Origin of the sequence: Streptosporangium oxazolinicum, from assembly GCF_039537505.1 — a bacterium.
GTDB lineage: Bacteria > Actinomycetota > Actinomycetes > Streptosporangiales > Streptosporangiaceae > Streptosporangium > Streptosporangium oxazolinicum.
In genome coordinates, this window is record NZ_BAABAQ010000013.1 from 1 (window position 1) to 226,270 (window position 226,270).

The following is a 226,270-nucleotide window of genomic DNA, read 5'->3' on the forward strand; positions in this document are numbered from 1 at the left end:
CCTCTACCGCTACCGCGACCTCAACCCCCACGACGGCAACGGCGACGACATCACCGGCCACGGCACCGTCGACACCAACGGCTGGTCCCAAACCCTCCTGTCCGCCCAGCCCAACACCGTCAGCTAACCCCACCGAGACGAACGCGGCGGCATATGCCCGTCAAGGACCCGGGACGCCCCCGGGTCCTTCGGCATGTCCACCGGAGGAATCGGCGCGGCGGCCGTTCCCGCTGACGCCGAATGACATTTACCGACAACCAGGCCAACAAGCACGCGAGACACTTCCGCAACAGGCGACGTACCATACGTTTCAGGGGGTCGGCAGAGCCATTTCGAGGAGGGCCAATGGACTTCCGGCTCCTTGGTCCGGTCGAGGTGTGGAGCGACGGGCGGCAGATCCCCCTCGGGGGCGCCAAGCCGCGGACCCTGCTCGCCGCCCTGCTGCTGGAGGCGGGCCGGGTGGTCACCGTCGACCGGCTGATAGAGGCCATCTGGCAGGACGACCCGCCGCCGACCGCCCGAGGGGTGCTGCAGACCTACGTCGCCACGCTGCGCCGCGCGTTCGTGGGGGCGGGCCTGCCGCAGGTCATCGTGTCGCGCCGGATGGGTTACACCGCCGAGATTCCCCCCGACGTCCTCGACAGGGACGTCTTCGAGCGGCTCGTCGACCGAGGGCGGCGCGAGGCGCGCGACGGCGACCACCGGGCGGCGGCCGATGCCCTCCGGACGGCCCTGGCGCTGTGGCGGGGCCCGGCCCTGGGTGACATCGGCGACAGCTACCTGCGCGCGGAGGCGGCCAGGCTGGAGGAGCTGCGGCTCACGGTGACGGAGGAACGGATCGCCGCCGACCTGGCGGCGGGCCGGGAAGAGGGCCTGATCGACGAGCTGACCGAACTGGTCGCCGTCCATCCGGTACGCGAACGGCTGCGCCGTGCCCTCATGGTGGCGCTCTACCGCGCCGGCCGGCAGGTGGACGCGCTCACGGTCTACCAGCAGGCGAGGGAGGTGCTGATCGAGGAACTCGGCATCGAACCGGGGCCGGAGCTGCGGGAGGCGCACGAATCGATCCTGCGGTGCGACGCCACACTGCTGGGCCCGGCGAAGGTTCCCGTGCCCCGGCAGTTACCCTCCCCGCCGCCCGACTTCACCGCGCGCGAGGAGGAGATCGCGACGCTGCGCGACCACCTCACCAGGCCGGACGCCATGCCGGTCTGTGTCATCTTCGGGTCGGGCGGGATGGGCAAGTCGGCCCTCGCGCTGCGGGCCGCGCACGAGCTCGCCCCCTTCTATCCCGACGGCCAGCTTCACGTCGAGTTGCGCGGCACCACGGAGTCGCCCGCCACCGCGCAGGAGGTCCTCGGCCGGTTGCTGCGCGACCTGGCGCCCGGTGTCCCGCCGCCCGGCACGCTGGAGGAGTGCGCCGCCCGCTACCGGTCGTTGCTGGCCGACCGCCGCAAACTCGTCGTACTGGAGGACGCCGCCACCGAGCGGCAGGTGCGGCCGCTGCTGCCGGGCGCGCCGGGCTGCGGGGTGATCGTCACCTCGCGTAACCGGCTGGCCGGCCTCGCCGGAGCCACGGTGCTCGACCTGGGCCTGTTACCCGAACCGGCCGCCCTGCGGCTCTTCGACCAGGTCGCCGGTCCGGAGCGGATCGCCGCCGATCCGGAGGCGGCGCTGCGGATCGTCCGCCAGTGCGGCGGCCTGCCGCTCGCGCTGCGCGTCGCCGGGGCGCGGCTCGCCTCGCGGCGCCAGTGGTCGGTGGCCCGGCTTGCCGATCGGCTGGCCGACGAGCAGCGCAGGCTGGACGAGCTGGCCGTCGGCGACCAGGAGGTGCGGGCCAGTATCGCGCTCAGCTACGACCTGCTCCCTCCCGAGGCCAGGACCGCGCTGCGCCGCCTCGGCCTGCTCGGCCTGCCGTACTTCCCGGTGTGGGTGGTGGGGGCGGCCCTGGAGACCGGCCTCGACGAGGCCGAGCAGGTGCTCGACCATCTGGTGGACACCTCACTGATCGGGGTGGTGGACACGGACGCGGGCGACCTTCCGCGTTACCGGCTCCATGACCTGATCCGGTTGTTCGCCCGCGAGCGCGCGCACACGGAGGAGACCGAGGGGGAGCGCACGGCGGCCGTGCGCAGGGTGCTCGGCGGATGGTTATGGCTGGTCGAGCGGCTTGACGAGGTCGTGCCCACCGGGGGGATCCCGATGCGCGCGACCTTCGACCTGGTGCGGCCGGTGGAGCCGGAGGTGGCGCGTACGGCGCTGGCCGATCCGCACGGCTGGTTCCGCGTCGAGGAGGAGCCGCTGATCGTCGCGGTCGAGCTGGCCGCGGCGATGGATCTCGACGACATCGCCGTGGCCCTGGCGTCCGCGCTGTCCTCGGTGGCCTTCGAGGGCAGCCAGTACGTCTTCGACAACCCCTTCGCGGCCTGGCATCGTACGCACGAGGCGGCCCTGGCGGTGGCGCGGCGGATGGACAACGCCCTGGGCGAGGCGACGCTGCTGGCGGGTCTCGGCCACCTGTACTACGAGCGCGACCACTACGCGGAGTCCCGCGAGTACCTCAGCCAGGCGCTGTCGCTGTTTCGTTCCGCGCGGGACGCCCGGGGCGAGGCCGCCACGCTCGCCGCCCTCGGCGCCGCCTGCCGCGAGCAGGGGTACCTGCCCGAGGCGCTGCACTTCCTGGACCGGGCGAGCCGAGGGTGGAGTGACCTCGCCGACCAGGCGGCCCTCGCGCACGTCAGACGCCTGGCGGGCAGCGTGCACCTGGAGCGCGGGGACTATCCGGCGGCCTTGGGCGCCCTGACCACCGCGCTGTCCCTGTACCAGGAGGCGGGCAGCCGCCGCGGCGAGGGGCTGACCCTGCGCACCATGTCCCTCTACCACCGGGCTCTGGGCGAGCTGCGGCCGGCGGAGGAGCTGTGCGAGCGCGCCCTGGCGATCTTCCGTGAGCTGGGCGACCGGCTGATGGAGGCGTACTGCGTGCGTACCCTCGCCAAGATCGGAATACGGCTGGGCCGGTTCGACGCGGCACGCCGCGCCCTGGACGGGGCGCTCGCGGTGACCCGGACCCTCAGCGACCGCTGGGGCGAGGCGTGCACCCTGCGCACGATCGGCGAGCTGGATCTGGCCGAGGGACGGCTCTACCAGGCCAGGAGCCGGTTCACGGAGTCGCTGACGCTCTGGGAGGAGCTGCGCGCCGTCCTGTTCCGCGCGCGTACGCTGCGCGACCTGGCCCAGGTGCACGAGGCACTCGGCGACGACGTCGCCGCCAAGGCGGCCATGACCGAGGCGCTTGAGCTTTTCCGGGCGCACGAGGCACGGGAGTACCGCGAAGCCGGCGGCTGATCCAACGACGGTTACAGCGTTCTTGAAGCGTCCGGCTGAATCATGGCTTCGGCGTCTCAGATCGAGCGTTCCCGCAACATCACGGAGGTCTCCGATGCGAGAGATCGTGCTCCTGTCGGACCTGCGGATCGCCGAGGTGCCGGTGAAGGAGTGCGACGAGCCCCTGGTGGATCTGCGCACCGTGGAGGCCTTCCGGGTCGACCAGCGCCTCGCCGACCCGGAAGGCGCGTTCGCACATGTACGGCTGAGCGTGGCCGACCGCTTGATCACCGCGCAGACCATGCTCCCCCGCAGCCTGCGCCTGCTCGTCGTGGAGGGATTCCGCCCGGCGGCCCTGCAGCACCGGTACTTCACCGAATCCGTGGCCGCGCACCTGGCGGCCCACCCCGGCTGGGACGATCGGCGGGCGTACGTGGAGGCCAGCAGGTACGTCTCCCCGCCGGAGGTGGCCCCGCACGTCACCGGAGGCGCGGTGGACCTGACCCTGTGTACCGTCTCCGGCGTCGAACTCCCGATGGGTACGCAGGTCAACGCCACGCCGCCGGAAAGCGACGAGGCGTGCTACACCGCCTTCCCCGAGATCTCCCCGGAGGCCCGGCGCAACCGCGACATCCTGGGCACCGCCCTGAGATCCGGCGGCTTCGTCAACTACCCCACCGAGTGGTGGCACTGGTCCTACGGCGACCGCTACTGGGCCTTCGCGACAGGCGCCCGCTTCGCCCGCTACGGCATACGCGAAACGCTCGCCCCATGACGGTTGGACTCGGCCGCTCCTTCGCGCCGTCGGGGGTTTGCTTCCCGCCGATCCACCGCACGCCGTACCTCATCGCCGTTGACCACGCGCCCGCCGGGTTCCTGGACGCTCGTTCAGTGGCAGTGCGGTCGAGGACGGTCGTCGGACGAGGTGCCGAGGTCGTCGTCGCGTCCGGCCCTGATCCGTGACCACTGCGCGGTTGGGCGGCCGTCCGTCCGGAACTGGCCGCCCCTGGAGTCCCAGTGCCGTGGCCAGCCCTCCGGCGAGTCCTCCCAGAACTCCTGCCGGCCGTAGACGGTCAGGTCCAGCAGTCCGTACGACGGCGCCATCGGTTCGTTGCCTCGGCCGGTGGTCCAGTAGGTCTCGTAGACCTTGTCGTCGTCCCGGAGATAGGTGACCAGGATGCCGAAGTGCCGGTCCGCGACAAGCCGGTCCACGGAGTCCCTCGGCACCGAGTACCAGGGAATCGTCCAGCCCATGAAGTCGCGGTAGCGCGAGCTCTCCTCGTACGGTCCCTGACAGAGGGTCGCGTAGCCGACGTCCCGCGAGTGCAGGTAGGACAGCTCGTTGATGTGGGCCGTGGAGAAGGTGCAGCCCTCGCACTGCTCCGCCGCGGGCCTGCCGGTGTGCCACATCTGGAAGTAGGCGATCAACTGGGACCGGCCGCCGAAGACGTCGACCAACGGCACCGGGCCGTCGGCTCCGATCAGCGGGGTCCGAGGATCGACCTCGACCATCGGCAACCGCCGACGTTCGGCGGCCAGCGCGTCCCCGGCCCTGGTGTGGGCCTTCTCCCTGACCCGGAGCTCGTCGATCCTCGCCTGCCAGGTCCGCCGATCGGCGACCCGCGGAAGGGGGTGTCCGGCTGCTGATGTCTCTGTCATGCGACCTGTCTAGCCCGTCCGGAGAGTGCGGGACAACATCTTCGGCTGATCACGGTCAGAAAGCGGCTTCCGCGCCGGGGGTGAGGATCCGGCCGGTCGCGGTCATCGCCACGGGAGACTCCTCGTCTCCGGATCTCCGTCATCCGGCTCCCAAGGTGCCCGCACCTCGGGAGAGGGAAGGTCCGGTGGATGGGGGACGTCCAGGTGACATGCTCCCTGGAAGCGCGGGCCGCGACGGGGGGCGGTTGAAAGTTGAGCAATGATTAGCTTAGGCTTCCCTAAGTTACTGTATTTAAGGTTGTGACCTAAGCAGCCTTTCGTTCTGGCTCGATATCGGGTTTCGCCCCTCCCCGTAAGGGCGGGACGCGACCCCGCGGTCCCTGAAACACAAGGAACACCCATGCCGTTCACGCTCACCCACGCGCGCCGCCACGCGCTCACCCTCTCCGCCGCCGCGGTCGTCCTCGCCCTCGGCGCCTGCTCGGCGGCGAAGGAAACGGGGGAGGAGCCCGCCGCCGCACCGGCGAAGAGCGGCACTGGAGTGTTCCCGGTGACGATCGACAGCACGCTCGGCCAGGCGAAGATCACCGAGCAGCCCGAACGCGTCGTCACCCTCGGCCAGGGATCCACCGAGACCGCGATCGCGCTCGGCCACACGCCGGTGGGAATCGAGAGCTACCCGTGGGGCAGCGACAAGACCGGCTACCTTCCCTGGATCCACGAGGCGGTGACCAAGGCGGGCGGCACGCTGCCGAAGCAGTTCACCGGCGCCGACAACCTCGACTTCGACACGATCGTCGAGCTCGACCCGGACGTGATCCTGGCCCCCTGGTCGGGAGTCACGCAGGAGCAGTACGACATCCTCTCCGACATCGCCCCGACCGTGGCCTACCCGGACCTGCCGTGGAGCACGGACTGGGACCAGCAGATCGACATCATCTCCAGGGCGCTGGGCAAGCCCGACGAGGGCAGGAAGCTGATCGAGCAGATCAAGCAGCGGTTCGCCGACGCCGTCGCGAGCCGGCCCCAGTACAAGGACGTCACCTTCTCCTACACCTACACCTCCGGCCCCGGCACCCTCGGCGTGTTCAAGCCCGGCGAGCAGCGGGTCGCGATGGTCTCCTCCCTCGGGCTCACCGTCGACCCGGTGGTGAACACCTTCGAGGAGACCAAGGGCACCGACTCCTCCCTCATCGGCCTGGAGAACGCCCAGAAGCTCGCCGGCAGCGACCTGATCTTCACGTTCTACTCGGACGAGAAGACCCGTAAGGAGATCGAGGCGCAGAAGCTGTACGGGGCGATCCCGGCGATCAAGCGCGGCTCCGTCGTGGCGAGCGACGACACCTCCTTCGTCACCGGGTCCTCGCTCGTCAACCCGCTCACCGTGCCGTGGGTGATCGACCGCTACCTGCCGCTGATCGACAAGGCCGTCGCCGCCCTCGACAAGTAGGTCCGTCCTCGATGACCACCGGTACCCGCGCCCTGCCGGGCACCGCCCGGCGGGCATACCTCCTGGCCGTCCTGATCGCCGCCCTCGCCGTGCTCGCGCTGGCCGTGTTCGCGAGCGTCGCGTTCGGCAGCCACCCCAACTCCCTCGCGGACGTCCTGGACGTCCTGTCCGGCGTCGCCGACCCCAACACCACCGCGGTCGTGGAGAGCCGCTACCCGCGTACCGCCCTCGGCCTGCTCGCCGGGCTCTGCCTCGCCGTCGCGGGCACCCTCCTGCAAGGTGTCACCCGCAACCCCCTCGCCGATCCCGGGCTGTTCGGGATCACCGGCGGGGCCGCCGCCGCCATCGTCACCGCCACGGCCTTCCTGGGGGCGTCCGGCCAGTCGGCCGCCGTGTGGTGGGCGCTGCCCGGGGCGCTCCTGGCCGGGCTCGTCGTCCACGTCCTCGGGTCGGCGGGCTCCGGCGGCGGCCTCGTGCGGCTCGTCCTCGCCGGAGCGGTCGTCTCGGCGGTGCTGATGGCGTACGTCCAGGCGGTGACCCTGAGCATGCCTAAGGTCTTCGACAGCTACCGCTACTGGGTGGTCGGCGCCCTGGGGGGAAGGGACTTCGACGTCCTCGTCTCGGTCCTCCCACCGGCGGTGCTCGGCCTCCTCCTCGCGGCGGCGCTGGGTTCCGGCCTCAACACGCTCGCGCTCGGCGACGAGTCCGCCTCGGCGCTCGGCGCGCACCCCGCCCTGACGCGTTCGGGCGGGCTCCTCGCCGCGACGCTGCTGAGCACCGCGGCGACCGCGGCGGTCGGCCCCATCGCCTTCGTCGGCCTGGCCGTGCCGCACATCGTCAGGGCGCTCGTCGGCGTCGACTTCCGCGCGCAGATCGCCTTCTCGGCCCTGGCCGGTCCCGCCCTGCTGCTCCTGGCGGACGTCGCCGGTCGCCTGGTCCTGCGCCCGCAGGAGCTGATGGTCGGCGTGGTGACCGCGTTCATCGGGGCACCGGCGCTGCTGATCGCCGTACGCATGATGCGGGGTGCCGTATGACACGGGCCCGCGTCGCCGCCCCGCGCGGCTTCGTCACGCTCGGGCCCGCGGTGGCGATCCCGGTCGCTCGCGCCTCCCTCGTCACCGCGGCCGTCACGGTCGCGCTCATCGCCGTGGCCGCCGTCGCCACCCTGTCGCTCGGGCGGCTCGGCATCCCCCTCGCCGACCTCGCGGGCGCGCTCACCGGGGAGGCCGACGGCAGGCAGGAGTTCGTGCTGGAACGCCTGCGCGGGCCCCGCCTGGTCGTGGCCGCCGGTACCGGGGCCGCGCTCGGCCTGTCGGGCGCGCTGTTCCAGACCGTCACCCGCAACCCGCTCGGCAGCCCGGACGTGATCGGGCTCGCCGCCGGTGCCGGTTCGGGCGCCGCGGCCGTCGCGCTGCTCCTGCCCGGGGTACTGCCCGCCCCCGCCGGCGCCCTCGGCGGCGCCGCGCTCGCCATGGCGCTGGTGTACGTCTCGACCGGGACCGGGTTCCGCGACCCGGGACGCCTCATCGTCGCCGGGATCGGCGTCTCCGCGATCGCCACGGCGTTCACCCAGTACGTCGTGTACGCCGTCGAACGGGAGAAGGCCACCGTCCTGACCGCCTACCTCAACGGCAGCCTGGCGGCCCGGTCGTGGGAGCACGCCGCCACCATCTGGGTGGTCCTGCTCGCCGTGGCACCGCTCGTCGCGCTCCTCTCCCGGCGCCTCGTCGTCGCCGAGATGGGAGACGAGATCTCCAGCGGGCTCGGCGCCGCTCCCCGGGGCACGAGGGCCGGTGCCGTGACGCTGTCGATCGTCCTGTCGGCGGGCGCCGTCGCCGTCGCGGGCCCCGTCGCGTTCATCGCCCTGACCGCCCCGCAGATCGCCAGGCGGATCACCGGCGGGCCGGGCCCGCACCTGACCCTGGCCGCGCTGATGGGCACGCTGCTGCTGGTGCTCGCGGACCTCGCCGCGCAGCAGGCGCCGGTGCCCGTCAGCCTGCCCGTCGGCATCTACACCCTGGCCCTCGGCGGCCTCTACCTCGGATATCTGCTGGTCCGCGAATGGAGAAGGGGAAGCCTGTGAGCACCCGGGCGACACCACGTGAGACAGGGCTGGGCGCGCGGGACGTGACGCTCTCCTACGGCGGCGCCCCCGTCGTGCGCGACGTCAGCCTCGACATCCCGCACGGCGGGCTCACCATGATCATCGGGCCGAACGGGTGTGGCAAGTCGACCCTGCTCAAGGCACTGGCCCGGACGCTGAGACCCGACAGCGGGACCGTGACGCTGCACGGGCGCGACCTCCGGTCGTACCGGGGCAGGGAGGCCGCCCGCCACGTGGCCTTCCTGCCGCAGAACCCGATCGCGCCCGAGGGGATCAGCGTGCGGGGTCTCGTACGGCGTGGCCGCTACCCGCACCACACGCTGCTGCGCCAGTGGTCGCCGGAGGACGACGTCGCGATCGGCGACGCCCTGGAGCGCACCGGCCTGCACGACCTCGCCGAGGCGCGGGTGAGCGAGCTGTCCGGCGGCCAGCGGCAGCGGGCGTGGATCGCCATGGTGCTCGCCCAGCGGACGGGCACGCTGCTGCTCGACGAGCCGACCACCTTCCTCGACATCGCCCACCAGTACGAGCTGCTGGAACTCTGCCACGAGCTGCACCGGGACGGCCGGACCGTCGTCGCCGTGCTCCACGACCTGAACCAGGCCGCCCGCTTCGCCACCCACCTGGTCGTGATGAAGGACGGGCGGGTGGTCGCGCAGGGCCCGCCACCGGAGGTCCTGACCTCGCGGCTCGTCGAGGACGTGTTCGGGCTCGCCTGCGACGTCGTGCCCGACCCTCGGACCCGCACCCCGATGGTGGTGCCGCACGCCCGTTTCCCCACCGACCGCCCCGAGCCCGAGCACGCCTGAGAACGTCCCCGGGCCACGCCCGGTGCCCCCCGGGGACGTCACCCCGGGGATGTCATCCCACGGAACGACCCGGCGCGGACGCGGGGAACGGCGCGACCCGGCGTATGTCCGGCGCGACCCCGAGGCGCGACCCGGCGTATGTCCGGCGTGCCAGGCGGGCGCGCCGGGAACCGCGCCCGCCCGCGTGAGCCCCCGTGTCCGGCCACGGTCAGGGAATCCTGGACAGGTCGATCACGTACCTGCCGCTCTTGGTCAGGTACGTCATCATCCGCCCGGCCCGGTCGGCGACCGGGACCTCGCCCTGCGTGGCCTCCTCCCGGATGCCCAGGTCCACCAGTGTGCCGGTCTTCAGGTCGTAGAGCCCGAGACCCGGGGCGTCGCTCTGGAGGGTGCGCACGTAGAAGCGGCTCTGGCCGGGCGGCTCCGGGATCTGGAAGCCGGTCGGCACCTCCCGCTGTTCCGAGCCGTCACGCGGCCGGGTGAACGCTCTGACGCCGCCGGACGTCGTCTCCAGGCAGGACTGGACACCGCAGGCGAGCAGTTGCGTGCCCTGGGAGGCCGGGGCCGCGTCGCTGGTCTGCCCGGTCTCCAGGTTGACCAGGTGCGTGAACGGCGCCCCGCTCTGGGGGCTCCACGTGCCCGGCGAGCCCGCCCACGGCCAGGACAACAGGTTCAGGCCGGTCCCGCGCTCGACCGGCGTCACCTCGCCCCCGTTCACCGGAACGCTGAACACCCCGCCCTCCAGCACGGAGAACACGATCGCGCCCTTCGCCACGGCGAGGCTGTCGATCGTGTCGCCTCCGGTCTCGTGCTCGGCCACCTGCCTGGCCTCGCCGCCGGTCAGCGGCGCGGTCCAGAGGTGTGCGGAGGTCTTCGTCGACGTCCGCCACGCCACCACGCCCTCACCCACGCTGAAGTTCCCGGCACCCCCCAGGGCCTTTCTCGGCCGACGCACGTCCGTGATCTTCCGCAGGTTTCCTCCGGTCAGGTCGTAGAGGTAGAGAACCTCGGGCTGTGCGAACTCGCGCCACGCCTGGACCAGCAACGTCCCGTCGTCGGTCAGCGCGACCGGGTGCAGTTCCCTGCCCTCGGAGTCCTTGACGGGTATCTTCCACACGGCCTGCGGCCACACCTGCTCGACGGGTCGCGCGGTGGCGCTGATCGCCGCGGACGGCACTTTCGCCGGGCCGGCCGCGGGCAGCGCCCGCCCGTCGCCGGCCCCCCGCAGGCCCACGGCCATCCCGCCGGCGACCACCGTCACGGCCGCCGCCGCGAGCAGCGTCTGGGACCTGTGCCTGCGCCGCCGGTAGCCGGTCTCCAGCCGTTCCGCCGCCGAGGCGGTCAGCCGCGGCGCTCGTTCGGCCGCCTGCGCGAAGGCCCTGCTCACCCGCTCCTCGATACCGGTCATCGCCGCTCCCTGTGATCCGACATGACGCCTTCCTCGATGTACTCGCCCACCACGGAACGGAGCTTGCCGAGCGCCCGCGACGCCTGGCTCCGCACGGTTCCACGAGAGATCTTCAGAACTGTCGCGATCTCCTCGTCGCTCAGCCCCTCGTAGTAGCGCAACACCAGCACCACCCGCTGCCTGCGGGGCAACCCGGCCAGCGCCTCCCCCATCGCCCGCTCCTCCTCGCCGGGCAGCGTGTCGTGGTATCCGTGCTCCGGTGGGTCCCAGGAGAGTAGTTCGCGCCGCCGTAACCGCCAGGTCGCCGTGTGCAGCCTGGCCATGGTGGTACGCACATAACTTTCCGGGTTGTCCTTGGCGCGCAGTCTCGGCCAGGAGGCGCGGAGTTTCAGCAGTGCCTCCTGTACCAGGTCGGCCGCGTCGTGCGGGTTCCCAGCCAGGACGTAGCCGTAGCGCAACAGCGCGTCGCCGCGTTCGGCGACGAACCCGGCGAACCGGGGATCTGCTTCCAACTGCCCTCGCCTTTCGTCGTCCCTGTCACCTCCCAGATGGAGTTGCCCGGCGAACTGTTGCACCGTCCCGGAAACGCGATCGGGTGGGGGAGGGGCGACCCGTTCTGATCGGCCTTGGAAAGTACTTGACGGTATGGAAAGAAGAAAGTACTTTCCAAACAGGAAAGAGTAGAGGAGTGGACCATGGACATCACCCCCGAAGAGGCCGCGCGGACGCTGGACCAGGTCCGCGAGACGCGGCGCAGGGTCCTGCGCGCCGCGCCGCCGACGTTCCCCGCCTGGTATCCGGTGGTAGTCTGGGGCTTCGTCACCGGGATGCAGTTCGTCACCGAGGTCCCGTCCTTCCGATGGCTCTGGGTCGCCGTGGTGGCCCTGTGGGCCGGTCTCGCCGTCGCCGTTTTCACGTTCGTGAGAGAGGTCAGGAACGCGAGCCTGCGCCCGCACTCCTCCGTGATGGACCCGTGGGCGTGGGTCGGCTTCACCGGCTGGCTGGTCGCCACCTGTCTCGGGTCCGTCGTACTGGCGTTGTGGTTCAAGGACCTGGACCTCGCCTACCCGCGTACCCTCATGGGTGTGACCATGACGGTGATCGTGGCGATCACCTCGCCGCCGCTGGCCCGGTGGATGTCCCGGCGGACCGCTCGCCGGGCGGAGACGGCGAAGCGATGACGCCGCGACTCGACCCGGCGATCCACGCGCCGACGCGGCTGCAGATCGTCTCGCTGCTGGCCGCCGCCGACGAGGCCGAGTTCGCCTTCGTCCGCGACAACCTGGGCATCAGCGACTCGGTGCTGTCCAAACACGCGAGCGCCCTGGAGGCGGCCGGCTACGTGCGGATCCGCAAGGGGCACGTCGGCAAGCGCCCGAGGACGTGGTTCGGCCTCACCCGCGAGGGGCGCGCGGCCTACACCGGCCACGTCGCCGCGCTCCAGGCCATCGTCGCCCAGTCCGGCCTCTCGATCCTTCCCACCTGAGACGGAACCCCCGCCGACCGGCTCCGGGGCCGGTGAGCGTCCCGCTCACCTCGGTCGCCGCGAGCGTACGGCGTCCAGGAAGGCGCGTACCTCGCGCAGGTACGCGTCGGCGGTGTCGCGGCGGACGTTGTGCCCGGCGCCGGGCACGCGGACCGTCGTCACGGTGCCGCCCGCCGCCTCCCGGAACGCGTCCGCGTCGGCGTCGGTGACCATCCCGCCGCGGTCGGCGTCGCCGTACAGGAGCAGTGTGTCGCAGCGCACGTCCGGTGCCAGGTCGTGGAGGGGGTCGAGGAGGGGGACGTCCCGTTCGCAGTAGCGCGGGTCGATCCGCTCCTTGCTCAGGGCCCACGGCGGCAGCTCCGCCTCGCTCCAGGCGGGGTCGTGCTCGCGGGCGTACGCGACGCGCCCGGCGAGATCCAGGGCACGCAACTCGGTGAGCCAGGCCGGGACACCACGCGGCCTGCCACCCATCCCGTGCGGCGGCGGGTCCTCCAGGACCAGCGCGGCCACCAGCTCCGGCCGGGTGGCCGCCAGCGTGACGGCGGTGAGCGCGCCCATGGAGTGCCCGACGACGACGACCGGTTCGGTGACGCCGAGGTCGTCGAGGACGAGCGCCTGGTCGGCGGCGTGTTGCCGTGGCCCGACGGGTCCCTCGGGCAGGCCGGAGCCGCCGTGCCCGCGGGCGTCGGTGGCGACGATGCCGCCGGTGCCGCCGGTGCCGCCGAGGCCCGCCAGCGCGGGGACGACCGGGTCCCAGCAGGTGGCGGAGTCGGTGAACCCGTGCAGGAGCAGCAGCGCGGGAGAGGCGCCGGTGTTGCCGTGGTGGCGCCACGCGATGTGCGCGGTGCGCCGGTCGATCACCGCCGGATGGGTCATTTGGTGGCTCCCGAGACGAGGCCGCTGTAGATGAACCGCTGCAGGGCCAGGAAGACGATCAGGCTCGGCAGGATGACGAGCGCGGCGCCCGCGGAGATGACCTCCCAGTGCGCTCCGTACGGCCCCTTGAACCGGAACAGCGACGTCGAGATCGTACCGAGCCCCTCGGAGGGCATGTACAGGAACGGGATGTAGAAGTCGTTGTAGATCGCGACGCCCTTGACGATGACCACGGTGGCGATCGCCGGGCGCAGCAGCGGCATGATGACGCGCCAGTAGACGGTGAGCGACGTCGCGCCGTCCAGCCTGGCCGCCTCGTCCAGGGACATCGGGATCGACCGGATGAACTGCAGGAAGATGTAGATGGAGACGATGTCGGTTCCCATGTAGAGGAGGATGGGAGCCCAGTGCGTGTCCATCACCCCCAGGTTGTTCACGACCTGGTAGGTGGCGACCTGCGTCGTCACGCTGGGGACGAGGGCGGCGACCAGGAAGAGGGCCATCACGACCCTCTTGAACCGGAACTGGAAACGGTCGATCGCGTAGGCGGTCATCGAGCCGACGAAGACCGTGCCGAGAAGCGAGAAGAACAGGATGAAGGCGGTGTTCCACAGCGCCTGCGGCATCTGACCATCGGTGAAGGCGATGCGGTAGTTGTCCAGGTTGAACCAGTCGCCGGGCATGGCGAGCGGGTTCTCCCCGGCCGCCATCTCCCGGGCGGTCCGCAGCGAGGTGAGGAGGATCGCCGCCAGCGGCACGACCACCACCGCGCAGGCCAGGACCAGTGACAGGTACGTGAGAAGGCGCGCCGCCGCCCCGCGTACGGGAGCGTCGCGGCGGCCACCGCGCGGGGGAGCGCCACGGCGGCCGTCGCGCCCGGCAGCGGCTCCGGTGGCCCCGGTGGGACCGGTCATCGTCCTCACGACTGTTCCACCCTCTCGTCGGGAACCAGCAGACGCTGGAGCCAGGTCACCAGCAGGACGATCGCCAGGAGCACGACCGCGGCCGCCGAGGCGAGGCCGACCTTGTTGAAGTTGAAGGCGAGCTTGATCGTCTGGATGACGAACGTCTCGCTGTTGTTGGAACCCCCGGTCATGATGAAGGGGATCTCGAAGACCGACAGGGCGCCGGAGATCGCCAGGATGGCGCTCAGGCTGATGATGGGCTTGATGCTGGGCGCGATGACGAACCTGAACTGCTGCCATCGGCTCGCGCCGTCGAGTGAGGCCGCCTCGTACAGCTGCGGGGGGATCGACTGGATGGCACCGATGAACAGCACCAGGTTCAGGCCCATGAAGCGCCACACCGAGACGCCGGCCAGCGAGGTGTTGACCAGGTCGGGATCACCGAGCCACAGGCGCGGTTCGACCCCGAAGGCGCCCAGCACGGTGTCCAGGGTGCCGCCGGGCTGGAAGAAGTACAGGAAGACGAAGCCGATGGCCACGCCGTTGACGAGGTAGGGGAAGAAGAGGATCCCCTTGAAGAGGTTCCGCAGCCGTATGTCGAAGCTCAGGATCGTGGCGAAGTACAGCGCCACGACCATCTGGACCGCGGAGCCCGCCAGATAGAACAGGCTCACGGTGAGGACCTGGAAGAACCGGGGCCTGGTGAACAGGTCGACGTAGTTGTCCGCCCCCACGAAGTTCCTGACCGGGCCGAGGCCGTCCCAGTCGGTGAGGCTGTAGACGAACATGTCCACGACGGGGACGTACGTGAACAGCACCAGCAGCGCCAGGGGTGCCAGCAGGTACGGCCAGGGGGTGTACCAGCGTCGCGAACCGGCCGGGCGCGGCCTCCGGGCGGATGGCCCGCGCCGGTGACGAGGGGGCGCGACCTGCGGTTCCTGGTGCGGGACGCCGGGCCCCGCGACACGGAATGCGGACATCTGTTCCTTCTCTCGGAGAGGCTCCGCGTGTCGAGCCGGTGCCGCCTCTCGTCGTTCGGCGGGGCGTGCGCGAGGGGGGCGTGCGCGTGAGGGGGGCGCCGCCTCTCCTCGGGCGGGCACGGGCGGGCACGGGCGGGCACGGGCGGGCGGGGGCGTGCGCGGGGGCTTCCGCCCGGGGGCCGGGCGCGCGGCGTCCGCCCGGGTGACGGCCACCCCGCGCCCGGCGCCCGGCCGGTGTCAGCCGATCGTCGCCTGGGCCTCGGACCACCTCTTGTTGAGGTCCGCGAAGACGCCGCCGAGGTCGCCCTCGGCCGCCCCGCGGGCGACGTCGACGATGCGCTGGCGGTACTCCTGGGCGTTCAGGCCGACCTCCGAGGCCTTGTCGATATCGTTGACCAGGGCGTTCTTCGCGAAGCCCATGTGGACGAATTTCACCTTGGCCTCCTGGAAGGGCTGGAGGCTCACCGGCAGCGGGGTGCCCTTGACCGACGAGATCGACAGCGCCTTCTGGGCGTCCCCGGACGAGTTGACGAACCATTCGATCCAGGCGCGGGCCGCCTCCTTGACCTTGCTGTTGATGTTGACCGCGTACAGGTAGTCGGGCCGGACCACGCTGCAGAAGGTGCCGTCGACCTGGGTGGGGAACGGCATGAAGCCGATGTCGTCGGGATCGCCGCCGGCCTTCCGCGCGGCCTCCTTCATCTGCACCACGGCCCAGGAGCCGAGCCACATCGTCGCCACCTTGCCGGTGCCGATCAGGTTCTTGGAGTTCTCCCAGTTGGTGGTGTTCGGGTCCTCCTCGGAGAGCTTGTTCCTGACGATGTCGTGCAGCAGCGTGTCGACGACGTTCAGGTCCTGGCCGGGCGCCCAGGGCTCCTTGGTCTCGGCGAGCCTGTCGTTGGCGACCGGGTCACAGCTCGGCGAGCCGAGCGCGTTTCCCCAGTTGGTCAGCGGCCACCCGTCGTGGTAGTTGGTGTAGTACGGCGTCGCGTCCGTCTTCTCCTTGATCGCCTTCAACGCGGCGATGAACTCCTGGGGCGTCTTCGGCCAGCCGGTGACGCCGGCCCGCTCCCACACGGCCTTGTTGTAGACGAAGCCGTTGGCGGTGCCGATGTTGGCGATGCCGTAGACCTGGCCGCCGACCGTGGCCCGGTCGGTGAAGTCGTACTTCCCGGACAGTTCCGAGGCCGGGCCGAGGGGGGAGAAGAACGACGGGTACTGGTTGAGCGGCACCGAGTTGGGGATCAGCAGGACGTCCCCGTAGTTCTCGCTGTTCATGCGGATCTTCACGTCGCCCTCGTAGTCGGTGAGCCCCTGGAACTTCACCGTCACGCTGGGATAGACCTTGTTGAACTCCGCGGCGTACTTCTCCATGGTGCCGTCCTGCACCTGGTCGGTACGGTTCGTCAGCACCGTGATCGTGCCGGTCACCTTGGCAGGGTCGCTCGGCACGGCCGCCACGCCCGCCTTCTCGCCGCCTCCTCCGCCGCAGGCGGTGAGACCGATCGCCAGGGCGAACCCGGCCGCTACCACGCGTGTTCCTCGCACGTCGTATCACTTCCTCGTCGTGAGCTGCGGCGCCGCGCTGCGTCGGCGCAGCGACGGGTACCTCGTCGTGGCCTGGCGGCTGATGGCTGCTTAACCTAGACGCAACATTTCACGGTGTCCATAGAACGGTCTAGTGTTACTTTTGCGTGACCAGGCGGGGTATCGGGGTGGCGCTCACTAAAATTTGACTCAACGAGTGGTGGCTGACTCGCCAACAAAAGGCGACATACACCCTGTTTAGTGGATATTTGCTGACAATGCTCCTTGAGTCGGGCGAAGACCGCGACGGCCGGGCCGGACGTGCTCCTCGCGGCTAGGGTCGGGCAGGTGGATCGTTACAGGAGGGGGATGTGCCAGGTGAGGCAGATGGACGCGACAGACAAGGGACGCAAGGCGACGATCAAGGATGTCGCGGCGCGGGCGGGTGTGTCCCCCTCGGCCGTGTCGATCGCGCTGCACGACAAGCCCGGGGTGTCCGCCTCGACCAAGGAGCGCATCCTCCAGGCCGCCAGTGAACTCGGCTGGCGACCGAACCAGGCGGCGGCCTCGCTGTCCGGGCACAACGTGCACACCGTGGGCCTGGTGATCGCCCGTCCGGCCCGGATGCTGGGACTGGAACCGTTCTACATGGAGTTCATCTCCGGCATCGAGAGCGTCCTGGTCCGCCGCTCGTGCTCGCTCCTGCTGCGGCTGATCGAGGCCGACGAGGAGATCCAGGTACACCGGGAGTGGTGGCAGGGCGGACGCGTCAACGGCAGCATCCTGGTCGACCTGCGGGTGGACGACCCGCGCGTCCCGGCCCTGGCCGAGATCGGCCTGCCGGCCGTCGTGGTGGGGCACCCGAGCCTCGCGGGCCCGTTCGCGTCCGTGTGGACCGACGACGCCGCCGCGATCGTGGAGGCGGTGCGCTATCTCGCCGCCCTGGGACACCGCCGCATCGACCGGGTCAGCGGCCCGGCCGAACTCGGGCACAGCGTCATCCGCACCGACGCCTTCACGGCGGTGACGCGGGAGATGGGCCTGGAGGCCCGCACCGCCGTGGCGGACTTCTCCGCCGACCAGGGCAGCCGCGCGTGCCGCAACCTCCTGCTCGCCCCCGACCGGCCCACCGCGATCATCTTCGACAACGACATCATGGCCGTGGCGGCGCTCGGTGTCGCCGCCGAGTTCGGGCTGTCGGTGCCCGAGGACCTCTCCTTGCTGGCCTGGGACGACTCCCAGCTGTGCCAGCTCACCCGGCCGACCCTCTCGGCCATGCAGCACGACGTGTTCTCCTTCGGGGCCGAGGTCACGCACGCCCTCTTCGGCGTCATCAACGGGGAGGAGCACGTCTCCCATCCCGCCCAGTCCCCGAGCCTGGTCCCGAGGGCGTCGACCGCTCCGCCGCGCCGCTGACGGCGGGACCCGAGGTGCCGGCCCGGCGGGGGAGACCCGCCGGGCCGTTTGCCGTGCCCGCGCGGACGCGGATCGGAAATTTCAGCTCACGGAGCTAAACGCACTAGTGAAAAGGGTGAACGCGAGCTTCCACGGAGTGCGCGCCGGGGCGCGACCGTGCCGCCGGGCGTGGAGGGTGGCGGTGACGTGAGCCGGGCGTCGTGACCGTACGCCCCTCTGCGGGGATCGCGATATGCCCGCGGAACAGGCTTTTTGTCGCCTCCTCGATCAGGGGTGCCGTGTCGTTCCGGGGGTGGGCGGTCCCGTGGAGGGGGCCGACGATCCTTACGGCGCGTCCAGACGGACTTACTAAAACGGTCTAGACAGCGATCGAGTGAATGGTTACGTTGATCCGAGAATCATGACGGTTGGCCAAAAGCCAGGTGTCTGTCCTGATTGTCGTTCATCGAGCAAGGAGTACCGGTTGAAGCAGAGCACCCCCCTCACCTCGGGGTGGACCCTCCGGCTGGCCGAGGGGGCGGCTCCCGAAGACCTCGGCCGCCTCCGGCGGGAGGCGGTGCCCGCCGAGGTCCCCGGCTGTGTCCACGTGGACCTGCTCGCCGCGGGGCTGATCGACGATCCGTACCTGGACCGCAACGAGCTCGACGTCGCCTGGGTCGGCCGGGCCGGCTGGCGCTACGAGACCGCGCTGCCCGCCCCGCCCGAGGGTTTCGAGCGCACCGACCTGGTCTTCGAGGGGCTCGACACGGTCGCGACCGTCGCGCTGGACGGTGCCGAGCTGGGCACCACCCGGAACATGCACCGTTCGTACCGGTTCGACGTGACCGGTCGTGGCGACGGCGGGGATCAGGGCGGCCGGGTCCTGTCGGTCCTGTTCACGTCGGCCTACGCCGAGGCGGAGAAGGTGCGCGAGGTCGTGGGCGCCCGGCCCAACGCCTACCCCGAGCCCTTCAACTACATCCGCAAGATGGCGAGCAGCTTCGGCTGGGACTGGGGCCCCACCCTGGTCACCGCCGGGATCTGGCGGCCGGTCCGGCTGGAGAGCTGGAGCACCGCGCGGCTGGCGGGCGTACGGCCGCTGGTGACGGTCACGGACGCGACCGGCAGGGTCGAGGCCCATGTCGACCTGGAACGGACCGTCACCGGCGCGGCCAGGGAACTGGTCGTCACCGTCGAGGTGGCCGGCCGTACGGCGCGGGCGGAGGTCGAGCCCGGCCAGGTCCACGCGGTCGTCGTGCTGGAGGTGCCCGGCCCGGAGCGGTGGTGGCCGCGCGGGTACGGGGACCAGCGGCTGTACGCCTGCCGCGTCACCCTGACCGACGCGGGAACGGGCGCGGAACTCGACCGCTGGGAGCGGCGGATCGGGTTCCGTACGGTCGCCCTCGAATACGCCCCCGACGAGCACGGCACCTCCTTCGCGCTCGTCGTCAACGGCGAGCCGGTGTTCGCCCGGGGCGTCAACTGGATCCCCGACGACGCCCTTCCCGCACGCGTCACCCCCGAGCGGTACCGGCACCGCCTCACCCAGGCCAGGGACGCGGGGGTCAACCTGGTCAGGGTGTGGGGCGGCGGGATCTACGAGGACCACGCCTTCTACGACGCCTGCGACGAGCTGGGCCTGCTGGTCTGGCAGGACTTCCTGTTCGCCTGCGCGGCCTACCCCGAGGAGCGGCCGCTGCGCGGCGAGGTCGAGGCGGAGGCCCGCGAGAATGTCGCCCGCCTGGCCCCGCACCCCAGCCTGGTGCTGTGGAACGGCAACAACGAGAACCTGTGGGGTTTCCGCGACTGGGGGTGGGAGGCGGAGCTGGCCGGTGACAGCTGGGGCGAGGGCTACTACCTCGGCCTGCTGCCCCGGGTGGTCGCCGAGCTCGACCCCACCCGTCCCTACAGCGCGGGCAGCCCGTGGTCGGGATCGTGGGACCACCACCCCAACGACCCGGCGCACGGGCCGTCCCACTTCTGGGAGGTGTGGAACCGCCGCGACTACACCGACTACCTGAACGACGTCCCCCGCTTCGCCGCCGAGTTCGGCTGGCAGGCGCCACCGGCGTACACCACCCTGCGCGACGCCATCACCGACGAGCCGCTCGGCCCGCGCTCACCCGGAATGCTCCACCACCAGAAGGCCGAGGACGGCAACGGCAAGCTCGACCGGGGCCTGGCCCGCCACTTCGGCGCTCCGGCGACCTTCGACGACTGGCACTACCTCACCCAGGTGAACCAGGCCCGCGCCATCGCCACCGGGGTCGCCCACTGGCGGTCGCACTGGCCGGTCTGCGCCGGGACGGTCGTGTGGCAGCTCAACGACTGCTGGCCGGTCACCTCGTGGGCCGCGATCGACGGTGCCGGTCGTCCCAAGCCGCTCTACCACGAGCTGCGCCGGCTGTACGCCGACCGGCTGGTGAGCTTCCAGGTCCGGGACGGGGAACGGGTGCTGGTCGTCGACAACCAGTCCGCCGAACAGTGGGACGGGTTCGCGGGCGCGCGAAGGATGTCGGCGGACGGGATCGTCCTGGCGGAGGAGACCCTGCCGTTCACCGTGCCGCCGCGATCGGTGGCGCCGCTGCCGCTCTCGGCCGAGGTGGCCACGTTCGAGGACGGGCACCGGGAGCTGCTCGTCGCCGACGTCGAGGGACTGCGGGACGTCGTCCTGGGGTGCGAGGACCGCGACTTCGCCTACCCGGTGGCCGATCTGGAGATCGACGTCGAGCCGCGCGCCGGGGGATTCGACCTGGTGATCATCGCGCGCACGTTCGTCCGCGACCTGCTCTTCCAGGCCGACCGGGTCGCCCCGGGGGCGAGAGCCGACCGTGGTCTGGTCACCCTGCTCCCGGGGGAGAGGTGCGTCGTCGGTGTGACCGGGGTCGACGCCGCCGAGGTGGACCTCGCGTCGGTACGACCGGCGTTGTTCACGGTCAACGCCGCGCAGGCACCCGCACAGGCACCCACGCAGGCCCCCATGCAGGCACCCGCGCGGGAGGCCGCCCGGCCGTGACGGCACGGCCCCGGCCGGGCGGCCTCCCGCGCGGTCACCGGCCGGTGCGCGAGGCGGGCGCCCCGGAGCCGATGGGCGGCCACCACCCCACGACGGCCCCGGCGGGCCGTCCCTCAGTCCTCGGGGGACACGTCAGACAAGAGGAGAAAAGAACGTGCGTCTCACCTCACCACGGCGTCCCGACGGCCCGTCCGGCCGTCCGCACGCCGCTCACCGCCCCGCGAGCGGGACACGCCGCAGGATCCAGGTGGGCATCGTCGCCTTCCTGGTCACACTGGGCCTGACAGTCGTGGGATCCCCGCAGGCCCAGGCGTTCCCCGCGTCGTCCAGGCAGGCCGTCATCGACTACCTGACCTCCATCACCGGCAGGAACGTCGTCTCCGGGCAGCACAACAAGGAACCGGCCAGCAGTCCCGGTCAGTACACCCAGCAGGTCAGGGACATCACGGGCCAGTACCCGGGCCTGTGGGGCGGGGACCTGATGTTCCGCCCCGAGGACGTCGCCAACCGCCAGCGCGTGATCGACCAGGCCAAGACCGAATGGGCCAACGGCTCCCTCGTGGCCCTCAGCTGGCACGTCTGCACGCCGACCGGTGGCAGCACCTGCCAGTTCGACGGCGGTGTGAAGACGCAGATCTCCGCCGACCAGTTCAACCAGATCGTCACCAACGGCAGCGCGCTGAACAACGCCTGGAAGCGGCGCCTGGACGAGGTCGTGCCCTACCTGCAGCAGCTGAAGGACGCCGGCGTCCCGGCCCTGTTCCGCCCGCTGCACGAGATGAACGAGTCCTGGAACTGGTGGGGCAACCGTCCCGGCCCCAACGGCGGTGCCCGCCTCTACCAGATCACCCGCGACTACCTGGTCGGCAAGGGACTCACCAACCTGGTCTGGGTGTGGAACGTCCAGGACAACCCCGCCGGCAACTGGGCCGCCTACTATCCCGGCTCCCAGTACGTCGACGTCGTCTCCCTGGACGTCTGGTACAAGAACCACCCCAGCCAGGGCGACTACCAGCAGATCCAGAACATCGCCGGCTCCAAGCCGATCGCGCTGGCGGAGATGGGGAAGATGCCCAACGCCGCCCTGCTCGACGGCCAGACGCGCTGGAGCTACTTCATGCTCTGGTCGGAACAGCTGCGCGGCAGCAACAGCAACATCGAGATCCAGAACGCCTACTACCACCCGCGCGTCCTGAACCAGGGCGAGTTCACCGTCTCCGGCGGCGGCGGTACGCCGGCGCGGACGGGTCCGATCAGGGGTGTGGGCGGCAAGTGCGTGGACGCCGCGGCGGCGAGTTCGGCCAACGGCACCGCGGTCCAGCTGTGGGACTGCAACGGCTCCACCGCCCAGAGCTGGACGGCCGGCACCGACGGGACGGTCCGCGTACTGGGCAAGTGCATGGACGCCACCGGCTCCGGCACCGCCAACGGCACGAGGATCCAGCTGTGGGACTGCAACGGCTCCGCCGCCCAGCAGTGGCAGGCCACCTCCGCCTCCCAGCTGCGCAACCCCCTGTCCGGCCGCTGCCTCGACGCGCCCGGCGGTGCCGTCACCAACGGCAACCGGCTGCAGCTCTGGGACTGCAACGCGAACGCCTGGCAGAGGTGGACCCTCCCCGCCTGACGTCGGGTGAGGAGTCCGGGCCCGGGTCCACGGCCGGGTAGGGGTCCGGGCCCGCCCCGGCGGCCCGGCCGGTGCCCTCCCTGAGTCGGCACCGGCCGGGCATCACCGCTCCGAGGGGTCTCGGCACCGTCCGCCTCCGGTACGCCGTCGAGAGGGCGGCGGCCGAGCGGGGCGAAGGGCGAACCGGTGAGCGTGCCCGCGCGGGCGGAGGGCGCCGGAAAAGCGTCAGGCGGTCGGCCGGGCCGCGTCGGTCACCCGCCCCCGCCGGGTTCGGCGAGCCCGTCGGGCGCGGTCGTCCGGTTCCGCAGGAGCACGTTGCCCGAGATCCTGGACTCGCACAGCCTCTCCGCCTCCGGGGCACCGGCCACGATCGTGAAGCCGGTCGGCGCGAGCCGCAGCTCCATCACCGCCGCCCGCTCGGCGACGCCCAGCCCGGCGTAGCGCGCCAGCAACTCCTCGTCGTCGAACAGGTCGGCGTCCGACAGGAACACCGGGGAGGCGGGGTGACGGTGGCCCAGGTCCAGGATCTTGCCGCCGCCGTCCCAGTTGACGCCGTTCAGCGCGACCCAGCCGATCCCGTCGAGGCCCTCGAACAGGCGGGCCGCGTCGCCGAAGCGGTGGGTGCGCATGACCGGGTGCAGGTAGGCGTCGGCGTCCAGCACGTCCTGGTCGCGCGGGTCGGCGCCGGGCGCGGTGCCCGTGCCGTAGCGGCCCGCCGAGCGGCCGAACCCCAGCCGGTGCACCACCGACAGGCCCTCCTCGCCGGTGTCGCCGCCCGACAGCAGCCGCACCAGCTCGCGGTCGATCAGCCGCTGGTGCTCGCCGAAGCTGTGGAACAGCCACAGGTACATCAGCCCGCCGGGCGACAGCCTCTCGGCCAGCCAGGCGAGACCCGCGCGGGGGTCGTCGAGGCAGTGCAGCACCCCGGTCATCACGATCAGGTCGTAGGGCCCCTCGAAGCCGTCCCCGCCGATGGCGCCGCGCACCAGCTCCACGTTGGTCAGCCCGTTGCGCTCGCGCAGCTCCTCGGCCACGTCGAGCGACGACCGCGACAGGTCCATGCCGGTGAAGTGTGCCTTGGGATACTGTGAGGCGAGCCCGAGCAGCTGGTGCCCGGTGCCGCACCCGGCGTCCAGCACCCGCTTGCCCGCCAGGGTCTTGTCCCTGGCGACCATGCCGATGCCGAGCGCCAGGTCCAGGATCAGGTCGTCGCCGACGGTCAGCGACGGGCACGGGTAGCGCTCGTACAGCTCCCTGACCTGCTCGACGGCGCTCATGGGGTGTCGATCTCCTCGTACGGGATCTCCTCGACCCGGCGGGCGAAGACCCAGTGGTGCCCCTCCAGGTCCTCGCTGGTGTAGTTGCGGTCGCCGTAGAAGCGGGTGTCCGGCTTGTCGCGGATCACCGCTCCGGCCGCCTTCGCGCGCTCGTAGTGCTCGTCCACGTCGTCCACGAAGACGTACAGGCTCTGGCGCAGCTCGCCCTCGCCCTGCGGCTCGTGCTTGCGGCCGTCGCCCGTCCCGGCGAGCTGCACGACACCCTCGCCGAACGACAGCTCGGCGTGGACGACGGACCCGTCGTCGTCGTTCAGCACCTTGCGCTTTTCGAATCCGTACGCCTCGATGAGCCATTCGATGGCTTTCTCGACGTCGGAGTAGAAGATGACGGGGGTGATTCTTGGCATTCCGTCCGGTGGGGTGAGCAATTTCTTCATCTCCCTCGATCGGTGACCATGGAAACGTACGGGAACGCTACCCCGCATCCCGCCGGCGAGACGTCCCGGAGGCCACGGGTTCGGTGTTCTGCTCGGACATCCGGCGCTCAAACCTCAGGTGTTCGGCAGGCGCAGGCCGCCGTCCAGGCGGACGACCGCCGCGTTGAGATAGCCCAGCTCGCACACGGCGCGGACCGCCCGCGCGAACTCCACGGGCGTTCCCGGCCGGGGCGGGAAGACGATCTGCCGTACCAGCGGGCGCCGGAACTCCGGCGGGATCGCCGCGAACAGCGGGGTGTCGAACAGGCCCGGTGACAGCGCGCACACCCGTACCCCGACCGAGGCCAGGTCGCGGGCGGCGGGCAGGGTGAGCGCCGCGACCGCGCCCTTGGAGGCGGCGTAGGCGACCTGGCCCGCCTGGCCGTCCTCGGCGGCGGCCGAGGAGGTGTTGACGACCACGCCCCGCTCGCCGTCCTCCAGCGGCTCGGTCGCGGCCATCGCGGCGGCGGCCAGGCGCATCACGTTGAAGGTGCCGACCACGTTGACCGCGAGCGCCCGCTCGAAGGTCTCCAGGTCGTGCGGCCTGCCGTCGAGGCCGACCGTACGGGCGGCGGGCGCGACTCCCGCGCAGCTCACCGCGACGCGCAGCGGTCCCGCGACCCCGGCGGCCACCTCCACGGCGCGCTCGACCGACCCCGCGTCGGTCACGTCGGTCTCCACGAACGTGCCGCCCACCTCGTTGGCCACCGGAGCCCCGGTACCGGCGTCGACGTCGGCCACGACCACGTGCGCGCCGGCCTTGGCGAGCTCGCGCGCGGTGGCGGCGCCCAGCCCTCCGCCGGCCCCCGAGACCAGCGCCGTCACACCCTGCAGCTCCATATCCGTTTCGCCGCCTTTTCGCAATAGAGGGTAAATGCTCTCACTTATCAAGACATATCCTGACGCAAAATTCTGCATTCACGCTGCACCCCACAGACGTGAGGAGCCATTCACATGACGATTTCCAGGAGTGCGGACAATGTGCACGACCTGATCGCCCGCCGCCGGCGCGAACGAGATCGCATCCCGCGACACGCCGTGCCCGATTCGGGGGTGCCGGTCTCCTCCACCCAGGAGCGCATCTGGTTCGGCGAGATGTTCAATCCGGGTTTCGGGTTCTACCACGTGCCCGCCACGTTGCGGCTGCGCGGACCCCTTGACGCCGGAGCCCTCGACCGGGCGCTGTGCGAGGTGATCAGGCGGCACGAGATCCTGCGCTCCACGGTCGAGGAGGTCGACGGCATGCCCGTGCAGCGCGTCGGCGACGCGCCCGCGAGCGTGCTGCGCTCCGTCGACCTGGGGGACGAACCCGGCGCCGAGGCAGAGGCCGCGCGGATGGCCGCCGACGACATCCTGGCCCCGTTCGACCTGCGCCACGGGCCGCTCTGGAGGGCACTGCTGCTCAGGCTGGGGCCCGACGACCACGTGCTCGTGCTCACCTTCCACCACATCGTCTTCGACGACCCGTCCTTCGGCATCGTCGGCCGCGAGGTCGAGGCCCTCTACACCGGGACCGTCGACGGGGCCGAGGGGGGGACGGCGAGCCTGCCGGACCTGGACCTGCAGTACACCGACTTCTCCGTATGGCAGCGCGAGCGGCTGCGTACCGAGGAGGTGCGCTCGCGCCTGGTCGACTACTGGCGGCGGACCCTGGACGGCGTTCCCCGCCTGCTCGACCTGCCCTCCGACCGGCCCCGGCCGCCGCACCGGCGCCGCGCGGGCCGCTTCCACCGCTCCCGGCTGTCCGGCGACGTCGTCGCCGCCGTGCGCGCGGTGGCGCGCGACGAGGGCACCACCCCGTTCACCGTGCTGCTGGCCGCCTACGGCGTGCTGCTGTCGCGCTACGCGGACCAGGCCGACATCGTCACCGCGGTACCCGCCGCCGGGCGCATCCGGCCCGAGCTCGAGGCGCTCGTCGGGTGCTTCATCAACATCATCTGCCTCCGCCTCGACCTGCGCGGGGAGCCCACCTTCCGCGAGCTGCTGCGCCGCGTGCGCCACGCCTCCGTCGAGGGACACGACCACGAGGAGATGCCCTTCGAGGAACTGGTGCGCGAGCTGCACCCGCAGCGGCCCCAGAGCCACACGCCGCTGTTCCAGGCCGGGCTCGGGGTACGCGACAACGACGGGGTCTTCCTGAACCTGCCGGGTGTGCGGGCCTCGGAGTTCGTCCCCGACGTCGAGGTCTCGCACTTCGACCTGATGGTGGACTTCAGCGTCGACGGCGACGGCATGGCGGGCCTGTGGGGCTACAACGACGACCTGTTCGACCCCGCCACCGTCGAGGTCCTCGCCGAGCAGTTCGCGCTCCTGGTCGCCAGGGCCTGCGGCCAACCGGACCTGCCGGTCGGCGACCTCTCCCTTCCCCCCGCCCCCCGGCTCCCGGAGCCCGGCACCGGCGGCGCCGAGGGACCGGCCGCCATCCTGGCCGAACGGGTGCGCCTCGCCCCCGGCTCACCCGCCGTCACCACCCACGCGGGCACCTCCTCCGCGGGCGCGTCCTCGGCCGTCACGCTGACGTACGCCGAGCTCGACGCGCGCGCCGAGACCCTCGCGCCCGCCGTGCGCAGAGGGGCCGAGCCCCCGGCCGCCGACAGCCCCGACCCCGCCGTCTGGCGGTACGCCCACCTCAAGGCGGACGTCCTCGACGGCCGTACGGCGGGCGCGGGCGCCGCGCCGATCGCCGACCTGGCCACGCGGATCGGCCTGGGCGCCGGTGAACGCGCCGACACCGTGCTCACCTTCGCCCCGCCCGCGTCCGTCGCGTTCGCCGACGCCATGCTGCTCGCCCTCCTGCACGGCGCGCACCTGGTGACCGCGCCCCCCGAGGCCGCCCGCGACGCCGGACGGCTGAAGGCCCTGGTCGCGGACGCCACCGTCGTGCACGCCCCGCCCTCCGCGTGGCGGCTGCTGCTCCAGGACGGCCTGCCCGCCGACCGCCCGTTCACCGCGCTCTGCGACGCGGCCACCACCCCGCCCGGCCTCGCGCGGGAGCTGGCCGCCGCGATCCCCACCTGGACCCTGTACGGCGAGCGCTGGGCCGCGGCCCACCGGGTCGACCCGCTCGCCGAACCCCGCAGGGGCGTCCCCCTCGGAGAACCCCTCGCCGGTACGCAGGTCGAGGTCGTCGACCGGGCCGGACGCCCCGGCGCCACCGGCGTGCCCGGCGAGATCCACGTCGGCGGCACCGCCACCGGCGACCGCGGCCGTACCCTCCCCGACGGCTCGATGGAACTGCTCGGCCGCTTCGACCGGATGTTCACCGTCGGCGGGTTCCGCGTCGACACCGACGAGCTGGCCCGCTCCCTGGCCGGTCGCCCCGGCGTGGCCGAGGCAGCCGTGGACGTGCGCCACGACCGGCTCGCCGCGTACGTGGCGGGGGAGGGCATCGACCTCAAGGAACTCACCGCCCACCTGCCCGAATACCAGGTACCCGCCTCCGTCACCGTCCTCGACTCCCTGCCCAGGACCGCCGCAGGCCACCTCGCCCACGAGGAGCTGCCCAGCCCCGACGCCCCCGGCGACGAGGGCGGGCACGTGCCGATCGAGGGCGGCACCGAGGAGGCCGTCGCCGGGATCTGGCGCGAGCTGCTCGGCGTGGAGGAGATCGGGGCCTCCGACGGCTTCCTCGACCTGGGCGGCCACTCCCTCACCCTGGCCCGGCTGAGCCTGCGCTACGAGGTGGCGTTCGGCGTCGAGGTGGAACTGCCCGACCTGCTGCGTCACGCGACCGTCCGGGAGCAGGCGGCGCTCCTCGACGAGCGCCGCGCGCAGGCCGGCCTGGGGGGAGAGGGGGCGGCGTCATGACCTCGGTAGCCGCCACGCCGTCACCGGGCACGATCGATGGCCCGCCGAGGACACGGCTGGAGTCGCTGACCGGGCTGCGGTGGTTCGCCGCGTTCGGCGTGTTCTTCAGCCACGTCGCGATCCTGCTGCCCCTGCCCTACCTCAACGAGCTGTTCGTCCTCGGCACGGCCGGGGTGACGTTCTTCTTCGTGCTGTCCGGCTACGTCCTCACCTGGACGTTCTTCGACAGGGACACCGCGCCGAAGTTCTACTGGCGCCGTTTCGCCAGGATCTGGCCGTCGCTGCTCATCACCACCGTCGCGGCGGTCGCGCTGCTCGTCGGCGGCCAGCTCTGGCCCACCGAGGGCGGCACGTCGCTGGTGTGGTGGACGGTCGCGACGCTGCTCATGGTGCAGGCGTGGTTCCCGTCGTCGTTCCAGGGCGACACCGTGCCGCACACCGTCTCCTGGTCGCTGTCGTGCGAGGCGTTCTTCTACGCGGTCTTCCCCTTCGTGGTGCGCCCGATCGTGCGGCGCACCCTGCGCCAGATGGTGGTGATCGCCGCCGTCCTCGTCGCGATCAGCATCGGCACGCGCGTGTGGCTCTGGCTGGCCAACCCGCGGCTCACCGCGGAGAACTGGTTCACCTCCGACCTGTACTACTTCGCCACCCACTCGCCGATCTCCCGGGTCAGCGAGTTCGTGCTGGGCATCGTGATCGCCGCCGCCGTGCGCCGGGGCTGGCGCAGCCCGATCGGGCTGCGCGCGGCGACCGCGGTCACGATCGGCTACTTCGCGCTGCTGTGGGCGTGGTCCTGGTCCGGTGCGTGGCAGACCGCGCTGGCCGAGACCGCCAACCGGGGCAGCATCGTGGTGTTCGCGCTGCTCATCGCGGCGGCGGCGACCAACGACCTGGCCGGGCGGCGCAGCCTGCTGAGCTCCCGCCCGCTGGTGGCGCTCGGCCAGTGGTCCTACGCCTTCTACCTGATCCACTTCCTGGTGCTCTTCCCCATCGCCAAACACGCGTTCGGGCGGCAGTCGCTCTACGACTTCCCGCAGCCCACCTGGGCGCACCTGCCGTACGCGCTGGCCGGCCTGGTCGTCAGCGTGCTGCTGTCGTGGGGGCTGTACCGGTTGTACGAGTATCCGATCGAGAAGAGACTGCGGGCCCTGCTGCGCCGCGAGCCCAAGACCGCCACCCCCGCCCCGGGAGCGGAACCTTCCATGTGAACGAGTGCCGGGTGGGGCCGTGGTGACCCGCACAGGTCACCACGGCCCCACCCGGCACTCGCGTACGGCTACACGCGCCGTCGGCCTACCCGAGGTCGCGCAGTGCCGAGGCCAGGCCCGCGGCCGTGGGATGTTCCCAGAGCAGGCGGGCCGCGACCGGTCTGCGCAGGCCGCCGCGAAGACGGCCGAGCAACGTCACCGCGAGCCGGGAGTCGCCGCCCGACTCGAAGAAGGCGTCGTGCGGGCCGATCCCCGGCTCGTCCAGCACCCGCCGGAAGGCCTCCAGCACCTCCAGCTCCAGCCGGTCGCGCGGCTCGTCCGACCGGCTCCCGGCGCGGGCGGCCGAGGAGGCCAACCGGCGGCGGTCTATCTTGCCCGCGCTGGTCAGCGGCAGCTCGTCCAGCACGTGCACGGTCCCCGGCACCATGTAGCCGGGCAGCCGCCCGGCCGTCCACGCCCTGGCGTCCTTCGCCGTCACCGGAGAGGGGGGAGCGGACCCTGGGATGGGGGGCGCGCTTCCTGAGCCGGTTCCCGGGCCGGTTCCTGAGGAGGAAATGGCCACATAGGCCACCAGCTGCTCGTCCTCCAGGGCCACCGCCGCGTCGTCCACGCCGGGACAGGCCCGCAGCGTCTGCTCGATCTCACCCAGCTCGATCCGGTAGCCGCGATGCTTGACCTGGTGGTCCACCCGGCCGATGAAGTCGAGGCGGCCGTCGGGGCGTTGCCGCACCAGGTCACCGGTCCGGTAGAGCCGCTCGCCGGACATCGAAGGCGGTGGCCCGCCCGGCGTCGAGGACGGAGGTTCGTCCGGTGCCGTGAGGGGTGGTTCGCTTGATGTCGAGGAGAGAGGTTCGTCCGGTGCCGGTGCCGGTGCCGGTGCCGGCACGTCCGGTGCTGTGGGCGGTGGTCCGGCGAGTGGGACGAAGCGTTCGGCGGTCAGCGCGGGCCGCCGGTGGTAGCCACGGGCCACGCCCGCGCCGCCCACGTGCAGCTCGCCGGGCACCCCCCACGGCGCGACGCGTCCGGCGGCGTCCAGCACCAGCGCGTACGCCCCCGCCATGGGCAGCCCGATCGGCGGTACGCCCTCGCCGGGCGAGCAGTCGGCCAGGGTCGCGATGACGGTCGCCTCGGTCGGCCCGTAGGCGTTGACCATGCGCCGATCGGTGCCCCAGCGCTCCACCAGGTCGGGGGTGCACGCCTCGCCGCCGGTCACCAGCACCCGCAGGCCGGGCAGCGGGTCGTCGCCGGGCAGCGTCGCGATCACCGAGGGGGGCAGCAGTACGGCATTCACCTCGCGCTCCGACAGGCACCTGCTCAGCGCCCGGCCGACGAGGATGTTCCCCGCCTCCGGCACGCACAGGGTGCCCCCGGAGACCAGCGTGGTGAACACCTCCCACACCCAGGCGTCGAAGGTCGGCGGCGCGAACTGCAGCAGCCGCACCCCGGGGCCGATACCCAGCTCGGGAGCGAGGGCCACGACCAGGTTGCAGGCGCCGGAGTGCTCCAGCAGCACCCCCTTGGGCAGGCCGGTCGAGCCCGAGGTGTAGATCATGTACGCCAGGTCGCGGGGTCCGGCCGGGCGGGGCTCGGCGGTCCTGGCGGGGTCGCGCCGGTCGAGGTCGAGGCGGCGTCCGCCGCCCTCCGGCAGGCCGCCGAGGATCTCCCCGGTGCTCACCAGGACGGCCGCCGCCGCGTCGGACAGCAGGTACTCCAGCCTGGGGGCGGGTTGTGCCGGGTCGAGGGCCAGGAACGCGCCGCCCGCGTACAGCACCCCCGCCACGACCGTGACCAGGCGGGCCGAGCGCGGCAGGCAGATCGCGGCCACGGTGCCGGGCCCCACCCCCTCGGCGGCGAGCCATCCGGCCAGCTCCCGGGCGCGCTCGTCCAGCTCGCGATAGGTGAGCCGCCCGTCGTCCCCGTCCACGGCCGTCGCGTCGGGGGTGCGTCCGGCCTGGGCGGCGATCAGCGCGGCGAGGGTGGACCCGGGGGAGTCCAGGTCCACCGCCGGGGGCGGGCCCGCGATCGGGCCCGAGCGGTCGTCGAGCGGCAGATCGAGCACCGGCCGCGCGGGGGAGCGGGCCATCTCGCCGAGCAGCCGGGTCAGGCGGGCGGCCATCAGCTCGATCGTGGCGTGGTCGAAGACGTCGGTGGCGTACGTCAGGGTCGCCTGGAACCGTTCGCCACCATCCCCGTCGCTTTTCCTCATGCCGGTCCCGGTCCCGGTCTCGTCGCCTTCCCCGCTCCTGCTCCCGGTCTCGGTCCCGGTGCCGTCGCCTTCCCCGTTCCCGGTCCGGGCGCTAGTTCCGTCCGGTGCTCCCGTGGTGAGGCGCAGGTCCAGGTCGCAGGCCGTCCGCCGGGCGGCGGGTTCCCCGTCGCCGAGCGGATCGAGACGCAGGCCCGCCGCCTCGTGCGCGACGGGGCGGGGGACGACGCCGTACACCACGTCGAACAGCGCGCCCCGGCTGGGGTCGCGGGGCGGGGCGACGGCGGAGGTCAGATCCTGCAGCGGCAGCCGGTGCCGCCAGGCGTTGTCCGCGGCCCGCCCCAGGCGGGCGGAGAACGTGGCGAGGTCCGGGTCGCCGGACAGGTCCACCGGCAGGGGGAGGAGGTCGTCCAGCGGCCCGGCCGTCCCGGCGAACCCGTTCGGCTCCCCGCCGAGCAGCCCCGAGACGCGGCCGGGGGCGTGCGCGCCGATCGTGAAGCGCTCCTGGCCCGAGCAGCGCGACAGCAGGACGGCGAACGCCGCGAGCACGGCGAGGGAGGGGGCGCCCAGCTCGGGCGGTACGGTCACCTCGAAGCGGTGCGTCCCGCCCGTGCCGGAGCGGCGCCCGGGGCGCGGCCGGTCGGTGGCCGGTTCCAGCGGTGGCACGTCCCGCAGCGCCTCGCGCCAGAACTTCCGCCGGTCCCGGTCCCCGTCCGTCACCTCCGCGCCGGAGCCCTCGGCCGGTGCGGAGTCTGCGGGCGCCGTGTCCCGGCTGCCGGTGATTGTCGCGTCCCGAGCGCCGGGGAGCGACGCGGGTGTGCCGGAGGCCGTCGCATCCGGATGGGGAAAGTCGTCCTCGGCCGGTACGCGGGGCGTGCCGGGCGGGGGCGGGGAGCCGTTCTCGGCTCGGGCCCGGTACAACGCGGCCAGGTCGGCGGCGAGTACGGCGACGGAGCCCTCGTCCGCGACGCACGGGTGCATGCGCAGCACCAGCACGTGCTCCTCGGGACCGAGTTCCAGCAGGGAGACGCGCGCCAGCGGCCCCGTCACCGGGTCGAACGGCCGGGCCTCCACCTCGGCCAGCGCCGCGCCGAGTTTCTCCGGCTCGACCGGCACCGCCCGTGGCGCGGGCAGCGCCCCGGCCGCCACCACCGGGCGGGGCCCGTCGCCACGGGTGGGCAGAGCCCAGCGCAGCACCTCGTGCCGCGCGGCCAGGTCGCCGAGCGCTAAGCCCAGCGCCTTCTCGTCGAGGGGGCCGGTCAGCCGCAGCCGCAGGGAGATCCCGTCCGGTACGGCGTCGCCGCGGATCCGGTGTTCCAGCCAGGCCCGTTCCTGGGCGGGCGAGAAGAGTCTCACCGGTTGCCTCCGGGCAGGTTCAGGCGGAGCCACTCCAGCTCCTGCTCGATCATGCTCTGGAAGTTCGCGGGGGAGATCATCGAGTACGGCATGTGCGCCTCGCCCCAGTAGCTGACCAACCGCACCTTCTTGGCCTGCCTGGCCAGCGCGGTGTACATCTCCTCGGAGCCGGTGTGGGTCAGGTAGTCACGCTCGCCGTGCAGCATGAGCACCGGCGTCTTGATCTTGCCCGCGTGCAGGAGCGGGCTGTTGCGCACGTACCGCTGCGGGTCCTCCCACGGCGGCTTGCCCAGCCCGAACTCGAAGGCCGGGTCCTCGATGTAGGCGGGCGCGAACCACTCCTGGGCGCGCGGCGTGTAGCGGAAGCGGGAGTCGAACACGCCGTAGCTGCTGATCACGTCGGAGAAGCCGGAGATCGCGATCGCCGCCTTGAACCGGTCGGTCCGCGTCACGAGGCTGTGCACGTTGTAGGAGCCGAAGGAGTGCCCCAGCACCGCGAGCCGCTTCGGGTCGGCCACGCCCTCGTCGATCGCGGCGTCCACCGCGTTCATGATCGGTTTGGTGGGCCACGTCATCGGCTCGGCCGCGGCCTCGCCCTGGGGGCGGGGGATCGAGGGGACGAGCACGGCGTAGCCGCGGGCCGCGAGGAACTGCAGGGTGAGGTAGCTCGGGTTGTTCACCTGGAACTCCGGCACGTCCTCCAGGGTGGAGACGATCCGGGTGCCGTACACGTTGACCACGAGCGGGTGGCGCTGCCCGTCGCGGTGGCCCGGCGGCAGCAGCAGCGCGCCGGTCAGCTTCTCCCCGTCCGCCCCCTTGTAGGTGATGAGCTCGCGCTTCGGGGGGATCACCTGGGCGAGGTGGCCGTTCAGCGACAGCCGCTGGGTGTGGCGGCCCGCGTGGGAGGTCCACAGCGCGGTGCCCTTGTCACCGCCCGCCCCGAAGACCGCGGTGCGGTTCGCGGGGGAGTACCCGGCGACGCCCGCGTCGGGGTGGGGCAGCGGGAGCGGGGTCAGCACGGGCGAGGCGCCGGGGGCGAGCTCGTACAGGCCGCCCTTGGTGTCGCGCGCCAGCACCAGGGGGAAGTCGCGGTCGAGGCGGGGGTTGGCCGGTTCGGCGCCGCCCCGGTCGGTGGGCCGCACGCCGTTGCGCCGCACGCCGTCGTCCAGCGGCCAGGCCAGTTCCGCGAGCGGGGCGGCGCCGGTGGCGTTGAGGTCGCGTGCCTGCCCGGTGCGCGGGTCGATCAGCCAGGCGCGCCCGTCGGCCACGCCCAGCACACCGCCGGGCACCGGTACCAGCTCCAGCGGCGGGACCTTGAACCGCGAGGTCAGGTCGCGCGGCGCGGCGGCCGGGTCGGCGGGGTTGAAGGCCCACCAGTCCTGGCGGGCCGCCGGGTTCGCGGCGTCGGCGGCTTTCGCCCCGCGGACCAGCGGGGTTCCCGCCCCCCACAGCAGGCCCGTCGCCACTAGCCGGTCGGCGGCCAGCGGCGCGGCCTTCCCCCCGGCGGCGGGGACGAGGTAGGCGGTGAACGGGTCGGGCGTCTCGGGGGTCGCCTTGCCGACGACCAGCAGGTTGGCGCCGTCGGCGGCCCAGCGGGGCTGCACGGTGACCGAGGGAGTCGGCACGTCGCCCACCAGGCGCGGCTGCCCGCCGGAGGTGGAGGCGATCGCCAGCTGGGTGCGCCGCTCCAGGACGCGCTTGAGCTGTCCGGCGCGTGCCGGGGTGGGGCCGAGGTCGTCCACCCGGGCGATGAGCCGCCCGGTCGGGTCCGCCACCAGGTTGCCCGCCGTGTAGGTGCGGGCCGGGCCCGCCGAGGTGATCTTCCCGGTGACGGCGTCGACGACGGCGATCTCCTCGTCCAGTTTGTCCTGGCCCTGGGTGGCGGAGCTGTCCAGCACGAAGGCGGTGGTCTCCTTGCCCCGCTCGACCTTGGCCCACTGCTTCGGGGCGACGCGCTGGGCCTCCAGCCACTGCCCGTACTCCAGCGTCCAGCGTCCGGCGTTCACCATCGGGGCGATCACCCGCCGGGAGTCCAGCCACTGGATCAGGTAGCCCGACGCGTTCGTCATCGTCTGCACCCCTCGCGGGGTCAGCTTGCGGGTCTCGCCCGTTTCGCGGTCCCACACGTGCAGGAACACGTCATCGCCGCCCCGGGTGGAGGCGAAGGCCAGCATGCGCCCGTCGGGCGACCACACCGGGTTGTAGTGGCCGGTGCCGTCCTTCACGCCGTGCGTCACGTCGCGTGCCGGGCCCTGGCCGTCCGCTATCCAGATGTCCGCGCGCTCGTTTCCGTCGACAAATGATGCGCCATATCTGCTCGACTCGCTCGGCCCGCGTTTCACGACCGCCGCCACCGCTTTACCGTCGGGGGACGGGACGACCTGGCCGAGTTTCTTCGTGGTCATGAAGTCCTGCATCGAGAACGGCCGCGCGGCCCCCGGGGCGGCGGATCGTTCCGCCGACGGGGAGGCCGGTGGCGAAGCGCCTCCCACCAGGGCGGCGGCCGTGAGCAACGACAGGACGAGCTTGACACGTAGCACCATGGGAGGACGATAACCATGTCGCCGGAAACGCGGAAAAACGCCCGGACGGGTCTCCGGCGGGCGGCCTATAATCCCGCCCTCGCCTTAATCGGGGCGTCCTGCGGGTTAATCGGGACCGCCCCGCTGGTAATCAGGCTTGTCTCACTGATAATCGGGCCCATCGGTAATCGGGCCCGCTGGTAGTCGGGTCCATCGCCAACCGGGCCCGCCGGTAATCGGGTCATCCCGCCGGCGAGATGACTTCTGCCGGAAAATTCTCCGAGGAATGGGAAGTTCCTAAATGACTGATGTCGATCTGGCCGATGCCGATCTGCACGTCGGTGACAGACCCCACGAGGTCTTCCGCCACCTGCGAGACAACGACCCGCTCTACTGGAACCCCGACGGCAAGGAGCCCGGCTTCTGGTCGGTCACCCGGTACGAGGACTGCGTGAACGTCCAGAAGGACCCCCAGACCTTCAGTTCCAACCAGACCAACACCCTCGGCCCGCATCGCAACACCGGCGACCAGGGATCCGGCAAGATGATCAACACGACGGACCCGCCCCGGCACACCGAGCTGCGCAAGCTGGTCAACAAGTGCTTCACCCCCCGGGCGATCGCCGCCCTGGAGCCGTACCTGCGCTCGGTCGTCAAGGACGTGTTCGCCGACGCGCTGGAGCAGGGAGAGTGTGACTTCGCCACCGTCGTGGCGGCCCTGCCCGTCGCGGGCATCTCCGCGCTGCTGGACGTGCCGCGCCAGGACTGGGACCTGATGCTCAGGCTCACCTCCACGGCGTTCGGCTCGCACGACAGCGAGTACCAGATGACCTCCGACGTGCGCGCCAACGCCGCCCAGGCGCACGGCCAGCTCCTGCTGTACTGCCAGGGCCTGGTGGAGAAGCGCCGCAGGTCGCCCGGCGACGACATCGTGAGCCTGCTCGCCCGCTCCCAGGACGCGGGGGTGCTGAGCGAGGAGGAGTGCCTGCTCTTCTTCGACGTGCTGATGCTCGGCGGCAACGAGACCACCCGGCACGCCGCCGTTGGGGGGCTGCTCGCCTTCATGGAGCACCCCGACCAGTGGGACCGGCTGCGCAAGGAACCCGAGCTGGTGCCCAACGCGGTGGGCGAGCTGTTGCGCTGGACCTCGCCCAGCCGCCACGTGCTGCGCCGCGCCGCCCGCGACACCGAACTGCACGGCAAGACCATCCACGCGGGTCAGGACGTCGTCATCTGGCACACCTCCGCCAACCGCGACGAGCGCGTGTTCGACTCCCCGGAGGTGTTCGACGTCGGGCGCCCGCGCAGCTCCCGCAGCGGGCACGTCGCGTTCGGCTCCGGCCCGCACTTCTGCCTGGGAGCCGCCCTCGCCGAACTGGAGCTCACCGTCTTCCTGGACGAGCTCGCGAACTCGGTGTCGGGGGCCGAGCTGCTCGGGCCGCCCGACTATCTGCGCTCTCCCGTCATCAACGGCGTCAAGCACGTCCAGGTTCGGCTCCATCCCATGGGGTAGAGGCACCGACCATGAGTTCACTCACCTGGGATCAGGTCCACGCGCGACGGCTGGCCCGCCATCACCTCGTGAAACCCGTCTCCGGCGACCTGCGCAAACCCGTGCGCGACGTGTGCGGGGTGCAGTCGCAGGTCGCCGCCGCGGCCGAGCTGGCCATCGGGTCACGGGTGAAGGGCGCCACGCAGGAGCAGGTGCGCGCGGAGCTGTACGACAAGAAGCGCCTCGTCAAGACGTACAGCCTGCGCGGCACCCTGCACGTGCACGCCGCCGACGAGCTGGCGCTGTGGATGGCGGCCATGCGCTGGAAGCCCTACTGGCGCGCCAAGGACAGCTGGCACGCCCACCACGGGCTCACCGCCAAGCAGGGCGAGGCGTTCGTCGACGCGGTCCGCGAGGCGCTGGACGGCGAGTGCCTGACCCGCGAGGAGCTGGCCAAGGAGGTCTCCGGGCGCGTCGGCGCGTGGGCCAAGGACAAGCTCGCCTCCAACTGGGGCGAGCTGCTGCGTCCCGTCGCCTACCTCGGCGTGCTCTGCTTCGGGCCGGTACGGGGAGCCAAGGTCACCTACGTCAGGCCCGACCGGTGGGCGGGGCTGAAGACTGAGGTCAAGGACCAGCCCGACCCCGAGGAGTCGGCGATGGAGATCGTGCGCCGCTACCTGCGCGCGTACGGCCCCGCCACCCACCAGGACCTGGCCCGCTGGTTCGCGCTCAGGCCGCCCGAGGCGCGCGAGGCGCTGGAGTCGCTCGGCGACGAGGTCGCCCAGGTCGAGGTCGAGGGGCGCAAGGCGTACGTCCTGGCCGCCGACGAGAGCCGCTGGCCGTCCGACCCGAGCTGCCTGCGGCTGCTGCCGCAGTACGAGGCGTACGTCCTCGGCAGCGGTCCCAAGGAGGTCGTCGTGCCCAAGGACACCGCCGCCCGCGTCTTCCAGCACGGCCGGGGCAAGTACGAGGGCGCGGTCGCCCACCAGATCATGCTGGTCGACGGGGTCGTGTCCGGGATGTGGGAGCGCAGGGAGAAGGGCGGCAAGGTCGAGATCAAGCTGGAGTCGTTCGTGAAACTGGACTCCGGCCAGACCAAGGAGCTGGAGCGGGAGGTCGAGCGCGTCGGCCGCTTCTACGGCGCCGAGGCCACCCTGTCCATGGGCAAGCTCACCGGCAAGAAGCGCTGAGGTCCTCCCGGTCCTCCCGGTTCTCCCAGGAGACCCGCTGACCGGTGGGGGAGTCCGGGAGTCCCGCCCGTCGGCGGGCACCGGGTTTTCCACTCAGCCGGGTCGCCCGTCCGTACAGGGGTTCGCGCACGGCTTGACCCGTTCGGCCGTGGTCCCCGCATCCCTCTCCGGGCGGCCCCCGCCCCTCAGCGGCAGGTGCCGAGGTCTCCCCGTATCGCGCGAAGCATCGCCCGGCGCTGGGTGTGGATGAAGAAGTGCCCGCCCGGCAGCAGCCGCAGCCGGAACGCCGCCCCCGTCTGCGCGCTCCACGCGCCCAGCCCGGCCGCCGTCGTGGTCGGGTCCCCGTTCCCGCCGAACACCGAGATCGGGCAGGCCAGGGGTGGCTCCTCCTCGTGCACGTACGACTCCGCCGCGTTCAGGTCCGCCCGCAGCACCGGCATGATGAGGCTCATCAGCTCCGCGTTGCCGATCACCTCGGGCGGGATGCCGTCCAGCCGGTGCAGGACCCGCATCAGGTCCTCGTCGCCGAGCTGCCCGAGCCGTGGCATGCCGTCGCGGACGTGGGGGGCGTTCCAGCCCGACACGAACAGCCGTCCGGGACCGGGCAGCCCGCGCGAGCGCAGCCGCCGCGTCACCGTGAACGACACCAGCGCGCCCATGCTGTGCCCGAACAGCGCGAACGGCAGCGGGTCCAGGCGTGACAGCCCGTCGATCACCGGATCGACGATCATCGACAGCCTGTGTAGGGGCTTCTCCGAGATGCGGGTCTCCCTGCCCGGCGAGCGCACCGCCCACAGTTCCACGTCACCGGGGAGCAGGTCGGCCCAGCCGCGGAACGTCGTGGCGCCGCCTCCCGCGTTGGGCACACAGACCAGCCGCGCCCGGGGCCGTTCCGGCCGGTGCAGCGGCACCAGCCAGCTCGCGGGATGGAGAGCGGGGGCTGTGGGGGTCTTGGCAGGCACAGAACGCGGGGAGGTCATCGAGGTCGTCGAGGTCACGGAAGAGGTCATGGAAGTCGCAGACGTCGTGGGGGTCGGGGAAGCCTGAGAAGCCGGGGAAGTCGGGGAAGCCGAGGAAACAGTCATCGCGGAACCGCCAGGGATCGTGCGGAGTCCCGGGCCCGCTCGCAGGCGGCGACCAGGTCCGCCAGGGACTCGGGGGGGAACATGTGCGCCGCGTCGCCCGGCCGGTACATTTTCCCGGGCTTCAGGCACGACTCGATGAGCAGCCCGTCCGCGCCGTACGCCGAGGCCGCCAGCGAGGCCGGAGCCACCAGCGAGGCCGAGCCGGTGCTGTGGCTGGGGTCGAAGACCACCGGCAGGTCGGTACGGGCGCGCAGCGCGGCGATCGCCCCGAACCCGGGCTGCGGCGGGGTGCCCCAGGCGCCCGCGCAGAGCACCACGGCAGCGTTGCCCCGGGTGAGGACGAACTCCGCCGCCCGCAGCCAGTCGTCCAGGCTCGCCCGAGGCCCCCGCATCAGCAGCACCGGCCTGGGCTGGGCGCCCAGCTCGGCCAGGAGCGGGCGGTTGTCCAGCTGCCGCCCGTCCACTTGCAGGCAGTCGGCTACCTCGGCGACCGCCTCCACCTCGCGCGGGTCGCACACCTCGGTGATCACCGGGATGGCCGCGGCCCGCCGGACCTCCGCGAGCGCCTCCAGGCCCCGCCTGCCTTTGCCGGGGAAGTGGTAGGGACTGCTGCGCGTCTTGGACAGCCCGGCCCGCAGGGCGTGCGCCCCCCGCGCCTTGACCGCCAGGGCCGTCTCGACCGCGTCCTCGGCCGACTCCAGCGCGCACGGTCCCGCCGCCCACCACAGCCGAGGCCCGCCGACCACCCCGCCCTCGACGGCCCGCCCGGAAGCCGGGGAGACCGCCGAGGGGCCGGAACGCCGCGGCTCGGACCATCCGGCATCGGACCATCCGGTACCGGAGCGCGAGGGCCCGGACCGGGAAGGCCCGGACCCCGGAAGTTCGGAGCGCGAAGGCCCGAACCCCGGGAGCCCGGACCGGGAAGGAGGGCCGATCGTCACCTCGCGCGGTGCCACGCCGCTGTCCCGCCGTACCAGCCAGTGGCCGTCGGGGGTCGGGCGGCGGGCCAGCACGGCGGGCGAGGCGGGTACGCGGGCGAGGGACTCGTCGCCGCTCACCACGACGAAGACCCTCCCGGCCAGGCTGATCGGCCAGGCGGTGACGTCCTCGTGCGCCCCGGTCAGCGCGGCCACCTCCTCGGCGACCTCGGCGGGGGTGCCGGGCCGAAGCTCGATCAGCACGCCGGGACCTCCGCGCCGATCTCCTCCCGCCAGGCCATGATGCTCGCGCTCAGCGCGGCGACGTCGGGTCCGTGCCGCAGCACCCCGGTCGTGACCGGCAGGACGGCCCGGCCCGGGGCCTCGGCGGCGACGGCGACGAGGTCGCGGGTCTCGCGCCCGGCCCTGCCGAGGCCCGGCAGTTCCACGACCGCCGACGGCATGCGGGCCACCAGGTCGAGGGCCTCCTCGCGGGCGGCCCCCACCACGGCCGCGGCCGCCACGCCGTGCTCGTCGTTCCATGCCCGCACCTCGTCGGCGGTGCGCTGCGCGACGGTGCGCGATCCGGTCACGGCGCCCTGCACCCCGCCCGCGGCGTGGTTGGAGGTGCGTACGAGCACCATGACCAGCGTTCCGCTGTCCCGGGCCCGGCGCAGCAGGGGGTCGAGGGCGGCGAAGCCCATGAACGGGTTCGCCGTCACCGCGTCGCCGCCCAGCACGCTGCCGGGCCCCAGGTAGAGATCGGCGTAGGAGTCCATGGTGTCGTCGGCGTCGCACACCTTCGCGTCCAGCACGGCCAGCGAGCCCCGCTCGTGGACGCCGTCGACGACCTCGCGCAGCAGGTTCGTGCCCGGAGTGCCGAAGCGGGTGAAGAACGGCACCTGGATCCGGTAGACGGACACCCGCTCGCCCGCGGCCTCCAGCACCACCGAGCACATCCGCCGGGCCCCGTCCACGTCGTCGCCCATCCGCCACGCCTCCAGCCACTTGGGGGAGGGGGCGATCCCCAGGCAGAGGGCGGATCGGGTCGTGAGCAGGTTGGTCCATATCGGTACGGCAGCCATGCACCCATTGGACACACTCCCGCCGGGGACCGTGTCGCGCCCGCCCGTGGGTGAGGCCCCGTCGGTTAGAATCTCCGCCCCTCGTGGCGCTGCGGACACCTATTAATCTACATTGTAAAGGCGCCCGGTCGGTAGATCACTCCGTACCACCGGGCTCGTCACGGCGGGAGACGCGGAACCAGACACCGGTACCGACCACGACGAGGACGAGGAGCGCGATCCAGGTCCAGCCGGGCAGCCCCTGACCGTCGCTTCCCTGGTCGTCGGCGGAGGAGACCAGGCCGGGCTCGGGGGTGGACGAGGCGGCGGGCGAGGCAGCGGGTGGGGCGGTGGTCGCCGAGGTTTCCGGCGCCGGGGTGGACTCGGCGGCCGAAGCGGGTGCGGGCGTGGGTTCCGCGGTGGGTTCCGCGCTGGCGGACGGTGTCGCGGGAGCGGTCACGGTGAAGGGGATCTCCCCCTCGATCGGGTGGCCGTCGGTGGAGACCACCCGCCAGGCGATCACGTACTTGCCCGAGGCCAGCGTCTCGGGGACACCGGAGGTGACGGTGTCGCCATCGACCTTGGGCTTGCCGAGGTCCACGGTCGTGCCACCCGACTCTCGCAGCGCGACGGCGGGGAAGCGGACCCGGGTGGTGAACACCAGCTTGATCCGCTCAAGGGTGGTGACCTTGGCCCCCTTGTCGGGCGAGCTGCTCTTCAGGCGGTCGTGGGCGAGCGCGGCGGGCGTGCCGAGCGTCAGGAAGACGGCGCAGAGCAGCGCGGTCACAACGGTCGTGCGGGCGAATCGCGGCAGGGACGCCATTTGTCTGCTCCAGGGGAGACTCCCGGCGGGAAACCGGGAAAACGGGAGGACGCCTCGGAACACGGAGGCGTGTCTGGTCACGGAGGCGCGCCGGCCGCCGGACCTTCCCGGTCCCTCAGCCGACGCTGCGCGGCGCGGGAGGGCCGCGCCGCCGCAGCGCGGGAAGGATCTCCCAGCCGCCGTACGGCCGGACGCCGGTGACCGGGACCGGCTGTCGCACCGGCGGTGTCACCCCGGCGGGAGTCGCGAGGAGCGGCCGGATCAGCGGCATCCGCCCGCCGTACAGGCGGATCATCAGCCACAGCGCGCTCTCGCCCCGGTGCAGCCACCATCCCGTGCCCATCGCCACCACGAGGTGCGTCAGCGTCATGCCGGGACCGGGATGACCGTGGGCGGAGACCGTCAGGTGCGACGCGGGCGCGGCGCCGTCGAACAGCTCGTGCAGCAGGATCTGCGCGCCGACGGTGGTGGCGAGCACGACCTCGGGGCCGCGCTCGTGCCCGTTGAGCGCGTACGCCACGCAGAAGGCGGCCAGCGCGCCGAGAACGGCGAGGTGCGGCGGGATCAGGCCGCCCCCGGCCAGGGCGTGGCCACCCGCGGAGACCACGACGCACAACGTCGCGAAGACGATGGCCCGTGGCACGCGCAGCGCCGTTGAGGTCACGCGGAACATCCTGTCAGCCGGGCGGCGCGCGGAGAAGGCCGGGGCGGGGGGACGGTGCGCCCGGCGCGGCGCCGGTGCCGTGGTCAGCTCGCCCGGGGGTCCCTCGGGCCACGGTAGGGCAGTGTCTGGCTGTAGACGACGTTGGTGGTGGTGCTGCCCAGCTGGGCCAGCTCGTTGACGAGCTCTTCGAGGTGGCCCATGGAGGTCGCGGCCACCTTCAGCATGTAGCAGTCGTCACCGGTGGTCCGCAGGCACTCCAGGATCTCGGGGCGCTCGTCGAGCAGCCGGTGCAGTGGCTGGTGCCGGCTGCCCGGATACTTCAGGCGCACGATGGCCAGGACCGGGAAACCGGCCTTCTCCAGGTCGACGCCCGCGTGGTAGCCGGTGATGACGCCCGCCGCCTCCAGCCGCCTGACCCGCTCGGTCGTGGCGGAGGCGCTGAGGTTCACCCGCCGTCCCAGCTCGGTGATCGGGATGCGGCCGTCCCGCTGGACCTCGACCAGGATCGACCAGTCGATCGCGTCAAGATTCTCGGTCATTGGGCAAAGATACCGGCATATCAACGGCATACGACGCCGTACACCGGGATGAATCCCTTCCAGCCGTACATGATCGCTCGATAGCCTGAAAAAGTGAGAATAGGCGTTAACATCCTGAATTTCGGACCCGGCGCCGACCCCGGAGTCCTGCGCGGCTGGGCGCGGACGGTGGAGGGACTGGGTTTCCACCTGCTCATGGTCTCGGACCACGTCCTGATAACCCCCGATGTCGCCGAGCAGTACCCGGCGCCGTTCTACGAGCCCTTCACCACCCTCGCCTGGCTGGCCGGGGTGACCGACGAGATCCGGCTCGGCACCACGGTGCTCATCGTGCCGTACCGCCACCCGCTGCTCGTCGCCCGCATGGCCGCCAACCTTAACCGGCTCAGCGGCGGGCGGCTCGTCCTCGGCGTGGGCGTCGGCTGGGCGCGGCAGGAGTTCGAGGCGCTCGGGGTCTCGTTCGAGCGGCGCGGGGCGCTGACCGACGATCACCTCCGGGTGATGCGCGCGGCCTGGGCCGACGAGGAGGACTACCGGGCCGGGCGGATACCGATCTGGGTCGGCGGCAACAGTGACGCCGGTCTGCGCCGGGCGGTGCGCCTCGGCGAGGCGTGGCACCCGCTGCGCCTCACCCTCGGCCGGATGCGCGAGGCGCTGGACCGGCTGAAGGTCATCGCGGACGAGGAGCGGCTGCCGGTGCCCGGGTTCGCGCCCCGCATCGCCCTGCGGCTCACCGATTCCCCGATCACCGTCCCCGGACGGCTCGCCGGGGAGGGCACGATCGACCAGGTCCTCGACGACCTCGAACAGCTGCGCCTGCTCGGTGCCGGCACCGTCGTGCTCGATCCGTTCAACGGCGACCCGCAGGAGACGCGCCACCCGGAGGTGGCCTGGCAGGCGCTCGCGACCGTGGCCACCCACTGGGATCTGCGCACACATCAACTACGAACGGGACAATCATGACGAACAACGATGAAAACTATCTTCGCCGGGCCATCGAGCTCGCCGCCAAGGCGCGGGCGACCGGCGACGCCCCGTTCGGGTCGCTGCTGGTGGGCCCGGACGGCACGGTCCTCGCCGAGGAGCACAACACGGTCCTCAGCGACGGCGACATCAGCGCCCATCCCGAGCTGAAGCTGGCCAGATGGGCGGCCCGCGAGCTCGACCCCGGCGTCGCGGCGGCCACGACCATGTACACCAGCTGCCAGCCCTGCCCCATGTGCGCGGGCGCCATCGAACGGTCCGGTCTCGGCCGCGTCGTGTTCGCGCTCTCCAACGAGCAGCTCGCGAGCCTCAAACCGGGGGGCGGCTGGCCGCACGTGTCCCAGGAGGGTCCCGCGCTGTTCGACGAGGCGCGCGTCCCGGTCGAGGGCTACTACGTCTGATCGAGGGGCATCGGGGGGACTCGGTCACCGCCGCGTCGTGACCGGGCTCCCGGAGAGGAACGAGCCGAGCAGCTCCGCCGTCGTCTCGGGCACCTCCTCGGGGATGTAGTGACCGCTGGGCACCGCCTGGCCTCGCACGTCGTCCGCGTACCGCCGCCAGACGTCCAGGACGTCGTAGTTGCGTCCGACGAAACCGCGCTCCCCCCACAGGGCGAGTACGGGGCAGGTCACGCGCCGGCCCGCGTCCGCGTCGGCGTCGTCGTGACGCAGGTCGATGCTCGCGGCGGCCCGGTAGTCCTCGCAGGAGGCGTGGATGGCCGCCGGATCGGAGAAGCATCGGACGTACTCCTCCTGGGCCGCCGGGTCGAACGAGGTCCCGCCGTGCTGGACCTTCATGTGGGCGCGGATCCAGTAGCCGGGATCCGCGCCGATCATGCGTTCGGGGACGCCGTCGCCCGCGGCGAGGAAGAACCAGTGGTAGTAGCCGAGCGCGAACGCGGCGTCGGTGTGCCGGAACGCGTGGCGGGTGGGCACGATGTCCAGCACGGCCAGCCCGGTCACCGCCCGGGGCTCGTCCAGGGCCAGGCGGTGGCCGACCCGCGCTCCTCGGTCGTGGCCCGCCACCGCGAAGCGGTCGAAGCCGAGCGAGCGCATGACCAGCAGCTGGTCGTGCGCCATCACCCGCTTGGAGTAGGGGCCGTGGTCCGGCGCGGAGGGGGGCTTGTCGCTGTCCCCGTACCCCCGCAGGTCGGTGAGGACCACGGTGTGCTCGCGGGCGAGCACGGGCGCCACCCGATGCCAGATGAGATGGGTCTGCGGGTAGCCGTGCAGCAGCAGCACCGGCGGGCCGTCGCCCGAGACGTACGTGTTGACGCGCACGCCGTCGGCGTCGATCTTGTGGTGGGCGAACGAGGGAGGCAAGGGGATGCTCACGGTGGTGTCTCCGATGGGCGCGACGGGTCTGTGGGATCGGCCGGTCGCCTCGCGGCCTCCGGCCTGTCCCCTGCCTGGATACCGGAACCCGGCGGCGCCTGTCGTCCGGAACACGTCCACGGCCTCGTTCTTGGTCTCCTCCTGGCGCGCTTCCCTCACCTCGCCGCGTTCAAGCATTCCATTCCGTTAAGGCGTCGCCCATCGGGGTGCGTGCGTAGAGCACCGACCGCCCGCTCCTGCCGCGCGAGACCAGCCCCGATCGCCTGAGCACCGCGAGGTGGTCGCCGACGCCGCCGAGCGTCATGCCCAGCCTGGCGACGAGCTGGCTGGTGCTCGCGGGCGTCGCCAGCTCCAGCAGCACCGCGGCCCTGCCCCTGCCGAGCAGCGCGGCCAGGCTGCCCGGCGCGGACACCCGGCTCTCCCACAGCGCGGCCACACCCCGCGCCGGGTAGGTGAGCCCGAAGGCGCGCGGCGGGTCGAGGTAGACGATCCTCCCGCCGAACGCGTTGGGCATCAGGACCAGACCGACGCCGCCCAGCCGGTGCGAGGCGCCGGTCACCCGGCCGAGCAGGATCCGATCGCCCTCCAGCGACATGTGCACGTCCAGCTCGTCGAACACCTCGGCCCAGCCGTACACCGCCAGCTGTCCCGCCCGCCGCACGATGTCACGCTCCAGGAGCGCGCGCGTCCTCGGCCAGTCGGGCTCGATCAGCTCGCTCCACGCGGCGGTCAGGCTCCCGGCCACCCGCTCGGCGACGTCGGGCACGTCCAGCGCCGCGGCCGTCGGCCGGCCCCGGTAGCTCAGCTCCAGGTCGGCGCGGGCCTTCCGGTACGGCGTGCGCCGCACGGCCAGCGCCTCCTCGGAGAACGTGGTGTCCACGCGGGGCGGCGGCACGCAGAAGAAGTCGGGCACGTAGTCGGTGACCACCAGCAGGTCGGCCAGGGCCCGCAGGACGGGGTCGGCGGCGACCAGCGCCTCGTAGCGGTCGCGCACCCCGGCCGTCCACCGCGACATCCCCGGCGGAAGCCGGACACCGGCGAGCAGGGGCAGGGCGGTGACCACCTGGGCCATCGGCGACATCACGAAGCGGGTGCGCGCCAGGTCCTCGGGGGTGCACTCCAGGTAGGACAAGGTTTCGCTCCCTGCGGAGGTTTCCGGCGATGATTTCCGACGAGGGTTTCGCCTCCTGACGAAACAGTAGCCCGCCGTGCGGGGCGGCCCGCATGCTCCGACGCGTGAACACCTATCGGGAGATCTTCGCCGTCGGCCAGTTCAGGACGCTGTTCGCCGCGCAGGCCGCGAGCGTCATGGGCAAGACCATGGAGAGCCTGGCGTTGTCCACGCTGGTGTACGCCCACACCGGCTCGCCGTTCCTGGCCGCGCTGGCCTACCTCGCGGGTTTCCTGCCGCAGGCCGTCGGCGCGTTGACGCTCGGCGGGCTGGCCGACAGGCTGCCGCCCCGGGCGCTGCTGGTCTCGTGGGACCTGGCCAGGGCGGTCGCGGTCGCAACGCTCGCCCTCGGCGCGCTGCCGGTGTGGGGGATGCCGGTGCTGGTCATGGCGTGCGGGCTGTTCGACGCCGTCGCGGGCGGCGCGCGCCAGGCGCTGCTGGCCGACCTGCTGCCGGGCAACGGCTACGTGCTGGGCCGCTCGGCGCTGAACATCGCGGTCGGCGCCACGCAGATCGCCGGGTTCGCCCTCGGCGGGATGCTGCTGGCCGTGACCGGGCCGTACACGGCACTGTGGGCGGGGGCGGCACTCGGCGTGCTGGTGGCGCTCACGCAGCGGCTGGGGCTGAGGGCCAGGCCGCCGAGGATGTCGGAACGGCAGACCTGGCGGCGCGTCTGGGCGGTGAACGGGGAACTGCTGGGCGATCGGCGGCTTCGTGGGCTGCTGCTCGTGCAGTGGGTGCCGAACGGGCTGGTCGTCGGGGCGGAGGCGCTCTACGTGCCGTACGCGGGCGGCTCGGCGGGGGCGCTGTTCATCGCGGCCGCCGGTGGCATGCTCGCGGGGGATCTGCTGGTCGGCCGGTGGACCACTCCCGAGCAGCGGGTCCGGCTGGCGGTGCCGCTGTTCACGCTGATGGCGGTACCGTACCTCTTCTTCGCGCTGTCGCCGGGCGCGTGGGCCGCGACGGCGCTGGTGGCGGTGGCCTCTTTCGGGTTCGCCGGGCATCTGGGCACGCAGGAGCGTTACGTGGCGGCGGTGCCCGAGCGCGTCAGGGGGCAGGCGCTCGGGCTGGCGGGCAGCGGCACGATGGCCGGACAGGCGCTGGCGGCCTCGGGGACGGGAACGCTGGCCGAGTTCGTACCGGTCTCCGCGGCGATGGCGCTGGCGGGGGTCGCGTCACTGGTGGCGACCGCGTGCCTGTCCTCCGCCCTGACCCGCCCCGCGCGGGAGCGGGCGCCTGCACGGCCGTGAACCGGGGGCGACCGGTGAGTACGGGGAGGACTACCAGTGGGCCGGTCGGGTGAGTGAGGGGGGCAGCGTGGTCCTGGCGTCGCCTTTCGCCGCGTCCAGCTGGGACTGGATCAGGAAGATGCTCCCGGTGAGGTCGGCGCCCGAGAGGTCGGCACCCCTGAGGTCGGCCCCGATGAGATCGGCCGTCCTCAGATCGGCGCCCCTGAGGTCGGCCCCGATGAGGTAGGCGCCCCGCAGGTTGGCTCCCCTCAGGTCGGCGCCCCTGAGCTTGGCCCCGATGAGGTCCGCGCCCCTGCGGTCCTTCTTCCCGCGCCCGGCTCCGGCGCGCACGAGCTCGCTCGTCCGCAGCAGCAGGGCGTTGACCTCCCGCCGGTGGGCCGCCACGTCCAGTCGTACGAGGGCGTCGGGGCTGTCGCGGGTGAGGCGTTCGGTCTCCTCCAGCGCGAGGCCGAGCTCACCGTGGATGGGGAGGGCCGGTCGCAGCGTCAGCGCCTCGCTCAGGTACCAGAGCAACTCGTGGAGGTCCCGCATGATCGGGAACACCTCGGACATCCGCTTCGCGGTCCGCGGCGCCCGCCGCCAGTCCTGCCCGCCGAAGGTGACCTGGGAGACCTTCTGCCCGGCGCCGAAGCAGTCGTAGACGGTGCAGCCCCGGAAGCCCTTCTCCCTGAGGCGTGTGTGGATGCCGCAGCGGAAGTCCGTCCGCAGGTTGGGACAGGGCTGCCCGGCCTTCTTGTCGATCGCGAAGTCCGACGAGGCCGAGAAGGCGGGCACGACACAGCACAGTGCGAAGCAGCTCTCACAGTCGGCTCGCAGATCGGCGCGATCCCCCCTCGCGGAGGGGGCTGCGCGTTCGCGGCTCTCGGACAATGCGCGGGATCTCCTGAACGGGGCTGTTGTGCTGTTCACAGCCATCGGGACATGGCTGTGAACAGCGTTTTCACCAGCGAAGCCTACCCGACCCCGCCGATCTCCCGATCGCGGGCGGGCATGGTCCCGACGACGACGGTGGCGTCCAGCTCCTCGGAGACGGCCACCCTCGGGATCAGCCCGTTGCGGGCGAAGGCCTCGGCGGTCTGTGGCGCCTGGCGCTCGCTCGTCTCGATCAGCAGGTGGCCGCCCGGTGCCAGCCACCGTGTCGCCGCCGAGGTCACCCGGCGCTGGATCTCCAGCCCGTCCGCGCCGCCGTCGAGCGCCACCCTCGGTTCGTGCACGCGGGCCTCCGGGGGCAGCAGCCCGATCGCCCCCGTGGGCACGTAGGGCGCGTTGGCGGTCAGGATGTCGACGCGGCCCCGCAGCGCGGCGGGCAGCGGCTCGTAGAGATCACCCTCGTACACCCGGCCGCCGGCGACGTTGCGCCGGGCGCAGCGCACCGCGGCGGGGTCGATGTCGACGGCGTGCAGTTCGACCCGGTCCAGGGCCGCGACCAGCGCGGCGCCCACCGCGCCGGAACCGCAGCACAGATCGACGACGATCCACGGCCGATCGGGGGCCTGACCGGCGGGGCGGTCGTTCGGCCCGATGGCCCGATGGGCGAGGGCGACGGCCTGGTGGACGAGGAACTCGGTGCGGCGGCGGGGCACGAAGACCCCGGTGTCCACGGCTATCCGCAGCCCGCAGAACTCCGCCCAGCCGAGAACGTGTTCGAGGGGCAGACCGGCGACCCGCCGGTCCACCATGGCGGCGAGGTCGGACGGCGTCCGCGCCGTGGCGACGAGCAGCCGCGCCTCGTCCTCGGCGAAGACACAACCGGCGGCCCGAAGCCTGGTGACGATGACCGGTTGGGGGAGAAATGACGATAAAGCCGACATTGGAGCCTTTCGGAATGCCGATGGGGCTCCCTCGGTCACCTACGTCAGAAGGACCGCGCGGCCGTGAGATGGGAGCACCCGACCTGAAACAGCGGTAATGGGTCTCACCTCCTCGATCACGTCCATTGCTGGAGGACAACACTACCCCCAGCCGATCCGCCGTACGAACACATCGTGACTCTCCCCCTCTCGTCGGCGAGGGGGCTTTCCGCCGCGCCGAGAGCCCGGCACGCTGACGACCGCGGCTCCCGTCAGGAGGGAGACCCGGGACGCTCCGCGTGGGGTGCCCGCCTCAGCAGGTAGGTGTCCATGATCCAGCCCTTGCGCTCCCTGGCCTCGGCGCGGACGTCGCGGATCCGGCCGGCGACCTCCTCGACCGGCCCGGCCACCAGGATCTCGTCGGGGGTGCCGAGATAGGCGCCCCAGTAGATCTCGAAGCCGTCGGCGTCGGGCAGGGAGGCGAAGGCGTGGCGGGCGTCGAGCATGACGACGATGTCGTCGGATTCGCCGGGGCCCTCCTCGGACAGGCGGCGGCCCGTGGTGATGTGCAGGGGCCGCGCGACCTGGGTCAGACTGGTGCGGTGCCGGGCGGCCAGCGCGGACACGCTGCTGATACCGGGTACGACGTCGTACTCGAACCGGACCGTGCCCCGGCCGAGGACCTCCTCGACGATGGCCAGCGTGCTGTCGTAGAGGGAGGGGTCGCCCCAGACGAGGAACGCGCCGGTCTCGCCGTCGCCGAGCTCGTCGCGGACGAGCCGCTCGTAGATGTCGGCCCGGCGCGACCGCCAGTCCTCCACCGCGCCCGCGTAGGCGGGGGTGGTCCGGTCGCGGTCGGGGTCGCGGGCCTCGACCAGCCGGTACGGGGCGCGGGCGTGCGCGTCGACGAGGTCCTGCCGGAGCTGGACGAGGTCGTGTTTGGCCTCTCCCTTGTCGAGGATGAAGAACACGTCGGCCGCCGCGATGGCTTTGACCGCCTGGAGGGTGAGGTGGTCGGGGTTTCCCGCGCCGATGCCGATGATGAGGATTCGCTTCACGGGGGAAAGTCTGCCCTCCGCGCGAAGGGGACGTCGCGCCGGGCGGCGCCTTGACGCCGATCCCCGGTCCGCTCCCGTCGAGGATCCCCGGCGAGGGCGGGAGGGTGAGCCAGGACCTCGTTCTGGTCTAATCTCACGATCGTGACGATCAGGAACTCGCACTGCTCCTTCTGCGGCGGAGCCTTCGCCCCCGGCCAGGCGTGGCCGCGCACCTGCTCCGGCTGCGGGAACACCTCCTACCTCAACCCGCTGCCGGTCGCGGTGATGGTGCTGCCGGTGGACGACGGCCTGCTGGTGGTCCGCCGTGGCGTCGAACCGCACCGGGGCGCCCTCGCCCTGCCCGGTGGCTTCGTCGACATGGGCGAGTCCTGGCAGCAGGCGGCCGTCCGGGAGCTTCGCGAGGAGACGGGTGTCGTCGTCGACGCGGACGGCGTGCGGCTCCTCGACGTGCTCAGCGCTCCCGACGGCACCGTGCTGGTCTTCGCCCTGGGCCCGCGGACCGGCGCGGCGGACCTTCCGCCGGTCGTGCCGACGGACGAGACGACGGAGTGGCTGCTGATCGACGGGCCACGAGAGCTGGCGTTCCCGCTGCACACCCGGATCGTGGCGGAGTACTTCGCCGCGAGATGACCGCGGCGGTTCTCGGCGGCGGATTCGGGCTTCGACCTCGCCGGGAAGGACAGGGGCTCTCTTCGGGACGGCTCCCGATCCCCCACGGCCTGTTTAGCGCGGGCGCGACGGGTAGAAGGCGGGTGTTCTACCTTCGCTGACGAGGAGAAACGCCATGACGGAGAACGTGTGGAGCTACCGCCCCGAGGCCTACAGTGGCGAGCAGACGCTGGATCTCGTGGGGTTCGACGTGGAGGCCACCGACGGCAAGATCGGCTCGGTGGACGAGGAGAGCAACGCGGTGGGTGACAGCTACATCGTCGTCGACACCGGTTTCTGGATTTTCGGCAAGAAGGTCGTGCTACCGGCCGGCACCGTGCACCAGATCGATCCGCAGGAGCGCAAGATCTACGTCTCGCGTACCAAGCAGGAGATCAAGGACGCGCCGGAGTTCGACGAGGCGACCTACCGGGAGCCCGACTACCGCGACAAGCTGGGGGGCTACTACGGCAGAGGCGCGCTGTAGTCGTTGATCGTCGACGAGCCCCTCCCCACCCGGGGAGGGGCTCGTTCTTCGTCTCCACCCGTTCCGCGTCCTTCGGAGGGTCAGCCCCCGACGCGTCCTTCGAGGGTCGGCTCCCGGCCGGACACCTCGCGGCGGATGTCACAGCAGGGCTTCCGGCCGCGCGGCCGGGCGCCGCGTTCCAGGACCCCGAAGCGGCTCTGGAACGCGGCGGGAGGTTCGATCAGGGGTAGTTGACCAGGTTGGCCACGTTGGTGCTGGAGTTGGACGGGCCGCCCGTCGTGTTGATGATGTTGCGGATCGTGCCGACGCCGCCGAGCGAGACCGTCACCATGTTGTGGAAGCGGACCCCCGGCGTGTTCGGCACCTCGAACGCGCGGGCCGCGACCACCCCCGGGTTGACGTTGAAGTAGCAGTAGCTGCCCAGGCCCCACGCCTCGTGCGTGGTGACCGTGTTGGCCACCTTGTACGCGGCGTAGCCCTGCGTGCTCCCGTTCATCCAGGCTGCCTGGTTGGGCGGGTCGTAGGGCATCTCGTTCTGGTAGAAGTACGTCCGGCCGCCGTTGCCGTTCCAGACGGTCTGGTGCTGCTGGTAGTGCTCGACGAACAGGCCGTACATCGTGACGTCGTCGCCGTTGACGGTGAGCCCGTTGGCGGCGGTGTTGGTGTTCCAGCCGATGCCGCTGCCGTGGTCGCCGCGCCAGATCCACAGGTGGTCGCCGATCACGTTGTCGCTGTTGACGACGAGGCTCTGGGTGGCCTTGCCGACGGCGGCGCCGCCGACCCGGAAGTACACGTCGTGCAGCGACGTCGGGTTGGCGGCGTGGCTCGCCGACGCTCCCGTGGGGCCGACCTGCATCAGCATGGCCGAGTTGGTCGTGCCCGCGTCGATCAGCAGTCCGGCGACCTTGACGCCGTCCACGTCGGCGACGGTCATCGCGGTCACGCCGTTGTCGGGGATCAGCGTGGCCAGGCCCAGGCCGAGCACGACGGTGTTGGCCCGGGTCACCCTGATGGTGTCGTTGAGGTGGTAGACGGCCGGGGTGAACAGCAGGTTCAGCCCCTGTGCGAGCGCCGCGTTGATGTCCGCCGCGGTGTGGCCGGGCTTGACGACGAAGAACTGGTTGATCGGGATCGAGGTGCCCGCCGGGTTGCCGCCGGACCACGTCGTGCCGGTGGAGTTCGTCCGCAGCGCCGGCACGAACACCTGGTAGGCGCCGGCCTGGTCGACGTACAGGAACGGCTTCTCCCGCACGACCGGCGTGGTCGCGACCCTGGTGTACGGCGGGTTCGGGAAGTTGCCCGCGGGCGGGTTGTTGACGCCGACGAACACCATGTTCCAGTTGGAGCCTGTCCAGCTGCCCCACTCGGCGTTGCGCGACAGCCACTGCTGCTGCGAGCCCGACCTGACCTGGCCGTCGATCTTCGAGTCGGCGATGAGGCCGCCGCTCGACCAGCCGCCGTCGTCGAGCTGCAGGTTGCCGCGCAGGTGCATCCGCCGGTACGAGGCGGCCTGGGAGACCGCCCAGCGGTCGCTGCCCGACGGCGGGGTGACCGACAGGTTCTCCGCGCCGCGCCAGAAGTTGTGGGTCGCGTTGCCCTGGAACCAGTCGGCCTCTGCGTGCACGGTGCCGTTGATGGTGACGTTGTCCGGCGACAGGCCCAGACCGGCGATCTGCGTGTAGAAGCCGATGTTGGCGTCCACCGAGTACGAGCCGGGCTTGAACAGCAGGGCGAAGCGGTTGCCGCCGAACTGGTTGGTCTGCTGCTGGCTGAAGACCGAGTTGAGCCTGGCCTGGATGGTCGCGGTGGGCGTCGACGGGTCGAAGATGCTCACGTTCGGGCCGAGGTCGGGGTTGTTCCCGGTCGGCGGCGGGTTGCCCAGGCTGAAGGACTGGGCGGTCGTGCCGTTGCACGTGTACTGCTGGAACTGCACGCTGTCCCCGATCGAGGCGCCCGGCACGTCGAGACACTTGCCACTGTGCCGGTTGACGAAGTGGTAGAAGCCGCCGGGTTCCTCCACGGCCTGCCACTGCTGGTTGTTGCCGCCAGAGTACGACCAGAGCTGGATCGGGGCACTGTCGGCGGTGGAGACGTTCACGACGTCCCACGCCTGGGCGGTGTTGTTGCCGTTGTTGACCCGGTAGAACCCGCCGCTGGTCGGCTGGAACTGCCAGAGCTGGGCGGTCGAGCCGTTACACGCGTACTGCTGGACGACGGTGCCGTTGGCGGTCGCGGCGGCCCGCGCGTCCACGCACTTGCCGCTGTTGCGGCTGATCACGGTGGTGAGCCCGGTCGGCGGGGCGGCCTGCGCCGGGCCGGGCAGCCCGACCAGGAACGCCGCGACCACGGCGAGTGCCATGAGGATGTGTCTCATCCGAGCCTCCTGGGATCCTGCCGTGACGCGGACGAGGTGCGGGCGCGCCCGGCCGGTGGCGTGGCGGGCCCGGTGGCGCGGGCCGGTGCGGCGACCGCGCTGGGGAGCGGCGATGGGGGGTGCTGCGAGGTCACGGTGGCTCTTCTCTTCTTTTCGGGTACCGCGGAGTGCGTTCCTGACGCACGAGGACCCGCTGGCCCGTACGGTGAGGTGACGGGCTCCCGGGGGCCGTTCCAGCGGCCCGGGGGAACACCCGATTAACTTCACCTCTTAAATTAACTCGGATCCAAACACGCGGACAGGAATTTTGTCAACAGGAAAGTTTACAAATAGTAATCGCATGGACGTCATAGTGCGGGATCGCACCACGGGATTCCGGTGAGGTGAGACCGGCGGCGGATCCCGCTCTCCCCGGTCACTTCGCGGCGTCGAGCCTGCTCGGTGCCTGTGCTGTCCCGTCTCGATTCCGTTATGCGGCCCGATGCGTGCGGGCGGTCAGCGGTTCGGGTGGCTCCCGGACCTCGAACTCGACGCCGAACGCGGCCACCCGGACCGCGAGACGGCCGAGGCTGCCGGAGCCGGCGCGCGGCACGCGGGTGTCGTCGTCGACGGTTTCGTCCACGAGCTCTGGAACGTCAAACGGGACGGGGATCAGGCGGGTGTCGGGTCATCGGGCGGTGTGGTGGCCCGGCGGCCGCCGGTCGCGGCCTCGGCCCGGCGGCGCAACTCGGGGGGAATCAGCTCCAACAGCTGGTCCGGGCGCAGGGGCAGGTCGAGCAGGCTGAGCTTGACCCGGCTGCGGTTGGTGTGTTCGCCCCCGGAGAGCCTCACCACCTGCCCGGCCTCGGCGCGCATGGTGACGCTCACCTCCTCGCCGTACCCGAGCTCACCGGCCGGGGTTCCGTCGATGTCGACGGTGACGGGCGCGCTGTCGGCCGCCACGGTGAGCCGGACGTGATCGGCCGCGCCCAGCACGACCGGCCGGCTGATGCCGGACATGGGGGCGACCGGGGTGATGACCAGGGCGCTGGACGACGGGGACAGGATCGGGCCGCCGGCCGCGTAGTTGTAGGCGGTGGAGCCGGTGGGGGTCGAGACGACCACGGCATCGGCCCGGTAGTAGCCGTACTGGAGACCGTTGACGGCCAGATCGAGGGAGACGGCCCCGGCGCGGGGCGGCCGGCCCAGCACCAGGTCGTTGAAGCCGGACCGGGTCGCCAGCCGCGTCTCACCGGCGTCCACCCGCAGGGCCGCGTACTGCTCGATGGTGAATTCACCGGCCCTCAGCCGCGCCAGCGCCGAGGGCAGCTGGGTCGGGTGAACCTCGGCGAGGAAACCCAGATTGCCGTGGTTGACTCCGAGCACGGGCACGGGCCGGCCGATCATCAGCCGCATCGCCCCCAGGATCGTGCCGTCGCCGCCCAGGGCGACGAGACCGTCCACCTCGGCCACGAACCGAGCCTCGGGGACGACCTCGACCTCGGCCGGTACGCGGTCCCGGTCGATCTCGCGGGCGAGCAGTCGAGAACCGCGGTGCCGGGAGGTCTCGACGATCGTACTGATCGACCGGTCCACCTGCTTGGTCGGATGAAGCACCAGACCGACCGTGCCCACCTGCGGTTTCGGATCCATCCCCTCACTCTAGGCACTCCAGGTCGCCCTCGCGGACGACCCCGGGATGGCGAGCGCCGGATCACCGGCACCACCAGCATGATCGTCGCCGCGGGGACGGCGAGGGCCGGGCTTCCGCCATCCGAGGCGGTCGCCGTGTTCGAGTCCCTCGACCACGGGCCTCGGCGGGCGTACGGGTGATCGTGAAGCGGTCACGCTAGGCTGAGGGGTGAGGACCCCGCAGATACCGGGGTCCCGCGGCGGTGGGGCCCGCCGCGTCCAACCGCGGCACCCGCTGCCGCCAACGGTCCCTACCCGTGACAGGTCGTGCCCGCGCAGCCAGGCCGGGCGTCCAGCACGTGTGGGGAGAAGAGGTATGCGTCCGAGCCAGGCGAGGTTCACGGTGGCGACCGAGCCCATCGATCCCGACGTCGACCTCGACGCCGATCCGCCCGGCGCGCGCGGGCGCGGGGAGTCCCGCCGCCCGCATCGCGTCGTCCTGGCGGTGATCGCCGCCGGTGGCGCGATCGGTACGGGGGCCCGCTACGGCGCCGCCCTGCTGTGGCCCACCGCGGCCGGGTCCTTCCCGTGGACCACGCTGGGGGTCAACGTGGCGGGTAGCCTGCTGATCGGTGTTCTCCTGGTCGCGCTCACCGAGGCGTGGACGGCGCCGGCCTGGACGCGGCCGTTTCTGGCCACCGGCGTGCTGGGCGGCTTCACCACCTTCTCCACCTACTGCCTGGACATCGAGCGCCTGGTCTCCGGCGGCCGGATCGACCTGGCGCTCGGCTATCTGGCGGTGACGCTCGTGGCGGCCCTGGTCGCGGTGACGGCCGGCGCGTGGGCCACCCGCGGGCTCCTGGCGAGAGCGGCGAGGCCGGGGAGAGCGGGGAGAACGGGAAGGAGAGCGCGATGATTCCAGCCGGACGGGCACTGAGGTTGACGGTCTTCGTCGACGACACCGACACCTGGTGCCACCGACCCCTGTACACCGAGATCGTGCACCGTGCCCACGCCGCGGGGCTGGCCGGGGCGTCCGTCTTCCGGGGCGTCGAGGGCTTCGGCGCCACCTCGACGGTGCACACCACCCGGCTGCTGTCGATGGCCGACGACCTGCCGGTGGTTGTCACGATCATCGACACCGAGGAGCGGATCCGCGCCTTCCTGCCTCGGCTGGACGACCTCCCCGCCGAGGGGCTGGCCATCCTGGACGAGGTCGAGGTCGTTCGCCGGGGCGGGACGGCGGTGTGAGCGGGCCGCAGAGCTGGCTCGCGGTGCTGCTCGGCGGTGCCGTCGGAGCGCCGCTGCGCTACCTGACCGACCGGGCCGTGCAGGCCCGCCACGACACGGTCTTCCCCTGGGGCACCTTCGCCGTCAACGTGGTCGGCTCGCTCATCCTGGGCGCCCTGACCGGGGCGGCGCTGTCCGGGGCGGTGGGCGCCGGTGCGTACCTGCTTCTCGGCACCGGTTTCTGCGGGGCGCTGACCACGTACTCGACGTTCTCCTACGAGACGCTGCGGCTGGCCGAGAGCGGCGCGGTCCTCTTCGCCGTGGCCAACGTCGCCGCCTCGATCGTCGCCGGCCTGGGGGCGGTGTTCGCCGGGCTCACCCTCGCCCAGATGATCTTCGCGTGACCTCGTTCCCGGGAGATCCGGGACGCGTCCGGTCCAGGGGAACGCGGGGGAGGACCGGCTCGCCGTGCCCACCGTCGGCCGTGGTCGTTCCGCCGGATCGTCATGATCGGTGGGTGGGCGGGTCCGTGTCGAAGGGGCGGGCCATCTCGTCGAGGACGTCGTCCATGATCTCCACCAGGGGGCGGGACTCCTGCTCGTCGGTCCACATGTGCGTGGCGATGCGCATCGCGACCAGGAAGGCCGCGGCCATCACCCGGGGGCGGGTGGCGGTGCCGTGGTCGCCGTGGTCGCCGCGTTCGGCGATGACCTGGGCGAGCTCGCGTTCGAGGTTGGCGTGGCTCGCCAGCTGCCTGGCCAGGAGCGAGGGGTGCCTCTTGGCGAGCCTGGCGCGGATCGCCCACTCCCTCTCCGGCCCGCCCAGCTCGCCGTAGGAGTCCCGGACGGCGCCGTGCAGTGCCCGCCAGGCCGATTCCTCGGCGGGGCGGGTGCGGATCCGCTCGACCAGGAGGCGGATGCGCTGCTCGTCGCCGTAGAGCAGGGCGTCCTCCTTGCTGGCGAAGTAGTTGGAGAAGGTCCGCCGCGAGATGTTGGCCGCGTCTGCGATGGCCTCGACGGTGACGTGCTCCAGGCCGTGCTCGGCGGTCAGCCGTAGGGCGGCCTCGTGGACCGCCTGCCGCGTCTCGGCCTTCTTGCGCTCGCGCAACCCCGCTGTGATCTGCATGACGTGAACAGCCTACTGCCCGACTAAGTGTGCCCACTGCGCAAACTTTCTCAGTGGGCATGTATGTTGTCACGGTCTGTCCGATTAATAGATCACTGGTATTTGTTCGGAGGTTGTGCGTGAGCACACAAGCGGTCGCGCCACCCGGCGCGGAGCCGATGAGCCATCGCGAGATTCTCGAAGCACTGAGCGGCCTGCTGCTCGCCCTGTTCGTGGCGATGATCAGCGCCACGATCGTGTCGGTGGCGCTGCCGCAGATCATCGGCGCGCTCGACGGCACCCAGTCCCAGTACACGTGGGTGGTCACCGCGTCGCTGCTCGCCGCGACCGCGTCCACCCCGGTCTGGGGCAAGCTGGCCGACCTGTTCAGCAAGAAACTGCTCATCCAGATCTCCATCGTCATTTTCATGCTCAGCTCGCTGGCCTGCGGATTCGCGCAGAACACCGGTCAGCTCATCGCCTTCCGCGCCATCCAGGGCCTCGGTATGGGAGCCCTTCAGGTCCTGGTCCAGGTCGTCATCGCCGCGATGATCAGTCCCAAGGAGCGGGGACGCTACAACGGCTACCTCGGCGCCGTGATGGCCGTGGCCACCGTGGCGGGCCCGCTCCTCGGCGGCCTGATCGCCGACACCTCGTGGCTGGGCTGGCGCTGGTGCTTCTTCATCGCCGTGCCGTTCACGGCCGTCGCCTTCCTCCTGCTGCACAAGACGCTCCACGTGGTCACGGTCCGGCGGCCGGACACCCAGGTCGACTACGCGGGCGCCACACTGATCGCCGCGGGCGTGAGCGTCCTGCTCATCTGGATCACCTTCGTCGGCAACTCCTTCGACTGGATCTCCTGGCAGACCGCGGCCATGGTCGGCGGCGGGATCGTGATCCTGGCCGCCGCGGTGTGGGTGGAGTCACGGGTCAAGGAGCCGATCGTGCCGCTGCACATCGTCCGCATGCGCGACCCCGCCCTGGCCATCCTCGCCAGCCTCGCGGTGGGCATGGCGATGTTCGGCGGATCGGTCTTCCTGGGCCAGTACTTCCAGATCGGCCGGGGCTACACCCCCACCGAGGCCGGGCTGCTGACCATCCCGCTGATGCTCGGCGTGCTGTTGTCCTCGGCGGTCTCCGGAGCGCTCGTGTCCAGGAGCGGCAGCGTCAAGCCGTACATCGTCGCGGGTTCCGTCGTGCTCACCGTCGGCTTCCTCGGCCTGTCCGTGATCGACCACGAGACCTCGCTGGTGCTCGTGTCGGCCGCGATGCTGCTGGTCGGCATCGGCGTCGGCATGTCCATGCAGAACCTGGTGCTGGTCATCCAGAACGTCGTCCCGCTGCGGGAGCTGGGCGCCGCCAGCGGGGCCGTCACCTTCTTCCGCTCGCTGGGCGGCACGATCGGGGTCTCGGTCCTGGGCGCGGTCCTGGCCAACAGGGTGGCCACCGGCATCGCCGAGGGCTTCCAGAGGGCGGGCATCCGGCCGTCCGGCTCGGAGGGCGGCACCCTCAACCTCCAGGCGCTGCCCGAGGCCGCGAGGACCGTCGTGCGCGTGGCGTACGGCGACGCCACGGGGCACATCTTCCTGATCTCCGCCGCGATCGCCGCGGTGGGTGTCGTCGCCGCGCTCTTCCTCAAGCCGACCAGGCTCCGGGACAGCCTGGACCTGCCGGACACCCGGGAAAGCGGCGCCGTGGCCCGCTGACCCGGACGCGTCCACCGTGACGGGGCGTCGGCGGCCTCCTCCCGGACGCTGCTCGCGGCGGTGGCCGACCTCGACCTTCCCGGCGGCGAGGGGGCCGCCTACGTGGCGGGGGAGGCCAGGACCTGCCAGATGGTCCGCGACCACCTCGTGCGGGAGCGTAACTGGCCGCGTACCTCGATCAAGGTCAAGCCGTTCTGGACACCGGGCAAACGCGGGCCGCACTGACGGCACGTCACCCTACGGGACCCGGTGCCGTTCGGCCGCTCACAGGCGCCGGACCTTGAGCGCGTTGTCCGTACGGGTGGTGGGCCGCCCCTCGGGGTCGTTCTGGATCCGCTCGTGTTCCTCGCAGAGCAGCACCTCCCACTCCCCGTCCGGGAGCTCAAGGGATTCGAGGACCTCCTGCGGCGTGGGAAGGTGCACGCCGGGGTGGGGATTCCGCTCCCAGGAGGGGAACCCCGCGTGCCCGACCACGAGGAGCACCCCGCCGGGCGCGACCGCCGAGGCGGCGGTCCGCAGGATCTTCTCGCGGGGCATGTCGCCGAGGGAGTGCAGGAAATGGGCGGAGACGAGATCGAAGACACCGTCGGGGAAGGACGCCCCCAGGTCGTGCCGCTGCCAGTCGATCCGGTCGGCGACGTCCTCCGCCGCCGCGTGCCGGGCCGCGCGCTCGAGGGCGACGCCGGAGATGTCGGTGGCGGTGACACGCCATCCCCGCCGCGCGAGCCAGATCGCGTCGGCTCCCTCACCGCATCCCAGGTCCAGGGCGGTGCCCGGCTCCAGGCCGGTGATCTCGCGGACCAGGATGGTGTTGGGGTTCCCGCTCCAGACCCGGTCGCTTCCGGCGTAGCGGCGGTCCCAGAACTCCTCGTCCGAGACGGGGCCGTCCGCCGGGTCACCCTCCCGGGCGTCTCCGTGCGCGTGGTCATGGGCGTGGTCATGCGCGTGGTCGTGCCGGTCGGCGGCGTCGCGGGCGGAGATATCGTCGCGGCGGGCGGCGACGGCCCGGCGGGTCTCCTCGGCGACCAGGTCGGCGTTGATCGCCGCGGCGGCCCGCCCGCCCGCGGCGGCGGCGGCGATGACCTGATCGGTCAGGGTGGTGACGTTTCCGTCCACCCACACCCTGGGCAGCGCCGTCGCCCCGGACGGGTCGGCGGCGACGTAGCTGCCGACCACGTACCCGCCCATCTCCTGGTCGGTCGTCTCCAGGCCCAGGCCGGTGAGGACGCCGGAGCGGGCGGTGAGGCGCGGGGTCACCACGAGGACCTGGCGGGAGATCACCCGGCCGTCGGCGAGGCGTACGCCGGTGAGCCGGTCGTCCGTCACCTCCAGCGCCGTCACCCGCCCGTCCACCACGGCGATGTCGCGGGCGGCCAGCCGCTCGTACTCCTCGTCACTGAAGTCGCCGAGGTCGCCGGAGTCGGTCGTGGTGTGCGAGAAGAGGGTCACGTCCTCGCTCCACTGCCGCCACAGCAGGGCCTGGTGGACCGCGAGCGGTCCGGTGGCCAGGACGCCGATCGCCTGGTCGCGTACCTCCCAGCCGTGGCAGTACGGGCAGTGCAGGACCTCGCGCCCCCAGCGCTCCGCCAGGCCCGGCACCTCGGGCAGTTCGTCGACCAGGCCGGTGGTCACCAGCAGCCGGTCCGCCACGACCGCGGAGCCGCCTTCGAGGACGACGCGGAAGCCCCCGGCGTCCAGGCGCTCGGCCGTCACGACGTCACCCTCGACGATCTCGCCGCCGTAGCCGGTCACCTCCGCGCGCCCCAGGGCCGCTAGCTCCGCAGGGGGTACGCCGTCGCGCGTCAGGTAGGAGTGGACGTGGGACGCCGGAGCGTTGCGCGGCCGGCCCGCGTCGATCACCAGCACCGAGCGCCGTGCTCGGGCCAGGGTGAGCGCCCCGCTCAACCCGGCGGCGCCACCGCCGACGACCACGACGTCGTAGCGCCGTTCCACACCCGAGGGGGCGGCGGTCACGGCCTGTTCCGCTTGTACGGTCATTTGTGATACCTCCGTTCACCGCACATGATCCGCCCATCCTCCGGAATCCGGCAAAGTTATTTGCCGGATCGGCAACATGGGGGGCGGAGGACCCGGAACGGCGTGCCGCCTCCTCCGGCAGGTGACCCGCGCACCGGCGACGGTGGCCGTCACCGGTACGCGGGCGGCGGGCTCCTACGTGTCGAGGATCGGGATCAGCTGCTCCTCCTCGTAGGCCAGATGCCTTTCGAGCTCGTCGGTGAGCCGCTCGACCTCGGAGAGCACCAGCGGGGGATCCGCGCCCTCGGCGGAGATGACCTCCCGCAGTTCCTCGATGAGGGCCGCGATCTTCTCGTGCTCCCGGCTCAGCCGCTCGAGGGTGGGGGTGAGTTCGGGATAGCGCCCGGCGAGGAAGGGGAACAGCGCGATGTCCTCACCGGTGTGGTGGTTGTGCAGCCCCTGGCAGAGGGTGAGGCAGTTCACCCGCAGCTGGGCGCCGAGTCCGGGACCCGACTCGGTGACCTCCTTGCGGATCAGGGAGAGTTCTCGCCGGAACATGTCGTGGACCAGCCGGAGAGCCTCGCTCGCCGACGACGCCTTCGGCGGACCGCCCCCGGCATGGAGGGCGACCACCGGGATGACACGTGTCGTCTTGGCCTGGTAGTCGGCCCACCCCGGGTCGGCCTCGGCCGCGCGGGCGAAGAGGCGGTCGCGTTCGGCGCCCTCCAGGACGACGGCTCGCGCCTCGTAGGTGAAGATGCCGTCCTCGACCGTGACGACGGGATTGGCCACCAGGTTGTGGAACCAGGCCGGGTGGTTCGGCGCGCCACCGGCCGAGGCGATGACCAGCACTCGTTCACCGCCGTCGGGAAGGTAGCCGAGCGGGGTCGTGTGCCGGGCGCCGGACCGCGCCCCGACGGTGGTCAGCAGGAGCAGCCGGGCCCCCTCGAAGGGGCCGCCGACCCGCCCGCCGTTGGCGCGGAACTCCTCGATGATCTGCTGGTTGAAATCGATCGGCATTCTCTGTTTTCTTCTCCAGGATTGATGGTCCCGCGGTTGTTCGCGGGCATGACGAAATCACCACGTGGCGACAGCGACCGTGGTGCGGGAAATCAGGAAAGGCACGCCGGACAATCGGCCGGATCGGCGATTCACCGCCGGGGCCGATTCGTGAATGGCGTGAGGGGCACGGTGACCGGCGACGACCGGCGACGACCGGCACCGTGAGAGCACGCGGGTATCACGCGGGTATCACGCGGAACGTGGAAGCCGCTGGAGTGCGGAAACCACAGGCGGGAGCCACGCGGCACGTGGAACCCCGCACGCGGAGGCCACACGACACACGGAAATCACGTGTGGGATCGCGGAAGGGGGAATCCACGGAGAAATGTCGCGCCGAACGCGCGGAAGGAAGGAAAGGGGGGCCTCTGGCCCGCCCGGGGCTCACGCCTCGGCCGGGTGCCCTACTCGCTGTTGGCCCAAGGCCGACCCGGCAGTCACAAACTCAACCGTAGTGCTACGAACGCACCAAGGCAACGTCGCGTTTCCCGGCCACCCCGATTTCCTGGCATTTCGATTTACCCGCACCCGGGCTTCCCCGGACCCGGACTTCCCCGCACCCGCCAGTGTGACGACCGGCGCCACGGGTTCACCTGACGCCGGGTGGCCGCCCTCTCCCTCGTTCCGCCGAGCGGATATGCCGGACGGCAGCCGCACCGTTTCGAGGCCGCCTCGCCGCGCCCGGCCACCGGTGAGCCGGCACAGGCACGGCGTGGTCACCTGGGTGGATCCGCCCTGACCGGCTTTCGGATCCGATCGCGCGGGGTGATCGACCGCCCGACTATTCGCTCAGTGTATGTATTGAATGTATAGTCTCGGCATGTCGACCGGACACGTGATGCTCGGGCTGCTCGCGGAGCGGCCCAAGCACGGGTACGAACTCAAACGCGAGCATGACCAGCGCCTGCCGGGCGCCAGGCCGCTCGCGTACGGACAGGTCTACGCGACGCTGCAGCGTCTGCAGCGGGACGGGTTCGCCGAGGTGACGGAGACCGTGCGGGAGAGCGGTCCGGAGCGCACGGTGTACGCGATCACCGAGGAGGGGCTGGCCGAGCTGGCCCGATGGCTGGAACAGGTGGAGGCGCCCGCGCCGCACGTGTCCAGCGCGCTCGTCTCGCGCGTGGTGGTGGCCATCGTGGCCGGTGGCGCCGCCGACGGCTACCTGGTCAGGCAGCGCGCCGCCCATCTGGCGCGGATGCGCGAGCTCACCGCGGAGCGGGCCTCGGGGTCGCCCGCGCAGGCGCTCGCCGCCGACCACGCGCTCCAGCACCTCGACGCCGACCTGCGCTGGATCGAGACGACCATGGAACGACTCGCGGATCTCAAGGAGGAGATCGATGCTTGAGGCACGCGCGCTGCGCAAGACCTTCGCCAGGACCGTCGCGCTGGACGGTGTGTCCGTGGAGATCGGCGACGGGGAGATCGTCGCGATCACCGGGCCGAGCGGCTCCGGCAAGTCCACCCTCCTGCACTGCCTGGCAGGGATCATCCGTCCGGAGTCGGGGGAGGTCCACCTCGACGGGCGGCGCGTCGACACCCTCGACGAGACCGGCCGGACGAGCCTGCGCAGGCAGAGCTTCGGTGTCGTCTTCCAGTCCGGCCGGCTGGTCCCCGAGCTGACCGCGCAGGAGAACGTGGCGCTGCCGCTGCTGTTCAACCGGCACGGACGCCGGGAGTCGCTGCTCGCCGCCCGGTCCCGGCTGGAGAGGCTGGGCGTGGCCGACTGCGCGGACCGGCGGCCCGGCGAGCTGTCCGGCGGCCAGCTGCAGCGGGTCGCCGTGGCCCGCGCGCTGGTCACCGGCCCGCGGGTGGTCTTCGCCGACGAGCCGACCGGCGCGCTCGACTCGCTGGCCGGAGAGCGGGTGATGGACGAGCTCGTCGGCACGGCGCGCGCGGACGGCGCCACCCTGGTGATCGTCACCCATGACAACCGGGTGGCCGCCTACGCCGACCGGGAGATCGCGCTGCGCGACGGCAGGACGACCGGGGTGACCGTGTGATCGCCGTGATGCGGATGCTCGCCAGGGGCGGGTCACGGCGCGAGCGGGTACGGGGGCGTCTCATGACCGCGGGGGCGGCGCTCGCGACCTTCCTGCTGTGCGCGGGGGCGAACCTGCTGGCGTTCGGGCTCCGGCTGTCCCGTGCCCCCGAAGGCTACCTCGTCGAGACACCGATCGATTACCTGGGCTTCTTCTCCAGCCAGGACGCGAGACTGCTCACCGCGCTGGCACTCGCCCTGCTGGTCGTGCCCACCATGGCCTTCCTCCACCAGGTGAGCCGCCTGGCCAGCGCGACGAGGGAGCGGCGGCTGGCCGCGCTCCGGCTGGCCGGGGCCACCCCGCGCGAGGTGCGCCTGCTCGGGGCGTACGAGAGCGGGTGGCGGACACTGCTGGGCGGGGTGTGCGGCATCGCGCTGTACCTGGCGATGAACCTGACGCTGGCGTGGTCGCTGGAGGGCGCGGTGCCCCTGGTCCCGCCGGCGCAGATCCTGACGATCCTCGTCGCGGTGACGCTCGCCGGGACGCTGTCCGGGCTGACGGCGGGGAGGCACGTGGTGACCTCTCCGCTGGGCGTGGTCCGGCGGACGCCCCCGGCCGGTCCCAGGGCACTCGACCTGGTGCTGGTGGCGGTGGGTGCCGGGTTGCTCGTCGCCGGGCTCACCGGCGAGGGCAGGTTCCCCGGCGGGGCGTACGTCGCGGTGCTGTCCGTGACGGCCGGCCCGGTGCTCCTGCTGTTCGGCCTGGTCCTCGGCGCCGCGTGGCTGATCAGGCTGGCCGCCCGGCGGATCGGTGACCGCACCGGGGCGGCGGAGACCCTGCTGGCCGCCCGGATGGTCGGGACCGATCCCCGGGGGTGGGCCCGCGCGCTGTCGGTGGTGGGACTGACCGTGTTCTTCGGCTCCGGGGTCGGCGCCCAGCAGGGGTTCATCCTCTTCCGGGGCGGCATCGATACCTCCTGGGCCGTGGCCTACCTGCTCGTGGACCTCGCCCTGCTCGTCGCGCTGGTCACCTCGGCCGCCGCCCTCGTGGCGCACCAGGCGGAGGACCTGCTGGATCACCGGCACTCGTACGCGGCCCTCGCCGCCTCCGGGGTGCCCGGTCCCGCGCTGGGCCGGGTCCTCACCCGGCAGGCGCTCATCGCCGCGCTGCCGGTGTGCGTCGTGGCCGCCGTCGCGGGAGTGGGAGTGGTTGTCTCGTCGGTGTGGGACATCTACCGCGAGGTGCCGGAGGCGTTCGCGGTCGCCGCCGCCCGGGGGGTGCTCATGGTGGGGATCGGGGTGCTGGCCGCGACGCTGGTGGCTCGGGCCGCCCGGCCGATCCTGCGCCGGACGCTGCGGCCGGAGGGACTCCGGGAGGAGTGAGGGCGCCTTACCCCCGCTCGGCCCGGCCGGAGGCGCCGGTTCTACGCCGAACAGCCACAGACTGGTGTATTTCCCGTCAGTGATTCCCTCCGTGAGATCACTTGCACGGGGCGCGCCTTACTGTGCCGCAGATGTCATCCCGATCGGGAGGCACCATGCGGAAGGTGGATCAGGTCGAGGACGACAAGAAGACGACCAAGAAGATCAAGCGGCTGGAGAAGGTCGAGACGACCACCCTCCGCGAAGGCGGCTGATCCAAACGGTTAGGTAGCCGGTCAGGTTCGGCCTGACCGGCTTTTCTATGTCCTCGACTGTCCTCGGCTGTCATCGGCTCCTCTTCGTGGTGACGTTCATCCGAGGTCGTCGGCACTGGTTCCGCAGGCGGAGTGCCGGTCGGGTCTGACGCCGGGCCGGTTCGCGTTCAGCGGGGGACCGGTTCCGAGCTCCCGGTGCGGGGGCGCGGGGAGCTCTGCACGCGGTGCGTCAGGGTGGTGTCGGCCGACCTGGCCACCCAGAGCGCGACGGCGACGTACAGGACCTGCTGCGGGATCCTGAGCCACAGGGGCGTCGCCTCGCCGCCGTGGAAGGGGACGTCGGCGACGGCCGCGTAGACGTTGGCGGGAAGCAGCAGTACGTAGAGGGCGGTCAGGGCGATCCCGGCGGCCCGGCGCGTCGCGGCGACCACGAGTCCCGCGGCGCCGAGGAGTTCCAGCACGCCGGTCGCGTAGACCACGGCGCCGGGGAACGGCACGATCGGCGGCACCATGCGCACCATGTCGGCGTGGTTGGGCATGACGGTCACCCCCGCCGGGACGAAATGCGCGGCGGCGGTGACGACGAGCATGACGGCCATCCCGTGCGCCGCGCTCGCCGGCCAGGTGGCGAAGCGGCGGACACCGAGCGCGCCCAGCGCGCGGAAGCCCAGGGTGGCGACCACGAGAACGATCTCGACCACGAATGCGGACATCGACGTATCCCTTCCTCGGATAGTGGAACTATCCAATATTAGATACTATGGCTATCCAATGGCGCAAGTCGCGGGTCCGGGGGTCGTTCCGGGGCGGTGGGCTGTCCCGGGTGAACGGCGGATCGGCCGGGTGGCCTCGATGCCGTCCGCCTTGGGCATCCGTCTTCTCGTCCTCTTCGGCTTCGGCGGATGAGACCCGGGCCGCGCTGACCGGGGGCGTCCTGACCGGGACGCTGGCCATCGCCTTCTGGCCGTATCACGAAATTTGACTGAATAGTGGACGCAAAGTGGTTGCAACGTGACGCTTCATAACGTTTCACCTGAATAGCGGCGCCGCGGTGGACGTCTCCTCGTCCCGAGGCGGTGACGGCTCCAGTGGTACGAGCCCGCGGGGGCTCGCTGATGAGAGGGCGGGTGCGAGCCGATGACCTCCGTGAAGACGAGCCCGGCGAAACTGGACCCACGGCGTGACTACCCGCTGGCGTCCCGTCGCCCGGAGCTGCTCGGGACACCGACGGGCAAGCGCCTCGACGAGATCACCATGGAGGCCGTCCTGGCTGGTGCGGTGGTGGCCGAGGACCTCCGCATCACACCGGAGACGCTGCGGCTGCAGGCCGAGATCGCGGACTCGTCCGGCAGACCGCAGCTCGGGCAGAACTTCCGCCGGGCCGCCGAGCTGACCGCGCTGCCGGACGAGAAGGTGCTGGAGATCTACAACGCGCTGCGGCCGCGCGCCTCCACGAAACAGCGGCTGGCCGAGATCGCCGAGGAGCTGGAGCGCGACCACTCCGCCACGCTGTGCGCGCGGCTGGTCAGGGAGGCCGCCGACGTGTACGAGCGCCGGGGCGTCCTCGCCAGCTGAACACGGCGCGCACTTCGGCGTCGGCGGCGGTGGCGTCGGTGGCGGGGCAGGGGCGTCAGGAAGGTGGGACCGGAGATGGGTACCAGGAACGCGGCGGGCGGGCCGGTGGGCGAGCGGACGAACGGGCGGGCGTCGGCGCCCTGGCGATCCAAGAGCGCGGCGGGCCCGCGGACGCCCGAGGTCTCCCCGCGATCCGAGAGCGGGGCGGGCCTTCCGGCGGCGCCCGCTCCCCGGCGGTCCAGGCGCACGGAGATCCTGGAGAACCGCCCGGTCAACCTCGACGGCTTCGTGGAGGAGTGGCCGGAGGTCGGCATGGTCGCGATGGACAGCCCGTACGACCCGAGCCCGAGCGTGCGCGTGGAGAACGGGACCATCGTGGAGATGGACGGGAAGGACAGGAGGGATTTCGACTTCATCGACCAGTTCATCGCCGACCACGCGATCGACGCCTCGGCGGCCGAGCGGGCGATGGCCCTCTCCCCGGCCGAGATCGCGCACCTGCTGGTGGACCCGAAGGTGTCGCGCGGCGAGGTGCTGGCCGTCTCGTCCGGCCTCACCCCGGCCAAGCTCCTTGAGGTCGTCAAGACCATGAACGTGGTCGAGATGATGATGGCGCTGCAGAAGATGCGGGCGCGGCGCACCCCGGCCAACCAGGGGCACTCCACAAGCGCGCGGGACAACCCGGTCCAGGTGGCCGCGGACGCCGCCGAGGGCGGGCTGCGCGGGTTCCGCGAGCTGGAGACCACCCTCGGCGTGGTGCGGTACGCCCCGCTGGTGGCCATCGCGCTGCAGGTCGGCGCGCAGGCCGGGAGACCCGGCGTGCTCACGCAGTGCGCGCTGGAGGAGGCCACCGAGCTCGAACTGGGCATGCGCGGCATCACCGCGTACGCGGAGACGATCTCGGTGTACGGCACCGAGCAGGTCTTCTGCGACGGTGACGACACCCCGTGGTCGAAGGCGTTCCTCGCGTCGGCCTACGCCTCCCGGGGGATCAAGATGCGGTTCACCTCGGGCACCGGCTCCGAGGTGCAGATGGGCCACGCCGAGAGCAAGTCGATGCTGTACCTGGAGATCCGCTGCGTCCTGGTCGCCAAGGGGGCCGGGGTCCAGGGCCTGCAGAACGGCTCGATCAGCTGCATCGGCGTACCCGGCGCGGTACCGGCGGGCATCCGCGCGGTGCTGGCCGAGAACCTCGTCGCCAGTACCGTCGACCTGGAGTGCGCCTCCGGTAACGACCAGTCCTTCTCGCACTCCGACATGCGCCGCACCGCGCGGCTGATGCCGCAACTGCTGCCCGGCACCGACTTCATCTGCTCGGGCTACTCCGCCGTGCCGAACTACGACAACATGTTCGCCGGTTCCAACCTGGACCCCGAGGACTACGACGACTGGAACACCATCCAGCGGGATCTGCAGGTCGACGGCGCCCTGCGGCACGTCCCCGAGGCGGAGATCCTCGCCGCCCGGGGCAGGGCCGCGCGTGCGCTGCGGGGCGTGTTCGCCTACCTCGATCTGGCACCGATCACCGACGCGGAGATCGAGGCGGTCGTCTACTCCCACGGCAGCAGGGAACTGCCGCCGCGAGACGTGCTGGAGGACCTGAAGTCGGCGCGGTCGGTGATGGAGCGGGGCGTCACCGGGCTCGACATCGTCAAGGGGCTGGAGGCCGGAGGTTTCCCCGACGTGGCCGAGGCGCTGCTGGGCGTGCTGAGGCAGCGGGTCTCGGGTGACCTCCTGCAGACCTCGGCGATCCTGACCCCGGAGCTGACGACGCTCTCCGCCGTCAACGATCCCAACGACTACGCGGGCCCCGGCAGCGGGTACCGCCCGAGCGGTGCGCGCTGGGAGGAGATGAAACGGCTGCGGCACGTCGTCAGCGCCCGCGACCCGGAGGAGGAGGTCGGCTGACCTTCCCGCCGGGCGGCGACCGTCAGGTGGCCGGTGACCGTCGGGCGGTTCGCGAGCGGGAGGAGAGAGGAGAAGGGAAGGACATGATGGCCGACACCACGGCGGCGGGGAGCGCGCTGGAGAACGGGGCGGGGAGCGCCGTGGAGGGCACGGCGGGAAGCGCGCTGGGAAGCGCGGTGGAGGGCGCGGCCGATGGGTGTGCGCCACGCGCGGGAAAGAGCACGGCCACCGGGCGTACGCTGCGCCTGGAGGAGAAGGGCCGGGCCCGGCCGGGGCGCCGCTCCGACGAGGTGGTCATCGGCGTCTCCCCGGCCTTCGGCGCCTTCTTCTCCAAGACCATCGTCGGCGTCCCGCACGCGGAGGTGCTGCGGGAACTGCTGGCGGGGGTGGAGGAGCAGGGGGTGCACGCCCGCGTCATCCGGCTCCTGGGCAGCTCCGATCTCGCGGTCATCGCCCACACCGCGGCCAGGCTGTCCGGATCGGGGATCGGTGTCGGCGTCCTCTCGCGCGGCACCACCATGATCCACCAGAGGGACCTGCTCCGTCTGTCGAACCTGGAGCTGTTCCCCCAGGCGCCGCTGATGGACCTGGAGACCTTCCGCAGGATCGGAGGCAACGCGGCCCGGTACGCCAAGGGCGAGTCGCCGGAACCCGTACCCTCGCGCAACGACCACATGGCCCGCCCGCGCTGGCAGGCCAAGGCCGCGCTGCTGCACATCAAGGAGACCGAGTTCGTCCGGGAGGGCGCGGACCCCGTGGAGCTCGACGTGCTGATCCGCGCGGCCGGCACCGGCTGAGCCGGAGGAGGCGGGAGGACTCGGGAGGGAGGACCATGTCGCTGGTGGTGGGGGTGGACATCGGCAACTCGACCACGGAGGCGTGCGCCACGCGCGTCGGCGGGGACGGGAGGGTCGACCACCTCTCCTCGGCGCTGGGCAGGACGTCGGGCGTGAAGGGCACCGTGGAGAACGTCCCGGGTGTCGTCGAGGTCGTACGCCGGGCCCTGGCCGGGGCGGGGTGCGATCCGGCCGGGCTCCGGGCGGTGCTGGTCAACGAGGCGACCCCGGTGATCAGCGGGCTCGCGATGGAGACGATCACCGAGACGATCATCACGGAGTCCACGATGATCGGGCACAACCCGGAGACGCCCGGCGGCGTCGGGCTGGGGGCGGGCACCACCGTGGCCTTCCCCGACCTGCCGCGATGCGCCGCCGGGAGCGCGGTGATCTGCGTGGTCGGCGCGGGCGTCGACTTCGAGGACGCCGCCGAGGGGATCAACGCCGCCGTCGCGCGCGGGGTCCGGGTCACCGGCGTGGTCGTCCACGCAGACGACGCCACCCTGATCGCCAACAGGCTGGGCGAGCCGGTCCCGGTGGTCGACGAGGTCACGCTGGTGGACAGGGTGCCGCTGGGCATGCCGGCCGCCGTCGAGGTCGCCGAACCGGGCCGTACCATCAGGACCCTGTCCAACTCCTACGGGATCGCCACGGTGTTCGGGCTCGACCCCGAGCAGACCCGCATGATCGCGCCGGTGGCGCGGGCGCTGGTGGGCAACCGCTCGGCCGTCGTGGTGCGCACCCCGGCCGGGGACGTCACCGGCCGCAGGATCCCCGCCGGCACCCTGACCCTGGTCGGCGAGAAGGCCGGGGGGACGGTCGGGCGGACGGTCGGGATGGACGCCGGCGCCGGGGAGATCATGGCGACGCTGCGGCGGGTGCGCCCCCTGGCCGACGCCACCGGCGAGCCCGGCACGAACGTCGGCGGGATGCTCGCCCGCGTCCGCGACACCATGTCCGAGCTGACCGCGACACCCGCGCGCGCCGTACGCGTCCAGGACGTGCTCGCCGTGGACACCTTCGTCCCGCAGCGGGTCACCGGCGGGCTGGCGGGGGAGTTCGCGCTGGAGAACGCGGTCGCGCTCGCCGCGATGGTGCGTACCAGCAAGGGGCCGATGGAGCTGCTCGCCGCACGGCTGCGCGCGGCGCTCGGTACCGACGTGCTCATCGGCGGGGTCGAGGCCGACATGGCGCTGCTGGGCGCGCTCACCACCCCCGGGGCGGGCAGGCCGGTGGCGATCCTCGACCTCGGCGGCGGGTCCACCGACGCCGCGGTGGACACCGGCGACGGCGAGGCGCGCTCGGTGCACCTGGCCGGTGCGGGCGACCTGGTCACCAGCCTGATCGACTCCGAACTCGGGCTGGAGAACCCGGAACTCGCGGAAGAGATCAAGAAGTTCCCGCTGGCGAAGGCGGAGAGCCTCTTCCACGTCCGGATGGAGGACGGCACCGTCCGCTTCTTCGACAGGCCCCTGCCCGCGGACGCCTTCGCCCGCGTCGTCACGCTCACCGACACCGGGATGCACCCGATCCCCACCCGGCACGGCGTGGAGCGGATCCGCCAGGTACGCAGATCGGCCAAGCACCGGGTCTTCGTGGTCAACGCGCTTCGCGCGCTTGAGCAGGTGGCCCCGGGCGGCGACATCCGGCGCGTCGGTTTCGTGGTGGTCCTGGGCGGTTCCGCGCTGGACTTCGAGATCCCCGACATGATCGCGGAGGCTGTCGCGGAGTTCGGGATCGTCAGCGGAACCGGCAACGTACGTGGCCGAGAGGGCCCGCGCAACGCGGTGGCCACCGGCCTGGTCGTCAGCCACGCGTCGGCGCTGGCGGCCGGGACCCCGGTGCGGAGCCGATGAGACGCGCGGAGCGGGACCGGCCCGCCGTGGTGGTGTTCCGCCACCCGGACCGGGGAAACCGGCACCCCCTGCGTGAGATCGCCGCCGGTCTGGAGGAGGAGGGCGTGCCGTACCGCGTCGAGGACGGCCCTGCCGCAGACACGAGGGATATGGCGGACCGCGACGCGCGGGAGCTGGCCTTCGCCGCGGCCCTGGAGTCCACCCTCGATGTCGGGGTAGGTCTGGACGCCGCGGGGAACATCTGCGTGCACCACGCCAAACTTCCGCCGGACGCGCCCGCGGTGGCGGGCACCGCCTCGGACGCCCGCGTCATGGGGCACAACGCGGCCCGGCTGGTGGTCGGCGTCCCTTTCAAGCAGCAAGCAGTTCGAGAAGCAGGAGGACCCTTCTCATGCCCGACCGCATCGCCACGACACGATGGACCGGTGACCTGACCACCGGATCGGGAACGGTCACCCTCGTCTCCTCGGGAGCGGGCGGGTTCACGTTCTCGCTGCCGACCCGGGCCGGTGAGCCGAACGGCCAGACCAGCCCGGAGGAACTGGTCGCCGCGGCGCACTCCGCCTGCTACAGCATGCAGTTGTCGGCGCTGCTCACCGCGGCCGGTACGCCCCCGGAACGAATCGACACCACGGTGACGGTGTCCCAGAACCCTCGCGACGGGGCCTACCTGATCACCGAGATCCGGGTGGCCGTGCTGGCCGCCGTTCCGGGCGCCGACGCGGAGGGTTTCCGCCGGGCGGCGGAGAAGGCCAAGGAGACCTGCCCCGTCTCCGTGGCCCTCGGCGGCACGGTCATCACGTTGGACGCCGAGCTGGAGCAGGTGCCCGCCTAGGAGACCCGGACGCCCGGACGACTCGGCCTCGGCAGGTGCCCGCCACGCAAGGGCGCGGCGTCGCGCGCCCGAGGCCGGCCGGACAGGGAGAGTCCTTGTGCTCTCACTTCGTCCGTAGTCTGATTGAGAGGATTCATTCATCGGGCCGGGCATCCGCGTACCGAGGACGGTTCCACGGTGCGGGAGGGTGCGCGGTCCGGCAGAGCGTCTCTGAACAGGAAGGGAGCCGACGCTGATGACGGTAACCCTGGAAAAGAGCGTCGAGGACTTCATCACCACCCCCCACAAGCTGTTCATCGACGGGCAGTGGGTGGACGCGGCGTCGGGCAAGACGTTCGCGACCCCCAACCCCGCGACCGGGCAGACCCTGGCGCACGTCGCCGAGGCCGACGCCGAGGACGTCGACCGGGCGGTGCGCGCGGCCCGCAGAGCCTTCGAGCAGGGCCCCTGGTCACGGATGACCGCCTCCGAGCGAGGGCGGATCATCTGGAGGATCGGTGACCTGATCCTGGAGCACGCGGAGGAGCTGGCCCAGCTCGAAGCGCTGGACAACGGCAAGCCGGTGGCCGTGGCACGCGCGGCGGACGTCCCGCTGGCGGCGGACCTCTTCCACTACATGGCGGGCTGGGCGACCAAGATCGAGGGCAACACGATCTCGCTGTCGGTGCCGTACATGCCGGGCGCCGCGTTCCACGCCTACACCCTGCGCGAGCCGGTCGGTGTGGTCGGCCAGATCATCCCGTGGAACTTCCCGCTGCTGATGGCGGCCTGGAAACTCGGGCCCGCGCTGGCGACGGGGAACGTCGTGATCCTCAAGCCCGCCGAGCAGACCCCGCTGTCCGCCCTGCGGCTGGCGGAGCTGATCGCCGAGGCCGGGATGCCCGACGGCGTGGTCAACGTCCTGCCCGGGTACGGCGAGACCGCCGGTGCGGCGCTCGCCGCGCACGACGGCGTGGACAAGGTCGCCTTCACCGGCTCCACCGAGGTCGGCAAGCTGATCGTGCACGCCGCGGCGGGCAACCTGAAGAAGGTCACCCTGGAACTCGGCGGCAAGAGCCCCAACGTCGTCTTCGACGACGCCGACCCCGACATCGCCATCCAGGGCGCGGCGAACGCGATCTTCTTCAACCACGGCCAGTGCTGCGTGGCCGGATCCCGGCTGTTCGTCCAGCGGGACCGGTTCGACCAGGTGGTGGAGGGGGTCGCCGAGATCGCCCGGGGCATCAGGCTCGGTCCGGGCATGGAGCCCGACACGCAGATGGGCCCCCTCGTCTCCGACGAGCAGCTGCGCCGGGTGACCGGCTACCTGGACTCGGGGCGCGCCGAGGGCGTCCGGACACTCGCCGGTGGCAACCGGCACGGAGAGCGGGGCTACTTCGTCCAGCCCACCGTGCTCACCGACGTACGCCCGGAGATGAAGGTCGTCCGCGAGGAGATCTTCGGGCCGGTGGTGGTCGCCTCGCCGTTCTCCGACCTGGACGAGATCGCCGCGCAGGCCAACGCCACCGACTTCGGCCTGGGGGCCGGCATCTGGACCCGCGACATCTCCAAGGCGCACGCCCTCGCCGGCAAGATCCGCGCGGGCACAGTCTGGATCAACTGCTACAACGTCTTCGACGCCGCCCTGCCCTTCGGCGGGTACAAGCAGTCGGGATGGGGCCGCGAGATGGGCCACCAGGCCCTCGACGCCTACACCGAGGTGAAGTCCGTCTGCACCCAGCTGCAGACCTGATCACGCGCCGGGCACGTGCCCGTACGACCCACGCGGCATCGTACGGCGGGTGACCGGGCGAGGACCGCGACCGCGCCGGGGGCACCGGCTCCACGCCCCCGGCGCGGTCGCGTGTGTGGGGGAGCCGGTCGCCCGTCCCCGTGGTCCCGCGTCCGGCGCGTGGGCGGCCTCCCCGGCGAGCTTCCCGACGGGTTTTCCGATGAGCTTTCCGATGAGTTTTCCGACGACGGGGAACGTCTTGTCGGCCGGATGCGCGTGAGCGTTCCCGTGGAGCCCGTGTGTTCAAGTGCCGGAGAAAAGTCCTGTTCCGTATTTCCCGAACGCGGTCGGCCGCCGATTCGGCGTCCAGGCGCCGGCATGGGGAAACAACGGTGTCCCCGCCGACGAGCTTTTCGCCCTCCGAGCCTGACTCGGGGTGGTCGGCCGACACGGATTCTGCCCGCATAGTATTTCCGCGATATCGGCCAATGCCCGGTTTCATGATGAATGAACAACTCTTTGGGATACGTCACCATGAGGTGTGTGCGTAATGGGTTTCGTCGGCCCGTGCGGTGACCTCCATCCCGGAGGAGACCGGCGCGGCCGGGCCACCGGCCGCTAGCATGGGTTGATCTTTGCCGTTTCCGGTGTCCGAGATCACCGGACGGGAAGGCCACGCCGTCCGCGGTGAGAACATCCGACCATCGAGCCCGGAAGGCCCCGACCTCGACCATGGCCACCGTCACCGTCGTGATCCCGACGTTCAACGAGGTGGACAACCTTCCACTGATCGCGGAGGCCCTGCTCGCGTTGCCGCTCGACGGCCTGCGGATCCTCGTCGTCGACGACGACTCCCCGGACGGTACGGGCAAAGTGGCCGACCGGCTCGCCACCGAGCATCCCGGCCGGGTCGACGTGGTGCACCGGCAGGTCAGGGAGGGGCTCGGGCGCGCCTACGTCGACGGCATGGAGACCGCCCTCTCGGCCGGGACGGAGTTCGTGGTGCAGATGGACGCCGACTTCTCACACCCCGTCGACGCCGTCCCGCGCCTGCTCGCGACCGCGCTGGCGACGGAGGCGGCGTGCGTGATCGGCAGCCGGTACGTGCCGGGCGGGACGCTGGCCGCCGAGTGGAGCCTGTGGCGGCGGGCCCTGTCGAGGTGGGCGAACCTCTACGTCCGCACCATCCTGCGGATCGGGTTGCGGGACGTGACCGCCGGGTTCAAGATCTGGCGGGCGGAAAGCCTCGCCGCCCTGGACCTCGGCACGATCTCCTCGGGGGGCTACAGCTTCCAGGTGGAGATGCACCACCGGGCGGCCAGGGCGGGGATGACGATCGTCGAAATCCCCATCCATTTCTCCGACCGCCGGGCGGGCAGTTCGAAGATGAGCCTTCGGGTGCAGCTGGAGTCGGCCCTGATGCCGTGGCGGCTGATCTTCAGGCGCTGAGGGGAGCCGCGCGACGCGCCGGTTCCGCGCGTCCCCCCGCACCCGGCCATCCGGCCCTCTCCCGGCCGGATCACCACGACGAACACCCCGCGACAGGCCCTCCCGGGCGGGAATCCTGGTCCGCCGCGCCATGACGAGGCGAGCGCGCCAAGGGGGCCTCGGCTCGTACGGCGGGATACGCCGCACGCGGTGAGGCCATGTCCGGCAGGGTCCCGGTGGGCGATAATCTGCGATGTGCTGTTCGGTGTCCTCGGCCCGGTGGAGGTGCGGTCCGCCACGGGAGAGCTGGTCCCCGTCGGTGGCCCGAGACTGCGCGCGCTGCTCGCCCTGCTGCTGATGGACGCGGACCGGGTGGTCACCGCGGAGCGGATGATCGACGGCCTCTACGGGAAGGCGCCGCCGCCCGGCGCGGCGAACGCCCTGCAGTCCCAGGTGTCACGGCTGCGCCGTGGACTGCGGGCCGTCGGGGCGCGGGTCGAGTTCCACCCGGCGGGCTACCGCCTCGTCGCCGATCCCGAGAGCGTCGACGCGTACCGGTTCGAGCGGCTCGCCCGCGAGGGCCGCCGCGCGCTGACCGCCGGTGACCATCTCCGCGCGGCCGCCCTGCTCCGCGAGGGCCTGGGGCTGTGGCGGGGCGCGGCCCTGGCGGATGTGGTCGGCGCGCCGTTCGCCGAGGTCCAGGCGGCACGCCTGGAGGAACTGCGGGTCACCGCCTTCGAGGACGGGGCGGAAGCCGAACTCGCCCTGGGCGGGCATCGCGGGATGGTGGCGGAGCTACGCGGGATGGTGGACGCGCACCCGCTGCGGGAACGGCTGCGAAGCCAGCTCATGCGGGCGCTGCACGGCTCGGGCCGGCAGGCCGAGGCGCTCGTGGTGTTCGAGGACGCCCGGCGGACCCTGGCCGAGGAGCTGGGCACGGACCCGTCCACCGAACTCGGGGACGTCCACCTGGCCGTGCTGCGAGACGCGCGCCCGCCCCTCGCGAGCCTGCCCGCCCAGCTCACCAGCTTCGTGGGACGCGAGCGGGAGTGCGCCGGGATCGGCGAGCTCCTGGACGGGGCGCGCCTGGTCACCCTCACCGGGCCCGGCGGGGCGGGCAAGACCCGCCTGGCCATCGAGGTGGCCAGGCGGCAGGCGGGCGAGGTGTGTTTCGTGGACCTGGCCCCGCTCGGCGACGGCACGCGGGTCCCGCAGGCGGTGGGCCTGGCGCTGGGACTGCGCGAGTACGGGCTGCTTCCCGGCTCGGCCGACCCCCTCGACCGCCTGGTCGCGGAGCTGGAGGGCCGCCGGATGCTGCTCGTCGCCGACAACTGCGAACACCTCCTCGACGAGGTGGCCCGGCTCGTCCGCGGGCTGCTCGCCGCGTGTCCCGAGCTGCGGGTGCTGGCCACCGGCAGGGAGGCGCTGGGCATCACGGGCGAGTCGCTGTGCCCGGTCACGCCACTCGCGCTCCCCGGCCCCTCGGCGGGCCCCGAGGAGGCGCTCGGCCACGCCGCCGTGCGGCTGTTCGCCGACCGGGTCGCCGCGGTGCGTCCGAGGTTCGCGGTGGACACCGGCAACGTCGGGACGGTGTCGCGGATCTGCGCGGCTCTGGACGGCCTGCCCCTCGCCATCGAACTGGCCGCCGCGCGACTGCGCTCGCTCACGGTCGAGGAGGTCGCCGACCGGCTGGACGACCGGTTCGAGCTGCTGTCGCGGGGCGACCGTACGGCAGCGCCGCGACACCGGACGCTGCGCGCGGTGATCGAGTGGAGCTGGGACCTGCTCGACGCCCGGGAGCGGCTGCTGGCCAGGCGCCTCACGGTTTTCGCCGGGGGCGCGACCCTGGAGACGGCCGCCCGTGTCTGCGGCGTGCCCGACACCGTCGGCGCCATGACCGGCCTGGTGGACAAGTCCCTGGTGGAGGCTCACGGCGGCCGCTATCACATGCTGGACACCGTACGGGAGTTCTGCGCCGAACGGCTGGCCGAGGCCGGTGAGCGCGAAGCGGTACGGCGAGCGCACGCCACCTACTTCCACGACCTCGCCGAGACCGCCGACGCCCACCTGCGCGGCGCCTCACAGGTGGAGTGGGCGGCCACGCTCACCGCCGAGCACGGCAACCTCCACGCCGCGCTGCGCTGGGCGGTCCGCGCCGACCCCGTCCTGGGGCTGCGGCTGGTCGCCGCGCTGTCGTGGTACTGGTGGCTCAGCGGCCTGCGCGACGAGGGCGCCCCGCACGCCGCCGCGCTTGTCGAGGCGCTCGGCGCCTCGGTGCCGCCCGAACTGGTGGAGGAGTACGTCCTGTGCGCCGTCCACACCGCGCCGACCGGCCTCCCCGGCCTGGAACGAGCCGAGTCGATCATCATCGACCGAGGGCAGCCGCTCCGGCGCCCGCACCTTCTCCTCCTGTACTCCATGGCCGTGATGCCCGCGGACGCCGCCGTCTCCATACCCCCGGGGCTGCTCGGGCCCGACCCGTGGTCGCAGGCGCTGTTACGGCTGAGCGAGGGCCACCGGCGGATGTTCGGCGGCGAGCCGGCCGAGGCCGAGGCGGCGTTCCTGCGGGCACTGGACGGCTTCCGGTCGATCGGAGATCGGTGGGGGGCCGCCAACGCGCTGGACCGGCTGGCGGAGATCGCCGGTTGGCGGGGGGACCGGGCGAGGTCGTCGGCGTCGAGCGACGAGGCGCTCGCGCTGCTCGGAGAACTCGGCGCCGCCGAGGCCGCGGCGGACCTGCTGTGCCGGCGCGCGTACGGGGCGATCCGCGCGGGTGGCAGCCTCGCCGCCGCGTACCTCGACTACGAGCGCGCCGCCGAGCTGGTCCGTACGGCGGGTACCGCGGAAACGGTGGCCGGGGCGCGCTGCGGGCTCGGTGAGATCTCGCGGCTGCGCGGCGACCTGCCCGGCGCCCGGCGCCTCTTCGAGCTGGCGTTGGAAGGAGACGCCGCCGCGACGGCGGGCGCCGGGCGGACACGGTCACGGGCCCTGATCGGGCTGGGCCGGATCGCCGAGGCGGAGGGGAACGTCGCCGAGGCCCGGACCCGGCTGCGCCAGGCGCTGGATGTCGCGGCCGGGCACCGCGATCACCCGGTGGCGGCCGAGGCGGTCGCGGGCGCCGCCGGGCTCGCCCTGCTCGAAGGCGACGCCGAGCGGGCCGCGCTGCTGCTGGGCGCGGCCGTGGCGGTGAGCGGAGCTCAGGACGCGACGAGACCCGGGGTGGCGGCCGGGGCCAGGGACCGGATCGAAGCTCAGGGCGCGGCGAGACCCGAGGTGGCGGCCGAGGTCAGGGACCGGATCGGAGCCGGGGGATACGCCACGGCGTTCGAGCGGGGCGCGGCGATGACCCGCGAGGACGCCCTCGCCCTCCTCCGGCCCGCACCGCCCGGTGCGTGACGGTCGGGGTTCGGTGCGCGGACGGTCAGCGCCGTCGGTGAGGCTGGCCGCACCAACCACCGACGAGGGAGTCCACGCATGGGAGACCTGACCGGCAAGACGGCACTGGTGACGGGAGCCTCACGCGGCATCGGCCGCGCCGTCGCCCAACGGCTCGCCGCCGACGGCGCGCTGACCGCCGTGCACTACGGCGTCAACGAGGCCGCGGCGAACGACACGGTGGCCGCGATCGAGAAGGCCGGTGGGCGGGCCTTCCCGATCCGGGCCGAACTCGGCGTCGACGGCGACGTGGACACCCTGTTCGCCGGGCTGGGCGAGGGCCTGTCGGGGCAGCCGCTCGACATCCTGGTCAACAACGCGGCCGGACCGCCGGCCGGGCCGATCGAGGAGACCACCCCGGAGGGCTTCGACCGCCTGTTCGCCGTCAACGTGAAGGCGCCGTTCTTCATCATCCAGCGGGCCCTTCCGCTGATGCGCGACGGCGGGCGCGTCATCACCGTCTCCTCCACCAGTACCCGGGTCGCCACCCCCTTCCAGACCTCCTACGCCATGACGAAGGGAGCCGTCGAGACCATGGGCTTCACGCTGGCGAACGCGCTGGGGGAGCGGGGGATCACGGTGAACACCGTCATGCCGGGCGCCACCCTCACCGACCTGAACGCCGCGCTGTTCGAGGATCTCGGCGTCGAGGAGTTCATCAGCGGCCTGACGGCGCTGAACCGGGTCGGCCTGCCCGCCGACATCGCCGACGCCGTCGCGTTCCTGGCCTCCGATGACGGCCGCTGGGTCACCGGCCACGTGCTCGACGTCAGCGGCGGCATGTATCTCGGCCCCCGTATCTGAGAGTCCGGGGCGGGCGCGGGTCCCCCTTGTCCTCGTCCCCGTCGGCGGAGGCGAGCCGGTGGGCCGTGCCGAGGGGTGCGGGGGACCGGCGACCTCGTGCCCGGCCTCCTTCAGGGCCTCTTTCAGTGCCTCGGTCACATGGTTCCCGGCGAATCCGGCCGAGCCGGTGACCGGTGCCCTCAGGCGGTGACGCCCTGTGAGGGACGTCCCTGTGAACGGCGGCCGGAGAGGTACGGTCGAGGGCGGCGGGTCCGGAGAGGCCGCGCGATCACACCTGAGGGCCGCCGGGCTCGTGCCCTTGTGCTTCGTGGAGGTGGCGGACGAAGCCGATCTCGGAGACGTTCTTGGTCAGCTCGATGGTGACCCAGCCCGCTATGTCGACCAGCGTCTGTCCCTGCCCCCACGGCAACCCGGCGGTTCTGGCGGCGGAGTCGAGGTCGGCGTCGGTGAGCGGCAGCAGTGCCGCCCGCCAGTCGTCTTTCAGCCCGCGCAGCCAGTCGGCCGTGGCCGCCGCGGTGCCCGGCCAGGTGATCTCCTCGCGCTCCGGGGCCCCGGAGCCGAAGCAGTGTCCGAGGGTGGTCGTCCACCAGAAGCCGATGTGCCAGGTGAGCCACCCGATCGAGACGACCGGCGCGGGATCCGGCTCCGGCACCTCCCAGTCGGCCACCCAGCGGCCCCCGTCGTCCGGCCGGACGGTCCAGCAGCCCGGCGCGGGCTCCCAGAGGCAGGCCGGATCGTCGAGGTCCTTCAGGTGATACTCGAAAAGCGCCCAGGCGATGTCGAGCTGCCGGATCAGTAGATCAACTCGGGGTACGGTCACCGGGGAACTCTGGCACCGCCCCCGGCCGCCCCGCCACAGGTTTTCACCGGCCGGAAGGACCCCCGTTCCCACCGGCCGGAAGGACCCCGTTCCCACCGGTTGAAAGAGGAGGACCGGGACCGGGCCGGAGCCGGGAGACACACGGTGGCCACGATGGACCGGCGGGGCCGGGGACTCCGCGGTCACCGTCAGAGCAGCGTCCCGCCCTCGGCCTCGAACATGCCGAGTGCCCGTTCCAGGTGAGCGAGTGTGTCCGGGTGCAGCGTGAGGTCGGCGGCTTCCAGGTTCTCCCTGATGTGGGCGGGTGTGCGGCTGCCGGGGATCCCTCGGGGATGGCGAGGCCGAACTTCGTGGCGATCACCACCTCGTCCCTGCGTCCTCTGATCGCCCTGCCCACCAGGCGCTCGTTGTGCCCGTCGGAGCCATAGGCGTCGCTGGTGTCCACGTGGTAGGCGCCCGCGTCGAGGGCCGTCCTGAGCGCCGTCTCCGCGCGGGCGTCGTCGACGTCGCCGTAGACACCGGGCGACAGCACCATGGCCCCGAAACCGATCGCAGGGACCTTCAGGTTTCCAAGTTCACGTGTCCGCATGACGGCCACTCTGCGCCCGCGGGCCTCCCGCCGTCCAAGACACAGCGTGATAACCGTTGGCTATGGGATGGGCGGGGGGGCGTGGCCGCCGTCCGGTCGAACGCCGAGGTGAGACCTGGGTACCCACCTGGTTGCCGGGGGGTCGCCTCGTCTGGCGCGGCGGGCGTCACCGGTGCCATCGTCGGGTATGGTGGCGCCGTCCGACTCCGGGTATGTGCCTGGAGAGGGCAGTGGACCATGTCCCCGTCCGTGTCCCTGTCCGCGAGGGGCCGCCCCGCGCGCGATCGCGGCTTGTGAAGATCGTTGGTTTGTCAGGAGGGCCGGATGCGGGGACGAGCACACGGGAGAACGGTCGCCCGGTTCGCTGTCACGGATGTGCGGATTGCTTGACGAAGGCGTCGCGTCGGGGGGACGCCGTCTCAAGACGATCGCCGATCTGCCGGACGAGGTGTTCGACGAGGCGCGCGTGGCCGCGGTACGGGCCACGGGGCTGCTGGACGGTGAGCCGGAGGCGGTCTTCGACGACCTGGCCGAGCTGGCGGCGGTCTCCGTCGGGGTCGAGCGGGCGCTCGTCACACTGGTCGACGACCGGCGTTCGTTCTGGCTCAGCGCCGTCGGCATGGGGGCGCTGAGCACCGGCGAGCGCCAGAACGCGGTGCAGGAGAGCCCCTGCCACCTCCTCGTCGCCACCGATCAGCCGTTGAGCGTCTCCGACGCGGCGGCCGACCCGCGGACGCGGGGCCTGGCCGTGGTGGGCAGGCTGGGCATCGGCGCCTGGGCGGGACATCCCATTCACGGCCCGGACGGTGAGGTGCTGGGCGGGTTGTGCGTGCTCGACTCCCGTTCCCGCGCCTGGAGCGAGCGCCAGCTCAAGACACTGGGCACCCTGGCCAGGGCCGTGACCGCCGAGATCCGGCTGCGGCACGCGCTGGTCACCGCCGAGCGGCAGGTACGCGAGCTGGAGAGCTCCTGGCGGGCCTCCACCGCGCTGGCGCGCACGCTGCAGCAGAGCCTGCTGCCGCCCGTCCTGGCCCAGGTGTCCGGCGTCGAGACCGCGGCCCTGTACCTGTCGGCCACCGGCGGAGCGGAGGTGACGGGCGACTTCTACGACCTGTTTCCCGTCAGCGGCTCGCGCTGGTGCGTGGTGCTGGGGGACGTGTGCGGCAAGGGGGTGGAGGCGGCCACCGTCACCGCGCTGGCCCGCTACACCCTGCGCGCCGACGCGCCCCGGCACCTGTCGCCCAGCCGGATGCTGGACCAGCTCAATGAAGCCCTGCGCGCTCAGCAGGTGCCGGTGGGGCGCTTCCTGACGGTCGTCTGCGCGATCTTCCGGCCCGAGGGCGACAGGTTCGTCGGCCTGTTGTGTACCGCGGGCCATCCGCCGGCCCTGCTGCGCCGCGCGGACGGCACCGTGCACGAGCTGTTCGGCGCCGGGGCCGCGCTGGGCATATTCGACGACATCCATCTGCGCAACGTGCGCTTCGAGCTGGGCCCCGGCGACGTCCTGCTGTTCTACACCGACGGCGTCACCGAGGCGCGGCAGAAGGGCGGCGCCGACTTCTTCGGCGAGGACGGCCTCGCCCGGCTGCTGGCCGGTTGCGCGGACCTGAGCGCCGAGCAGATCATCACGCGGGTCCGGGACGCGGTGCTGGCCCACACCGGTGACGAGGCCGGCGACGACACGGCCCTGCTCGCCCTGCGCGTACCACCACGGCCGCTGTAGGCCGCGCCGGGGACGGTACCGCCGGGCGCCTATCCGTGAGCACGTCCCGGGCGGTGGGCCGGTGAGGTGCCCCGCGCCCCCACCGGTGGCGCCGAGGCCAGGAGCGGTGTCATTCCCGTCCGCTTGACGTCCCAAGGTATTTTATGGTTATTTAGTAGGAAATATAGACAATAGGTGGTGGGGCCTGGGACGCGGTGGCGCGGTCACGGGCTCGGCTCGCGGACGACGGTGACGGCTGAGCCGAACGGAAGGCGTTGATTCTTTGCGGCCGGTGGGGGATGCGAAAATCGCATCGATGACCGCTGCTTCTTTTCCCGGCGGAGAGTCGTATGGAATTGATGGGTGCCCAGGTCGAAATCGATCGGCCGACGGACGCGCCGCACCGGAAAAGCGACGCGGAGAAAGCGGCGGTTCGTGAATTACCGCGATTCTCCGCCGTTCCGCTCGCCGCCTCCCTGGAACTACTCAGGCAGGTCTTCGACGACGCGGGGCTCGACGAGAAGACATCGGCGCGGGTCGTGGACCTGTTCGGCCGGTGGCTTCGGGAAAGGTCCTCCGCCGCAGAGGCCGGAACGCCGAGCTCGGTGCGGCGGCTGCTCTGGCGGGGCCGCGTGGACCAGGCCGTGCGGACGCTGCGGGAACTCGGCGACCCCGCCCGCCGGGGTACGGAGGCCGAGGGGCCGTTCCGCGACGTGATCGACTGGATCTCCTGCTGGTATCCGGGCCTGCGGGTCCGCCCGGCGGGGGCGGACCACGGCGCGGACCGGATCGTCGAGGTGGCCACCGGCCTGGAGGGGGTGCGGGTGCTGTCGGCCTTCCTGGCCGGGCACGAGGGGCAGAGGGCCGTCACCCGCGCCGAGCAGGTCCTGCGGCTGTGCCCCATGGGGGACACGGCGCTGGACTCGCTCACCGCCGCGCTCGTCACCCTGGTCTACGCCGACCGGGCGGACCTGGCCCGGCGGTGGTGCGAGCCGCTGCTCGAACAGACCACGGCCCACTGCGCCCCGAGCTGGCAGGGGATGCTCGCGGCGATACGGGCCGAGACCGCGGTCCGCCAGGGCCGGCTCCTGGAGGCGGAACGGTGCGCCCACACGGCGCTCACCCACATGCCGGCGGCCGCGTGGGGCGTGGCCCTCGGCTTCCCCCTCGCCGCCATGGTGATCGCGAAGGTCGGCATGGGCAAGTACGAGGGCGCCGCCCGCTACCTGGCCGTACCGGTCCCCGAGGCCATGTTCGAGACGCCCGTCGGGCTGCACTACCTGTTCGCGCGCGGCGGCTACCGGCTGGCGACCGGTGCCGCCGAGGCCGCCCTCGCCGACTTCAGGACCTGCGGCGACCTCATGGGGCGCTGGGGCGTCGACCTGCCGGGGATCGTCGCCTGGCGTCTCGGCGCCGCCCGCGCGTGCCTGGACCTGGGCCGGATCAGGGAGGCGAGGACACTCGTCGACGACCAGCTGGCCGCCCTGGGGCCCGCCATGACCCGTACCAGGGGCGTCGCGACGCGCCTGCGGGCGGCGACGCTCGCGGTCGAGGCGCGCCCGGCCGTCCTGGAGGAGGCGGTGGAGATCCTGCAGGCCTCCCAGGACCGGTTCGAGCTGGCCCTCGCGCTCGTGGAACTCGGCTGCGCCCACTCCCGGCTCGGTGAGTCCCACCGGGCCAGGGCCGTCCAGCGCAGAGCCCGCCACATCGCGAACTTCTGCGGCGCCGAGTCGCTGACCGACGCGCTCTCGCGGAGCCTGCCGGGTCCTCCCAAGAGCCCCGTGCCGGTGAGCCCCGGTGACGCGGACCTCAGCGACGCCGAACGCAGGGTCGCCACCCTGGCGTCCCAGGGATATACGAACCGGCAGATCTCCGGAAAGCTTTACATCACGGTGAGCACGGTCGAGCAGCACCTGACGCATATTTACCGGAAGCTCGGCGTTTCCAGCCGGGTCGATCTCCCGGCTTTCCTTGATTAACCACCCCTGGGGGTTGATAGGGGTGCTCCATTCGGAATCGAATGGCGAGAATTGTGCCGGCATTTCTCACCGTCCGCGAGTTCGGGCGGCTGGACGCGGTCGTGCTCAACGCCGGGATCGGCGGCGCCGGGCAGCTGGAGCCGCCGGGCGCCATCGACCGGTTCGACCGGATCCTCGCCGTCAACGTGCGCGGTACGGCGCTGGGCACCGGCGTCACCATCCCCGTCGACGGCGGCCTCAGCGCCAACAACGGCATCCTCCTCCCGCCCGCCTTCCCCGGCGACGAACCCAGATAGGAGTTTCGTCCGCACGACCTGGGCGTCATCCACCACGTCGGCGACCGGATCGTCGAGGCCCCCGCCGCGCCGTACACCGGGGAACCGCTCGTCGCGGTCCCCGTCCTCGTACCGGAAAGGGGCCGCCATGACACGGAGTCCCGTCAGCTCGACGGGACCCTCCGGTAGGCGCCGAGCACCCGGAGGGCCCGTAGGGTCTCGACCCCTCGGTACTCCAGGGTGGCGGCCGCGCCGGGAGGCTCCCAGTTGATGGCCCATCCTCCGTCCGCCTGCTGGTCGGCCGCGAGCCGGTCGAGGTGGCCCTCGATCACGTCGTCGGCGAACAACCGGCGCCAGCGGCTGCCGGGGTGGGGGGCGAGGTGCAGCGGGGTGACCCCGTACTCCGGGTCCGCGGGGTCGCTCCGGTACCACTTCAGCTGGGGGAGCCACTCACCCACCCGCTCGGCGAGGCGTTCGGCCCGGTCGCGGTCCGGGACGTGTTCGAGGAAGAGGAGCGTCTCGGACATGGCGTGCGCGTCCTCGGGGAAGCCCTTCTCCAGCGCCGACCAGCACCAGTCGGTGGCCCGGGTGAGCCACGGATGCTCCACCCCCATCCCGTGCAGCAGCCCGGCCAGCCCGGCGGTGGGGTTCAGCCCCGGCACGTAGGTCCAGTCCGACCAGTGCACGGCCCTCGGATAGGCCTCCATCACCGGCAGGGACAGGGGCACCGCCCCGTCGGGCGCGGCGACCGTCGCCAGCCAGTCACACGCGCGCGGCACCATCGGGTCGGTCGCGGGCACACCGGCCGTCAGCAATGTCTGGAACGTCTGGAAAGCGACCTCCACGTCGATGGGCAGGCTGTCGGGGCAACGCTTGTCGGGTTCGAGGCCGTGGCCGAAGCCGCCGTCCTCGTTCCGATAGCCGCGCAGGGCGTCCACCACCCCACCGGCGGGTGCCGCCTCGAAAAGGGTGGCGAACAGGCGGCGTTCGAGCAGGCGCCCCTCGCGGAGGATGAAGGCCCGAGCGGTGTCAAGGATGCTGTCACTCATGGTGCCCCATGCTGGCGGACACCCGGCCCGGTCGTCTTGTACGAATCGGACCCCGCCCGCGACCCCGTCCGCGAGCCCGAACCCGTACCCGAGCCCGCGCGAACATCGCCCGCCGTCGTCTCCGGGCCGTCACCGTGCGCGGTGGGCCCGGTCCGGCTGCCAGAGGGGCTCGCCGGACTCCTGGACCTCCCCGTCGGCACCGAAGATCAGGAAACGGTCGAAGTCGGCGGCGAACCACCGGTCGTGGGTGACGGCGAGCACGGTGCCGGAGAAGGAGGCGAGGCCGTCCTGGAGGGCCTGCGCGCTGGCCAGGTCGAGGTTGTCGGTCGGCTCGTCGAGCAGCAGCAGGGTGGCTCCGGACAGTTCGAGCAGCAGGATCTGCAGGCGTGCCTGTTGCCCCCCGGAGAGCGTCTCGAAGGACTGCCGACCGGCGGGGGCGAGCTCGTAGCGGGCGAGGGCGGCCATGGCGTCGTTGAGCGTCAGCGACCCGGCGGCCGTGACGATGTCGGCGGGAGTCCGCCCGGCCAGGTCGGGCCGGGCGTGCGTCTGGACGAAGTAGCCGGGCACGACCCTGGCCCCGAGGTCCGCGGTGCCCCGGTGGCGTACCGGCGCGGACGCCGGGGGGATCGCGCCGCCCCCCGATCCGGCCAGCAGCCGCAGGAAGTGGGACTTGCCGGAACCGTTCGGGCCGAGGATCGCCACCCGCTCCCCGTAGTGGATCTCGACGTCGAACGGCTCCGTCAGGCCGGTCAGCTCCAGGCGGGTGCAGGTGAGCGCCCGCTTGCCGGTACGGCCGCCGCGCAGGCGCATCCGGACGTTCTGCTCCTTGGGCGCGCTCTCGGGCGGGCCCGCCTCCTCGAACCTGCCCAGCCGGGTCTGGGCGGCCCGGTAGGCGGAGGCGACGGAGTCGTTGTTGGTCGCCTTCTGGCGCAGGGTGTGGACCAGCCGCCTGAGGCGGGCGTGCTCCTCGTCCCAGCGGCGGCGGCGCTCGTGCAGGCGCTCGTTGCGGTCGAGGCGGGCCTGGACGTAGGTGGCGAAGTTCCCGCCGTGAGTCCACACCCCGCGTGACTCCACGGTGATGACGCGGGTGGCCGTGTTGGCGATCAGCTGACGGTCGTGGGAGACGAGCAGGACGGTTTTCCGGGTGGCCCCCAGCTGTTCCTCCAGCCACTGCTTGCCGGAGACGTCCAGGTAGTTGTCTGGTTCGTCCAGCAGCAGGACCTGGTCGGGGCCGCGCAGCAGCGCCTCCAGCGCGAGCCGTTTCTGCTCCCCGCCCGACAGCGTGCCGACGTCGCGGTCCGCCACCTGCTCGTAGCCGGCGCCCATGGCCGAGGTGGTGCAGGCGCTCCAGGTGACCTCGATGTCGTAGCCGCCCGCGTCGGCGTAGTCGGCGAGGGCGCGGGCGTAGGCGAGCTGGGTCTCCTCCAGGTCGCGCTCGCCCATCGCGCGCTCGGCCCGCTCCAGCTCGGCGGTCGCGGCGCGCACCCGGTCCGGGGCCACCGACAGCAGCAGCTCGCGAACCGTCTGGCCCCCGCGAAGACCCCCGATGAACTGGCGCATCACGCCGAGCCCGCCGGACGAGGTGATCCGCCCGGAGGAGGGGCGGAGGTCACCGGCGATCAGCCTTATCAGGGTGGTCTTGCCCGCGCCGTTCGGGCCGACCAGCGCCGCGATGACACCGTCGCCGACGCGGAAGGACACCTCGTTGAGCAGCAGCCGCCCGTCCGGCAGCACGTAGGTGAGCTCGTCGGCCTCGACATGTCCCACGATGGAGTCTCCTCGAAGGTGGCGATCCTCAGCGTAGAGCGAAGGAACCGCAGCTAGAACATTGGTCATACACTATGAACATTGATCGGTACGCTTATCAAGGCATTAGGATCCCCGGAGTGGGAGAGGCAGGGATCGGAGAGTCGTGAGCGCTACGCCGGGCAGGAGAACGCGGCGCCAGAGCGGTGCGGAGGCGCCGGGGGTGTGGCTGCGAGCCCCACGCGAGGGCCGGGCCGAGCCGGTCGTCACCCTCGGGCGGATCGTGGGGGCGGCCGTGGAACTGCTGGACGAGGAGGGGGCCGACCGGCTGACGATGCGCCGGCTCGCCGAGCGGCTGGGGACCGCCGCCACCACGCTCTACCTGCATGTCGAGACCAAGGACGACGTGCTGGACCTCGCGCTCGACGCCGTGTTCGGCGAGGTGCCCGTCCCGCCGGGGCCGCGCGGCGCGTGGCGCGACGACGTCACCGCCCTGATCACCGAGTGGCGGGCCACCATGCTGCGCCACCCGTGGTCGGTGACGGTGCTGGACCGGCCCCTGCTGGGCCCCAACGTCCTGGCCCGTACCGAATACCTGCACGCCGCGCTGGCGGGGGCGGGTTTCACCGGGCCGGAGCTGACCGCCGCCGCCTACGCCCTGGCCAACTACGTCATCGGCTCCGCGACGATGCAGGTCGCCGGGGCCGCGTACGGCGAGGCGGGGTGGAGACGGGCCGCCGAGCTGCGGGTGCGATCCCACGTCGAGCGGTATCCGACTCTCGCCGCGCACGGGGCCCCGATCGGCAACGCCTGGGATCCGGTGTTCGTCACCGGGCTGGGCTACCTGCTGGACGGCATCGAGTCGCGGACCCGGTGAGGCGGGTCCGCTCCCGATGACCCCGGCCGTCCAGGGCTCGCCGCACCGGCACGGGCGGCGGGCCTTTCGACGGCGCGGCCGGGGCCGGAGAGCGGGGATGACCTGCCCGGATGCCGAGGGGGCGCGACGGCGGGTCCGGCTGCCGAAACACCTGTTGACACCGTGGTTCGGGAAGATCAGCCTTGTGGCGTGAATTCCGACGACGCGGCCTTTCCGCGAACTGATCGTGAAACGTTCCATGCCGAGATCGACGATCCGGCCCCGGTGTCGCGGGTGCGCCCGCCGGCCGAGGTATCGCGGCGTACGGTCGTCGTGGAGTTCGCCGGTGCCCGGGGCGGGGAGGCCCCGCTCACCTGGGGGCAGTCGTCGATCTGGCGGTTGACGACGTGGCGGGGCGACGATGATCCCTACTTCAACATGCCCTGGACGTTGCCGGTGTACGGCAGGCGTGATCTTGGTGCGGTGTTGGGGGCGGTGCGGCGGCTGGTGGAGCGGCACGAGACGTTGCGGACGAATTTCCGGCAAGGGCCTGAGGGCATGACGCAGCATGTGGCGCGGGCCGGGCGGTTGGTGGTGGAGGTAGTGGAGGGGGACGGGGGTGTTCGGCCGATGGGGTTGGCGCGGGAGGTGGCCGTGGGGTTGGCGGCGGAGGTGTTCGATTACGCGGTGGAGTTGCCGGTGCGGTGTGCGGTGGTGATGGTGGGGGGCCGGCCTCGGGCGGTGGCGTTCGGGTTGTCGCATCTGGCGGTCGATGGGGGTGCGCTGGATCTGCTGGCGGCCGACTGGCGTGATCTGCTGGCGGGGGTCGAGGGGCCTGATCCGGTGTGGCAGCCGATGGATCAGGCGCTTTTCGAGCGGGAGGGGCCGGGGGTCGAGCGGGGGGAGCGGGCGTTTCGGCATTGGCGGGGAGTGCTGGAGCGGGTGCCGCGTTCGATGTTCGACTATCCGCCCGCTCCGATGGAGGAGCCGAGGTTCATCCGGGTGCGGATGGACTCGGTGGCGTTGGGGGTGGCGACGGAGGTGCTGGCGGCGCGCTGGCGGGTGAGTTCGGCGAGTGTGCTGACCACGGCGGGTGCGGTGTTGTTGTCGGTGTTGACCGGGCATCGGCGGGTGGTGATGCAGCTGATCGCGGCCAACCGGCACGACGCGCGGATCGGCGGGCTGGTGGGCCCGGCCGCCCAGGACGGGATCTTCGCGTTGGATGTGCCGGAGGGGACTCTGGCCGAGGCCACCCGGCTGGGGCACCGGCAGGCGCTGACCGCCTATCGCCACGCGCTCTACGAACCACTGAGGCTGATGGCGATGCGCGAGGAGCTCGGCCGCGAACGAGGCGGCCCCATCGACCTGTCGGCCTACTTCAACGACACGCGAGGCGGCGGCGACTGGCCCGACCTGCCCGCGGTGGAGCCGCCGGGAGACCCCGCCGCGATCGCCGCGCTCACCGAGCGGACCACGTTCTCCCCGGCGGGTTCCTGGGAGCACGTGGACGCCACCACGGTCCAGTTCATCACCGGCCAGGCCAGGCACACCTGCGAGCTCCACCTGCTGGCCGACACCGCCTACCTGCCCCGGACCACGGTCCACGCGCTGCTGCGCGGGATGGAGACCCTGCTGGTGCGCGCCGTCGCCGAGGACGTCCCTCTCGACACCGTCGCCGCGCTGTGCGACCTCACCCCGGTCGAGCGTCCTCCCGGCTGGGAACGTTCCCAGCCGGGCCCGGACGGGGAAACCACGCGGGCGCCGAGCTCGCCCGGACCCGTCGCGGCCGGGACGGCCGGCGGGTGAACCGAGGACCCTTCAGAGTCCGAGGGGCCGAGTCTGAGGGGCCGGGACGTCACCGCCCCGGCGGGATCCGCCGGGGCGGTTTCGCGTCGCCGGGAAACCGCACGGTCCTCGGCGGAAGCAGGGCTTCCTCGAGTCGGTGAGTCGGTGCAGGCTCGCGGAGGGCCGGTCACAGGTGGCGCAGCCGATCACGGAGGGTACGCGCGACCTGTGCCATGAGCGCCTCGGCTTCGGGCTGGCTGCTGGCCGGCACGCGGGACTCGGTGAGGACGGCGACGCCGAAGACCTGGCCGTCGGCGTGCTCGACGACGCCGACCTCGTGGCGGAGGTTGAGAAGCGTCCCCGTCTTGGAGGACCACTTCGACGCGTCGGAGCTGAAATCGGGCGCCAGCCGATGCCGCAGGACGTTGTCGGCCATGAGGGCGCGTACACGCTCGGCGACGCCCGCGTCGATCGCGGACGGCGTCCACAGCGCCCGCAGAAGGTCGACGAACGCTCGCGCGGATCCCGAGTTCGCGCGCGTCACGTCGAGCTGCGGGACCCGATGTCCCCGCCCGGCCGTTCCCGCCTCGATGGCGAGGAAGTAGGCGAGGTGGGCGTCGGCCTGGTCGAGGCGTTCCGCCGGGGTCTCGACGAGTTCCCGGATGGTGTGGCGGACCGTGACGCCTCGCAGCCCCAGCCCGTGCAGCAGCGCCGCGACCTCGGCGGGCGGGGTGAGGGCGAACAGCGCGTCCGCCGCGGTGCCGTCGCTCACGGCGGTACTGAGGTAGAGCAGGTCGTCGACGGCGATCCTGGCCGGGTGCCGGAACTTACTCAGCCCGGTCGGCCCCGGAGTGGTGATCCCGCCCGGTCGCACGAGGATCTGCGTGGAGCCGTCGAGCTCACCCCTCCGGATGCGTTCGAGCGTCGCGATGGCGAGCGGAATCTTGACGAGCGAGGCGATCGGGAACTCGAGGTCCGGCTCGATGCCGATCTCCTCCCCGGAGTGCAGGTCTCGTACCAGGAACGATCCGCGCAGCCCGGCGTCGTCGAGCGTCCGCCGGAGGTCGCGGATCAGGCTCTCGACTCTGATGGCGCCCCTCCCTCCCGCTCGCGCGCGCCGAGGCAGCGGGCGATCGCGTGCCACAGCCGGGTCCGGATGCGCTCCGCGTCGTCCCCGGCGGCGGCCGACACCTCGAAGCCGCGGACGAGCTGGATCTCGCCGGTCGGGCGCCAGTGCAGCCCCAGTTCCTCGGCCTGCCCGGCCGAGCACAGGAGGAGATCCGCCGAGCCGAGGACCTCCGCCGTGGCGGCGGTGAGCGTGGCCGAGACGCCGACCTGCGTGGGCTGGAGCCCGACGGCGTCCCGGATCCGGAACATCCGGTCGCGGATGTGGGGGACGTCGTCCTCGGGCTGGATCCAGATCCGGCTCCTGCGCGACGACCGCGCGGCACGGCCGGGCCGGAGGGTCTCGACGTAGACGGTCGCCACCGGCAGGTCCGCGGCGCCGGCGAGGCCGAGCCGTACGGACCAGGTCGCGTCACCGGGCGGTACGGCCGTGAGGGCGGCGCGGACCTCGCGAGATCGGACGAGTTCCGCCCGTTCGGCCGGTGCGGCGGCATGGAAGTCGAGGTAGATGCCGTTCCCTCGGGCCTCCGCGTCGAGGCGCGCGAGGTCGCGGACGGCGCAGATGTCGGGAACGGCGAGGCGAAGGGGGCTGAGCTTGGCCCGTTCCGCCTCGTGCTCCATGTCGTCGGCCAGGCGGACGAGACGCCTCGCCGACGGAAGCATGTCGCGGCCGAACCGCGTGAGCATCGCCCCGCGCGACGACCGGTCGAACAACCGTTCCCCGAGATGCCTCTCCAGGGCGGCGATCCGGCGGCTGGCGACCGACTGCGGCACGCGCGTGGCCGCCGCGCCCTCCGTGAAGCTCCCCCGCTCGCTCACGTTGACGAACGCGCGCCAGGCTCCGAGGACGTCCACGAGGCAAGTCTATGTCGTTTCAGCATGGAACCGACCCTTCCCGGCTGTGGCGGCATCGAGCCCATGTGATCAACCCGTGGCCACCAGGCCCTCCGGCCGGAAAACCGTTTGTCACCGGCGCCGTCTCCCTGAAGGATCGGATCCTCATGAGCCGACCTGTCATCTCCGAGATCCCGACCGGCCCCGTCACCGTCCCCGGCGTCGTCACGGCGCTCGCCGCGGGCGACACCGTCACCCCGGTGTGGCGCAACGAGCTGGGCGGCCTGACGTTCCGCCTCGAAGACGGGCGCGGCGGCACCAGATACGCCAAGTGGGTCGCCACCGGCACCCCGGAGATCGACCTCCCGGGAGAGGCGGAGCGCCTGGAGTGGGCGCGGCGATGGGTGACCGTCCCGCGGGTCCTCGACCACGGTACGGACGCCGACGGCGCGTGGCTGGTCACGGAGGCGGTGCCCGGCCTGTCGGCGGTGGATCCCCGGTGGAGCGACGCCCCGGCGACCGCTGCGGCCGCGATCGGCCGGGGGCTGCGCCTGTTCCACGACGCCCTGCCCGTGGACCGGTGCCCGTACGACTGGAGCGTCGAGCGGCGGCTCGCGCGTGCCGACGAACGTATCGCCGACGGCGAGGGACCGGCCGACTGGTTCCCCGAGCACCGGCACCTGGGGCTCGCGGAGGCCCGGGCACGCATCGGCGAGCCGCCCGCCGTCGACCGGCTCGTCGTCTGCCACGGGGACGTGTGCGTCCCCAACACCCTGCTGCACGACGACGGTACGTTCGCCGCGCACGTCGACCTGGGCTCGCTCGGAGTGGCCGACCGATGGGCCGACCTCGCGGTCGCGGCGTGGAGCATGGACGAGAACTACGGCCCCGGCTACGACGGCCTCGTGTACGACGCGTACGGGATCGTCCCGGACCCGGAGCGCGTCGACTACTACCGCCTGCTCTGGGACCTGGCGTGACCGGCCCGCCCGTCCCGCGGGAAGCCGTAAACAATCCGTAAACCGGTTCCGCCACGCTGAGGGCACATCGAAAGAGCGGGCCGAGGGGCCCGCCACCCTTAGGAGCAGATCATGAGCAAGGTCGTCGCGGTCATCTACATCTCGATGGACGGCGTCGTGGAGGAGCCCGCCTGGACCGGCCCGTACTGGAACGACGAGCACGCCAGGTTCCAGAGCGGCCAGTTGCACGCCAGCCGGGCGCTGCTGCTGGGACGCAAGACCTACGACGGCATGTCACAGGCCTGGCCGAAGATGGAGGGCACCCCGGGGGCGGAGCAGATGAACGGCCTGCCCAAGTACGTCGCCTCGACCACCCTGCGGGACGCCGAGTGGAACGCCACCGTGATCCAGGGGGACGTCGCCGAGGAGGTCGCCAGGCTCAAGGCCGAGCAGGGCGGCGACCTGCTGATCTACGGCAGCGGCGAGCTGGTCACCTACCTGATCGAGCACAACCTCATCGACGAGCTGAAGCTCTTCCTGCACCCGGTCGTGGTCGGCTCCGGCCGGCGGCTCTTCCCCGACGGCGTCAACACCTCCTCCTGGAAGCTGGCCGGCACCGCGGCTTTCAGCTCCGGCGCCATCGTCCTGGACTACCGTCCGGCGGCCTGACGACCGCCGATCCACCGCCGAAGCCGCCACGCGGGGCGGCTCCGGCGTGGTCACCAAGCGGGCCCAGAACTCCGCATCCCACCGGGTCACGCCATCCCCGGCCTCACGCCATCCCCGGCCGATCGTGCGCGGCCCCGGCGGGCCGCTCAGCCGGGTCGCTCAGCCGGGCCGCCGGTCCGGGGGCGGGCCGGACGGCGACTCGAAGCCGCTCGTCATGACCGGACGCTTGGGGAGGATCCCGTCACCCGACGAGCGGCCCGTCAGGCGGCGGCGCAGCCAGGGGGCGAGGTACGCCGAGGCCCAGCGCAGGTCGGCGAGCAGCGCCGGTCCGGTCCCGGGCGGGCCGGAAGGGGACGGGGTAGGGAGAGGGGCCGCGCGGCCGAGCGTCGCCAGGACCTGGTCGGCGACCCGGCGGTGGCCCAGCGGGTTGAGGTGCAGGCGATCGGCGCTCCACAGTTCGTGGCCGTCGAGCGCCCGGTCGTCGAACAGGTCGACCAGGTAGGCGCCGTGCCGCTCGGCCACCTCCGTGACCAGGTCGTTCATCGCGACGATGCGGGGCCGCAGCACCCGGGGCAGCGGGAGACGCGCGCTCATGTCGGGGAAGCGGAAGAGCAGCACGTCCGCGCCCGACGCGCGCAGCCGGGCGACCGCCCGGTCGAAGCGGTCGCGCATCGCGGCCAGGTCGAAACCACGCCACAGCGCGTCGTTGCCGCCCCCGGAGAAACTGACGAGTGACGGGCCCATCGCGATCGCCGCCTCGACCTGCCGCGTGACGACGTCGTCGAACCTGCGCCCCCGGACGGCCAGGTTCGCGTAGCCGAAGTCCGGTGAGCAGAGCTCCGCCGCCACGAGGTCCGCCCACCCCCGGAACGTGCCGTCGGGAAGCGGGTCGCCGACCCCCTCGGTGAAGCTGTCGCCGATCGCGACGAAGCCCGTCACGGCGTCCGCCGCGGGTCACGTCCGAGGTGGGCGACGAGCCGCCGGGCGTCACTCGCCCGCCGGCCGAGTTCGAGAATGTCCATGAGGCTCAGCCTAGGGTCCGACTTCGCGGTGCGCCCGACCCGTCCCGGCCTGGTCGTCGGCTACGGCGCCGTCCCGCTCGACCGGATCGACGACGGCCTTACCCTGTTGCTGTCGGTCATCGGCGCCGGGGAGGCGTGAGCGCGCGGGGAGGAGCGCCCGCGAGGCCCGCCGGACGGTGGCGCCAAAAGCGAGTGCCGCCCCGCGCCGTTCCAGATGTAGATCTTTCCCTCCGGCTGGGACGCCGCGGCGCCGCGCGCGATTGAGCGGTGTGGTGCGCGGAATGATGGTCGGTGAGTTCGTCCGGCCGTCGACGGGAGCCATGGATGCGGATCGGTGTTGTCTTTCCCCAGACCGAGATCGGCGCGGACGCGGGCGCGGTGCGCGCCTACGCGCAGGGTGCCGAGGAGCTCGGCTTCCGGCATCTGATGGTCTACGACCACGTCGTCGGTGCCGACCCGGAGGTTCACCGGGGCTGGAAGGGGGTTTACGACATCGAGTCGACGTTTCACGAACCGATGGTCCTCTTCGGGTATCTCGCCGCGCTGACCTCGCTGGAGCTGGTCTCCGCGATCGTCATCCTGCCCCAGCGGCAGACGGTCCTGGTGGCCAAGCAGGCGGCGGAGGCCGACCTGCTCAGTGGCGGGCGGTTGCGGCTGGGCGTCGGGCTGGGGTGGAACCAGGTCGAGTACGAGGCCCTCGGCCAGGACTTCGGCACCCGGGGCAGACGCGTCGAGGAGCAGGTGGAGTTGATGCGCCGGTTGTGGACCGAGCGGTCGGTCACCTTCGAGGGCACCTACGACCGGGTGACCGGGGCGGGGCTCGCGCCGCTGCCGGTGCAGCGGCCGATCCCCGTCTGGTTCGGCGCGCAGTCGCCCCCGGCGTACCGGCGTATCGGGCGGCTGGCCGACGGCTGGTTCCCGCAGGTGCCCTTGGGCCCGGCGCTGGACGAGGCCAGGGCCACGATCGAGGAGGCCGCCGTACAGGCGGGACGCGACCCCTCCGCGCTCGGCATGGAGGGCCGGGTGAGCTGGACGGGCGACGCGGAGGAGACAGGCGATCTGGCCCGCCGGTGGCGGGAGGCCGGTGCCACCCACCTCGCCGTCAACACCATGAAGGCGGGACTGAGCTCGGTCGACGAACACCTGAGCGCGCTGGAGGCCGCGGCCGAGACACTCGAACCGCGAAAGGACTAGTGCGCCGGTTGCTCGACGGGGGAGAGATGTCCTCCTCCTGACAAATGTCCGGAGCCGTCGGACGGCCGAGGGCGCCTGTTCTACGATCGCGGCATGGAGGAGGCCAGGGCGCGGTTCGCCCGGCGATTACGGGCGTTGAAGGACGCCTCGGGACTCTCGGTGCGCGCTTTGACGATCGCCAGCGCCCGTACGCCTCGCCGCCGCGGGGGTCAGGATCCGATCCGGCTGCCGCGCAGCACGGTCGACGGGATGATCAGCCAGAGCAGGCCCGTGCGACCTGAGCGGCACAACTTCGAGGTGTTCGTCGACACCTGTATCCGGGTGGCCGCCGAGACCGGGCGCGTACTGCCCGATGGGCTCGGTGACCGGGAGGCGTGGGACCAGGCGTACCGGGCACTGAGCGATCAGATCGAGGAGCGCGAGCCGACCCGCTCCGTCCCCCGAGTCGTCCGTACGGCGGAACCGCCGTCGCCCTACCGGGGGTTGGAGGTCTTCGGCCCCGCCGACGCCGCCTATTTCTTCGGCCGCGACGCGCTGACGGCCGCGCTGCTGGACCGGATCACCGGCGCCGGCGGCCTGCTGATCGTGATGGGCCCGTCAGGCTCGGGCAAGTCCTCCCTGCTGCGGGCCGGTCTGGTACCCGCGCTCACCCGTGACGCCGCCACCGCCCCGGTCGTCTTCACCCCGGGCGCCGAACCGCTGCGAACCCTCCGCGACCTGGCTAGGACCGGCGACGAGGCCGGCCCCGACCGGCTGGCCGAGATCCTCAGGACGCGGTGGTCGAACAGGGCCGTCGTCATCGACCAGTTCGAGGAGGTGTTCACCGCCGGAGAGGAAGGCCACCGTGGCGCGTTCGTCGAGTTCGTCACAGCGCTGGGGACCGGCGCGGGCGGTCCGCCGGTGGTCGTTCTCGGGGTGCGAGCCGACTTCCTGGGCCACTGCGCCCAGTACTCGGCCCTCGTCCCCGCGGTCGAGCGCCCGGTGGTCGTCACCCCGATGACGCGGGAGAACCTGCTGGAGGTCATCACGGGCCCCGCGCGGCTGGCCGGCCTGACCCTACAGGACGGCCTCGCCGAGCTGCTGCTGGAGGACCTGCGCAGTGATCGCGACCACGCCGACGCCGTGGGCGTGCTGCCGCTGCTGTCTCACGCGCTGCGTGAGACGTGGGCGCACCGCGAGGGGACGGATCTGACGTTGGCCGGGTACCGGGTTTCGGGGGGCATCATCCGGTCGCTGGCCCAGAGCGCGGACGCCACCGTCAACGGCCTGGACCCGGTTGCCCGCCAGACGGCTCGCCGCCTGCTGACACGGCTGGTCCACGTGGGCGTCGACGCCGCCGACACCGCGCGGCGGATGCCGCTCACCGGCCTGCCCGCTGATCCGCGCCTGCGGCAGGTGCTGGAGCACCTGACGCGGGCCCGGCTACTGAGTGTCGATGCCCAGAGCGTGCAGATCGCCCACGAGGCGCTGATCCGCGGCTGGCCGAGGTTGCGGACCTGGATCGAGGAGGACCGCGCCGACCTGGTGGTACTGCAGCGTCTGGACGCCGACGCGGCCGCCTGGCAGGAGGGCGGGCGCGACACGGCCTACCTGTACACCGGCAACCGGCTGCAGATGGCGCGCGACGCCTACAGCGCGGCCTCGTGGGCGCGTCCGGCCGACGACTCCCTGGCCCACGCCTTTCTGACCGCCTCGCAGGAGGCCGCCGCCCAGGCCAGGCGCGCGGTCGTGCGCGGGCGGCGGCTGGCTCGGGCCGCGCTGGTCCTGGTGAGCGTCCTGGCCTTGGCGGCGTCGGTCACCGGGGCGCTGGCGATGCGCACGGCCGACCGGGCCGAGACGCAGCGCCGCGAGGCCGTGTCACGGCTGCTGACGGCGCGCAGCGACGTGATGCGCACGGCCGACCCGATCGTGGCCGGCCTGCTCGCCGCGACGGCCTGGCACTACACGCCCACCGAGGAGGCCAGGTACGGCATGCTGGCGGCGCTGGCCACCCCGCTGGAGGCCGTGCTGAACAGTCCGTCCGCCGACATCAGCGCGGTCGCCGTCGGCCCGGACGGTAAGACCGTCGCGACGGGAGACATGAGCGGGACGATGCGTCTGTGGGACATCACCGGGCGCTCCAAGGGGGCGCCGCTGACCGGACACCGGTCCGGTGTCTACCCCGTCGTGTTCAGCCCGGACGGCGCCGTCATCGCCTCGGGCGACGGGGATGAGGAGCATGACGGCGTCGTCCTGATCAGGGACGCCGCCACCGGCAGGCCGCTCACCTCGCCGCTGACCGGCCACCGGGGCAGTCTGAGCGCCATCGCCTTCAGCCGGGACGGCGCGACGCTGAGCACGGCCGACGAGAACCAGATCGTCCAGCGCTGGGACACCAGGACCTGGCGCCGGCTCGGCCCCGTCTTCGGACCGCTGCGCGAGGGCGATGACGCCTGGACCCTCTTCGGTCCCGGAGGCTCGGCCCTGGCCGTCCGGACGGACCGCTTCAGCGACACCTCGAGCTGGCAGGTCTGGGACCTGGCCACCCGCCGGCCGTACGGACCCCCGATCGTGGCCGGTGAGCTGGCGTTCAGCCCGGACGGCCGGACGGTCACCACCTCCAACGACAACTTTGGGGAGGACAGCGGCCTGGTTCAGCAGTGGGACCTCACCACCCACCGCAAGATCGGTGTCCCGGTGCGCGTCGGCACGTCGGTCTATTCGATGACCTACAGCCCCGATGGCCGGACCGTCGCGATCGGCGGCGGTGACGGCGTCGTCCGGTTCCTCGACGCCCGCACCCGCCGGCCGACGGGGGCCGTTCTGCGCGGGCACAACACCTTCGTCTCCGACCTGGCCTACTCCGCCGACGGCGCCCATCTGATGACCACCGCCACCGAGCGCAATGCCCGCGTCTGGGACACCACGATCTGGGCCCAGGTACCCGGACCCGCGCCCGCGCTCGCCGCCGGCCGGTTCATCAGCACGGCCGCGATCAGCGGCGACGGCCGCGCCATGGCCCTCCAGATGGGGACGACACGCCCGCACGGTCCCTCACGGGGTTCCGTCCGCCTCCTGGACGCGGCCACCGGGCGACCGGACGGCGACCCGCTCGACCTCGGGCCGGGCGGCTCCTTCTCCAGCAGCGTCGTCCTGGGCCGTGACGGCCGCCTTCTGGTGATCAGCGCCGGTCGTTTCCTCTCCGGCGAGGATGGCGGCATGACCAGCGACGGCAACCGGCTCAGGGTCATGGACCTGGTGGCCCGCCGCCAGGTGAGCACGATCGACCACCTCCCAGACTCGATCAGCGCCATCGCGATCAGCCCCGACGACAGCGTGATCGCGACGGCGGGGGCCAATCTCACGCTGCGCGGCACGACGACCCTGCGGCAGGTCTCGGCCTCGCCGGCTCTGGACTTCGATGTCTACGCCATGACCTTCACCCCCGACGGCAAGGCGGTCATCGCGGCGGAGACCAACGGCGCCGACACCGGAGGTCTCATCAGGGTGCTGCGCGTCAGCGACTGGGCGCAGATCGGCAACCCCTTCCCCAGCCCCGCCTCCGTCACGGCCATGACCCTCAGCCGGGACGGCGCCTACCTGGCGACAGGCGAAGGCGACGGCTCCCTGCGCCTGTGGGACGTCCGGTCGCGGCGCCAGATCGCGGTCGCGCCGCCCGTCGGCTCCACCGAAGAGCCGGTGAACATGGCGTTCGCCCCGGAGGGCACCACCCTGCTGGCCGTGGCTCGCGACGGCACCGCCAAGCGGTGGCCGCTGCGGCTGGCCTCCGACCCCTACCGGCGGGTGTGCGCGGTGGCCGGCCGGTCGCTGACGCCGAAGGAGTGGCGGGAATTCCTGCCCGAGGGTGAGCCGTACACGGCGACGTGCCCGTGAGCCGTCCGGCGCCGCCGGACACCGTGGAATCGGCGGCGGCCAGGGCCTGACCAGGCCGGATGAAACCATTCACCAGGAAGGCGTCCGGTCTGCTGGCCGGACAGGCCGGCGCGTCCGCACCGTGGGCCTCGACCGAACCTTCCGCTTCCTGGAGTCCTTCCATGCGTCGTACCTACCCGCTCACCGCCGCTCTCCTGTCCACCGCGCTGCTGGCGGCCGTCCTTTCCACCGCGCCCGCCCAGGCCGCGTCCGCCTCAGCCGGAGGAGGCAGGTGCTCGGGAACGAGTTGCTCGTTCTCCTTCTCTCCCGCCACGACGGCCGCGATGAAGAAGGCCGCCGACCGGGCCGGCTGGCTCGCCGGACCGACGGCCGACATCATCTGCCTCCGCATCCCCAACCGCGTGGTCGGGCTCGCGTGCTCGGCGGCGCTGCTCTTCCCCTACAACAAGGCCAAGAAGCGCCTGATCGAGGCCCACGCCAAGGGCGGCTGCTTCGTGGTCAAGGCCCAACTGGGGTTCACCGTGCCCATCAGGTTCACAACCGCCTCGGCCGGTGACCCCTACTGCGGATGATCCAACCGTGGGAGTTCGGCCCCTGCCGGTCGCCCGGCACGGGCCGTCCTCCTCAGCGCGGCGGGATCCTGCCGAGACCGGCGACGACCTCGAACGCGTGCTCGGGGAACGGATCGTCGGCGGCGGGGCGCCAGTCCGCCGCCAGGACGAGCCCGGGTTCGAGGAGCTCGAACCCCTCGAACAGTTCGCCGACCTCGCGCATGGTGCGGAGCCGTACCGGGTTGCGGGTCTGCCCGTACACCGCCAGCCCGGCGGACGCCTCGTCCTCCGGCATCGTGTCGGAGCAGGCGTGGGTGAGCCCCAGGTAGCTGCCCGGCGCGAGGGCGTCACGCAGCCGGGCCATGAGGTCGCGCGCCGTGCCCCCGCCGTTTCCAGCGTCCTCGCCGTCCCCGACGATGAAGTGCCACACCGCGACCGTGAACACGCCGATCGGCCTGGTGAAGTCGAGCGTGGCCCGCACCCGGGGATGGTCGAGGATCTCCTGCGGCCGGCGCAGGTCCCCGTGGATCGTCAGCACGCCGGAGTTGTCCACCGTCGACTGGTTGTGCGTGACGACCGTCAGGTCGTTGTCGACGTACACGACGCGGGCCTCCGGGTGGATCCCGCGCACGACCTGGTGGAGATTCGGGGGAGTGGGCAGGCCGCAGCCGATGTCCAGGAACTGGTCGATACCGGCCTCTGCCATCGCCCTGGCGGATCGCAGCAGGAACCCGCGGTTGGCCCGGCACGCGTCGGGGACCGTCGGGAAGTGGGCCACCAGCATCTTGACGGCCTCCCGGTCCGCCGCGAAGTTCTCCTCGCCGCCGAGCATGACGTCGTACATACGGGCCGCACTCGCCTGCGACGCGTCACTGGGATGGGTCACCGGGTGCCTTTCTCTGAAAGTGGGCGGTCGTCCATTACGTGGAGGCGGTCACAGATCCTCATGAGGAGCGCCATCGTGTCGCCACGCTCGCGGGCCGCGATCGAGAGCCGGTCGAAGGTGATGGCGTGCTCCTCGCGAAGGGACCGTTCGGCGACCTCGTCCCTCTCGCCGTGCACGGCGACCATCTGGGGCCGGCCGTGACCGCTGCGGAAGATCGTGAAAGGCCCGTAACCGGGCATGAACCGTGAGCCCATCGGGTTCACCTGGATGCTGACGCCCTTCATCTGGGCGGAGGCGGTCAGCGCGATGAGCTGGCGGATCTGCGCGTCGACGCCCGCGATCGGCCGCCACAGCACGGGCTCCTCGATCACGGCCCACAGCACGGGCCGGTCGGCGCCGGAGAGCACCTTCTGGCGGCGCAGCAGCTGCTCCACGCTCTTCTCGACGTGCGGGGTCGGGGTCGGGTACCGGCTCATCCGGTAGGCCGCGGCCGCGTACTCCGGGGTCTGCAGGAGCGGCGGGATGACGAACGGCTGGTAGGTACGGATGAGGTCGGCGGTCTGTTCCAGGCGCATCACCACCGCCGCGTCCAGCGGGAGCTCCTCGCTGTCCCACCAGCCCGGTTTGCGCTCGCCGAACGCCACCGACAGCAGCATCTCCCGCTGGTACGGATCGGTGATCCCGTACAGGGTGAAAAGGTCGCGCAGGTCGTTCCTGCGGAAGCCCCGCTGCCCGGTCTCCATCCGGCTGATCTTCGACTCGCTGGCGCGGATGGCCTTGCCGGCCTCGGCGGCGGTCAGGTTGCACTGGAGCCGTAGCTGCCGGAGCCGGGCGCCGACGATCTGGCGCGCCATGTCGCCGACCCCCGCCTGAGCGTTCACATCCCCTTCGAGCATCTCCACCTGCCGAACTACCGATGGGAGCCGTCGCCGTCCTCGACTTGCCATGGCAAGATCACATAGAAAGTGAAATTGAGGCTATTGCTTGTTTTCTCCTACTGTCTAGGGATTTCAGATAGCGTTCCACTAAATTTCAAGATCACAAAACTTGCGGAAGGCGCCTCCGGTCAAGGCCCGTCCCGGGCGGGTGGGCCGACCGGACAGCGGGCGGCGGGGGCGGCGCGGGATGTCCGGCGCGCCGCCCCGGCCGCTACCGCCTCGTCGCCGCCCTGGCGCGGGCACGCGCTATGGAACGCACCGTCAGCAGGGCGGCGACGAGGACGAGCTGTCCGCCGAGGACGATCCGGTTGACGTCCACCACGGGTTGCCAGCGGACCTCGGAGTCCCTGATGACGAACACCCCGGTGGCGGTGACGCCGAAGCCGAACCCGCCCCCCGTCCCCTCCGAGGGACGCTCGCCCTCCCGGTTCCCGCCGCCGCCACCGCCACCACCGGCGACCCTGGCGACGGGGATGATCGTCATGCCGTCCTGGACGATGGGCTCGCCGAAGACCCGCCTGATCGAAACGGTGTCCTTCGCCTGTTCGATCATTTCCATGATGCTCATCGTGTCTGCCCTTCCGGTGGCCGATATCCCCTCCATGATCGTGCGGGGACCCGGTGCCGGGAAAGGGGCGAAGGTCCGGCCCCGGGCCGAGGGTCTCCCGGGGCGGGTGTCAGTTCTCCCGCGCGTCGTGCCGCCGGGAGAGGCGCCGGCCGGTGATCTGCTCGGCGCGGACCACGATGTAGTGGCCGTGGTCGCCCGGCGCCCAGGGGTGCAGGGGAAGGGTGGACAGGCGTTCGATCTCACCCGGTTCGCGGACGGCCCGCGCGGGCCCGACGGCGGTGACCGACCAGCCGGTGCGGGTGCTGTGGTCGAACTCGTCGGCCTCGAAGGCGACGATCGCGTCGCTGGCCGCGGCGGCGAGTTTGGAGCCGAGGCCCGTACGGATCACGATGTCCTCGTCGTCGAGGACGAAGTTGACCGGTTGCACGGCGGGCAGGGCCCGGTCGGTGAACACGATGCGCCCGATCGAGGCCGAGACCAGGAGCGCGACGCACTCCTGGCGGGAGAGGATCTGCAGGCCTGCCGAGTCGAGCTTCATGCCCTCCAGGGTGCCCGGCCGTTCCGCGGGGTGTTAGGGGCGAAAGTCCCTTTCATCGCCGACGATCTGCCCTTGGGCGGGTGGCCATGGCCCCGGCCCGGGTACGCCGCCGCACGGTTCCCGGCCGAGAACATCCGCTCGCCGACCCGCCGGTTGGTCAGACCCTCGCCGATCGGCTCCAGGATCCGCCGCTCCCGATCCGGCGGCGCGACCCGCGGGCTCCCCCTTGCGGCCCGATCGTGCTGGGCCGGGTACCGGGGGCGGGCCGGTCCCCGGTGAGGGACGAAAGACCCTGTCCTCACGCGGTGAGATCGGGACCTGTGGCCCTGGGACCGGGACGTCCGGCGGAGATCTGATGGGAGAGGAAAGGAGAACAGCCATGTCCGCTCTGATCGTCGCCGGGACCGACGGCTCCATCGGCGCGAACGCCGCGGTCGGATGGGCCGCCGACGACGCCGCCCGCACCGGCCTGCCGCTGCGCATCGTCACCGCCGTGCATCGCTGGCCGAACGACATCCCCCGCTTCGCCGTCCTGGACGAGGAGGAGGACGCGATGACCAGGGCCGCCCGCACGGTGCTGGCCGAGGCCGAGGCGACGGTACGCTCCCGCCGGCCCACCGTCGAGGTGAGCACCGCCCTGGTCGAGGGCCCGCCCCCGGTGGTGCTGCGCGACCAGGCACGGGACGCCGCGGAGATCGTCATCGGCAGCCGGGGCCTCGGCGGCCTCGCCGGAGCCGTCATCGGTTCGGTCAGCACGCACGTCGCCGGGCACGCGCCCTGCCCGGTCGTCGTGGTCCGCCCCGGTCAGGCGCCGTCGTACGGCGAGATCACGGTCGGCGTCGACGACTCCGACGCCTGCGAACCCGCCCTCGCCTACGCCTTCGAGCAGGCCAGGTATCGCGGCTGCACACTGCGCGCCCTCTACGCCTGGCAACTGCCCGTGCACGCCTTCGCCCCGGAGATCGACTACGACATGGATGAGATCCGCATCGCCCAGTACGCCGTGGCGGCCGACCGGCTCGCCTCCTGGCGGCAGCGGTATCCCGAGGTGGGCCTCATCGAGGACGTCCGGTGCGCGCACCCGGTCGAGGCGCTCGCCGAGGCCTCCACCGGTACCGACCTGCTCGTCGTCGGCTCCCACGGCCGGGGCGCCCTGGGCTCGCTGCTGCTGGGCTCGGTCAGCCGGGGCGTCCTGCGCCACGCGCACTGCGCCGTCGCGGTCGTCCGCTCATGACAACGCCCATACGAACGCCCGAAGGACCGGCGGGAATCGAGGGGAAGAAGATGCCGATCACCGTGAGCGACGTGATGGGTCGCACCGCCATCGCCGTGCGGCAGGACGCGGGCTTCGCCGACATCGTGGCCGTGATGAGGCGCTTCGCCGTGGGCGCGGTGACGGTCGTCGACGCGGACCGCCGCCCGGTCGGGGTGGTCTCCCAGGACGACCTGTCGCTCGACGACCTGCCGCTCACGGAGAGCGACACGGTACGCCACAGCGCCTCCGTCTTCGAAAGCGCTGTTTTCGAAAGTGCTGCCTTCGAGAGCGCCGTCTTTGAGAGCACTGTCTTCGGGGGCGCCGCTCGCCGACGCGAGCACGAGAAGGCCGCGGCGGTCGCGGCCAGGGATCTGATGACCTCGCCCGCGGTCACCGTCACCCCGGGCATGCCCGCCCGGGACGCGGCGCGGCTCATGCGCGACAGGAGGATCCAGCAGTTGCCGGTGATCGACCCGGTCACCGGCCGCATCGCGGGCATCCTGCACCGGGCGGACCTGCCGCGTGTCCTCGACCGCCCCGAGGCAGAGCTGCGGGCCGAGGCCGAAGCCGTCGCCCGCGACCTGACCGCCCCCCGCTCCGGGGTGGCCGTCGGCGTCGAGAACGGCGTGGTGACGCTCGACGGCGAGGTGGAACACCGAGCACAGGCCGTCCAGCTCGTCGAGGCGATCCACCGGCTCGAAGGCGTCATCGACGTCACCTCGCGGCTCGGGTACGGCGGCGACGACCCGCGCGTCACTCCGCTGCCGTAGGCCGCGCCTGAACCCGCCCCCCGCCCCGGCCGGGCCGTGCCGCCTTCCCGGGAAGGCCGCGCGCGAGACGCCTCCCCGGCACCGTCCCTGTTTGGCCTTCGCGGACGGGGTAAGGGAGACGTCGCCGCAGCCCAGGCGATCGGGGAGGGGAAATGACCAAGTTCGGGTATTTCTTGTCGAGTGAGGAACACGGCCCGGCGGAGCTCGTACGGCAGGCCAAACTCGCCGAGCGCGCGGGCTTCGAAGGTCTGTGGATATCCGACCACTTCCACCCGTGGCTGGACGTGCAGGGCCAGAGCCCGTTCGTCTGGTCGGTGATCGGGGCGGTGGCCGAGGCGACCTCGCTGCCCATCACCACCGCCGTCACCTGCCCGCTGGTCCGCACCCATCCGGCGATCATCGCGCAGGCCGCCGCCACCAGCGCGGCGCTGTCCGGCGGCCGGTTCCGGCTCGGTGTCGGCACCGGTGAGGCACTCAACGAGCACATCGTCGACTCGCGCTGGCCCCCGGCCGCCGAGCGGCTGGAGATGCTCGAGGAGGCGGTCGAGCTCATGCGGCAGCTGTGGAGCGGGAAGCTGGTGACCCACCGGGGCACCCACTACCGGGTCGACACCGCCCGGCTGTACACCCTTCCCGACGAGCCGCCGCCCATCTACATGTCCGCCTTCGGGGACAAAGCCGTGCAGCTGGCCGGTCGGATCGCCGACGGCTACATCTGCACCGCCCCGAACGCCGAGTTGGTGGAGAGGTTCCACAAGTCCGGCGGCGCCGGCAAACCCTCCCAGGGCGGGCTGAAGGTCTGCTACGCCGCCGACGAGGCCACCGGCCGCAGGACCGCGCACCGGATCTGGCCGACCGAGGGCATTCAGGGTGAGGCCATGCAACTGCTGCCGCTGCCCCGCCACTTCGAGGAGCTCGCCGAGATGGTGACCGAGGACGAGATCGCCGCCCCCTGCGGTCCCGATCCCGAGGTGCACGTCCAGGCGATCAGGGAGTACGTGGACGCGGGCTTCGACGAGGTCTACATCAGTCAGATCGGCCAGGAGCAGGACGCCTTCTTCGACTTCTACGCCGCGGAGGTCCTGCCCCGGCTGCGCTGACATCTCCCCGAGGAGGAGGTCGTGAAAGCTCTCACCTGGCACGGTAGGCGGCTGCCCCCCGACCGGGCTCCGCACGGTTACGAGATCTTCCAGAAGAAGGGGGACGGGGCCATCAAGGTCCTCCTCAACCCCTGACGCGCCGGACATGTCGTAATAAAAGGAGAAAAATGGACGCGATTGTTCTGCTGAAGGACGACCACAAGACCGTCGAGAAGCTGTTCAAGGAGTTCGAGAACGCGGGCGAGCGGGCGTACAAGAAGAAGCGGGACCTCGTCGACCAGATCATCGAGGAGCTCACCGTCCACGCCCACATCGAGGAGCGGATCTTCTACCCGGCCGCCCGCGAGGGCGTTCCCGAGACCTCCGACCACGTCCTGGAGAGCGTCGAGGAGCACCACGTGGTGGTCTGGATGCTCTCCGAGCTGGCCGGGCTCGACCCCCAGGACGAGCGGTTCGACGCCAAGGTCACGGTGCTGATCGAGAACGTCCGCCACCACGTCAAGGAGGAGGAAGAGGAGTGGTTCCCCGAGGTGCGGGAGGCCATGGGGCGCAAGAGGCTCCAGGAGATCGGTGAGGAGATGGAGAAGGCCAGGGCCGGGGCGCCCAGGGATCCGCTCGCCCTGGGCAGCGCCCGCGCCTGACCTTCTCCACGCGCCTGACCCTCTCCACGCGCGGGGCGTGAAGGAACGCGCCGCGTCCTGACGGCGGCGTCCTGACAGCGTTGTCCTGACGGTGGCGTTCTGGCAGGGACGTTCTGACGGCGACGCTTTGACGGTGGCGTTCCCTCCGCGCGTAACCCGGGCCCTGAAGCCCGCTCGGGAGGGTCCTTCGCGCACGCACGGGCCCCGGCCCCCTGAAGGGGGACCGGGGCCCGCGTGCGCCGGGTCCGTCCCGGGACGGTCAGTGAAGCTGTTCGGTGACGAGAAACGCGACGCCGCCCCTCTCGTCGACGTCGGCGTCCAGCGACTTGTCGTCGAGCATGTCCACGACCTGCGGGTCAAGGAAGATCCGTGCTCCTTCCGACTCCACCACCTTGTCGGCGGACTCGGGGTGTTCCGCGATCGAGAGCACGAGCGATCCGGTTCCGTCGCTCTGGGACGAGATGCGAACCCCGGTGTCCGGAGAGTCTGTCACCTGCGAGCTGAGATCCCGGATTACCTGGGCCGCTGTGTCGGTCAATGTGAGCATTGCTCCTCCTTGTCGGGATCGGGACTTGGATTCTTCGCCCTTGCCCGCTCTCATCCCGCCCAACCATCTCCCCGGACCTCCCCGCGACGCCGGACGATCCGCCGATCATGTGGACCCCGCCCCCCGCGCGGGGGAGCCGCTCCCTGGGAGCCGATGACTACGCGCGCGGGAGCCGCGGTTTTCTCCTCAACGGGGTTCTCTCGCGGTCCCGCGCGCGGGAACCGCCTCGCGACGGGCGGGGCCAGGGGGATCCGGGAGGCTCCAGGGGGTGGCGGGGCGGCTCAGGCCCTCCCGTCGAGCCGGTCGACGCGCTCGGCCGCCTTGCGCGCGGCGATCAGGACGGGGTCCCACACCGGGGCGAACGGGGGAGCGTACGACAGGTCGAGCCCCGTCATCTCCTCCACCGTCATCTCGTGCCAGAGGGCGACGGCCAGGGCGTCGATGCGCTTGGCGGCGCCCTCCTGGCCGACGATCTGGGCGCCCAGCAGGCGGCCCGTCCCCCGGTCGGCGATCATCTTGATCTTCATCGTGCGGGCGCCGGGGTAGTACCCGGCACGCGTGGTGGACTCCACGATCTCACCGACCGGCTCGAACCCGGCCTCCACCGCCTCCGCGGTCGTCAGGCCGGTGCGCGCCACCTCGTACTCGCAGATCTTGGACACCGCGGTGCCCACGACGCCCGGGAAGGCGGCGTACCCGCCGCCGAGGTTGATGCCCGCGACGCGTCCCTGCTTGTTGGCGTGGGTGCCGAGCGCGATCGCGACCGGCCGCCGGGAGACCCGGTGGAAGGTCTCGACGCAGTCGCCGGCGGCCCAGACGCCCTCCACCGGGGTCCGCATCCGCCGGTTGGTCCTGATCCCCGAGGTCTCGCCGACCGGGACGCCCGCGGCCTCGGCCAGCGCGCTGTTCGGCCGGGTGCCGAGACCGAGGACGATCAGGTCCGCGGGCAGGGTCCGGCTCTCGGTGCGGGCCGCGCGGACCCGCCCCCCGGACTCCTCGAAGCCCTCGATGTGCTCGCCGAGGCACACCTGCACCCCCAGGTCGCGCAGGGCGTCGGCGACGAGGACGCCCATGTCCGGGTCGAGCGTGCCCATCGGCTGCTCGGCGCCGTCGACGATCGAGACCTCCAGCCCGCGCCGTACCATCGCCTCGGCCATCTCCAGGCCGATGTAGCCCGCGCCGACCACCACGGCCCTGCGCGGCTTCTCCTCCAGGGCCTCCAGCAGTGCGACGCCGTCGTCCAGGGTCTGCACCCCGTACACCCCCTCGGCGTCGGCGCCGGGCAGGTCGGGCCGGGCGGGCACCGCGCCGGTGGCGATCACGAGCTGGTCGAACGGCTCCCGGCCCCGGCCGCCCCGGTCGTCGCGCACGGTCACCTCGCGCCGGTCCAGGTCGATCTCGACGACCTCGTGGCCCAGCCGCAGGTCGATGTCGAACTCGTCGCGGAAGACCTCCGGGCGGCGGCTGATCAGGGACTCCACGTCGCCGACCTCCCCGCCCACGAGATAGGGGATCCCGCAGGCCGAGTAGGAGGCGTGCGCGCCCTTCTCGAAGGCGACGATCCGAAGGTCCTCGGGCCCGCGCCTGCGCCTGGCCTGCGAGGCCGCGCTCATCCCCGCGGCGTCGCCGCCGATCACCACCAGTCGTTCCGTCATCGTCGCATCCCCCCTGTGGACCGCCGATGGTACGGCTTCCTCACCGGGACGCGCTCAAACGGCCACGCCGCCACGCCGTGCGTCCTCGACGGTTTCTACACCACCTCGAAGTCGGCCATCATCGCCATGTCCTCGTGTTCGAGGTTGTGGCAGTGCATCATGTAGCGCCCGCGGAAGCCCTCGAAGCGCACCAGGACCTCCACCACCTCGTAGGGACGGACGTCGACGGTGTCCTTCCAGCCGCCGTCCGTCGCCGCCGGGATCCTGCCGTTGCGCGACAGCACCCGGAAATGGGCCATGTGTACGTGCACGGGGTGGTGGAAGTCGCTGGTGAAGCGCCAGATCTCGGTGGTGCCGAGCCGGGGGCGGGCCAGCGGGCTGCCGGGCCGGAACGGCAGGCCGTTGATCGTCCAGGCGGCCTCCGGGCCCTGCCCGGTCCTGCGGAAGTCGAAGGACCGCGAGACGGTCGCCGTCGGCCTGACGGCCGGTTCGGCCTCGGCCAGGCGTCCCGGCACCGCGCTGTCCTCCCGGCCCCGGCGCGCGACGCGGAAGCGCATCACGTCGCGCGCCGGGCCGGTGCCGAGGGTGTTGACCATCGTCACCTCGGTGCCGACCGGGTAGGCGGAGAAGTCGACGACCACGTCGAACCGTTCGGCGGGGGCCATCGTGATCGCCTCGTGCGCGACGGGGGTGGCCAGCAGCCCGGCGTCGCTGCCGACCTGGACGAACCGCCCGCCGGGGGTGAGCTCCAGCCGGTAGCGGCGGGCGTTGGAGGCGTTGAGCAGCCGCAGCCGGTATCGGGTGGCCGAGACCTCCAGCACCGGCCAGGGGGCGCCGTTGACCAGGATCACGTCGCCCTCGACGCCCTCCATGTAGGCGGCCTCGACCCCGGCGCTCACCAGCAGGCTGGGATCGGTCGCCGGGTAGCGGAACGAGCCGTCCTCCTCGAACGCGCGGTCGCAGATCATCAGCGGGACATCCCGCTCGCCCCTGGGCAGCGGCAGCGCGTCGTCCTCGTCGTCACCGACGATCATGAATCCGGCCAGCCCCCGCCAGACCTGCGGGGCGGTGAAGTCCATCCGGTGGTCGTGGTACCAGAGCGTGGCGGCCCGCTGGTCCAGCGGGTACGCGTAGTCCCTCGCCCCCCGGTGCAGCGTCCACTGTGACGGGTCCACGAGCATGCCGTGGTGGGAGTGGCCGCCGGGCGGGGGCCGGAAGCCACGGCCCTCGGCCACCACCAGGTCGGTGGGGTAGCCGTCGGAACCGGCCGGGGTGACCCCGCCGTGCAGGTGTGTGGAGGTCGGCACGGGCAGTTCGTTGCGTACCCGGACCGTGACGGGGCTCGCGCGCCGCACCGCGAAGGTGGGGCCGGGGAACGTGCCGTCGAACCCCCACACCTCGGTCGTCGTCCCCGGGACGATCTCCACCTTCGCGGGACGCTGGACCACCTCGTAGTGTCCCGGCCGGGTGGGGCGCGCCACCGCGGGGATCGGCAGCGGGACGGTGAACGGCCTGGGCAGCGGCAGCGCGCTGGACAGCGGCTGGCCGGTGGTCTCGGCCGACACGGAGCCGCACCCCGCCGCGGCCAGGCCCGCCGCGCCGAGCGCGCCGCCCAGGAGAAGCCTTCTGGAGATCACGCCGCCGCCCCCCGCCGTCCTTGCCGCCGCTCCCGCCACTGCCCCAGCGACCGTCCCCGCCAGGTCCAGGCGGTCATCGACACGGCCATGCCGAAGATCACCATCGCCAGCGGGATGTGCACGGCGATCAGGCGCTCCATCCCCAGCGCCACCTGGGCGTTCACCAGCACCACCTGGAGGGCGCTCACCCACAGCGGCCACAGCGGGCCGCGTCCGGGCCGCCACAGCGTGATCGCGGCGATGAACTGCAGGCCCACCAGCACCGTGGTCACCGTGGCGTTGAGGTTGTGGTGGGCGAGCAGGTCCACCTCCCCGGTGACGAACATGCCGCCGATGACCCCCTGGCCGAGCACGGTCACCAGGTGCAGGGTGGCGGTGACCCGCAGGGACCAGACGATCCAGGCGGGCACGCGGGCCCGGCCGGTCGGAGCGGGTGGGGAACTCATGGACACCTCCGTTGGATTTTGGTGTCCAGGCTCCCGGTCAGGGGCGCGGGCGTCGTCACCCTGGCGGAGGGGCTCGGCCGTACTCCCGGTGGCGTACGCGGGGCCGGTCGCGCGCGGCCGTGCGACCGGGGGAGGAGACGGCGCCGCCCGGCGAAGGACCGTCACGCGGGGGCGCGGGAGCGAGGGACGCCGCCGAGGTGCCGTCAGGGTGGCGGGGGGATGCCGACCTCTTGACAGCAGGGCAGAATCAGATGATAAAAAATCATAAGATGACAAACAGATAGCTGCAATATTTCATTCGCGTGTCGCAAAGAACTGATCATCGACGGTTCCCGGCTGTCATGGATTCGACGGCAGGCGGATCCCTCCAGGTCCGCGGGCGGGTGAGCTCGGGTGACGATGGCGCGCGAACGGCCGTTCGAGGCCCGGCAATCGACTCCACTGGGGGATGAAGCTCTCATCTCGGACCGCCATAACGCGTCACCCCTATGAACCGGTATGACACCGGTCCGCAAAGCGAATGTAAACACTTGCGAAAGCCGTCGTATGCTTGCGGGCATGACGCGGAGGCTTGCCGAGGTGGCCAAGAGGGTCGGGATGAGCGAGGCGACGGTCAGTCGCGTGCTCAACGGCAGGCGCGGCGTCTCCGAGTCGACCAGGAACGCCGTGCTGACGGCGCTCGACGCCCTCGGCTACGAGCGCCCGACCCGGCTGCACCGCGACCGCGCCCGCCTGATCGGCCTGGTCTTCCCCGACCTGCACAATCCGATCTTCCCCGCGTTCGCCGAGGTCGTCGGCGGGGCGCTCGCCCAGCAGGGGTTCACCTCCGTGCTGTGCACGCGCACCTCGGGCGGGCTGCAGGAGGCCGACTACGTCGACCTGATGCTGGCCCAGCACGTCTCGGGCGTGGTCTTCGCCGGTGGCGCGTACGCCGACGAGGACGCCTCCCACGAGCACTACGGGCGCATCCTGGAGCGGCGCCTGCCCGCGGTCCTGGTGAACGCCTCGGTCGGGCACCTCGGTTTCTCCCAGGTCTCCTGCGACGACGTCACCGCCGCCGAGATGGCGGCCGGGCACCTGCGCGCCCTCGGCCACGAGCGCGTCGGGATGGTCCTCGGCCCTCCGGACCACATGCCGTCGCGCCGGAAGCTGGAGACGTTCGCCACCTACGCGCGGGTCCACGGCATGGAGTTCGGCGACCACCTCGTCGAGCACGCCATGTTCTCGATGGAGGGCGGCCAGGCCGCCGCCGCCCGGCTGGTGCGGCGCGGCGTCACCGGCCTGATCTGCGGCAGCGACCTGCTCGCGCTCGGCGCGGTGCGCGCCGCCCGGCGCGAGGGGCTGGCGGTGCCGCGCGACGTCTCGGTGATCGGGTACGACGACTCGGCCATGATGAACCGGACCGATCCGCCGCTGACCACGGTGCGCCAGCCGATCGAGGCGATGGGCCGCGCGGCGGTGGACCTGCTGGTAGCCCAGATCGACACCGCGGCCCTGCCGGGGGGCGAGCTGCTGTTCGACCCCGAGCTCGTGGTCCGCGCCTCCACCGCGCCGGCGGCGCCCAGGGCGATACCGGCCTGACCGGCTTGACCGGTCTTCCCGGGGCGACCTTCTCTAAAAATTTCGACAGGAAGATGACGTCGTCAAGCATCTTCCCGCAAGCGGATGACTCCACTTCGTGTCATGCGTGTGTAGCCGCAGGTCGAAAGGGGTTCTCGCTCGCGGCAGGGATGTTACGGGGAGATGGCCGTCCGATCACTGTCACTTTTTTGCATCTGAATTGACGGGCTCTTGCTACTTCCTGCACGCCTCTATATGTTTCTCGCAACCGACCCGCCAAGGAGTGCCTCGGATGAAATCCCCCAAGCTCTCGATGCTGCTCGCCGCAGCCATCGCGCTCACCGCCGCCGGGTGCGGCAACGACGACAGCGGATCCCAGGCCGCGGAAACCACGCCGACTGCCGCCGGGGCCGAAGCTCCGGTCACGATCTCCGTCGGCTGCCAGCCGCCGAAGAGCAACCCGCTGGAGCGGACCGCCTGGGACGAGGACGTGGCAGCGTTCAAGAAGCTGCACCCGCACATCACGATCGACAGCAAGGACGCCTTCCCCTGCATCAACCCGGACACCTTCCAGGCGAAGCTGGCCGGTGGCTCGATGGAGGACGTCTTCTACGTTTACTTCACCGATATCAAGAAGATCATCGCTGCCGGTCAGGCGGCCGACATCAGCCAGTACGTCGGCGACATCAAATTGCTGAACGACATCCGGCCCGACGTCCTGGCCACCTTCAAGGAGGGCGAGAAGCTCTACGGCCTGCCCAGGAACAACTACTCCATGGGCCTGGTCTACAACCGCAAGCTCTTCACCCAGGCCGGTCTCGACCCCGCCGCACCGCCCAAGACCTGGGCCGAGGTGCAGGCGGCCGCCAAGAAGATCAGCGCTCTCGGCCCCGGCCACGTCGGTTTCGGCGAGTACAGCGCCGGCAACACCGGCGGCTGGCACTTCGCCGCCTCCCTCTACGGGCGCGGCGGCGAGATGGTGAGCCCCGACGGCAAGACCGCGGCCTTCAACAGCCCCGAGGGCAAGGCCGTCCTGGAGAACCTCAAGACCATGCGCTGGACCGACAACAGCATGGGCGCCAAGCAGCTCCTCCAGTGGGAGGACCTGATGCGCATGATGGGCGGCGGCAAGCTCGGCATGATGATCGGCGCCCCCGACGTCGTCCAGGCCGTCAACAACGACTTCAAGGGCAAGTTCGAGGACTACGGGGTCACCTCCCTGCCCGAGGCCAAGGCCTCGCTCAGCGGTGGTGACGGCTACATGATCAACCCCAAGGCCACGCCCGAGAAGATCAAGGCCGCCATGCTGTGGCTGGAGTTCCACGAGCTGACCCCCGGCGAGGGCCAGTTCAACTACGCGCGCAGCAAGCAGCAGGGCCGTCCCGTCGGCCTGCCGATCCCCGACCTGTACGGCGACACCGCGCCGGGCAAGGAGATCGTCGAGCTGCGCAAGGCGAACGCCACCGTGCCCGTGGAGAACTTCACCCCCTTCGTGGAGGGTTCCGCGGCCATCCAGAACAAGCTTGAGCCGCCGAAGTCCCAGGAGCTCTACGCGATCCTCGACGTGGCCATGTCGGCGGTGCTGACCAGGCAGGACGCCGACATCGACAAGCTTCTGGCCGACGCCGAGGCCAAGGCGAACAAGGTGCTGGCGAAGTCGAGCTGACCTTCTGACACCCGGGGTGCCGGCCCGTCGGCCGGCACCCCGACACTCATGTTGATATCGGGAGTCAACCGATGACCACAATGACCGTGAAAGGTCCACGGCGGCGAAAGCCGGGAGCGTTCCGGCGGGGGCTGCGGCGCAACCTGACCGCCTACGGGTTCCTGTGCGGCGCGCTGATCTGTTTCGCCTTCTTCTCCTGGTACCCCATGGTGAGGGAGGTCCTGCTCAGCTTCCAGCAGACGAACTTCGTCGACGACCCGACCTGGGTCGGCCTGGACAACTTCCGTACCGTGACGGAGGACTCGGCGTTCGTCCAGGCGTGGCTCAACACCCTCGCCTTCACCGGCCTGGCGCTCGTGTTCGGCTACGTCGTCCCGTTCGTGGCGGCGATCGTGCTGAACGAGCTGCGGCACGCGCGGGCCTACCTGAGGTTCATCGTCTACCTCCCGGTGATGCTGCCGCCCGCCGTCGGGGTGCTGCTGTTCAAGTGGTTCTACGACCCGGGCGCCGGCCTGTTCAACCAGATCCTGGACCTGGCGAGCCTGCCGGCCCTGAGCTGGCTCGACTCCACCGACACCGCGCTGATCTCCCTCGTCATCGTCTCCACCTGGATGAATCTGGGAACCGGCACGCTGATCTACCTCGCCGCGCTGCAGAGCATCCCCGGCGAACTGTACGAGGCCGCCGAGCTGGACGGCGCCGGGCTCTTCAAGCGGGTCTGGCACGTGACGATCCCGCAGACCAGGCTCATCCTGCTGGTGATGCTGCTGCTGCAGATCGTGGCGACCATGCAGGTCTTCATCGAGCCGTACCTGCTCACCGGCGGCGGCCCGGAGAACGCGACGCTCACCGTCGCCTACCTCATGTACCAGTACGCCTTCAACTTCGGTGACTTCGGCGCCGGAGGCGCGCTCGGGCTGATGCTCATGGTCGTGCTGATGGTGTTCTCCGCCTTCTACCTGCGCCTGTCGCGGGACAACCAGAGCTAAGGAGGCAGCTGAGCCGATGTCGAACCTCACCGTTCAACCAAGTCGCCCGGCTCCCGTCCGGCCGCCGGAGCGGAGCTCCGGGAGGAAGGCCGGGCGGCCGCGCAAGGTCAAGGAGCCGTCCAGGGAGTTCCGGAGCCTGGTCTCCCCGCACACCCTCACCACCCCGCACGGGCGGTGGATCTACCGCTTCGTGCTGACCTCGGTGGTGCTCCTGTTCACCGCGGTGTTCGTGTTCCCGCTCTACTGGATGGTCACCGGCGCGCTCAAGACCCCGGAGGAGCTCGCCCAGATCCCGCCGAGCTTCTTCCCGACGTCGTTCGACTTCGGGGTGTACGCCGAGGCGTGGGACCAGCTGGAGCTGGGGACCTTCCTCACCAACACCGTCATCTACGCGGGCGGCGCCTGGCTGTTCACGCTGGCCATCGACGTCTCGGCCGCCTACGCGCTGTCGAAGCTGCGGCCGGTGCTGGGCAACGTGGTCCTGGGCCTGATGCTCGCCACGCTCATGATCCCGCCGATGGTCATCCTGCTGCCCGCCTACCTGACGGTCAAGGACATGCCGATCTTCGGCTGGGACCTGCTGAACACCCCGTGGGTGATCTGGCTGCCCGCCGCGGCCAACGGGTTCTTCATCTTCCTTCTCAAGCGTTTCTTCGACTCGATCCCCCGGGAGCTGCTGGAGGCCGCCCAGATCGACGGCGCCTCCCCGGCGCGTATCCTCTGGTCGATCGTGCTGCCCGTCTCCCGGCCGATCCTCGGAGTGGTGTCCATCCTCTCGGTGGTCAACGTCTGGAAGGACTTCGTCTGGCCGCTGCTGGTGCTGCCGGACGGGGAGAAGATGACGATCAGCGTGGGTATCGCCTCGCTCTCGGCGCAGATGCCGCAGAACGTGCTGATCGCCTCGCTGGTGATCGCGAGCATCCCGACGATGATCGTCTTCTTCATCTTCCAGCGCAGCATCATGGCCGGCCTCACCGCCGGCAGCCTCAAGGGCTGACCTCGTCACCCACCTACAACTACTAAGGAGTTGTTCCAGCATGTCCGAAACGTGGTGGCGGGGAGCCGCGATCTACCAGGTCTATCTCCGGAGCTTCGCCGACGGCAACGGCGACGGCATCGGCGACCTCGCGGGACTCCGCGCGCGCCTGCCGTACCTCTCCGACCTGGGCGTCGGCGCGATCTGGCTCAACCCCTGGTACCCGTCGCCGATGGCCGACGGTGGGTACGACGTGGCCGATTACCGTGACATCGAGCCATCGTTCGGCACGCTCGCCGAGGCGGAGGAGTTCATCGCCGAAGCGCATGCCCTGGGTATCAAGACGATCACCGACATCGTCCCCAACCACGGCTCCGACCGGCAGAAGTGGTTCCTGCAGGCGCTGGAGGCCGGGCCGGGCTCCCCCGAGCGGGAGCGCTTCCACTTCCGTACGGGACGGGGGGAGAGCGGCGAGCTGCCGCCCAACGACTGGCAGTCGATCTTCGGCGGCCCCGCGTGGACCCGGATCGCCGACGGCGAGTGGTACCTGCACCTGTTCGCCCCCGAGCAGCCCGACTTCAACTGGGACAACCCGGAGGTCGTCGAGGAGTTCCACGACGTGCTGCGGTTCTGGTTCGACCGGGGCGTGGACGGCATCCGGATCGACTCGGCCGCCCTGCTGGTCAAGGACATGGACAGCCTGGGCGGCGAGGAGGCCTACACCGACCTCGACGGCGTCCACGACGTCTACCGGGGCTGGCGCCGGGTGGCCGAGGAGTACGACGACCGCATCCTGATCGGCGAGGTGTGGCTGCCCGACCAGGAGCGGTTCGCCCAGTACCTGCGCCCCGACGAGATGCACACCGCGTTCAACTTCGACTTCCTGGCGTGCGCCTGGGACGCGGTCGCGCTGCGCTGCTCGATCGACCTCACCCTGGCCACGCACATCCCGCTGGGAGCGCCGCCCACCTGGGTGCTGTCCAACCACGACGTGACCCGCCCGGTGACCAAGTACGGCAGGGCCGACACCTCCTTCAGCCACGCCGACCGCAAGCACGGCATGCCGTCGGACCCGGTGCTGGGTGAGCGCAGGGCGCGCGCGGCGGCGCTGCTGGCGATGGCGCTTCCCGGTGGCCTCTACGTCTACCAGGGCGAGGAGCTGGGGCTGCCGGAGGTCGAGGACATCCCCGACGAGCTGCGCCAGGACCCGATCTGGGTCCGCTCGGGCCGCACCGACGCGGGCCGCGACGGCTGCCGGGTGCCGCTGCCGTGGTCGGGCGACGAGCCGCCGTTCGGGTTCGGCACCGGGTCGACGTGGCTGCCGCAGCCGCTGGAGTGGAAGGCGCTGACGGCCGAGGCCCAGGCCGCCAACCCCACATCCATGTTCACCCTGTACCGCTCCGGGCTGCACCTGCGCCGCGAGCTGCTCGGTGACGGCACGCTGTCCTGGTTGAGCGACGCGCAGGACGAGGTGCTGGCCTTCCGCCGGGATTCGGGCCTGATCTGCGTGGTCAACCTCGGCGCGGAGCCGGTTGCCCTGCCCGAGCACGAGTCGATCCTGCTGGCCAGCGGCCCGCTGGAGGGGGACCTGCTCCCCTCCGACACCGCCGTCTGGCTCCGCGCGGTCTGACCTTCCCCCCGGGGGCTCTCGGCCCGGGGCCGCCGGGGTTCGGTGGTCGTGGTCTGATCCTTCGCCCCTGGGGGAGTCTCTCGACTCGGGGCCGCCGGAGTTCCGGCGGCCCTGGGCGCCCCTGACCGGCCGGGCCCCGTCCGGCCGGTCAGGCGGCGCCGGCCACTCGCGAGGTCTCGCCCCGCCGGGTCTCCCTCCCGGCGGGGCGCCGTCGCGGCATGGCCACCCCCCTGGAGGCGCCGGGTCCGCTCCTCACCGTCTCTCCCTCACAGGGGGATCTCGGTGAGGTCGAACGCCTTGGCGCCGCGTTCGCCGTCCCAGATCATCACGTTGCCGTACGTGCGCGCCGTGGCCACCGGCACGTCGGTGAGCGCGTCCACGTCCTGGAGCAGGCGCCGGAAGCGGAAGACGGCCGTGGGGCCGAGCCTGTTCACCACGCCGGTCATCAGCCGCGTGAGGTTGAACCTGAACAGCGCCGAACAGGGCAGCACCCGATGGTTGTCGCGCAGGCGGGAGAAGACCTCCCGGTGTGCCGGATAACGCTCCGAGTACGTGTCGCACACCCGCTGGGAGAAGTGACCGCGGTAGTGGACGCCGCGACGGTCGAAGCCGAGTCTGTCGTCGGAGACGGTGAACTCCCCGGTGCCGTAGGTGCTCGTGAGGAGCGTGTCCCCGTGGGGTTCGAGGAAGACGCTCTCGTAGTAGGCGGCCTTCTCCTCCAGGCGGCGCAGGAGCGCCCCGCCGGGGTTGAAGGTACCCCGGTCCCCGCGCATGTCGAAGATCCACGGGGGCGGGGTCAGGGTGTCCGCCTTGGTGAGGACGAAGGTCAGCTTGCTCATGACGAGCCGCCGCGTCTCGATCGCGACGCCGTCGAGCAGCCTGCGCAGGCACTGCTCGTCGTAGGCGGTGGAGCGGCTGTCGGCGTGGAAGGCCCAGATGGCGACGTCGCACCGGATCAGCCTCTCCAGGTACATGGCCAGGTAGGTCTCGTCGGCGGCGCCCGACTCCCCGATCCCCGGCATGTCCCAGAAGGTCAGCATGTGACCTGAGGTGCCGGGCACCGGGACCGGCTCCGGCCTCCGGGTGACCGGCCGGACGTGACCGACGGCGAGGTCGGTACCGAACAGGCAATTCAGGAGCGATGTCTTCCCTACTCCTGTTTGTCCCATTATTGCCACACTTAGCGGTCTATATGATTCAGCACTTCTCTCGCGTCGAATATTCTCTCTGGCCTTTTTCACCTGGCCGTCGTCCAACGGGCCGATCTCCAGCGGGCCGATGGAAAAATCCTCGATCTTGGCCATGCGGTCGTCTCCTGTGACATCGTTGTCGAGCGCTTCGAGCTGCTTTCCGCGCTCATCTCCACGATGTGGCGAACAACCTTGCGATGACCTTGCAGCCGGAGCCGTCGCCGGAAAGAACACGAGTCGATCCCCTCGGGCGGTGGATGTGGCGAGCTTCGAGATCAAGCTGTTCGGCGCCGTGGACATCGTGATCGACGGGGTGCCGCAGGAGATCAACCCGCAGCTGGCGAAGACGCTGGCCATGCTGGTCTCCGCCCGCGGCCCGATCTCCCCGGCCGCCCTGGCCGCCGGGTTGTCCGAACCGGCCGCGGACAGGCACGTGGAGGTGGCGCCGCCCGTCTCGCGGCTGCGCGGGCTGCTGCGCGGCAGCGGGCTGGACATCCCGCGGGCCAGGCGCTCGCACGTCTACGAGCTGGTCGAGGACGCGCCGGGCCGCCTCGCCGCCACCGTCGACACGCGGCGGTTCGAGGCCTACCTGCGCGACGGGCGGACACTGCTGGAGCAGGGCGACCTCGCCGCGTCCCTGCGGACACTGCGCGAGGCGCTCGGGGAGTGGTCCGGCGACCCGTTCGCGTCGCTGGCGGGCGGGTGGATCCCGCCCAGGGTCTGCGAGAACTACCACGCAGGGCTGCGGGAGCGGCGCCGGGAGCTGACCAGGCTCGTCGCCCGCGTCGCCATCCGGCTCGACCTCCTGGGCGACGCGGGATCCCTCACCGGCGAGGTCGTCGCCGACGGGCAGGACGGGCAGGAGGACAGCGGCCCGCTGTGGCTGCTGCGCTTCCTCATCGCCCTGCGCGACGAGGGAGCGGTCACCGCGAGGGAGATGATCGAGCGCCGGCACGCGATCTCCCCCGGGGACGAGGCGGCAGGCCGGGCGCGGGACCTGCTCGCCCTGCGCGGGCACGGCCTCGGCAGCCCGCCCTCGCCGCCCCCCGCCGCCCACGTCCACGGGCGCGTCTACGGCCACGGCGGCCCGCGAGCCCTGATCGGTCGCAGGGACGAGACCCTGCTGCTCTCCGCGCTGGCCGGGCGGCTCGAACGCGGGGAGCCGGTGGCCCTGGCCGTCTGCGGCGTGCCCGGGATCGGCAAGACCAGGCTGGTGGAGGAGCTGGCCGTACTGCTGCCGCCGAGCGTGCGCATGGTGACCGTCCCGTGCCAGGAACTCGGCGACCTCCAGCCGTGGCGGGTGCTGGTCGGGACCCTCTGGGAGGACCTGCGGCGCGACCTGTCCAGCCCGGCCGTCCCGATCGGCACCGAGGAACGCGAGACGCTGGAAGGGCTGATGTCGGCGGGCCTGTTCGTCTCGCTCGGCGGGCCCGGCCACGAACGCGACCCGAGGCGGCTGGTCGCCCTCCTGGTCTCCCTGCTGCGCCTGACCGCCGGTGCGGGGCTCCTGGTCGTCTTCGACGACGCCCACCTGCTCCGCTCCGACGCCGAGGAACTGCTGCACAACGTACGGGAGGCCCTCGGGGAAGAGGCCCCCGTCGGCTTCGTGCTCACCGACCGCTCCGAGCCGTCGCGCTGGCGGGGACGGATGGAGGTGCTGACACTGTCCCCGCTGGGAGTCGCGGAGGTGGCGGAGTGGCTGGGCGCCACGTGGGGACGTGAACCGACCCGCGCGGAGACCGGCAGGGCCGTGGACGGGACCGGGGGACTGCCGCTGGACCTGTGCCGGATCACCGAGGCAGGTGACCTCCCCCGCGACCTCCCGCGGCACGACACCGCCTCCAGCCCGATGTTCCGCTGGTTCGCCGCGGCGGCCGTCACCGCCCTGGGCCGGGAGATCGACACCGATCTCGTCGCGGGCATGCTGGAGCTCGACGCCGAGGAGGCGAACCGCAGGCGCGCGGTGGCCGTGACGGCCGGGACGGTCATCGACCACCAGGGTCTGCGCTTCGGCCACGACACGGCCAGGGAGAGCCTGCTGCGGGAGCTGAAGCGCCATCCGGCACTCGCCATGGAACTGCACCGCCGGGCGTTCGAGATCCTGGACGAGCGGATGGCGCGGACGACCGGCGACGGCTGGATCGACCCGGCGCTGCCGGTACGCGTCGCCGAACACGCCCGCTCCTCGGGGACCGGGCTGCCTCAGGAGCGGGTCGCCGCGTCCTGCCTCGGCGCCGCGCGGGCGCAGCAGCGCGGCTTCGCCACCGAGGGGGCGATCACCTGGGCACTGGCCGGGCTGGGGCTGCGGTGCGACGCCGAGACCCGCGTCGGCCTGCTGATCACGCTGGGGGACGCGCGCAACGACGCCGGTGACCTGGAGGAGGCCGAACGCCTGTACCTGCGGGCCCACCGCGACGGCGGGAAACTGCCGAGGCTCGCGGCGGTCGCGGCGATCAGGCTGGCGCGCCGTTGGTCGGCCCCCGGGCAGGCCGACCGGCAACTGCTGCACGTGCTGGGCGGCAGCCTGGAGGCGCTCCGCGACGACACCGGCGACGAGGCGGTCCCGCTGCGGCTGCAGCTGCGGGCCCACCTCGCCCACAAGCTGACGATGGCGGTCAGCGACAGCCTCGACCCCACGTACGCCGGTTTGCGCCCCGGGGTGGAACTGGCCCGCGCGACGCTGCGCGAGCTGGAGGAGTCCGGGGCCGGGCCGCTCATCCGCTGCGAGGTGCTGAACGAGTGCAGGTGGGGCCTGTACGACTTCGCGCCGCCGGGGGAACTGCTGGGCATCGCCGAGCGGCTCCGGGAGGCGAGCATCGAGGCGGCGTCCGCGCACTTCCGCAGCGAGGCCATGATCGCCCTCACGATCGACCAGCTCCGGCTGGGCCGCCTGAGGGAGGCCGCCGCCACCGTGGCCGGTCACCGCAGGCACATCGCGCGCAACCACCGGGTCTTCGGCCCCTGGCTGCAGAACACCCTCGACACGCTGATGGACGTCTGGCACGGGGAGTTCGGCCGCGCCGAGGAGCGCGTCCTGGCCGCGTGGCGGCGGCTCGACGAGGAGGGCGAGGGGGAGGCGGTCTCCGCCGACACCCTGCGGCAGACCCTGATCGGGCAGCACTACTGGCTGCTGCGCGAGCAGGGACGGCTGGGGGAGCTCTTCGGCTCCGGTCTCGCCAGGCAGGTGGTCGAGTACGAGTACTTCCCGATCTGGCGCGCGGCGCTCGTCCTGGCGCTCTGCGAGATCGGCGGGCACGAGGACGCGAGGGACCGGCTGAGGGCGTTCTTCCGCGAGACCTCCGATCTCGGCGCGCTGCCGCCCGACGGGTGGTCGGTTCCGACGCTGGTCCTGCTGGCCGAGTCGTGCGCGCTGCTCATCGAGGCGGGGCACGGCGATCCCGAGCTGTCGCGGTGCGCCGCCCTGGTGCGGGGGCGTCTGTCGGCCCATCGCGGGCAGATCGCGCTCGCCGGGTGGCCCACGATTCTGCTGGGGCCGACGGACCGTTATCTCGGGCTGCTCGCGCTGGCCGAGGGGGACGCCGAGGAGGCGCTGCGGTGCTTTGGCCAGGCGCTCCTGCTCGCCGACGCCGCCTCCCCGTTGATCGCGCGCCTTCACCTCGACCGTGCCAGGGCGCTGCGTCTGCGAGACGGCGCGGACTCCTCCGGGAGCACCTCGGGGGCCGCCTCCGGGGCTGCTTCCGGGGCCGCGACGGGAGGCTCCGGCGGAGAGGTCGCGGGGGGTTCGGCGGGGAAGAGCGCGGGAGGCCCGGTGGGGGAGGGGGCGGGGGGTTCGGCGGGGAATGCCACGGGGGAGTCCGCCCAGCTGCTCCGCCGCGCGCTGCGCCTGGCCGAGCGCCTGGGCATGGCCGGGGTCGCCGCTCGGGCACTGTCGCTGCTGGGACCCGCGCTCACGCCGTGATCCGCCCCGATCCGGCGTGACCCGCGATTCCCCCCGCGATCCGTGATTCCCGCCGTGGTCCGCGGTGATCGATCCCCTTTGATCTACTTTGTAAGGGGCGGGGTTCTGAGTGCCCTCGCGGCCAAGGCGACAAAAAGCGCCAGCAGGGCGGGGATCGCCAGCGCGCGGGGCAGGCCGATCAACTCAGCGGCGCCACCGATCAGCACGGGCCCGCTGAGGAACCCCACGTAACCCAGGCTCGCCACCCGGGCCAGCGCCTTCCCGGCGCGGGCCGGGTCGCGGCGACCGGCCGCGGAGAAGACCTGCGGGACGATGCAGGACAGGCCCGCCCCGAAGCAGCCGAACCCGATCACCGCAGCGATCTGGTTTCCGGCGAGCAGGCCCAGGCCGAGCCCGGAGGCGGCCAGCGCCCCGCACGCGCGCACCAGGTTGACCGGCCCGAGCAGGGTGGCCAGCCTGTCGCCGGCGAGGCGGCCCGCGGTCATCATGATCGAGAAGGCGGCGTAGGCGGCCGCGGCGAACCCGTCGGAGCTGTTGAGGCTCTCACTCAGGTAGACCGAGCTCCAGTCGGCCGCGGCCCCTTCGCCGATCATGCAGCAGAAGGCCAGGACGCCCAGCAACAACACCCCGCCGCCACCTCCGCCGGTCGCCGGTCCCGTCCCGGCGGGAGCGGCGTGCGCGGTGAGGGAGAGCGCCCAGCGGGCGGCCCAGAGCGCGAGCACGACGATCACGACGGCGACCGCGGTGAACGTCGCCCCCGGGCTGAGCGCGGCCTGGGCGAGCAGTCCTCCCGCGGCGGCGCCGAGGAAGCCGCCGATGCTGAACACGGCGTGGAAGGACGACATGATCGGGCGGCCGGTGGCCTGCTCGATCTCGACGGCGTTGGCGTTCATCGCCACGTCCAGCGTGCCGTGCACCGCGCCGAAGGCGAACAGCGCGACGGCCAGGCCGGCCAGGTTGGGCATGAAGGCGGGCAGGATGAGCACGAGGCTCTGCGCGAAGGCCATCGGCAGCATCACCTTGACGCTGCCGTAGCGGTCGACCAGGCGGCCGACCACCTGCATGCCGGCGATCGCCCCGGCGGCGATGCCGAGCAGCCCGACGCTGAGCTCGCCCTCGCTCAGCCCCAGCCCCTGTTTGATCGACGGGATGCGTGCCGTCCAGGTGCCGATGGCCATGCCCGAGAGCAGGAAGAGCAGGTAGACCGCCACCCGGCCGCGGAGCAGCGCGGACCGGTCGAGGGTGGTGACGTACATGGGGGAGGGCTCCAGTCAGAACGGTGCGGAAGTCAGACGGTGCGGACGGCGACGCCCGCCGCGATCATGGCGTCGTGCTCGGCGGGGGGCAGCGCGGTGTCGGTGACGACCATGTCGAGGCGGTCCAGCGGGCAGACGGCGCCGAACGCGGTGCGGGTGAACTTGCCGGAGTCGGTGGCCACGACCACGCGCCGGGCGGAGGCGATCGCCGCCTGCTTGACGGCGACGTCGGACAGGTCGTGGGCGGTGAGGCCGTGCTCGGCGGACAGGCCGCAGCAGCCGATGACCGCGGTGTCGAAGCGCAGGGACCGGATGGCGTTCTCGGTGAGCGGGCCGGTGAAGCTCAGCTCGCCGGGACGGACCTCGCCCCCGGGGAGCACCAGGCGGATCCGGGAGGCCGAGCTGAGCTCGGTGGCCGACTGCAGGCAGAGCGGCAGGACCGTCAGGCGGCGGTCGCGGATCACCCGCGCGATCTCCAGGGAGGTGGTGCCGCTGTCGAGCAGCACGGCCTCTCCGTCGGCGAGCAGGGCCGCGACCTCGGCGGCGATCCGCCGCTTGGCCTCCACCGCCTCGCGCTCGCGCACCCCGAAGGGCGGCTCGTCCCCGCGCAGCAGCAGGCTCACCGCGCCGCCCCTGACCCGCCTGACCACGCCCTGCTGGGCGAGCTCGTCGAGGTCGCGGCGGATGGTCATCTCCGACACCGCGTGCTCGACGGCGAGCTCCGCGACCGAGACGACGTCGCTGGAACGCAACTCCGACATGATCGCGCGGATGCGATTGTTACTTTCCACCTGTTCATTTGAACACGGACTGTGTGCGGTTGGCAAACGTGCGGGACAATGGCCGTCATGCGCGCGAGTCGGCTGCTCTCACTCCTGCTGCTCCTGCAGACCCGAGGGCGGATGACGGCCCCCGAGCTGGCCGGGGAGCTGGAGGTCTCCGTCCGCACGGTCTACCGCGACGTGGATGCGCTGTCGTCGGCCGGAGTGCCGGTCTACGCCGACCGCGGTCCCGCCGGCGGATACCGCCTGCTGGACGGCTACCGCACCCGTCTCAACGGCCTGACCGCCGAGGAGGCCTCCTCGCTGTTCCTGGCCGGGCTGCCCGGTCCCGCCGCCGACCTGGGGCTGGCCGAGGTCGCGGCCAACGCCGAGCTGAAGATGCTCGCCGCGCTTCCTCCCGAGCCGCGCCTCCACGCCTCGCGGATGCGCGAGCGCTTCCACCTGGACGTCCCCGGCTGGTACCGCGACGCCGACGCGGCCCCCTTCCTGGGGGAGGTCGCCGAGGCGGTGTGGGAGCAGCGCCCGCTGCGCATGACCTACCGCCGCTGGGGCCCCCGCGACGTCGAGCGCCTGGCCCACCCGTACGGCCTGGTCCTCAAGGGCGGGGTGTGGTACATGGTGGCGGTCGCCGGTGCGGGAGGGCCGCGCACCTACCGGGTGTCGCGGATCGTGAGCGCCGAGCTCGCCGAGGGGCACTTCGAGCGGCCCGCCGACTTCGACCTGCCCGCCTTCTGGCGAGACTACGCCGCCGACTTCCGCGAGCGGATGCACACCGGCGAGGCCGTGGTGCGGATGGCGCCGGGCACCGAGAGGATGCTGCGCCACACGGTGGGCGCCGAGGTCGCCGAGGCCGCGCTCGCCGGGGCGGGCCCGCCCGACGAGCGCGGCTGGGTCGTGCTGCGCCTGCCGACCGAGTCCGCCAGGCACGCCCACTGGCAGCTGCTGCAGCTGGGCGCCGACATCGAGGTGCTGGAGCCGCCCGAGCTGCGCGAGCGGATGGTCGCCACCGTCGCCGGCCTCGCCACGCTGTACGGCACGGGCCCCGGCTGACACCGGCCCGTGGGGCCGGTCGGGGCGTCGTTCAGCTCGATCCGGTGGACGTGAACGGGATCGAGGCCGGTTCGTGCGCGGGCGCCGCGTCGGGGTGTTCCCATACCCCGCGCCTGTGCAGGATCGGCAGCACCCCCTCGCCGAACCAGTACGCCTCCTCCACGTGCGGGTGGCCGGACATGACGAACTCGGTGATGCCCAGGCGGGCGTACTCCTCGATCCGGTCGGCCACCTCGGTGTGGCTGCCGACCAGCGCGGTGCCCGCGCCGCCGCGTACCAGCCCGACACCGGCCCACAGGTTGGGGGAGATCTCCAGCCCGTCGCGGCTGCCACCGTGCAGGGCGAGCATCCGCCTCTGACCCTCGGACTCGCTGCGGGCCAGGCCCGCCTGCACCTTCTCGATCGTGGCGGGGTCGATGCCGTCGAGCAGCCTGCGGGCCTGTGCCCACGCCTCGTCGGCGGTGTCCCTGCTGATCACGTGCAGCCGGATGCCCTGCCGCAGCGTGCGGCCCTCGGCCTCGGCCAGGCCGTTCACCCAGGTGATCTTCTCGGCGACCGCGGCGGGCGGCTCGCCCCAGGTGAGGTACGCGTCCACGTGCCGGGCCGCGACCCGGCCCGCGGCCGGGGAGGATCCGCCGAAGTAGATGTCGGGCACCGGGTCGGGCACCCGGTTCAGCCTCGCGTCCTCGACCCGCAGGTGTTCGCCGGTGAAGTCGACGCTCTCGCCGCGCCACAGCGCCCGGACGATGTGCAGGAACTCGTCGGTCCGCGCGTATCTGGCGTCCTTGTCCAGGAAGTCGCCGTAGGCGCGCTGCTCGTGACTCTCCCCGCCGGTGACGACGTTGAGCAGCAGGCGCCCGCCCGAGTGCCGCTGGAAGGTGGCGCCCATCTGCGCGGCCAGGGTCGGCGTGACCAGTCCCGGCCGGAACGCGACGAGGAACTTCAGCCGTTCGGTGGTCTCGGTGAGCATGGCCGTGGTCAGCCAGGCGTCCTCGCACCACGCGCCGGTCGGCGTCAGCGCGCCGACGAAGCCAAGGTGCTCGGCGGCGTGCACGATCTGCCGCAGGTAGGCCAGCGTGGCCGGGCGCGCGCCGCCGGCCGCTCCCGGGGGCAGGCCGTGGCCGCCGCCGACGATGTCGCGGCTGTCGCCGTAGGTGGGGAGGAACCAGTGGAACGTCAGGTTTGTCATCGCACTTCCGTGGTCGTCGTGGGTCACCGGCTCACCGGTGAGGTCGCTAGAGCAGGCCGTGGCGGGGCGGGAGCTGTCCGTTGAGCACGTAGCGGCCGATGTGCTGGATCTTCCAGCGAGCCGGGTCGTGCAGCGTGTGCGTCCTGGCGTTGCGCCAGTGGCGGTGGAGATTGAGCCCGTCCAGGCTCGTCCGGGTGCCGCCCAGCTCGAAGACGGCGCTGCCCAGCTCCACCGCGACCGGGTCGACGTACGCCTTCACGGTGGCCACCGCGATGGACGCGGCGGCGGCGGACTCCTCCGTCAGGTCCGCCGAGGCGGCGTCCACCTTCCGGCCGGCCGAGGCGAGGAGCGCCTCCGCGGCACGCACCTTGATCGCCAGTTCGCCCGCCCGCTGGATGATCAGCGGGTCCTCCGCGGCGCTGTCCAGCCCGCTCTCGAACCAGGGCCTCGCCTTGGTACGGACGAATTCCAGCGCCTCCGCCAGCGCCCCGCCGGCGATGCCCACGTCGATCGCGGCGTGCAGGAGCTGGGCCACCGCGCCGTGCAGCTGCGGCCCGGTGAACGTCAGGTGGTGCGGCACCACGCGGTTCGCGGGTACCCGTACGTCGTCGAGGCGCACGGTGCCGCTGGCCGTGGTCCGCTGGCCCATCCCGGCCCAGTCGTCGATCACGGTCAGTCCGTCGGCGTCCCTGGGCACGTACGCCACGTGCAGCGTCTCGTCCTCGCGCCGGGCCAGCACCGGGATCCAGTGCGCGAACAGTGCGCCGGTGCTGTAGTGCTTGACCCCGCGCAGCAGGAAGCCGTCCTCGCCGTCGGGCACCAGCCGCGTGCGGTAGTCCTGCACGTGCTTGGTACCGGCCTCGGACTGCGCGTTGCCGAGCCTGGCACCGGCGAGCACCTCGCCGAAGAAGAACTTCCGCTGTTCGGGGGTGCCCTGGCGGCGCAGCACGTTGACGTAGACGAAGTGGCTCTGCGGGATCTGCGCGATGTTCGGGTCGGCGGCGGCCAGCAGGCGTACCACCTCGGAGAGGGTCTCCGCGCTCACCTCCGCGCCGCCGTGCTCGCGCGGCACGGTGATCGCGAGCAGCCCGCTCGCGGAGAGCCGGTCCAGTTCCCCGACGGGCAGCAGCCGTCCGGCGTCCCGTTCGGCGGCGCCGGGCGCGAACTCGGCCGCCAGCGCGCGGGCCGTGGTGACCGCCTCCGCGTCATCGGCGATCACATGCGCCCCCGGCAGGCCGGGAGCCTGGGACGTTGTGCTGTCGATACTCATACTGGTGTCCGTTCTGCGCGTTACGTTAGGATCACCCTAATTCCTGCATAAAAGGTAGACAATATCTGCTTTGGTGACGTGTGGCGCCACGCCGAGCCAGCCAGAGCGCGTCGGCGCCCTCACCGCTTCCGACGTCGAGCGCTCGACCCGGCGGCAAGTCGATCCCACGAATTCGGCGCCCTCGCCGACGAGGTGGCGACCCGGAAGCTCACCGATGATCCGCCGGGCTGAACCGATCCCACCCGCCGTACGTGATGGTGGACATGATGACGCGCATACTCGCCGTGCTCGGACTGGTGGCGGCGCTGACGGTGCTGTCCGGGGGTACGGCGAGCGCCTGCTCGTGCGCGCCCCTCGAACCGCGGCAGCGCATGGACCTGGCGGCGGCCGTTTTCTCCGCGACCGCCGTGGACGTCCGCGTGGACGAACTGGTCCTGAAGGGCGGCAGCGTCACCGCCACACTCCGCGCCGACCACGTCTACAAGGGGAAGCCCGGTGCCGAGTTCGAGGTGACCACCGACGCGCAGGGGGCCTCCTGCGGATACGAGTTCACCAGGGGCGGCCGCTACCTGGTGTTCGCCGCCACCCAGGACTCGGAGCTGATCACGACACTGTGCTCGGGAAACCGGCTCCTTCCCGCCGGGGACCAGCCGCTGCGGCTCTCCGACCGGACTCAGGGAACGGAGGAGCTCACCCCCGAGCTGATCTCCGCCCTGGGCACACCCGTCCGGGTGAGCCCCGTCCCGCGCCCGCCTCGCACCGTGCCCACCTGGTGGTCGCTCTGGTGGTGGGGGCGCTCGTGGTGACGGGCACCCTCCGGGGGGATACCGGCGGCAGGGGTGCGGGCCTATGACCGGACGCGGGGCTGCGTGGGCGCCTCGCCGAACACCCACGGGCCGGCCTCGCACTCGGCGATGAAGTCACCGGGGTATCCCACCTCGAACCCCGTCGCCGCCTCCAGGCGCCGTACCGCCTCCTCGGGCAGGACGACGTCGATCGCGCCCAGGTTGTCGGTGAGCTGCTTGACGTCCCTCGCGCCGACGATCGGGTGCACGGCGGGGGAGCGGGTGCGGGTCCAGGCGATCGCCACCTGGGCCGCCGTGACGCCCAGCTCGTCCGCGACCTCCAGCACGGCACGCGCGGCCGCGTGGTCCCGGGCGGTGAGGGAGCCGGGATCGACCCGGGTGGCCGCCTCCGCTCCGGCGGGGCCGCTGAACTTCCCGGACAGCACGCCACCGGCGAGCGGCCCCCACGCGGCCACGCTCATCCCGAACGCCTCGGCCATCGGCAGCAGCTCGCGCTCGACGTCGCGCCTGAGCAGGTTGTACGGCACCTGCAGGCCCGCGAACGGCGTCCAGTCCCGCCACTCCGCCAGCGTGTTGGCGCGGCTGACCAGCCACGCCGGGGCGTTGGAGATGCCCACGTAGAGGATCTTCCCGGCGCGCACGGCGTCGTCCAGCGCCCGCATCGTCTCCTCCACCGGGGTGTGGCGGTCCCAGAGGTGCACCCAGTACAGGTCGACGTAGCCGGTCCGCAGCCGCCGCAGGCTGCGTTCCAGGGACAGGGTGAGGTTCTTGCGGTGGTTGCCGGCGGCGTTCGGGTCGTCGCGGTCGCGGGAGAGCGTGTACTTGGTGGCGACCACGAAGCGGTCGCGGCGGCCGGTGAGGAGCTCGCCGAGGACGTCCTCGCTCTCGCCGTACGCCGAGGCCGTGTCGATGACGTTGCCTCCGGCGTCGGCGTAGGCGTCGAGCATGGCCCGGTACTCCCGTGGCGCGCCGGAGCCGTCGCGTTCGTAGAAGGTCATCGCGCCGAAGAACAGCTCGGACACCCGCAGCCCGGTCCGGCCCAGCGGTCGGTAACGCAAAGGGGGTCTCCTGCCCGCTCAGGCCGTGCCGCTTCGAGCCGCGCCACCGGGCGCCACCTCGCGCGCCGACATCTCGAAGGAGCCGTTTCCGATGCCCCACGTCAGGATGCGCCGCGGACGGATCAGGATCCACGCGGGGTCGAACGGGAACGGCGCGTCGAGCCGCTCGCCCACCCGCTCCCCGCCCTCGGTGTACGTCTCCGCGTACCCCCGGATCTCGATCCCGCGCGGTGTCCACGGGTCCACGGCGGCGAGGTCGTCGATGACGAACGACACGTGCGGGTGGTGCCGCGCGTCGCGGAACTTCTTGCTCCCCGCCATGTCGGAACCGGCGACCCCGCCGATCACGATCGCCCCGGCCTCGGGATCGTAGATGACCCCCACCGGCCTGACCGCCGGCCTGCCGTCGCGGCCGACGGTGGCGAGGCGCCCCAGCGGCTGGCCGGTCAGGTACGCGATCTCGTCGTCGGTGAATGCGCTCATGGGGTCGAGCCTGGCAGCCGGGACCGCGCCCAGGGAGGCCGTGGTGGGACCAGCCCCGGCGGGGCCACGATCGCGGGGGAGCCGGACCCGTCACCGCCGGTCCGGCTACGGTGGCCGTCCTCTCCGGGCCCGCAGGCCCGCGGGCGCCGGGCGTTGGGCGTCGGGCGTACGACGGGCACGCCTCCGGTCAGGAGAGGCTTTCGCGGGCGGCGGCGACGGCGCGGAGGATCTCGGCCTGTCCCTCGCCGGTGGTGGCGAAGGGCGAGACGACCAGGGTCGTCGCCCCGTTGTCCATGTACTCCCTCATCCGGTCGGCGATCCGCTCGACCGGGCCGAGCAGGGAGACGCGGTCGACGAACCCGGCGGGCACGGCGGCCTGCGCGCCCCGGAGGTCGCCGGCGCTGTAGCGCTCGTGGATCGCGGCGGCCTCCCGCTCGAATCCCATCCGCCCGGCCAGCGCGTAGTAGAAGTTCCGCTTGTGGTCGCCCATGCCGACGAAGTGCGCCACATAGCCCCGCACCGCGTCCACGGCCGCGTCCAGGTCGTCGTTCACGGCCACCGGCAGGCCGGGAAGCACCTCGAAGCCGTCCGGTTCCCGGCCGGCGCGGATCCGCCCGTCCCGCAGATGGCGGACGGAGCGCGCCAGCGACTCCGAGGTGCAGAAGACCCCCAGCCACCCGTCGGCGATCTCGCCCGTCAGTTCCAGGTTCCGCGGGCCGACCGCGGCCAGGTAGATCGGGACGCGGGCCCGGACGGGCTCGGTGAACAGCCTGAGGGGCGTCGCCGTGCACCCCGGCGCCGGTAGCTGGAAGTGCTCTCCTTCGTAGGTCACCCGCTCGCGGTCGAGGGTGCGGCGCACGATCTCGACGTACTCCCGGGTCCGTCCCAGCGGCCGGTCGAACGGCACGCCGTACCAGCCCTCGGAGATGTCGGGGTTGGATATGCCGAGGCCGAGCCGGAACCTCCCGCCGGAGAGGGTGTCCAACGTCGCCGCCGTCAGGGCCGTCAGCGCGGGGGTCCGGGCCGGGATCTGGAACACCCCGGACGCCAGGTCGATGGTCCGGGTGCGCAACGCCACCGTGCCGAGCACGGTGGCGGCGTCGGAGCGGTACCCTTCGGGCGCCAGCGCGAGGTCGTAGCCGAGGCTCTCCGCCTCCCGCGCCACGTGTACGGCGTTCCGGTAGGTGAGGTTGACACCGAGTCTCATCGCTGTGGCTCCTTCGGGGGTGAGGCGGGCGGCGGGGACGGCTGCTTCGTGTCCGGGGACGCGCGGACGGCGGTGGCCGCGCGAGCCGGAGCCGGGCTCAGGCGGGCTTGCCCTCCACGATGCCGTGCGGCGGGGCCGTCGGGTGGATGGCGGCCAGCTCGAATCCGGACGCCTCCAGCAGTCGCCGCCAGTCGGCGGCGGTGCGCTCGGCGCCCTTGTCGTTGACGAGCATCGCGATGTCCATGAGCTTGCTGTAGTGCCATTCGTTGAGCTCGGGGAGCACCCCGTCGATGATCAGCAGCCGGGCGTCCGCCCTGTCGCCGATGGCCTTGCGGACCCGGCGCAGGATGCCCTTGCACTCGGCGTCGCTCCAGTCGTGCATGATCGCCTTCAGCACGTAGGCGTCGGCGCCGCCGGGGATCCTCTCGAAGAAGCTGCCCTCCTCGCAGTGGACCCGGTCGGCCACGCCCTCGCGTTCGAGGAGCTCGCCGGCACCCTTGATCGCCGTCGGGATGTCGTACAGGATCCCGCGCACCGACGGATGGCGCCGCAGGATGGCCGAGAGCATCTGGCCCTGCCCGCCGCCGATGTCGGCGACGACCGGGAAGCGGCCGAAGTCGAACGAGTCGGCGATGCGCGGGGCGCGGGCGTCGTTGAGGGCGGTCATGGACGCGTGGAACACCTCGGCGAACTCCGGGGCGTCCTGCTCCAGATACTGGAACCAGGTCTTCCCGCCGCGCAGCTTGGGTCCCACGGCCTCGCCGGTGCGGACCGTGTCCATGACGTGTCCCCAGCAGTTCCACACGGTCGTCTCGCCGTAGAAGTAGGCGAGGTTGCGCATGCTCCCGGGAACGTCGCTGCGCAGGTACTCGGCCTTGGGGGTGAGCTCGAAGCGGCCGTCGGGCCGCTCGGCGAAGACGCCCACGGCGGCCGACGCGCGCAGGAAGCGGTAGAGCGTGGGGGCGTGCGCGCCGGTCGCCTCGGCGAGGTCGTCCGACGTGCGTGGCCCGTCGGCGAGCAGGTCGGCGATGCCCAGGCGGGCGACCACGTGGATCACCCCCGATATCCACTTGCCCGCCAGCATCAACAGGATCTGCTCCTGGTCGGGCCGGTCGTCGCTGAACGGCGCGGTGCCGAGTGCCATGGGCGAGGGCTCGTTCATCGTGTTCCCTCCATCGTGTGAGCGAAGGTTCGCATCGCGGCGCGGGGACGCCGGTGTCGCGGGGGACCGGTGCGGTGAAGACCGGTGCCGCCGTGATGCTGACAGCCGCCGCTGGAGATCCGCTCGCCACCGGTTCGAGCGATCCTCGTCACCGGGGTCACCGGGCGCGGCGCGCACGCTCGGTGAGCGGGACTCGATCGAACGTGGAGGGCGCGTTGTCACGATCTCGTCAATGACGGCCGGGCGAGCGCCCGAGTCCCTCTATCGGGAGGACAGATGCGAACCGGACCCCGCTGGCGGCGAATACGCAGCGTGACGGCGAGGTGGCTGGCCGATGGCCTGGCGATGATCGGTTTCGGGTTCTACGAACCACCGGCCGACGATCGGCGGCTCTTCGAAGACCAGCGACCTTCGAGTGGTCCCAGAGGAGGTGACCCTATTCTTCCCATCATTCCCGGAAATCAACTTCCGAAACAGGCTGGAAGTCGCGGGAATCACCCAGTTCGGAGGGGCAATGGTACAGGCGATTAATCGTCGAAAACTCTTGGCGAAAGGCGGAATCCTCGCCCCCGCCGCGGGGCTGGCGGCAATCATCGGCGCCGACGCGGCGAACGCCGATCAGGCGGCATGGACCGTCCATCGGATCGCCGGGACCTGGCACGTCGACATCTCGTTTCCCGGCCCGGTCGGGAACCCGCCGGAGAAAGGCCTCTTCCTCTTCACCGAGGCCGGTGCGGTGATCTGCACCAACACCCGGATCAGGGACCTGGGGCTGGGGAAGTGGCTGTCGATCAGCTCGTCCCGCTTCAGTTTCACCTTCAGGCACCACATGTACGGGCCCGACGACAGCTGGATGGGCACCCTCGACATCGCCCATTCGGGCACCGTCACGGGGAACACCTTCAGCTCGACGGGCACCGGCACGGTGTACAACACCGACGGGACCCTGGCCGAGAGCGTGTCGTCCCAGGTCACCGGAGTGCGTTACTGAACACATGAGGCTTGGGGGTGAGCCGTGGGTGCGGAGGCGCCCCGCACCGACGGCGAACACATGCGATCGGTGAACGCTCGATCATCCGGGTCCTCGGGGCCCGGAGACGTCCCCGGCGCGGGGAGCGCGCGCCGGGGTACGCGTGGTCACACATGAGGACGGGCGGGTACGGGCCGGGCACGAGGACGCCGGCGAATCCGTACCCGCCCGTTCCGGTCCGGGGACCCGGGCCGCCGGTGAGCCGGAGGCGGCGAATTTCGGCATGTCACTGCATATCGCGATATGTCAGTGCATGTTCTGGCGCGCGAAGTCGCCGAAGCCATCTTGCCGACCCACATGAACGGGCCCGGGGTGGCTCCGCCGATCCGTCGAGGATCGCCGGGCACCCCGGGCGGCTCGTGACGACACGTCAGACGGCGACACCCATGCGCCTCGCCAGGGAGGGAAGCAGGCGCAGCGCGTTGTCGCGTCCGATCCGCCGGTGCAACGCGGGCCCGATCAGCGGGTCGCGGGTCAGCTCCTGCGTCACGTAGCGGGTCGCCTCGGCCGTCCGCATGCTGTAGTCGGTCCCGTAGAGGATGCGCGAGTGGTCCGCGGACCCCAGGAGCGACGGCGTCGCGTAGGGGGAGGTGGGCATGGCGGTGTCGTAGTAGAAGCGCCGCACGTGGGAGCGGAGGGTTTCCGGGTCGACGCCCTCCTCGTCGTGCGAGCGGGAGTCGATCCTGGCCGCCATGTACGGCAGGAAGCCGCCGCCGTGGGAGAGGATGATCGACAGGTTCTCGTGACGCTCCAGGGTGCCCCCGATCATCAGGCTCAGCGCCGCCCTGGTCGTGTCCAGGAGGAAGTCGCCCATGAAGTCGGGGATCCCCGGCGGTGTGCCGCCGGGCAGGAACTGCGGGTGGACCAGGGCCACCGCGTGCCGCCGGTCGAGCTCGGCGAAGAGCGGTTCGAACGACTTGTCGCCGATGTAGGTGCCGTCCACGTGCGTCAGCAGGAGCACGCCGTCCGCCCCGAGCGTGTCGAGGGCGTAGGCGGTCTCCGCCAGGGCGTCGTCGACGTCGGTCAGCGGGAGGAAGGCGAAGAAGCCGAACCGGGCCGGCTGCTCCCTGACCAGGTCGGCCAGCGACTCGTTGATGACCCGGGCGCCCTCCCTGACCTGCGTGGCGTCCTTGAACACCTCGAACGGCGCGGGCGAGGAGGTCACCACGGCCGCGATCTCGTTCTCCGCCATGACCTCCTCGGTCGCGGCGAGGCTCCAGCGCGCCCAGGTCGGCCACCTCGACTGGTTCGGCGGCAGGATGCCGGCCCGCACGGCCCATTCCTGCATCTTCGGCGGAACGGCGTGGTTGTGGGTGTCGACGCGCCACCCGCCGGTGCCGCCGGTGCCGTGCTTGTCGGTCACGCTCTCTCCGTTCAGCGGTGGGTCATGAGGAAGCCGGCGAAGTACGAGGAGGGAGGGGGCGACGGCAGCCGCTCGATCTTGAAGAGATCGCCGAAGAGGGCCTCCTCCTCGCCCGGCACCAGTTTCGGGTTGAGGCGCAGCAGGATGCCCTTGAGGTTCATCGGGAGGTTGCCGTCGTGGTGGACGCACCACAGGTAGTACAGGGACCCGGGCCCGGACAGCCGCTTGATCGTCCTGGCCATCGCCTCCCGGTCCTCTCCCTTCAGGTCGTCGAGCGTGCCCAGGTCGGTGACCACGTCGAACGGGCCCTCCACGCCGGGGATGCGCGACGCGGTCAGGTCGCCCTTGACGAACCGGCAGCGGTCGGCCACCCCCGCCCGGCTGGCGGCCGCCCGCGCCTCGTTCAGCGCGACCGAGGAGAAGTCCACCCCGACCACCTGGAATCCGTGCTTGGCGAGGTAGATGGCGGCCTCGCCGCGCCCGCAGCCCAGGTCGACGACCCGGGGATGCGTCTCCGGCGATATCCGGCCCGACTGCACCAGATCTCGCAGTTCGAGTCCCAGGCGGCCTGCCCAACGGGCCATTCCGGTCTTGTACTGGACGCTGTATGACCATGACTTAGGCATTGGTCTCCCTTTTGCGACGGGCGTCTTTTGAAATGGTCGCGGATCGTTTTGGGGCAGGGGTTTGTCGCGACCCGTTTAAATCGACTCCGCTCTCGGCTCACCTTCGATGAACGGGCCGCACTGCGCGATAGTGACAGGCCCCGCTGGAGGCGGGATCGATGTTCGTTGGTGTCGCGCTCGAATGACGGGAGAGCGCGCCGGGCAGGTCAAAGGGGATTGCCTGTTACCTTTACCGCTGGCATATTCATTTATTGACGGCGATGGCGGCCCGGCGAAAACGGGTTCGTGAACGCGGGTCGAGGCGCTCGGGGCCGACGGCGCCTTCCCGGCCAGGCCGGAGATCCTCCCGGACGTGAGAGGGAGATCCGGTGCCGTCCATGACCACGTGAGGAGACACCGGTGATCCCACTGTTGAAGGTGCAGATGTCCGAGGAGGCCCCCGCCGCGGTGGCGAGGGTCCTCACCAGCGGAATGATCGGCCAGGGGCCGGTGGTCGACGAGTTCGAGCAGGCGCTGCGCGAGCGGATCGGCAACCCCCACGTGGCCACGGTCAACAGCGGGACCGCCGGTCTGCACCTCGCCCTGCGCCTGGCGACGGATCCGGCCGGGACCGGGACGGGCGAGGCCGGGGGAGAGGTGCTCACCACCCCCCTGACGATGGTCGCCACGAACTGGACGATCCTCGCCAACGGGCTGCGGCCGAGGTGGGTCGACGTGGACCCCGCGACGTTGAACGTGGACCTCGACGACCTGGCCCGGAAGATCACTCCGGCCACTCGCGCGATCATGGTGGTGCACTTCGCCGGCTACCCGGTCGACCTCGCCCGGCTGAGCGGCATCCTGGACGAGGCGGAGGCCCTCTACGGGTTCCGGCCCCTGGTGATCGAGGACTGCGCGCACGCCTGGGGCTCCACCTACCGGGGGGAGCCGCTGGGCAACCACGGCAACATCGCGGTGTTCAGCTTCCAGGCGGTCAAGCACTTCACCACGGGCGACGGGGGGCTCATGGTGCTGCCCACCCCCGAGCTGAACGAGCGGGCCAGGCGGCTGCGGTGGTTCGGGATCGACCGCGACTCACCGGGGCGCGGCCTCACCCGCGACGACATCCCCGAGTGGGGCTACAAGTTCCACATGAACGACATCAACGCCTCGATCGGCCTGGCCAACCTGGCGAGGACCGACGAGGTGGTCCGCCGCTACCGGGAGAACGCCGCCTTCTTCGACCGCGAGCTGGCCTCCGCCGACGGCGTGGAGCTGACCGAACGCGCCCCCGACCGGCAGCCCTCGTTCTGGGCCTACCCGCTGCTGGTCTCGGGCAAGGACGCGTTCGTCAAGCACATGACCCAGGCCGGGATCACGGTGAGCCAGGTGCACGAGCGCAACGACCACCACGGGGCGCTGCGCCCGTACATGTCCCTGCTCCCCGGCCTTGAGGAGGTCGTCGAGCGCATGGTCTGCGTCCCGGTCGGCTGGTGGCTGTCCGACGAGGAGCGCCTGCACATCGTGGACACGATCAAGGCCGGATGGTGATCAGCCGATGGGCTCGCGCAGCCACCACGGGTTGCGCCGGGCCCACTCGACCGTCCTGGTGATGCCCTCCTCCAGCGGGACGGCGCACTGCCAGCCGAGCACCGCGCGGGCCTTCGTGGTGTCGGGGATGCGCCGTTCGATGTCCTGGTAGACCGTCCCGAAGGCCACGCCGGTGTCCAGCGCGTCGTTCTCCCCCGCGAACCCGGCGGCCCGGCCGATCAGCCGGACGACCTCGCCGACGGTGGTCTCCCGGTGCGAGCCGATGTTGAAGCACTCGCCCTGCCCCGCCGGGCTCGACGCGGCGCGGACGGTGCCCTCGATCGCGTCGTCGATGAAGGTGAAGCACCGCGTCTGCCCCCCGCCGTCGTACACCTCCGGGGGGTGCCCGTTGAGGACGCGGTGGACGCTGCGGCTGACGACGTACGCCGGCCGCTGGCGGGGGCCGTAGACGTTGAAGTAGCGCACCACCGTGGCCCGCAGCCCGTGCTCGCGCACCAGGGCGAACGTCATGTGCTCGGCGAGGGCCTTGCTGGAGGAGTAGGTCCACCGGTCGGTGGAGGTGCCGCCCAGCACCCGGTCGGAGTCCTCCGACCAGGGCACCCGGGGGTTCTTGCCGTAGACCTCGCTGGTGCTGGCCACCACCACCTTGGCGTCCGCGGCCAGCGCCAGCCGCAGGACGTTGCGCGTGCCGAGCACGTTGACGTCGATGACGTCGAGCGGCTGGCGGAGGTAGCGGTCGACGCCGACCATGGCCGACAGGTGGTACACCAGGTCGACGTCGGGGGTGATGACGGAGGCCAGGGACGACTCGGCGGTGATGTCGCCCTTGACGTAGCGGACGCCGTCGACGCCGTCGGGCGGCAGGTCGGGGGGTGGCGGCGAGGTGTCGTAGACGACCACCTCGTGCCCGCTTCCGGCCAGGCGCTCGACGAGGTGGCCGCCGATGAAGCCGCACCCTCCCGTGACAACGATCTTGGACATTGCGTCACCGTCCGATTCCGCGGTAGCCGAAGCCGAGCCGTCGCAGCTCGGCGATGGTCTCCCGTGAGTAGTAGGCCCGCCCGTCGAAGACCAGGCAGGGCGATGGGACGCGCTCGCGCAGCGCGGCGAAGTCCAGCTGCTGGAACGGTTCGTGGCCCGCGAGCACGGCGAGACAGTGGGCGCCGTCCACCGCCTCCTCCAGGGTGGCGGACCCCTCGACACCCATGGTGGAAAACAGCTCGTCCGGATCCGCGAGCGGGTCGAAGATCGACACCGTGGTGCCGGCGGCGAGCAGACCGTCCACGACGTGCTTGACCGGGGTGCTCCGCAGGTCCCCGGTGTTGTTCTTGAAGGCCGCGCCGAGTATCGCGACCTTGGCGCGGCCGGGGTCCCAGCCGGCCCGGGTGAGCTCGGCCGAGATCGTCTCGTGGGTGTAGGCGGGCATCGCGTCGTTGACCGCCCGCACCGTCTCGATGGTGTCCAGGCGCACGCCGCGCCCTCGGGCGGCGCTCCAGGTCATCCACGGATCCTTGGTCAGGCAGTAGCCGCCCACGCCCACGCTGGGCAGCAGGATGTTGACGTGGCTGTTGCCCTTGGGAAGCGAGTTCGCCCCGGAGATGACCTCCAGGACGTCGACCTCGAAGGCGTCGCACAACCGGGCCAGGTCGTTGGCCATCGCGATGTTGTGGTCGATCCACCAGTTGTCGGCCAGCTTGACGATCTCGGCCACCTCGGGTGAGGCGTACTCCCAGACGGGCACGCCGAGCACCCGCTTCCAGAACGCCGTCGCCGACTGCGTGCTGTCGGGGTCGCAGCCCCCCACGATGACGGTGAGCTCGACCAGCTCGGAGAGGGCGTTGCCCTCCGACAGCCGTTCCGGGCAGAAGACGAGCCCGAAGTCCTCCCCCTGGACCAGCCCGCCCGCCTCGAGCAGCGGCCGGACGAGCCCCTGGGTGGTGCCAGGGGCGACGGTGCTCTTCAGCACCACCAGCTGCCCGCGCCGCAGCCGGGGCGCGAGCGCCTCGCAGACCGCCTCCAGCTGCGCGGTGACGAGCGAGCGGTCGGGGGCGATCGGGGTGCCGACCGCGATGACGATGACGTCGGCGTCCTCGATCGCGTCGTACCCGGTGTCGAACGTCAGCCGGGACGAGTCCCGCAGCCTCTCCAGGGCCTCGGCGAGCCCGGGTTCGGCGATGCGGCACCGCCCCGCCCTCAGCTCGGCGACCAGGCCGGGATCGCTGTCGATGCCCGTCACGTACAGGCCACGGTCGGCGAGGGCGACGCCGAGGCAGCAGCCGACCCAGCCGAAGCCCACGATCGCCACCTTCGGCTCACGCAAGTCGGGAAGAAAGCGCATACAGAGACTCCCTGCGGTGTGAGTGCGGGGCCGTCAGCCGCCGGCCGTGCCGGCCCTCGGAGGCGGGTCGCACGCTCGCGGCCTCCCCCCGGATGGTCCTGGCGGACACCGGCCCAAGTGTCGAAGGCGGTGCTCCACGGCCGCTCGAGGACCCGTGGAGCGCCGGATGCGTCCGGGAGCGGGCGGTACAGCCGTTGACCAGCGGTCGTTGAGGGACGCGGATCAGGCTGCAGGCGTGGATGTGCAAACGGAGGCGCCGGAAGCGGCACAGTGGACGAGCTGTCCCGAGTGTCGCGAACTCATCTATGTCAAGCGGTTCGAGCGCGATCTGGGTGTGTGTCCCGGCTGCGGGACGCACACTCGCCTCACCGCGTCGCAGCGGATGGCGCAGCTGCTGGACGCCGGCTCGGCCGTGCCCTTCGAGCCCCCGGCCACCGTCGAGGACCCGATCGGGTTCGCCGACTCCCGCCCCTATCCCGACCGGCTGCGGCAGGCCAGGGAGCGCACCGGGGCGGCCGAGGCCATCACCTGTGTCACCGCCTCGATCATGAACCACCCCGTGATCGCCGCGGTGATGGACTTCCGGTTCCTCGGCGGCAGCCTCGGCGTCGGGGTGGGGGAGCGCATCGTCCGCGCCTGCGAGACGGCGCTGCGCACGCGTACCCCGCTGCTCCTGGTCACCGCCTCCGGCGGCGCGCGCATGCAGGAGGGCGCCTATTCCCTGATGCAGATGGCCAAGACCAGCCAGGCGCTCGCCGAGCTGGACGAGGCGGGCATCCTGACCATCTCGCTCGTCACCAATCCCACCTACGGCGGCGTGGCGGCGTCCTTCGCGACGCTGACCGACGTGATCCTGGCCGAGTCGGGGGCACGCATCGGCTTCGCCGGGCCGAGGGTGATCCAGCAGACGATCCGCCAGGAGCTGCCCGAGGGCTTCCAGAGCGCGGAGTTCATGCAGGCGCGAGGATTCCTCGACGCCGTGGTCCCCCGTTCCGCCCTCAGGCCGGTACTCGGCGCGCTGCTCGGCGTGGTGCGCCCGGCGAGCGTCCCCGCCCAGGCGCCGGAGACGGTACGGCTCATCGACGACCCCGCCGAACTGCCCGAGCGCGACCCCTGGGAGGTGGTGAGGCTCGCCCGGCACGAGGACCGCCCGACCACACTGGACTACGTCTACCAGCTGCTCGACGACTTCCAGGAACTGAGGGGCGACCGGCTCTCGGGCGACTGCCCCGCCATCGTGGGCGGCATCGGCCGCCTCGACGGACGGCCGATCGTCCTCGTCGGACACCAGAAGGGCCACAACACCGCCGAACGGGTCGCCCGCAACTTCGGCATGGCGCTGCCCGAGGGCTACCGCAAGGCCGCCCGGCTGATGCGGCTGGCGGACAAACTCGGCCTCCCGGTCGTCACGCTCGTGGACACGCCCGGGGCGCATCCCGGCGTCGAGGCCGAGGAACGCGGCCAGGCGTGGGCGATCGCGGAGAACCTGCGCCTGATGTCGGGGCTCGGGGTGCCGATCGTGTCGGTGATCACCGGGGAGGGCGGCAGCGGCGGCGCGCTGGCGCTGGCCGTCGCGGACCGGGTGCTGGCCTGCGCCAACGCGGTCTATTCGGTCATCAGCCCTGAGGGATGCGCGGCCATTCTCTGGAAGGACCGCGCCGAGGCGCCCCGGGCGGCGGCCGCGCTGCGGCTCGACGCCCGCGACCTGCTCCGGCAGGGCGTCGTCGACGCGGTCGTGCCCGAACCCGAGGGCGGGGCGCACGAGAACCCCGCCTCGGCGGCCGAGCGGCTGCGCGCCGCGCTGTGCGCGACCCTGCACGAGCTGACCCGGCTGAACTCCCGCGAACTGGTGGAACGGCGTCGGCGCCGCTTCCGCCGATACGGCAACGAGGACGCGAGGAACACATGACCGACGATCACACCAGGCACAGCGGCATCGGCGAGCTGTGCAGGCAGGCCGGCGAGATCCTCAGCACGGCCCCCGGACCCCTGAAGCGGGTGCGGGTACAGGCGGGCGACATGAGCGTCGAGGTCGAATGGCCGGAGACCGCCGGGACCCCCGCCGCCCCCGCCGCCGCCTCCGTCCAGACCGTCCAGGCGGTCGCGGCCGTCCAGGCGGTCACGGCCGTGCGGACGCCACCCGACGCCGCCGTGCTGGAGGCGCCCCTGGTCGGGACCTTCTACCGCGCGCCCTCCCCGGAGAGCCGGGCGTTCGTCGAGGTCGGCGACACCGTCGAGGCGGGTCAGCAGGTGGCGGTCATCGAGGCGATGAAGCTGATGAACGCGGTCGAGGCCGACAGGCCCGGCCGGGTGGTCGAGATCCTCGTCAAGAACGGGGACCCGGTGGAGTACGGCGAGCCGCTGTTCGTGCTCGAACCCCTGCGTGCCACGGAGTCGCCGACGGTGAGGGGAACGCATGTTCTCGACGGTTCTGATCGCTAACCGCGGGGAGATCGCGCTGCGCGTCGCGCGTACCTGCCGTGAGCTCGGCATCCGCACCGTCGCGGTCTGCTCCGACAGCGACCGCGACTCCACGGTGGCCCGCTTCGCCGACGAGTCCGTCCGCATCGGCCCGTCGGAGGCGCGGCGCAGCTACCTCAACCCCGCCGCGGTCGTCACGGCGGCGCTGCAGGTGGGGGCCGACGCGGTGCACCCCGGCTACGGCTTCCTGTCCGAGGACCCCGACTTCGCCGAGATCTGCGAGGACGCCGGGCTCACTTTCATCGGGCCCGCCGCGTCGCTGCTCGCCCGGCTCGGCGACAAGGCCGAGGCGCGCAACATCGCCACGGCGGCGGGGCTCCCGGTCCTGCCGGGCAGCTCCAAGCCGCTGGCGACGCTGGCGCAGGCGCGGTCGATCGCCGCCGAGGTCGGCTACCCGGTCATCATCAAGGCCGTCGCCGGGGGCGGCGGCCGGGGCATGCGGGTGGTGCGCGACCCCCGTGACCTCGCCCGCGAGTACGCCCAGGCGAGGGCGGGCGCCCAGACGGCGTTCGGCGACTCCAGGGTCTACCTGGAGCGCTTCCTGGAGAACGCCCGGCACATCGAGGTGCAGATCCTCGGGGACGGCCGGGGCAACGTGATCCACCTCGGGGAACGGGACTGCTCGGTGCAGCGGCGGCGGCAGAAGCTGGTCGAGGAGACCCCGGCGCCGGGACTGCCCCGGGAGCTCGCGGACCGGATCTGCGCCGCCGCGGTGCGGGCGGCCCAAGCCGTCGGCTACGCCGGCGTCGGGACGTATGAGTTCCTCGTCGACGACGAGGACGGGTTCCACGCCATGGAGGTCAACTGCCGCATCCAGGTGGAGCACCCGGTGACCGAGATGGTGACCGGCGTCGACCTGGTCCGCGAGCAGCTCCACGTGGCCGCCGGGTACGGCCTGACCATCCGGCAGCAGGACGTCGTCCCCCGAGGGGTGGCCATCGAGTGCCGCGTCAACGCCGAGGACCCGCGCCGGGGGTTCCTGCCCACCCCGGGGACCATCCGCGAGTTCGTGTCGCCGGCCGGGCCGTTCGTCCGGGTGGACACCCACGGGGAGCCCGGCATGCGGGTGACGCCGGACTACGATCCGCTGCTCGCCAAGGTCGTGGTCTGGGCGCCCGACCGGCACCAGGCCATCGCCCGCGCGGACCGCGCCCTCGGCGAGTTCCACGTCGAGGGCCCGGGGGTGTGCACGACCCGCGACTTCCTCAGGGAGGTGCTGGAGCACCCGGTCTACCGGGCCGCCAAGCACACCACCGCGCTGATCGACGAAATGGACGTGCGGTGAGCGAAATCGGCTCCGATGGTGCCGCGCTCGACCGCCATATCAATTCGATTCAAGGTACCCGCGAGGATTCGACGAGCGGCAAATGGAACTATGTCGACATTTAGTGGGTAGATCACGTTAGGAGATCTACGTGAAGGCTGATGGTCGGATCCTCGTCCATATTCTGCAGCAGGGCGTCTGGGAAATGCCCCTTGAGTCCATGCCGCTCGCGGCCGGATATCTCAAGTCCACCGCCTACGCGGACGAGCGAATCGCGGCTCGGGCGGACATCAAGATCTGCAACTACCGGGGAGCCGTCACTCTTCCGGAAATGGCCGCCGATTTCTTCCAGGGCGACCCGCCGGACATTCTCGCCTGCTCCGTCCTGGGATGGAACTACCGCGCCTTCGGGACGCTCGCGGAGACCTTCAAGCAGATGAACCCCGACGGCTGGGTCGTCTTCGGCGGAACGCACGTGGCCAACCAGGCCGACCGGGTCTTCGGGATGTTCCCCGAGGTCGACGTCATCGTCAACGGCGAGGGCGAGCTCGTGTTCCGCGACCTCCTCGGCGCCTACCTCGACGGCCACTCGCGCCACGACCTCCACGAGATCACCGGCGTCTCCTTCAAGGACACGGCCGGGGAGACGGTCACGACGGCGGTGCCCGAACGGATCGACGACCTCGACGTCATCCCCTCCCCGGTGCTCACCGGCGCCATCGACCTCACCGACGCCGACGGGAAGTTCCTGTACGACGTGGCACTCATGGAGACCAACCGGGGGTGCCCCTACAAGTGCTCGTTCTGCTACTGGGGCGGCGCGACGGGACAGCGGGTCCGGGCCTTCTCCCGGGAACGGCTCCGCGCCGAACTCGAACTCTTCGCGAAGATGAACGTCCACACGATCGCGCTGTGCGACGCCAACTTCGGACTGCTCCCGATCGACGAGGAGTTCGTCGACGACCTGATCCAGATCCGCCAGAAGTACGGCTACCCCAAGGCCCTGGAGAGCTCCTGGGCCAAGAACAAGTCGAAGGTCTTCTACTCCATCGTCAGGAAGATGAAGCAGGCCGGGCTGCGCAGCTCGTTCACCCTCGCCCTGCAGACGCTGAGCGACACCGCCCTGCGCGAGATGAACCGCAAGAACATGAAGGTCAACGCGTGGGAGGACCTCGCCGCCTGGCTGAGCGAGGAGGGCCTGGAATGCTACGCCGAGCTCCTGTGGGGAGCGCCGGGCGAGACCATCGAGACCTTCTTCGAAGGCTACGACCGGCTGGCGCGCAAGGTCTCGCGCATCGCGGTGTACCCGCTGCTGATGCTGCCCAACACCGAGTACTCCGAGAAGAAGGCCGAGTACGGCATCGTCTCGGTCCGCGGGGACACCGACGACTTCGAGTACGTCCTCAGCCACAACACGATGACGTTCGAGGAGAACAAGCGCATGCAGCGCTTCCTCTTCTGGGCGCGGCTGATGGCCGAGTACATGATCCTGCGCCACCTGTGGGTCCCGGCGCTCAAGCTGGCCGGGATGACGCAGTCCCAGGTCCTGCGCAACTTCGAGGAGTGGATCGAGGGGACCGACGACCCGCGCGCCGCCCCGCTGCTCACCGCGCAGTCCCTGGCCGCCGCCGACCAGGACTCCTACGGGCCCGCCCTCGGCTACCTCTACGGCAGCGGCGACGCCCAGCGGCTCCTGCAGCGGTGGTGGAGCGAGTCGATGCGCCCCGTACTACCCGCCGACACCGCCCCGGTGCTCGACGAGATCTTCCGGTACGACCTGCTCACCCGGCCGATATACCACAGGGAGGACGACCCCTCCCAGGACCTCACCCCGCTGCCCCTGGTCGAGGTAGAGGGCGAGAAGTACCACATGCGGGCCGGCGTCGAGCTCGCCTACCCCATCCCGGAGATCGTCGCCGACCTGCGCGCGGACCGCGAACCGGACCTGTCACCCGCGCCGACCCGGGTGGACCTCTACTACAAGACGGGCTTCGAGAACTTCGCCGAGACGACGAACCACGAGGAGATCGTCTACTTCATGGGCATGACCCGGGAGCAGGTCACGGCCACCAGGACCAAGACCGCCGTCGTCGTCGTGGCCGCCGACGGGGACGAGACCGTCGTGGTCGTCTCCCCCGAGGGAACCGAGACCGTCGTCGTCGTGGCCCCCGAGGGCGCCGAACCGGTCCTCGCCCCCACCCCCACCGACCCGAACCGCTACCTGACGATCCTGCGGGATCACGGCGGCTGTTCGTGACCTCCCGGCCCGACCGGGATCACCCCCTCAAACACGCCGCCTGGAGATCGACATGAGTTCGAAAGCAGCCTTCGGCTACCCGCGGTGGTTCGCGACCATCTTCCTCACCGACATCTGGGAGCGTTTCAGCTTCTACGGGATGATGGCGATCCTGACGCTGTACGCCGCCGCCAGCCGCGACGAGGGCGGGCTGGGCCTGAGCATGACCGAGGCGTCGGCCATGTACGGCTCCTACATCGGCCTGGTCTTCGTGCTCTCCCTTCCCGGCGGCTGGCTCGGGGACCGGATCCTCGGCGCCTGGCGGGGAGTGCTGTGGGGCGGGATCCTGATCGCGCTCGGCCACTACAGCATGGCGATCCCGAGCGACGCGACCTCCTACCTCGGGCTGCTGCTCATCGCGCTGGGCACCGGCCTGCTCAAGCCCAACATGTTCGCGCTGATCAGCGGATTCTTCGGCACCGGTGAGCGGGCCAGGCGCGAGGCCGCGTTCTCCATCCTCTACGTCAGCATCCAGATCAGCGCGCTGATCGCCCCGCTGGTGGTGGGCCTGCTCGGCGAGACCCTCGGCTGGCACTGGGGGTTCGCCGCCGCTGGCGTCGGCATGACCTTCGGCGTCGCGCAGTTCGCGATGGGCGGCCGACACTTCGGCGAGATCGGCAAGGTGCCGCCGCACCCGGCCGGGGACCGGGAGCGGGCCAAGGTGCTCCGCTGGACGACGACGATCGTCGCGGTGCTCGCCGCCCTGATCACGCTGGACGTCGTGGCCGGCACCTTCACCATCATGCATCTCGTCGCCGCCTTCGGCCTCGTCGCCCTGACGGTGCCGTTCGTCTACTTCCGGCTGCTGTCGCGCAACCCCGCGCTCGGCGAGGGCGGCCGACGGCGGCTGCGCGCCTTCTTCTGGCTGCTGCTGTCGTTCTCCATGTTCTGGATGCTGGCCGGCCAGTCGGGGTCGATGCTCAACCTGTTCGCCAAGAACTCCACCGAGCGCGACCTGTTCGGCTTCACCCTGCCGGGCAGCTGGTTCCAGTCGGTGATCCCGTTCTTCATCCTGGTCTCCGCCCCGGTGTTCGCCTGGCTGTGGGTGCGCTTCGACGACAGGATCGGCTCGGCCACCAAGTTCGGGGCGGCCCTGCTGCTCGTGGGCACCGCCTTCGTCGTCATGTACGGGGCCGCGGCGTCGGCCTCCGACGGCGGCCAGGTGTCGGCGCTGTGGCTGCTCGCGGTGTTCTTCCTGGTGGCCTGCGGCGAGGTCATCATCGGCCCGGTGGGGATCGCCGCGGCGGCGGAGGTCACCTCCTCGGCGTTCATCGGGCGGACCATCGGCCTGGTCTGGCTGTTCAGCGCCCTCGGCGCCGGGCTGAGCAGCCAGGTCGTGCACCTCGCCGACGTGGTGCCCGACCAGTACTACTACCTGGGCCTGGGCCTGCTCGTCGTCTGCGTCGGGCTCCTGGTCGCCGGCCTCGGGCGCGGCCTGCGCTTCTCCGACACCGCCGAGGCCGAGCCCGTCACCGACAGGGTCGGGCCCGTCGCGGGCAAGACCGGGCCGGCGTGAACGAGACGGCGGTACGCAGGACGGCCCTCGTCACGGGGGCCAACCGCGGCCTCGGCAGGGCGGTCTGCGAGGCCCTCGCCGGCCTGGGACACCGGGTGGTCGTGGCCGGGCGGGACGAACGGGAGGCCGGGCGGGTCGCCGCCGAGATCGGCGGCGACACGCTGGCCGTGGCGCTCGACGTCACCGACGACAAGAGCGCGCGCCGCTGCCGGGAACGGGCCGGGGCGGTGGACATCCTGGTCAACAACGCGGGCGTCCTGCTCGACGGCGGGATGTCCCCGTCGTCGGTGCCCCCCGAGCTGGTCGAGCGCCACCTGCGGGTGAACACCGTGGGCGCCTGGCGGGTCAGCCAGGCGTTCCTGCCGGACATGCTGGAGCGGGGCTGGGGCCGGATCGTGATGGTCTCCAGCGGCACCGGCGCGTTCAGCAACGGCCTCTTCACCGGCGCCCCCGCCTACTCGGTGTCGAAGGCCGCGCTCAACGCCGTCACGGTACTGCTCGCCGAGGAGACCCGCGACCGCGGCGTGCTGGTGAACGCGGTCAACCCCGGCAGGGTGCGCACCCGCATGTACCCGGGCGCGGAGCGGACGCCCGAGGACGCCGCGGTGGACATCGCCTGGGCGGCGACGCTCCCCGAGGACGGGCCCACGGGGGTGTTCCTCCGAGGCCGGCGGACGATCCCCTGGTAGTCCCCGGCATCCCCCGGCGACAACGGAACGCGGCCGGTCCCCCTGGCGGGGGACCGGCCGCGTTCCGTCCACTTCGCGCTGTCAGGCCACGACCTCGCCCTCCGCGAGGTGCAGCACGCCCTCCGTGGGGGTCATGCCGCGAAAGCGCAGCCCGGCCCGCTCGAACACGGCCCGGTAGCCCTCCTCGGTACGCTCGCGCCCGCCCATCACCAGGAGCATGTGCAGGTCCATGCTCGACGCGAACGGGTGGACCGGGGGATCGGTCAGCAGGGGGTCGGCGATGACGACCCGGGCGCCGGGGGCCGCCGCCTCCGCGCAGCTGCGCAGGGCCCGCGCGACCCATTCGTCGTCGTACATGTGCAGGGTGAGCTTGAAGAAGTAGAGGTCGGCCGGGTACTCGACCTTCTCGAAGAAGTCCCCGGAGACCAGCCGGCACCGGGTGGCCAGCTCACCCGTCCTGAGGTCGTCCAGCACCACGCGCAGCGTCCGCTCGTCCTCGAAGAGCAGGCCGTTCATGTGCGGGTTCCGCTGCAGCACCAGGCGCAGGAGGGCGCCCCTGCCGCCTCCCATGTCGGCGAACGTGCGCACCCCGGTCAGGTCGAGCGCGTCCACCATGCCCGGGAGCATCGGGTCCGACCACGCGGTCACCCCCCGGTAGATCATGTCCTGGGCGTCGGGGTTGGCGTCGAGGTAGGAGAAGAAGTCGGTGCCGTACTCCTCCTTGAAGGCGCTCTTGCCGGTACGGATCGCCTGGGGGAGCTTGCTCCACATCGTCCACCCCCAGTCGCCGCCGGTCAGCAGCCTGTCGTGCACCCGCTCGGGATGGTCGGTGCGCATGGCCCGCGACATGTCGGTGTGCTCGTACGTGGCCGGGTCGACCTGGCGGAAGACACCGAACGCCGCCAGCGCGCGGAGCATCCGGGTCAGGGCGTCCGGGTCGGCGCCGAGCTTGACCGCGATGTCGCGTACCGGCATGGGCTCGTCGCCGACCGCGTCGGCGATCCGCAGCCGTGCCGCGGCCAGCACGATGGCCGCGGCGGACATGCCGGTGGAGAGGCGGAAGACCGCCTCGGCGGGAGAGGCGGGTATCTGGTTTGATTCGATCACGGCTGACCACCTTCGGTTCGAGGCTGACGGGCGGCGGGGCGCTCAGGTCCGGGTGAGGGCTTCGAGCTCCCAGACGATCTCGGTGGGCGCGGGCTGCCGCCGGATCTCCTCGCGCAACCCGGCGGCGGCGTCGCGGTAGGAGGGGACGGTGAGCAACTCGGCGACGCGCTCGGTGAAGGTGTCGAGATCGGCCTCCGGGGCCACCGCGATGCCCGCGCCCGCGGCGACGAGCGGCCGGGACTCCATGAGCTCGTCGGGCATCTGCGGCACGACGAGCTGGGGGACGCCGTAGTTCAGCGCGGTCAGCATCGTGCTGATCCCGCTCTGGTGCAGCATCACGTCGCAGCTCGGCATCAGCAGGTGCAGCGGCAGGGCCTCCATCACCCGCACGTCGTCCGGCAGCTCGCCCTCGCGCAGGTTCCTGCGGTCGGCCGCGGAGAGCGTGACGACGATCTCGGCGTCGAGGTCGGAGAGCGCCTTGACGAGCTCGGGCACCAGGAAGCCGCGACCGCGGTCGGAAGCGCACAGGCCCCAGCTGACGCAGACCCGCCGCCGAGGCGACGGCTCCAGCAGCCAGTCCGGCATCGCCCCGGGCCCGTTGTACGGCACGAAGCGCGTCATGATCCGGTTGACCTCGGAGGGCAGCTGCATGCTGGGCGGGCAGTTGTCGATCGTGGCCTGCCCGAGAATGTCCACGTCGCCCAGGTCGCCCACGCCGAGCCGCTCGGCCAGCGGACGCAGCAGCGGCGGCACGATGTTGCGCGCCATGTAGATGACGTCCACCCCCAGCACGTGCCGGACGGCGGGGATGCCCAGCGCCGCGCCGACCAGGGGGGCGACGAAGCTGGTCGGCTCGTACACGATCAGGTCGGGCCGCAGCGCCCTGGCGTACCGCATCAGGTCGTCGGCGAGCTCCCCGGCCAGCGCCGCGAACATCGGGAAGGCCCGGCGCGAGACGTCCCGCCAGCCGCCCTTCCACTCCTCGTCGGACACGCCCTCCGGCGCCTCCTCCGGCCAGTCCGGCGGGTCGGCCAGCACCCGTTCGCGCAGCCCGGCCTGGTCGACGTCCCGGCTCGCCGGAACGGCGGTCGCTCCCGAACGCACGATCGTCTCGGTGAAGGAGGGCTCACTGCTCACGTACACCTCGTGACCGGAGGCGCGCATCGCCCAGACGAGCGGGACGAGATGGTAGTAGTGCGATCCCCAGTTCGTGGTGACGAACAAGACGCGCATAGGCACCTTCCCTGCTCACGCATGCTTGGTTGCGCCCACCATGTCAGGGGCCGTTAGAAGACGGCTGGAGGCCCTGGCCCGCACTTCTAGCGCTTCTCGGCCCGGCCTCAAGCGGCGCCCACGACGATGGGGCGATCACGGTGATCCATCATCGATGGGGAGACGATCCATGAAGTCCTCGGCGCCGAAGTTCCCGTTCGAGTGGCCGGCCGCGGCCGGCCCGCCGGAGGCGCTGCTCACGCTGCGCGAGGAGCCGGTGGTCCGGGTGACGCTGCCCAGCGGGGACGAGGCGTTCCTGGTGACGCGGTACGACGACGTCCGGCGGGTGCTCTCCGACCCCAGGCTGAGCCGCAACCGGGACCGGCCGGGGGCGCCGAGGATGACCGAGCAGAAGACGAAGGTCTTCCAGAACCCCAAGATCGACAGGGATCCGCCCGAGCACACGCGCATGCGCCGGCTGATGGCCAAGGCGTTCACCGCGACCCGGGTGGAGTCGCTGCGCCCGCACGTACGGCGGGTGGCCGAGGAACTGGTCACGGACCTGCTCAAGCGGGACTCGCCGGCCGACCTGCACGAGGCGTTCGCCGTACCGCTCACCCTGCAGGTGATCTGCGGCCTGCTCGGCGTGCCGCCCGAGGACCAGGGGCGCTTCCGCGGCTCGCTGAACGAGGCGTGGCGGTACATGGGGGAGCTGATCGAGGCCAAGCGCCGCGATCCCGGAGACGACCTGATCAGCGCCCTGATCGGGGTGCACGACGAGGACGACGGGCGGCTGAGCGCCCACGAGCTGCACGTGTGGTGCGTGATCCTGCTGCTGGCCGGGTTCGAGACGACGGCGACGCAGCTGTGCGGCAGCGCCGTCCTGCTGCTCACCCACCGCGACCAGCTCGACCTGCTGCGCGAGGACCCGGCGCTCATCCCCGAGGCGGTGGAGGAACTGCTGCGCTGCCAGATCGCGGGGCACTCGCTGTCGATGCTGCGCCTGGTCACCGACGACATCGAGATCGGCGGCGTGACGGTCCCCAAGGGGTCGGGGCTGATCCCGGTCCTGGAGTCCGCCAACTTCGACGAGACGGTCTTCCCCGACCCGCAGCGGCTGGACATCACCCGCGCGGACAAGCATCACCTCGTCTTCAGCGCCGGGCCCCACTTCTGCATGGGGGCGGCGCTGGCCAGGCTGGAGCTGCAGGTGGCGCTGGAGGTGCTGATCCGCAGGGTGCCCACGCTGCGCCTGGCCGTTCCGCCGAGCGAGCTGCGCCACCACGACAGCCCGCTGGACCTGGGGTTCCGCGAGGTTCCCGTCGCGTGGTGAACGACCCAACGGAAGGCAGGCAGCCATGACCGCCAATCCCATCCCGTACCCGTTCCGCCGTCCGGGCCCGCTGGCCGTGCCCAAGGAGCTGGGCGCGCTGCGCGACGAACCCGTGCTGAGGGTGATCCTCCCCAGCGGGGACGAGGCCTACCTGGTGACGCGGCACGAGGACGTCCGCGACGTGCTGACCGACCTGCGGGTCAGCCGCAACCTGAACCGCCCCGGCGCCCCCCGGGTCAGCAAGAACAACATGATGTTCCAGGACTCGAAGATGGACCCCGACCCGCCCGAGCACACCCGGGTGCGGCGGCTGGTGATGAAGGCGTTCACCGCGACCCGGGTGGAGCGGCTCCGCCCGCGCGTGCAGGAGATCACCGACGAGCTCATCGACGCGATGGCCGCCAAGACGCCGCCGGTGAACGTGTCCGAGGAGCTGTCCTTCCCGCTCAGCATCCGCGTCATCTGCGACCTGCTGGGCGTCCCGGCGCACGACCAGCACCGGTTCCGCCGCTGGACCGACCACTTCCTGTCCACCGGCAAGTACACCAGGGAGCAGATCCACGGCGCGCTGGGCGAGCTGAACGAGTACATGGGCGCGCTGATCGCGGCCAAGCGCGAGAACCCGGCCGACGACCTGGTCAGCGCGCTGATCAACGTGCACGACGAGGACGACACCCGGCTGAGCGAGTACGAGCTGCACTGGTGGTGCCGGCTGCTGCTGCTCATCGGGTACGAGACCACCGCCAGCCAGCTCGGCCTGACCGTGGCCAAGCTGCTCGCCGAACCCGAGCAGCTGAGGCTGCTGCGCGCGGACGAGCGGCTGCTCTCGGGCGCGGTGGAGGAGTTGCTGCGCTGGAAACTGATGAGCGGCTCGCTGTCGATGCTGCGCTACGTCACCGAGGACATCGTGGTCGGCGGCGTCACGATCCCCAAGGGGTCCGGCGTCATCCCGGCGGTGGAGTCGGCCAACTGGGACGAACGGGTCTTCGACCGGCCCGACGACCTCGACATCACCCGCGCGGAGAACCCCCACCTCACCTTCAGCGTCGGCCCGCACTTCTGCATCGGCGCCGCGCTGGCCCGGGTGGAGCTGGAGACCGCGCTGGCGACCCTGCTGCGGCGCTTCCCCACCCTGCGCCTGGCGATCCCGGCGGAGGAACTGCGGCGCACGGAGGGCACCCTCATCGAGAGCCTCATCGAGATCCCGATCGCCTGGTGAGCGTCATGCGCGTCTTCGTCGACCCGGAGAAGTGCTGCAGCAGCGGGCTGTGCGCGCTCTCGGTGCCCGAGGTGTTCGGGCAGGACGAGGAGGAGTGCGTCGTGCTGCTCCTCCTCCCCGAGCCACCGGCCGCGCTGCACGACAGGGTCCGCGCCGCCGCGCGGCGCTGCCCCGCCGGGACGATCCAGGTCCGGGACTGAGAGAACCGAAGAAAACGGGAGAGGAATGAGAAAACCCCGGGATCGGCGGCCGAGCCGCCGATCCCGGGGAAGGTCTCCGGCCGCCGCTAGTTGCCTCCGGCGACGTGGACCACGCTACCGGTGACGTTGCCGTTGGTCGCGGAGGCGAAGTACAGGACGATGCCCGCCACGTCCTGGGGCGAGGAGATGTGACCGGCCGGCTTGCCCCGGTTCAGGAAGCGCTTGATCTGCTCCGCGGACTTGCCGTCGAGCTCCTGCTTGTACTCGTCGGGGACCCGCGCCAGGAAGCCCTTGGTGACGGTGGGGCCGGGGGCGACGACGTTGACGAGGATGCCCTCCGGCGCCAGCTCGGTGGCGAGCGTCCTGCTCAGGCCGTGCATGGCCATCTTGCTCGCGACGAACGCCTCGTCCCCGGCGCCGCCGCGCTGGACGATGTTGGCCGAGATGAAGACGATCCGCCCCCAGCCCCGCTCCTTCATGCCGGGCAGGGCGGCCTGCACGGTGTGGAAGGACCCCTCCACGTCGGCGCGCAGCGACGACTGCCACTCCTCGACGGAGATGTCCTCGAAGGCGACCGGGTCGACCTTCGTCCCCGGGATGGCCGAGGCGTTGACGACGAGCACGTCCACGCCACCCCACTTCGTGGTGACCGTGTCGAAGGCGGCGCGGATCGACGCGGGGTCGGTCAGGTCGTACTGGACGGTGATCGCCTCGCCGCCCTGCCTGATGACATCCTCCGCCACCTGCAGCGCGCCGTCCTTGTTGCGGTGATACGTGATCGCCACCTTCGCGCCCTCGGCCGCGAACGCGCCGGCGAGGTGACCGCCGATCGAGCCGCTGCCGCCCGTGATGAGGACGACCTTGCTGGCGAGACCGAGATCCATCGACAGACTCCCTGAGTTGGTGTGGTGGGAAAGCGAGTTATTACGCGAGTTACGCTAAATAGCTCCGATCGCAGGACGCTAGAGCGGCGCTCGATCACGCCGTCGGGCGAGCGCCGCGCCATCGTCCAGCCTTCGAGGGGGAGCTGTCAGTGTCCGGATGAGTGAGTCGCCGGTACCGACAGGAAGGCGTTCTTCGATGCGCGTGCTGTTCACGGGGTGGGCATGGCCCTCGCATGTGTATCCGATGATTCCTCTCGCATGGGCGTGCCGGGCCGCGGGCCACGAGGTTCGCGTCGCCGCCCCGCCCGGTCTCACGAACGTGATCGCCCACGCGGGGCTCACCCCGGTCCCCGTCGGGCACGACGTGGACGTCACCGGCGCGGTGCGGAGCTTCGTGCGCGCGCTGGTGCCGGAGAACGGGACCGGACCGGCGGCGGGCCCCGCCGAGGGGAGACCGTCCGCGAGGACGCCCCGGGCGCTGGGCATGTTCGTCGATCTGGCCGAGTCCATGGTCGACGACCTGGCGGCCTTCACCCGCGACTGGCGCGCCGACCTCGTCGTCTACGACCCGACCGCCTGGGCGGGCCCGCTGGCGGCCGCGGCCGCGGGGGTGCCCGCCGTCCGGCAGCTGTACGGGATCGACCTGCTCTTCCCCGCGCGGGAGGCGGTGATCCGGGCGCTGGAACCGATCCGCGACCGGCTCGGCGTCGAGGAGGCCGACCCGCTGGGCGCCCTCACCGTCGACCCCTGCCCCGCGGGGCTGCAGGAGGACTTTCCCGGGGCCAGGCGGCGGATGCGTTACCTCCCCTACAACGGCGCGCACGACGCCTACCCGGCCCGGCCGCCGGAGCGCACCGGCCGGCCCAGGATCTGCGTGACCTGGGGAACCACGATGGCCCGGCTCGGCGACGAGTTCTTCCTCGCCGGGCACGCGGCCCGCGCCCTGGCCGGCCTGGACGCGGAGGTCGTCGTGGCGATCACTCCCGCGCAGCGGGCCGTCCTGGGCGACCTGCCGCCGAACGCGCGGGTGGCCGAGTCGGTCCCGCTCCACCTGCTGCTGCCCGGCTGCGACCTGGTGGTCCACCACGGCGGCGCGGGATCGATGCTCACCGGCCTGGTGAACGGCCTTCCCCAGCTCGCGCTGCCCCGGCTTCCCGACCACGCCGGGCACGCCCGCCGGCTCGCGGCCACGGGCGCCGGGCTGGTGCTGGACCCGGCCGACGGGTTCGAACCGGCCGAGATCCGCCGGGCCGTCGAGGAGCTCCTGGCCTCACCCGGTCACGGACGGTCGGCGCGGGACCTGGGCGAGGCGATGGCCGCCCACCCGGCCCCGGTGGAGCTCGTCGCCGACCTGGAGGACCTGGCCCGGGTGCCACCCGAGCCGGTCGAGCCACCCGAGCCGGCCGACGGGCACGACAGGCAACTGAGCACTCTTACTCACCATGCGATGGGCTGAAAGGAGGCGCGGGTGCGCCGTACATTGATCGTCGCCAGAATGAACCCCGGTGACGCCGACACGGTGGCGAGGATTTTCGCCGGCTCCGACGCCACGGAGCTGCCAGGACTGGTCGGGGTGACCCGTCGCACGCTCTTCCGCTTCCACGATCTCTACTTCCACCTGGCCGAGTCGGAGACCGACGTGGCCGCACGCGTGGACGACGTGCGCAGGCACCACCTTTTCAAGGACGTCAGCGACAGGCTGGCCCCGTACGTGCTGCCCTACGACCCGAGCTGGCGCGGCCCGCGTGACGCGATGGCCACCCCGTTCTACGAGTGGGAGGAAGGAGAAGGTGACCGACGTGTCTGACACCGGTGTCGCGCCCCCCGAGGCGAGCTCGAAGGAAGAGGTCACGCTGACGAAGGTCAGCCTGGACGAGACGGTGGTCAACAACCGCCGCGGCGGTGAGATCCGCGTGCTGCTCAGCCCGAACACGGTGGGCACGAGCACCGGATTCATGGGCCTGCTCACCATCCGGCCCGGCGAGTACGTCTCCGAGCACTACCACCCCTACTCCGAGGAGTTCCTCTACGTGATCAGGGGGACGCTGGTGGTGCGGATCAACGGCGAGCAGGAGCTCACGCTCGACGCCGACGAGGGCATGGTGATCCCCAAGAACGTCCGGCACCGGGTGATGAACCGGAGCGAGACCGAGGCGTTCGCCGTCTTCCACCTGTGCCCCCTGGCCCCGAGGCCCGACCTCGGTCACGTCGACACCGAGCCGTACCCGGGCCAGGCCGGTGGCTCCGAGGCGGGGAAGTGATGGGCGGACGGCGGGTCGTCATCACCGGCATCGGCACGGCCACCCCGGGAGGCATCGGTTCCAAGGCGTTCTGGGAGCTGCTCACCGCCGGTCGTACGGCGACCCGCACGATCTCGCTCTTCGACCCGTCCGGGTTCCGGTCCCAGGTGGCCGCGGAGTGCGACTTCGACCCGAAGGCGGAGGGGTTGTCGCCCCAGGAGATCCGCCGGATGGACCGCGCCGCGCAGCTCGCGGTGATCTCCGCGCGGGAGGCCTGGAGCGACAGCGGGCTGGACGGGGAGGGCGTGCCGCCCGAGCGCCTCGCGGTGAGCCTGGGCAGCGCGGTCGGCAACACCATCAGCCTCGAACAGGAGTACGTCGTGGCCAGCGACGGCGGCAGCCGCTGGGAGGTCGACCACTCCTACGCCGCCCCGCACCTCTACGACTACCTGGTGCCCAGCACGCTGGCCGTCGAGGTCGCCTGGGCGTGCGGCGCCGAGGGCCCGGTCTCGCTCACCTCGACCGGGTGCACCTCGGGGCTGGACGCCGTCGGCCACGGCTACCAGCTCATCCAGGAGGGCGCCGCCGACGTGGCCGTGGTGGGCGCGACCGACGCCCCCATCTCCCCGATCACCGTGGCGTGTTTCGACGCGATCAGGGCCACCACCCCCAGGAACGACGACCCCGAGCACGCCGCGCGCCCCTTCGACAGGAGCCGCAACGGCTTCGTGCTCGGCGAGGGCGCGGCGGTGATGGTACTGGAGGACCGTGACCTGGCGATCCGCCGGGGCGCGCACATCTACTGCGAGGTGGTCGGCTTCGCCGCCCGCAGCAACGCCTTCCACATGACCGGCCTCAAACCGGACGGCCGGGAGATGGGCGAGGCCATCCGGGTCGCGATGGAGCAGGCCCGGTTCAACCCCGGCGACATCGACTACATCAACGCGCACGGTTCCGGCACCAAGCAGAACGACCGGCACGAGACCGCGGCCTTCAAGCGAAGCCTCGGCCACCGCGCCTACGAGGTGCCGGTGAGCTCGATCAAGTCGATGGTCGGCCACTCGCTGGGCGCCATCGGCTCCATCGAGGTGGCGGCCTGCGCGCTGGCGATCGAGCACCAGGTCGTGCCGCCCACGGCGAACCTGCACAACCCCGACCCGGAGTGCGACCTGGACTACGTGCCGCTGACGGCCAGGGAGCGGGAGCTCGGCGGGGTGCTCACCGTGGGCAGCGGCTTCGGCGGGTTCCAGACCGCGATGGTGCTCGCGCACCCCGGGAAGGTGCCCGCATGACGTCCCCCGCGCGCCTCCCCTGCGGCCCCCGCCGCGCCCCTTCCTCGAGACCCCGCGCGCTGCTCGCGGTCCGCGCGCTCCCCGTGAGTCTCGCGGGCTTCGCGGGTCTCGCGGGTCTCGCGGAAAGGAGCGTGGCCAGGTGACCGGAAGGCACGTCGTCACCGGCATAGGGGTGACCGCCCCCAACGGCCTCGGCACCGAGAGGTTCTGGTCGGCCACCCTCGCCGGCCGGAGCGGCCTCGGGCGGATCACCCGGTTCGACCCCGCGCCCTACCCGGTGACCCTGGCCGGTGAGGTGAGGGACTTCGCCGTCGACGACCACCTGCCCAGGAAGATCACCGTCCAGACCGACCTCATGACCCACCTGGCGCTGGCCGCCTCGGAGATGGCGCTCGCCGACGCGGGCATCGACCCGGCGCGGCAGCCCGAGTACGAGATGGCCGTGATGACGGCCAACTCCTCCGGCGGCAACGAGTTCGGGCAGCGCGAGATCCAGGCGCTGTGGAGCAACGGCCCACGTCACGTGGGCGCCTACCAGTCCATCGCCTGGTTCTACGCCGCCTCCACCGGTCAGATCTCGATACGGCACGGCATGCGCGGCCCCTGCGGGGTGATCGCCACCGAGCAGGCGGGCGGCCTCGACACCGTCGCGCAGGCGCGGCGGGTGCTGCGCGGCGGGACCGGCGTCGTGCTGACGGGCGGCACCGACGCCTCGCTCAGCCCGTACGGGCTGGTCACCCAGATGCCCACCGGCATGCTGAGCCGCTCCGCCGACCCCGACCGCGCCTACCTGCCCTTCGACATCGAGGCCTGCGGCTACGTGCCGGGCGAGGGCGGCGCGATGCTCGTCATGGAGGACGAGGGCGCCGCCAGGGCGCGCGGCGCGCGGCGGATCTACGGCGAGATCGCCGGCTACGCGGCCACCTTCGACCCTCGGCCGGGCTCGGACCGGCAGCCGGGACTGCGCCGCGCCATCGAGGGCGCGCTCGCCGACGCCCGGGTCACACCGGACGAGGTGGACGTCGTCTTCGCGGACGCCAAGGGCGTCCAGGGGGCGGACCTGCGCGAGTCCCAGGCGCTGGCCGAGGTGTTCGGGCCGTTCGGCGTGCCGGTGACGGCCCCCAAGACCATGACGGGCCGCCTCTACGCCGGAGGCGCGGCGCTCGACCTGGCCGCGGCGCTGCTGGCCGTGCACCACTCGGTCATCCCGCCGACCACCAACGTCGCCCGGCTCGCCCCGGGCTGCGACATCGACCTCGTCCGGGACGTCCCCAGGGAGAAGAGCGTGCGGACAGCGCTGGTCCTGGCCCGAGGTCACGGCGGGTTCAACGCCGCCCTCGTGGTCCGGGCCGTCCGCGACTGACGGCCCGTTCATCGGCACTTTTGGAGGAACACGTGGAGAAGACGGAACTCCGGCTGGACGAACTGAAGCGGATCATGCGCGAGTGCGGGGTGGAGGCGTCGGCCAACCTGGACGCCGACATCCTCGACGTCTCGTTCAGGGAACTCGGCCTGGACTCCCTGGCGGTGCTGGAGATCGGCGCCCGGGTGGAGCGCGACTACGGCGTCGTGGTCCCCGACGACGCGATGGAGGAACTGGAGACGCCCCGGCAGACGCTCGACTTCGTCAACCAGCGACTGCCGGCGGCCTGAGCGAAGGAGAGGTGTCATGGCAGGTCACACCGACAACGAGATCCTGATCGCCGCCCCGTTCGACCTGGTCTGGGACATGACCAACGACGTGGCGTCCTGGCCGGAGCTGTTCAGCGAGTACGCCGCCGCGGAGATCCTGCACCGCGAGGGCGACACGGTGCGGTTCCGGCTGACGATGCACCCCGACGAGAACGGCAAGGTGTGGAGCTGGGTCTCCGAGCGCACCGTCGACCGGGGTGCGGGCACCGTCAGCGCCCAGCGGGTCGAGACCGGCCCGTTCGACTACATGAGGATCCGGTGGGAGTACACCTCCACCCCGGACGGCGTGCGGATGCGCTGGATTCAGGACTTCCACATGAAACCGGAGGCCCCCGTCGACGACGCCGGGATGACCGACCGGATCAACCGCAACTCGGCCGTGCAGATGCGCCGCATCAAGGAACGCGTCGAGGAGGCCGCCCGGTCGGCGTCGGCCCCGGTGTGACGTGGTGGTCCAGATCCTGCTGCCGCTGGTGTTGCTGGGCAACGGCCTCGCCGCCGGCATCATGCTCTCCACCGTCATCGGCGTCGTGCCGTGGATGCTGGCCCAGCCGTACGACAGGTACGTCGGGGCGATCCGCTTCATGTGGCCGCGCTACGACCCCTTCATGCCGATCGTCAACGCGCTGACGTGCGTGCTGGACATCGTCCTGATCTTCGTGGCGCCCACGGCCGCGTCGCGGGCCCTCTTCGGGACCGCGGCCGGGCTGCTGCTCGTCGTGATGGCGATCTCGGTCGTCAAGAACGTGCCGATCAACCGGTACGTGACCTCGCTCGACCCCGAGACCCGCCCCGCCGACTGGGAGGAGCGGGATCCGCGGGTGCGCTGGCGGAACTGGAACCTCACCCGCACAGTCCTGGCCCTCGCCGCGTTCGGAGTGAACGCCTGGGCCACGACCGCCCTCATCTGAACGCGAAGGGACAACCATGGAATTCCGACTCGCCGGGAAGAAGGCGCTCGTCACGGGCGGCACCCGGGGCATCGGCCGGGCGATCGTGCTCGGTCTGGCCCGCGCCGGCGCCGACGTCGTCACCTGCCACCGGCAGGAGGGCGAGGCGGCCGACCTGCTCGCCCGGGAGCTGAAGGAGATCGGCGGCGACCACCACGTGATCAAGGCGGACGTCGGCCGGCTCGACGACATCGAGCGGCTCGCCGAGGAGTGCCGGGCCCGGTTCGGCTCCCTCGACATCGTGGTGAACAACGCGGGCGTCATCAGCCACATACCGTTCGCGGAACTGCCGCCGCAGGAGTGGCGGCGGGTCCTCGACGCCAACCTCACCGGCACCGCCTTCGTCGTGAGCGCCTCGCTCCCGCTCCTGTCGGCGGGTGCCTCGATCGTCAACGTCGGCTCGCGGGTGGCCACCGTGGGGGTGCCGCTGCGCGCCCACTACACCGCGTCCAAGGCCGGTCTGATCGGGCTGACCCGGTCGCTGGCCAAGGAGCTCGGCCCCCGCGGGATCCGGGTCAACGTCGTCGCGCCGGGACCGGTGGAGACCGAGAGCGAGATCCCCGCCCCGGTCAGGGAGCGCTACCAGAACATGATCCCGCTCGGCCGGATGGGGATCTCCGAGGAGGTCGCGAACGTGGTGCTCTTCATGGCCAGCGACCTGTCGAGCTTCGTGTCGGGCGAGACGATCCACGTGGACGGGGGAATCTGACATGACTGCCGAGACCGGCGCGTCCATGTTCCGGGTGATGCTGCGCATGCAGATCAAGCCCGGGATGGGGGGCGACTTCGAGAAGGTCTGGTACCAGGTCGCCGACGCGGTCACCCACCACCCGGCCAACCGGGGGCAGTGGCTCTCCAGGAGCGCGGAGGAGGAGGGCATCTACTACATCGTCAGCGACTGGGCTGACGAGGAGCGCTTCCGGGAGTTCGAGAGGAGCGACCGCCACCTGGAGCACCGCACCAAGCTGCACCCGTACCGGTCGGGCGGCTCGATGACCACCATGAACGTGGTCTACGACATGTCGCGCGAGACGGCCCGGCGGCAATGAGCGACCGGGTGCGCGTCCTCGTCTTCGTCACCGCCGCGGACGCCGGGCCGGAGGCCGTCGAGGGCGCCTACCACCGGATCAGCCGGAGCCTGACCGGCACCCCCGGGCTGCTCGCCAACGAGCTGCTGCGCTCGGTGCACGATCCGGCCGGTTTCGTGGTGATGAGCGAGTGGCGGGACATGGACGCCTTCCGCGCCTGGGAGGAGGGGGAGTCGCACCGCTCGACGACGGCTCCGCTGCGCCCGCTGCAGGACCACTCGCGGGGCGCGTCCTTCGGCGTCTACACCGTCCAGGCCGTCTACGAGAACAGGACCGCGGCGTACGCGGGCGGGGAGAAGGGCTAGGCATGCAGGGCGTGATGGGCGTGACGGGTGTGATGGGCGTAATGGGCACTGCGGCGATGGTGGGCAGCGGCCTGACCGCGGGAGTCCTGTTCTGCGTCGCCCTCAGCGTCGTGCCGGCGCTGTTCGCCCTGCCGCCCGACCGCTACGTGCAGACCCACAAGCTGGTGGGCCGCAACTACGACCCCACGATGCCGCTGATCGTGCTGACGACCGCCGTGGTGGACGTCGTGCTCGCCCTGGTGACGCCGGGGACGGCGCCGCGCTCGCTCTTCGCGGTCGCCGCCGTGCTGATGCTGGGCGTCTCGGTGGTCTCCCACCTGTGCAACGTGCCCATCAACCGGAGGGTCAAGGCGCTGGATCCGGCGGCGATCCCGAGGGACTGGATGGACCCGCGCCCCCTGTGGCGCAGGTGGCACCTGCTGCGAACCGTACTCGCCGTGCTGGCCCTGACCGTCAACGCGGTCGCCGTCGTGCTGACGTGAGGCCGGCGCGGAACCGAACGGAGGAATGATGGAACTAGGGATATCCGGCAAGCGCGTCCTCGTCACGGGCGGGACGCGCGGCCTCGGCAAGGCGATCGTCCTCTCCCTCGCCCGGGAGGGCGCGCGGGTGGTGACCTGCCACCACAGCGCGGGGACGGCGGCCGACGACCTCTCCCGCGAGCTGAAGGAGCTGGGCGACCAGCACCACGTGGTCCGCGCGGACGTGACCGCCGAGGACGAGGTGGAGCGGCTGGCCGGCGTGTGCCGGGACGCGTTCGGCGGACTCGACGCGGTGGTCAACAACGTCGGCGTGGTCGGCGAGGCGCCGGCGGAGGGACTGACGGCGCAGGAGTGGCACCGCGTCCTCGACGCCAACCTCACCTCCCATTTCCTGGTCACCCAGGCGACGCTGCCGCTGCTGTCGGAGGGCGCCTCCCTGGTCTACGTCGGGGCCTCGGCCGCGCTGCGCGGCCGCGCGGAGACCGGCCACTACACCGCCTCGAAGGCCGCGCTGATCGGGCTGACCCGATCACTGGCCAAGGAGCTGGGACCGAGGGGAATCCGGGTCAACACGATCGCCCCCGGGGTCATCGACAAGGGCGAGGGCCTCGGCCCGCCGCCCCAGATGAGAGAGCGCCTGGCGAAGATGACCGCGCTGGGCCGGTTGGGCACCACCGACGACGTGGCGGGCGCCGTGCTGTTCTTCACCGGCGACCTGTCCCGTTACATCACTGGAACGACCCTGAACGTCGATGGAGGAATCTGATGCCGTACGCCGCGATCACCTACCGGGTGAAGCCGGGTCACGAGGACGAGATCGCCGAGATCTTCGCCGGCTTCAAGCGGGTGGGCACGCCCGTGCTGGTCGACGACGACGGAAAGGAGGCGGGCCGTCTCGTGGGCACGGCGGTGTTCATCAAGGACGACCTCATGATCAGGGTCATCCACTACGAGGGCGACCTGATCCACGTGGCCGGGAACATGGCCCGGCACAAGGGCGTGCACGCCCTCGAGGCGAAGCTCGCGCCCTACCTCGCCGAGACGCGCGACACCAGCACCCCCGAGGCGTTCGGCCAGTACTTCAAGAACGCGACGATGCGCTGCATCTCGCAGCTGTCGGCCGACACCCTGCCGGTCGGGGGCTGAGGGAGATGGCCCCTCCACACGTCGCGCTCGTCGGGAGCGGGGCGATGGGCGTGGGAATGGGCCACCGGCTCCTGGAGGCCGGCCACCCCGTTTCCGTCTACAACCGGACCCCCGGCAAGGCCGCCGCGCTGGTCGAGGCGGGCGCCCGTGCCCTGACGACCCTGGAGGCCGCGGCCGAGGCGCCGATCGTGCTGCTCAGCCTGAGCGACGAGATGGCCGTCGAGCAGGTGCTCTTCCAGGCCATGCTGCCCGCCCTGCGGGAGGGCACCATCGTGGTGGACACCACCACGACCTCACCGCTGTACGCGCGGCAGGCGGCGACGCGGCTGTCGGCCGCGGGGCTCGCCCGCGTCGAGGCGTGCGTCCTGGGCAACCCCGTGATGGCGCACACCGGCAAACTGCGGATCTTCACCGCGGGGAGCCGGAAGGACGTGGAGGCCGTCGGCGACCTGCTGGGCGCACTCGGGCAGGAGGCGCGCTACCTGGGCGCCGCCGGCGCCGCCAGCACCATGAAACTGGCCTTCAACCTCCTGCTCGGGGTGCAGACCGCGGCCCTGGCGGAGGCGGTGTCCTACGGGGTGAGCGCCGGGCTCGACCGCGACCTGCTGATCGAGGCGATCGCGAACAGCGGCTTCAGCTCGCCCGTCCTGGCCTTCCGCGCCGGGTTCATGCGCGAGCGCCGCTACGAGCCGGCGGCCTTCAAGACCAGCCTGATGGAGAAGGACCTCCGTCTGGCCGCCAACGACGCCACGGCCAGGGGGATCACCCTGCCGCTGACCGAGGGCGCGGGCGACCTCATGGCCGACGCGATCGCCGCCGGACTGGGCGACCAGGACGCGGCCGTGATCATCGAACTGCCGCGACGGCGGCTCAGCGAGAGTGAACGACCGGAGAACGGAGTCGTCAGATGACCACGCAGACCTCGCGGATCACCGGCCCAGCCGAGATCATCCAACTGGGCAAGACCGCCTTTTGCACGGCCAAAGTGCTTCTCAGCGCCCTCGAACTGCGGGTGTTCGCCGTGCTCGCCGAGCAGCCGCTCACCGAGCCGCAGCTGCGCGAGCGGCTGGACCTGCACCCGCGCGCCTCCCGCGACTTCTTCGACACCCTGGTCGCGCTGGGCCTGCTGGTACGCGACGGGGAACGCTACTCCAACACCCCCGTCGCGGGACGGTTCCTCGACCCGGGGGAGCCGGCCTACGTCGGCGGCTTCCTCGAGCGTTCCGACCGCATCCTCTACCCGGCGTGGGGCGACCTGACCGAGGCGCTGCGGACGGGCAAGCCGAGGGTGGACAACACCTTCCGCGAGATGCTGGAGGACCCGGCCCGGCTGAGCAGCTACCTCGGCATGATGGACGCGCTCAGCACCATGCTGGCCCCGCTGATCGCGAACTCCTTCGACTGGAAGAGCGTCAAGACCTACGCCGACATCGGCGGCGCCCGGGGCAACCTCGTGAGCCGCGTCGCGCGCGAGCACGAGCACCTGTCCGTCCACGTCTTCGACCTGCCGCCCATGGAGAAGCAGTTCCACGCGCACACCGAGCGGCTCGGGGTCGCCGACCGCGCCACGTTTCACCCCGGGGACTTCTTCGCCGACCCGCTGCCCGAGGCGGACGTGCTGACCATCGGGCACGTGCTGCACAACTGGTCCCCGGCCGAGCGGCGCGCGCTCGTCAAGAAGGCGTTCCAGGCCGTCCACCCGGGCGGCGCGCTGATCGTCTACGACCGGATGCTGGCCGACGAGCCGACCGACCCGGAGAACCTCGTGATCAGCCTGGACATGCTGCTGACGACGGAGGGCGGTTCGGAGTACCCGGCCGGGGAGTGCCGCGAGTGGATGGAGGAGGCGGGCTTCACCGTCGAATCCGTCAAGCCCCTGGGCGACCACGACACGCTGATCGTGGCGCGGAAGGCGAGCTGACCCATGGACGTCGGAGTCGGCCTGCCGACGACGGTGCACGGGGTGGACGGGAGCACCGTGCTCGAATGGGCACGGCGCGCCGAGGACGGCGGGCTGTCCTCGCTCGGCGTGCTGGACCGCCTCGTGGCCGGCAACCAGGAACCCGTCGTCACTCTCGCGGCCGCCGCCGCGGTGACCCGGCGGATCAGGCTCGCGACGACGATCCTGATCGCCGCCTACCGGGGCGGGGCCGCGGTCCTGGCCAAGCAGCTGGCGACGGTGGACGAGCTGTCCGGCGGCCGGCTCACGGTCGGGGTCGCCGCCGGCGGGCGCGCGGACGACTTCGCGGCGACCGGGGAGGCGTACGGGAGGCGGGGGCGGCGGCTGGACGCCCTGGTCACCGAGATGCGCGAGATCTGGGCGGGGCAGGGGCCGTACGGCGGCATCGGGCCGAGACCGGTCCTGCCCGGCGGCCCGCCCGTCTGGGTGGGAGGCCACACGGACGCGGCGCTGCGGCGGGCCGCCCGCCTCGGGCAGGGCTGGATCGCCGGTGGCTCCTCCTCGGTCCCCTACCCCGAACTGGTGGCGCGGGCCCGTGCCGCCTGGCGGGCCGAGGGCCGGACGGACCGGCCGCGCATGGTGGCGCTCGCCTACTTCTCGCTCGGCGCGGCGGGGCCGAGGGAGGCCGTCACGCACATGCGCCGCTACTACGCGCAGGCCGGTCCGTACGCGGACCGCGCCGCGGCGCAGACCGTGACGACCGGAAGCGAGCTGCGGCGGACGCTGAAGGAGTACGAGTCCGCGGGCTGCGACGAGCTCATCCTCTTCCCGTGCTCCGGCGACCCGGAGCAGGTGGACCTGCTGGCGGAGGCGGTGAGGACATGAAGGGGATCATCCTGGCCGGAGGGCGGGGAACGCGCCTGCATCCCATCACCCTCGCGGTCTCCAAGCAGCTGCTCCCGGTGAACGACAAGCCGCTGATCTACTACCCGCTGTCGGCGCTGATGCTGTCCGGCATCCGGGACATCTTGATCATCTCGACGCCGGTGGACCTCCCGCAGATCCACCGGCTGCTCGGCGACGGCAGGCAACTGGGCCTGAGCCTCTCCTACGCCGAGCAACCCGAGCCGCGGGGGCTGGCCGAGGCGTTCCTCATCGGGGCCGACCACACCGGCGGCGATCCGGTGGCGCTGGTGCTGGGCGACAACATCTTCCACGGGCACCGGTTCGACGACGTCCTGCAGGAGAACGCGCGCGACGTCGAGGGATGCGTCCTCTTCGGCTATCCGGTGACCGACCCCGAGCGGTACGGCGTGGGCGAGACCGACCGCGAGGGCAGGCTCGTCTCCATCGAGGAGAAACCGGCCAGGCCCCGCTCCAACCGCGCGATCGTCGGGCTCTACTTCTACGACAACGAGGTGCTCGACATCGCCAAGAACCTGCGGCCGTCGGCTCGCGGCGAGCTGGAGATCAGCGATGTCAACCGCGTGTACCTGGAGAGGGGCAAGGCGCGCCTGGTCGACCTGGGACGGGGGTGTGCGTGGCTGGACGCGGGCACCCCGGCGTCGCTGATGCAGGCCGGTCAGTACGTCAGCGCGCTGGAGGCGAGGCAGGGGGTGCGCATCGCCTGCGTCGAGGAGGTCGCCCTGCGGATGGGGTTCATCGACGCGGAGGCCTGCCACCGGCTCGGCGAGCGGCTCGCGTCGTCCGACTACGGCCGGTACGTCCGCGCCGTCGCGGAGGAGTTCCGCTGACCCGCTCCCCATGTCTCGGGCCGGGAAGCCACGGGCTTCCCGGCCCGAGGCGTTCCCTGTGGCGCCGCCCTCAGGACACTTTCCGCGAGTGGTCGCTGTCCGCCCGGTAGGGCTCCTCGGCTCCTTTCGGCGGGCAGGGGTCGACGAGCTGCGCGGCGGTCTGGGTCAGCGTGAGCGCGGGAGGGTGAGTCCTCCTGACGGTCACGTCGACCGGGCCCTGCGGCTCGGCGGCCGTGGTGGGGGCCAGGGCCGCGCTGCCCTTGCCGAGCTCGCTCTCCAGCTTCTCCTCGGCGTAGATGCGGGCCAGCTCGTTGATGGCGTAGACGGTCCCCTCGCCCGCGCCGGCGTCGCCCACCGCGCGCAGGAAGTGCGCCGAGACCAGCCGGGTCAGGAGCGTCTCGGTGGTGTCGATGTCACAGCCGATCGACTGCGCGGCGCTCTCCAGGGTGAACCTCGTGTTGCGCCGCAGGCAGAGCAGCCACAGGGCGCTGCGCTCCCGCGGGTCGAGCTCCCGGTAAATGGTGTCGAACAGATCGTAGATATCGAAGTCAGCGGAATTCAATTCTTTGAGGCGTAGTTCGGGATTGGCCAGCCGGGCCGCCAGTCTCCGGACCGGAAGGGTCGGCGAGGCGGTAAGTCGCGCGGCCGCCGCCCGTACCGCGAGTGGCAGTCCCTCGCAAAAACGCACCACGCTCTCGGCGTTGTTTCTCTCGCGTTCGATGCGCTGCCCGCCCGCCACCGCCGCCAGCAGTCGAACTCCCTCGTCCAGGGGCAGCGGAGCGAGGTCTATTCGATTTCTGCACGAGAATCCGTAAAGCCCGGACCTGCTGGTGATGACTGTCGTGCAGTACTCGCTTCCCGGAAGGAGGGGAAAAACCTGGGCCGCCGACACCGCATCGTCGAGAACGATGAGAACGCGATGCGCGGAACACCAGCTCCGGAACAAATTCGAGCGTTCCTCGGTGCTGTTCGGAAGTTTTTCTCCGGGCATACCGGCAGTGATAAGGAAATTGTAGAGAATCTGGCTCGGGTCCAGGGCCTCACCGTGATTCCCGCGCAGTGTGCAATAAAACTGCCCGTCCGGGAAATGTTGTTTGACGAGGTGCGCCAGATGCACCGCCAGCGCGGTCTTTCCCACCCCCGGCATGCCGGCGATCAGGATGGTCGGCGGTGTGGTGGCCGCCGGCTCCGTCATGGTGGCGGCCGTGACCAGCTCGCCGACGTGGCTCTGGCGGCCGGTGAAGTCCCAGATGTCGGGCGGGAGCTGGGCCGGGCAGAGCGGTGCCCTCGCGTTCCTGGGCTTCTCTGCGGCGCCCGGGACCACGGTGGTCGGCTCGATCGCCGGCTCCGCCTTGGCCGGGCTCGCGGGGCTCTCCGCCGAGAGCAGCGACTGGTGCAGCCGCTGTGACTCCGCGGACGGCTCGATGCCGACCTCCTCCACCAGCGTCGCGCGCAGCCGCTGGTACTCCTCCAGCGCCTCCGAGCGCCGGCCCGAGCGGTGCAGGGCGGTCATCAGCTGCGCGTAGAAGGCCTCGTGGAGCGGATGCACCGAGACCAGGTGTTTGAGCTCGCCCACGACCTCGCGGTGCCGGCCGAGACGCAGGTCGCTCTCGATGCGCAGCTCAAGGGCGCGCAGCCGGCTCTCCTCCAGGGAGGCCACGTAGGCCGACAACAGATTTCCCGCCGCCACGTCCGCCAGCGCCGGCCCCCGCCACAGCGACAGGGCGCGGGCCAGGCTCTCGGCGGCCTGCTCGGGATCGTTCTTCTTCAGCGCCGCCGCGCCCGCCCCCAGCAGCCGCTCGAACGGGTCCAGGTCGAGGTCGTCGGGCTCGACCACCAGCATGTATCCCCACGACTGGGTGCGCAGCACCTCCTCGAAGGAATCGATCTTGTCATTGGAGAGGATCTTCCGTAACTTGTAGATGTAGGTCTGTAGTGTGGAAAGAGCGCTGATCGGCGGGCTTTCCCCCCACAGCTCGTCGATGAGTTCTGCGGTCTGTACGATGTTGTTGCGTCGAAGCAGGAGAAAGGTAAGCACCTGGCGAAGTTTTGGCGCGGTGGGAGTCACCTCCCGGCCGCCGTCGAGAACTTTCAGGGTCCCCAGAACACAGAATCTCATCGCAGACCTGCTCATCGCGCACACCTGGCCTTCTCCGGACAGCCTCTTGAGCATTGCAGGCCGCTTTCTGGCACGTAACAGGCGCGCAGACCTCCCGAAAGCCTGCAGACTCCCCGAAGTCTTCGCTATCCCCGTCGCCGCGCCCACGTTCGCGGCTTGATGCCTACATCAGGAATGATCGATTGGTGTATTCCCTATACGCGGATCACGGTCCCATGTGGCACATGATTAGGATCGTTGAACACGGTGGTAGATTTTTACTGGAAGCTTGATAGAAGACCAGGGAGTTAGGCCCTAATTCCACCCCCAAGGGTAGGGGGGTGAGCGCTGTGTAATTGGTCATGCGGGTTAAGTCATGTCCTTTTCGATATGGGATTGGGATCTTCTTGTTCTTTCGGTCGGCGCCGAGGTGAGATCTCCGGGATCCGTTCCCCCGCCCCGTGCTCGGGAGGGGCCGTCTCAGGCACGGGGCGGGGGACGGAGGTCTCACATCAGGGCCAGTTCCTCTTCGGGGGTGGGGGCCTTGGCGGGGTCGGGCCGCTTGGCGGCGAAGCTCAGCAGACCCGCGACGATCACCACCGCGGCGCAGACCAGCAGGGTCCATCGCAGCGCGCCGACGAAGGCGTGGTCGAAGGTCAGCTGGACGATCTCCCGCATCCGCTGGGCCAGCTCGCCGCTCACCCCGGCGGGCAGCCGCACCTGGTCGGCTCCCGCCTCGGCGCCCCCGGCCGCCGTGGTGATCGCCTCGACGAAGTCCCCGCGATACTCGCTGGGAAGCTGCCCCGCCTGGCGCCGCGCCTCGTCACCGAGTTCGCTGCTCAGACGGTTCTGCAGGACCGCGCCCATCGCGGCGACCGCGATCAGGAAGCCCATCTGGCGGATCGCGTTGAAGGCGCCCGACGCGGCCCCGGCGAACTCCTTCTGCACGTCCTGCATGGCCATCGTGATGGTCGGGGCGAAGGCGGCCGCCTGGCTGATGCCCGCCAGGATGAGCGGCCCGAGCAGCGCCCACCGGCTGGAGTCGGTCTGCGCCATCAGCGCGATGAGCACCAGGCTGATCGGATAGAGGACGAGCCCGGAGATCAGGACGTACTTCCCGCCGATCTTGTCGATCAGGAAGCCCACGACAGGGAAGGAGAACATCATGGCGAGCGCGGTCGGCGCGAGGGTGAGGCCCGCCTGGAGCGCGCTGAGCCCGAGCACCTGCTGCAGGTAGATCGTGAGGGTGAGCGACAGGCCCATCATCCCGAAGGAGACGGCGATGATGACGAAGCTCATCAGGGAGAAGCCGCGGTCCTTGAAGATGCCCAGCGGGAGCAGCGGCTGCCGGGTCCGCGCCTGGGTCACCAGGAACACCACCAGCAGCACCAGGCCGGCCGCGATGACCATCGGGATGGTGAGGAAGGAGGTGATCGTCCCCCACTCGTACCGGTCGCCCTCGAGGAGGCCGTAGGTGATCGCGCCGAGCGCGGCGGTCGCCAGGAGCGCCCCGGTCAGGTCCAGGTGGGGACGCTTGCCCGGACGGATGTCGGGGATGAGGGTGAACGCCATGACGATGGTGACGATGCCGATCGGCACGTTGACGTAGAAGATCCAGCGCCAGGTGCCCTCCGCGACGAGGAGCCCGCCGAGCGTCGGGCCCGCCAGCCCGGCCAGCCCGGCCGTGACCCCCCACACCGCGCTGGGCAGGCCCCGCTTCTCGGGCGGGAAGACCGCGGTCAGGATGGTCAGGGTCTGTGGCGTGATCAGTGCGGCGCCGATGCCCTGCGCGGCGCGGGCGGCGATGAGCTGCCAGGGCTCCTGGGCGGCCCCGCACAGCGCCGACGCGACCGTGAAGACGATCATGCCCGCGATGAAGACGTTGCGTGGCCCGACGATGTCGCCCAGCCGGCCCGCCGTGATCACCAGCACGGCCACCACGAGGATATAGGCGCTCATCACCCACAGGACCTCGGTGATCGTCGCATTCAGGTCCACGAGGATGTCGGGGATGGCGATGTTGACGATCGTGGTGTCCAGGATGGTCATGAAGAAGCCGATGCAGAGGGTCACCATGACGACCCACGGGTTCCCGCGTTTGCTCACTTTTCGCACCTCCTTAGAGGACTCGGATCCCGGAGGGCCGCCTCGGCGGATGCCCGGGAGGGGTGTGTTGCCAGGGAGAACGGTATATGCTTTAGCTATCGATAAGTCTAGTAGTTGGAAATTTTAAATGTCAAAAGAAATCTGGAAGTCCCTGATAGATGAGGTCCAGGTGGCCGTCATGGAGCTGCAGAACGTCTCCGACGCGGTGGACGAGGCCGCGGCGGCCCGCCTGGGGATCAACCGCACCGACATGCGCTGCATGGGATGTGTGTTCGCGCTCGGCCCGATGACGGCCGGAGAGCTGGCCGTGGCCGCGCGGCTGTCCCCCGGCGCGGCGACCATCGCCATCGACAGGCTGGAGAAGGCGGGATACGCGCAGCGGGTCCGCGACATGCGGGACCGGCGGCAGGTGCGAGTGGTGCCGACGCCCCAGGCCGAGCAGGTCGCGAAGGAGATCTGGGGCCAGCTGAGCGAGGAGGACGAAGCGGGGCTGGCCCACCACACCGAGGAGGAACTCGTGCTCATCCGGGACTTCCTGAAGGCCACCGTCAGCCGGCACGCCCGCCAGGCCGACCGCATCCGGCACGGCAAGGTCCTCTCCGAGGGGACCGGCGCGTCGGCGCCGCGCCCCGAGAACCTACGGCCCTAACCCATCCGCGGGCCGGGGTCTGCCGTCTTGTCCGGCCCGCAGCCCCGGCAACGAGAACTCTCACCAGGAGGTGATGATTCGCGTGGCCGGCACAGAGTTCGACGCCGACGAGGGCATTCACTGGCTCGGCACTCCGGCGAGCCTGGATCGGGCGATCGTGGGGGAGGGGATCGCCTGCCTGGCGAGGCTGCGGGACGCGTTCCCGGTGGCCCCCGCCTTCTGCGTGTCGGCCCCGCCCTTCGAGGTGTTCCCACGCGGCGTCCTGGGCCCCTGGCGAGACACCCTGAGCAGGGCCTATCACCGGCTGGGCGAGGTGTGCGGCCTGTACGCGCCCTCGGTGGAAGTGCGCTCGCTCCTCGTCGAGCCGCCGTCGGTACCCTCCTGGGTCGGCCGCCCCTGGACGTTCCTCAACGTCTCCGGCGAGGAGGCGGTGGGCCAGGCGGTGACCGAATGCCTGGCACCGTTCTTCTCCGACCGGGCCCGAGCGCTCCGGCGCCGGTACGGCTGGCCGGAGTCGGTCGTCCGGGAGGTCATCTTCATCCGCCGGTTCAACGACTCCAGGATCTGGGCCACGCTCTCACCCGCCGGCGCCCTCACCGGCCGGCCGGGCGACATCAAGGTCCGGGCGGGCTGGGGGCTGCACGAGCAGTCGGTCGGCCACCCGCTGCCCGCGGACGAGTTCATCGTCAGCGCCCGGCGGGTCGCCCGCAGCCGGATCGCGCTTAAGAAAGACGCCGTGGTCGCCGACATCGGGGGAGTGCAGGAGTTCAGGGTGCCGTCGACGCTGCACCGCGCGGCGGCCGTCCCGGAACCGCTGATCCACCAGATGGCGGACCTCTATCACGCGGTCGCGGCCCACATGGGGGAGCCCGCCGGCCTGGACCTGGTCGCGGGCGAGGCGGGGCTGGAGATCCTCTGGTGCGAGCCTCCCGAGGACCCGCCCCCGTGAGAGAGACGACCGGCGCCGCCTGGCTCACAGTGCCTCCGCCCGCGGTACGGCCGGGACTCGCCTGACCCCCGGCCCGGACGGGCCCGGTCACCGTGTCGCCGCACGGACACGGCCTTTTACGGCGGTCCGAAACGAGCGCGAAACCTTGACGGATTCGGCGCGTGATCTCTAGCCTCGCGAAGCGACCGGCCCGACACGAGATCCCCGGGGGAGCACTCCTCGTCGGCGTCCTGCCGCGGAACCAACGGGAAACGACGTCGCGCGTCCTCTTCGGCGCCGCGACGGGTCAGCGGGAAGGCGCGTGAGATGTCGGTGTCTCTGGTAGACGAGCGGGGCGGGGAGCCCTTCACCCGGTGGGGGATGGGGAGCACCGGGCGGGTGGGCGCCGGGAGCCGGGGCCACGCCGCGTCGCCTGTGTCGCCTGTGTCGCCCGCGTCGCCCGCCGTCCGGTTCCGCGGCCCGCTCGACGCGACGGCGTCACCCGTGGCCGAAACGATCGTCCGATCCCGATGACGACCGGCCACGCGTCGCGGCGTACGGTCGTCGTGGAGTTCGCCGGCGCCCGGGGCGGGGAGGCCCCGCTCACCTGGGGACAGTCGTCGATCTGGCGGCTGACCACCTGGCGTGCCGAGGGCGATCCCTACTTCAACATCTCCTGGACGTTGCCGGTGTACGGCAGGCGCGATCTCGAGGCGGTTCTGGGGGCGGTGCGGCGGCTGTTCGAGCGGCACGAGACGTTGCGGACGAACTTCCGGCAAGGGCCTGAGGGCATGACGCAGCATGTGGCGCGGACGGGACGGGTGATGGTCGAGGTCGTGGAGGTGGGGGAGGCGGGTGGCCTGTTCAGGCCGATGACGGTGGCGCGGGAACTGGCCGGGAGACTGGCGGCGGAGGTGTTCGATTACGCGGTGGAGTTGCCGGTGCGGTGTGCGGTGGTGATGGTGGGGGGCCGGCCTCGGGCGGTGGCGTTCGGGTTGTCGCATCTGGCGGTCGATGGTGGTGCGCTGGATCTGCTGGCGGCCGACTGGCGTGATCTGCTGGCCGGTTGTGAGGGGCCTGATCCGGTGTGGCAGCCGATGGATCAGGCGCTTTTCGAACGGGAGGGGCCCGGGGCGGCGCGGGGAGAGCGGGCGTTTCGGCATTGGCGAGGAGTGCTGGAGCGGGCACCTGGCTCGATGTTCGACTATCCGCCCTACCCGGCGGAGGAACCCAGGTTCATCCGGGTCCGGATGGAGTCGGTCGCGCTCGGGGTGGCGGCCGATACGCTGGCCGCGCGATGGCGGGTGAGTTCGGCCAGTGTGCTGACCACGGCGAGTGCGGTGTTGCTGTCGGCGCTGACCGGGCATCGGCGGATCGCGATGCAGCTGATCGCTGCCAACCGGCACGACGCGCGGATCGGCGGGCTGGTGGGCCCGGCCGCCCAGGACGGGATCTTCGCGTTGGACCTGCCCGGCGGGACTCTGGCCGAGGCCACCCGCGTGGGGCACCGGCAGGCGCTGACCGGCTATCAGCACGCGCTCTACGAGCCGTTCGAGATGATGGAGCTCCGGGCTGAGCTCGGCCGCGAACGAGGCGGCCCCATCGACCTGTCGGCCTACTTCAACGACGCGCGAAGCACCGGCGACTGGCCCGAGCTGCCCGCGGTGGAGCCGCCGGGGGACCCCGCCGCGATCGCCGCGCTCACCGAGCGGACCACGTTCTCCCTCACCGGCTCCTGGACGGAGGTGGACGCCACGGCACAGTTCGCCACCGGCCAGGCCAGGCACACCTGCGAACTCTCCCTGCTGGCCGACACTGCCTACCTGCCCCGGGCCACGGTCCACGCGCTGTTGCGCGCGATGGAGACCCTGCTGGTGCGCGCCGTCGCCGAGGACGTCCCTCTCGACACCGTCGCCGCGCTGTGCGACCTCACCCCGGTCGAACGCCCCGACGGCTGGGACCGCTCCGCGCCCGATCCCGTTCCCGCCGAGGCGGGGGAGACGGCGTGGGCGCCGACCTCGTCCGGGCCCGTCGCGGCCGGGACGGCCGACCGGTGAGCGAACCGGACCGGCGGGCCGCGATCCCGGGCCCGCTCCGCAGTCCCGCCGTTCCGGCTCGCGGAGGCGGCGGAGACGTCCGGCGTCGGCGTACATGGCGTACATCGGGTGCCGGTCGCCGGAGTGGACGCCGAACCCGTGACGACGGTCCGTCCCGCGACGTCGCGGGACGGGCCGTCACCGTCCTGGGGCGCGCGGGCTCATCGGGTGAGTCCCGGCGCGGTCACTCCTCCTCTTCTCCCTCGTCCTCGAAGATCTCGTCGACGACCTCGGCGGCGACGAAGCCACCGGCCACCCCGGCCGCGACGCCGCCCCACCCGGGACCACCCCGCTCGTGATGGCCGTGGTGGGAGTCATGGTGGGCGTACGGGTCGTGACCGCCGTACGGGAAACCGCCGTGCGAGCGCTGGGCCAGCGCGGCCAGCCAGCCGTTGATCTCCGAGGCCCAGTCGCGGTGCGCCGCCTCCTGGTGACCGGCCTGCCAGCGGCCGAAGGCGTCCCCCCCGGAGCCGTGGCCGCCGGAGCGCTTGTCGGCCTCCAGCACGATGTCCAGACCGGCGGGGCCGGCGACGAAGGTCAGCTCGACCTCGTTGACCTGCCCGGCGTAGGCGGGCGGCGGGTAGAACTCGATCTCCTGGTAGAACGGCAGCCGCTGGCTGAGGCCGTAGATGTGGCCCCGCTCCACGTCGGCGCCCTTGAACTGGAAGCCGAGCCGGACGAAGGCGTCCAGCACGGCCCGCTGGGAGGCGAGCGGCTCGATCTCGACCGGGTCCATGTCGCCCTTGTCGATGGCCGCGGCGATCGCCAGCTCGGTGCGCACCCCCATGGCCATGCCGTGCAGGTGCTGTCCGGCGATCTCGGTGACCGGAGTCTCCCACGGCACCGGGAACTGGAAGGGGACGACCTTGTCCTCGCCGCTGCGCAGCCGGAACGCTCCGGAGACCTGCACGCGGTGGAACTCCACCAGGCCGACCTGCTCACCCTCGCCGTGCTCGGATTCCAGCCGGGTGACCAGTCCCAGCGCGATGTACTCGATGTCGGCGTCGAAGTCGCCGCCCTTGACGCGTACCTCGCCGCTCAGCGGCTCGCCGGGCCGCGTCCGCGGGGTGGCCAGGACGGTGTCCACCGAGGGCGCTCCGACCCCGAAGGCTCCCAGCATCCGTTTGAAGATCACGGTTTCCTCTCCTCGTTCACGTGCGTGTGCTGTGACCGCACGTCAAACGATCACCATGGGGTCGCGGTTCCCTCCGGAGCGGATCGGCGGGTAAAAAGTGCTCCTCACCTGGGGCCCAAGCTCTCGTCGGCGTCCGCGATGCCTAATTCGTGCCGATCGCGACGGCCGGTCCGTGCTTCCCGGCGGGCGCGCGGCTTCTCCCCGCGCGAGCCGGTTCGGTGAATTCGCCGCCACCGGCCCGTACGTGAGAGACCATGAGCAGAGTGCGGATCGGAATCTTCCTGGTCGCGGCGGGTTTCCCCGGCAGGCCGCAGGGACGGGTGCTGCGCGACTGCGTGGAGGCGATCGCGGTCGCGGAGGAGTCGGGGTTCGACGACGCCTGGATCGCCGAGCACCACTTCATGTCGTACGGGGTCTGCCCGTCGGCGGCCACGCTGGCGGCGGTGGCGCTGGGGCGTACGCGGACGATCGGGGTGGGGACGGCCGTGAGCGTGCTGTCCACGCGGCACCCGGTGGCGCTGGCCGAGCAGGCGGCGATGTTGCACCACCTGTCCGGCGGGCGTTTCACGCTGGGGGTCGGCAGGGGCGGGCCCTGGGTGGACCTGGAGGTGTTCGGCACCGGCCTGGCGAGGTTCGAACACGGCTTCGCCGAGTCGCTCGATCTGCTGTGCCGGGCACTGGGTCAGCACACCGTGTCGGCCGAGGGGGAGTTCTTCCGCTTCCGCGAGGTCGCGATGGTACCGGCGGCGTCGATGCGGCCCGTCGTGGCGTGCACCTCGCCGGGGACGGTACGGCTGGCGGCCGGGCGGGGACTGCCGATGCTGCTCGGCATGCACATGGACGACGCGGACAAGGCCGCGATGCTCGCCGGTTACGACGCGGCGCGTCCGTCCGCGCCGGGAGCCGCTCCGCCGCTTCCACCGGACGCGGACGCGGGCGCGGTCCGGCATGTGGCCGCCGTCGTCGGGTACGTGGCCGACTCGACGAAGGTGGCCGTGCGGGAGTTGAGGACCGCGATGCCCCGCTGGCTGGAGCCCGGCCTGGCGGGGTACGTGCCGGTGGACGGCCGGCGGCGGCCCGCGCGGGACGTGGGGGAGTACGTCGGCTTCCTGACCGGCGTCCATCCGGTGGGTGACGCCGACCGCTGCGTGGAGACGATGAGGCGCACCCGCGAGGCGACCGGGCTCGAACACCTGATCCTCATGGTCGAGGGTGCGGGCGAGCACGCCCGCACCCTGGAGAACATCCGAAGGCTGGGCGCCGAGGTGCTGCCGAGGCTGAGGGGCTGAGGGGCCACGACAACCGCCGGGCGGGCGAATGCCCTTATTAATCTACATTGTAAAGGCGCGCGATCGGCTTCAAGATCATTTGCAAAAGGGCAAACCCAGCCACCGACGGCCTACGCGTCGAGGGCTTCGGTGTCGCGACGGGCGAGGGTGCGGATGTGGGCGATGAGTTCGGGGGCCGTCGACGCGGAAGTCCATCATCAGCATGCTGAGGTAGATGGCGATGGTCTCCAGGGCGTCGGCACCGGTGACAAGGACACTCGTGTGGGAGTCGACGGCCTCGACGACGCCGACGGCGGGGTTGATGCGGGCGATCACGGTTTCGGCGGGGGCCAGGACGGTGACGCGGGCGTGCACCTTCCAGCCGGTCCGCGCGACGTCGCGCAGGACGAAGGCGACGAGGTCGGCGCCGGGCAGGAGGGAGGAGCGCGCGGCCCGGCGTGCGGGCGCGCGTCGGGGTCATCGCTGCCGAGGTCCCTTTCCCGCCAGGCGGACGGCGATTCCGTCGAGAACGTGTTCCAGGCCGGTCTCGAACTGCCATCGCAGGTCGTCCTTGCGGGTGGCTTCGCGGGTGTAGCGTTCGAACTCGGGGTAGCGGCCCGTGTTCAGCAGCCAGCCCATCTGGGCGGAAAGGCCCGTCCTGGTCTCGTCGCCGGTGGCCCAGCCCCGGTCGCTCGCCAGTCGCCGTAAGCCGACCTCCGCGGCGGTGGCGCCGTGCACGTAGGCGGTGACGGTGCGGAAGACGGTGATCGCCGTGTCGACGTCGAGGTCCGTTTCGCGCAGGGCGGCGAGCGTTCGCTCCGCGAGGGCCATCCGGTTGGGCGTCAGCTCGTACGCGGCCTGTGCCGTGGAGAGCTGGGTGAGCCACGCGTGCTTCAGTACGAGGGCGTGGACGCCGAGGGCGAGTGCCCGCATGGTCTCTCGCCAGCCCGCGTCGCGTGGGACGTCCACCTCGCCGTACACGAGGTCGACCATCAGCTCCACGACGTCGTCCCTGCCCGACACGTGACGGTAGGCGGCCATCGGGCCGACGCCCAGCTCGGTGGCGAGGCGCCGCATCGTGATGGCGTCGAGCCCGTCGGCGTCGGCGATGTCCACCGCCGCCCTCGCGATCCGGTGGGCCGACAGGGTGGGCCGGGCGCTCTTGTCGGCTCGTTCGAGCCGCTCCCAGAGGGATGTCACGTCTCTTCCTCCCAGGAATGTGTACAACGTATTCTTCAGTGTACGTTGTATCCGTGACTATACATCGTACGCGCGTTTCCCTCCTGGCCCTGGGCGCGGCAGGACCGGTTCTCTTCGTCGCGGCCTACCTCGTCAACGGCGCTACGCAACCCGGCTACAGCTCCTGGCACGACACGATCAGCGTGCTCGCCCTGGCCCCCCGCGGCTGGATCCAGATCGCGAGCTTCCTGCTCTACGGCGTGCTCACCCTGTGCTTCGCCGAAGGGCTCAGGCGTTTCGCCGCGATCGGCAGGGGAGGGTTCGCGCTGCTCGTCATCGCCGCGTCGGGCCTCATCGTCGCGGGCCTGTTCCCGACCGACCCGATCCTCGGATTCCCGGCCGGCGAGCCCAGCGTCGTCTCGCCGGGGGGCACCCTCCACAACATCGGCGCCCTGGCGGCGTTGCTGGGGCTCCCGGCCGCCGCCCTCGTCACGGTACGCCGCCCGTTGCGTGGCTGGGCCGCCTTCTCGGTCGCGGCCGGTGTCCTCTCCCTCGTCGCGGTCGCGCTGTTCTTCGCGACGGTCGCGGCCTCTCCCGACGGCGGGGACTCGCCCGCCGGGCTCTTCGAGCGGCTGCCGACCCTCGTCATGGGGCTCTGGCAGGTCACGTTCGCGCTTCGGACCCTGGGCTCGCGGGAGGTTCCCCGTGCGGAGCGGCCGGTCGTGCCCGCCGAGCGGGAGGTGTGACCGGGAACGCCGCCCGCGGGCCACGCACCGGCCCCGCGAACCCCTCGGCCGGTGCGTGGCCCGGCGACCGGCCTTTCCCCGCCGGTACGGGGCGACGGGCCTGGCGGGGTTTCCGGTGATCGAGGAATACCGCTGACCCGATCACCGGAAACCCCGGCTCATCCCCGTGCCGCGCCGTTCGCCGGCAGGCTCTGAGCCTTGTCGTTCAACCCGCGCGTCGTCGCCGGACGGCGAGGGCTTCGCCGATGTCGTGACGCCGGGCGCGCGGGGTGGCTACGGCCGGTCCGGTGACGTGGCGTGATACCTGGCGGTGTTCTGCTCGGGATCGGTGCTCGCCAGCCGGAACCCGGCCTTCTCCAGGACCCGGATCGACGGCGGGTTCGACAGTTCCACGTTGGCGTGGACCGTGTGGACGCCCGGCGCGGTGAAGGCGTACCCGGTCAGGGCGCGGGTGGCCTCGGGGGCGTAGCCGCGTCCTCGCCGGGAGGGCACGACGCCGTACCCGATCTCCAGGGTGCCGTCGTCGGGCGGCCAGAACAGGCCGATCGATCCGACCACCAGGCCGCTGTCGCGTTCGACGATCTGACGGTGGCCGTAGCGGCCCAGCCACGCGGGGTACTCGGCGAACAGGCCGGCGATGACGTGGTCACCCTCGGCGGGGAAGTCCTCGGCCCAGTGGGCGGGCCGGGGGCCCTCCAGGACGGCGGTGACCTCGCCGGGGGTCCATGGCCGCAGGGCGAGACGGTCGGTGATCAGATCGGTGTCGGTCACCGAGAAGGAAGAAGACATGGAAGACTCCTGGTCGTTCGGACGGACCCGGTCGGCGGCTCTACGCTCGCGCGGACCGGACGGGGGCATGCTGAAGACGGCCGCTGGCAGCCATATTCATCAACCTCCCTCGTCACGAAGTGATCAGGCGTCTCTCGCCGCCGCGAGGCTAGCGCCCTCGCGGCCGTGCGGGCAAACCGGTTTTCGGTGGACAGGCCGAGCGGGCCGTCTTCCTGCGGCGCGTCCTCACCGACGCCCGGACCGGCCCCGGCCCGGTCATCCTCCAGGGCTTCCTGCATCGTCATTCGCCGTTAGGGGTGGCGGGGCGAGCGGGACGGAGACCGGCACCTCGCCCCCGTCGGTCTGGATGTCACGTGCCGCCTCGGTGCGCGCCATTCGGGCGGCGAGCAGTTTCGTATAACTCCGGGACGGGCGCTGTTCGGTCGCGCGACCGGCGAACCAGAGAAATCCCGGCTTGGGCCGGGACGGATTCGCCCTCGGCCGCCGATTCTTCGAACGTCGCCATGAAAGGAGGGTGGCAGGTGGTAGCGACGCCCGCACCGGAATTACGCCGGAGGTGGTTCCCGGGGCGAGGGGCGGCGCCGAACGCGTTTCGCTAACTTTCATGGTAATTGCGACAATTCATGCTTTTGTCGGAGTTTTTCGCTGCCGCACACAGCGGTGTGCCGACGGTGGACGGCCTGGCCGGAGCGTCGATCGCGCGGGCGTCGCCCGGCCCGCCGACGTCGCCGACAGTCCGGTATGCGGGCATTTGCTGACTTATTTCAGGCTTGCAGAGAATTATGCTCAAAAATCCTGCTAAACCAATTATCTGGCGAACCGGTGGGATGCATGTGAAATTGTGCGCCATATGGTAACGAAACACTGCTTAACAATTTTAATTTTCTTGACACGATAGAACGTCAATGACACGTTTGTTTATGCTGCGCGCCGATCGAATTCAGCGGTGTGCGTATTCCCAGCCGCCGGACAGAGGGCGCGCGGTAGTCCCCGATCATGTTCGACTCAGCTCGGAGGTGTGGTCATGCGTCACTCTTTTCGTACGATCTCCACGACGGCCGTCATCGTGGGCGCGGTGCTGTTCGGGATGTCGCAGTCCTCGGCGATCGCGGCCCCGGCGCGATCCGCGCCGCCCCCCGCCCCTGCGCCCGCTCCCGCGCCCGCCCCCGCCGGGGGTGAGGCGAGCTCGAGGAACACGAGTTCTTCCACGAACAGCCGGTCGACCTCCTCGGTGTGCTACTTCGAGACCAGGGGCGACTACGTCCACGTCTCCAGCTCCGCCTTCGAGGCGTCCGGGCACGGCTGGTGGGTCAACGGTAACTGCGACGCCACGCTGGCGGTCGTCACGGTGCAGCTGCAGCAGTATTACGCTGACGGCAGCTGGAGAAACGCCGGCACGGTGGGCAGCGCGACGGTGAGGTCCGGCGGCGGGGCCGGTAACCGCGCGACCGGCCGCGCGGGCTGCGTCAACGGCAGCCTGACCGGGTGGCGTAGCGTCGTCGACGTGGACCTGGTCGGCCTGCCCGACGACCCGGGCAAGCTCGTCACCCCGGCACGCAACATCTACTGCAGGCGGTAGTCCGAAGGGGGCGGCGTGAGTATCAGGCCCGACAGCACCATGCTCGTGGCACTGTACGGCGAGCTGGTGCCGCACCCGTGGCGAGATCCTCTCGCCGCCTCCTCCGACGCCTACAGCCTGTTCGTCGCGAGGTCGTCCGCGCTGGGATGGCTCACCGAGGCCGTGGAGGACGCCTCCGGCGGCCTGTGGGGTATGAACGACGCCGGGCAGGACCCTGTCGCGGCTGTCGCGGGATCACGACCGGCACGCGTCGCGTGGTTTCAGGTGTCGTTGACCACGCCGGTCCCGGCGGACCGTCCGTTGCCGGTGCAGGCGTTCCTCTCGTGCGCGGGCGACGTCGTGGCCCGCCTCGGCACTCCGCGCCTGCGGGCCGTTCAGGTCCTGCTGCCCGTGCAGGGCCTCGACGCGCCCGCGGACGCGTCGTCGCGCAGGAGCGCGGTGATGACCCTGCTCCAGGACGCCGGGTGGTTCGCCGACGCCGACCCGGGCCTGCGAACGCGGGTGCGGGTGACACTGGACGGCGGGCAGGATCCGTCCATCCGCTCGGCGGCGCCCGAGATGCTCCGGTGGATACGAGAGCTCGATCAGGACGTCTTCTCGTGCGACTCGGTCTCCGTGACCGACGACGACGATGTGGTCCTGGAGCCCGCCGTCGTCGACGAGGTGTGGCTCGGGCCCGCCCGCCACCGGGCCACCTTCCAGGCCACCCTGGCCGAGTGGTCGCTGGAGGCCCTGGGGTGGCTGGCGGCCCTCCTCGCCGACGCGGGTTCCCGGCACGGGGTCGGCACCCCGCTGATGTTCACGGCCGCCCCGTCCGGCTCCTCCCCGGGGCGGGCGTGAACACCGCGGACGGGCGAGAGGGGACGGGCGGTTCGGCGTCCGACGATCTTCGCGGACCGGCCTCACGTTTCCCGGCCGCCAGACGTCTTCAGGGTGTGAGGGGCCGCACCGGCGGTCCCGCAGCCCTGGAAGGGACGAGTGACATGGCCAGGACCCACACCGTCATCGCGTCGCCGCTGGGTGACCTGACCGCGGTCGCCGAGGACGGCGTGCTGTGCGGGCTGTACTTCGAACGGCACCTGCGCGGCCCCGTGCCGCAGGAGCGGGGAACCTACGACGAGTCGGGCTTCGAGGAGGTGCGCCGCCAGCTGGGGGAGTACTTCGCCGGTGAGCGGACCCGCTTCGAGCTCCCCCTGGCGCCCCGGGGCGACGAGTTCCAGCGGCGGGTGTGGCGGCTGCTGGAGGAGATCCCCTTCGGCGAGACCCGCTCGTACGGGGATCTCGCGCGGCGGCTGGGCAACGTGTCGCTGGCGCAGGCGGTCGGCGCCGCGAACGCCCGCAACCCGCTGAGCGTGATCGTGCCCTGCCACCGGGTGGTGGGCGCGGACGGCGGCCTGACCGGCTACGCCGGGGGCCTGGAGCGCAAGCGGTTCCTGCTGGACCTGGAGGAGCCGGCCGACCGGAAGGCGGCGAGGCTGTTCTGAGCGGCGCCCCCCGCCTCGGGAGCCCGGCCTCCCCGCGGACGCGACCGGTTCACGGCAAGGTGTGAGCATGCGACCCTTCGAGCAGATCGTGACCGACTACGGGCCGATGGTGCTGCGCGTGTGCCGGGCGGTGCTGGGGCCACAGGACGCGGAGGACGCCTGGTCGGAGACCTTCCTGTCGGCGCTGAAGGCGTACCCGGACCTGCCGCCCGAGGCGAACGTCGAGGCGTGGCTGGTGACGATCGCCCACCGCAAGGCGATCGACGTCACCCGCGCCGCCGCCCGCGGGCCCACTCCGGTGGAGACACTGCCGGAGCGCCCCAGCCGCATCGGCCGGCCCGAAGACTGGGACGGTGATCTGTGGCGGGCGCTCAGAGCACTACCGGCCCGGCAGCGCCAGGCGGTGGCCTACCACTACCTGGCCGGGCTGCCGTACCGGGAGATCGCCGCCCTGCACGGCGGGAGTACCGATGCCGCACGCAGGGCGGCGGCCGACGGCGTCAAGACCCTGCGCACCACCTATCCGCGACCGGACGAGCAGAGGGAAGTGGCCCGATGACCACCGAATCCGACCCGCGGGGCGGGCAGCTGTTCGCGGCGCTTCCCGTCCAGGACGCCCCCGCGATGGACCGGCTGCGCGGGCGGCTCGCCGACCGGGCGCAGCGCGAGGGGATCCTGGACGTCGCCTACCGCACCCTGGAGACGCCGGTCGGGACGCTGCTGCTGGCCGCCACCGCCCAGGGCCTGGTGAGGGTCGCCTACGCCGTCCAGGACCACGACGCCGTGCTCCGGCAGCTCGCCGAGAGCATCAGCCCTCGCGTCCTGGCCGCCCCGGCCCGGCTGGATGAGACGAGCCGTCAGCTGGAGGCGTACTTCGCCGGCCGGCGGACCCGGTTCGACCTTCCGCTGGACTGGCGGCTGTCGAAGGGGTTTCGCCGCGAGGTGCTCAGGTGCCTGGGGGAGATCGGCTACGGCCACACCGAGAGCTACGCCCAGGTCGCCGCCGCCGCGGGCAGCCCCCGGGCGGTCCGCGCGGTGGGCAGCGCCTGCGCCACCAACCCGCTGCCCGTCGTCGTGCCCTGCCACCGGGTGGTGCGCTCCGACGGCGCCGCCGGGGGGTACGCCGGGGGAGCCGACGCCAAGCGCGCCCTGCTGGCCCTGGAGAGGGCCCGCGCCGGCGGGGACCGGTGACGCGCGGTCCTTCATCGTCTCGGCCGGGCGCCGGGCGGACACGGCCCGGAACTCCTATAGCTCCGGCCAGCCGCCACTCGGTTGATCAGTGGGTACGGCGGCGGGGTGCCAGGACCTCGGTGACCTTGGCGATGGCTTCGGCGCCGGGTTTGACGTAGCGCATGGCGGTGCGGGGGTTCTTGTGCCGGGTCTTGCCCATGATGAGCTGCAGCGGGACTTCGGCCTCGCCGAGGTGGGTGGCCGCCGAATGGCGCAGTTGGTGCAGGTCGAGCCCGGCGTACTTCTCCAGCAGGACGCGGGCGCGGTCGTAGCCTAGGCGGGCGCGGCCGGTGTGTGGGCAGATGTCGGCGGCGGCCGGGCGGCGGGCCGGGACGGGACGCCGTTCGGACAGGAACAGCGGGCCACGAGTGCGTGCGCTGCCCTCCGGCAGTCGCAGCAGCCGAGGCAGCAGATGCGCGGTCCCGCTGTCCCAATACACCCACTCGGTGGCGCCGCCCTTGGAGCGGACGGGGGCGCGGCGGTGCTCCAGGTCGAGGTCCTCGACGTTCAGCGCCAGGATCTCGGCGGCTCTGGCCGCTGTTTCATAGAGCATTCGCCACAGCGCCCGCTCACGCAGCGGGATGTCGCGGCGTGACAGCAGTCGGTGGATCGTCGTCTTGCCCACCGCGCGAGTCTCATCGGCGGTTTCTTTGCGGCGTTCGGCCTCAGCCGGGACCGACGGCGCGGCCCAGTGCTTCTTGGCCTGGCACCAGGACAGCCAAGAGGTGACGGCGGCGCGGTTGCGGTTCCAGGTCGCCGGCGCGCTCGCGCCCCACAACTCTCCGAGTGCGGCGCCGATCTCGGTGTCGGCAACTTCGGCGAGCGGCCGGTCGCGGCCGAGCCGGTCGATGGTGCGGTCGATGGCGGAGGCGTAGGCGCGGTGGGTGTTGGGGTTGGCCGTGCGTGGGATCGCGAGAAAGGCGTCGGCGGCCGCGGCGAGCGTGACGTTTCCGCCGCGCAAGGCGGCGACCTTCGGCGCGGCGCTCATGCACGCCGCCGCGCGACGCCCGGTGCGATGTACCGGATAACGTGCCGGAGTCGCGCAACGTCCCAGCGCGAGGTGCGCCTGGTCGCCGCGCTGCCATGATCGCTCATGTACGTGATAATAGGCCATTATCACGTACATGACTTGACGACTTCCTGTAGGCCAAGGGGTTGATCTCCGAGTGGATGTCGGGCCTCAACCGACGCAGTCCTTCCGGTTGGTCTGAGTGGAGGTGGAGCACCCCTTGGGAAGCCGGGCGGGGGTGTCGGTCCAGGCGGCTCGCTGGTAGACGAGTGCATGGTAGACGGTTCCCGCGGGCAGGCCTGCGGCCCCTTCGTGGCCCGCCGGGTCCTGCGACCAGGGCTTCATGACGACGTTCTGCAGCGCGAGTAGCCGGCCGCTGGATTCCTCCACGATGAGTTGCTGCTCGCTCTGTCCATCCTCTACAGCCTGGGTCCATCCGATGCCGATCCCTAGGCGTCCCTCGGCGTCGGGGATCCGGCCGAGGGCGCGGGTACCGGGCAGGTTCGCCACCATCCGATAGAGAGCTCCGCGGGTGCCCGCTGAGATTGGGGCGTGCTGGAGCAGGTCCAGGGAGATGCTGAGGAGCCAGGAGTCCTTCGTGGGCAGTGAGCTCCCCGCAGGCGGTGTTGGCCAGTCCTTCATGGTCTCGCTGTAGGCGGGCCAGAACGCCAGCAGGCGTTCGCGCAGCGCGTCCGACTCTTGAGGCAGATCGAGCAGCTCAGCGGCGGGAAGCGTGAGCCCTTGATCTTCGTAGGGCCAGGTGCCGGGCATGAACATGAACCTCGTGCGTCCGAGCGGAGCCGTGTCGTTCGCGCAGTCGGTGTCGTTGCCGCACAGCTTGGGTTCTCCCGCTCGCCGCCACGCCTGCTCCTCTTGTCCGGACGCCGGCACGGTGGGCAGGCCGCTTTCGGTAAGCACGGTCAGCGTCGCCGGGTCGCGCGGGGCCCACCGTCCGGTCTGGACCCGGGTCTTGATCCGGTACCGGTTGCCCGGTGCACCGATGATCTCCTCACCCAGGATCAGGCCCTCGGTGTACCAGAACCGCCCGGGCGTCTGCCGCTGCCCGGCCGCACTGCGGGCCGCCATGTCCAGCGCGTACCCGGCGGACTCGGTGGCCACCTGCCCGCTGGAGACGCCGGGGTCGAGCAGGCGGGGGACGGCCAGTACCCCGATCACGGACGCCGTGGCCAGCGACGCGGCGACCGCCCCGCCCCGCCGTGCACGGCCCCGTCGCACCGGCGGGGGCAACTCCTCCATCCGCGCCCGGTGCGCCCCAGGCAGGTCGAGGTCAGCGGGCCGGGCCGCCGCCAGCAGATCGAGCGCGTTCTTCCGCCTCACTTCTCCTCCTCCGGGACGAAAGCGGGCCGGGGGCCGGCCGCCGTCACGTTGTTCATGGCGGCCTCCAGCCGCCGGCGGGCCCGATGCAGCCGGACGAAGAACGCCGACCGCGAACTTCCCACCACCGCAGCCGCCTGCGCCGAGGTCAGCCCGTGCCACGAGACCAAGGTCAGCACCTCTTTGTCAGCGTCGCTCAACGTGGACAGGGCTTTCATCGCGGTGGCCTGCTCGACCACCTGGTCGGCCACGTCCCCCTCCAGTTCCTCGGTCCAGCCGCGTAGTGCCTCATCCAGCGCCGCCCGCCGAAGCTCGTCGCGATAGAGATCGCGAATCACGTTGTGCGCCACACCAAGTAACCAGGGCAAGGGTGCCTTGGCCGGAATGACGTCCCGCCGTCGCCACACGACCACGAACGTCTCACTGACCACCTCCTCGGCCAGCCGACGGCCACATCTGCTCACCGCGTACGCGTACACCCGGGGGCGGTACGCATCGAACAAAGCGGCGAACTCCTCACCATTCAGCACACAGGCTCCTTTTATGACCCTTACATCAGGTAATGGTCAAAGGCAGGCCAGTCTTACAGTTGACGCGCAAGACCGTTTCCTCACGAATGTGCCGCGGGCCGTGAGCCGTCCCCACGCCGCAAGGCATTTCAGCCCAACACCGGGACACGCGGTCCCAGCAATCGTTGTCTTGGGTTGCTGGCCTCGTCTCGAGGCGAGATGATCTTTTCCTGTCATGTGAGGCACGTTGGCCGCGCTGCCCAGCATGTTCTCCCAGCGCAAGAACCCGACGCCGGGGGACCCGCTCAGGCCGCGGTGAGGTCGAGCCGGGTATCCATGTCCAGCCGGAACCGGCCGTAGGGGTTCACATGCGCCCAGAACAATGGGCTGAGCGCGCGCCGGTCTTCCTCGGTGAGCTTGCCGGCCCACTGCGGATCTCGCAGAACAGCTTGTAAGAGCTGGGTGTTGATGAACACCAATGAGGACTGCAGCAGGTGCAGGGTGAGCATGGACACCTCGGCATGCTCACGATCGGCCCCGGTCAGCACTCCGTCCCGCCCGTAGAAAATCTTGTCGTTGGCGCTGTTCCAGTTCTCCACGACCTGCAAGCCGCTGTTGATCTCCCGGCGTAGCTGTTCATCGGCGAGATAGTCGCAGGCGAAGATGGTGCGCACGACCCGGCCGAGTTCTTCCAGGGCCAGGTAGACCGGGTGCTTGGGGCCGTTGCCCTTCATGAAACGGCGCAGGACCTGCTCGGTTTCCGCTGTCCGCAGCCGCAGCGCCATCGCGTACTTGATCATCTGGTCGTAGTTGCGGGAGATGAGCTCCCAGTCGATCGGCCGCTTCTTGAGAATCTTGTCCACCTTCGGCCACGCGGCCGGGGCGGCGTCGGGGCTGTACAGCTCGATCGCGCCGATGTTCTTCATCCGGGGCAGCAGCTTGAAGCCCAGCAGCTCGGTGAAGGCGAACCCGACCGTGGTGGCGCCGTGGGTGTCGGTGTAGTTCGCCTTCACCTCGGCGTTGGTGCAGTGCCGTAGCAGGCCCTCGATCATCGCCGCGACCTCGGAGGAGGAGCATGACTTGAGCTGGGAGTAGATGCACAGGCGGCCCTTGTCGACGTGCCAGTAGATCATCACGCCGTGACCGCCGTTGTGGGCGTGGAACTCGGTCATCAGATTGGAGTCCCAGGAGGCGAACCGCTTGGAGTCCGAGGCGGTGCTGGTCGCCTCGCCCCACCACGTGGGGTCGCGGGCCTCCAGGGTGGCGTTGACCACCGCGACGATCGCCGCCCGCAGGTTCTGGCGGGTGACGACGGGGTTACCGGAAGGTATGCACTACTTGGGATCGCTACGTACTGAAACTGATAGCTAACTCTTCGCATATCACCCGAGTGGTTCGCAGGACCGGGGTGGCGGCTCGCCGTAGCTATAGGAGGTCCAGGCCGACACCGGGGCCGCCCGGGTCCGGGCCGGTGTCATTCGGTCGTGTGCGCGTGGACGGCGGCGGCCAACTCCTCGTGCACCTGCGGCGGCAGCGTGTGGCCCATGCCCGCCACGATCATCAGTCGAGCAGGGCGGTCTTGCCCGCGCCCGCCTCGCCCCGCACCACCACCGCGCCGCCGGAGCCGTCGCGAGCCCGCGCGATCACCTCGTCGAGTGCGCTGATTTCCGCGGATCTGCCATAGAGCACGAGCACCCACTGTAGGAGAGCGTCACGCCGCCTCGTCCACCGGCGGAAGTCGTCAAAGGGGGGCTCACCCCCGTTGGTGGTGCGTGAGCAGCAGGGTGAGCAGGCGGGTCAAGGTCTGCCTGTCCTCGGCCGCAAGCGGTCCGAGCAGGTCGTCCTGCACCTTGTCGAGCACCCGCTCCATGCGGTGCAGCTGCCGATCACCCGCGGCGGTGAGGGTCACCATGTTGCGCCTTCGGTCATCCGGGTCCGGTGTCCGCTCGACGAGACCCCGCTCGGCCAGTTCGTTGATCGTCGCCACGACGTCGCTGCGGTCCATGTTGCACCGGCGGCCGAGCGCGGCCTGGCTGGCGCCTCCGAACTCGTCCAGCACGGCCAGGATGCGGTAGTGGTACCCGCGCGCGCCCACCTCGCCGAAGCCGTCGGAGGCCAGCCGGTGGGCGTGCACCGCCAGCTGGGTGAGCAGCCAGCTTGGTTTCGCGGTCAGGCGTGCGGGTGTCTCTTCCACGACAGCAACTCTACATTGTTGGCGCAGCCAACGAATCTGCATATAGTGGGTACTGCCAATGTTGGAGACGCCAACGAAAAGGATGTCATGTCCACGCATGCTCTGATCGCCGACCGTATCGAGATCGCCGACCTGTTCACCCGCTTCGCGCGCCTGCTCGACGAGGAGCGGTGGGAGGAGGCCGGCACCGTCTTCACCGGCGACGTGGCGGTGCGCTCGCCACGCGCCGGCGAACTCCTCGGCATCGACGAGGTCGTCGCCTACCTGCGGCAGCCCGAGACCGAGGGGCGGCACACCCAGCACACGACCACCGACCTGCTGGTGGACCTCGACGGCGACCAGGCGGCCGCCTCGGCGAACTCCCTCGTGTACTACTACCGCGACGGCCAGGCCCCCTACTTCACCGGCGGCCTGCGGCTGACCTCCACCGCGGTACGCACACCGGCGGGCTGGCGACTTCGCGAGATGCGGATCACGCCCGCCTGGACACGCGAGAACTGACCGCCTTCCACGAGAGCGCCTTCCACGAGAGCGCGGACACCCGCGCGGGAGCGGCCCGCACCACCCGCACCGAACCTCATCAACCTCATCGACCCCGGCTCGTCCGAACACCCGGGCGCCGGATGGATCCCCCTGGAGTCAAGACCATGATCAAGCCGTTCCGCATCGACATCCCCCAGGCCGACCTCGACGACCTGCACGACCGGCTCTCGCGCACCCGCTGGCCCAACGAGATCGCCGACGCCGGCTGGGACTACGGCTTCCCGCTGGCGCGGCTCAAGGAACTGGCCGAATACTGGCGCACCGGCTACGACTGGCGCCGGCACGAGGCCAAGCTCAACGAGCTCGCGCACTTCACCACCGAGATCGACGGGCAGAACATCCACTTCGTCCACGTCCGGTCCTCGAAACCGGACGCGCTCGCGCTGATCCTCACCCACGGCTGGCCCGGTTCGTTCCTGGAGTTCCTCGACGTGATCGAGCCGCTGTCCCGCGACTTCCACCTGGTGATCCCGTCCATCCCCGGTTTCGGCTTCTCCGGGCCGACCCGCGAGCGCGGCTGGGATATCGTCCGGGTCGCGCGGGCCTGGGCCGAGCTGATGCGCCGTCTCGGGTACGAGCGCTACGGCGCGCAGGGGGGCGACTTCGGCTCGGGCATCTCCATGGCACTCGGCGTGGTGGCGCCCGAGCGGGTCGTCGGGGTGCACGTCAACTACCTGCCGACCCGGCCGGTCCCGGATGCCGGCATCGAGCTGTCCGAGACGGACGAGGCCCGGCTGGACAAGATCAGGCAGCTGATGGCGAACCGCCCGCCGTACCAGGCCCTGCAGGCCACCACCCCGCAGACCATCGGTTACGCGCTGACCGACTCACCGGTCGGCCAGCTGGCCTGGATCGCCGAGCGCTTCGCGCAGTGGACCGACCCTCGCTCGCAGATCGACGACGAGCGGATACTCACCGACATCTCGCTGTACTGGCTGACCGCGACCGCGGCCTCCTCGGCGCGGCTGTCGCGCGAGACCCCGCGGCGGATCGAGCCGTGCCCGGTACCGGTCGGCGTGGCGGTGTTCGCGCACGACATCACGCAGTCGGTGCGACCGCTGGCCGAGCGGCTGTACGACATCAGGCACTGGTCGGAGTTCGAGCGTGGCGGCCACTTCGCCGCGATGGAGGTGCCGGAGCTGCTCGCCGAGGACGTCCGGGACTTCTTCCTCACCCACGTCACGTACGACCAGCCGGTCACCACCGGCTAGGGGAGAGCGCCCACCGGCGAGGGCGGTCGCCGGGCTCTCTCACCCGGCCGGGGGGTGCCTCGGTGCCGCGCGGATGTGCGCGCGTTCGCCTTGTCTCCCGATGAGGCTCAGGTACTCGACGGGGCCGGCGCCGGTGGCCCCGAACCAGTGCGGGGTGCGCGTGTCGAACTCCGCGGCCTCCCCGGGCCTGAGGGTGAGGTCGTGTTCTCCCAGGACGAGGCGGAGCGTTCCGTTCAGGACGTAGACCCAGTCGTAGCCCTCGTGGGTGCGCAGGTCGGGTTCGGCGTCGTCGTCTCCGGCGGGCAGGACGAACTTGTAGGCCTGGATTCCTCCGGGCCTGCGGGTCAGCGGCAGGATGACCGAGCCGTCGCCGCAGGGGATGGGGCGCAGGTTGAGGCGGGGGTCGCCGGTCGGCGGCGCGTCGACGAGCTCGTCGAGGGTGACCCCGTAGGCGCGGGCGAGCGGGAGCAACTGCTCGAGCGTGGGACGTCGCAGGCCCGCTTCGAGCCGGGACAGGGTGCTGGTGGAGATGCCGGTCTCCCGCGCGAGGTCGGCGAGCGTGACCTCGCGGTGCAGCCGAAGGCGTTTCAACCTCGCTCCGACGGCGTCGAGAGTGCGGTCGATGGCTTCGTCCATCCCCCCATTTTGCCATTCGGCAACAACGTTTGCGCGCCTGCTTTCCCGGTCGGCACCATGAGGGGCGAACCCGCGGGTGAGCCCGGCGAAGCCGGCCGCCGACACGTGGCCCCGACGAGGTCACCGGCCACGGCGGAGCGATCATCGCGAACGAGGAGAACGACCTGTGACGCACGAATTCGACAAGGACTTCTGGGAGCGGCACTGGCGGCAGGGACGAGCCGAGGCCCCCGGATCCACGGGCGGCGACCCGCCGAACCCCTACCTCGCGCGGGAGACCGGCGGCCTGACGCCGGGCACGGCACTGGACGCGGGGTGCGGCGCCGGCGCCGAGGCGATCTGGCTCGCCTCGCGCGGCTGGCACGTCACCGCGGCCGACATCTCGGCCGAGGCTCTTGCCCGCGCCGCAGGGCTGGCGGCGGCGGGCGGGGCCCCCGAGCACCTGCGGTGGGTCGAGGCGGATCTGAGCGTCTGGAGCCCGGACACGCGGTTCGACCTGGTCATGACCCACTACGCCCACCCGGCGATGCCTCAGATGGAGTTCTACGATCGCGTCGCCGGGTGGGTGGCTCCCGGCGGCACGTTGCTCATCGTGGGACACCTGCACACCCCGGACTCCACCGATCACACCGATCACACCGATCACACCGATCACACCGGTCACACCGATCACACCGGTCACACCGGTCACACCGGTCACACCGGTCATGGGCATCATCCTCCCGCTGAGGCGTCGGCCACCTCCGCGGCCATCACCGCCCGGCTGGACGGCGGGGAGTGGGAGATCGTCACCGCCGAGGAGCGGGTGCGCACGCTCACCGGCCACGGGGACCGGGCGGCCCGTCTCCACGACGTCGTCGTACGCGCCACCCGTCGCCCGTGACCACAAGGCAGCGCCCTGTTCGTCCACGTTCTCGCGCGAGGTCCACGGCAACGGGCGCGGACGGGTCCGACGAGATGGCCGCCAGTTATAAATCTACATTGTAAAGGTGTCCGACTGGATTCAAGATCATTTACAATGGATTCAAGATCATTTACAATGGACTAAAGACTCATCACCAAAAAGCAGAGCCGCGCTGTCGGCCGGTCACGGTGTTTTCCGGGGACGCAGCGCTCCGGCGGAGGCGGCCATGAAGAGGGCGAGCAGGACGGGGATGCCCAGGGCCGCGGGCAGGCCGATGAGCTCGGCGGCGCCGCCGATGATGGCGGGGCCGGCGAGGAGGCCGGCGTAGCCGACGGTGGCGACCTGGGCGATGGCCTGTCCGGCGCGGGCGGGGTCGTGGTTGCCGGCGGCGGAGAAGACCTGGGGGACGATGGTGGACAGGCCACAGCCGAACAGGGCGAATCCGGCGAGGGCGATGGGGATCTGGCTGGTCAGCAGGGTGGTGCCGAGGCCGATGGCGGCGATGAGGCCGCAGTAGCGGACCAGGCGTACCGGTCCGAAGCGCTGGGCGAGGTGGTCTCCGGCGAAACGGCCGATGGTCATGGTGGTGGAGAAGACGGCGAATCCGGCGGCGGCGACGGCCTGGGGGGCGCCGAGGTGCTGGAAGAGGTAGACGGCGGTCCAGTCGTTGGCGGCGCCTTCTCCGACGAGGCCCGCGAAGGCGACGATTCCCATGAGGATGATTCAGCTGGTCCAGGGGGCGCGGGTGCGGTCGTGGTGGGGGGTGGGGGTCTTGGGGGGTGGGGTGGTGAGGAGGTGGCGGCGGGCGTAGGGGCAGATGAGGGCGAGGGGGAGGCCGACGGCGGTGAGGGTGGTGGCGGCGCTGAGGTCGAGCCAGGCGAAGAGGCCGCCGATGGCGGCGCCGGTGAGGCAGCCGATGCTGAACATGCCGTGGAAGGAGGACATGATGGGGCGGCCGTAGGCGCGTTCGACTTCGACGCCGTGGGCGTTCATGGAGACGTCGAGGAAGGCGTTGGTGAGGCCGAAGAGGAAGAGGGCGGCGATGAGGGTGGGCAGGGTGGTGGCGTAGCCGGGGGGGATGACGGAGAGTGCGGTGGCGATGGCGGCGGGGGTGATGAGGCGGGCGCTGCCGAGGCGGTCGGTGAGGTGGCCGGCGAAGCGCATGCCGGTGATGAGTCCGACGGCGGTGGCGAGGAGGCCGTAGCTGAGTTGGCCGTCGCTGAGGTGGAGGGTGTGTTTGACGGCGGGGATGCGGGCGGCCCAGGCGCCGGAGGCGATGCCGAGGAGGATGAAGAAGTAGGAGACGGCTTTGCGGGCGTTGGCGGGGTGCTGGGTGGTGGTCATGGGCTCCCCGGGCGTGGTGGATCCGGGGCGTATTCAATCATGGTGTCGTGGTGGGTTTTGTGGGTCAGTGGACGGAGAAGCCGCCGTCGACGCAGATGGCCTGGCCGGTGATGTAGGCGCTGGCGTTGCCGGCGAGGAGGACGGCGATGCCGGCGAAGTCGGTGGGGTGGCCGTTGCGGCCGGTCATGGTGCGGGCGGCGAGTTCTTCGACGCGGCCGGGGATGGCTTGGGCGGGTTCGGTGAGGGGGGTGAGGACGAAGCCGGGGATGATGGTGTTGGCGCAGACGCCGTGGGGGGACCAGGCTTCGGCTTGGGAGCGGGTGAGGCCGGTGATGGCGGCTTTGGAGATGCCGTAGGCGCCGCTGTCGCCGAAGGCTTTGTGGGATTGCTGGGAGCCGATGTTGATGATGCGGCCCCAGCCGCGTTGGGCCATTTGGGGGCCGAAGTGCTGGCCGAGGAGGTAGGGGGCGGTGATGTTGACGGCCATGGTTTGTTGGTAGTCGTCGGTGGTGAGTTCTGTCATGGGGTGGCGGATGTTGTTGGCGGCGCTGTTGACGAGGATGTCGATGTCGCCGAAGAGGGTGGGGGCCTCGTCGCAGAGGCGGGTGATGTCGTCGGGGTTGGCGAGGTCGGCGGTGATGGCGGCGGCGGTGATGTTGTGGTGGTGGAGTTGGGTGAGGGTTTTGGTGAGGTGGGTGGTGCGGCGGGCGACGATGATGACGGCGGCGCCGGCGTGGCCGAGGGCGTGGGCGATGGCGTGGCCGATGCCGGAGCTGCCGCCGGTGATGAGGGCGGTGCGGCCGGTGAGGGAGAAGAGGGTGTCGGTGGGTGCTGTCACAGCGACGGAACCTATCATCCCACCTTTTTGTGGGGGTTGTGGTCGCGGAGGGTGAGGGCTGCCCGTTGAAGTTTGTCGACGATGGCGCACAGGTCGCGCAGGGTGGGGGTGTCGAGGTGTCGCAGGAGGCGTCGAAACTCGGTGAGGCCGGCGTCGGTGATCTGTTCGATGAGGGTGTGGCCGGCGGGGGTGAGGTGGACGCGGCGGATGCGGCGGTCGTGGGGGTCTTCGCGGCGGGTGACGAGGCCGTGGGCGACGAGGCGGTCGACGATGCCGGTGACGGTGCCGAGGCCGACGTCGAGGTGGGTGGCGAGGTCTTGGCCCGAGGCTGAGTCCTGGTCGGAGAGGATCATGACGACTTTGAGCTGGCGCATGGTCAGGTTGGAGTCGAAGAGGGGGGATGGGGCGCTGTGCTGGGCGAGGAGCCTGCCCAGGTCGCGTTGCATGGCGCCGATCTGGTCGATCAGTTGTTCGCGGTCGTTGTTCACGCTCACCTCTCGCTTCCTGAGAAGGTTATCAGGATTGGTAAGCTTCGTTAAATATTCGTATGAGGCGAAGTGTTAGTCTGGGGCGAATCTTGTTGTGATGTCCCTCGTTGAGGAGCCCGCCCCCATGACCTCCCTGGCCAGGTTGAGCCTCGCCAACCGCAGCCTCGTCATCATGATCGCGCTGGTGTTGAGCGCGTTCGGCCTGTTCGCGATTCCCTCGCTGAAACAGCAGTTGCTGCCCTCGTTGTCGTTTCCGGGGGCGTTCGTGGCGGCCTCGTATCCGGGTGCCTCTCCCGAGATCGTCGAGGAGCAGGTGACCAAGCCGATCGAGAACAGCTTCCAGGGCCTGGAGGGGGTCTCGGAGGTGACCTCGACCTCCAGTGAGGGGATGGCGCAGGTCCAGGTGGCGTTCGAGTACGGCACCGACATCGACGCGGCGGTCGCGGAGATGCAGCAGGCGATCTCGCGGATCGAGGCACAGCTGCCGGATGCGGTCGATCCGCAGGTGTTGTCGGGCGGGACCGACGACATTCCGGTGATGCAGCTGGCGGTGGGCGACGGCGGCGATCAGCGGGTGATGGCCGAGCGGCTTGAGCGGCTGGTGGTGCCGGAGCTGCGGGGCATCGAGGGGGTGCGCGAGGCGACGGTGACGGGCACCCGCGACGAGGTGGTGACGATCACTCCGGATGTCGGGAAGCTGGCGTTGCTGGGGTTGTCGCCGACGGCGGTGGCCGAGGTGCTGCGGGCCAACGGGCAGCCGGTTCCCGCGGGCAGCGTGACCGAGGACAAGGTGTCGCTGCCGGTGCAGGTGGGGGCGCGGGTCTCGACGCTGGAGGAGCTGAAGGACCTGTATCTGACGCCCGCCGCGCCGGTGGCGCAGCAGGCGCCGCCGCAGCAGGCCCGGCAGGTGCCGGGTGGCGGCGCGGCCCAGCAGGCGCAGCAGATCCAGCAGGCGCAGGCGCAGCGTCCCGCGGCGGCTCCCAAGCCGGTGCGGCTGGGGGATGTGGCGACGGTGGAGCGGACGCTGGCCGAGGGGACGTCGCTGACGCGGACCAACGGGCAGCCGAGCCTGGGGTTGTCGGTGACGATGACGCCGGACGGCAACGCGGTGGCGATCTCGCACGCGGTGCGCGAGAAGCTTCCGCAGATGGTGCGGGCGATCGGGGACTCCTCGGAGATGACGGTGATCTTCGATCAGGCGCCGTACGTGGAGCGCTCGATCGAGGATCTGACGACCGAGGGGTTGCTGGGCCTGGCGTTCGCGGTGCTGGTCATCTTGGTCTTCCTGTTGTCGGTGCGCTCGACGCTGGTGACGGCGGCGTCGATCCCGCTGTCGGTGGTCATCGCGCTGATCGCGTTGTGGGTGGGCGACTACTCGCTGAACCTGCTGACGCTGGGGGCGCTGACGATCGCGGTGGGCCGGGTGGTCGACGACTCGATCGTGGTGTTGGAGAACATCAAGCGTCATCTGGGGTACGGGGAGGCCAAGCGCAAGGCGGTGCTGGCCGGGGTGCGTGAGGTCAGCGGCGCGGTGACGGCCTCGACGTTGACGACGGTGGCGGTGTTCCTGCCGATCGCGGTGGTGGGCGGCATGGTGGGGCAGCTGTTCGCGCCGTTCGCGATCACGGTGACGGTGGCGTTGCTGGCGTCGTTGCTGGTGTCGCTGACGGTGGTCCCGGTGCTGGCGTACTGGTTCTTGAAGGCGCCGGTGTTGTCGCCGGAGCAGGCGCGGGCGGTGCGTGAGGAGGCCGAGGCCAAGGAGCTGCGCAGCCCGCTGCAGCGGGCGTACCTGCCGGTGCTGCGGTTCGCGACGCGACGGCGGCTGGTGACGGTGCTGGTCGGTGTGGTGGTGTTCGCCGCGACGATGGGGCTGGCCGGGCGGCTGGAGACCAACTTCATCGACTCCTCGGGGCAGGACACGGTGTCGATCAGCCAGCGGATGCCGGCGGGCACCGACCTGGCGGCGACGGACGCGGCGGCCAAGCGGGTCGAGGAGGTCCTGGCGTCGCTGAAGGGTGTGCGGGACTACCAGGTGAACGTGGGCGGTGGCGGCGGCTTCCTGGGCGCGGGCGGCGGTGGCGGCGACCGGGCCTCGTACTCGGTGACGGTGGCCGAGGACACCGACAGCGCGGCGCTGCAGGAGGAGCTGCGCGGCCGGCTGGAGCGATTGCCCGTGGAGGAGGTCGGCACGGTCACGGTGGGCGGCGGCCAGGGCGGCCCCGGCGGTGGCGCGACCGACCAGCTGCAGGTGATCGTGCAGGCGCCGGATGTGACGGCGTTGCGGGCGGCGACCGAGACGGTTCGCGCGGCGATGGCGGACCTGGACGGGTTGCGGGATGTGACTTCGAACCTGGAGGCCGGCGCCGAGCGGGTCGAGGTGCGGGTGGATCGGGAGAAGGCGGCGGCCAGGGGGCTGAGCGAGACGCAGATCGGGCAGCTGGTGGCGCAGCAGTTCCGGGGGGCGCCGCTGGGTGAGCTGACGCTGGACGGCCGGGCCGGCGCGGTGGTCCTGCGGACCGCGGACGCGCCCGAGGACGTCAAGGCGGTGGGGGCGCTGAAGCTGCCGACGGCGACGGGCACGGTGAAGCTGTCGCAGGTGGCGCGGGTGTCGAAGGTGGACGGTCCCACGCAGGTGACGCGGATCGACGGTGAGCGCAGCGCGACGGTGTCGGGGACGGCGACCGGCAGTGACCTGGGCAGCATGACGACGGAGCTGACGTCGAAGCTGGAGACGTTGACGTTGCCGGCCGGGGCGAGTTTCGCGGTGGGCGGGGTGAGCGCGGACCAGGCCGAGGCGTTCGGGCAGCTGGGGCTGGCGATGCTGGCGGCGATCGCGATCGTCTTCATGATCATGGTGGCGGCGTTCCGGAGTTTCGTGCAGCCGCTGATCCTGCTGGTGTCGGTGCCGTTCGCGGCGACCGGCGCGATCGGGTTGTTGCTGGCGACGGGCACGCCGATGGGGGTTCCGGCCCTGATCGGCATGCTGATGCTGATCGGCATCGTGGTGACCAACGCGATCGTGCTGATCGACCTGATCAACCAGTACCGCGAGCAGGGCATGGGCGTGGTGGAGGCGGTGATCGAGGGCGGCCGGCGCAGGTTGCGGCCGATCCTGATGACCGCGGTGGCGACGATCTTCGCGTTGATCCCGATGGCGCTGGGGCTGACCGGCTCGGGCGGGTTCATCTCCCAGCCGCTGGCGATCGTGGTGATCGGCGGGTTGCTGTCGTCGACGCTGCTGACGCTGGTGTTGGTGCCGACCCTGTATGTGATGGTGGAGCGGCTCAAGGAGCGGCTGCGCCGCACCCCCAAGGACGGCGGTGAGCGGCCGCCGCTGAAGGTCTACGACAAGGACGAGCTGGCGCCGACGGCCCGGTAGACCCCCGGAGGGGGAGGGCCGGTCGCCCGCGTGGCGGCCGGCCCTTCCCGTCCCCCCTGGCCAGGGCGGGTCGGGGCGGGTCGGGGCGGGTCGGGGCGGCGGAATATACTGCGGCACCGTGACTGCCAAGCCGCGTATCCCCAATGTCCTTGCCGCCCGCTACGCCTCCGCGCCGCTGGCGCGCCTGTGGTCTCCTGAGTACAAGGTGGTGGCCGAGCGGCGCCTGTGGCTGGCCGTGCTGGCCGCGCAGGCACGGCTGGGGGTGGCGGTCGCCCCCGGGGCGCTGGAGGACTACGAGAAGGTGGTCGAGCGGGTCGACCTGGAGTCGATCGCCGCCCGCGAGCGGGTCACCCGCCACGACGTCAAGGCCCGCATCGAGGAGTTCAACGCGCTGGCCGGCCACGAGCAGGTGCACAAGGGCATGACGTCGCGGGATCTGACCGAGAACGTCGAGCAGCTGCAGATCCGCGACAGCCTGGTGCTGGCGCGTGAGCGGTGCGTGGCGCTGCTGGCCGCGCTGGCACACCTGGCGACGCGGCACTCGCGGCTGGTGATGGCCGGGCGGTCGCACAACGTGGCCGCGCAGTCGACGACGCTGGGCAAGCGGTTCGCCTCGGCCGCCGACGAACTGCTGGTGGCGTTCGACCGGCTGGAGGAGCTGATCGAACGCTACCCGCTGCGCGGCCTCAAGGGGCCGGTCGGCACCGCCCAGGACATGCTGGACCTGCTGGGCGGCGACGCGGCCAAGCTGGCGGCGCTGGAGGAGGAGGTGGCCACCCACCTGGGGTTCGCCCACCGGCTGACCAGCGTGGGCCAGGTGTATCCGCGCTCCCTGGACTACGAGGTGGTCACCGCGCTGGTGCAGCTGGCCGCGGCCCCCTCCTCGCTGGCCAAGACGATCCGGCTGATGGCCGGGCACGAGCTGGTCACCGAGGGATTCGCCGAGGGCCAGGTCGGCTCCTCGGCGATGCCGCACAAGATGAACACCCGCTCGTGCGAGCGGGTCAACGGGCTCGCGGTCATCATGCGGGGGTACGCCTCGATGACCGGGGAGCTGGCCGGTGACCAGTGGAACGAGGGGGACGTGTCGTGCTCGGTGGTGCGCCGGGTGGCGCTGCCGGACGCGTTCTTCGCGTTCGACGGGCTGATGGAGACCATGCTGACGGTGCTGGAGGAGTTCGGCGCCTTCCCCGCGGTGATCGCCGCCGAGCTGGAGCGCTACCTGCCGTTCCTGGCGACGACGAAGATGCTGATGGCCGCGGTACGCGCCGGGGTGGGCCGCGAGAGCGCCCATGAGCTGATCAAGGAACACGCGGTGGCGTCGGCGCTGGCGATGCGCGAGGGGTCGGCCGGCAACGAGCTGATCGCCCGCCTGGGGGCCGACGAGCGTTTCCCGCTGGACGCAACGCAGCTGCGGGCCCTGCTGGGCGAGCCGATCTCCTTCACCGGCGCGGCCTCGGCCCAGGTGGAGGCGGTCGTGACGCGGGTGGAGGCGGTCGTGGCCCGCTACCCGCGGGCGGCCGCCTACCGGCCGGGCGCGATCCTGTGAACGACGCGCCGGTGCGGCTGGGCGACGCCGCCGAGGTGGCGGCCGCCTGCTCGGGTGACGCGCTCGTGCTGTGGGGCGCTCAGGCGATGGGCCCCGGGGTGCGGGCGTGGGCGCTGGGGGAGGCGGTGGCGGTGGCCTGCCCCGACCTCAACCGCCGAGATCGCCTCACGGTGTACGGCGAGCCCGGGGCGGTGAGCGCCCTGGTGGAGCGGGCGTGGGCCGAGGTCGGCCCGTCCTACCGGGTGACGGGGACACGGGCACTGGTGGAGGAAGTGGTCGCCCGGACCCCGCGGATGCGGATGCGGGTGCTGGGCTCGTTCGAATGGATGGACACCCCGGCCGGCGCGCTCAGCGCCGACCTCCCCGGCCACGCGGACCCGGGCCCGGGGCGGGTGGGGTGGCTGGACGCCGCCGAGGAGGAGCAGGTGAGTGCCCTGCTGGCGCGGGCGGCCCCCTCGGCCTGGGCGGTGCCGGGCGTGGCGGGGGTACGGCGCTGGGCCGGGGTACGCGACGACGACGGCCGGCTGGTGGCGGTGGCCGCCGACGCCTGGTCCTGCCCGCCGGTGGGATTCCTCGCCGGTGTCGGCGTCGCCCCGGCCTCGCGCGGCCGCGGGTACGGCGAGCGGGTGTGCCGGTTCGTGCTGGGGGAGCTGGCGGCCGTCCACGAGCGGGTCGCGCTGATGGTCGACACCGGCAACCACGCGGCCATCGCCCTGTACGAACGGCTGGGGCTGCGCGGGCGCCCGCTGGCCGCCGCGGCCCCGGACGGCGCCTGAAACCCCGCCCGGGAAAGGGGCGGGGGGAAAACCTGGTGCGGGCCGCGGACGCGGCAGGCAAAGTGGACGAAATGATGTCCAGTTTCGTACCTGGCCTGGAGCTTTCCCGTGCTTTCTACGCCCAGGTCGTGCGGCCGATCGTGGCCGGCGTGCCGCACAGTGCCGCGCTGATCGGTGCCGGGTCGGAGGTGCTGGCGTTCGACACCGAACGCTCCACCGACCACGACTGGGGGCCCAGAGTGGTGGTGTTCGTGGCGGCGCACCATACCGAACAGGTCCGGCGCGCCGTCGCCGAGCACCTGCCCGACGACTTCGGCGGCTACCGCACCGCCGTGACCGGACAGCGCCACGGGGTGGAGGTGAGCGATCCGGCGGCCTGGTTCACCGGGCGGCTCGGATTCGACCCGCTGCGCGGGGTGAGCGTGCTGGACTGGCTGTCGACCCCCTGGCAACGGCTGGCCGAGGTCACCAGCGGGGAGGTCTTCCACGACGGCCTACAGGCCCTGGAGCCGGCCCGCGCCGCACTGCGCTGGTATCCCCCCGACCTGGAACGCTACGTGCTGGCCGGCCAATGGCGGCGCCTGGCCCAGCAGGAGGCCTTCCCCGGCCGGTGCGGGGAGGTCGGCGACGACCTGGGCTCGGCGCTGATCACCGCGAGCCTGGCGCGGGAGCTGATGCGGCTGGTGATCCTGATGCGCCGCCGCTACCCGCCCTACGCCAAGTGGCTGGGCAGCGCTTTTACCCGCCTGCCGGGGACGGCGGAGCTGGGGGACGCGTTGTCGGCGGCGGTGGCGGCCACCGGGTGGCGTGAGCGCGAGCAGCACCTGGGGGTGGTGTACCGGCGGGTGGCGGCCCTGCACAACCGGACGGGGGCCGCTCCGGCACTGGAGGGGAGCCTGCGGCCCTACCATCGGCGGCCCTTCCAGGTCATCGACGCCGCCCGGTTCGCCGACGCCCTCGGCGGCGCCGTCACCGACGCCCGCGTACGGGCACTGCCCGCCCTCGGCTCGATCGACCAGTTCGGCGACGGCGCCGAACTGCTCACCGATCCACGGCGCTGCCGGGCCCTGACCCGCGCCGTCCTGGAGCTCTAGCGGTGGGCTCAGGCGGTGACCGGCTCGCGGTGGCGGGCCATCACACGCCGCTCGAACCACAAGGTGGCCAGCGGCGGCACCGAACACACCAGGCCGACGACGATCGTGGCCCGGCTCCAGCGCGCCTGACGGGCCGCGTACAGCACCGCGGCCAGATAGAGGACGAACAGGGCGCCGTGCACCGGGCCGAAGATCTTCACACCGAGGTCGCCGGTGGCCGCGACGTACTTGAAGTACATGCCGATGAGCAGTCCCGCCCACGAGCACGCTTCGGCGATCGCCACGTAACGAAACAGGCGGAGTGCGGTCGGCACGGCGAATACACCTTTCCAAAGGGGGAGACGCCCGGAGGACGAGGCGTCCAGGCGAGGGGAAACGGCCTCCAGCCTAGGGGGACAGGGCGCCGCCCGCCCCGCCGGGCCCGGCCCCCGCCAAGACGGGCCGCGCGAAGGACATGCGGGGGAGCACCCGGGGGGTGCGGGAAGAACGGCCGCCCTTGACCTGAAGTTAACCTCAGCTTCTAGGGTCGTGCTGTGACACCGCCACACCCCCTTCCCCCGCCCGCCAGCCGGCGGGCACCGATGACCCCCCGGTGATGACGAGCGATGACGAGCACAGAAAACGTGGTGACGTGTGATGAGCATGGAAATGGCGGCCTGGCATTCGCTGTACAGCGCGATGCACGCCCAAGACGACCGGCGGCCCTTCTCGGCGGCCACACTGCGGCGCATCGCCGCCTTCGCCCGCCCGCACCGCCCCCTACTGGTGTGGTTCCTGCTGCTGAGCGTGGTGTCGGCGGTGCTGGCGGTGGCCACCCCGGTGCTGGCCGGGCAGGTGGTCGACGCCATCGTCGGCGGCGCCGCGGGCGCCACCGTGGTCAGGCTGGCCGCCCTGATCGCGGTGATCGCCCTGGCCGAGGCGGCCCTCGGCCTGGTGACCCGGTGGATGTCGGCGAGCATCGGCGAGGGGCTGATCCTGCAACTACGCGGCGCCGTCTTCGACCACGTGCAGCGCATGCCCATCGCCTTCTTCACCCGCACCCGCACCGGCGCACTGGTCAGCCGGTTGAACAACGACGTCATCGGCGCCCAGCGGGCCTTCAGCGACACCCTCTCAGGGGTGGCGGGCAACCTGGTGACCCTCACCTTGACCCTGGTGGTGATGGTCGGCATCTCCTGGCAGCTGACCGCGCTGGCGCTGGTACTGCTGCCGGTGTTCGTCCTGCCCGCCCGCCGCGTCGGCAGACGGCTGGCCCGGATGGAACGCGAGGCCGCCGACCACAACGCGGCGATGAGCACCCAGATGACCGAACGCTTCTCCGCACCCGGCGCCACCCTCGTCAAACTGTTCGGCCGCCCTGCCCAGGAGTCGGCCGAGTTCCTGGAGCGGGCCCGGCGGGTCCGTGACATCGGGGTACGCACCGCGATGGTGCAGTCGGTGTTCGTCACCGCCCTCACCCTGGTCTCGGCACTGGCCCTGGCCCTGGTCTACGGGCTCGGCGGCCTCTACGCGCTGAGCGGGCGACTGGAGCCGGGCGCCCTGGTGGCACTGGCGCTGCTGCTGACCCGCCTGTACGCGCCACTGACGGCACTGGCCGGGGCGCGGGTGGAGGTGATGAGCGCCCTGGTCAGCTTCGAGCGGGTCTTCGAGATCCTCGACCTGCGGCCACTGATCACCGACAGGCCCGACGCCCGGCCGGTCCCCGACGGGCCGGTGACGGTGGAGTTCGACCACGTCGGCTTCGCCTACCCCTCGGCCGAGAAGGTGTCACTGGCCTCCCTGGAGGAGGTCGCCACCCTCGACACCCGCGGCGGCACGACGGTACTGCACGAGGTGTCCTTCCGCGCCGACGCCGGGCAGATGATCGCACTGGTGGGCTCCTCAGGAGCGGGCAAGTCGACGATCGCGCAACTGCTGGCACGCCTGTACGACGTCGACGACGGCGCGGTACGGCTGTCGGGGGTGGACGTCCGCGACCTGTCGGCGGCCTCGATCCGCCAGACGCTGGGCGTGGTCACCCAGGACGGGCATCTGTTTCACGACTCGATCCGCGCCAACCTGCTGCTGGCCCGCCCGGAGGCCGACACCGAGGAACTGTGGCAGGTGCTGCGCCGGGCCCGGCTCGCCGACCTGGTCTCGGCGCTGCCCGACGGGCTGGACACCGTGGTCGGCGAACGCGGCTACCGGCTCTCGGGCGGGGAACGCCAGCGGCTGACCATCGCCCGGCTGCTGCTGGCCCGCCCCCGGGTGGTGGTGCTGGACGAGGCCACCGCGCACCTGGACTCCACCTCCGAGGCCGCGGTCCAGGAGGCACTGGCCGAGGCACTGACCGGGCGGACCGCGCTGGTCATCGCCCACCGGCTGTCGACGGTCCGCGCCGCCGACCTGATCCTGGTGGTCGAGGACGGGCGGATCGCCGAACGGGGCACGCACACCGCGCTCCTGGCCGCGGGCGGCCGCTACGCGCAGCTGTATCGCACCCAGTTCGACCAGCGCCCCACCAACGCGGCCACCGCCCCCGAGGAGGAGGTCACCGTGGCCGCCGGCTGAACGCCCGCCCCGCTCCGCCACTACCGGGGCGCGGGGGAGCGGGGCGGGAAGGTTCAGCCGGAGTGCTCGGCGCGGTCGGCGTTGGCGTGGATGGCGTCGCGGATGTAGGAGGTCAGACCGGCGGCCGAGGCCTCGTAGCCGGCGGCGAAACGCCCATCGGCGACATACATGTCACCCAGGCCGCGGTGAAGGTCGTAGGAGCAGTCGTAACACCAGCGGGTCAGATGCGCCCGGTGGCCTTCGGCCAGCTCCATCGCCCGCTCACCTGTGGCCGGCACCCCCGCGAGGTAGGCCTCGGTGAAGTCGCGCACCGTCTGGGCGGCCTCGCCGGTGAAGCGCGCCCAGTCGGCCTTGGTCATCGCGGCCATCTTGGCACGTGACTGCCGCCAGGTGCCGGTGTGCCCCCAGCGCCGGCGCGCCTCCTCGTCGTGGTCTTCGGGAACGAAATCGCCGAAGACCTCGAAACGTTCCTGGGGGGTCAGGGGGATGTTCAAGACGTTCGCCTCCATGGCGTGCTCGACCGCGGCCGCCATCGACCGCAACCGGTCGATGCGTCGGGTGAGGAGTTCGTGCTGGCGCCGCAGGTGCGCCAGGGTGTCGGTGGCGGGATCGTCGAGGATGGCGGTGATGTCCTCCAGCGCGAAGCCGAGCTCGCGGTAGAACAGCACGTGCTGCAGGCGCTGCAGGTCGGCCTCGCTGTAGCGGCGATATCCCGCCGCGGTGCGCCGCCCCGGCGAGACCAGCCCGATCTCGTCGTAGTGGTGCAGCGTGCGCACGCTGACCGCCGCGACGCGCGCCACCTGCCCGACGGCGTAATCCACGCTCTCGGTGTTGTCGGCGTTCACCGGGTCCCTCATGGTGATCCCCTCGTTCACCACACCAGCCTGCACCCTCACGTTACGGCAGGGTCAAACCGGTTCCCGCGCCCGGGGCGATGTCGATGACGGCCTTGCCGGTGACCTTCCGCTCCCGCACCATCCCCACCGCCTCCTCGACCCGTTCCCAGGACCCGCGCCAGCCGACCTGCGCCGACAACGCGCCCGACGCCAGCAGACCGGCCAGCAGGCCCAGGTCGGCCCCGACGGCGGCGGCGTCGCCGAAGGAACTCAACGTACGGGCCACCCCGGGAAAGAAAGTGGAACCGGGAGGGAAGACGGCCGGCTCACCGCCGGCCCAGCCGATGCTCTGCAAGGTGGCGCCGGGGGCCAGCAGCGCCCAGGCGGCCACCAGGTACGGCCCGCCGACGGTCTCCAGCACCACATCGACCGGCTCGCCCACCTGCCGCAGAGCGGCCAGGCCGACGACGACCTCGTGGGCGCCGAGCGCGGTCAGGGCGGGCGCGTGAACGCCGTCACGGACCGAGGCGACGACGTGGGCGCCGGCTCGGGCGGCCAGCTGCAGGCCGTAGCGGCCCACGGCGCCACTCGCCCCGGTGACCAGCACCCGCCGGCCCAGGACCGAACCGGCGGCGCGCAGGGTACGCAGGACCGTCATGCCCGCCATCGGCAGCGCCGCCGCCTCGGCCAGGGCCGCTCCGCGCGGCAGCGCGGCGACGTCGGCGCTGGAGACCGCCAGGAGCTCGGCCCACGCGCCGGGCCCAAAAGCCAGCACGCGGGTACCCGCCGCGGGACCGGTGCCGTCGGCGGCGGGCCGGACGACGACCCCGGCGGCGTCGTAGCCCCCCACGTGACCCGCGGGCAACTGGGCGAGCATGCCCAGCTCGCCGGGGTTGAGGGAGGCGTGGCGCACCTGGACGAGGACCTGACCGGGGCCGGGTTCGGGGTCGGCGGCCTCACCCAGACGCAGCCCGCAGGGGAGAGAGGGGTCGACGACGAGAGCGCGCATGAGGGGGTGCTCCTGACCGAGAAGGACAGCCCACGGGAAACCCCGCAAACCAAGCCAAACGGACTAATGGTCCGGTTAGGTGTGGGCTAATATACGGACCAACAGTCCGGTTGTGCAAAGAGCAAAAGAGCAAGAGGGGGAGAGCGGTGAGCGAACGCGCCGACGCCGCCCGCAACCGCCAGGCCATCCTGCGCGCCACCGAAGAACTCCTCACCCTCCACGACGGCGCCCACATCTCCCTCGACCAGGTCGCCGCACACGCCCAGGTCGGCAAAGGCACCGTCTTCCGACGCTTCGGCAATCGCACCGGCCTGATGCAGGCCCTGCTCCAGGAACGGGCCGCACAACTACGCCAGGCACTGCAATCAGGACCCCCACCCCTGGGACCCGGCGCACCCTCCGCCGAACGCATCGTCGCCTTCCTCGACGCCCTCTCCCAACTGGCCGCCGGCAACCTCGCCCTGCTGACCGCCCACGAACGCTCCTGCGCCACCGACCGCCACGCCGACCCCACCTACCTACGCTGGCACACCCACCTGGAAACCCTGATCGGCCAAGCCCGCCCCGACCTGGACGCCACCTTCGTCGCCCACGCCCTGCTGGGCATGTTCGACGCCGACATGGTGCGCCGCCTCACCCAGGAAGACGACCCCGGCAGATTCGCCCGTTCACTGCGGCAACTGGTGGGGGAGTTGCTGACCTGAACGACGCCGCTGTACGCCACCGAACACCCCACCCGAAACCCCGCGCGACACCCAGCCCGGCACTCAGCCCGGCACTCAGCCCGACGCGGGACCACGCAACAACGGATGCGACCGCATCGCCACCTCCAACTCCCCGGGCAGCTCATCGCGATAACGCCCCAGCGTCGCCAGATCACTGTGCCCCAGAACCCGCCGCACCGCGTCCATGTCCACCGCGTCGGCCAGCAGATGAGTAGCCGTGGTGTGCCGCAACCCATGAGGCGTCACCGAACGACGACGATCGGGATCCACCCTCCGCTGCACCCGATCGATCACCGCCTGCACATCCCCCCGCGCCAGACGCCGCCCCCGCCACGACAACAACAACGCCTTGTCGGAGGAGACCATCCGCCCGTGCAGCAGATAAGCCTCCAACACCAACGCGACATCACCGGGCAACGGCACATCCCGCGTCCGCCCCCCCTTACCGAAGATCCGCCAGTACCGCACCCCGTCGTTGGTGTAGAAATCCTCCACATTGGCCCGCACCAGCTCCGACACCCGCGGCCCCATCGTCGACAACATCAACACGATCAGCCCATCACGCAACTCGGTACGCTGATCACGCCGGCGCACCCGCCCCGCACCCGCCGAAGGCACAGGCTCCACCCCGGCCGCCACACCACCCTCCGGCCCGCCCCCCAGCTCACGCGCCGCACCGATCAACCCCCGCGCCTGCTCACGGGTGAGCGCCCGTCGCTCCGGCCGCAACCCCCCACGCTCCCTGGCCGTCACCGTCGCCATCGCCATCGGATTGACCTGCACCCACCCGGCCAGCACCGCATGCTTGAACAACGCCGAGATCGACCGCCGAAACCGCGCCTGAGAGGAAGCCGACTGCGACGCCCCCGCCCGCTCCTCAGCTCGCTCCTCAGGCTGCGAACGCCGCCGCCCGTCGGGTTTGCGGGCGAAAGCCAGCAGAACGGCGTCCACGTCCTCACCGGTCAGATCGTCCAGCACCACCTCCTCACCCGCCAGATCCACGAAGGTGGCCACATCACGCGCGTACACCTCCGCCGTCGACATCGACAGCCCACCGGTCAGGGTCTTGGCCCGCACCAGCTCCACGTAACGATCGGCCGACTCGCCCACACTGAGACGATTCACATCAGCTGGCCGCATGATCCCGGCGACACCCCTTCCACATCCGGGCCGTCGTCAACGGCCGCTCACCTCACCCGCCACCCGTGCCACAACCCCGCCCGCCGAAACACCACCACCCGAACCCACCCGCCACACCACCGCCACCGCCGACCATGGGGGAGCGGCCCGCCCGGCATACCACCGATCATGCTCACCCCCCACGGTAGACGAACACCCGCCCCCGCAGGGCTTACGCGAGAAGTCCCGCCACCCCGCACCCGGCGACGCGCGTCACGCACAGCACTTCACACACAGCACTTCACACACACGGCGCTTCACACCCGGGGGAGAGGGGCCACCACCAAACGCTCACATCACCTCACACGCCACGCTCCAAAGCCACGGACATCACTCGGCCGCAGGAGCGGTTTCGGCGACCTGCTTGACATAACGGCTCCGAGCCCGGATCAACATGGGCATGTAGCGGCGAAGGACCAGAATCTCCGCGATGGCCCCCAAAAAGCCAAAAGGCGCGGCGAAGTCAATGACGTCGCTCATCACCGTGCCGCCCCGACCGTCGGATCGGAAACGATGAGCGTGATGCCAGCGCTTGAACGGGCCCGACACCTGCTCGTCGACGAAATATCCCGGCCGATCGTAAACACTGATCCTGGACGTCATCCGCCAGCGGATACCGAAGTGCCGCGCCCGCCAGGTGACACTCTCCCCGAGTACCAGGCCACCAGCGGTCACCCCACCCACCGCCTCCTCGGACGAACCCGCCATCGACGCGGTATGGACGCCCACGTCCAGCGAGATGTCAAAGACCCGATCCGGCGGCGCGACGACATGCGTAACGACCTCGAAGCGCGGCATGCGCTGAAGTCTAGGGCCGTGACATGTCAGCGGAACGCCCAGGTTCGGTCTCAGCGTGAAAATCCAGCGAGCCCGTCAACGGATCGACTGACGGCGGGCGTTCCTGTACGCGGCGGAACGAAAACGCAGCTCGGTTTGACGGCTTCCGGGTGGCGGGCCGCGCATGGGAACGTCTGTGGGCCGGATTCGGTGAGGTGAAGTCGCGGATTGGGTCGACTGCGTGAGACGCGGGTCAGATGACGGGACCGAGATGGATTAAGGCTGTTTCGGGGGCTTGGTGGAGCGCAATCTTTAACCAAACAGAATTCAGCTTCTGTCTGGTATCCAGTTAATAGTACAAGTACGTTGCCCTTCGTCCGTCCTGTTCGTTTTGCTTCAAGCACCCCGTGTGACCCTGGGCGCATCTTGCTTAATCTGTGCAGCGAAGACCGCTTTGCATAGAAGCCACTCAGCCGATTCGTGTGATCATGATCGCTAAGTCGCCTTGTGGTCATGATCATCTCAAATGATCTACATTGACCTGCTCGGTGTCCCACTTGGTCCGAGTTGAACCTCGCCTCTCGCTTGACCTGCTAGGCGATCATGATCTTCTCGAGCGGCTCGCTCGTCGGGCGGTTTGTCTCATTAACTGGTGGCAGCGGCTGTCATCGTCCACAAAATCGGCACCCGGGAGACCTCTCCCCTGTGGCATCAGGGTGAATATTCTCTTTGGCGGACGAATATGGGCAGGTCAGCGCTACTGAACCGCGCCGTCCCAGCGGCTGGTGCCGGGTCACGGACCCGGCATCTCGGGGTGCAGAGTCCGTGATGTCGTGCGGGAGGCGGCGATCACTCGCAGTGCGCGTCGATGAGCGTCCGCAGATCGGCGGCGACGGTCTCGACGTCCTGGCCCTCCATCTGGAAGCGCGCGATGTAGTGCACGAACTCCCCCTCCTTGAACAGGGCGATGGACGGATGCGAGGGCGGGGTGTCGGCCATATGGCTCTGCATCTGCTGGACGGCCTCGTCGTCCTGCTTGTAGAAGACCGGCGTCGTAGGGGGCCTCCGGGACGACAGGGCTGACGTCGCAGGAGCCTATAGAGTCGCGCCGATCTGGCGGGTCATACGCGCCCAGGCCTCAGCGGTACGGTCGACGAAATCGACCCACCTGCTGTCCATCTCATGCACCAGGGTGAGCACGCACCCGTCGTCGGCCGGCTCGATGTCGATCGTGACCACCGAATGCTCGCCCTCTTCCGGCAGCCAGGTGAACACCAGGCGGCGAGGACGGTCGATCTGCAGGTAGGTGCCGGTCGGGCCGTTTTGGTCCTCGTCGCGGCTGTCGATGAAGGTGAAGGTGCCGCCCACGCGCGCGTCGATCGTTACGCTCGTCAGCTCGGTGCCCGGCGACGACTCGGCGAGGGCGGCCGCCATCCACTGCCCGACGAGCTTGGGATCGAGCCAGGCGTCGAACACCGCCTCCGGCGACGCTGCGAAACGATGCGTGACGCTCGCTGTGATGAGGTCGTCAGTTCGTTTGGTCATGAGCTACTTGTTCCTTTTCGTCGGTGTTCCGGACGCTGAGGAGGGCGTCCATCGCCTCCATGCCGCTGCTCCAGAAGCTCTGGGTGTGCGCGATCCACTCGGCGGCACGGTCGAGCGCTTCGGGGCTCAGTGACAGCAGATGCTCGCGACCCGAGCGACGCCGGATCACGAGGCCGGCACCCTCGAGCGCCTGCAGGTGTTTCGACACCGAGTTGAGCGAGATCGAGAACGGTTCGGCCAGCGTCGTCACCCGCGCTTCGCCCTCGCCCAGTCGCTGGAGAATCGCGCGTCTGGTCGGATCGGCCAGCGCGAGGAAGATGCGGTTCAACGCGTTCACGTCGGCGTCGGCAGCATTCGGAATGGTCATCTTGAGGTATGAATATGCCGCGTCCAATGCTCATAGTCAAGGGTGAATGACGGTGCGGGCTCAAGCACCGCCATCTGCTTGCGCAGCTCGGCGAGCAGATTGCCAAGCGACACGAGAGTGTCAGTGCGCGGGTGTTCTGCTCGAAGTGCCAGCCCACTAGCAGGAGGACCGGGACGCGGCCGCCCGCCGCAGGTGATCGCGGCGGGCGGCCGGGCGCCTCCCCTCCTCTTACAGCCTCTGGGAGCGGTTGTGCCACACCAGGGAATCAACGCACCATTTGACGTTCTGCCCGGCGAGAAGATGCTCCAGAACGGTCTTTCCGCCATCGATGACCACACCGAGGTCCCGCTCGGCGAAGCCGCGGTCGGTGAACTCCTTGAGCCGGTGGATCTGCAACGGGTGAACCCCGGCTTGCTCCCACCACCATTTCGCCTTGTCGACGTTGTGGTGGACGAATACCGCCCACAGGGCGACCACCTCCCGCCGGTCAAGGCCGGTGGTATTCCAATCGACCCAATCGCTCCGGCCCGGGCACGCGGCCGACGGGCGGCGAGTCAGGGGTTCTCGACGGTCGGCTTGTCGGTGGGCTTGCGGTCCGGCGTGCCCGACGGTATTTGGTCCACCTTGTGCTTCTTCGGGTCGCCGGTCGGCAGCTGCTCCACCTGGTCGGCGGGCGGGGCCGTGACCGTCATCGGGGTGCCGAAGTCCTCAAAGTCCAGGACGTTTCGCTGGCCGTTGTCGTCGAAGACGACTTCCAGGCGCCGGACCCGTCCCTGGTCGTCCACGTTCACGGCTCCCGTGATCTCCCCCGGCCCGTCCACGGCTTCCTTGAGGCCGGGCTCACCCTCGTCCTTCAGCGAGAACGTGAACCTCCGGCCGGTCCAGCCCTGGCCGGAGACGGAGCCGTCCTCACGGACGTCGGTGGCCGAACGGAGTCGTCGCAGGGCCGTCTGAGGGTCCAGTGGGGCGAGCCGCCGCAGCCGCAGGTCTGTTGTGCCTGGAGGGCCTCGTTGAGCCGGTCCGCGGCCGCCGCCTGGACCATCGGCAGGATGATCTGCGATTGGCCCCGGACAGCGCCGCTTCGGCCGCCTCGATCGCGACCGCCGTCCGCTCCCGGTCGATGGTGCCGAAGGGCGGCGGGCTGGTCCCCAGCCATTCGACGCCGGTTCCGCAGTCGCCCCGCCATAGGTCGAGAGCCTCCCCGAACAACGAGGCAGCGCTCCCCTGGTCGGCGGGCAGCGTACGCCGTGCCTGCCGGGTCAGCTCGCGGAACCGGGCCAGGTCGAGGTTCGTACTGTCGACGGTCAGCCGGTAGCCGCCACCGTCCGGGGTCAACCACCGCCCAGGCGCTCGCGCCGGCAGGTCGGGTTCGAAGAGTCGTCGCAACGTACCGACACAGCGGTGCAGGAGGTTCCTCGCGCTCTGCGGGGGGGCGTCGCCCCACAGCGCCTCGACGAACTCGCTGATCGGGGCCGCCCGGCCGGCGCGAACCAGGAGCAGCGCGAGGACGGTGCGCTGTTGTGGCGGACCGAGGTCCAACACGACGTCGCTTCGCGTCGCGCGGACCGGACCGAGCACGGTGAACCGAAGCCCGGACGAAGCGTTCACATCCTGGGGAAATGCCCAGTGCTGTAACCGGATGTTGGATTGGCTGTTGAGCACCCTACTCATGGCGAGCCTCGACTCATGACGAGCCTCGCGACGCCGCGTGCTCAGCTCCTCGCGCGTGCTCCCCCGCCACCGTCGCGCCGACTGCTCATCACCTGACGTTGGTGCCGAGCACATCGTTGGGAGGCGCGGTGCGCGGGATGTCGGGGATGGTGCCGGCCCACGCAACAACGCTGGCAACTCTCACGTGCAGCATCGCGGCGGTGAGCAACCCGACCGAGCGCCGGGTGCGGCGGGAGAACGCGCCGCAGGGGGCCAACGACACCGTACGACCACAGACACGAGGGGTGGTAGCACGTCGACGCCGGCCCAGATCCACCAGTGCCGCTGAACAGCAGGTGCGCCACTGTCAAGGCGAGCCAGTCGGCCGCCGCGACCGCCGCCCCTCCCACCAGCCGGACCCACCCGGGCGGCGGGTTGGTGGGGGCGGCGACCCCGTCCGCCCGTTCCGCCGCATCTCCGGCGGAAGACAAGGGCGGGGTCGCCTGCCGCCGGACGGCGCCTGACGCTTGCCTGGGCAACGACACGAGGGCCTTGGCTGATGGGTACGGATGGAACGCGTGGCCAAGGCCAACACTCGGGCCGCCGACGCCGTGCGTCCTACGGCGAAGCGCCTACGACGCCGACAGCGGGCCACGCTTCGGGTCAGAACCCGGCCACGACGATCTTACCTATCGTCGCGGACCCCTCGACAAGCTCGTGCGCCTGGCGCAGGGTCTGCGCGGTGATCGGGCCGAGTTGGGTGGTGAGGGTGGTGCGCAGTCGCCCCTCGTTGACCAGCCGCGCCGTCGCCTCCAGCAGTTCGTGCTGTGCCGGGTCGGTGGGGAGGAAGAGCGGCCGGGTGAACATGAACTCCCAGTGCCAGCCGATGCTCTTCGCTTTGAGTGGCAACAACTCTAGTCCTGGCGGCTCGTCGATGGCGACGATGTGGCCGCCGGGACGCACCACCTCGGCGTACCGCTCGATGTTCCCGGCAGTGAAGGGACTGACGAGATAGTCCACAGTGTCCGGGGCGACCAGCTCTTTGTGGTCCACGACGTGGTGGGCGCCGAGGTCGGTCACCCACTGCCGGGATTCCGGTCGTGATGCGGTGCCGACGACCGTCAGCTTGGTGAGGGTACGGGCGAGCTGGACCAGCATCGAGCCGACGCCTCCCGCAGCGCCGAGCACGAGCAGCGTGCCGGTGCTGTCGCTGCTGAGGCGGAACCTGTCGAAGAGCGTTTCCCAGGCGGTGATGGTGGTCAGTGGCAGCGCGGCCGCCTCGGCGAAGGTGAGGGTCGCCGGCTTGTGGCCGACGACGTGCTCGTTGACGGCGTGGAATTCGGCGTTGCTGCCCGGGCGGCCGATCGAGCCGGCGTAGTAGACCTCGTCGCCGACCGCGAACCGGGTGACCCGGTCGCCGACGGCGGTCACCACTCCGGCCGCGTCGTACCCGAGGATCTTCAGCTCGCCACGGGGGTCGTTCCCGGCCCGCACCTTCGCGTCGGCCGGGTTCACCGAGACCGCCTCCACCCGCACCAGCAGGTCGTTCGGGCCGGGCACCGGGACCGGCACCTTCACGTCGATCAGGCTCTCGGGATCACTGATTGGCAGGTTTGCGCGGTATCCCACCGCACGCATCAACTCGGTCATGGGGCCGACGGTATCGGTGCGATCGTAGTTACCGTCAAGGGCACCTAGTTCCCATCGGGAACTATACTTCCGGTATGACCCACGCCCCCACCGAGGCCTGCGGCCCGCGAGACGTCTACGCCGCCGCCTGCCCCTGCCGCGACATGCTCGACCTGCTCGCCAACAAGTGGAGCGCCCTGGCCCTCGGCGCCCTGGAGGAGGGGCCGCGTCGCTTCGGCGAAATCCGCGCCCGGCTCCAGGGGATCAGCCCGAAAGTCCTCACCCACACACTGCGGCGCCTGGAGGAGCACGGCCTGATCGACCGCACGATCTACCCGGCTGTGCCGCTGCACGTCGAATACTCCCTCACCCCGTTGGGACACGACGCCTGCGAACCGCTCGCCCAGTTGCGCGACTGGGTCGAGGTCAACATCGACCGCTTCCCGAAGGTGCTCCTCCCCGCCGGATGACCCGGTTTCCGGGCCGGCCCCGGCGCCTCCTGTGAGCGGCACCACAGCATCCGTAAACCGCTCATACGTTCGCGTCAGGCCCGGCCGGTCTCCTCTTCCGCCCGGGCCAATCGATTCCTCTTGATCGTTCCGTTGAACAAGATCCATGAGCCATTGGATCGTCCAAGATGATCAAAAAGTAGCGAGGTTCAATCGGTGCATATCGCGCAGGACTGTCCCGTCGCAGGTGGCTCACTCCGTGAAAGCTTCGAGATGTAATGGGGTCTCACGTCTCAGCTGTCCCGCTCCGTGATCACGGTTATCTCGAGCAGTCCACTCGGTTGGGCGATTTGTCCCATTTTTCCTGCTTCATCGGGTGTCTTTCGTTGGCTGCTCAATAGCGGTGCTAGCGTCCACGAAATCGGTGCCCAGGTGGCCTCTCCCCTGTGTCGTCATCGATGCCCGGCTCGCCGAGTTCAAGAACGCCCGGGCCCGCATGCGAGAAGCGTCGCTGCCCTTGCGGAATCACACCGAACGACACCAGGCGGTCAGCACCGCTGAGCAATCCCTTGCCACGCCGACCGTCATCGAACCGACGCCGATACCCACCCGCTACCGCTAATTCCGGTACCGATCCTCGTGGGCCTACGTCCGCAGGCAAGTGCTATGTCCGCGACGTCTACTGAGCGGGCCGGTCGATCCGGTACACGCGGTGCCTCCGGTCGTCGATCGGATTGGCCGGTTCGAGCTCCCCTTCGGCCACCCGCACGAACCCGGCCTTCTCCAGCGCCCGCCACGAGGCCCGGTTGCCGGCGTGCACCGGCACCAACACGCACGTCGCCTCGGGGAACTCCGCCCAGGTGCTCGCGACGACCTCGCCGATCATCCGCGGCCCGAGTTCCCTGCCCACGAGATCCGGCTCCCCGATGAGGTAGTCGACGCTCATCGCCCCCGCGGGCACCGCCGGCACGTGGGCGAGCTCCTCGGGATAGTCGGCGTACCGGCTGCGCTGCACGAGCCCGAACGCCCGCCCCGCCAGCATCATCAGCAGGTCCTCCGACGGCTCCTCGCCCCGCATCGACCGCCCGAAGCTTCGCGCCACGGCCTCCGGCGATGCCGGGTGATTCCACCACCGCGCCACGTACGGCTCCGCCGGCCACGTCCCCAGCAACGGTAGATCCTCGTTCCCGCACCCGCCGCCACGTGATCGCCCCGGTGTCACGTCCCGTCACCACTCCCCCACCCTCGGCCCGCCACCCCCGGGTGCACAACCGGATTTCCGGCGTCACTCCGGGTTGTGACACCGGTCGTTCCGGTCCTCCTCGCGGGTCGATCGCGCTGGCCGACCCTCTGCCCGCTCAGCCGGGCTGAGCGCCGTCACCAGATTGACGCCGAGCTCCGCCCTTTGACGTGCGACTACGTACCGCTGATTCCGCCCGGTTGGATCCTTGAGCGCGCGCCGGGCTCGGGCTGCCCGGCCTCCACCTGGCTGGAGCGCCGTGGCCGTATGGGAAGTGCCGGGATACGAGGGTCCTTCCTCGCTGTGCCCAGGCCGGGTGGGGTGAAGACGTGCAGGGTGAGGATGTCGGGTATCGGGGCGAGGCCGGGGCCGCCGGCCCGGATCCAGGCGGCGATGTCCTCGGCGGCGTCGGGGTGGTTGACCAGGCCGAGCCACACCGGCCGGCCGCGGCGCGTCCGCGAGGTCGGGCAGGGTGGCGAACCGGTGGACGGTGCCGTCGTAGGCCGCCTCGTAGCCGTCGCCCGTCCATTCCACCGCCAGCTCGGCGGGCCCGTCGCCGGCCGTACGCCAGCCCTCCCTAGCCGGCGCCCGCCGTGACGGCAAGCTGGTGATGTACCACCTGACCGCGACCGGCCGCACCCTGCTGACCGCCCTGATCGGCGCGGAAGATCTCACCGAGGCGATCTGAACACCGGCTTCGTCAACAGCGAAACAACGGCCCGGCTCCCCGCCCCGCATCTGACGCAGACACCTGTGAAGGTTCGCGTGTTCACCAGGAGACGCCCGCAGGACGATGTGCCGATGGCGTGCTCCCAGCTCTACGACGGGCGGCGCGATCACAGGACGGATCACGAAAGGCGCTCTGGGTGAAGGCTTCGGCGGCGTGGTCTTCGCCGAGGCCGGGGGTGGCGGTTACTTGGTGACGGCGTCGAGCAGGTAGCGGCGTTGCTGCTCGGTCAGGTCACCGATGTGGCGGCTGGCTTCGATCCCGCCTGCCCCCAGGAGGCTGGTGACCTCGGCGGGGCTGTGGCCGGGCAGGAGGGACAGGATCCATCCGACCCAGGCGTTCTTGACGACGTCGTCGGTGCGGACCAGCACCTCGCTCAAGGTCATCCGCCCGGTGATCACCGCTTCGCGTAATTGTGCCTGGGTCAGCGGAGCCGGTGCCCGTGGGGTCGGCGGCCGGGCAGAAGGCGTGGGGGTGGGTGGGCCGAGTGCCGCCTGGCCGGTGACGTGGGGTCGGTGCCCAGTCTGCGGGTGGTCTTCGCCCAGGACGCCATGTGTGGCGATCAGGAGGGCGCCTCCGGTGACGGCGACGCCTGCGGCGATGGTCAGATGGCGTCTGGACAGGCGGCCGCCCTCCTGGTCGGCGGCGGCGAGTCTGAGGCCGACGATCGCGGTGCGCAGCAGCACACCGGTGACCATGCCGAGCAGGAGCGGCACGAGCCAGCCGGGCAGCGGGGCGAGGGTGGCGATCAGGATGCCGGTGGCCGGGCTGAGGCAGGAGACCACCAGCCATGGAGCCAGGCGCTGGCGGGCCATGTCCAGCAGGGCGGCCAGCGCCAGTCCTTCGCCGGCCGAGTGAACCATGAGGGCGATGACGACCACGGCGGAGGCGGTCAGTGCCAGCGTCGCGCCCTCGATCGCTCGGTGCAGGGTGAGGGCGGCCGCGGTGCCCATGCCGCCGAACAGGGCGGCGTCGACGGCCTCCTTGACCCGGCGGTGCAGGCCGGGCGCGTGCCTGCCGCCGGTCGGCCTGGAGCCTGCGTGCCCGTGTCCGTGCCCGCAGCCTTTGCGGGTGAAATAGGTGATCACCAGGAAGCCGAACACGATGGCCAGCCCGACCGCCCACAGAGGGACTCCCGTTTCGCCGGCGTCTCGCCAGGCGTCGGGCAATAGGTCGACCAGGGCAGTGATCAGCATCATCGCGGAGGCGATCGTCAGCCACACCGTCACCTTCGCGGAGTTCCGCCGGGCCAGCCACGCCCCGGCGAGCGTGGACAGCGATACCAACAGCACCGCCGCCCACGCGCCGGCGCCGGGAGCGGCTCCCTCCAGCGCCGGTCCCAGCGCCGGTGTCCTTTCGGCCATCAACATGTCTCACCACCTCCTGTCGGGATTGGATCGCGGAAAAGTTTCGAACCGGCTGATGGGGCGTTCAGCGTTCCTCGGGGGTGAGATCGCTTGCGGACGTGCTCACCGGTATGTCGCCGCCCGGTGACGATGCCGGTTGCCGGCCAGTGGCCGCGGGTGCCCGCCGTGATGCCGGTTGCCGGCCGGCGGCCACGGGTGAGGGCGGTGATACCAGTCCCAGCTCGCTGAAATCGGTGAGTTCACCGAGCAGTCTCTGCAGCTGGTCGACCTGCGCTTGCAGGCCGCGCCTGAGCCGGTCACCGTAGTCGGCCGCGAAAGCGTTGAATTCCTCGGTCCGGCGTTCCAGCTCCTGGCCGCAGGAGGCGTGGACCTCCTGCCGCAGGACGGCGGCACGGTCACGGGCCTTCGCCACGATCACCTCGGCCTGCTGTTCGGCGGCGGCCAGCGTCCGATCGGCACCCTCCTGGGCCATCGCCATGATCCGCGTCACGCGCTCCTCCGCGGATCCCGCCTGCCTGGCGGCGCGCTCGGCGGCGGTCGCCCGGACGTGGAGCTCCGCGTTTTCCTGCACGAGCATGGTGAGGGTGGTCTCGACATGGGCGAGGAAGGTGTCCACCTCGGCCAGGTCATAGCCTTCGCGCAGCCGGACCACGGTGAACACCTGGTTGCGTACGGCGGCGGGGCTCAGCCGGCCCGTGCCGGCGGAAAGGCCGGGGCCAAGCGGGGAGGTCGGGGTGTGGTCGATCTCGTTGCGGGAGGCGGGTGCGTGCCCGTGCTCATCGTGCATGGCCTTTCACGTGACCTTTCACCATGGTTTTCGAAGCGTGAGCGGGACCGGCGAGGTCGGGAGCCGGTGGTGTCCGACCGTCGCGGTCTCGGGCTGTGGGGACAAGGTGCCTGGCCGTGCGGCACGCACCGAGGTCGGCTCCTCGCTCCTGGCCTGGCCGCGTTGTGCCGGGTAAGGGTGAGCGGCCCGACGACCGCATGTCCTTCGAGGCCGGCCGGGTAATCGGCGCTCTGGTCGGTGAGAATGCCTGACTCCGTGGCTGGCCAGGCGCCGCCGGCGTCACGGTTGAGGAATCCAGGGGGTGGACGGCCGCGCCCGCGTCGCGGCAGGCGCGGACCCGGGCGCGGGTCAACCGGTCGTGGCGCACCGCGACGAAGGCATACTTACCGGCCGGCGCGGCCGAGGATACGAAACCGGATGAGGGTCATGGCTGCGACACGGTCGCTGCCGGTGGTGTTCAATCCACCGTGGCGTCGTGCATCAGCACCGGGTGTGGTCCTTGGTGAAACGGACGTCGCGTCGAGTTCGACGCCGGTTGAGCCCCAGCGCGTGGCCGGACGCGGTACGGGGGTTTCTCCGGCCCCGGCGCTTTGGTCCCCGGGGGGGAGAGTGCGCTGGGCACCGGACACCTCACCGCCGCAGTGGTGGTAGCGCGGGTGACCTCAGCCACGGCGAGAACCGTCAGCGACACGATCACCGGCAGCTCTCCCCGCGGGATCCGCGGCCTACCGCGCTGTCGAAAGGTCCCCTCCCCGGCCGAGGAGCGTCGCCGGGGAGGAAGGTTTTAGTCGTGAGCGGTCGCTACTTGGTGACCTTGCGCAGGTAGTCGGCCGAGGCCCAGCCGCGCTTGCCGCCTGCGGCTCTCACCTTGATCCAGCCTCTGGTCGCCTTGCAGGTGCCGGCGACCCGGCCGTCGGCCACCCGCACCTTGGCGACGGGACGAAAGCGCAGCCCCGCGCCGGAGCGGACGTTGAGGAAGCTGACGCGCCGCACATGGGCGACCCGGTAGGCGCAGGCCGGCGCCGACGGTCCGGTCGCGGCGGGAGGGGAGGTGAGTTTACGCAGGTTGCCGGACGCGACCCAGCCGGTGACGCCGGTGGCTGTCTTGACCTGCACCCAGCCGTTGACGCTTGCGCAGGCGCCGGTGACCGGCGTCTTGCTCTCGCGTAGCGTGCCGACCGAGCCGAAGCTCTCGCCGGCGTGGGAGCGGAGCGTCAGCACGGTGCCCGAGGGCACGTTGGTGACCTGGTAGGTGCAGGCCAGGGCGGGAGTGCCGGCCGCCTGGATGGGCGGGGCGGTCCACAGGAGCCCGCCCGCGGTGGCGCACGCGGTCAGGGCGGTCAGGGCGGTGGTTCGTTTGGGGATCATCGCGGTATTTCCCTTCGATCGGCATCTGTTCACCGGCGCGGAGTCGGCGATCCGGTCAAGCTGAGGGCACTTGACCTGCGATGCTCACGAAGGGTAATTTCCTGATTACTAAAAGCTTAAACATGTGAGCAGCTGAACACACATCCATTGCGACCAGCAGCCCTTACCCCGACGAGGAAAAGACAAGGAAAAGAGGTAAGCGCCATGCCTTCCCAGATCACGGTCTATGCCTCCGCGGACCCGACCGGCTGCTCCCCGCCGAGGACGACCACCTGTCCCGACGCCTCCTGTTCGGTGGCGGGCGCCGAACGGCTGCAGAGCGTCCGTCGGGCGCTGCCGGCCGAGCAGGTGGTGCAGGAGCTCGCGCAGGTCTTCGCGCTGCTGGCCGATCCAGGAAGGCTGCGGCTGACGGCCGCTCTGCTGCACGCCGGGGAGATGTGCGTGCGCGATCTGGCGGCGGTCACCGGCCAGAGTGTGTCGGCCACTTCGTGCGCGCTGCGGCTGCTGCGCGCCCACCGCGTGGTGCAGGTCCGCCGTACCGGGCGGTTGGCGTACTACCGACTGGCCGACTCCCATATGCGGATGCTGTTCGCCCAGGCGATCACCCACATCGGGGAGTGAGGCGATGGCCGGGCGCGAACACGTGGGCGGGCACGGCACCGGACGCCAACACGAGCATGGGCATGGGCTACGTGACGCGGGCCGGGTCTTCCCGGAAGCCGCCCCCACAGGCATGAACCCCGCCCAGACCGCCGCCCTGGACCACGTCGTCGAGGCGCACGACCTGCAGTCCCCCTCAACGCGACGGCGCTGCCGCCACCTCCTCGGCCGACGACACCGATCCCGACGAGCAGGAAGGGGTGGCCCGCCTGTCCTCGCCCTCGCGGTAGAGCACACGGTTTCCAGTTCGGACATCAACGGTGACGCGCGGTGCCCGCTACAGCCCGGCGTTCCTTGCCGGGATGCGCCCCAGGCCAGGTCCCCGCGGGCAGGCCGGCGGCGCCAACAGGCCGAGGATCACCCGGCCCGGTGGAATCAGTCCCCACCACTGCCGTGGTCCGGGGTGCGAGCGTGGTGGCTGGGCCTCTGAGCCGGGCGCGCGGCGACGTTGCGGCCATCGGCGCACGACGATGCCGGTGAGCCACCAGACGGTTGACGGGCCGCCGCTCAAAGAAGTGCCGAGGCGGTGACGGCGGCTCGGGCACCGGGCGTGACCGGCGATCCCGGCCCGGCGGTCCGTCGCTGTACGCCTGCCGGTCCGGGCTGCCTCCGGGCCTGTGTCCGAGCGCCGGGCCGTGCCGCGAGCCTCGATCGCCGTAGCGGATCGGACCCCCGCCTATAAATATGGTTATCATTTCCATTAGTCTGTGGCGGACGCCGATCTCGCCCGCGCTCTGGTCGAGGGGCGAACCCTGTCGCCCGTCCTGTTCGCCGCCGTCGAGGGCAACGACAGCTTCACCCAAGGAAGGGAAGGGATCGTGGCAATCGAGCCGGAACCTCTCAAGACCGGTTCCGAGGGTTCTGACACAGAGGTGAGTGTGAACACGGACCTCTGCGTCGGCGCCGGACAGTGCGTGCTCGCCGCTGCCGAGGTCTTCGATCAGGGGGCCGACGGGCTGGTGGTCCTTCTCACCGCGACTCCCCCGCCCTTTCTGCGTGCCGCCGTACGACAAGCGGCACGTCAGTGCCCATCCGGTGCCGTCACCCTCGACGAGGGCGCCGCCCACTGAGCAGACAGATCCGGCGGCTGTCTCACGACTTCCCGCACCGTTTCCCCTTCCCCCCTTCCCCCCCTTCCCCTCCCTCGCTTTCCCCGTGCTCCGCGATCCGGCCGGTGCCGCCCGCAGGTCGGCCACCTGTCTCGCGAGCCGCCTGCCTTCACCTCAAGGAGAACCATGTCCCGTCCTTTGGATCGCCGCCGCTTCCTGCGCCAGGGAGCTCTGGGCGCCGTGGCGCTGGCCGCCGGGCCCAGTTTGATCACCGCGTGCTCCGCTGACGGCTCCACCGCCTCCCCGAAGGCCGCCGCGGCTTCCGGGACACCCCGGAGCGGGGGCACGCTCCGGGCGGCCTTCGTCGGTGGCGGCGCGTCCGAGACCCTCGACTTCTTCAACGGCCCCACCCCGATGGACCTGGTACGGGCCCGCGCCTGGCACGCCAGCCTGGGCAATCTCGACCCCGCCGCCGAGGACGGCGTTCGCTACGGGGTCCTGGAAGGCATCGACGTGTCCGAGGATCTGTCCACGTACACCCTGCGTCTTCGCCGCGGTGTCCGTTTCACCGACGGTTCCGCGCTGACCTCGGCCGATGTCCTGCATTCCCTGGCGATTCTCGCGGCGGGCAGCAGGCTGCCGGTGTATCGGATGGCCTCGCTCAACTTCGACCTCGCCCGCGCGAAGGCGGACGGCGACCTCACGGTGATCCTGCCGACCGTTCGTCCGATCGCCGACGGCCGCCTGATCCTGTGCCAGGGCAACTTCCTCGTCGTCAAGGACGGGACGAAGCGATTCTCCGTCGGCATGGCGACGTGCGGGCCGTTCACGCTCACCGAGTTCACCGCCGGGCAGGGAGCCGCCTTCACCCGCAACGACGACTACTACGGCGCCGCCCTGGGGCAGGGGCCCCGCCTCGCCGGTCTGGAGTTGCGCTCGATCGCCGACTCCGACGCCCGTGCCGGTGCGCTGAGCAGCGGCGAGGTCGACTTCGTGCACGACCTCTCCCCCGTCACCGCTCGCACGCTGTCGGCCGATGAGAGGTTCGACCTCGTCCCCTCCCAGAGCCCTTACCTGGTTGGTTTGTCGTTCCGGATGAACATGAACGTCAAGCCGTTCGACGACGAACGGGTGCGTGAGGCGTTCAAGCTCGCCGCCGACCGTGAGGCCATGGTCAAGACGGTGTTCCACGGCAACGCCACCGTGGGCAACGACCTGCCCTCGATGGGTTTTCCCGACTACGTCGAAGGGCTCGGGCAGCGGGCGTACGACCCTGACAAGGCCCGTTCCCTGCTCAAGGCCGCGGGCGCCGAGGGGATGGAGGTCGTGCTGAGCACGGGGCCGGAGACCTCGGGCATGGTGGAGGTGGCGACGCTGTACGTCGAGGACCTGAAGAGGATCGGGGTGAGGGCCTCGCTCAAGGAGCTGCCCGCCGGTCAGCTCTTCGCCGACTTCGCCGCCTACACGCGGCTGCCGCTGGCCGCCTCGTACCAGGTGCCGGTCCCGGCGCTGTCGACCTACCAGATCGGCATGGCCGGTGGCGCGCCGTCGGCGTTCGGCTGGAAGCGCCCCGACGTCGACGCGCTCGTCTCCGCCTCCCGCGCCCACAGCGACCCCGCGAAGGCCAGGAGGATCGGGGGCGAGGCGCAGAGGAAGCAGTGGGCGGACGGCAACACGGTGCTGCCGGTGTTCAAGCCCTACCTCAACGCTCAGGCGAAGGGGGTCACCGGCATCCAGGACGACCTTTTCGAGCAGTTCCCCGGTTTTTCCCGGGCGGCTCTGACGTGAGCTGGGCGGTTTTCGTCGGCCGCCGGGTCGTCGGCGCGGGCGTGTCGCTCGTCCTGCTGTCCGGCGTGGTGTTCGCCGCCACCGCCGTGCTGCCGGGAGACGCGGTCAGCGCGGTGGCGGGCATCGACGCCTCTTCGGTGGAACGTGCCCGGGTCCGGGCCGCCCTCGGCCTGGACCGGCCGGTGGCCGAACGGTATGCGCGGTGGGCGCTCGGCGCGGTCCGCGGTGATCTGGGCACCGGATTCGTCGGGCGCCGGCCGGTCGTGGAGGTGGTGGGGGCCCGGCTTCCCAACAGCCTGCTGCTGGCGGGCCTGACCCTCGCCCTCACCGTTCCGCTCGCGGTGCTGCTCGGCCTGTCGGC

At 71.4% G+C, this 226,270-nt stretch carries 208 protein-coding genes and 1 pseudogene (1 of these 209 cut by a window edge); 114 read left to right on the top strand and 95 right to left on the bottom strand.

All coding sequences use genetic code 11. From position 1 onward, the window contains the following. Window positions 1-345 precede the first annotated feature (345 nt). Together ABD817_RS29605 and ABD817_RS29610 are read left to right on the top strand one after the other, a co-directional pair. Complete coding sequence (locus ABD817_RS29605) at window positions 346-3,345, top strand: AfsR/SARP family transcriptional regulator (protein WP_344921502.1); 3,000 nt, start codon at window positions 346-348, stop codon at window positions 3,343-3,345. A gap of 94 nt (window positions 3,346-3,439) precedes the next feature. Continuing rightward, complete coding sequence (locus ABD817_RS29610; RefSeq protein ID WP_344921503.1) at window positions 3,440-4,099, top strand: M15 family metallopeptidase; 660 nt, start codon at window positions 3,440-3,442, stop codon at window positions 4,097-4,099. Between the two features lie 113 nt (window positions 4,100-4,212). On the opposite strand, the gene ABD817_RS29615 is transcribed toward ABD817_RS29610, so the two are convergent. After that, entirely contained in the window at window positions 4,213-4,983 is a 771-nt protein-coding gene (locus ABD817_RS29615; protein WP_344921504.1) for a DUF899 family protein, read from the bottom strand. 400 nt (window positions 4,984-5,383) lie between these two features. Here ABD817_RS29615 and ABD817_RS29620 point away from each other — a divergent pair, with 400 nt between their 5' ends. The 4 genes from ABD817_RS29620 to ABD817_RS29635 are packed head-to-tail and all read left to right on the top strand — an operon-like array spanning window position 5,384 to window position 9,346. Then, window positions 5,384-6,433, top strand: coding sequence for an iron-siderophore ABC transporter substrate-binding protein (locus ABD817_RS29620; protein WP_344921505.1), 1,050 nt, complete (start codon window positions 5,384-5,386; stop codon window positions 6,431-6,433). Between the two features lie 11 nt (window positions 6,434-6,444). Next, the gene (locus ABD817_RS29625) at window positions 6,445-7,467 is read left to right on the top strand and encodes a FecCD family ABC transporter permease (RefSeq protein WP_344921507.1); all 1,023 of its coding nucleotides are present in this window, start codon (window positions 6,445-6,447) and stop codon (window positions 7,465-7,467) included. Then, window positions 7,464-8,516, top strand: coding sequence for a FecCD family ABC transporter permease (locus ABD817_RS29630; RefSeq protein WP_344921508.1), 1,053 nt, complete (start codon window positions 7,464-7,466; stop codon window positions 8,514-8,516). The genes ABD817_RS29625 and ABD817_RS29630 overlap by 4 nt, the downstream gene beginning before the upstream one ends. Continuing rightward, the gene (locus tag ABD817_RS29635; RefSeq protein ID WP_344921509.1) at window positions 8,495-9,346 is read left to right on the top strand and encodes an ABC transporter ATP-binding protein; all 852 of its coding nucleotides are present in this window, start codon (window positions 8,495-8,497) and stop codon (window positions 9,344-9,346) included. The genes ABD817_RS29630 and ABD817_RS29635 overlap by 22 nt, the downstream gene beginning before the upstream one ends. 208 nt (window positions 9,347-9,554) lie before the next feature. On the opposite strand, the gene ABD817_RS29640 is transcribed toward ABD817_RS29635, so the two are convergent. Together ABD817_RS29640 and ABD817_RS29645 are read right to left on the bottom strand one after the other, a co-directional pair. Next, a complete protein-coding gene (locus ABD817_RS29640; protein ID WP_344921510.1) occupies window positions 9,555-10,754 on the bottom strand; it encodes a TolB family protein in 1,200 nt (399 codons plus the stop codon). Beyond that, window positions 10,751-11,266 (bottom strand): SigE family RNA polymerase sigma factor, encoded by a 516-nt coding sequence (locus tag ABD817_RS29645; RefSeq protein ID WP_344921511.1) that lies wholly within the window; start codon window positions 11,264-11,266, stop codon window positions 10,751-10,753. Before ABD817_RS29645 ends, ABD817_RS29640 begins: the two co-directional genes overlap by 4 nt. A 183-nt stretch (window positions 11,267-11,449) precedes the next feature. Here ABD817_RS29645 and ABD817_RS29650 point away from each other — a divergent pair, with 183 nt between their 5' ends. Next, entirely contained in the window at window positions 11,450-11,935 is a 486-nt protein-coding gene (locus ABD817_RS29650; RefSeq protein WP_344921513.1) for a hypothetical protein, read from the top strand. Next, window positions 11,932-12,240: a transcriptional regulator gene (locus ABD817_RS29655; RefSeq protein WP_344921514.1), complete on the top strand. Its 309-nt coding sequence runs from the start codon at window positions 11,932-11,934 to the stop codon at window positions 12,238-12,240. The genes ABD817_RS29650 and ABD817_RS29655 overlap by 4 nt, the downstream gene beginning before the upstream one ends. Window positions 12,241-12,285: 45 nt before the next feature. Here the strand turns inward: ABD817_RS29655 and ABD817_RS29660 are convergent, their stop codons facing one another. The 4 genes from ABD817_RS29660 to ABD817_RS29675 all read right to left on the bottom strand — a co-directional run bounded on the left by ABD817_RS29660 (window position 12,286) and on the right by ABD817_RS29675 (window position 16,549). After that, on the bottom strand, window positions 12,286-13,116 hold the full coding sequence (locus tag ABD817_RS29660; protein WP_344921515.1) for an alpha/beta fold hydrolase: 831 nt from the start codon (window positions 13,114-13,116) through the stop codon (window positions 12,286-12,288). Then, complete coding sequence (locus ABD817_RS29665) at window positions 13,113-14,030, bottom strand: carbohydrate ABC transporter permease (RefSeq protein WP_344921828.1); 918 nt, start codon at window positions 14,028-14,030, stop codon at window positions 13,113-13,115. The genes ABD817_RS29660 and ABD817_RS29665 overlap by 4 nt, the downstream gene beginning before the upstream one ends. A gap of 5 nt (window positions 14,031-14,035) precedes the next feature. Further along, window positions 14,036-15,001 carry a carbohydrate ABC transporter permease gene (locus ABD817_RS29670; RefSeq protein WP_344921516.1) on the bottom strand — a complete coding sequence of 322 codons (966 nt, stop codon included), beginning with the start codon at window positions 14,999-15,001 and terminating at the stop codon, window positions 14,036-14,038. Between the two features lie 237 nt (window positions 15,002-15,238). Further along, window positions 15,239-16,549, bottom strand: coding sequence for an ABC transporter substrate-binding protein (locus ABD817_RS29675; RefSeq protein WP_344921518.1), 1,311 nt, complete (start codon window positions 16,547-16,549; stop codon window positions 15,239-15,241). A 366-nt stretch (window positions 16,550-16,915) separates the two neighbouring features. On the opposite strand from ABD817_RS29675, the gene ABD817_RS29680 reads away from it, so the two are divergent. The 3 genes from ABD817_RS29680 to ABD817_RS29690 all read left to right on the top strand — a co-directional run bounded on the left by ABD817_RS29680 (window position 16,916) and on the right by ABD817_RS29690 (window position 22,563). Further along, window positions 16,916-17,944 (top strand): LacI family DNA-binding transcriptional regulator, encoded by a 1,029-nt coding sequence (locus ABD817_RS29680; protein ID WP_344921520.1) that lies wholly within the window; start codon window positions 16,916-16,918, stop codon window positions 17,942-17,944. 463 nt (window positions 17,945-18,407) lie between these two features. Continuing rightward, a complete protein-coding gene (locus ABD817_RS29685) occupies window positions 18,408-20,939 on the top strand; it encodes a glycoside hydrolase family 2 protein (RefSeq protein WP_344921521.1) in 2,532 nt (843 codons plus the stop codon). 154 nt (window positions 20,940-21,093) lie between these two features. After that, entirely contained in the window at window positions 21,094-22,563 is a 1,470-nt protein-coding gene (locus ABD817_RS29690; RefSeq protein ID WP_344921522.1) for a glycosyl hydrolase, read from the top strand. Window positions 22,564-22,814: 251 nt separating this feature from the next. Here ABD817_RS29690 and ABD817_RS29695 read toward each other — a convergent pair whose 3' ends face one another. From ABD817_RS29695 to ABD817_RS29705, 3 genes are all read right to left on the bottom strand, one after another. Next, window positions 22,815-23,840, bottom strand: coding sequence for a class I SAM-dependent methyltransferase (locus ABD817_RS29695; RefSeq protein ID WP_344921523.1), 1,026 nt, complete (start codon window positions 23,838-23,840; stop codon window positions 22,815-22,817). Then, the gene (locus tag ABD817_RS29700; RefSeq protein WP_344921524.1) at window positions 23,837-24,247 is read right to left on the bottom strand and encodes a VOC family protein; all 411 of its coding nucleotides are present in this window, start codon (window positions 24,245-24,247) and stop codon (window positions 23,837-23,839) included. The genes ABD817_RS29695 and ABD817_RS29700 overlap by 4 nt, the downstream gene beginning before the upstream one ends. A gap of 144 nt (window positions 24,248-24,391) precedes the next feature. Next, window positions 24,392-25,156, bottom strand: coding sequence for an SDR family NAD(P)-dependent oxidoreductase (locus ABD817_RS29705; protein ID WP_344921525.1), 765 nt, complete (start codon window positions 25,154-25,156; stop codon window positions 24,392-24,394). Window positions 25,157-25,270: 114 nt separating this feature from the next. Here ABD817_RS29705 and ABD817_RS29710 point away from each other — a divergent pair, with 114 nt between their 5' ends. Continuing rightward, entirely contained in the window at window positions 25,271-28,123 is a 2,853-nt protein-coding gene (locus ABD817_RS29710) for a condensation domain-containing protein (RefSeq protein WP_344921526.1), read from the top strand. Then, window positions 28,120-29,331, top strand: a complete 1,212-nt coding sequence (locus ABD817_RS29715) for an acyltransferase family protein (RefSeq protein WP_344921527.1) — start codon at window positions 28,120-28,122, stop codon at window positions 29,329-29,331. The genes ABD817_RS29710 and ABD817_RS29715 overlap by 4 nt, the downstream gene beginning before the upstream one ends. A gap of 85 nt (window positions 29,332-29,416) precedes the next feature. On the opposite strand, the gene ABD817_RS29720 is transcribed toward ABD817_RS29715, so the two are convergent. Together ABD817_RS29720 and ABD817_RS29725 are read right to left on the bottom strand one after the other, a co-directional pair. After that, complete coding sequence (locus ABD817_RS29720; protein ID WP_344921528.1) at window positions 29,417-32,890, bottom strand: non-ribosomal peptide synthetase; 3,474 nt, start codon at window positions 32,888-32,890, stop codon at window positions 29,417-29,419. Then, window positions 32,887-35,433: a S9 family peptidase gene (locus ABD817_RS29725; RefSeq protein WP_344921529.1), complete on the bottom strand. Its 2,547-nt coding sequence runs from the start codon at window positions 35,431-35,433 to the stop codon at window positions 32,887-32,889. Before ABD817_RS29725 ends, ABD817_RS29720 begins: the two co-directional genes overlap by 4 nt. A 280-nt stretch (window positions 35,434-35,713) precedes the next feature. Here ABD817_RS29725 and ABD817_RS29730 point away from each other — a divergent pair, with 280 nt between their 5' ends. Together ABD817_RS29730 and ABD817_RS29735 are read left to right on the top strand one after the other, a co-directional pair. Then, window positions 35,714-36,925 carry a cytochrome P450 gene (locus ABD817_RS29730; protein WP_344921530.1) on the top strand — a complete coding sequence of 404 codons (1,212 nt, stop codon included), beginning with the start codon at window positions 35,714-35,716 and terminating at the stop codon, window positions 36,923-36,925. An 11-nt stretch (window positions 36,926-36,936) separates the two neighbouring features. Next, window positions 36,937-38,094 (top strand): winged helix DNA-binding domain-containing protein, encoded by a 1,158-nt coding sequence (locus tag ABD817_RS29735; protein WP_344921531.1) that lies wholly within the window; start codon window positions 36,937-36,939, stop codon window positions 38,092-38,094. A gap of 185 nt (window positions 38,095-38,279) precedes the next feature. Here the strand turns inward: ABD817_RS29735 and ABD817_RS29740 are convergent, their stop codons facing one another. From ABD817_RS29740 to ABD817_RS29765, 6 genes are all read right to left on the bottom strand, one after another. Continuing rightward, on the bottom strand, window positions 38,280-39,104 hold the full coding sequence (locus ABD817_RS29740; RefSeq protein WP_344921532.1) for a thioesterase II family protein: 825 nt from the start codon (window positions 39,102-39,104) through the stop codon (window positions 38,280-38,282). 71 nt (window positions 39,105-39,175) lie between these two features. Continuing rightward, the gene (locus tag ABD817_RS29745) at window positions 39,176-40,360 is read right to left on the bottom strand and encodes a hypothetical protein (protein WP_344921533.1); all 1,185 of its coding nucleotides are present in this window, start codon (window positions 40,358-40,360) and stop codon (window positions 39,176-39,178) included. Continuing rightward, entirely contained in the window at window positions 40,354-41,181 is an 828-nt protein-coding gene (pyrF, locus tag ABD817_RS29750; RefSeq protein WP_344921534.1) for an orotidine-5'-phosphate decarboxylase, read from the bottom strand. The genes ABD817_RS29745 and pyrF overlap by 7 nt, the downstream gene beginning before the upstream one ends. Window positions 41,182-41,317: 136 nt before the next feature. After that, window positions 41,318-41,983, bottom strand: coding sequence for a copper resistance CopC family protein (locus ABD817_RS29755; protein WP_344921535.1), 666 nt, complete (start codon window positions 41,981-41,983; stop codon window positions 41,318-41,320). 115 nt (window positions 41,984-42,098) lie between these two features. Further along, entirely contained in the window at window positions 42,099-42,647 is a 549-nt protein-coding gene (locus ABD817_RS29760) for a hypothetical protein (RefSeq protein ID WP_344921536.1), read from the bottom strand. 83 nt (window positions 42,648-42,730) lie between these two features. Continuing rightward, window positions 42,731-43,186 carry an Lrp/AsnC family transcriptional regulator gene (locus ABD817_RS29765; protein ID WP_344921537.1) on the bottom strand — a complete coding sequence of 152 codons (456 nt, stop codon included), beginning with the start codon at window positions 43,184-43,186 and terminating at the stop codon, window positions 42,731-42,733. 93 nt (window positions 43,187-43,279) lie between these two features. Here ABD817_RS29765 and ABD817_RS29770 point away from each other — a divergent pair, with 93 nt between their 5' ends. Together ABD817_RS29770 and ABD817_RS29775 are read left to right on the top strand one after the other, a co-directional pair. Further along, window positions 43,280-44,149, top strand: coding sequence for an LLM class flavin-dependent oxidoreductase (locus tag ABD817_RS29770; RefSeq protein WP_344921538.1), 870 nt, complete (start codon window positions 43,280-43,282; stop codon window positions 44,147-44,149). Next, entirely contained in the window at window positions 44,146-44,571 is a 426-nt protein-coding gene (locus ABD817_RS29775; protein WP_344921539.1) for a nucleoside deaminase, read from the top strand. The genes ABD817_RS29770 and ABD817_RS29775 overlap by 4 nt, the downstream gene beginning before the upstream one ends. A 24-nt stretch (window positions 44,572-44,595) precedes the next feature. On the opposite strand, the gene ABD817_RS29780 is transcribed toward ABD817_RS29775, so the two are convergent. Continuing rightward, the gene (locus ABD817_RS29780; RefSeq protein ID WP_344921540.1) at window positions 44,596-45,504 is read right to left on the bottom strand and encodes an alpha/beta fold hydrolase; all 909 of its coding nucleotides are present in this window, start codon (window positions 45,502-45,504) and stop codon (window positions 44,596-44,598) included. A 169-nt stretch (window positions 45,505-45,673) separates the two neighbouring features. Next, complete coding sequence (locus ABD817_RS29785) at window positions 45,674-46,636, bottom strand: ArsR/SmtB family transcription factor (RefSeq protein ID WP_344921541.1); 963 nt, start codon at window positions 46,634-46,636, stop codon at window positions 45,674-45,676. A gap of 104 nt (window positions 46,637-46,740) precedes the next feature. Between ABD817_RS29785 and ABD817_RS29790 the strand changes: the two genes are divergently transcribed. Beyond that, window positions 46,741-47,925: an MFS transporter gene (locus ABD817_RS29790; RefSeq protein WP_344921542.1), complete on the top strand. Its 1,185-nt coding sequence runs from the start codon at window positions 46,741-46,743 to the stop codon at window positions 47,923-47,925. A gap of 30 nt (window positions 47,926-47,955) precedes the next feature. Here the strand turns inward: ABD817_RS29790 and ABD817_RS29795 are convergent, their stop codons facing one another. The 3 genes from ABD817_RS29795 to cobF form a co-directional block, all read right to left on the bottom strand. After that, on the bottom strand, window positions 47,956-48,795 hold the full coding sequence (locus ABD817_RS29795; RefSeq protein ID WP_344921543.1) for a pentapeptide repeat-containing protein: 840 nt from the start codon (window positions 48,793-48,795) through the stop codon (window positions 47,956-47,958). Between the two features lie 83 nt (window positions 48,796-48,878). Further along, window positions 48,879-49,736: a putative protein N(5)-glutamine methyltransferase gene (locus ABD817_RS29800; protein WP_344921545.1), complete on the bottom strand. Its 858-nt coding sequence runs from the start codon at window positions 49,734-49,736 to the stop codon at window positions 48,879-48,881. A gap of 251 nt (window positions 49,737-49,987) precedes the next feature. Further along, window positions 49,988-50,773: a precorrin-6A synthase (deacetylating) gene (cobF, locus tag ABD817_RS29805; RefSeq protein ID WP_344921546.1), complete on the bottom strand. Its 786-nt coding sequence runs from the start codon at window positions 50,771-50,773 to the stop codon at window positions 49,988-49,990. 141 nt (window positions 50,774-50,914) lie between these two features. On the opposite strand from cobF, the gene ABD817_RS29810 reads away from it, so the two are divergent. Both ABD817_RS29810 and ABD817_RS29815 read left to right on the top strand, forming a co-directional pair. After that, complete coding sequence (locus ABD817_RS29810; RefSeq protein ID WP_344921547.1) at window positions 50,915-51,403, top strand: NUDIX domain-containing protein; 489 nt, start codon at window positions 50,915-50,917, stop codon at window positions 51,401-51,403. A 154-nt stretch (window positions 51,404-51,557) separates the two neighbouring features. Beyond that, the gene (locus tag ABD817_RS29815) at window positions 51,558-51,908 is read left to right on the top strand and encodes a PRC-barrel domain-containing protein (protein ID WP_344921548.1); all 351 of its coding nucleotides are present in this window, start codon (window positions 51,558-51,560) and stop codon (window positions 51,906-51,908) included. 220 nt (window positions 51,909-52,128) lie between these two features. Here the strand turns inward: ABD817_RS29815 and ABD817_RS29820 are convergent, their stop codons facing one another. From ABD817_RS29820 to ABD817_RS29830, 3 genes are all read right to left on the bottom strand, one after another. After that, window positions 52,129-54,282 carry an RICIN domain-containing protein gene (locus tag ABD817_RS29820; RefSeq protein WP_344921549.1) on the bottom strand — a complete coding sequence of 718 codons (2,154 nt, stop codon included), beginning with the start codon at window positions 54,280-54,282 and terminating at the stop codon, window positions 52,129-52,131. Window positions 54,283-54,751: 469 nt separating this feature from the next. Continuing rightward, the gene (locus ABD817_RS29825; protein WP_344921550.1) at window positions 54,752-54,904 is read right to left on the bottom strand and encodes a hypothetical protein; all 153 of its coding nucleotides are present in this window, start codon (window positions 54,902-54,904) and stop codon (window positions 54,752-54,754) included. A 29-nt stretch (window positions 54,905-54,933) separates the two neighbouring features. Beyond that, window positions 54,934-55,914 (bottom strand): NAD(+)/NADH kinase, encoded by a 981-nt coding sequence (locus tag ABD817_RS29830; protein ID WP_344921551.1) that lies wholly within the window; start codon window positions 55,912-55,914, stop codon window positions 54,934-54,936. A gap of 355 nt (window positions 55,915-56,269) precedes the next feature. Here ABD817_RS29830 and ABD817_RS29835 point away from each other — a divergent pair, with 355 nt between their 5' ends. From ABD817_RS29835 to crcB, 3 genes are read left to right on the top strand one after another with little or no spacing between them, the layout of a single operon-like run. Beyond that, the gene (locus ABD817_RS29835) at window positions 56,270-56,809 is read left to right on the top strand and encodes a fluoride efflux transporter FluC (RefSeq protein ID WP_344921552.1); all 540 of its coding nucleotides are present in this window, start codon (window positions 56,270-56,272) and stop codon (window positions 56,807-56,809) included. After that, window positions 56,806-57,144, top strand: a complete 339-nt coding sequence (locus tag ABD817_RS29840; protein ID WP_344921553.1) for a DUF190 domain-containing protein — start codon at window positions 56,806-56,808, stop codon at window positions 57,142-57,144. Before ABD817_RS29835 ends, ABD817_RS29840 begins: the two co-directional genes overlap by 4 nt. Further along, window positions 57,141-57,527, top strand: a complete 387-nt coding sequence (gene crcB, locus ABD817_RS29845; RefSeq protein WP_344921554.1) for a fluoride efflux transporter CrcB — start codon at window positions 57,141-57,143, stop codon at window positions 57,525-57,527. Before ABD817_RS29840 ends, crcB begins: the two co-directional genes overlap by 4 nt. A 100-nt stretch (window positions 57,528-57,627) precedes the next feature. On the opposite strand, the gene ABD817_RS29850 is transcribed toward crcB, so the two are convergent. After that, window positions 57,628-58,248 carry a TetR/AcrR family transcriptional regulator gene (locus ABD817_RS29850; protein WP_344921555.1) on the bottom strand — a complete coding sequence of 207 codons (621 nt, stop codon included), beginning with the start codon at window positions 58,246-58,248 and terminating at the stop codon, window positions 57,628-57,630. A 158-nt stretch (window positions 58,249-58,406) separates the two neighbouring features. On the opposite strand from ABD817_RS29850, the gene ABD817_RS29855 reads away from it, so the two are divergent. Next, window positions 58,407-59,933: an MDR family MFS transporter gene (locus ABD817_RS29855; RefSeq protein ID WP_344921829.1), complete on the top strand. Its 1,527-nt coding sequence runs from the start codon at window positions 58,407-58,409 to the stop codon at window positions 59,931-59,933. A 21-nt stretch (window positions 59,934-59,954) separates the two neighbouring features. Beyond that, window positions 59,955-60,158 (top strand): annotated as a pseudogene (locus ABD817_RS29860) (SIP domain-containing protein); the annotation flags it as partial. A 39-nt stretch (window positions 60,159-60,197) separates the two neighbouring features. Here ABD817_RS29860 and ABD817_RS29865 read toward each other — a convergent pair. Both ABD817_RS29865 and ABD817_RS29870 read right to left on the bottom strand, forming a co-directional pair. After that, window positions 60,198-61,931, bottom strand: a complete 1,734-nt coding sequence (locus ABD817_RS29865; protein WP_344921556.1) for a methyltransferase domain-containing protein — start codon at window positions 61,929-61,931, stop codon at window positions 60,198-60,200. Between the two features lie 174 nt (window positions 61,932-62,105). Continuing rightward, on the bottom strand, window positions 62,106-62,930 hold the full coding sequence (locus ABD817_RS29870; RefSeq protein WP_344921557.1) for a nitroreductase/quinone reductase family protein: 825 nt from the start codon (window positions 62,928-62,930) through the stop codon (window positions 62,106-62,108). Between the two features lie 859 nt (window positions 62,931-63,789). Here ABD817_RS29870 and ABD817_RS29875 point away from each other — a divergent pair. From ABD817_RS29875 to ABD817_RS29885, 3 genes are read left to right on the top strand one after another with little or no spacing between them, the layout of a single operon-like run. After that, on the top strand, window positions 63,790-64,314 hold the full coding sequence (locus tag ABD817_RS29875; protein ID WP_344921558.1) for a PadR family transcriptional regulator: 525 nt from the start codon (window positions 63,790-63,792) through the stop codon (window positions 64,312-64,314). Further along, window positions 64,307-64,969, top strand: coding sequence for an ABC transporter ATP-binding protein (locus tag ABD817_RS29880; RefSeq protein ID WP_344921560.1), 663 nt, complete (start codon window positions 64,307-64,309; stop codon window positions 64,967-64,969). Before ABD817_RS29875 ends, ABD817_RS29880 begins: the two co-directional genes overlap by 8 nt. Beyond that, window positions 64,966-66,330, top strand: a complete 1,365-nt coding sequence (locus ABD817_RS29885; protein ID WP_344921561.1) for an FtsX-like permease family protein — start codon at window positions 64,966-64,968, stop codon at window positions 66,328-66,330. Before ABD817_RS29880 ends, ABD817_RS29885 begins: the two co-directional genes overlap by 4 nt. Window positions 66,331-66,751: 421 nt before the next feature. Here the strand turns inward: ABD817_RS29885 and ABD817_RS29890 are convergent, their stop codons facing one another. After that, entirely contained in the window at window positions 66,752-67,297 is a 546-nt protein-coding gene (locus tag ABD817_RS29890; RefSeq protein WP_344921563.1) for a DoxX family protein, read from the bottom strand. A 424-nt stretch (window positions 67,298-67,721) separates the two neighbouring features. Here ABD817_RS29890 and ABD817_RS29895 point away from each other — a divergent pair, with 424 nt between their 5' ends. The 10 genes from ABD817_RS29895 to ABD817_RS29940 all read left to right on the top strand — a co-directional run bounded on the left by ABD817_RS29895 (window position 67,722) and on the right by ABD817_RS29940 (window position 80,972). Then, a complete protein-coding gene (locus ABD817_RS29895) occupies window positions 67,722-68,159 on the top strand; it encodes a diol dehydratase small subunit (RefSeq protein WP_344921564.1) in 438 nt (145 codons plus the stop codon). A gap of 75 nt (window positions 68,160-68,234) precedes the next feature. Continuing rightward, window positions 68,235-70,067: a propanediol/glycerol family dehydratase large subunit gene (locus ABD817_RS29900; protein ID WP_344921565.1), complete on the top strand. Its 1,833-nt coding sequence runs from the start codon at window positions 68,235-68,237 to the stop codon at window positions 70,065-70,067. 83 nt (window positions 70,068-70,150) lie between these two features. Further along, window positions 70,151-70,864, top strand: a complete 714-nt coding sequence (locus ABD817_RS29905) for a propanediol/glycerol family dehydratase medium subunit (RefSeq protein ID WP_344921566.1) — start codon at window positions 70,151-70,153, stop codon at window positions 70,862-70,864. A gap of 35 nt (window positions 70,865-70,899) precedes the next feature. Beyond that, the gene (locus ABD817_RS29910) at window positions 70,900-72,759 is read left to right on the top strand and encodes a diol dehydratase reactivase subunit alpha (protein WP_344921567.1); all 1,860 of its coding nucleotides are present in this window, start codon (window positions 70,900-70,902) and stop codon (window positions 72,757-72,759) included. After that, window positions 72,756-73,193: a glycerol dehydratase reactivase beta/small subunit family protein gene (locus ABD817_RS29915; RefSeq protein WP_344921568.1), complete on the top strand. Its 438-nt coding sequence runs from the start codon at window positions 72,756-72,758 to the stop codon at window positions 73,191-73,193. The genes ABD817_RS29910 and ABD817_RS29915 overlap by 4 nt, the downstream gene beginning before the upstream one ends. After that, the gene (locus tag ABD817_RS29920; protein WP_344921569.1) at window positions 73,151-73,594 is read left to right on the top strand and encodes an OsmC family peroxiredoxin; all 444 of its coding nucleotides are present in this window, start codon (window positions 73,151-73,153) and stop codon (window positions 73,592-73,594) included. The genes ABD817_RS29915 and ABD817_RS29920 overlap by 43 nt, the downstream gene beginning before the upstream one ends. A 235-nt stretch (window positions 73,595-73,829) precedes the next feature. Next, window positions 73,830-75,326 carry an aldehyde dehydrogenase family protein gene (locus tag ABD817_RS29925; RefSeq protein WP_344921570.1) on the top strand — a complete coding sequence of 499 codons (1,497 nt, stop codon included), beginning with the start codon at window positions 73,830-73,832 and terminating at the stop codon, window positions 75,324-75,326. Window positions 75,327-76,037: 711 nt separating this feature from the next. Then, window positions 76,038-76,754 carry a polyprenol monophosphomannose synthase gene (locus ABD817_RS29930; protein WP_344921571.1) on the top strand — a complete coding sequence of 239 codons (717 nt, stop codon included), beginning with the start codon at window positions 76,038-76,040 and terminating at the stop codon, window positions 76,752-76,754. A 234-nt stretch (window positions 76,755-76,988) separates the two neighbouring features. Further along, the gene (locus ABD817_RS29935) at window positions 76,989-80,129 is read left to right on the top strand and encodes an AfsR/SARP family transcriptional regulator (protein WP_344921572.1); all 3,141 of its coding nucleotides are present in this window, start codon (window positions 76,989-76,991) and stop codon (window positions 80,127-80,129) included. A 78-nt stretch (window positions 80,130-80,207) separates the two neighbouring features. After that, entirely contained in the window at window positions 80,208-80,972 is a 765-nt protein-coding gene (locus ABD817_RS29940; RefSeq protein ID WP_344921573.1) for an SDR family NAD(P)-dependent oxidoreductase, read from the top strand. A gap of 268 nt (window positions 80,973-81,240) precedes the next feature. Here the strand turns inward: ABD817_RS29940 and ABD817_RS29945 are convergent, their stop codons facing one another. Both ABD817_RS29945 and ABD817_RS39660 read right to left on the bottom strand, forming a co-directional pair. Next, the gene (locus ABD817_RS29945; protein ID WP_344921574.1) at window positions 81,241-81,792 is read right to left on the bottom strand and encodes a DinB family protein; all 552 of its coding nucleotides are present in this window, start codon (window positions 81,790-81,792) and stop codon (window positions 81,241-81,243) included. Window positions 81,793-81,835: 43 nt separating this feature from the next. Further along, entirely contained in the window at window positions 81,836-82,381 is a 546-nt protein-coding gene (locus tag ABD817_RS39660; protein ID WP_425583423.1) for an aldo/keto reductase, read from the bottom strand. 382 nt (window positions 82,382-82,763) lie between these two features. On the opposite strand from ABD817_RS39660, the gene ABD817_RS29950 reads away from it, so the two are divergent. From ABD817_RS29950 to ABD817_RS29960, 3 genes are all read left to right on the top strand, one after another. Further along, window positions 82,764-84,104 carry a PP2C family protein-serine/threonine phosphatase gene (locus ABD817_RS29950; RefSeq protein ID WP_344921575.1) on the top strand — a complete coding sequence of 447 codons (1,341 nt, stop codon included), beginning with the start codon at window positions 82,764-82,766 and terminating at the stop codon, window positions 84,102-84,104. A 329-nt stretch (window positions 84,105-84,433) separates the two neighbouring features. After that, complete coding sequence (locus ABD817_RS29955; RefSeq protein WP_344921576.1) at window positions 84,434-86,062, top strand: helix-turn-helix transcriptional regulator; 1,629 nt, start codon at window positions 84,434-84,436, stop codon at window positions 86,060-86,062. Window positions 86,063-86,103: 41 nt separating this feature from the next. After that, window positions 86,104-86,358: a Rossmann-fold NAD(P)-binding domain-containing protein gene (locus ABD817_RS29960; protein WP_344921577.1), complete on the top strand. Its 255-nt coding sequence runs from the start codon at window positions 86,104-86,106 to the stop codon at window positions 86,356-86,358. A 143-nt stretch (window positions 86,359-86,501) separates the two neighbouring features. Here the strand turns inward: ABD817_RS29960 and ABD817_RS29965 are convergent, their stop codons facing one another. Together ABD817_RS29965 and ABD817_RS29970 are read right to left on the bottom strand one after the other, a co-directional pair. Further along, window positions 86,502-87,386, bottom strand: a complete 885-nt coding sequence (locus ABD817_RS29965; RefSeq protein ID WP_344921579.1) for a hypothetical protein — start codon at window positions 87,384-87,386, stop codon at window positions 86,502-86,504. Between the two features lie 129 nt (window positions 87,387-87,515). Continuing rightward, window positions 87,516-89,153 (bottom strand): ABC-F family ATP-binding cassette domain-containing protein, encoded by a 1,638-nt coding sequence (locus tag ABD817_RS29970; protein ID WP_344921581.1) that lies wholly within the window; start codon window positions 89,151-89,153, stop codon window positions 87,516-87,518. A gap of 145 nt (window positions 89,154-89,298) precedes the next feature. Here ABD817_RS29970 and ABD817_RS29975 point away from each other — a divergent pair, with 145 nt between their 5' ends. Beyond that, window positions 89,299-90,009 carry a TetR/AcrR family transcriptional regulator gene (locus ABD817_RS29975; RefSeq protein WP_344921582.1) on the top strand — a complete coding sequence of 237 codons (711 nt, stop codon included), beginning with the start codon at window positions 89,299-89,301 and terminating at the stop codon, window positions 90,007-90,009. Window positions 90,010-90,198: 189 nt separating this feature from the next. After that, window positions 90,199-91,794, top strand: a complete 1,596-nt coding sequence (locus ABD817_RS29980; RefSeq protein ID WP_344921583.1) for a condensation domain-containing protein — start codon at window positions 90,199-90,201, stop codon at window positions 91,792-91,794. Window positions 91,795-91,960: 166 nt separating this feature from the next. Here the strand turns inward: ABD817_RS29980 and ABD817_RS29985 are convergent, their stop codons facing one another. Both ABD817_RS29985 and ABD817_RS29990 read right to left on the bottom strand, forming a co-directional pair. Continuing rightward, the gene (locus tag ABD817_RS29985) at window positions 91,961-92,863 is read right to left on the bottom strand and encodes a serine hydrolase (RefSeq protein ID WP_344921830.1); all 903 of its coding nucleotides are present in this window, start codon (window positions 92,861-92,863) and stop codon (window positions 91,961-91,963) included. Then, a complete protein-coding gene (locus ABD817_RS29990; protein ID WP_344921584.1) occupies window positions 92,845-93,753 on the bottom strand; it encodes a LysR family transcriptional regulator in 909 nt (302 codons plus the stop codon). Before ABD817_RS29990 ends, ABD817_RS29985 begins: the two co-directional genes overlap by 19 nt. A 146-nt stretch (window positions 93,754-93,899) precedes the next feature. On the opposite strand from ABD817_RS29990, the gene ABD817_RS29995 reads away from it, so the two are divergent. Both ABD817_RS29995 and ABD817_RS30000 read left to right on the top strand, forming a co-directional pair. After that, window positions 93,900-94,712 (top strand): aminoglycoside 3'-phosphotransferase, encoded by an 813-nt coding sequence (locus ABD817_RS29995; RefSeq protein WP_344921585.1) that lies wholly within the window; start codon window positions 93,900-93,902, stop codon window positions 94,710-94,712. A gap of 111 nt (window positions 94,713-94,823) precedes the next feature. Next, window positions 94,824-95,360 carry a dihydrofolate reductase family protein gene (locus tag ABD817_RS30000; protein ID WP_344921586.1) on the top strand — a complete coding sequence of 179 codons (537 nt, stop codon included), beginning with the start codon at window positions 94,824-94,826 and terminating at the stop codon, window positions 95,358-95,360. 159 nt (window positions 95,361-95,519) lie between these two features. Here ABD817_RS30000 and ABD817_RS30005 read toward each other — a convergent pair whose 3' ends face one another. Further along, on the bottom strand, window positions 95,520-96,299 hold the full coding sequence (locus ABD817_RS30005) for an SGNH/GDSL hydrolase family protein (protein WP_344921587.1): 780 nt from the start codon (window positions 96,297-96,299) through the stop codon (window positions 95,520-95,522). Between the two features lie 81 nt (window positions 96,300-96,380). Here ABD817_RS30005 and ABD817_RS30010 point away from each other — a divergent pair, with 81 nt between their 5' ends. From ABD817_RS30010 to ABD817_RS30025, 4 genes are all read left to right on the top strand, one after another. Then, window positions 96,381-96,521 carry a hypothetical protein gene (locus ABD817_RS30010; protein WP_344921588.1) on the top strand — a complete coding sequence of 47 codons (141 nt, stop codon included), beginning with the start codon at window positions 96,381-96,383 and terminating at the stop codon, window positions 96,519-96,521. Between the two features lie 185 nt (window positions 96,522-96,706). Further along, window positions 96,707-97,576: an LLM class F420-dependent oxidoreductase gene (locus ABD817_RS30015; RefSeq protein ID WP_344921589.1), complete on the top strand. Its 870-nt coding sequence runs from the start codon at window positions 96,707-96,709 to the stop codon at window positions 97,574-97,576. 93 nt (window positions 97,577-97,669) lie between these two features. After that, entirely contained in the window at window positions 97,670-101,449 is a 3,780-nt protein-coding gene (locus ABD817_RS30020) for an nSTAND1 domain-containing NTPase (protein ID WP_344921590.1), read from the top strand. A gap of 161 nt (window positions 101,450-101,610) precedes the next feature. Continuing rightward, window positions 101,611-102,021, top strand: a complete 411-nt coding sequence (locus ABD817_RS30025; RefSeq protein WP_344921591.1) for a hypothetical protein — start codon at window positions 101,611-101,613, stop codon at window positions 102,019-102,021. Between the two features lie 52 nt (window positions 102,022-102,073). Here the strand turns inward: ABD817_RS30025 and ABD817_RS30030 are convergent, their stop codons facing one another. From ABD817_RS30030 to ABD817_RS30045, 4 genes are all read right to left on the bottom strand, one after another. Beyond that, window positions 102,074-102,886, bottom strand: a complete 813-nt coding sequence (locus ABD817_RS30030; protein ID WP_344921592.1) for an SAM-dependent methyltransferase — start codon at window positions 102,884-102,886, stop codon at window positions 102,074-102,076. Beyond that, on the bottom strand, window positions 102,883-103,782 hold the full coding sequence (locus tag ABD817_RS30035; protein ID WP_344921593.1) for a helix-turn-helix domain-containing protein: 900 nt from the start codon (window positions 103,780-103,782) through the stop codon (window positions 102,883-102,885). Before ABD817_RS30035 ends, ABD817_RS30030 begins: the two co-directional genes overlap by 4 nt. Before the next feature lie 253 nt (window positions 103,783-104,035). Beyond that, window positions 104,036-104,383, bottom strand: a complete 348-nt coding sequence (locus tag ABD817_RS30040; RefSeq protein ID WP_344921594.1) for a spore germination protein GerW family protein — start codon at window positions 104,381-104,383, stop codon at window positions 104,036-104,038. A gap of 118 nt (window positions 104,384-104,501) precedes the next feature. Continuing rightward, entirely contained in the window at window positions 104,502-104,930 is a 429-nt protein-coding gene (locus ABD817_RS30045; protein WP_344921595.1) for a pyridoxamine 5'-phosphate oxidase family protein, read from the bottom strand. Between the two features lie 379 nt (window positions 104,931-105,309). On the opposite strand from ABD817_RS30045, the gene ABD817_RS30050 reads away from it, so the two are divergent. The 4 genes from ABD817_RS30050 (at window position 105,310) to ABD817_RS30065 (ending at window position 108,696) form a co-directional block, all read left to right on the top strand. Continuing rightward, window positions 105,310-106,164, top strand: a complete 855-nt coding sequence (locus ABD817_RS30050) for a universal stress protein (protein WP_344921596.1) — start codon at window positions 105,310-105,312, stop codon at window positions 106,162-106,164. Window positions 106,165-106,214: 50 nt separating this feature from the next. Continuing rightward, window positions 106,215-106,955 carry a CBS domain-containing protein gene (locus ABD817_RS30055; RefSeq protein ID WP_344921597.1) on the top strand — a complete coding sequence of 247 codons (741 nt, stop codon included), beginning with the start codon at window positions 106,215-106,217 and terminating at the stop codon, window positions 106,953-106,955. Between the two features lie 152 nt (window positions 106,956-107,107). Further along, window positions 107,108-108,055, top strand: a complete 948-nt coding sequence (locus tag ABD817_RS30060; RefSeq protein WP_344921598.1) for a TIGR03557 family F420-dependent LLM class oxidoreductase — start codon at window positions 107,108-107,110, stop codon at window positions 108,053-108,055. A 167-nt stretch (window positions 108,056-108,222) separates the two neighbouring features. Then, the gene (locus ABD817_RS30065) at window positions 108,223-108,696 is read left to right on the top strand and encodes a hemerythrin domain-containing protein (protein ID WP_344921599.1); all 474 of its coding nucleotides are present in this window, start codon (window positions 108,223-108,225) and stop codon (window positions 108,694-108,696) included. Between the two features lie 259 nt (window positions 108,697-108,955). Here the strand turns inward: ABD817_RS30065 and ABD817_RS30070 are convergent, their stop codons facing one another. The 4 genes from ABD817_RS30070 to ABD817_RS30085 form a co-directional block, all read right to left on the bottom strand. Then, window positions 108,956-109,243: a Fe-S cluster assembly protein HesB gene (locus ABD817_RS30070; protein WP_344921600.1), complete on the bottom strand. Its 288-nt coding sequence runs from the start codon at window positions 109,241-109,243 to the stop codon at window positions 108,956-108,958. Window positions 109,244-109,524: 281 nt separating this feature from the next. Then, the gene (locus ABD817_RS30075) at window positions 109,525-110,898 is read right to left on the bottom strand and encodes an FAD-dependent oxidoreductase (protein WP_344921601.1); all 1,374 of its coding nucleotides are present in this window, start codon (window positions 110,896-110,898) and stop codon (window positions 109,525-109,527) included. 95 nt (window positions 110,899-110,993) lie between these two features. Then, window positions 110,994-112,535: a multicopper oxidase family protein gene (locus ABD817_RS30080; protein WP_344921602.1), complete on the bottom strand. Its 1,542-nt coding sequence runs from the start codon at window positions 112,533-112,535 to the stop codon at window positions 110,994-110,996. Continuing rightward, the gene (locus ABD817_RS30085; protein WP_344921603.1) at window positions 112,532-112,981 is read right to left on the bottom strand and encodes a hypothetical protein; all 450 of its coding nucleotides are present in this window, start codon (window positions 112,979-112,981) and stop codon (window positions 112,532-112,534) included. Before ABD817_RS30085 ends, ABD817_RS30080 begins: the two co-directional genes overlap by 4 nt. Window positions 112,982-113,527: 546 nt before the next feature. On the opposite strand from ABD817_RS30085, the gene ABD817_RS30090 reads away from it, so the two are divergent. The 5 genes from ABD817_RS30090 (at window position 113,528) to ABD817_RS30110 (ending at window position 119,802) form a co-directional block, all read left to right on the top strand. After that, entirely contained in the window at window positions 113,528-114,562 is a 1,035-nt protein-coding gene (locus ABD817_RS30090) for a LacI family DNA-binding transcriptional regulator (protein WP_344921604.1), read from the top strand. Window positions 114,563-114,833: 271 nt separating this feature from the next. Next, window positions 114,834-116,207 (top strand): ABC transporter substrate-binding protein, encoded by a 1,374-nt coding sequence (locus ABD817_RS30095; RefSeq protein WP_344921605.1) that lies wholly within the window; start codon window positions 114,834-114,836, stop codon window positions 116,205-116,207. A gap of 71 nt (window positions 116,208-116,278) precedes the next feature. Next, window positions 116,279-117,196, top strand: coding sequence for a carbohydrate ABC transporter permease (locus tag ABD817_RS30100; protein ID WP_344921606.1), 918 nt, complete (start codon window positions 116,279-116,281; stop codon window positions 117,194-117,196). A gap of 16 nt (window positions 117,197-117,212) precedes the next feature. Next, the gene (locus tag ABD817_RS30105) at window positions 117,213-118,193 is read left to right on the top strand and encodes a carbohydrate ABC transporter permease (protein WP_344921607.1); all 981 of its coding nucleotides are present in this window, start codon (window positions 117,213-117,215) and stop codon (window positions 118,191-118,193) included. A gap of 40 nt (window positions 118,194-118,233) precedes the next feature. Continuing rightward, the gene (locus tag ABD817_RS30110; RefSeq protein WP_344921608.1) at window positions 118,234-119,802 is read left to right on the top strand and encodes a glycoside hydrolase family 13 protein; all 1,569 of its coding nucleotides are present in this window, start codon (window positions 118,234-118,236) and stop codon (window positions 119,800-119,802) included. Window positions 119,803-120,068: 266 nt separating this feature from the next. Here ABD817_RS30110 and ABD817_RS30115 read toward each other — a convergent pair whose 3' ends face one another. Further along, the gene (locus ABD817_RS30115; RefSeq protein ID WP_344921610.1) at window positions 120,069-121,349 is read right to left on the bottom strand and encodes a GTPase family protein; all 1,281 of its coding nucleotides are present in this window, start codon (window positions 121,347-121,349) and stop codon (window positions 120,069-120,071) included. On the opposite strand from ABD817_RS30115, the gene ABD817_RS30120 reads away from it, so the two are divergent. Continuing rightward, window positions 121,246-124,911 carry an AAA family ATPase gene (locus ABD817_RS30120; protein WP_344921611.1) on the top strand — a complete coding sequence of 1,222 codons (3,666 nt, stop codon included), beginning with the start codon at window positions 121,246-121,248 and terminating at the stop codon, window positions 124,909-124,911. The genes ABD817_RS30115 and ABD817_RS30120 overlap by 104 nt on opposite strands. A gap of 83 nt (window positions 124,912-124,994) precedes the next feature. On the opposite strand, the gene ABD817_RS30125 is transcribed toward ABD817_RS30120, so the two are convergent. Next, on the bottom strand, window positions 124,995-126,167 hold the full coding sequence (locus ABD817_RS30125) for an MFS transporter (protein WP_344921612.1): 1,173 nt from the start codon (window positions 126,165-126,167) through the stop codon (window positions 124,995-124,997). A gap of 32 nt (window positions 126,168-126,199) precedes the next feature. Further along, window positions 126,200-126,958 carry a DeoR/GlpR family DNA-binding transcription regulator gene (locus ABD817_RS30130; protein WP_344921613.1) on the bottom strand — a complete coding sequence of 253 codons (759 nt, stop codon included), beginning with the start codon at window positions 126,956-126,958 and terminating at the stop codon, window positions 126,200-126,202. A gap of 57 nt (window positions 126,959-127,015) precedes the next feature. Here ABD817_RS30130 and ABD817_RS30135 point away from each other — a divergent pair, with 57 nt between their 5' ends. Beyond that, window positions 127,016-127,999, top strand: a complete 984-nt coding sequence (locus ABD817_RS30135; RefSeq protein WP_344921614.1) for a helix-turn-helix transcriptional regulator — start codon at window positions 127,016-127,018, stop codon at window positions 127,997-127,999. A gap of 31 nt (window positions 128,000-128,030) precedes the next feature. On the opposite strand, the gene ABD817_RS30140 is transcribed toward ABD817_RS30135, so the two are convergent. Both ABD817_RS30140 and ABD817_RS30145 read right to left on the bottom strand, forming a co-directional pair. Next, on the bottom strand, window positions 128,031-129,188 hold the full coding sequence (locus tag ABD817_RS30140; RefSeq protein WP_344921615.1) for an LLM class flavin-dependent oxidoreductase: 1,158 nt from the start codon (window positions 129,186-129,188) through the stop codon (window positions 128,031-128,033). A 46-nt stretch (window positions 129,189-129,234) separates the two neighbouring features. Continuing rightward, window positions 129,235-130,458, bottom strand: a complete 1,224-nt coding sequence (locus tag ABD817_RS30145) for an SfnB family sulfur acquisition oxidoreductase (RefSeq protein ID WP_344921616.1) — start codon at window positions 130,456-130,458, stop codon at window positions 129,235-129,237. A 266-nt stretch (window positions 130,459-130,724) separates the two neighbouring features. On the opposite strand from ABD817_RS30145, the gene ABD817_RS30155 reads away from it, so the two are divergent. Next, window positions 130,725-131,264: a hypothetical protein gene (locus tag ABD817_RS30155; RefSeq protein ID WP_344921617.1), complete on the top strand. Its 540-nt coding sequence runs from the start codon at window positions 130,725-130,727 to the stop codon at window positions 131,262-131,264. A gap of 41 nt (window positions 131,265-131,305) precedes the next feature. On the opposite strand, the gene ABD817_RS30160 is transcribed toward ABD817_RS30155, so the two are convergent. The 4 genes from ABD817_RS30160 to ABD817_RS30175 all read right to left on the bottom strand — a co-directional run bounded on the left by ABD817_RS30160 (window position 131,306) and on the right by ABD817_RS30175 (window position 135,174). Then, a complete protein-coding gene (locus tag ABD817_RS30160; RefSeq protein ID WP_344921618.1) occupies window positions 131,306-132,322 on the bottom strand; it encodes an aldo/keto reductase in 1,017 nt (338 codons plus the stop codon). An 18-nt stretch (window positions 132,323-132,340) separates the two neighbouring features. Then, window positions 132,341-132,805 carry a PPOX class F420-dependent oxidoreductase gene (locus tag ABD817_RS30165; RefSeq protein WP_344921620.1) on the bottom strand — a complete coding sequence of 155 codons (465 nt, stop codon included), beginning with the start codon at window positions 132,803-132,805 and terminating at the stop codon, window positions 132,341-132,343. 187 nt (window positions 132,806-132,992) lie between these two features. Further along, a complete protein-coding gene (locus ABD817_RS30170; protein ID WP_344921621.1) occupies window positions 132,993-134,012 on the bottom strand; it encodes an LLM class flavin-dependent oxidoreductase in 1,020 nt (339 codons plus the stop codon). Window positions 134,013-134,109: 97 nt separating this feature from the next. Then, window positions 134,110-135,174 (bottom strand): methyltransferase, encoded by a 1,065-nt coding sequence (locus tag ABD817_RS30175; protein ID WP_344921622.1) that lies wholly within the window; start codon window positions 135,172-135,174, stop codon window positions 134,110-134,112. Window positions 135,175-135,604: 430 nt separating this feature from the next. On the opposite strand from ABD817_RS30175, the gene ABD817_RS30180 reads away from it, so the two are divergent. Next, window positions 135,605-136,165, top strand: coding sequence for a hypothetical protein (locus tag ABD817_RS30180; protein WP_344921623.1), 561 nt, complete (start codon window positions 135,605-135,607; stop codon window positions 136,163-136,165). A gap of 409 nt (window positions 136,166-136,574) precedes the next feature. Here ABD817_RS30180 and ABD817_RS30185 read toward each other — a convergent pair whose 3' ends face one another. Together ABD817_RS30185 and ABD817_RS30190 are read right to left on the bottom strand one after the other, a co-directional pair. Beyond that, window positions 136,575-137,567 (bottom strand): amidohydrolase family protein, encoded by a 993-nt coding sequence (locus tag ABD817_RS30185; RefSeq protein ID WP_344921624.1) that lies wholly within the window; start codon window positions 137,565-137,567, stop codon window positions 136,575-136,577. Window positions 137,568-137,578: 11 nt separating this feature from the next. Next, window positions 137,579-138,151, bottom strand: coding sequence for an SAM-dependent methyltransferase (locus ABD817_RS30190; protein ID WP_344921625.1), 573 nt, complete (start codon window positions 138,149-138,151; stop codon window positions 137,579-137,581). Between the two features lie 441 nt (window positions 138,152-138,592). On the opposite strand from ABD817_RS30190, the gene ABD817_RS30195 reads away from it, so the two are divergent. Continuing rightward, entirely contained in the window at window positions 138,593-139,723 is a 1,131-nt protein-coding gene (locus tag ABD817_RS30195; RefSeq protein ID WP_344921626.1) for a DegT/DnrJ/EryC1/StrS family aminotransferase, read from the top strand. Here ABD817_RS30195 and ABD817_RS30200 read toward each other — a convergent pair whose 3' ends face one another. Beyond that, entirely contained in the window at window positions 139,724-140,704 is a 981-nt protein-coding gene (locus tag ABD817_RS30200; RefSeq protein WP_344921627.1) for an NAD-dependent epimerase/dehydratase family protein, read from the bottom strand. A 4-nt stretch (window positions 140,705-140,708) separates the two neighbouring features. Further along, on the bottom strand, window positions 140,709-142,061 hold the full coding sequence (locus ABD817_RS30205; protein WP_344921628.1) for a nucleotide sugar dehydrogenase: 1,353 nt from the start codon (window positions 142,059-142,061) through the stop codon (window positions 140,709-140,711). A 241-nt stretch (window positions 142,062-142,302) separates the two neighbouring features. On the opposite strand from ABD817_RS30205, the gene ABD817_RS30210 reads away from it, so the two are divergent. The 6 genes from ABD817_RS30210 (at window position 142,303) to ABD817_RS30235 (ending at window position 150,307) form a co-directional block, all read left to right on the top strand. Continuing rightward, on the top strand, window positions 142,303-143,970 hold the full coding sequence (locus ABD817_RS30210) for an acetyl-CoA carboxylase carboxyltransferase subunit alpha (protein ID WP_344921831.1): 1,668 nt from the start codon (window positions 142,303-142,305) through the stop codon (window positions 143,968-143,970). Continuing rightward, window positions 143,967-144,503: an acetyl-CoA carboxylase biotin carboxyl carrier protein gene (gene accB / locus ABD817_RS30215; protein WP_344921629.1), complete on the top strand. Its 537-nt coding sequence runs from the start codon at window positions 143,967-143,969 to the stop codon at window positions 144,501-144,503. Before ABD817_RS30210 ends, accB begins: the two co-directional genes overlap by 4 nt. After that, the gene (locus ABD817_RS30220; protein WP_344921630.1) at window positions 144,478-145,827 is read left to right on the top strand and encodes an acetyl-CoA carboxylase biotin carboxylase subunit; all 1,350 of its coding nucleotides are present in this window, start codon (window positions 144,478-144,480) and stop codon (window positions 145,825-145,827) included. Before accB ends, ABD817_RS30220 begins: the two co-directional genes overlap by 26 nt. A 130-nt stretch (window positions 145,828-145,957) precedes the next feature. Then, window positions 145,958-148,063 (top strand): KedN5 family methylcobalamin-dependent radical SAM C-methyltransferase, encoded by a 2,106-nt coding sequence (locus tag ABD817_RS30225; protein WP_344921631.1) that lies wholly within the window; start codon window positions 145,958-145,960, stop codon window positions 148,061-148,063. 52 nt (window positions 148,064-148,115) lie between these two features. Further along, window positions 148,116-149,618, top strand: a complete 1,503-nt coding sequence (locus ABD817_RS30230) for a peptide MFS transporter (protein WP_344921633.1) — start codon at window positions 148,116-148,118, stop codon at window positions 149,616-149,618. Beyond that, window positions 149,615-150,307 carry an SDR family NAD(P)-dependent oxidoreductase gene (locus ABD817_RS30235; protein ID WP_344921634.1) on the top strand — a complete coding sequence of 231 codons (693 nt, stop codon included), beginning with the start codon at window positions 149,615-149,617 and terminating at the stop codon, window positions 150,305-150,307. The genes ABD817_RS30230 and ABD817_RS30235 overlap by 4 nt, the downstream gene beginning before the upstream one ends. A gap of 81 nt (window positions 150,308-150,388) precedes the next feature. On the opposite strand, the gene ABD817_RS30240 is transcribed toward ABD817_RS30235, so the two are convergent. Further along, window positions 150,389-151,414 (bottom strand): methyltransferase, encoded by a 1,026-nt coding sequence (locus tag ABD817_RS30240; protein ID WP_344921635.1) that lies wholly within the window; start codon window positions 151,412-151,414, stop codon window positions 150,389-150,391. Between the two features lie 42 nt (window positions 151,415-151,456). Beyond that, entirely contained in the window at window positions 151,457-152,647 is a 1,191-nt protein-coding gene (locus ABD817_RS30245; protein ID WP_344921636.1) for a nucleotide disphospho-sugar-binding domain-containing protein, read from the bottom strand. Between the two features lie 169 nt (window positions 152,648-152,816). Between ABD817_RS30245 and ABD817_RS30250 the strand changes: the two genes are divergently transcribed. From ABD817_RS30250 to ABD817_RS30260, 3 genes are read left to right on the top strand one after another with little or no spacing between them, the layout of a single operon-like run. Next, the gene (locus tag ABD817_RS30250; protein WP_344921637.1) at window positions 152,817-153,959 is read left to right on the top strand and encodes a cytochrome P450; all 1,143 of its coding nucleotides are present in this window, start codon (window positions 152,817-152,819) and stop codon (window positions 153,957-153,959) included. 25 nt (window positions 153,960-153,984) lie between these two features. Beyond that, window positions 153,985-155,178 carry a cytochrome P450 gene (locus ABD817_RS30255; RefSeq protein WP_344921638.1) on the top strand — a complete coding sequence of 398 codons (1,194 nt, stop codon included), beginning with the start codon at window positions 153,985-153,987 and terminating at the stop codon, window positions 155,176-155,178. 5 nt (window positions 155,179-155,183) lie between these two features. Beyond that, the gene (locus ABD817_RS30260) at window positions 155,184-155,378 is read left to right on the top strand and encodes a ferredoxin (protein ID WP_344921832.1); all 195 of its coding nucleotides are present in this window, start codon (window positions 155,184-155,186) and stop codon (window positions 155,376-155,378) included. 86 nt (window positions 155,379-155,464) lie between these two features. On the opposite strand, the gene ABD817_RS30265 is transcribed toward ABD817_RS30260, so the two are convergent. Then, window positions 155,465-156,262, bottom strand: coding sequence for an SDR family NAD(P)-dependent oxidoreductase (locus ABD817_RS30265; RefSeq protein WP_344921639.1), 798 nt, complete (start codon window positions 156,260-156,262; stop codon window positions 155,465-155,467). A 244-nt stretch (window positions 156,263-156,506) separates the two neighbouring features. Between ABD817_RS30265 and ABD817_RS30270 the strand changes: the two genes are divergently transcribed. The 18 genes from ABD817_RS30270 to rfbA all read left to right on the top strand — a co-directional run bounded on the left by ABD817_RS30270 (window position 156,507) and on the right by rfbA (window position 169,111). Next, the gene (locus ABD817_RS30270) at window positions 156,507-157,718 is read left to right on the top strand and encodes a nucleotide disphospho-sugar-binding domain-containing protein (RefSeq protein ID WP_344921640.1); all 1,212 of its coding nucleotides are present in this window, start codon (window positions 156,507-156,509) and stop codon (window positions 157,716-157,718) included. A gap of 12 nt (window positions 157,719-157,730) precedes the next feature. Next, on the top strand, window positions 157,731-158,069 hold the full coding sequence (locus ABD817_RS30275) for a TcmI family type II polyketide cyclase (RefSeq protein ID WP_344921641.1): 339 nt from the start codon (window positions 157,731-157,733) through the stop codon (window positions 158,067-158,069). Then, the gene (locus ABD817_RS30280) at window positions 158,062-158,523 is read left to right on the top strand and encodes a cupin domain-containing protein (protein ID WP_344921642.1); all 462 of its coding nucleotides are present in this window, start codon (window positions 158,062-158,064) and stop codon (window positions 158,521-158,523) included. Before ABD817_RS30275 ends, ABD817_RS30280 begins: the two co-directional genes overlap by 8 nt. Continuing rightward, a complete protein-coding gene (locus ABD817_RS30285; RefSeq protein ID WP_344921643.1) occupies window positions 158,523-159,794 on the top strand; it encodes a beta-ketoacyl-[acyl-carrier-protein] synthase family protein in 1,272 nt (423 codons plus the stop codon). Before ABD817_RS30280 ends, ABD817_RS30285 begins: the two co-directional genes overlap by 1 nt. Window positions 159,795-159,933: 139 nt before the next feature. After that, window positions 159,934-161,157, top strand: a complete 1,224-nt coding sequence (locus ABD817_RS30290; protein ID WP_344921644.1) for a ketosynthase chain-length factor — start codon at window positions 159,934-159,936, stop codon at window positions 161,155-161,157. Between the two features lie 32 nt (window positions 161,158-161,189). Continuing rightward, window positions 161,190-161,447: an acyl carrier protein gene (locus ABD817_RS30295; protein ID WP_329081905.1), complete on the top strand. Its 258-nt coding sequence runs from the start codon at window positions 161,190-161,192 to the stop codon at window positions 161,445-161,447. Window positions 161,448-161,463: 16 nt separating this feature from the next. Next, the gene (locus ABD817_RS30300) at window positions 161,464-161,931 is read left to right on the top strand and encodes an SRPBCC family protein (protein ID WP_344921646.1); all 468 of its coding nucleotides are present in this window, start codon (window positions 161,464-161,466) and stop codon (window positions 161,929-161,931) included. Window position 161,932: 1 nt separating this feature from the next. Next, window positions 161,933-162,397, top strand: coding sequence for an anthrone oxygenase family protein (locus tag ABD817_RS30305; protein WP_344921648.1), 465 nt, complete (start codon window positions 161,933-161,935; stop codon window positions 162,395-162,397). 16 nt (window positions 162,398-162,413) lie between these two features. Further along, window positions 162,414-163,145, top strand: coding sequence for an SDR family NAD(P)-dependent oxidoreductase (locus tag ABD817_RS30310; protein ID WP_344921650.1), 732 nt, complete (start codon window positions 162,414-162,416; stop codon window positions 163,143-163,145). Between the two features lies 1 nt (window position 163,146). Beyond that, complete coding sequence (locus ABD817_RS30315; protein WP_344921651.1) at window positions 163,147-163,485, top strand: antibiotic biosynthesis monooxygenase family protein; 339 nt, start codon at window positions 163,147-163,149, stop codon at window positions 163,483-163,485. Window positions 163,486-163,493: 8 nt separating this feature from the next. After that, on the top strand, window positions 163,494-163,829 hold the full coding sequence (locus ABD817_RS30320) for an antibiotic biosynthesis monooxygenase family protein (protein ID WP_344921652.1): 336 nt from the start codon (window positions 163,494-163,496) through the stop codon (window positions 163,827-163,829). A 2-nt stretch (window positions 163,830-163,831) separates the two neighbouring features. After that, window positions 163,832-164,311 carry an anthrone oxygenase family protein gene (locus tag ABD817_RS30325; RefSeq protein WP_344921654.1) on the top strand — a complete coding sequence of 160 codons (480 nt, stop codon included), beginning with the start codon at window positions 163,832-163,834 and terminating at the stop codon, window positions 164,309-164,311. A gap of 28 nt (window positions 164,312-164,339) precedes the next feature. Next, a complete protein-coding gene (locus tag ABD817_RS30330; RefSeq protein WP_344921655.1) occupies window positions 164,340-165,077 on the top strand; it encodes an SDR family NAD(P)-dependent oxidoreductase in 738 nt (245 codons plus the stop codon). Then, entirely contained in the window at window positions 165,077-165,457 is a 381-nt protein-coding gene (locus ABD817_RS30335; protein ID WP_344921656.1) for a SchA/CurD-like domain-containing protein, read from the top strand. Before ABD817_RS30330 ends, ABD817_RS30335 begins: the two co-directional genes overlap by 1 nt. Window positions 165,458-165,462: 5 nt before the next feature. After that, complete coding sequence (locus ABD817_RS30340; protein ID WP_344921657.1) at window positions 165,463-166,368, top strand: NAD(P)-dependent oxidoreductase; 906 nt, start codon at window positions 165,463-165,465, stop codon at window positions 166,366-166,368. After that, a complete protein-coding gene (locus ABD817_RS30345) occupies window positions 166,365-167,378 on the top strand; it encodes a methyltransferase (protein ID WP_344921658.1) in 1,014 nt (337 codons plus the stop codon). The genes ABD817_RS30340 and ABD817_RS30345 overlap by 4 nt, the downstream gene beginning before the upstream one ends. A gap of 3 nt (window positions 167,379-167,381) precedes the next feature. Further along, entirely contained in the window at window positions 167,382-168,242 is an 861-nt protein-coding gene (locus ABD817_RS30350; RefSeq protein WP_344921659.1) for an LLM class flavin-dependent oxidoreductase, read from the top strand. Continuing rightward, entirely contained in the window at window positions 168,239-169,111 is an 873-nt protein-coding gene (gene rfbA / locus ABD817_RS30355) for a glucose-1-phosphate thymidylyltransferase RfbA (protein WP_344921660.1), read from the top strand. Before ABD817_RS30350 ends, rfbA begins: the two co-directional genes overlap by 4 nt. A 70-nt stretch (window positions 169,112-169,181) precedes the next feature. Here rfbA and ABD817_RS30360 read toward each other — a convergent pair whose 3' ends face one another. Further along, on the bottom strand, window positions 169,182-171,284 hold the full coding sequence (locus tag ABD817_RS30360) for an AfsR/SARP family transcriptional regulator (protein WP_344921833.1): 2,103 nt from the start codon (window positions 171,282-171,284) through the stop codon (window positions 169,182-169,184). Between the two features lie 432 nt (window positions 171,285-171,716). Further along, the gene (locus tag ABD817_RS30365; RefSeq protein ID WP_344921661.1) at window positions 171,717-173,315 is read right to left on the bottom strand and encodes an MDR family MFS transporter; all 1,599 of its coding nucleotides are present in this window, start codon (window positions 173,313-173,315) and stop codon (window positions 171,717-171,719) included. A 127-nt stretch (window positions 173,316-173,442) separates the two neighbouring features. Between ABD817_RS30365 and ABD817_RS30370 the strand changes: the two genes are divergently transcribed. The 3 genes from ABD817_RS30370 to ABD817_RS30380 all read left to right on the top strand — a co-directional run bounded on the left by ABD817_RS30370 (window position 173,443) and on the right by ABD817_RS30380 (window position 176,949). Then, complete coding sequence (locus ABD817_RS30370) at window positions 173,443-173,964, top strand: MarR family winged helix-turn-helix transcriptional regulator (protein ID WP_344921663.1); 522 nt, start codon at window positions 173,443-173,445, stop codon at window positions 173,962-173,964. 82 nt (window positions 173,965-174,046) lie between these two features. Beyond that, window positions 174,047-174,913: a PEP/pyruvate-binding domain-containing protein gene (locus ABD817_RS30375; protein ID WP_344921664.1), complete on the top strand. Its 867-nt coding sequence runs from the start codon at window positions 174,047-174,049 to the stop codon at window positions 174,911-174,913. Between the two features lie 509 nt (window positions 174,914-175,422). Beyond that, the gene (locus ABD817_RS30380) at window positions 175,423-176,949 is read left to right on the top strand and encodes a condensation domain-containing protein (RefSeq protein ID WP_344921665.1); all 1,527 of its coding nucleotides are present in this window, start codon (window positions 175,423-175,425) and stop codon (window positions 176,947-176,949) included. A 223-nt stretch (window positions 176,950-177,172) separates the two neighbouring features. Here the strand turns inward: ABD817_RS30380 and ABD817_RS30385 are convergent, their stop codons facing one another. Continuing rightward, window positions 177,173-178,123 (bottom strand): sporulation protein, encoded by a 951-nt coding sequence (locus tag ABD817_RS30385; protein ID WP_344921666.1) that lies wholly within the window; start codon window positions 178,121-178,123, stop codon window positions 177,173-177,175. Window positions 178,124-178,386: 263 nt separating this feature from the next. Here ABD817_RS30385 and ABD817_RS30390 point away from each other — a divergent pair, with 263 nt between their 5' ends. Next, the gene (locus ABD817_RS30390) at window positions 178,387-179,412 is read left to right on the top strand and encodes an LLM class flavin-dependent oxidoreductase (RefSeq protein ID WP_344921667.1); all 1,026 of its coding nucleotides are present in this window, start codon (window positions 178,387-178,389) and stop codon (window positions 179,410-179,412) included. A gap of 456 nt (window positions 179,413-179,868) precedes the next feature. On the opposite strand, the gene ABD817_RS30395 is transcribed toward ABD817_RS30390, so the two are convergent. Beyond that, window positions 179,869-180,591, bottom strand: a complete 723-nt coding sequence (locus ABD817_RS30395; RefSeq protein ID WP_344921668.1) for a TetR/AcrR family transcriptional regulator — start codon at window positions 180,589-180,591, stop codon at window positions 179,869-179,871. Between the two features lie 53 nt (window positions 180,592-180,644). Here ABD817_RS30395 and ABD817_RS30400 point away from each other — a divergent pair, with 53 nt between their 5' ends. Further along, window positions 180,645-181,316 (top strand): DUF998 domain-containing protein, encoded by a 672-nt coding sequence (locus tag ABD817_RS30400; RefSeq protein ID WP_344921669.1) that lies wholly within the window; start codon window positions 180,645-180,647, stop codon window positions 181,314-181,316. A gap of 273 nt (window positions 181,317-181,589) precedes the next feature. On the opposite strand, the gene ABD817_RS30405 is transcribed toward ABD817_RS30400, so the two are convergent. Then, the gene (locus ABD817_RS30405; protein WP_344921670.1) at window positions 181,590-182,105 is read right to left on the bottom strand and encodes a GNAT family N-acetyltransferase; all 516 of its coding nucleotides are present in this window, start codon (window positions 182,103-182,105) and stop codon (window positions 181,590-181,592) included. A 1,024-nt stretch (window positions 182,106-183,129) separates the two neighbouring features. Between ABD817_RS30405 and ABD817_RS30410 the strand changes: the two genes are divergently transcribed. The 5 genes from ABD817_RS30410 (at window position 183,130) to ABD817_RS30430 (ending at window position 186,359) form a co-directional block, all read left to right on the top strand. Beyond that, complete coding sequence (locus tag ABD817_RS30410) at window positions 183,130-183,684, top strand: hypothetical protein (RefSeq protein WP_344921671.1); 555 nt, start codon at window positions 183,130-183,132, stop codon at window positions 183,682-183,684. Between the two features lie 15 nt (window positions 183,685-183,699). After that, window positions 183,700-184,524 (top strand): hypothetical protein, encoded by an 825-nt coding sequence (locus ABD817_RS30415; RefSeq protein ID WP_344921672.1) that lies wholly within the window; start codon window positions 183,700-183,702, stop codon window positions 184,522-184,524. Between the two features lie 143 nt (window positions 184,525-184,667). Continuing rightward, the gene (locus ABD817_RS30420) at window positions 184,668-185,168 is read left to right on the top strand and encodes a methylated-DNA--[protein]-cysteine S-methyltransferase (RefSeq protein WP_344921673.1); all 501 of its coding nucleotides are present in this window, start codon (window positions 184,668-184,670) and stop codon (window positions 185,166-185,168) included. A 67-nt stretch (window positions 185,169-185,235) separates the two neighbouring features. Next, window positions 185,236-185,727, top strand: coding sequence for an RNA polymerase sigma factor (locus tag ABD817_RS30425; RefSeq protein WP_344921674.1), 492 nt, complete (start codon window positions 185,236-185,238; stop codon window positions 185,725-185,727). After that, window positions 185,724-186,359 carry a methylated-DNA--[protein]-cysteine S-methyltransferase gene (locus ABD817_RS30430; protein ID WP_344921675.1) on the top strand — a complete coding sequence of 212 codons (636 nt, stop codon included), beginning with the start codon at window positions 185,724-185,726 and terminating at the stop codon, window positions 186,357-186,359. Before ABD817_RS30425 ends, ABD817_RS30430 begins: the two co-directional genes overlap by 4 nt. Window positions 186,360-186,444: 85 nt before the next feature. Here ABD817_RS30430 and ABD817_RS30435 read toward each other — a convergent pair whose 3' ends face one another. The 6 genes from ABD817_RS30435 to ABD817_RS30460 form a co-directional block, all read right to left on the bottom strand. Beyond that, window positions 186,445-187,386, bottom strand: coding sequence for a tyrosine-type recombinase/integrase (locus tag ABD817_RS30435; RefSeq protein ID WP_344921676.1), 942 nt, complete (start codon window positions 187,384-187,386; stop codon window positions 186,445-186,447). A 192-nt stretch (window positions 187,387-187,578) separates the two neighbouring features. Then, entirely contained in the window at window positions 187,579-188,745 is a 1,167-nt protein-coding gene (locus ABD817_RS30440) for a hypothetical protein (RefSeq protein ID WP_344921677.1), read from the bottom strand. After that, window positions 188,742-189,272, bottom strand: coding sequence for an RNA polymerase sigma factor (locus ABD817_RS30445; RefSeq protein WP_344921678.1), 531 nt, complete (start codon window positions 189,270-189,272; stop codon window positions 188,742-188,744). The genes ABD817_RS30440 and ABD817_RS30445 overlap by 4 nt, the downstream gene beginning before the upstream one ends. 284 nt (window positions 189,273-189,556) lie before the next feature. Then, a complete protein-coding gene (locus ABD817_RS30450) occupies window positions 189,557-190,582 on the bottom strand; it encodes a Tn3 family transposase (RefSeq protein WP_344921834.1) in 1,026 nt (341 codons plus the stop codon). 229 nt (window positions 190,583-190,811) lie between these two features. Beyond that, window positions 190,812-190,940 carry an ATP-binding protein gene (locus ABD817_RS30455; protein WP_344921679.1) on the bottom strand — a complete coding sequence of 43 codons (129 nt, stop codon included), beginning with the start codon at window positions 190,938-190,940 and terminating at the stop codon, window positions 190,812-190,814. A gap of 64 nt (window positions 190,941-191,004) precedes the next feature. After that, a complete protein-coding gene (locus ABD817_RS30460; protein ID WP_344921680.1) occupies window positions 191,005-191,445 on the bottom strand; it encodes a MarR family winged helix-turn-helix transcriptional regulator in 441 nt (146 codons plus the stop codon). Between the two features lie 87 nt (window positions 191,446-191,532). On the opposite strand from ABD817_RS30460, the gene ABD817_RS30465 reads away from it, so the two are divergent. Together ABD817_RS30465 and ABD817_RS30470 are read left to right on the top strand one after the other, a co-directional pair. Continuing rightward, complete coding sequence (locus ABD817_RS30465; protein ID WP_344921681.1) at window positions 191,533-191,946, top strand: nuclear transport factor 2 family protein; 414 nt, start codon at window positions 191,533-191,535, stop codon at window positions 191,944-191,946. 146 nt (window positions 191,947-192,092) lie between these two features. Further along, complete coding sequence (locus ABD817_RS30470; RefSeq protein ID WP_344921682.1) at window positions 192,093-193,199, top strand: epoxide hydrolase family protein; 1,107 nt, start codon at window positions 192,093-192,095, stop codon at window positions 193,197-193,199. 39 nt (window positions 193,200-193,238) lie between these two features. Here the strand turns inward: ABD817_RS30470 and ABD817_RS30475 are convergent, their stop codons facing one another. Beyond that, window positions 193,239-193,835: a helix-turn-helix domain-containing protein gene (locus tag ABD817_RS30475; protein ID WP_344921683.1), complete on the bottom strand. Its 597-nt coding sequence runs from the start codon at window positions 193,833-193,835 to the stop codon at window positions 193,239-193,241. Window positions 193,836-194,001: 166 nt separating this feature from the next. Here ABD817_RS30475 and ABD817_RS30480 point away from each other — a divergent pair, with 166 nt between their 5' ends. After that, window positions 194,002-194,718 (top strand): class I SAM-dependent methyltransferase, encoded by a 717-nt coding sequence (locus tag ABD817_RS30480; protein WP_344921684.1) that lies wholly within the window; start codon window positions 194,002-194,004, stop codon window positions 194,716-194,718. Between the two features lie 204 nt (window positions 194,719-194,922). Here the strand turns inward: ABD817_RS30480 and ABD817_RS30485 are convergent, their stop codons facing one another. The 4 genes from ABD817_RS30485 to ABD817_RS30500 form a co-directional block, all read right to left on the bottom strand. Further along, window positions 194,923-195,453, bottom strand: a complete 531-nt coding sequence (locus ABD817_RS30485) for an MFS transporter (RefSeq protein WP_344921685.1) — start codon at window positions 195,451-195,453, stop codon at window positions 194,923-194,925. A gap of 9 nt (window positions 195,454-195,462) precedes the next feature. Continuing rightward, complete coding sequence (locus ABD817_RS30490) at window positions 195,463-196,083, bottom strand: MFS transporter (RefSeq protein WP_344921686.1); 621 nt, start codon at window positions 196,081-196,083, stop codon at window positions 195,463-195,465. A 64-nt stretch (window positions 196,084-196,147) separates the two neighbouring features. After that, on the bottom strand, window positions 196,148-196,921 hold the full coding sequence (locus ABD817_RS30495) for an SDR family NAD(P)-dependent oxidoreductase (protein WP_344921687.1): 774 nt from the start codon (window positions 196,919-196,921) through the stop codon (window positions 196,148-196,150). Window positions 196,922-196,935: 14 nt separating this feature from the next. Continuing rightward, the gene (locus tag ABD817_RS30500; protein ID WP_344921688.1) at window positions 196,936-197,415 is read right to left on the bottom strand and encodes a MarR family winged helix-turn-helix transcriptional regulator; all 480 of its coding nucleotides are present in this window, start codon (window positions 197,413-197,415) and stop codon (window positions 196,936-196,938) included. Window positions 197,416-197,506: 91 nt separating this feature from the next. On the opposite strand from ABD817_RS30500, the gene ABD817_RS30505 reads away from it, so the two are divergent. The 4 genes from ABD817_RS30505 (at window position 197,507) to ABD817_RS30520 (ending at window position 204,207) form a co-directional block, all read left to right on the top strand. Further along, complete coding sequence (locus tag ABD817_RS30505; RefSeq protein ID WP_344921689.1) at window positions 197,507-200,788, top strand: efflux RND transporter permease subunit; 3,282 nt, start codon at window positions 197,507-197,509, stop codon at window positions 200,786-200,788. Between the two features lie 118 nt (window positions 200,789-200,906). Continuing rightward, entirely contained in the window at window positions 200,907-202,337 is a 1,431-nt protein-coding gene (gene purB, locus ABD817_RS30510) for an adenylosuccinate lyase (RefSeq protein WP_344921690.1), read from the top strand. After that, window positions 202,334-203,113 carry a GNAT family N-acetyltransferase gene (locus ABD817_RS30515; RefSeq protein ID WP_344921691.1) on the top strand — a complete coding sequence of 260 codons (780 nt, stop codon included), beginning with the start codon at window positions 202,334-202,336 and terminating at the stop codon, window positions 203,111-203,113. The genes purB and ABD817_RS30515 overlap by 4 nt, the downstream gene beginning before the upstream one ends. A gap of 71 nt (window positions 203,114-203,184) precedes the next feature. Then, entirely contained in the window at window positions 203,185-204,207 is a 1,023-nt protein-coding gene (locus ABD817_RS30520) for a DUF4037 domain-containing protein (protein WP_344921692.1), read from the top strand. Window positions 204,208-204,215: 8 nt separating this feature from the next. Here the strand turns inward: ABD817_RS30520 and ABD817_RS30525 are convergent, their stop codons facing one another. Further along, on the bottom strand, window positions 204,216-204,521 hold the full coding sequence (locus tag ABD817_RS30525) for a DUF3817 domain-containing protein (RefSeq protein WP_344921693.1): 306 nt from the start codon (window positions 204,519-204,521) through the stop codon (window positions 204,216-204,218). Between the two features lie 322 nt (window positions 204,522-204,843). Here ABD817_RS30525 and ABD817_RS30530 point away from each other — a divergent pair, with 322 nt between their 5' ends. Continuing rightward, a complete protein-coding gene (locus tag ABD817_RS30530; RefSeq protein WP_344921694.1) occupies window positions 204,844-206,757 on the top strand; it encodes an ABC transporter ATP-binding protein in 1,914 nt (637 codons plus the stop codon). 53 nt (window positions 206,758-206,810) lie between these two features. Here ABD817_RS30530 and ABD817_RS30535 read toward each other — a convergent pair whose 3' ends face one another. Further along, window positions 206,811-207,632: a MerR family transcriptional regulator gene (locus ABD817_RS30535; RefSeq protein WP_344921695.1), complete on the bottom strand. Its 822-nt coding sequence runs from the start codon at window positions 207,630-207,632 to the stop codon at window positions 206,811-206,813. 22 nt (window positions 207,633-207,654) lie between these two features. After that, the gene (locus ABD817_RS30540; RefSeq protein ID WP_344921696.1) at window positions 207,655-208,602 is read right to left on the bottom strand and encodes a zinc-binding dehydrogenase; all 948 of its coding nucleotides are present in this window, start codon (window positions 208,600-208,602) and stop codon (window positions 207,655-207,657) included. A 146-nt stretch (window positions 208,603-208,748) separates the two neighbouring features. Here ABD817_RS30540 and ABD817_RS30545 point away from each other — a divergent pair, with 146 nt between their 5' ends. Further along, the gene (locus tag ABD817_RS30545) at window positions 208,749-209,306 is read left to right on the top strand and encodes a TetR/AcrR family transcriptional regulator (RefSeq protein WP_344921697.1); all 558 of its coding nucleotides are present in this window, start codon (window positions 208,749-208,751) and stop codon (window positions 209,304-209,306) included. A gap of 75 nt (window positions 209,307-209,381) precedes the next feature. Here ABD817_RS30545 and ABD817_RS30550 read toward each other — a convergent pair whose 3' ends face one another. From ABD817_RS30550 to ABD817_RS30595, 10 genes are all read right to left on the bottom strand, one after another. Beyond that, window positions 209,382-210,467: a tyrosine-type recombinase/integrase gene (locus ABD817_RS30550; RefSeq protein WP_425583425.1), complete on the bottom strand. Its 1,086-nt coding sequence runs from the start codon at window positions 210,465-210,467 to the stop codon at window positions 209,382-209,384. Between the two features lie 369 nt (window positions 210,468-210,836). Further along, window positions 210,837-211,304 carry an SRPBCC family protein gene (locus ABD817_RS30555; RefSeq protein WP_344921699.1) on the bottom strand — a complete coding sequence of 156 codons (468 nt, stop codon included), beginning with the start codon at window positions 211,302-211,304 and terminating at the stop codon, window positions 210,837-210,839. Window positions 211,305-212,132: 828 nt separating this feature from the next. Then, complete coding sequence (locus ABD817_RS30560; RefSeq protein ID WP_344921835.1) at window positions 212,133-212,360, bottom strand: BrxA/BrxB family bacilliredoxin; 228 nt, start codon at window positions 212,358-212,360, stop codon at window positions 212,133-212,135. A gap of 18 nt (window positions 212,361-212,378) precedes the next feature. Then, window positions 212,379-212,828: an SRPBCC family protein gene (locus ABD817_RS30565; protein ID WP_344921700.1), complete on the bottom strand. Its 450-nt coding sequence runs from the start codon at window positions 212,826-212,828 to the stop codon at window positions 212,379-212,381. After that, window positions 212,812-213,195 (bottom strand): ArsR/SmtB family transcription factor, encoded by a 384-nt coding sequence (locus ABD817_RS30570; RefSeq protein WP_344921701.1) that lies wholly within the window; start codon window positions 213,193-213,195, stop codon window positions 212,812-212,814. The genes ABD817_RS30565 and ABD817_RS30570 overlap by 17 nt, the downstream gene beginning before the upstream one ends. 228 nt (window positions 213,196-213,423) lie before the next feature. Continuing rightward, window positions 213,424-213,672, bottom strand: a complete 249-nt coding sequence (locus ABD817_RS30575; protein ID WP_344921703.1) for a hypothetical protein — start codon at window positions 213,670-213,672, stop codon at window positions 213,424-213,426. Between the two features lie 77 nt (window positions 213,673-213,749). After that, window positions 213,750-214,016, bottom strand: a complete 267-nt coding sequence (locus ABD817_RS30580; RefSeq protein WP_344921704.1) for a hypothetical protein — start codon at window positions 214,014-214,016, stop codon at window positions 213,750-213,752. 88 nt (window positions 214,017-214,104) lie between these two features. After that, window positions 214,105-214,737, bottom strand: a complete 633-nt coding sequence (locus ABD817_RS30585; protein ID WP_344921705.1) for an AfsR/SARP family transcriptional regulator — start codon at window positions 214,735-214,737, stop codon at window positions 214,105-214,107. Between the two features lie 217 nt (window positions 214,738-214,954). Beyond that, window positions 214,955-215,128, bottom strand: a complete 174-nt coding sequence (locus tag ABD817_RS30590) for a hypothetical protein (protein ID WP_344921707.1) — start codon at window positions 215,126-215,128, stop codon at window positions 214,955-214,957. A gap of 380 nt (window positions 215,129-215,508) precedes the next feature. Continuing rightward, the gene (locus tag ABD817_RS30595) at window positions 215,509-216,495 is read right to left on the bottom strand and encodes a zinc-binding alcohol dehydrogenase family protein (RefSeq protein ID WP_344921708.1); all 987 of its coding nucleotides are present in this window, start codon (window positions 216,493-216,495) and stop codon (window positions 215,509-215,511) included. A gap of 74 nt (window positions 216,496-216,569) precedes the next feature. On the opposite strand from ABD817_RS30595, the gene ABD817_RS30600 reads away from it, so the two are divergent. Continuing rightward, complete coding sequence (locus ABD817_RS30600; protein WP_344921710.1) at window positions 216,570-216,944, top strand: winged helix-turn-helix transcriptional regulator; 375 nt, start codon at window positions 216,570-216,572, stop codon at window positions 216,942-216,944. Window positions 216,945-217,602: 658 nt separating this feature from the next. Here the strand turns inward: ABD817_RS30600 and ABD817_RS30605 are convergent. From ABD817_RS30605 to ABD817_RS30625, 5 genes are all read right to left on the bottom strand, one after another. Next, window positions 217,603-218,094 (bottom strand): GNAT family N-acetyltransferase, encoded by a 492-nt coding sequence (locus ABD817_RS30605; RefSeq protein ID WP_344921711.1) that lies wholly within the window; start codon window positions 218,092-218,094, stop codon window positions 217,603-217,605. A 245-nt stretch (window positions 218,095-218,339) separates the two neighbouring features. Continuing rightward, entirely contained in the window at window positions 218,340-218,600 is a 261-nt protein-coding gene (locus tag ABD817_RS30610) for a hypothetical protein (protein WP_344921712.1), read from the bottom strand. A 475-nt stretch (window positions 218,601-219,075) separates the two neighbouring features. Then, on the bottom strand, window positions 219,076-220,260 hold the full coding sequence (locus ABD817_RS30615; RefSeq protein WP_344921713.1) for a hypothetical protein: 1,185 nt from the start codon (window positions 220,258-220,260) through the stop codon (window positions 219,076-219,078). 61 nt (window positions 220,261-220,321) lie between these two features. Next, window positions 220,322-221,044 (bottom strand): DivIVA domain-containing protein, encoded by a 723-nt coding sequence (locus ABD817_RS30620; protein ID WP_344921714.1) that lies wholly within the window; start codon window positions 221,042-221,044, stop codon window positions 220,322-220,324. Window positions 221,045-221,845: 801 nt separating this feature from the next. Beyond that, window positions 221,846-222,412: an SH3 domain-containing protein gene (locus tag ABD817_RS30625; RefSeq protein ID WP_344921715.1), complete on the bottom strand. Its 567-nt coding sequence runs from the start codon at window positions 222,410-222,412 to the stop codon at window positions 221,846-221,848. A gap of 204 nt (window positions 222,413-222,616) precedes the next feature. Here ABD817_RS30625 and ABD817_RS30630 point away from each other — a divergent pair, with 204 nt between their 5' ends. From ABD817_RS30630 to ABD817_RS30645, 4 genes are all read left to right on the top strand, one after another. Then, window positions 222,617-223,033, top strand: a complete 417-nt coding sequence (locus tag ABD817_RS30630) for an ArsR/SmtB family transcription factor (protein ID WP_344921716.1) — start codon at window positions 222,617-222,619, stop codon at window positions 223,031-223,033. Between the two features lie 746 nt (window positions 223,034-223,779). Further along, the gene (locus tag ABD817_RS30635) at window positions 223,780-224,142 is read left to right on the top strand and encodes a ferredoxin (RefSeq protein ID WP_344921717.1); all 363 of its coding nucleotides are present in this window, start codon (window positions 223,780-223,782) and stop codon (window positions 224,140-224,142) included. A 165-nt stretch (window positions 224,143-224,307) separates the two neighbouring features. After that, entirely contained in the window at window positions 224,308-225,909 is a 1,602-nt protein-coding gene (locus tag ABD817_RS30640; protein WP_344921718.1) for an ABC transporter substrate-binding protein, read from the top strand. Further along, window positions 225,906-226,270 carry the 5' portion of an ABC transporter permease gene (locus tag ABD817_RS30645; protein WP_344921720.1) on the top strand. Its footprint extends 589 nt past the window's final position, so 365 of the gene's 954 nt are visible here — the first part of the coding sequence; it begins with the start codon at window positions 225,906-225,908; the stop codon falls past the right edge of the window. Before ABD817_RS30640 ends, ABD817_RS30645 begins: the two co-directional genes overlap by 4 nt.

What these genes read in the sequence shown, in the direction of transcription:
- ABD817_RS30550 (WP_425583425.1), bottom strand. Translation starts at nt 210,467, where the DNA reads ATGCGGCCAGCTGATGTGAATCGTCTCAGTGTGGGCGAGTCGGCCGAT.
- ABD817_RS29815 (WP_344921548.1), top strand. Translation starts at nt 51,558, where the DNA reads ATGACGGAGAACGTGTGGAGCTACCGCCCCGAGGCCTACAGTGGCGAG.
- ABD817_RS29640 (WP_344921510.1), bottom strand. Translation starts at nt 10,754, where the DNA reads ATGACCGGTATCGAGGAGCGGGTGAGCAGGGCCTTCGCGCAGGCGGCC.
- ABD817_RS30570 (WP_344921701.1), bottom strand. Translation starts at nt 213,195, where the DNA reads ATGACCATTCCGAATGCTGCCGACGCCGACGTGAACGCGTTGAACCGC.
- ABD817_RS30360 (WP_344921833.1), bottom strand. Translation starts at nt 171,284, where the DNA reads ATGCTCAAGAGGCTGTCCGGAGAAGGCCAGGTGTGCGCGATGAGCAGG.
- ABD817_RS30565 (WP_344921700.1), bottom strand. Translation starts at nt 212,828, where the DNA reads ATGACCAAACGAACTGACGACCTCATCACAGCGAGCGTCACGCATCGT.
- ABD817_RS30260 (WP_344921832.1), top strand. Translation starts at nt 155,184, where the DNA reads ATGCGCGTCTTCGTCGACCCGGAGAAGTGCTGCAGCAGCGGGCTGTGC.
- ABD817_RS30155 (WP_344921617.1), top strand. Translation starts at nt 130,725, where the DNA reads ATGACGCGCATACTCGCCGTGCTCGGACTGGTGGCGGCGCTGACGGTG.
- ABD817_RS30190 (WP_344921625.1), bottom strand. Translation starts at nt 138,151, where the DNA reads ATGGCCCGTTGGGCAGGCCGCCTGGGACTCGAACTGCGAGATCTGGTG.
- ABD817_RS29655 (WP_344921514.1), top strand. Translation starts at nt 11,932, where the DNA reads ATGACGCCGCGACTCGACCCGGCGATCCACGCGCCGACGCGGCTGCAG.
- ABD817_RS29620 (WP_344921505.1), top strand. Translation starts at nt 5,384, where the DNA reads ATGCCGTTCACGCTCACCCACGCGCGCCGCCACGCGCTCACCCTCTCC.
- pyrF (WP_344921534.1), bottom strand. Translation starts at nt 41,181, where the DNA reads ATGGCTGCCGTACCGATATGGACCAACCTGCTCACGACCCGATCCGCC.
- ABD817_RS30520 (WP_344921692.1), top strand. Translation starts at nt 203,185, where the DNA reads ATGATGTCCAGTTTCGTACCTGGCCTGGAGCTTTCCCGTGCTTTCTAC.
- ABD817_RS30405 (WP_344921670.1), bottom strand. Translation starts at nt 182,105, where the DNA reads ATGTCTTCTTCCTTCTCGGTGACCGACACCGATCTGATCACCGACCGT.
- ABD817_RS29700 (WP_344921524.1), bottom strand. Translation starts at nt 24,247, where the DNA reads ATGCCAAGAATCACCCCCGTCATCTTCTACTCCGACGTCGAGAAAGCC.
- ABD817_RS29995 (WP_344921585.1), top strand. Translation starts at nt 93,900, where the DNA reads ATGAGCCGACCTGTCATCTCCGAGATCCCGACCGGCCCCGTCACCGTC.
- ABD817_RS29830 (WP_344921551.1), bottom strand. Translation starts at nt 55,914, where the DNA reads ATGGATCCGAAACCGCAGGTGGGCACGGTCGGTCTGGTGCTTCATCCG.
- ABD817_RS30200 (WP_344921627.1), bottom strand. Translation starts at nt 140,704, where the DNA reads ATGTCCAAGATCGTTGTCACGGGAGGGTGCGGCTTCATCGGCGGCCAC.
- ABD817_RS29915 (WP_344921568.1), top strand. Translation starts at nt 72,756, where the DNA reads ATGAGACGCGCGGAGCGGGACCGGCCCGCCGTGGTGGTGTTCCGCCAC.
- ABD817_RS29665 (WP_344921828.1), bottom strand. Translation starts at nt 14,030, where the DNA reads ATGACCGGTCCCACCGGGGCCACCGGAGCCGCTGCCGGGCGCGACGGC.
- ABD817_RS30040 (WP_344921594.1), bottom strand. Translation starts at nt 104,383, where the DNA reads ATGGAAATGATCGAACAGGCGAAGGACACCGTTTCGATCAGGCGGGTC.
- ABD817_RS30125 (WP_344921612.1), bottom strand. Translation starts at nt 126,167, where the DNA reads ATGTACGTCACCACCCTCGACCGGTCCGCGCTGCTCCGCGGCCGGGTG.
- ABD817_RS30475 (WP_344921683.1), bottom strand. Translation starts at nt 193,835, where the DNA reads ATGGACGAAGCCATCGACCGCACTCTCGACGCCGTCGGAGCGAGGTTG.
- ABD817_RS30370 (WP_344921663.1), top strand. Translation starts at nt 173,443, where the DNA reads ATGTCAAAAGAAATCTGGAAGTCCCTGATAGATGAGGTCCAGGTGGCC.
- ABD817_RS30220 (WP_344921630.1), top strand. Translation starts at nt 144,478, where the DNA reads ATGTTCTCGACGGTTCTGATCGCTAACCGCGGGGAGATCGCGCTGCGC.
- ABD817_RS30050 (WP_344921596.1), top strand. Translation starts at nt 105,310, where the DNA reads ATGTCCGCTCTGATCGTCGCCGGGACCGACGGCTCCATCGGCGCGAAC.
- ABD817_RS30205 (WP_344921628.1), bottom strand. Translation starts at nt 142,061, where the DNA reads ATGCGCTTTCTTCCCGACTTGCGTGAGCCGAAGGTGGCGATCGTGGGC.
- ABD817_RS29800 (WP_344921545.1), bottom strand. Translation starts at nt 49,736, where the DNA reads ATGTCGGCTTTATCGTCATTTCTCCCCCAACCGGTCATCGTCACCAGG.
- ABD817_RS29900 (WP_344921565.1), top strand. Translation starts at nt 68,235, where the DNA reads ATGGGTACCAGGAACGCGGCGGGCGGGCCGGTGGGCGAGCGGACGAAC.
- ABD817_RS30000 (WP_344921586.1), top strand. Translation starts at nt 94,824, where the DNA reads ATGAGCAAGGTCGTCGCGGTCATCTACATCTCGATGGACGGCGTCGTG.
- ABD817_RS30065 (WP_344921599.1), top strand. Translation starts at nt 108,223, where the DNA reads ATGGACGCGATTGTTCTGCTGAAGGACGACCACAAGACCGTCGAGAAG.
- ABD817_RS30045 (WP_344921595.1), bottom strand. Translation starts at nt 104,930, where the DNA reads ATGAAGCTCGACTCGGCAGGCCTGCAGATCCTCTCCCGCCAGGAGTGC.
- ABD817_RS30085 (WP_344921603.1), bottom strand. Translation starts at nt 112,981, where the DNA reads ATGAGTTCCCCACCCGCTCCGACCGGCCGGGCCCGCGTGCCCGCCTGG.
- ABD817_RS29755 (WP_344921535.1), bottom strand. Translation starts at nt 41,983, where the DNA reads ATGGCGTCCCTGCCGCGATTCGCCCGCACGACCGTTGTGACCGCGCTG.
- ABD817_RS30555 (WP_344921699.1), bottom strand. Translation starts at nt 211,304, where the DNA reads ATGCCGCGCTTCGAGGTCGTTACGCATGTCGTCGCGCCGCCGGATCGG.
- ABD817_RS29940 (WP_344921573.1), top strand. Translation starts at nt 80,208, where the DNA reads ATGGGAGACCTGACCGGCAAGACGGCACTGGTGACGGGAGCCTCACGC.
- ABD817_RS30425 (WP_344921674.1), top strand. Translation starts at nt 185,236, where the DNA reads ATGCGACCCTTCGAGCAGATCGTGACCGACTACGGGCCGATGGTGCTG.
- ABD817_RS29850 (WP_344921555.1), bottom strand. Translation starts at nt 58,248, where the DNA reads ATGCAGATCACAGCGGGGTTGCGCGAGCGCAAGAAGGCCGAGACGCGG.
- ABD817_RS30300 (WP_344921646.1), top strand. Translation starts at nt 161,464, where the DNA reads ATGGCAGGTCACACCGACAACGAGATCCTGATCGCCGCCCCGTTCGAC.
- rfbA (WP_344921660.1), top strand. Translation starts at nt 168,239, where the DNA reads ATGAAGGGGATCATCCTGGCCGGAGGGCGGGGAACGCGCCTGCATCCC.
- ABD817_RS29730 (WP_344921530.1), top strand. Translation starts at nt 35,714, where the DNA reads ATGACTGATGTCGATCTGGCCGATGCCGATCTGCACGTCGGTGACAGA.
- ABD817_RS30170 (WP_344921621.1), bottom strand. Translation starts at nt 134,012, where the DNA reads ATGAGACTCGGTGTCAACCTCACCTACCGGAACGCCGTACACGTGGCG.
- accB (WP_344921629.1), top strand. Translation starts at nt 143,967, where the DNA reads ATGACCGACGATCACACCAGGCACAGCGGCATCGGCGAGCTGTGCAGG.
- ABD817_RS30135 (WP_344921614.1), top strand. Translation starts at nt 127,016, where the DNA reads ATGCGCGCGAGTCGGCTGCTCTCACTCCTGCTGCTCCTGCAGACCCGA.
- ABD817_RS39660 (WP_425583423.1), bottom strand. Translation starts at nt 82,381, where the DNA reads ATGCGGACACGTGAACTTGGAAACCTGAAGGTCCCTGCGATCGGTTTC.
- ABD817_RS30090 (WP_344921604.1), top strand. Translation starts at nt 113,528, where the DNA reads ATGCTTGCGGGCATGACGCGGAGGCTTGCCGAGGTGGCCAAGAGGGTC.
- ABD817_RS30265 (WP_344921639.1), bottom strand. Translation starts at nt 156,262, where the DNA reads ATGGATCTCGGTCTCGCCAGCAAGGTCGTCCTCATCACGGGCGGCAGC.
- ABD817_RS30285 (WP_344921643.1), top strand. Translation starts at nt 158,523, where the DNA reads ATGGGCGGACGGCGGGTCGTCATCACCGGCATCGGCACGGCCACCCCG.
- ABD817_RS30115 (WP_344921610.1), bottom strand. Translation starts at nt 121,349, where the DNA reads ATGGCCAGCGTCTTCGCCAGCTGCGGGTTGATCTCCTGCGGCACCCCG.
- ABD817_RS29930 (WP_344921571.1), top strand. Translation starts at nt 76,038, where the DNA reads ATGGCCACCGTCACCGTCGTGATCCCGACGTTCAACGAGGTGGACAAC.
- ABD817_RS30465 (WP_344921681.1), top strand. Translation starts at nt 191,533, where the DNA reads ATGTCCACGCATGCTCTGATCGCCGACCGTATCGAGATCGCCGACCTG.
- ABD817_RS30255 (WP_344921638.1), top strand. Translation starts at nt 153,985, where the DNA reads ATGACCGCCAATCCCATCCCGTACCCGTTCCGCCGTCCGGGCCCGCTG.
- ABD817_RS29660 (WP_344921515.1), bottom strand. Translation starts at nt 13,116, where the DNA reads ATGACCCATCCGGCGGTGATCGACCGGCGCACCGCGCACATCGCGTGG.
- ABD817_RS29910 (WP_344921567.1), top strand. Translation starts at nt 70,900, where the DNA reads ATGTCGCTGGTGGTGGGGGTGGACATCGGCAACTCGACCACGGAGGCG.
- ABD817_RS30330 (WP_344921655.1), top strand. Translation starts at nt 164,340, where the DNA reads ATGGAACTAGGGATATCCGGCAAGCGCGTCCTCGTCACGGGCGGGACG.
- ABD817_RS29705 (WP_344921525.1), bottom strand. Translation starts at nt 25,156, where the DNA reads ATGGAGCTGCAGGGTGTGACGGCGCTGGTCTCGGGGGCCGGCGGAGGG.
- ABD817_RS29840 (WP_344921553.1), top strand. Translation starts at nt 56,806, where the DNA reads ATGATTCCAGCCGGACGGGCACTGAGGTTGACGGTCTTCGTCGACGAC.
- ABD817_RS29740 (WP_344921532.1), bottom strand. Translation starts at nt 39,104, where the DNA reads ATGACCTCTTCCGTGACCTCGACGACCTCGATGACCTCCCCGCGTTCT.
- ABD817_RS30035 (WP_344921593.1), bottom strand. Translation starts at nt 103,782, where the DNA reads ATGCTCGAAGGGGATGTGAACGCTCAGGCGGGGGTCGGCGACATGGCG.
- ABD817_RS29960 (WP_344921577.1), top strand. Translation starts at nt 86,104, where the DNA reads ATGGCGAGAATTGTGCCGGCATTTCTCACCGTCCGCGAGTTCGGGCGG.
- ABD817_RS29615 (WP_344921504.1), bottom strand. Translation starts at nt 4,983, where the DNA reads ATGACAGAGACATCAGCAGCCGGACACCCCCTTCCGCGGGTCGCCGAT.
- ABD817_RS29650 (WP_344921513.1), top strand. Translation starts at nt 11,450, where the DNA reads ATGGACATCACCCCCGAAGAGGCCGCGCGGACGCTGGACCAGGTCCGC.
- ABD817_RS29625 (WP_344921507.1), top strand. Translation starts at nt 6,445, where the DNA reads ATGACCACCGGTACCCGCGCCCTGCCGGGCACCGCCCGGCGGGCATAC.
- ABD817_RS30020 (WP_344921590.1), top strand. Translation starts at nt 97,670, where the DNA reads ATGGAGGAGGCCAGGGCGCGGTTCGCCCGGCGATTACGGGCGTTGAAG.
- ABD817_RS29765 (WP_344921537.1), bottom strand. Translation starts at nt 43,186, where the DNA reads ATGACCGAGAATCTTGACGCGATCGACTGGTCGATCCTGGTCGAGGTC.
- ABD817_RS30430 (WP_344921675.1), top strand. Translation starts at nt 185,724, where the DNA reads ATGACCACCGAATCCGACCCGCGGGGCGGGCAGCTGTTCGCGGCGCTT.
- ABD817_RS30410 (WP_344921671.1), top strand. Translation starts at nt 183,130, where the DNA reads ATGCGTCACTCTTTTCGTACGATCTCCACGACGGCCGTCATCGTGGGC.
- ABD817_RS30015 (WP_344921589.1), top strand. Translation starts at nt 96,707, where the DNA reads ATGCGGATCGGTGTTGTCTTTCCCCAGACCGAGATCGGCGCGGACGCG.
- ABD817_RS30250 (WP_344921637.1), top strand. Translation starts at nt 152,817, where the DNA reads ATGAAGTCCTCGGCGCCGAAGTTCCCGTTCGAGTGGCCGGCCGCGGCC.
- ABD817_RS29735 (WP_344921531.1), top strand. Translation starts at nt 36,937, where the DNA reads ATGAGTTCACTCACCTGGGATCAGGTCCACGCGCGACGGCTGGCCCGC.
- ABD817_RS29670 (WP_344921516.1), bottom strand. Translation starts at nt 15,001, where the DNA reads ATGTCCGCATTCCGTGTCGCGGGGCCCGGCGTCCCGCACCAGGAACCG.
- ABD817_RS29725 (WP_344921529.1), bottom strand. Translation starts at nt 35,433, where the DNA reads ATGGTGCTACGTGTCAAGCTCGTCCTGTCGTTGCTCACGGCCGCCGCC.
- ABD817_RS29715 (WP_344921527.1), top strand. Translation starts at nt 28,120, where the DNA reads ATGACCTCGGTAGCCGCCACGCCGTCACCGGGCACGATCGATGGCCCG.
- ABD817_RS30075 (WP_344921601.1), bottom strand. Translation starts at nt 110,898, where the DNA reads ATGACGGAACGACTGGTGGTGATCGGCGGCGACGCCGCGGGGATGAGC.
- ABD817_RS30470 (WP_344921682.1), top strand. Translation starts at nt 192,093, where the DNA reads ATGATCAAGCCGTTCCGCATCGACATCCCCCAGGCCGACCTCGACGAC.
- ABD817_RS29875 (WP_344921558.1), top strand. Translation starts at nt 63,790, where the DNA reads ATGTCGACCGGACACGTGATGCTCGGGCTGCTCGCGGAGCGGCCCAAG.
- ABD817_RS29865 (WP_344921556.1), bottom strand. Translation starts at nt 61,931, where the DNA reads ATGACCGTACAAGCGGAACAGGCCGTGACCGCCGCCCCCTCGGGTGTG.
- ABD817_RS30060 (WP_344921598.1), top strand. Translation starts at nt 107,108, where the DNA reads ATGACCAAGTTCGGGTATTTCTTGTCGAGTGAGGAACACGGCCCGGCG.
- ABD817_RS30625 (WP_344921715.1), bottom strand. Translation starts at nt 222,412, where the DNA reads ATGATCCCCAAACGAACCACCGCCCTGACCGCCCTGACCGCGTGCGCC.
- ABD817_RS30350 (WP_344921659.1), top strand. Translation starts at nt 167,382, where the DNA reads ATGGACGTCGGAGTCGGCCTGCCGACGACGGTGCACGGGGTGGACGGG.
- ABD817_RS30145 (WP_344921616.1), bottom strand. Translation starts at nt 130,458, where the DNA reads ATGAGTATCGACAGCACAACGTCCCAGGCTCCCGGCCTGCCGGGGGCG.
- ABD817_RS30640 (WP_344921718.1), top strand. Translation starts at nt 224,308, where the DNA reads ATGTCCCGTCCTTTGGATCGCCGCCGCTTCCTGCGCCAGGGAGCTCTG.
- ABD817_RS30315 (WP_344921651.1), top strand. Translation starts at nt 163,147, where the DNA reads ATGACTGCCGAGACCGGCGCGTCCATGTTCCGGGTGATGCTGCGCATG.
- ABD817_RS30530 (WP_344921694.1), top strand. Translation starts at nt 204,844, where the DNA reads ATGAGCATGGAAATGGCGGCCTGGCATTCGCTGTACAGCGCGATGCAC.
- ABD817_RS30435 (WP_344921676.1), bottom strand. Translation starts at nt 187,386, where the DNA reads ATGAGCGCCGCGCCGAAGGTCGCCGCCTTGCGCGGCGGAAACGTCACG.
- ABD817_RS30325 (WP_344921654.1), top strand. Translation starts at nt 163,832, where the DNA reads ATGCAGGGCGTGATGGGCGTGACGGGTGTGATGGGCGTAATGGGCACT.
- ABD817_RS29895 (WP_344921564.1), top strand. Translation starts at nt 67,722, where the DNA reads ATGACCTCCGTGAAGACGAGCCCGGCGAAACTGGACCCACGGCGTGAC.
- ABD817_RS30485 (WP_344921685.1), bottom strand. Translation starts at nt 195,453, where the DNA reads ATGGGAATCGTCGCCTTCGCGGGCCTCGTCGGAGAAGGCGCCGCCAAC.
- ABD817_RS30505 (WP_344921689.1), top strand. Translation starts at nt 197,507, where the DNA reads ATGTCCCTCGTTGAGGAGCCCGCCCCCATGACCTCCCTGGCCAGGTTG.
- ABD817_RS30100 (WP_344921606.1), top strand. Translation starts at nt 116,279, where the DNA reads ATGACCACAATGACCGTGAAAGGTCCACGGCGGCGAAAGCCGGGAGCG.
- ABD817_RS30165 (WP_344921620.1), bottom strand. Translation starts at nt 132,805, where the DNA reads ATGAGCGCATTCACCGACGACGAGATCGCGTACCTGACCGGCCAGCCG.
- ABD817_RS30070 (WP_344921600.1), bottom strand. Translation starts at nt 109,243, where the DNA reads ATGCTCACATTGACCGACACAGCGGCCCAGGTAATCCGGGATCTCAGC.
- ABD817_RS29855 (WP_344921829.1), top strand. Translation starts at nt 58,407, where the DNA reads ATGAGCCATCGCGAGATTCTCGAAGCACTGAGCGGCCTGCTGCTCGCC.
- ABD817_RS29965 (WP_344921579.1), bottom strand. Translation starts at nt 87,386, where the DNA reads ATGAGTGACAGCATCCTTGACACCGCTCGGGCCTTCATCCTCCGCGAG.
- ABD817_RS30620 (WP_344921714.1), bottom strand. Translation starts at nt 221,044, where the DNA reads ATGCACGATGAGCACGGGCACGCACCCGCCTCCCGCAACGAGATCGAC.
- ABD817_RS29695 (WP_344921523.1), bottom strand. Translation starts at nt 23,840, where the DNA reads ATGAGCGCCGTCGAGCAGGTCAGGGAGCTGTACGAGCGCTACCCGTGC.
- ABD817_RS30310 (WP_344921650.1), top strand. Translation starts at nt 162,414, where the DNA reads ATGGAATTCCGACTCGCCGGGAAGAAGGCGCTCGTCACGGGCGGCACC.
- ABD817_RS29925 (WP_344921570.1), top strand. Translation starts at nt 73,830, where the DNA reads ATGACGGTAACCCTGGAAAAGAGCGTCGAGGACTTCATCACCACCCCC.
- ABD817_RS29835 (WP_344921552.1), top strand. Translation starts at nt 56,270, where the DNA reads ATGCGTCCGAGCCAGGCGAGGTTCACGGTGGCGACCGAGCCCATCGAT.
- ABD817_RS29775 (WP_344921539.1), top strand. Translation starts at nt 44,146, where the DNA reads ATGACGAACAACGATGAAAACTATCTTCGCCGGGCCATCGAGCTCGCC.
- ABD817_RS29920 (WP_344921569.1), top strand. Translation starts at nt 73,151, where the DNA reads ATGCCCGACCGCATCGCCACGACACGATGGACCGGTGACCTGACCACC.
- ABD817_RS30140 (WP_344921615.1), bottom strand. Translation starts at nt 129,188, where the DNA reads ATGACAAACCTGACGTTCCACTGGTTCCTCCCCACCTACGGCGACAGC.
- ABD817_RS30540 (WP_344921696.1), bottom strand. Translation starts at nt 208,602, where the DNA reads ATGCGCGCTCTCGTCGTCGACCCCTCTCTCCCCTGCGGGCTGCGTCTG.
- ABD817_RS30420 (WP_344921673.1), top strand. Translation starts at nt 184,668, where the DNA reads ATGGCCAGGACCCACACCGTCATCGCGTCGCCGCTGGGTGACCTGACC.
- ABD817_RS29630 (WP_344921508.1), top strand. Translation starts at nt 7,464, where the DNA reads ATGACACGGGCCCGCGTCGCCGCCCCGCGCGGCTTCGTCACGCTCGGG.
- ABD817_RS30630 (WP_344921716.1), top strand. Translation starts at nt 222,617, where the DNA reads ATGCCTTCCCAGATCACGGTCTATGCCTCCGCGGACCCGACCGGCTGC.
- ABD817_RS29905 (WP_344921566.1), top strand. Translation starts at nt 70,151, where the DNA reads ATGATGGCCGACACCACGGCGGCGGGGAGCGCGCTGGAGAACGGGGCG.
- ABD817_RS30270 (WP_344921640.1), top strand. Translation starts at nt 156,507, where the DNA reads ATGATTCCTCTCGCATGGGCGTGCCGGGCCGCGGGCCACGAGGTTCGC.
- ABD817_RS29610 (WP_344921503.1), top strand. Translation starts at nt 3,440, where the DNA reads ATGCGAGAGATCGTGCTCCTGTCGGACCTGCGGATCGCCGAGGTGCCG.
- ABD817_RS30490 (WP_344921686.1), bottom strand. Translation starts at nt 196,083, where the DNA reads ATGACCACCACCCAGCACCCCGCCAACGCCCGCAAAGCCGTCTCCTAC.
- ABD817_RS30095 (WP_344921605.1), top strand. Translation starts at nt 114,834, where the DNA reads ATGAAATCCCCCAAGCTCTCGATGCTGCTCGCCGCAGCCATCGCGCTC.
- ABD817_RS30380 (WP_344921665.1), top strand. Translation starts at nt 175,423, where the DNA reads ATGACGACCGGCCACGCGTCGCGGCGTACGGTCGTCGTGGAGTTCGCC.
- ABD817_RS30615 (WP_344921713.1), bottom strand. Translation starts at nt 220,260, where the DNA reads ATGTTGATGGCCGAAAGGACACCGGCGCTGGGACCGGCGCTGGAGGGA.
- ABD817_RS29680 (WP_344921520.1), top strand. Translation starts at nt 16,916, where the DNA reads ATGGACGCGACAGACAAGGGACGCAAGGCGACGATCAAGGATGTCGCG.
- ABD817_RS30110 (WP_344921608.1), top strand. Translation starts at nt 118,234, where the DNA reads ATGTCCGAAACGTGGTGGCGGGGAGCCGCGATCTACCAGGTCTATCTC.
- ABD817_RS29955 (WP_344921576.1), top strand. Translation starts at nt 84,434, where the DNA reads ATGGAATTGATGGGTGCCCAGGTCGAAATCGATCGGCCGACGGACGCG.
- ABD817_RS29880 (WP_344921560.1), top strand. Translation starts at nt 64,307, where the DNA reads ATGCTTGAGGCACGCGCGCTGCGCAAGACCTTCGCCAGGACCGTCGCG.
- ABD817_RS29710 (WP_344921526.1), top strand. Translation starts at nt 25,271, where the DNA reads ATGACGATTTCCAGGAGTGCGGACAATGTGCACGACCTGATCGCCCGC.
- ABD817_RS30055 (WP_344921597.1), top strand. Translation starts at nt 106,215, where the DNA reads ATGCCGATCACCGTGAGCGACGTGATGGGTCGCACCGCCATCGCCGTG.
- ABD817_RS30335 (WP_344921656.1), top strand. Translation starts at nt 165,077, where the DNA reads ATGCCGTACGCCGCGATCACCTACCGGGTGAAGCCGGGTCACGAGGAC.
- ABD817_RS29820 (WP_344921549.1), bottom strand. Translation starts at nt 54,282, where the DNA reads ATGAGACACATCCTCATGGCACTCGCCGTGGTCGCGGCGTTCCTGGTC.
- ABD817_RS30105 (WP_344921607.1), top strand. Translation starts at nt 117,213, where the DNA reads ATGTCGAACCTCACCGTTCAACCAAGTCGCCCGGCTCCCGTCCGGCCG.
- ABD817_RS29605 (WP_344921502.1), top strand. Translation starts at nt 346, where the DNA reads ATGGACTTCCGGCTCCTTGGTCCGGTCGAGGTGTGGAGCGACGGGCGG.
- ABD817_RS30230 (WP_344921633.1), top strand. Translation starts at nt 148,116, where the DNA reads ATGAGTTCGAAAGCAGCCTTCGGCTACCCGCGGTGGTTCGCGACCATC.
- ABD817_RS30025 (WP_344921591.1), top strand. Translation starts at nt 101,611, where the DNA reads ATGCGTCGTACCTACCCGCTCACCGCCGCTCTCCTGTCCACCGCGCTG.
- ABD817_RS30600 (WP_344921710.1), top strand. Translation starts at nt 216,570, where the DNA reads ATGACCCACGCCCCCACCGAGGCCTGCGGCCCGCGAGACGTCTACGCC.
- ABD817_RS30340 (WP_344921657.1), top strand. Translation starts at nt 165,463, where the DNA reads ATGGCCCCTCCACACGTCGCGCTCGTCGGGAGCGGGGCGATGGGCGTG.
- ABD817_RS30245 (WP_344921636.1), bottom strand. Translation starts at nt 152,647, where the DNA reads ATGCGCGTCTTGTTCGTCACCACGAACTGGGGATCGCACTACTACCAT.
- ABD817_RS29890 (WP_344921563.1), bottom strand. Translation starts at nt 67,297, where the DNA reads ATGTCCGCATTCGTGGTCGAGATCGTTCTCGTGGTCGCCACCCTGGGC.
- ABD817_RS30345 (WP_344921658.1), top strand. Translation starts at nt 166,365, where the DNA reads ATGACCACGCAGACCTCGCGGATCACCGGCCCAGCCGAGATCATCCAA.
- ABD817_RS30595 (WP_344921708.1), bottom strand. Translation starts at nt 216,495, where the DNA reads ATGACCGAGTTGATGCGTGCGGTGGGATACCGCGCAAACCTGCCAATC.
- ABD817_RS29870 (WP_344921557.1), bottom strand. Translation starts at nt 62,930, where the DNA reads ATGCCGATCGATTTCAACCAGCAGATCATCGAGGAGTTCCGCGCCAAC.
- ABD817_RS29635 (WP_344921509.1), top strand. Translation starts at nt 8,495, where the DNA reads ATGGAGAAGGGGAAGCCTGTGAGCACCCGGGCGACACCACGTGAGACA.
- ABD817_RS30175 (WP_344921622.1), bottom strand. Translation starts at nt 135,174, where the DNA reads ATGAACGAGCCCTCGCCCATGGCACTCGGCACCGCGCCGTTCAGCGAC.
- ABD817_RS30010 (WP_344921588.1), top strand. Translation starts at nt 96,381, where the DNA reads ATGAGGCTCAGCCTAGGGTCCGACTTCGCGGTGCGCCCGACCCGTCCC.